Genomic DNA, 226,563 nt, shown 5'->3' on the forward strand with positions numbered 1-226,563 from the left:
ACGCCCAGCTTCTTGGCGGCATCTTCGATCTGCTTGATGGCCTCGTCGGTGGCTTGGTTCAAGCCGTCCAGACCGTCCTTGCGCTTCATCGAGGTGGAAACGAGCAGCACCGGCGTCTGCTTGGTCTGCACGATGTACGGATCAAGCGCGCTGTAGTCGATGTTCGGCACTGCCGCCAACACGTTCTGCAGGTTGTTCAGGCTGTACTGGATGAAGGCATCCGGCTGGCCGTGAATGTACATGTTGGAATAACGGGCGAGCAGGTTAAAACCGTAGGTCACGTCGTACGACCACGTGATCTTAGTCAGCTTGCCGGTGTTGCCCTGGCGCAGCAGATCGAGGGTGAAGTGCTTGTCGCTACCGCGCCAGGCGTTGTCCACATTCCACACGATCTCCGCGCTGTTGACGGTCGTGTCGATCTTGTCGAATTCCGGCTGGGAGCTGGCGATAGTCAGCTTGCCATCGCCGACTTTCTCATCCTGGCTGCTCCAGCTGATCTCGGAGCCTGGGCCATAGGCAACGCCGGAAAGGGTGTACTGAGTCCTGGGATCGTAAGCGCGCAGCACGCCGTAATCGGGGAAGGTACGAAAATTGTTTACTACGTCGTAGACCTGGCGCAGGTCTTTGCTGACCACCAACGATCGCTCAACGTGGCCGCTGCCGGGCATGATGACGCCCACCACGACGCCAACAACGGCGACGATGATCAGGGCAACGATGAATTCCAGAACACGCGTCATTCCAGGTTTCTCCGAGACGTATCTCTTGCAGTGGAAAGCGCGGGACGGTTCGGTACCGCCATGGATGACTTTCCCTCGAGGGAAACCGCATCAGGACGGGGGATCGGCCAGCGCCTAAGCTGCCGATGGTACTTGCTCACGCGCAGGAACGCTACGGGCCAAAGAAGCCCGCAGCCGCGCTGCTACGCAGCATTCCCTGGCACGGACGAAATATCCGCGAGCGTTAGACGATGCCCAGCTCCAACGCCTTGAGCACAGCCCGGGTGCGATCGCGCACGCCAAGCTTGGAAAGAATGTTGGAAACGTGATTTTTCACGGTCCCCTCCGCCACCTTGAGAGAATTGGCAATTTCCTTATTGCTGTAGCCACCGGAGAGCAGGCGCAGGATTTCGGTCTCGCGCTCGGTCAGCGGGTCGGGCTGCTCCAGGCTGGTGAATTGGTTATGGATGCGGCCGACGCCGGCCAACAGGCGCTGGGTCACCATCGGTGCCACCAGCGAGCCACCGTTCGCCACAGTACGTACGGCTTCCACCAACTGCTCCAGCGACACATCTTTGAGCAGGTAGCCACGCGCACCGGCTTTCAATCCCTGCAGCACCAGCTGGTCATCATCGAAAGTGGTGAGAATGATGGTTGGCGGCAGTTCGTTGCGTGCAGACAGCGTCTGCAGCACTTCCAGGCCGCTCATGTTGGGCATGCGCAGGTCAAGCAACACAACATCCGGCTTGATGCGGGGGATGTCTTGCACCGCCTGAACGCCATCGGCACATTCAGCGATAACGCGAATGTCCTCCGCCAGATCAAGCAGGGAACGCACTCCTTGGCGAACCAGATTCTGGTCGTCGACGAGACAAACGGAAATCATCGTGAATCCTCGCAGCTTTGACGGCCCATCACAGGCCACACGCATACAACGACAAACAAAGACGATTGAATCGGCAAACTGGCATTGTTGCAGGGCATCAGGTCAGGCTCAATGCAGGGGGTTCAAAACGTGACGGCGTATGCGCCAGCACGGAAGCTTCGCCCAACGGAAGACGGACATACAAGGCAAAACCCTGCCCTGTTTCGCTTTCCATGGACACATCGCCGCCAAACTCGGCCAATCGCTCGCGCATGCCTGACAAACCGTTGCCCGGGGAGATGGTGGTCGTACCGCGGCCATCGTCCAGCGCGTTCAGGCTCAGCAGGTTTTCATCGTCATAGGCAAACGTCAGCCACAAATTGCGCGCACCGGCATGCTTGGCCGTGTTGGTGATGATTTCCTGCACACAGCGCAGCAGCACCTGGGCCCGACGCGGATCTTCCACACTGAAGCGCGGTGGCGTGCTCAGATGCACAAGCAGGTTGGGCACGCCATCCATCAAGCTTTGCAAGGCCTGAGTAAGGTCGATCGCATCATCCTGGCGCAGCTCGCTGACCGCCTCACGTACATCAGCCAGCAGCAGGCGCGCGGTGTTCTGCGCCTTGCGCACATGCTCGGATGCCGCCTCGTTGCTGAGATGACTGGCGACTTCCAGATTCAAGCTGAGCGCCGTGAGGTGATGGCCAATCAGATCGTGCAGCTCCCGTGCAATACGCATGCGCTCGGCAATGCGGGTCGATTCGGCCAGCAATGCGCGGGTGGCCCGCAATTCGGAATTGAGGCGGCGCTGAGCTTCACGTTCTTCCGCCAGCTGGCTGGCCACCATGGAGGCCACAAAGCCGAGCATGGAAAACGCGGTGTAGATGCTTGCCTGCAGCACGCCCAGAGCGATGCTGTGCTTGAGCTCGTCAGAAGTGGAAAACATCGCAGACAGACACAAGGTCTGAAAGGCGATCCACGCCACGCCAACCCAGAACGGCACCAGCCACGGCAACACCACCGCCACGACCACCAGCAGGATCGCCGAAAGCCCGCTGTGGCTGAACCACCCGACCATCAGTGCAGCCACGGTCATCAGCAGCAGTCCGAACAGCCGCGCCGCCATGTTGGTGCGAGCGCCCAGGTTGTTGGTGATCAGCAGATAAAGAATGCCGAAGATCAGGTAAGACAGGGTCCACAACAGCAAGGCGAAATCGGGGCTGTTGAGCAAATCGAGCCGCTCGGTCGCCCAGTTGGTAAACAACGGCGTACCAATGCACAGGTAGGCGATCAGCCCGGTAATGCGCAAGGCTCGGATGTGATTGAAGTTGGTCATGACCATGGAACGCATCATAGGCCCCTGCCGAGGGGGTGTAATGCGCGGGAAGTCATGACAGGCGACAACGGGCAGTAGCCGAGGTGCTGAGTCCGCTCCGCCTTTTTGCTGCACTTCTATAAGGTGGAGCCGGGCCGGAAAGCTTGCCGTTCGGCCAGGTGCTTACGTTGCTCGCTTCCAACTTCCCGCTTTACAAAGCTTTTACATGCCGCAGCACGGGATGTACGGCCAGATGGCACATGCCATAATGCGCCCTGAGCTGGGCCGTCAGTCGGTCTTCACCAACCACTTCACTGCGGAGCAACGCATGGCCCTTGCCATCCGCGACGTGCGCGAGCACGACCTGGATGCCGTACTGGCGCTCAATAACACCGCCGGACGCTCCATACTCGTCTTGGACGCCGCGCAATTGCGCTACTTCTACGAGCACGCCGATTACTTCCGGGTCGCCGAAATCGACGGCCAGCTGGCTGGATTCCTGATCGCCTTGCGTAACGGCCAGGATTACAGCAGCACCAACTACCAGTGGTTCAGCGAACACTATCCGTCGTTCGTCTACATCGACCGCATCGTCATCGCCAACGCCTTCCGCCGCCACGGCCTGGGCCGCATCTTCTACTGCGATGTGAACAGCTTCGCCGAAGTGCGCGTGCCGCTGCTGACCTGCGAAGTGTTCCTGGAGCCGCCGGATGACGTGGTGGTGCTGTTCCATGGCACCTACGGCTTCCAGGAAGTCGGCCAGCAGCGCATGGGCAAACAGGGCCCTCAAGTGAGCCTGCTCGCCAAGGATCTGCCCAGCTACGCTTTCGTGCGCGACACTTACCTGGAGCACGGCGGCTTGCCCGACCTGCCCTGGTTGGCCGGCCGCACCGCTTTTCTAAACAATGACTCCACCTCGCGCCGCCTCGCCGGAGAGCGGCGCTCATGAATGCAAAGATGGATACAACTGACGCTTGCGATCTGCGTTTCGGTCAGGTCGGCATCGCCTGTGTACGTGTAAAGCGAGTTGATGCGGCCGCGCTGTGTGATGAACTGGAGCGTCGCGTCCGTTCCGCGCCGCAGCTGTTCTCGCGCGCCGCGGTCGTGCTCGACCTCAGCCACCTGCCAAGCCTGCCCGATGACGGTACGGTTGACGCATTACTGGAAGCCGTGCGCAGTGCTGGCATGCTGCCAGTGGGCCTAGCCTATGGCACAAGCGCCACCGAAGCGCTGGCCCAGCGCATGGGTCTGCCGCTGATCGCCAAGTTCCGCGCGGCTTACGAACCTGCAGACGGCGGCAGCGTTGCGCCGCCGGTGCCCAGCCCGACACAAGCGCCCTCCGCACCGGTACGCGAACCGGTTCTGGCCGCGCCCGCTCCCGGCGCCATCCTCGGCGCGCAGTATCACGAAGGCGCGGTGCGCTCGGGCCAACAAGTTTATGCACGCGATCGCGACGTGGTGGTCACCGGTGCGATCGCCAACGGTGCCGAGGTGATCGCCGACGGCAGCATCCATATCTATGGCAGCCTGAAGGGACGGGCCATGGCAGGCGCACAGGGGGACGTGAAGGCACGCATCTTCGTTTCGGATTTTCGTGCCGAATTGGTGGCTATCGCCGGCCATTACCGGGTCTTCGAGCAAATTCCGAAAGACCTGGAGGGCCAGTCTGTGCAATGCTGGCTCGATGGCGAAAAATTGCTGATTGCGCCGTTGAAATAACGGACGCCATTCCCGTAAAACGCCCCACCATTAAAAGAACACCAACGGAGATGAACCCTTGAGTGCTGAGATTATCGTTGTGACGTCCGGTAAGGGAGGCGTCGGCAAGACCACTACCAGCGCATCACTTGCCACCGGCCTGGCCATGCAGGGCAAAAAAGTGGCTGTGATCGACTTCGACGTCGGCTTGCGCAACCTTGATCTGATCATGGGCTGCGAGCGCCGCGTGGTGTACGACTTCGTCAATGTCGTGCACGGCGAGGCCAGCATCAAGCAGGCCCTGATCAAGGACAAGCGCTACGAAAATCTGTATGTGCTCGCTGCCAGCCAGACGCGCGACAAGGACGCACTGACCCAAGAAGGTGTCGAGAAGGTTCTGGACGATCTGGCCAAGGAAGAGTTCGACTACATCATCTGCGACTCGCCGGCCGGCATCGAAAAAGGCGCGCATCTGGCGATGTATTTCGCCGATCACGCCGTGGTGGTGGTCAATCCGGAAGTGTCCTCGGTGCGCGACTCCGACCGCATCCTGGGCCTGCTGGCCAGCAAGACGCGCCGCGCCGAACGCGGCGATGGCGCCATCACCCAGCATCTGCTGCTGACCCGCTACAACCCCGCACGCGTCGAGCAAGGCGAGATGCTCAGCGTGAAGGATGTCGAGGAAATCCTGGGCATCAGCGTCGTCGGCGTGATTCCGGAATCGGAAAACGTGCTCGCTGCATCCAACGCCGGCGTGCCGGTGATCGTGGATGAAAATTCTCACGCCGGGCAGGCCTATCGTGACACCGTGGCCCGCATCCTCGGCGAGACCCGCCCGATGCGCTTTCTTGACGCACCCAAAAAGGGCTTCTTCCAGCGTGTATTCGGAGGCTGATCGCGATGGGTATCCTCGATTTCCTGAAGCGTAAGCCGGAACCTACCGCCGTGGTCGCCAAGGAGCGCCTGCGCATCATCGTCGCGCAAGAACGTTCTACCCGCGGCGCGCCGGATTACCTGCCGCTGCTGCGTAACGAATTGCTCGAGGTCATCAAGAAATACGTCAACGTCGACCTGGAAGCGATCAACATCAATGTCGAGCGCGACAGCGGCCATGAAATATTGGAGCTGTCGGTAGCACTGCCCGATGGCAAGCCCGCAGGCAACCCTGCGACCTGATTGCTTTGCTCCCTCTCCCTTCGGGGAGAGGAGAAGGCTGGGGCGAGTGTCCGTGCTTGCCTCACATCTTCTTGCCGCAGTGAACATCTTTCTGCATCGCACTCAAAGGTCAGTCTTGTCGCAGGATTGACCCCTCACCCCAACCCTCTTCCCGGAGGGGAGAGGGAGCAAATGCCTACGTCCGTCCTTCGCCTCGCCGACATCGACAGCACTGCCATCGAATCCCTGCTCGCCCACTACGGTTTGAGCCTGGTCCGCGTGCCCGAGGGCGAAGCCATTCCCGGCAGCTACTGGGGCGAGGACGAAGCCGGCATCATCGGCAACACGGTGTACGCGCGTGGCGATACGCCGGTGCATTCCCTGTTACATGAAGCCGGCCATCTGATCGTGCTGCCGCCGGAGCGCCGTGTTGAAACGCACACCGACGCCACCGATTCCATCGCCGAGGAAGACGCCGTGTGCTACCTGCAGATCGTGCTGGGGGGCACCCTGCCTGCCGTCGGCAGCGATCGGGTGATGGCGGATATGGATGCCTGGGGTTACACCTTCCGACTCGGCTCGGCCAAGGCGTGGTTCGAACACGACGCGGAGAATGCCCGGGACTGGCTGGTGGAGCACGGGTTGCTGACAGCGGCCGGCGAACCGGTATAGTCGCCGTCGCCCAACCGCCATGAAACCCCTCCTGTGCTGAAGAACACGCGCTACTACGACCCGATCAACGACTTCCGCCGCAGGGTGGCACGCCGGCTTATGCGCACGGTGTTCGGCAGTCATGGGCAACCGACATCCGAACCGCTGCCGGACAAGGGGATATACCGGATCCTGGTCTGTCACGTGAGCCACAGCCTGGGCAATACGTTGTTGCTCACACCGCTGCTGTCGGAACTGGAGAGAATCTATCCGGCGGCCGAGATCGACATTCTTACGCGCAGTCCGATCGCCAACGATGTGTACGGCCACTTCTTCAGCGTGCAGCGCATCTTCCGGTTGCCGGCGCACGGTGTCGGCCATCCATTCCAGTTTTTCGGCACGCTGCGGCGTATGCGCAAAATCCGCTACGACCTGGCGATCGATGCCGATCCGCTATCGCAAACCGGTCGCTTGCTGACGCTGCTGTCCAATTCAAACTACACGCTTGGCTTCAGCAGTCCGAAGAAGCATGGCGAAATCACCCATGCCGTGCCGTTGCCTGACAACCTGGAAAGCAAGGGACGCCGCCCGGTGTATCTGCTGCGCAGCGCGATAGGCCGCGACACCCAAGCGGACTATCCCGTTCCGGACATCCGCCTTGCACAGAGCGAACGCACACAGGGCCGCGAGACGCTGATGCGCTCCCTGGCCGCCAGCGGCATCACGTCCATTGGCCGCGGCCTGATCGGCATCTTCGCCAATGCCACCGGCCCCAAGCTGTTGGGCGAAGCATGGTGGACGCGCTTTATCAGTGTGCTGGAAGCGCAATACCCGGAGCATCGGATCGTGGAAATCCTGCCTGCTTCCGGCGAATCGATGCTCAGCTCGCGCTATCCCGCGTATTACTCCAGCGATCTGCGCAAGATCGCCAGCGTATTGTCCGGCCTGGACGTCTATATCAGTGCTGATTGCGGCATCATGCATCTGGCCTGCGCATCGGATGTACCCACGATGGGCATCTTTACGGCCACCAATGCCAATGAGTGGGGGCCCTATGGCGCTGGCCGTCATGTCATCGCCGCGTACGGCAAGGAACCCGAAGAAGTGGCGCAAATGATTGCCGCCATGCCAGAGCTGACCGGCCGCACGGGCTGAGGCTCCGCCCCTCCCTCCCCAACCTACCAACCCGTTGTCGCATCGGCTAGCATGCCAAACATGAGGGAGATGGCATGCCTCCCGTTCTCCAAGGCCTGCGCTTATGCAGAATGTTCTTGTGGAACAAACCACCGAAAGGTTGATGATGCCTGCACCACCGGTTTCCGGCGGCGCAGGCGTGCCTGTGTTGCCGTGGAGCCGACCTATTGCGTCGAACCATTGCAGTCAGGAGACAACACTACGTGAGCATGACCGGATTTCTCGCCGTCGGATTGGGCGGCGCCTTGGGATGCTGGATGCGCTGGATACTGGGCATCCTCCTGAACCCCATCTTCCCCACCCTGCCCCTGGGCACCCTCGCGGCCAATCTGATCGGCGGTCTGGCCATGGGTTGCATGATGGGTATCTTCGAGCACTTTCAAACGCTGCCGCCGGAGATGCGGCTGTTCGTGATGACAGGCTTCCTGGGTGGCCTGACCACCTTCTCCACCTTCTCCGCCGAAGCGGACACGCTGCTGCTGCGTGGGCAATACCTTTGGTTCGGCACGCATGTGGCCGTACATCTTTTGGGCAGCCTGACGATGACCATTTTCGGCATCTTCCTCACGCGCGGCCTGTTGCGCCATTGAAACGGAGTCGATCGCCATGAGTTTTGAAACGTCGTTCGACAACGGCTCCACCCAAGGCGTTTTTCTGCGCTTCTACACGCACGTCCATGCGCGGCACGACGGCTTGCTGATTTCCGAATGGCTATTGGAACTGGCCAAGCGCCATAAGCTGGGTGGCGGCTCCGTATTTCGCGCCATAGCTGGATTCGGCCGGCATGGCGTGTTGCACCATGAGGCGTTCTTCGAGCTTGCCGACGACCTTCCGGAAAAAATTGAATTCCTGCTCAGCGAACCCAATGCTCAGACACTGCTGCGATTGGTACGCGAAGCAAATGTTGATCTCGTCTATGCATGGTCGCCGGTACATTTCGGCATCTTGGGCAAAGAAGGAAAAGGATGAGTCAGGATTCTTTGAGACAACGCGCCGCCGAACTGCTGGAAACGGCGGGCATACATATCGATGGGCCGTCCCCGACGGACATCCACGTTCAAGACGATCAACTTTATGCACGCGTCTTTGCACATGGATCGCTCGGGCTGGGTGAAGCCTACATGGATGGCTGGTGGGATGCCGGCGATCTTCCCGGCTTCTTCACCCGCGTCTTGTCCAGTCATGTGGATGAGCACCTGAAAACGCTCGATACGCTGATCGCGCATCTCAAGGCACGCTTCATCAACCTGCAACGCGGCCAGCATGCGTTCGAGATCGGCAAGGCGCACTACGATCGCGGTAATGATCTGTTCAAGGCCATGCTGGGCAAATATATGGTGTATTCCTGCGGCTACTGGGCCCAGGCCACTAATCTGGATGATGCGCAGGAAGCCAAGCTCGACCTGATCTGCCGCAAGCTGCAGCTGAAGCCCGGCATGCGCGTGCTCGACATCGGCTGCGGCTGGGGCGAAGCGCTAAAGTTTGCCGCCGAGCGTTACGGCGTGAGCGGTGTCGGCATTACCGTCTCCAACGAACAGACCGAACTGGCACGCGAACTATGCCAGGGGCTCCCCATCGAGATTCGCCTGCAGGACTACCGCGAACTGGACGAGCCCTTCGATGCGATCATGTCGATCGGCATGTTCGAGCACGTGGGTGTGAAGAATTACCGGGAGTATTTCGAGGTGGCGCGCCGCTGCCTGAAAGACGACGGACTATTCCTCTTGCACAGCATCGGCAGCAACCATGCGCCGAGCCGTCCCGATCCGTGGATCGAGAAATACATTTTCCCCAACTCCATGATTCCCGCCGCCAGCCAGGTTGCCACCGCATTGGAAGGTCTGTTCGTGGTGGAAGACTGGCACAACTTCGGCGCGGATTACGATCGCACACTGACCGCATGGCGTGACAATTTCGATGCCGCATGGCCAGCGCTTTCAGCTCGTTACGACGAGCGTTTCCGCCGCATGTGGCATTTCTACCTGGCAGTATCGGCTGCCGTCTTTCGCAGCCGGCGCGACCAGCTCTGGCAGCTCACCCTGAGTCCGCACGGTGTGCCCGGCGGCTATCGCGTACCCCGTTGATCGGATCCTAAAACATCATGCCCATGCGCCGTCGGTTTCTTTTGCTGCTGTCGTGCCTGTTCCTGCTATGCGGCAATGCTGTGGCGCATCCTGCGCTATGGCAAGCCAAAGTGGGAAACAGCACGGTGTATCTGTTTGGCACCGTGCATTTGTTGCCGAACGATACCAACTGGCGCTTCCCGGCACTCGATCAGGCACTGGCACAAAGCCAGTCGCTGTATATCGAACTGACCGATGACGATCAGGCGAGCATGGCAGCACTCGTGTTGCGCTATGGCATCGACTCGGCGCATCCGCTTTCCACGCAACTCAACGAAAGCGACAACGCCGCGCTCGCCAAAGCCGCGCAACTGGCTGGCCTGCCCGGAGGCGCCACCACGCTGCAACCCATGAAACCCTGGCTGGCGGCACTGACCTTGTCCGTGGCGCCCCTGCTGAAGGCTGGCCTCGATCCGGCCGAAGGTGTGGACAAGCAGCTCAAAGCGCAAATGATCCATGCCGGCAAACCCGTGCTTGGTCTGGAAACGGCGGAACAGCAGATCCAGTTTCTCGCTGACCTTTCCACGCCGATACAGATCGCCTTTCTGCGCGACACCTTGCGCGACATCGACAAAGACAAAGAAGAGCTATTGAAGTTGGTCGACGCCTGGAAACAGGGTGATGTTGCCGCCATCGCCAAGCTGGAAAACGACGAATTGAAAGACCAGGAACCTGCGCTTTACCAGGAGCTACTGGTGCAGCGGAACAGCACCTGGGCAGGCAAGATCCGGGACATGCTGAAGCAGCCGGGTACGGTGTTTATGGCGGTTGGCGCAGCACATCTGGCCGGACCTGACAGCGTGCAGGCACAACTGGCGAAGATGGGGATTGTTGTGCAGCAAGATTAGGCGCTGTTTCCGAAAAAGTAGCGCTCACTATCGGTGCAGATCTTGCCCCAACGTCATTCCGGCCTTCGCCGGAATGACGCTGAAGAAGTGGCAAACATCACGAATGGAGCGGACGCCAGCAGCCCGCCACAAACTCAATCAAACGTCGCCGTATAAGCCTTCGGCTTCCACGGCTGCCGCGGCATATGGATGGTGTACGAATCCATCTTGCCCAGATCCGTCGACTTCGCCGTCAATGCCGTGCCATTGAACGCCACGTCAATGCGATAGACATGTCCAGCCTGTACATTGTCAATCTTCAGCCACGGACGATTGATCAAATGCGAGTTGGACAGCGTGAGCTTGATCACCTGCGCACCAGGAAGGATGCGCACCCACGGGGTCTTGCCACCGTTCAACTTCTCCCAGGTGTTCCTCTCGTTGACACTGGTGATGCCGCAGATGAACCCCGGCTGCTCGGCGCATACCACCAAGGCGGTATCGGATTTGGGGTGATTCTTGTCCGAATAGCCCAGCAAAGGCCGGTGGCCCGCAAAGAACACGCAACCGGTGACCAGGACGCAGGCCACGGCAACTGCGGCAGTACGTAGAAAGTGCATGGTTCGGCCCGCGACAAGAATCGCCGCATTCTAGCCTAAGGCCGCTGCCATCTGGCACCATCTCTCCCGCCCGCGGCGCCCCTATGCGCCCAGATGATCAACCCCATGAACTTGCAAGCCAATTACGAACAGATCCCGCTCAAGGAATACGCTGAGCGGGCCTACCTCGATTACTCGATGTACGTGGTGCTGGACCGCGCCCTGCCCTTCGTAGGCGACGGTCTCAAGCCCGTACAGCGACGCATCATCTACGCCATGAGCGAGCTTGGCTTGGCCTCCAGCGCCAAACCGAAGAAATCCGCACGTACCGTGGGTGACGTGATCGGTAAATTCCACCCGCACGGTGACAGCGCTTGCTACGAAGCCATGGTGCTGATGGCGCAGCCGTTCTCGTACCGCTACCCGCTGATCGACGGCCAGGGCAACTTCGGTTCGCCGGATGATCCCAAGAGCTTCGCGGCGATGCGTTACACCGAGTCCAAGCTCAACCCGATTGCCGAAGTGCTGTTGGCCGAGCTGGGCCAGGGCACGGTGGACTGGGTCGCGAACTTCGACGGCACACTGGAAGAACCCAGCTGGCTACCGGCCCGTCTGCCGCATGTGCTGCTGAACGGTTCCATGGGTATTGCGGTGGGTATGGCCACGGATATCCCACCGCACAATCTGCGTGAAATCGCCAGCGCCTGCATCCGCTTGCTGGACGATCCGGACGCCACCATCGCGGATCTTTGCGAACACGTGCGCGGCCCGGACTACCCCACCGAAGCGGAAATCATCACGCCTCGCAATGAACTGATGGCGATGTACCAAAGCGGTGGCGGCTCGATCCGTGCCCGCGCCATCTACACGCGCGAAGACAGCAATATCGTCATCACCGCGCTGCCTCATCAGGTCAGCCCCTCGAAGATCCTCGAGCAGATCGCCGCACAAATGCGCGCGAAGAAACTGCCGATGATCGAAGACTTGCGCGACGAATCCGATCACGAAAACCCGATCCGCCTGGTGATCGTACCGCGCTCGAACCGCGTCGATGCGGACGAGATGATGCAGCACCTGTTCGCCACCACGGATCTGGAAAAGAGCTTCCGCGTCAACCTCAACATGATCGGCCTGGATGGCCGCCCGCAAGTGAAGGATCTCAAGCGCATCCTCACCGAGTGGCTGAGCTTCCGCATCGACACGGTCACGCGCCGCCTCAATCACCGTCTGGCTAAGGTCGAACGCCGCCTGCACTTGTTGGAAGGTTTGCGCATCGCCTACCTCAATCTGGATGAGGTGATCCGCATCGTCCGCACCGAGGACGAACCCAAGCCAGTGCTGATGGCGCGCTTCAAGCTCAGCGAAGAACAAACCGACTACATCCTCGAAACCAAGCTGCGTCAGCTGGCACGCCTCGAGGAAATGAAGATCAATGCCGAGCGCGACCAGTTGGAAGAAGAACGCGCCAAGATCAACGTACTGCTGAAGTCGCCGGCCAAGCTCAAGGGCTTGATCAAGGAAGAGTTGCGCGCCGACGCCACCAAGTTCGGCGACGATCGCCGCTCGCCGCTGGTGCAACGCGAAGCCGCTCAAGCATTGGACGAAAGTGCCTTGGTCGCCAGCGAACCGGTCACCGTGGTGCTGAGCCAGAAGGGTTGGATCCGCGCGGCCAAGGGCCACGACGTCGACGCCGAAGGCCTCTCTTACCGCGAAGGCGACAGCATGCTCGCGACGGTGAAGACGCGCACCACGCAACAAGTTGCGGTGATCGACTCCACTGGCCGCAGTTACTCCACGCCAGCGCATACCCTGCCCTCGGCACGCGGCAACGGTGAACCACTGACCGGACGTTTCACCCCACCGGCCGGCGCACGCTTTGACGCCATTGCCGCAGGCGACAACGACACCCGCCTGATACTGGCCACCGACTTCGGTTACGGCTTCGTCACCCGGTTCGAAGCGCTCACCGGACGCAACAAGGCCGGCAAGCAGATCATCACGCTCGGCGATGGCGCACGTGTGCTCGCTCCCCAGGTCAGTGCCGATCCTTCACGCGATCGCATCGTGGTCGTGACCACCGAAGGCCACCTGTTGATGTTCTCGGTGGCAGAACTGCCGGAACTCGACAAGGGCAAAGGCAACAAGCTGGTCGAAATTCCGAAATCGAAACTCAGCAGCGGCGACGAGCGTGTCGCCGGCGTCGCCGTGGTGACCGAGGGCAAGGGTGAAGTGACCTTGTTCGCGGGTCAACGCAAGCTGACCCTGAAATGGGCAGATCTGGTCGAATACGGCGGCAACCGCGCTACGCGTGGCGGTGTACTGCCGCGTGGCCTGCGTCGCGTGGAGCGGATCGAGACGACGGGTTGAAAGGAACTTCATTAGACCGCAAGTCGTCCAACAGGCGTGTGCACGGCAAGGCATTGCCGTGCGTTATGCGCGTGATGAAACCTGGAGCACCTATGAACAGACGAGCCATCACCGCCCTGGCGACCAGCTTGCTGATGACCGCTGCGTGGGCGCAAACGGCCAGTCAGCCGCTGAATCTCAAACTACCCGCCAACACGCCTTATCCGGGGACAAGCGCTAACACGGCTCAGCCGGCCCATTCATCCACCGCTGTGCCCAATCCGAGCGCGGTGACGATCAATGGCCAAACCCCCTCTGCCGCCACCCCGGGCGTCTACTACGGCGATACCAGCGGCACCCGCGGCAATCGGTCCTCCGCCAGCGCCCCGGCCTGCGATGACTCCACTTACAACCAGCCCCAGGTCCACGGCGACGTGGGCATGGGGGTGGTCACTGGCAGTCATATGCCTTCGGGCTCCTATCAGTCCGGCAATGTCAGCGTCGTCCAGAACACGGGAAGCTGCGACCATCCGACCGGTGCCGTGGGTATTTCCATCGGTGTGAGCCGCTTTGGCACATTCGGCAGTGGCGGGTTCGGACATTGAGCCTGAACGCCCTCCCCCTGCGGGAGGGTGTTAAAAAAGCACCGAAAGCACGTGGAAAGCCTCACTCTCCAGACTACTTGGCTGGTTCCGCCCTTCCGTCTGCAGTAGAGACCCCATTCGTGATTCAAAATGTCGAGTTTCGCTTCGAAGGCGGCCGTTGCGGCGTCCTGCTCATTCATGGACTGACCGGCACCCCCACCGAGATGCGCCTGGTCGGCAAGGGTCTCAACCGTGCCGGTTTCAGCGTCTACGGCATGCAACTGGCCGGTCACTGCGGCGATGTGGACGATCTACTCGCCACCGGCTGGAAAGACTGGTACGCCAGCGTCGAAGCTGCTGCGGAGCGCTTCCGTCATGAGGTGGATCACCTGTTCGTGGCGGGCCTGTCGATGGGCGCTGTGCTGGCTTTGAAGCTTGCCGCCGATCATCCCGATTGGGTCCGCGGTGTCGGTGTCTACGGCGCTACGTTCCGCTACGACGGCTGGGCGATTCCGTGGTACGGCCGGTTCTCCTTCCTGCTGCCGCTGATCGGCCGCTTGGGCATCGGCAAGCACCGCATGGTCCACGAAAACGAACCCTATGGCCTGCGCGACGAACGTCTGCGTGCGCAGATCAGCGGGCTGATGCTCGGCGGCGATAGCGCTGCCGCTGGCCTGCCCGGCAACCCGTGGCCGTCGCTGGCACAGATGTATGACATGGCCGCCGTGGTACGCCGCGAGCTGCCGAAGGTGACAGCGCCGTGCTTCGTCGCACACGCCACCGAGGACGACGTGGCCAGCCTGGAAAACGCCTATCTGGTGACGCGATCGGTGTCCGGTCCGGTGGAGATGCTGCTGCTGGAAGACAGCTATCACATGATCACCGTCGATCGCGAGCGCCGCACGCTGATCAACGGCTCGGCAGAGTTTTTCTCCAAGATCGCCGCGAGCTGCACGCCAAGCGCGCGCGCCGTCGCCTGAAGCATCCGGGGACGCGCTGACATGTCGCCGCTTGTTGCCACGTTGTGGCTGGTCAACGTGACGCTCGATACCGGCGGCCAACTTGCCTTCAAGGCGGCTGCCAGCGACCCACGTGCCGGTGATGGCATGGCGCGCTGGCGTTACATGGCAAGCCGTCCATGGATCTGGCTGGGCATCCTGGCCTACGCCACGCACCTGTTGTCCTGGATTGCGTTTCTGTCGCTGGTGGATCTGTCAGAAGGCGTACTGCTGGCGTCGATCAACATCGCGGTCATCATGATTGCCGGCCGCCTGCTGTTCCGCGAAAAGCTGACGCCACTGCGCGTGGGCGGCATCTTGCTGGTGAGTGCCGGCGTGGCCATCGTGGGAATGAGCGGATGAAGACCTGGCGCTTTTACCTGGCCGGCTTCGCCTTGCTGCTGGCCTTCGACACCATAGTGCAGCTGAGCTTCAAGCTGACCGGCGAACATGCGTTTCCGCCCGAAGCGAACCTCGCCTGGGTCGCGCGCGTGTTTGGCCATCCCTGGATCTACATCGCACTGATCGGCTACGTCGGTAACTTTTTCACCTGGATGAGCCTGCTCAAGCACGCGCCCATCGGCCCCGCATTCGCCGCGTCGCACTTGGACGTGGTGACGGTGATGCTGGCGTCGGCATGGCTGTTCCACGAGGCATTGACGCCGATGCGCCTGCTCGGTGCCGGCGTGATCATGCTGGGTATCGTTTGTCTGGCATTCGCCGAGAAAGGCGCACCCTCGCAAAACGAAGCGCCCAGTGCGGCAGAAGGCGCCTTGGGCGCCGCAACGGGCGAATAAGACATTCACGAACTGCCGGGTTTAGCTATCTCGCGCGAATCTTTGGCTGACATCCCTGCGATGTTGACGCAACGAACGTTGTCCAGATTCGCGAAAGGCCCAGCAGGCACGATCGCTTCAGGAAATGGCGCTTTACGGTAATTTTGCCAAGACGCCTTATGGACAACCGATGAACTCTTCGTCACGCTTGCGCCTGGGGTAAACCGGGGAATCGAGGCATGAGTACGCAGCAGGAAATCTTCGAGATCATCAGCAAGCAGGCGAAGATCGATATCACCACCATCAAGCCCGAGTCCACACTCAAGGATCTCGGCGTGGCTTCGCTGGATGCTATCGAAGTGATCTTCGATATCGAAGAACACTTCAATATCAATCTGCCCAATGAAGATACGGATTTTGAAAGCGGCACGGTTGGTCATCTGGTCGAAGCGGTAGATCGCCAACTCGCGCAGAAATCCCCTCATAGCTGACGTTCATGCAACGTATCGTGATCACCGGCATGGGTGCCATTTGCGCACTCGGCCACAATGCCGCCGATACTTGGCGGGCCATGACGGAGGGCCGCAGCGGCATCGGCCCCATCCGGCGTGTCGACACGAACCAGTTGCGCAACGCCGCCGCTATCGCGGCGGAAATTTCTGATTTCGAACCGCGCGCCTTCATCGACGAAGCACGCCTGCCGTTTCTTGATCCGCTCAGCCAATACGCATTGGCGGCGGCTAACGAAGCGATCAGCCAATCCGGTCTGAGCTTCCGCAACGAGCGCGCCTCGCGCACCGCCGTCGTTGTAGGCGTGGGCGTGGCCGGCGAGGAAACGCGCGAAGGGCTTTACCAGAAGCTCTATGGCGACCAGTGCGGCCGTTTCCATCCGCTGGGCATCGTGCGCATCATGAGCAATGCACCGCCGAGCCAGATCAGCATGGCGCATGGCATTACCGGACCGACCTTCACCGTCGCCAGCGCCTGCGCTTCGTCCAACCACGCCATTGCCCAGGCTGCGCTGATGATGCGCGCCGGCCTGGTCGATGCGGCCATCGTGGGTGGCGCAGAAGCATGCATCACGCTCGGCCTGCTGCGCGCCTGGGAAGCCATGCGCGTGCTCGCACCTGATACCTGCCGCCCCTTCAGCATCAACCGGCGCGGGCTGGTATTGGGTGAAGGGGCTGCCATGTTCGTGCTGGAAACGCTCGAAAGCGCGCAAGCGCGCGGCGCCACCATTCTCGCGGAGCTGGCTGGTGTCGGCATGAGTGCCGATGCAGGTGACATCGCCGCGCCATCCGACGTCGGTGCGGCGGCAGCCATGCAAGCAGCGCTGAAGGATGCGGGCATGCAGCCGACCGAGATCGACTACATCAATGCGCATGGCACCGGCACTGCAGCCAACGACTGCACTGAAACCCGCGCCATCCACAAGGTATTCGGCGAACACGCGCGCAAGCTGGCCATTTCATCGACCAAGCCGATGCATGGCCATGCGCTAGGCGCAGGCGGGGCGTTGGAACTGATTGCCACCCTCGGGGCCTTGCGCCACGGCATCGTTCCGCCGACATTGAATTATCTGGGCCCCGATCCAGCTTGCGATCTGGATTACGTCCCGAACCAAGCGCGCGCCATGCCGGTGCGTGCCGCGCTTAGCAATTCGTTTGCTTTTGGCGGGCTCAACGCCGTGGTGGCCGTGCGCCAGGCGCCGTAGCAACGTAGCCCAACCTGCAAACGCAAGTCGCCGCGGAGCTTCGCTGCGGCAACCGCGATGTTTCGCACGCTCACAGCCGCGTGAACGCCCATGATTGCATGCGGCCATCCTTGTACGGCATCACGCCATGGAACGGCCGCGGATCGCCATCGAACACCAGTGGCAGGAAGTGACGGTCGCCCTCCCACATCGGCAGCTCCATGATTCGGTCGATGTCGACCCATTCCAGGGTGCCTTCCGGATTCTCGGTCAGCGGTTCGCCACTGAAGCTATCGATGACGAAGATGAAACCCAGCCAATCTTCGCCTCGCTTGCCGAAGCCGGGCCAGTTGAGCGTGCCGCGCAGATGCATCGATCCGCATTCGATGCCGGCTTCTTCGAGAATCTCGCGCTGCATGCATGCGGCGATATCTTCGCCAGGCTCCATCTTGCCGCCGAGCCCGTTGTACTTGCCCAGATGCTGGTCGTCGGGCCGCGCATTGCGATGGATCATCAGGACTCTGCGACGGTCCGGCGAAAGGACATAGCCAAGCGTGGCAACAATCGGGGTGTAAGGCATAAGGGCCATCCCAACGGCAAAGCTGAAGTTTAAGTCTTGGGCACGTGCTTTTCCTCTTGCATCCATCACGGTCGGGCGGCGACCATCATGGAATGCTCCCGACCACGCCTGCCAAGCGGTTGCGCCACAGCTTGATGCTCCGACTGCTTGCCCTGCTCGGGCTGCTGTCGCTGTTGGCCGGTTGCGATAGCCAACTACAGCCGATGGAAAGCCGCGACGTCCGGTTCCAGGGCCAGGACTTCACCGTGGTCAGCCTGGATCTGCACCGCGAATCGCTGAGCCTGCATTGGAAAAACCCCGATACCGGCCAGCCCTTTGGCGATATCCAGACGCTGCGCGAGTGGGGCGCCGCCAACAACAAGCGGCTGATGTTCGCGGCCAACGCAGGCATCTATGACCAATCGTTCTCGCCGCTTGGCCTGTACGTGGAAAACGGCAGGACGCTGGTACCGCTGAATCTGTTTCGCGGTAACCCGGCAGCAGGCAATTTCTCGATTCCGCCCAATGGCGTGTTTGCCGTCTACCCGGATGGCCACGCGGAAGTGCGCACAAGCACGCAATTCAAAGCCGACAACAAGCCCGTTGACTGGGCTAGCCAGTCCGGCCCGATGCTGGTGATCGACGGACAGATCAACACCCGCTTCGTGGATGATTCCAACAGCACCAAATGGCGCAGCGGCGTTTGCGCACACTCGCCGTATAAGGTTTTGTTCGTGGTCAGCGAGTCGCCCGTCAATTTCCACACCTTTGCATCGCTGTTCCGCGACAAACTCGGTTGCCGCGACGCGCTCTACCTGGACGGCACGATCTCGCAGTTCTACATCGACGGCACCGGTTATGCCGGCGCACCCACCTTCATGGTCAGGCCCTACGCGGGCATCTTTGCGGTGTTTGCCAACCAATGAAAACTCGCTTCCGCTGGCTTCGCGCATGCCTGCTGTTGATCGTACTGATCGTGATCGGTTGCCTTGCAGCCGGATGGTGGCTGCTGGCCGGCAGCCGCGCGCAACTCGATGGCAAGCAGTCACTGGCTGGCCTTGGACACCCGGTCACCATCAGCCGCGACACGCTCGGTACCGCTACCATCACGGGACAATCGCGCGACGACGTCACCTTTGCACTCGGCTATGTGCATGCGCAGGAGCGCTTCTTTCCGATGGACCTGATGCGGCGCGCCGCCGCGGGTGAATTATCCGAGCTGGTTGGCCCGGCCGCGCTGAAAACGGACATCAATCATCGCCGCCAGCGCCTGCGCGCCGTCGCCGAGGCTGCTTATGCCGCGTTGCCGCCGGATCAGAAGCATATGCTCGACATGTACCGCGATGGCGTCAACGCGGGTCTGACCCATTTGCGTGAAAAACCATGGGAATACCTGCTGTTGCGCACGCAACCGCAACCGTGGCGCTCGGAAGACACCATGCTGGTGATCGGCGCGATGTATCTGGATCTCAACGGCGATGGCCGCAATGAGCGTGAATTGCAGATCGCGCAAATGCATGCCGTGCTGCCGGACGCCATGGTGAATTTCCTGCTTTCGCCTGATCCGAATTGGGAAGCGCCGCTGAAAGGCATCGTATCGCCCTCGCCGGCACCTCCCAGCACAGACATCTACGATCTTCACCACCTTGCCGCGCCAGCATCCAACGCGAAAGTCGCTTTCGCCCTGGCATCACCAGCGGATGTTGCCTATCCCGGCAGCAACAGCTTCGCCGTGGCGGGCAATCTCGCCCATCCCACGGGCGCCGCGATCCTGGCCAACGACATGCACCTGGGATTGCGCGTGCCTGATATCTGGTTCCGTGCGCGCCTTCGCTATACCGATCCCACCGCACCCAACGGACAACGCGATGCCGTCGGCGTGACCTTGCCGGGTACGCCAGCGCTAGTCGTCGGATCGAATGGCCAGATCGCGTGGGGTTTCACCAACAGTTACGGCGACTGGTCAGACTGGGTTCGCGTAGTACGCGATCCGCACGATCCCAACCACTACAAAGTGCCGGAAGGCTGGGCCACGATCGAGAAGCACGACGAGGTCATCAACATCAAGGGCACACCACCGTATCATCTGGAAGTCGATGACACGCGCTGGGGACCGATCCTCGACAAAGACACGGATGGCACATCGCTCGCCCTCTCGTGGATCGGCAATCAACCGCACGGCTACAACCTTGCGATGATGCAACTGGAGCATGCCACCAATGTTTCTGCTGCCTTGGATCTGGCAACAACTTTGGGCATGCCACCGCAGAATTTCCTGGTGGCCGACAGTGCCGGGCATATAGGTTGGACGATCGCCACCAACAGCATCCCGCTGCGCAGCGGATTCGATCCGCAATCGCCCGCTGACTGGTCGCAACCGAATACCGGCTGGACCGGTTGGGCGCCGCCGTCACAATACCCGCGCATTGAGAATCCGGCTGATGGTCGCTTGTGGACCGCCAACAATCGCACCGTCGGCGGCGATGAACTGACGTTGCTAGGCAACAGCGGCCACGATCTGGGGGCACGTGCGCAGCAAATTCGTGATGATCTGCATGCCCGCGCCGATTTTGGTCCCGGCAATATGCTCGATATCCAGCTCGACGATCACGCCGTGTTCCTGACTCGCTGGCAGCAGTTGCTGCAGCAAACGTTGACCAACGTGGACGATCCCGCGCTCAACAACCTGCGCCAGCTCACTGCTAGTTGGCGCAACGAAGCTGCGCCCGATAGCGTGGATTACCGACTCGTTCACACCTTCCGCGAGGAAGTGCACAAGCTGGTTCTGGCACCCTTTGCGGCGCAAATCCAGCAGCACTTTCCCGATTTCGAATGGCCAGGCCCCGGCAATCAGGAAGCAGCGGTGTGGGCGATGATCCAGCAACAACCGGCCAATCTGCTTGATCCCGCTTATCACGATTGGCGTGCGTTGTTACTGCAAGCTGCGCGCAACGTCGCCGACACGCTCGGCAAACAACCGGGCGGACTGGCTGCTCGCACCTGGGGCGAAGTGAATCACGCAGGCATCAATCATCCACTTGCGCGCGCGCTGCCCGCCTTCCTTGGCCGCTTTCTCAATATGCCGGACGACGAACTGCCCGGCGATCACAACATGCCACGCGTCGCCGCGCCCGCTTTCGGCGCATCAGAACGTTTCGACGTGGCGCCAGGCCATGAGGACCAAGGCATTCTGGAAATGCCCGGCGGACAAAGCGACAACCCTTTATCACCGTTCTACGGTGCCGGTCACGAAGACTGGGTCAAAGGCCGCCCAACACCGCTGATGCCGGGCAGCGATCGCCACACCCTGCTGCTGGAGCCGGCATCGAGCTGATGCCGGCTCTACGAGGGCTACGCCAATAACATGCGCTCGCAAATGGCTTGGTACAAATCCGGCAACTGTTCCAGCTCGGCGACATCCACGCACTCATCGACCTTGTGGATGGTAGCGTTCACGGGCCCCAGTTCGACCACTTCTGCGCCGAGCGGTGCAATGAATCGTCCATCCGAGGTGCCGCCGCCGGTGCTCTGATCCGGCTCCGTGCCACAAAGATCACGGCACACGGACACCACTACTTCACGCAGCCGGCCACCTGCAGGCGTCAGGAATGACTCGCCTGAGAGGTTCCATTCCAGTGTGTAGTCCAAACCATGTTTGGTAAGAATCGCTTCAGTGCGCTCGCGCAATCCTGCCGCGGTGCTTGCGGTGCTGTAACGGAAATTGATCAAGGCCTTGAGCGAACCGGGAATCACGTTGTTCGCGCCCGTGCCGGCATTGAGATTGGAAACCTGGAATGACGTCGGCGGGAAATCGGCATTGCCGTTATCCCAGCGCTCTGCCGCCAATGTCGCCAGAGCCGGTGCAAAAGCGTGAATCGGATTGAGTGCCTTTTCCGGATACGCCACGTGCCCTTGCACACCACGCACGGTCAGTGTGGCCGAGAGGGAACCGCGCCGTCCCACACGGATCAGATCCCCGAGCTTTTCCTTTGCCGACGGTTCACCCACCACGCACCAGTCGATGCGCTCGCCGGTCTCACGAAAATAATCAGCAACACGACGCACGCCATCCAGATTGGTAGGGCCTTCTTCATCGCTGGTCAGTAGCAGACCAACGCGACCGGGATGATCCGGATGCTTCGCAGCGAAACGCTCAAGCGCGACCACCATCGCCGCCACCGAACCCTTCATATCGGCTGCGCCACGGCCATAAAGTCTCCCGTCGCGAACCGTCGGCTCGAATGGCGGACTTTGCCATTGCTCCTCCGGCCCGCTCGGGACAACGTCCGTATGCCCGAGGAAAACCAGCAAAGGCCCCTGCCCCGGCGTGTTATGCGCGCCGTGCGTCGCCCAGAGATTGTCCACCTCGCCATAGCACAGGTGCTCGATGCGAAATCCAACGCGCGCGAGGCGTTCGCCGATCAATGGCAGGCAGCCAGCGTCCTCCGGTGTTACCGAGCGACGACGAATCAGGTTACCGGCGAGATCAAAGACTTCAGACATGAGTGTGCACAGGTGTCAGGAATCAAAGCTAGGATCAACCAACGAGTTCATCATCACGCTGACCAAGATAGACCAACGCGATCAGTAGCACGACTACGAAGCGGAACGCACTGGACAAACCGTTCCATTGCGTGGACATCCACATACCAAACCATTCGCCGCCGATGGCCATGAAGCCGCCAAGCCATAGCAGCACGCCCAGGCTCAGGCCAAGCACAGCGACCCGCTTAGCGCGATGGAACATCGCCTCAGGCGCTCGTCGCGCACGCCAAAGGCGCCAAGTACCGGCCAGGCACAGCACGGCAGCCAGCATCTCAGTGGCAATAATGAGCATGTACGCAACATGCTGCAGCAGCGGCGAATGGATGGCGCGGTAATGAATATGCGCATCTGGAAAAATCGTATCCATGGCCAGCACATGCTGCACGAATGCCCAGTTACTGCCGTAATCGGTGAGGTTGCCGAAAGCAACCAGTGTCACCCATAGCGCAATCGTTGCCACGATGATGATCTTCGATAAGCGCACAGGCATGACGATAGGATTCCTCAACGTCCAAACAGCTTCTTGAATCCGTTGTCCGTGAAACCCACGCTGACAGCGCCATCAGGTTGCACCACGACCGGCCGGCGAATCAGCGCAGGATACTCCTTCAGCAGCAACGCCCACTCCGGATCGCTGGCCGGGTTCTTGCGCTGCGGCAGCAGATTGCGCCATGTGGTGCCCGCTTTGTTGACCAGCTTTTCCCAGCCACCCAATTGCCCTGCCCAGCTTTTGAGCGTTGCAGCGGGCACGGGATTCGCGCGGTAATCGACAAACTCATGCACCACTTCGAAACGCTTGAGCCAGTTGCGGGCTTTCTTGCAGGTGTCGCAGTTAGGAAGGCCATACAGCGTGGCGACTGTCATCGATACGATTCCGTTTTCAGTTGTTGTCGCTGCAACATGCGCAAGATAAAAAAGAACGCAGCCGCTGCAGCCAAGTGCTTGATGGTGTGCCCGCTAATGATGCCGCCTGTCCACCGAAATATCTGCCAGTCGAGTTTTTCGCAAACGAAGGCAACGGCGTAGGAGATCAAGGCAGGAAACAACAGGCGTCGCTCTGTCCACGGCGTTGGCAACATCGCCAGCGCGAGCAGGATGAGCAAGATAGCTCCGCCTTGCGCAATGAGGTACGGCAAAAGATTGCCGCTGAATTTCCAGTAGACCACGCTGCCGATGCCCAGCAGCGTAAGAACGATCAAGGGCAAATCCGAGCGCCAACGCAGGCGTTCTGCGTACGTCGCAGCGAGCAGCGGCATGAATACCACCGTCATCGGCAAACGGTCCCAGACCAGCCGATCATCGGACGGCGCCCAATGGTAGTAACCGGAACCGAACGCCGTGAAGATCAAGCCAACGAACATCAGGCCATAAGCATGACGCGACGCCGATTCCATCGCTTCAATGGCGGGCTTTCGCATGGAAAACAAGCCAGCCAGTCCCGCCACGAGAAACATGACATTCGACGCGACATCGCCATAGTTGGGAATGCCAAGCCATCCGCGCTTATCCGCAAAGTCGTGATAACCCTGCGGCTGCGCGAAGGGCGGGCATACGCATGCGACGATCAACAGCACCACGGCCAACCCGAACAGTGCATAAGCTCGACCTCGCACGGGATTGGCGATGGCTGTCATACGTCCTCGCTTATTCGGCGCTGCGGAGCAGCTCGTTGATACCGGTCTTGCTGCGTGTCTTTTCGTCCACCTGTTTGACAATCACGGCGGCATAAAGGCTGTGACTGCCATCTTTCGCAGGCAGACTACCAGCAACGACCACACTGCCCGCAGGAATGCGCCCGTAGGTCGTCTCGCCCGTGGCGCGGTTATAGATGCGCGTGGATTGGCCGAGGAACACACCCATGCCGATCACGCTTCCACGCTCCACCACGACGCCTTCCACCACTTCGGAACGCGCGCCGATGAAGCAGTTGTCCTCGATGATGGTGGGATTGGCCTGCAGCGGCTCCAGCACGCCGCCGATACCTACGCCGCCGGAGAGATGCACACCAGCGCCAATCTGTGCGCAAGAGCCCACGGTTGCCCAGGTATCCACCATCGTGCCCGCACCCACATAGGCGCCGATGTTGACGTAGCTCGGCATCAGCACGGCGTCCTTCGCCACGTGCGCACCACGGCGCACCAGCGCACCCGGCACCACGCGCGCACCAAGATTCTCCAGTTCCACATCATTGCCGTGCGCAAAACGCAGCGGCACTTTGTCAAAAGCTAGCGCCGGACCACCATCCACTACGCGATTGCCGTTGATGCGGAAGTAGAGCAGTACGGCTTTCTTCAGCCATTGATTCACGACCCAGCCGCCTTTGCCATCTGGCGCGGCAACACGCTGCTCGCCGGATTCCAGCAGATCGATCACCTGACTCAGGGCCGGACGCAGATGGGTTTCGATTTCACTCTGGGTGAGGTCGTTGCGGCGCTCGAAGGCGTCGTTGATCAGGCTCTCGATGGACTGCATGGGGAAAGACTCGTGGTTCGGACCGAAAGGCAAAGATTACATCCATGCGCCTCGCGAGGATGTATAGGGCTGTCGAAAACGCTCAAATCAGTGCAAGTACGATAGGTACCACGAAACCGGCCAGCAGCAAGACGGTAATCAGCCCTGGTTTGCGCGTATAGCGGTAAGCCATATAGATGCCGAGCAGCGTCGAGATAAACAGGCCCAGCGCGACGAGCGCCGAGAAAATCTTCAACGGCAGCGGATTCTTGGCCTCTGCCCGTGGCATGTCCATGTTTGCAGGCATCGGCGGCGCGGGATTGGCAGCGGGCGCGGAGACCGCCACCTCGGGTGCATGATTGCCAGCATCCACGGGGCGTTTGCGCACGGCGGTGGTTTGTTTCTTGTGCAACTGGGCCATCGTCACCAGCCAGGCGGGCGGCTTGTAATCGCTGCCGCGGGTAGTTTCGTGCAGGCTGAATACCTGCAACCCTCCGGTGAGTGCAAAGAACAACAGTGCCGGGGCGATGAAAACGCCAAGATACAGATGGATCTGGCGGGCAATCTTGAGAATCTTGTGAGACACAGACATGGACACGCAGCCTTCTTGGCAAAATCAGCCAAACGGTTGAAAGAAAATGACGATGACAGGCCGCTGACGCAGCCCCGCGGGAAATCATCCCAGGCTGTCAGGATGCTCTGATCCGTTCTGCGTGGATGCCACCGGTTCTATCGGTTCGCACCATCGGCGAAGGCAGACTGGCTGTCTGTCGAGGCGATGGGCCAAAGGCTACGGATAGATAGAACCGGTGGCACCTGCGCAGAACGGATCAGAGCACCCTTACGCACAGCCCGTGCCGGTGACAGGGCTATGCGGACAAGCTCTGTGGTCCGATCCGCTCGGTCAAAGCCTGCCACAGACGACGTTGCTGTGTCTCGCTCAAAGGGGCGTTCTTGCGATCGGTGAGCTGGAAGAAATCCTCCACCCGCTCGCCGAAAGTGGCAATGCGTGCATCGTGCACACGCACCTCGCAGGCCATCATCACCTGCGTCACGGCAGCCAGCAGGCCGGGACGGTCACTGCAGACCAATGCCATCTGGGTACGGCCGTCCGATTGCTTGAAGTCGATGCGCGGTGTCATCTGAAAATGCTTCAGGTGCCGCGACATGCTGCGCCGGGACGGCATGATCGGTGCCGATTGCGCCAGTGCGCGCTGCAGGCGCTGATGCAGCTCCTCCGCGCGCTCCTGCGTGGCGGGCTTCTGGGTTTCCGCTTCCAGCAACAGGAAGGTATCCATCGCCTTGCCATCGGGTGAATTGAGCACGCGCGCCTCCATCACCGAAAAGTGCAGGCGATCGAGCATGGCGGTGACGTTCGCAAACAAACCGTCGCGATCCGGCGCATAAACAAACAGCTCGGTGCTCCCGCGTACCGACAGAGGATTCACCGCGATCAGCGGCAACTTGCCCTCTCCTTGCAAGATCGCTGTGGTCTGCCAGGCAATCTGCTCTGGGCGGTGGCGCAGGAAGCTCACCATCGGGAAGGTATCCCAGATCCGCACTACCGCTTCGGCAGGCTTGCCATCTGCCACCAGCAACGCCAGCGCCTGTTCGCGACAGCTTTGTGCGCGCACGGCAGCGCCGGCCGAAGGCTTGGCGTCGCGTCGCAAGGCGTAGCGTGTGGCGGTATAGAGATCTGCCAGCAAACGGTCTTTCCAAGCGTTCCACAAACGTGGACTGGTGCCGATGATGTCGGCGATGGTCAACAGGTAAAGCTGTCCAAGGCGCTCGCGGCCGCCGACAGCTTCAGCAAATCGATGCACGACATCCGGATCGGTAATGTCCTGGCGCTGTGCTGTGGTACTCATCAACAAGTGCCAGCGCACCAGCCAGGCGACGCGTTCGATATCTTCTTCTGCCAAGCCAACTTTGTTGCCGAATGCCCGCGCATCTTCCTCGCCCAGCACGGAGTGATCGCCACCACGCCCTTTGGCAATGTCATGAAACAGCGCTGCCAACAACAGCACTTCCGGCTTGGGCAGCGTCGTCCACACTTCGCAAGCGAGCGGAAATTCAGCCTGCGTAACAGGATCGGCAAAACGCGCAACATTGCGCAGTACGCGCAAGGTGTGTTCGTCCACGGTATAGACATGAAACAAGTCGTATTGCATGCGCCCGAACACTTTGCCAAACGCAGGAAGAATCGCCGCCAGCAAACCGTGGCGATTCATACGCCACAGCGCATCCACTGCCGGTGCGCCACGACGCAGCAAACGCAGGAAGGACGCGAGCACCTGCGGATCATCCGCCAGCCTGCCATCCAGGGCTGCGGTTGCCTGATGGATGCGGCGCATGGTGTCGGCGGTGAAGCCGATCACGCCCTTTTCGTCCAGGCGCGCGATGAAGATATCCACCAGCGCGGAGGGGCGGCGGGCGAAGAGATCCGGATCGCGCACCGCCATGCGCGCACCGTAGCGAATGAAATCCGCGCCAACCGGCTGAACGGCGCTCGGCGGTTCGAGCATTTCCTCGAAGCGTTCGGCTATCTGGATACCAAGGCGTTCCACCTGGCTCGCCGCACGGTAATAGCCCTGCATAAATTGTTCGACGCCGAGATTTTTCTCATGCTCGTCTTCGAAACCCAGCCTCGCTGCGATCGCGCGCTGATAATCGAATAGCAGCCGTTCTTCCGGCCTGCCCGCTTCCAGATGCAAGGCGAAACGGTAGCGACGCAGTGTGGCTTCCGCCTGCAGCAGGGTGTCGCATTCGGCCGGATCGAGCAGGCCTTCGGTCACCATGTCAGGAAAATCACTGGCGTGCGCCAGACGCTTGCCGAGCCAGCGCAGCGAATCGAGCGTGCGTAGTCCGCCAGGACCGTCCTTCAAATTGGGTTCGAGGTTGTAGGCGGTGTCGTCGTAGCGAGCATGTCGCGCGTCTCGTTCGGCCAGGCGCGCAAGCAAATAGTCGTGCGGGGGCCACATGTCGGGAGCATCGACAATCGCGCGCAGTCTTGCATCGAGTGCGGCATCGCCCGCAAGACGGCGCGCATCGAGCAAACTGGTGAAGACACTCGCTTCGGCTGCCGCCAGTGTCCGGCACTGCGCGGAATCGCGCACCGCGTGGCCGACTTTCAATCCGATATCCCACAAGGTGGCAAAACATTGCTCGAGCGCGCGCAAGCGCGCCGCATCTGGCTGCTCGACCAGTGCCAGCAGATCGATATCGGAATACGGAAACAGCAGGCCGCGTCCGAAACCGCCGATCGCAAACAGTGCCGCGTCCGCGACATCGCCAAGGCAGGCGGTCCAGACGTGCGCCACGATGCGCGTGGCCGAATCACTGCGCCGCCGGGCCAGTTCGCTGGCGTCGGCGCCATCACGAAACGCTACTGCAATGGCCCGATCCAGGTCCCCCAGCAATTGCCGCAGTGCACGCCGCGCTTCACTCGAAACACCCGAGCGAGGAACAGCGACCGGCAAACGGGGTAGCGGAGGAAGCGTGACAGTAGATGCAGTCATGAGCAGGACAACACGCGCGCAAGGGTCAACGATACAAGCCTACTCATATCGCCAGCCAAAGAGCGCAAGCCAATCCGAAATTTTGCAATCCGCCGAAATTCGCGGCATACGGGCGAGATAGATCCCACGCCCGCAACCTCTCATCAAGCATCCGGCCAGGGCGTGAGGATCTCGAAACCGTCGTCGGTCACCGCAATGGTGTGCTCCCACTGTGCGGAGAGCGAGTGATCTTTGGTCACGACGGTCCAGCCATCCGGCAACTGTTTGGTGTGCGGCTTGCCGGCATTGACCATCGGCTCGACCGTGAAAGTCATGCCCTTCTGCAGTACCACGCCCGTGCCAGGCTTGCCGTAATGCAGTACCTGCGGCTCATCGTGATAGACCTTGCCGATGCCGTGTCCGCAGTATTCGCGCACGATCGAAAAACCCGCCGCCTCCGCGTGCTTCTGGATGGCGTGTCCCACATCGCCCAGGGTTGCGCCCGGGCGCACCGACTGGATGCCGCGCATCATCGCCTCGTGGGTGGTGTCCACCAGGCGCTTGGCCAGCACGCCGGGCGTGCCCACGTAGTACATGCGGCTGGTATCGCCGTGCCAGCCATCTTTGATGACGGTCACGTCGAGATTGATGATGTCGCCATCCTTCAGGACCTTGCCCGGGCTGGGAATGCCGTGGCAGATCACATGGTTGACCGAGGTGCACAGAGTCTTGGGGAAGCCGTGGTAGCCCACATTGGCCGGGATCGCCTTCTGCACATTCACAATGTGCTCGTAGGCCAGCCGATCCAGGTCCTCGGTGGTCACACCGGGTTTGACGTGCTCCTTGAGCATGGCCAGCACTTCGGCCGCCAACTGGCCGGCGACACGCATGCCTTCAAGGTCTTCAGCGGATTTGAGGGTAATTGCCATAATCACAATCGTCATATGGCGGCAAAGTCGTCAAAAACCAGTAACTTGCCGCGAAGCGGTGGTCCCGGTTATACTTTCCGGGTTTTGCAGACCGCTCCTGGCCATTTTGATGGCCCGCACGGCGCAAAGCGAACCCGGATTGTAACCGCGCTGCGGTACAACCCCAACTAACGCCACACACATATCGGCACCGTCTTCGGGGTGCCGCGCTGACCCATTTAAGCCATGGGCGTCGCGGTCGAAGCCGGGGATATGTGGAGGTCCCAACCCCTGGGCCACTCAAAAAAGGCCCACTGCAGGAGTAATACCATGGCTCAAGTCACCATGCGTCAGATGCTGGAAGCTGGCGTGCATTTCGGTCACCAGACCCGCTACTGGAACCCGAAGATGGCCCCGTACATCTTTGGCGCGCGCGGCAAGATCCACATCATCAACCTCGAAAAGACGCTGCCGCTGTTCACCGACGCGATGAACTTCCTGTCGGCGATCGCCCAGAAGCGCGGCACCGTGCTGTTCGTCGGCACCAAGCGCTCCGCCCGTGAGGCCCTGGCTGAAGAAGCCGGCCGCGCCGGCATGCCCTTCGTCACCGCCCGTTGGCTCGGCGGCATGCTGACCAACTTCCGCACCGTCAAGCAGTCCGTTGGCCGCCTGAAGGAGCTGGAAGCCGCCGAAACCGACGGTAGCTTCGACAAGCTGGTCAAGCACGAAGTGCTGGCCCGTCGCCGCGAGCGCGCCAAGCTGGAAAACTCGCTGGGCGGCATCAAGAACATGAATCGTCTGCCCGACGCCCTGTTCGTGGTCGATATCGGCCATGAAAACATCGCCGTGCAGGAAGCCAAGAAGCTCGGCATCCCGGTGATCGCCGTGGTCGACACCAACTACAACCCGGAACTGGTGGATTACGCCATCCCGGGCAACGACGACGCCATCCGCGCGATCCAGCTGTACGCCCGCGCCGCCGCCGACTCGATCCTCGAAGGCAAGGCTGCCGCTCCGGCCGCTGCCCAGGGTGATGCCAACGAATTCGTCGAACTGGACGAAGAAGGCAACCCGGTCGCCAAGGAAGATGATCGCCGCGCCGCCGCCCCGCGCCGCAATGCGCCGGCCAAGAAGGGCGGCCCGCGTGGCGGTGATCGCGACGACCGTCGCGGTGGCCGTGGCGGCCGTGGCGGCCGCGCGCAGGACACCACAGGTGCCGGCGACGCCGACTAAGTCTGTCCGCTGTCGTGGCGGTATCGCCGCCACGACACATCCAAGATTCCCGAGGAACTTTCAATGGCTGATATTTCCGCCCAACTGGTCAAGGAACTCCGCGAGCGCTCCGGCGCTGGCATGATGGAGTGCAAGAAGGCGCTGGTCGAAAACAATGGCGACATCGAAGTCGCCATGGAATGGCTGCGTAAATCGGGCCTGGCCAAGGCCGACAAGAAGGCTGGCCGCGTAGCCGCCGAAGGCCGCATCTTCTCCGCCCAGGGCAACGGCGGCGCCGTGCTGGTCGAAGTGAACAGCGAAACCGATTTCGTGGCAAAGAACCCTGATTTCGTGACCTTCGGCAACAACGTCGCCGACGTGGCGCTGAAGTCCGGCGCACAGGACGTCGATGCACTGAAGGCTGCCGCCTACCCAGCCGGCGGTACGATCGAAGAGGCCACCAAGGGCCTGGTCGCCACCATCGGTGAGAACATCCAGGTTCGCCGCATGGCGCGCGCCTCTCATGATGGCGTGATCGCCAGCTACATCCACGGCGGCCGTATCGGCGTGCTGGTGGCCCTCAAGGGCGGCTCGGAAGACCTGGCCAAGGGCATCGCCATGCACGTGGCAGCCATGAACCCGGCCTATGTGCGCGCCGAAGACGTCCCGGCCGAATTCCTGGCCAAGGAAAAGGACATCGCGTTGAGCCAGATGTCCGAGAAGGAAAAGGCCAAGCCGGCCGAAATCCTGGAAAAGATCGTTGGCGGCAAGGTCAGCAAAATCATTTCCGAAGTCACCCTGCTGGGCCAGCCTTACGTGCTGGACACCAACGTCACCGTTGGCGACGCCCTGAAGAAGGAAGGCGCCGATGTAATTTCTGTGGCTCGCCTGGCTGTGGGCGAAGGCATCGAGAAGGTGCAAGAAGACTATCTGGCTGAAGTGCAGAAGGCGATGCAGGGCTGACGCCTCAGCACAACGAAAACAAAAAAGCCGCGAGAAATCGCGGTTTTTTTGTTTTATACCGAGCCCCTTCCCGGCACACGGAGCGCGCATGGGTCATTGGCGCGGCTGCAGCAAATCCCACTTGTTGCCATACAGATCCTCAAACACCGCCACGGTCGCATAAGCCTCCTCGCGCGGCGATTCCAGAAAACGTACGCCCCGCGAACGCATCGCTTCATAACGCGCATAGAAATCGTCAACGCGCAGAAAGAGGAACACTCGCCCCCCAGCCTGCTCGCCTACGCTGGCATCCTGCTCAGCATTGCTTGCCTGGGCGAGCAGCAGCCTCGTTTCCCGCGCCCCTGGTGGCGAAACCAGCACCCAGCGCTTGCCGCCGCCCAGTGGCGTATCTTCGATCAATTCAAAGTCGAGGCAGCCGGTATAGAACGCGATTGCCTCGTCATAGTCGCGCACCAGCAGTGCAATGGCGGCGATAGCGTGTTGCATGAAGCGGACTCCCATCGGTAACTACGGTGTGAAGCATAAATCTGTGACGCGCTGACGTCTGCGGTAGGGTCCGCTACAATGCGCGCGTTTTGCACATCACAATCCGGAGCCTTCATGAGCGACCAGCTAAAGTACCGACGCATCCTGCTCAAGCTCTCCGGCGAGGCATTGATGGGGGATGCCGACTACGGCATCGACCCCAAAGTGATCGGCCGCCTGGCCGACGAAATCATTGAAATCCAGCGTATCGGCATTCAGATCGGCGTAGTGATCGGCGGCGGCAACATCTTCCGCGGCGCGGGCTTGGCGGCAGCCGGCATGGACCGCGTCACCGGCGATCATATGGGCATGCTGGCCACGGTCATGAACGCACTGGCCATGCAGGACGCCGTCGAGAAGCGCGGTGGCTTCGCACGCGTGATGAGCGCCATCCAGATCCACGACGTGGCCGAGGACTTCATCCGCCGCCGGGCCATCCGGCACATCGAGAAGGGTCGTATCGCGCTGTTCGCGGCCGGTACCGGCAACCCCTTCTTCACCACCGATTCTGCCGCCGCGCTGCGTGCGGTCGAGCTCGGAGCGGACCTCTTGCTCAAAGCCACCAAGGTCGATGGCGTGTACAGCGCCGATCCAGCCAAGGTCCACGATGCCGAGCGTTTCGAGCAGCTCAGCTACGACCAGGTGATCGAACGCAAGCTCGCCGTGATGGACACTGCCGCCATCGCGCTGTGCCGCGACCACCGCATGCCCTTGCGCATCTACGACATGACCGTTCCCGGCAACCTGATGCGCATCATGCGTGGCGAACCGATCGGCACCTTGGTCGACGCCAGCTAAACCCAATAAAAAGGGCTGGCAGCGAGGGAGCACCCTGCCCTTCGCTACCTAACCCTGTCTTTTTTGCCCCCTGCTATAATGACCGGCTTGCACGCCAACGGGTGATTACCTCATGCTCAACGACATCAAGAACGATGCCCAGACCCGCATGGGCAAGAGCATCGATGCCCTCAAGCACGACTTGTCCCGCCTGCGCACCGGCCGCGCCAGCACCACGCTGGTCGACCATATCAAGGTGCCCTATTACGGCTCGGATACCGCGCTGAACCAGGTCGCATCGGTTTCGCTCGCTGACGGCCGCTCCATCGTCATCACGCCTTTCGAAAAGAACATGGTCGCTCCGATCGAAAAGGCCCTGCTGGCTTCGGACATCGGTATCACGCCGACCACGGCCGGCACGGTGATTCGCCTGAACATGCCGCCGCTTACCGAAGAGCGCCGCCGCGAACTGGCCAAGCACGTGTCACACGAAGGCGAAAACGCCAAGATCGCGATCCGCAATGTGCGCCGTGACGCCTTGCAGCACGTCAAAGATCTGCTGAAAGAAAAGCAGATCACCGAAGACGAAGAGCGCAAGGCCGACGAAGAGATCCAGAAGCTCACCGACCGCTTCGTCAAAGAAGTCGACACCGTGGCGAAAGCCAAAGAAGAAGAACTGATGGCGATGTAATTCATCGCCATCGTGAGGCGTGCCGCATGAACGCCGCTTCCAGCCTATGGAAACGCATTTTCGCGGCACCACGATTCCACGCTCTCGATCGGGGAGAGGGCAACGGGTGACAGGCCATAGCAAGCTACCGCGAAGTCCTGAAAGGCGACGGATAAATACCATGCCTGCATGCCGTTCAGGCATCTGTCCGGGACGGCTTTCCACCCTGAAGAGGCCATGCAGCGATCAAACATGGCCATTCTCTGACGAACACGTTTTCCGCACCGGCTCCAGCGAGGCAAGCAGCGCCGTTAACGCTACGCTCCATCCATGACCACGACCCCGCAAACCTACATACCTCGGCATATCGGCATCGTGATGGATGGCAATGGCCGCTGGGCGAAAGCGCGCCACCGTCCGCGCAGCTTCGGTCATAACGCCGGCCGCAAAGCGGTGCGCGAAGTGGTGGAAGGCTGCCTGCGCCAGGGTGTGGAGGCGCTGACGTTGTTTGCCTTCTCCAGCGAGAACTGGAAACGGCCGGAAGAAGAAGTGGGGGCGCTGCTGGATCTATTCGTGCGCGCGCTCGACAAAGAAGTCGATGAGCTGGACCAAAACGGTGTGCGCCTGCGCTTCATCGGAGATCTGGACGCTTTCGACAAACCTTTGCAGCAACGCATGCTTGCAGCCATGAAGCGTACGGCCGGCAACGTGAAGCTGCAGATGAACATCGCGGTCAACTATGGCGGCCGCTGGGATGTCGTGCAGGCAGCACGCAAGCTCGCCACCGCGGTGGCGCGCGGTGACATGCAGGTGGATGCTATCGACGAAGCCGAGTTCGACCGCTGGACCAGCCTGGGCGAACTGCCGCCGCTGGATCTTTTCATTCGCACCGGCGGTGATCGCCGCGTCAGCAATTTCCTGTTGTGGCAGCTGGCCTATGCGGAGCTGTATTTCACCGATACGCTGTGGCCCGATTTCAATCAGATCTCGTTGCAGCACGCCATCAATGACTTTGCCCGCCGTGAACGCCGCTTTGGCCGAACCGGTGATCAGGTCGCCCAGGCCTGATCACTAAGGAGTCGTCATGCTGCGACAGCGCGTCCTTACCGCCCTGCTCCTCGCCCCGCTAGTCATCCTGCTGATCCTGTTGCTGCCAACAGACATCTTCGCTTGGCTGCTGGCAGGCGCTTTTCTGGCGGCCACGTGGGAATGGACGCGCCTGTCCGGCATGAAAAGCCGCCGCAACCGGGGTGTGGTGTTGGGCGCGGCCGTCGTGCTGTTCGTCGTGCTGTGGCTGCTGCGGGCTTCGACATGGTTGTGGCCGGCGCTGATGGTTGCTGGCGTGGCGTGGTGGCTGACGGTCTGTGTGTGGCTGCGCCATTTCGCCTTCGCCGCAGCGCCGACGCCGGAAAACCGCAACCTGAAACTGTTCGCCGGACTGTTCGTTATTTTTCCTGCCTGGGTTGCCGCACTGAGCATTCATGGCAGCGAGCCGCACGGCCATATCTGGGTGTTCCTGGCGATGCTGCTGGTCTGGGCTGCCGATACCGGCGCCTTTTTCGCCGGGCGTTTCTTCGGCAAGCGCAAGCTGGCTCCGCAGATCAGCCCCGGCAAGACCTGGGCTGGCGTCTATGGCGCCTTCGTCACCAGCTCCGTGGCGATCGCTGCCGGCGGGTGGCTGCTGGGGGTGCGTGACGCACGGCTGATCGGACTGATCATCGTGACGGTCGTGACCGTGGCCAGCTCGATCGTCGGCGATCTGCTGGAAAGCCTGATGAAGCGCCACGCCAACGTGAAAGATTCCGGCGCGCTGTTTCCAGGTCATGGCGGGCTGCTCGATCGTCTCGACAGCGTCTTCGCCGCCCTGCCGGTCTTTGCCCTCGGCAAGCTGCTGCTGGGCTTCTGAGTAGCACTCCGTGATTCGCCAGGTTGCAGTCCTTGATGCAACCGGCGCGATCGGCCAGAGCGCGCTCGACTTCATCCGGCTTCATCCAGACCGCTACCGTGCCAGCGTGCTGAGCAGCCATAGGCATGTCAGCGCACTGGTACAACAGTGCACGTTGCACCAGCCAGGCCTCGCGATTATCGAGGACGCAGCGCTGGAAGCCGAACTGGCGCGCCGATTGGCAAGTGCGGGGGTGCGATGCGATATCGCCAGCGGGCCTCACGCGCTGATTCATGCCGCCGCCTCAGCACTATGCAATATCGCCGTGATCGCGATCTCCGGCTGGACCGGGATCGAAGCCGCCCTCGCGGCAGCGCGGACTGGCAAGCACGTGCTACTGGGTAACCTCGAAACTGCCGCCATGGCCGGCTTGTTGCTGCGTCAGGCAGCGGCCGAAAGCGGCGGCAGGCTGATCCCACTGGATCCGGTGTTGCAAGCCGCCTCGCGGTGCCTGAGCCAAACCCCGGCGCAGCATGAAGTGCGGCGCTTGACTCTCGCCGACGCGGGCGGCCCATTCAGGGGGCTGGGCCGCGCGGCCCTGATGACGGTTACGCCGGAGCAAACCTGTAAGTCCGCAGAGTTTGAATGGACGCGCCGTGACGCCGTGAACGCGGCAAGCCAGATGCGAAACGGCCAGCAAGTCATCGCGGCCCATGCCCTGTTCGACATAACACCCGACCAGATCGAAACCCGGCTTCACCCCTGGGGGCAGCCTCATACTGAAGTCGAGTTTGCCGATGGCTCCCTGCAAGCCCGGCGAGGGCATTCAGAGGGGCACGCCATCTTTTCCTGGGCATTGGCGTGGCCAGAGTCCGCCGATGCAGAGGATCGCCTCCAGCCGCCTGCCAAAGCCGCTGTACCGCCGCCCTTGGAGAAACCGGATCTCGCCACCTTCCGCTGCCTGTCGCTCGCCTACGAGGCGCTGCGGGCGGGTGGTGACGCGCCCGTCATCCTGAATGCCGCTAACGCGGTCGCCGTGGAGGCCTTTCTGGCGGGCACCCTGCCTTTTCTGTCGATTGCCGATCTGATCGAGCAGGTTTTGACGGAACTGCCGCCCCAGTCCGTGGTCGATATCCAAACCCTGCGCGAACATCACCGGACCGCCCGTGAGGCTGCCCGACAGGTACTTCGCAACGCTTGCTGATAAGCTTTGAGTTCCCTAGAGACGTACCTGACTTGATGAATCCCTTTTTCGGCTCGGTGTTCTGGTTGCTGGTCACGCTTGGCGTGCTAGTGACCTTTCACGAATTCGGACACTATTGGGTCGCCCGCCGTTGCGGCGTGAAGGTGCTGCGCTTCTCGGTCGGTTTCGGCCGCGCCATCTGGAAACGCATCGGCCGCGACGGCACCGAATATCAGATCGCAGCAATCCCGCTGGGCGGCTACGTCAAGATGCTCGATGCCCGCGAGGGCGATGTCGATCCCGCCCTGCGTGATCAAGAGTTCACAGCGCAGCCGATCTGGAAGCGCATTGCCATCGTTGCCGCCGGTCCCGGCTTCAACATCATCTTTACCATTGCTGCGTTCTGGCTGATGTTCGTGTTGGGGCGCGCCGATTACGCCCCCATTGTGTCAGCCGCGCCGCAAAGTCTCGCAGCCCAGGCAGGTATTCAGCCGGGCGATCGCCTGCTTACCGTCGGCGGTGAGCCGGTGATGACGTGGAGCGGTTCGGCCGATCTGATCGCCAACGCACTCTTGAGCCGCACACCGCTACCGATCACGGTTCGCGGTAGCGATGGTACGCAGCGCTCAATCGTCCTGCCGCTCAATCGCCTGCCAGCAGGCGAAGACATCGGCCAATACTTCGACAAGCTCGGCATCGAGCCGGCGCCGGCGCCCGCCATCGTAGCGACGGTGGCACCCGGTTACCCGGCAGCCACCGCGGGTATGCAGGCCGGTGATCACGTACTAAGCGTCGACGGGATTGCCGTAAAAAACTTCGACGACCTCAGCAAGCAGATCGTCGCCAATGCGGCGAAGTCGCCGACGCTGTCCCTGGACGTCTTGCGCAACGGCAAGCCGATGCACTTCGCGGTCACCGCACGCATGGATGCTTCCGGTAGCGGCGCCCCGCATTGGGTCATCGGCGTAGCGCAGCAGCCGCTTGAAACCGCGATCCAGCACTATGGCCCGCTCAAAGCACTGACCGAATCGCTCAGCCTCACCTGGCAGCGCACCACCGATACCTTCGGTATGGTCGGCAAGATGCTGTCGGGCGAAGCCTCGACCAAGAACATTTCCGGGATAGTCGGCATCGCCCAGGCAGCCAACATGTCGGCCCACGCCGGGCTGGACCGGTTCCTGGAATTCCTCGGTCTGGTGTCGCTCAGCCTGGCGATCATCAACCTGCTGCCCATACCAATCTTGGACGGCGGGCACCTACTGTATTACCTTATCGAGCTGATCAAAGGCAGCCCGGTCAGCGAACGGACCATGATCGCGGGCCAGTACGTGGGTCTCGCTCTGTTGGTCACGCTGACGGTGTTGACGTTCTACAACGACATCCATCGCATCATCCTGCCCTCGTGAGACGGATGCGCGCCGCTGACAACCTCCGGTTGAACGCTGGCCGCGGCCTCCTTATCGCGTGGCAACCCATCCGCACCGCGCGGCGTCCGGAGTCAACGCTCCGGGCATGCCAAGCGTAGTGCAGTTGAAAATACGAGGCCGGGATGATGCCGGCTTTGGAAAAAAATGTAGCGGGCCGGTCCTAATGGCCGGCCCGTCCGAATAACACAACGGAATCGACGATGAAGCGTATCGCCGCCCTGATCCTGCTTGCCTCCCTTTCTACGAGCGTGCTCGCTCTCGAACCTTTCGTCGTTTCCGATATCCGTATCGAAGGCCTCAGCCGCATCTCTGCCGGTACGGTGTTCAACTACCTGCAGATCAACAAAGGGGACCGCCTCACCAACGAGGAAGCCCAGCAGGCCATCCGCGCCCTCTACAACACCAAGTTCTTCAGCGATGTGGAGCTGGAGCGCGATGGCGACATCCTGGTGGTGAAGGTGGTCGAACGTCCGTCGATCACCAAGTTGACCATCCGCGGCAACAACGACATCAAGACTGACGACCTGAAGAAGGGTCTGAAGGATATCGGCCTCTCCGAAGGCGAAACCTTCGACCGCCTCGCGCTTGATCGCGTGCAGCAGGAACTGATCCGCCAGTACTACAACCGCGGCAAGTACAACGTGTCGGTCAGCCCACACGTGACCCAGTTGGATCGCAACCGCGTCGCCATCGACATTGAAATCCGCGAAGGCAAGGTCGCCAAGCTCAAAGAAGTGAACATCGTCGGCAACACGGCGTTCACCACCAAAGACATCGAAAGCGATTTCGAATCAGGCACCACCAACTGGCTGTCCTGGTATTCGAAGAACGACCAGTATTCGCAGGACAAGTTGTCCGGCGACCTGAAGAAGCTGCAGTCCTACTACATGGATCGCGGCTACGCTGACTTCGGCATCGACTCGACCCAGGTCACCATCGCGCCCGACAAGCGCGCGATGTACATCGCTGCCGACGTCACCCAAGGCGACATCTACCACATTTCCGATACGCATCTGCTCGGCCAGCTGATCCTGCCGGAAGACACGCTGCGCAAGCTGGTGTTCGTGAAGAATGGCGACTTGTTCAACCGCCGCGCGATCGAGGCCACCTCCGATTCGATCAAGGCCCTGTTGGCCAACATCGGTTATGCCTTCGCCAAGGTGAACTCGGTTCCCAAGCTCGACAAAGAAAAGCACACCGCTGACATCACCTGGTACATCCAGCCGGGTCCGCGCGTGTATGTTCGCCGCGTCATCTTCCAGGGCAACACCCGCACCGAAGACGACGTGCTGCGCCGTGAAATGCGCCAGCTCGAAGGCTCCTGGTATTCGCAGGCGGCCATCGACCGTTCCAAGATTCGCCTGCAGCAGCTGGGCTTCTTCAAGACCGTCACCATCGACAAGCAGACCGTGCCGGGCACGGATGACGAAGTCGACCTGACGGTGAAGGTGGAAGAGCAGTCCGCCGGCAGCCTGACCTTCGGTGTGGGTTATTCACAGTACTCGGGCATCATCCTGTCCAGCTCGGTATCGCAGAACAACTTCCTCGGCACGGGCGACCGCTTCACCATCGGCGCCGAGCGCAGCGACTACCTCACCCAGATCAATGCGGGCTACTCCACTCCGTATCTGACCGACAACGGCATCGGCCTCGGCTACAACGCATCGTTCTCGCGCGCCGACTACAGCGACCTGGGCAGCCAGTACGCCAGCTATTCGAACAGCACCAAGTCGTTCTCCACCACGCTGACCATCCCGGTTACCGACTTCGATCGCTTGAGCGGCAGCCTGGGTATCGGCAGCACCAAGATCAATACCTACGCAGGCTATACGCCGCAGATATTGATCGACTACATGAACGCGCTGGGCCACAACACCATCCATTCGTGGACCGGTTCGTTGAGCTGGGTGCATGACACGCGCAACTCGTACTGGGCGCCCACACACGGCGGCCAGCTGACGGCAACGGTCAGCGCGGCGCTGCCCGGCTCGACCGTGCAGTACTGGACCTTCAACGGCGAAGCCAATCACTACTGGCCGATCGGCGGCGGTTTCGTGCTGTATCTGGACGGCAAGGTCGGTTACGGCGACACCTACGGCGGCAAGACCTTCACCAGCACCACCGCGGATTACGATCCTTCTGCCAATGTTGGGTACAAGGCCGGTCAGGCGATCACCTTCCCGTTCTGGATGAACTTCTACGCCGGCGGTGTGACCGACCTGCGTGGCTTCCAAGACAACACGCTGGGTCCGCGAGCCTGCGCAGGCTCGACCTCGACTGGCGGTCCGATCCAGCCCGTCAACGGCTACTGCGCAAACAGCACCTACAGCTACGCGCAGCCGATCGGTGGTGCCTTCAAGGTGCTGGGTACGGCAGAAGTCTACCTGCCGCTGCCGTTCCTGAAGGACATCAACACCGCACGCGTGTCGTTGTTCATGGACGTCGGCCAGGCCTACTCGACCATCCAGAACTTCAGCGCCAAGCAGCTCGATGCATCGGCCGGTGTGTCGCTGCACTGGCAGGCACCGATCGGTCCGCTGATCATCAGCCTGGGCTTCCCGTTCCGTACGCAGGTAGGCGACAGCCAGTACGAAGAACGCATCCAGTTCACCTTCGGCAGCCAGTTCTAAACTGACCTGCGGGAACATGCCTATGGAAAGCGCGGCTATGCCGCGCTTTCTTTTAGACTCGCAAGTTGCTGCGCACGGCAGGGACTGAGCCCCTACAATGCTGCGCATGCCGTGGAGCCGGAGCCCTGCATGAGTAAGACTGAATACAGCGTGGCAGAACTCGCCGAACGCTTCGCCCTCGAATTCCGGGGCGATGGCGCACGCATGATCGATGGCGTCGGCACCCTGTCCGGCGCAGGCCCGACTCAGCTGAGCTTTCTTTCCAACAGCAAATACGCCGCACAATTGGGTGGTACTCGTGCAGGCGTCGTCGTCTTGCATAGCGATACTGTGGATAGCTGTCCCACGGCTGCATTGATCGCACGCGATCCTTATGTGGCTTATGCACACATTGCTGCATTATTCGAGCCCTTGCCTGCTGCAGTGCCTGGCATTCATCCGAGCGCAGTCGTCGCGCCCGGCGCGCGCGTAAGCGCCAGCGCCAGCATCGGCCCTTGCTGCGTGGTCGAAGGTGATGCGGTGATCGAAGACGGCGCCGTGCTCGGCCCACATTGCATCATCGGTTCCGAATGCGTCGTCGGCGCCCAATCGCGACTGGTGGCGCGTGTCACCCTGGTCTCCCGCGTCACCCTCGGCAAGCGCGTGCTGGTTCACCCCGGTGCAGTGATCGGCTCGGACGGTTTCGGCCTCGCCTTCGATCGCGACCATTGGGTGAAGCTGCCACAGCTGGGGGGTGTGCGGATCGGCGACGATTGCGAAATCGGCGCCAACACCACTATCGACCGTGGCGCACTGGACGATACGGTCCTGGAAGAAGACGTGCGGCTAGACAACCAGATCCAGATCGCCCATAACGTGTATATAGGCGCCCACACCGCCATGGCGGGGTGTGCAGCCGTGGCCGGCAGTGCGAAAATCGGCCGTTATTGCATGATCGGCGGCAATGCCGGTGTGCTGGGCCATCTGGAAGTGGCTGACCGGGTTACCATTACCGCCAAGAGCCTGGTAACTCACTCCATTCGGGAAGCCGGCGAGTATTCCTCCGGGGTGCCGCTGCAGGAAAACCGTCAATGGCGCCGCAACGCTGCGCGCTTCAAGCACCTCGACGAGTACGTGCGCCGATTGTCGGCGCTGGAAAAGGACAAGAACGATGACTGACAACACCGCTCCGATCTCGCTGCCGGTGAATGTGGAACAGATCCAACAGCTGCTGCCGCATCGATACCCCTTTCTGTTGGTCGATCGCGTGATCGAAATCGTGCCGGATCAAAGCGTGGTGACGTTGAAGAACGTAACCATCAACGAACCGTTCTTCAACGGCCACTTCCCCAATCATCCGGTGATGCCGGGTGTATTGCTCGTGGAGGCCATGGCGCAGTCCGCCGGTCTGCTCACGCAGCTCAGTGCGCGCGTGAAAGGTGGCTCGCCCAGCTCGCTGTTCTATTTGGCGAAGGTGGACAACGCACGCTTCAATGCGCCGGTGGTGCCGGGTGATCAGCTGCGCATGGAAGTGCGCCTCAAGCGCCTGCTGCGCAGCATGGGTCTATTCGAAGCACGCACGCTGGTCGATGGCAAGGAAGTGGCCAGCTGTGAACTGATGTGTGCGTCGAGGTCCGAGAAATGATTCATCCGACCGCGCAGATCGATCCGTCCGCCGTCATTGGCGCCAATGTCCGCATCGGCGCGTATACGGTCATCGGCGCCGACGTGCACATCGGCGATGGCACCATCATCGGACCGCATGTCGTCATCGAAGGCCCTACCCGCATCGGACGCGATAACCGCATCGCGCAGTTCGCTTCGCTGGGCGGCGATCCGCAGGACATGAAATTCAGCGGCGAGCGCACCGAGCTGGTGATCGGCGACCGCAACCTGATTCGCGAGTTCGTCACCATCAGTCGCGGCACGAGCGGCGGCGGCGGCGTTACGCGCATAGGCAACGACAACTGGCTGCTGGCCTATGTGCACGTTGCGCACGATTGCACCATCGGCAACCACACCATCTTTTCCAATTACTCGGCCTTGGCCGGTCATGTCGAAGTGGGTGACTGGACGGTCTTCTCTGGTTATTCCGGCGCGCATCAGTTCTGCAAGATCGGCGAACACGCATTCATCGCCATGGGCTGTTTGCTCGGCGCCGACGTTCCGCCATTCCTGATGATGGCCAACGACCAAAACGGACGTCCGCGTGGCCTCAACACCACTGGCCTGAAGCGCCGCGGCTTTGAGCCGGAGCGCATTACGGCTATCAAGCGTGCCTATCGCACTCTTTACACCTCCGGCTTGCCGCTGGCTGAGGCGCGCGAGCAATTGGCAACGCAGGCGCAGGAAAGCGAAGACGTGCGCGCGATGCTCGAATTCCTTGATCGCAGCGAGCGTGGTTTGGCTCGCTAACTATCTGGTCGGGCTATCCCGCACGGCCATGTGCTTCACGCGACGTGGGAGGTTTGGACATGCTGGCTCCTGATGTCGTCGAAAAACCGGCTGCCGAACAGCAGCCGTTGATTGCCGTGATCGCCGGCGAAGAATCCGGCGACCAGCTTGGCGGTAACCTGATCGCTGCGTTGCGGCGCCATTATCCCAATGCCCGCTTTGCCGGCATCGGTGGCAGCCGCATGCAGCAGCAAGGTTTCGAGTCGTGGTACGACATGCGCGAACTGTCGCTGTTCGGCTTTGCCGAAGTCGTGCGCCACCTGCCGCGGCTGCTCAAACTGCGCAAGGAACTGGTCACGCGGCTTATCGCCGAAAAGCCGCTGGTGGTGATTGGTATCGATGCGCCTGATTTCAATCTTGGCGTCGAGCATCGCGTCAAACAGGCCGGCTTGCGCACCGTGCATTATGTCAGCCCCTCGATCTGGGCTTGGCGCGAAAAACGCGCCGACAAGATCGGCGCCAGCGCCAACCGCGTGCTCTGCCTGTTTCCGATGGAACCGCCGATCTACGCACACCACGGCATCGATGCCCGCTTTGTCGGCCATCCGCTGGCGGATCGCTTTCCACTGGTTTCCGACCGTATTCCGGCACGCCGCGCCTTGCAGCTTCCGCTGGATGTGCCCGTGCTCGCCGTATTGCCAGGCAGCAGGCATTCCGAGCTGGAACGCCTGGCCGGGCCATTTCTCGACGCGGCGCGCCGCGTTGCAGCGGCACTCCCGGGTTTGCGCATTGTCATACCTGCGGCCAATTCGCGCGCACTCGCCACGCTCAAGACGCTGCTTGCGCGCGGCCCGCACGACGAAATGATGCCCATTTTGCTGGACGGCCGTGCGCACGATGCGATGCTTGCGGCTGATGTCGTCATGCTCGCTTCCGGCACCGCCACGCTGGAGGCGATGCTCGCCAAGCGCCCCATGGTCGTGGGTTATCGCGTATCACCCATCAGCTATCGCATTGCGCGCATGCTCAAGATGCTCAAAACAGATGTATACGCGCTGCCCAATATCCTTGCGCGCGCTTGCGGCTTGGGAAAAGACGCCGTGCTTGTTCCGGAACTCATGCAAGACGATTGCACAGGCGCCAAGCTGGCGGAGGCCACACTGACGCTATTCCGCGACAGTGAACGCCGAGGCGCCATCGTCGCCGCTTTCGAGCAATTGCATGAAGCACTGCGCGGCAATCTTCACGGCCACGCAGGCGATCATGCGGCAGCGGCGATTGTAGAGTTACTCGATACATCCAAATCCCTCTCCCCTTCGGGGAGAGGGTTGGGGTGAGGGGCCAACCTCGCCTTACCCATTAATTGGAGCCTGCTTTGTATGAAAGTTGAGGCAAGCCTTGCGCCCCTCACCTCAATCCTCTCCCCGGAGGGGAGAGGAGGCGGACGCGAAGAACACGTCATTCATATCGCCGGTGTCGACGAAGCAGGCCGCGGTCCTCTCGCCGGCCCCGTCGTGGTCGCAGCGGTAGTGCTCGATCCGTCCAGGCCGATCGAAGGCTTGAACGACTCGAAGAAACTCAGCGAAGCGCGCCGCGAAAAACTCTATCCGTTGATCGTGGAACGCGCGCTGGCACATTGCGTGGTGGTCATCGAACCGGAAGAAATCGATCGCCTGAATATTTTCCAGGCCACCATGACTGGCATGAGCCGGGCCGTTGCAGGACTGGTGCCTGCCGCCAGCGAAGCATGGATCGACGGCAACAAGATTCCCAAGGATCTCCCCTGCCCTGGTCGAGCCATTGTGGGCGGCGATGCACTGGAACCGGCGATCAGTGCAGCGTCGATTCTGGCCAAGGTCAGCCGCGACCGGCTGATGGTCGCCATGGAAGCGCTGCACCCCGGCTACGGTTTCGCTGTGCACAAGGGTTATCCCACGCCTGCACACTTGGCAGCGTTGCAACAGCTGGGTCCATGCAGTCAGCATCGCCGCAGCTTTGCACCCGTGAAACAGCTGCTCGATCAGGGCCAGCTTTTCTGATCATCACTGTCGCTTCACGCGTCACGTTTGTTTATCGGATGTGATGTTCCATCTATGCAACCTTACCTATTGCGTCTGCATCAGAGCAGGTATACGAATGGAATCGGAAAGCCGCTGCGGCAGACTGCATGCACTGCCGCCACGAGCACCCGCAGGGACGCTAACGTAGCCGTCCGGTGATGCCGCCGTGAAACGCCCATCGTGCTTCAGACACCGGACTTTGGAGGGTGTCATGATGCTTCCTTTCCGCCGCCGCCCCAACGCGCCCAAACAGTCACCCTACACACCGGCAGCCGAAGTGCGTCGGCCAGAACCGGGGGTCCCCGAACTGGGTCCGCGACACCTCGATTACGACTTGCATCCGCTCAATGTGGAGAGCCTTTCGCACTACATCGAGCCGGTCGCGGACGAGGAACGGTTCCGGGTGTATTGATCAAGGCTAGAAACGATGATCGGTAAACAGGGAATAGCGGGGTTGCGGTCAATGTGACGTCCCCGATTCCCTGTTCCTGGCGCTTGTCAATTCTTGCCCACACCGGACCACCCCGTTAGGCTGGGACATTGCTTCGCGTGCGAGCCATGTCCCTCCGTTTCGCTCATCTGCATCTGCACAGCGAGTATTCGCTGGTCGACTCGACCATCCGCATCAAGGCGCTGGTGGCTGCCTGCGTGCAAGCGGGCACGGGCGCTGTTGCGCTCACCGACGAATGCAACATGTTCGCCCTGGTGAAGTTCTACAAAGCATGTAGCGCCGCAGGTATCAAACCCATCGGTGGCTGCGATCTGTGGATCAGTTCGCTGGATGACCCGCGCCCATGGCGTCTGACCGTGCTCTGCCAGAACCGGGACGGTTATCTGAACCTGTCGCGCCTGGTTTCGCGCACCTGGCGCGAAGGCCAACAGGGCGGCCGCGCCCTGACCGATGCCGGTTGGCTCACACCTGATGCGACAGACGGACTGATCGCCTTGCTCGGACGCGAAAGCGAAATTGGCCGCATCGCTGTGAACCAAGGCACGGAAGCCGCGGCGTCGCGTTTGCGCGCGCTGATGCAACTCTTTCCCGATCGCCTGTACCTGGAACTTACCCGCTGCGGCCGCGAAGGCGAGGAATCGTGGAACAACGCCGCGCTGATGCTCGCGACCGAACTCGATCTGCCGGTCATCGCCAGCAACGACGTACGCTTTCTCAAGCAGGACGATTTCGAAGCGCACGAAGCGCGCGTATGCATCCACCAGGGCCGTGTGCTGGCCGATCCCAAGCGCCCACGCGACTACAGCGACCAGCAATACCTGAAAACGCCGGAAGACATGGCGACGCTGTTCGCCGACATTCCCGAAGCGTTGGAAAACACCGTCGAGCTTGCCAAGCGCTGCAACCTGGAACTCACGTTCGGCACTTACTACCTGCCGAACTTCCCGGTGCCGGAAGGCCACGATCTGGCCAGCTACATCCGCGAACTCGCGCGCGAAGGCTTGAAAGAACGCCTTGCCAGCGCCCCGCTCGCCCAGGGTCATACCCTGGCCGATTACGAAGCGCGCCTGGAACGTGAGCTGGACGTCATCATCGAGATGGGGTTCCCCGGCTACTTCCTGATCGTGGCGGACTTCATCAACTGGGGTAAGCAGAACGGTATTCCGGTCGGCCCAGGCCGCGGTTCGGGTGCCGGTTCGTTGGTGGCGTGGGTATTGAAGATCACCGATCTCGACCCGCTGCAGTTCAACCTGCTGTTCGAGCGCTTCCTGAACCCCGAACGCGTGTCGATGCCCGACTTCGACATCGACTTCTGCATGGACCGCCGCGATGAGGTGATCGACTACGTCGCGCGCAAATACGGCCGCGACCACGTCAGCCAGATCATCACCTACGGCTCGATGGCCGCGAAGGCAGTGCTGCGCGACTCCGGCCGCGTGCTGGGCATGGGTTACAACGCAGTCGACCGCATCGCCAAGCTGATCCCGCCGCGTCCGCTTGATCTGACCCTGTCCTGTGCGCTTGGCCGCTCGGAGAAAGCGCAGAAAGAACCCGAGCGCGTGGTGAAGGAGTTCTGCGATCTCTACGCACAGGACGAAGAAGCCAAAACGCTGATCGATCTCGCGCTGAAACTGGAAAGCCTTACCCGCAACGCCGGCAAGCACGCCGGTGGCGTGGTGATCGGCCCCAAGCCGCTGACCGAATTCGCGCCGCTGTACTGCGAACCGGGTGGCGGCGGTGTTGTTACCCAATACGACAAGGACGACGTCGAAGCCGTCGGCTTGGTGAAGTTCGACTTCCTCGGCCTGCGAACGCTCACCATCATCGACTGGGCCGTGAAGGCGATCAACGAGCGTCGCGCCAAATCCGGCGAAGAGCCGTTGGATATTGCTGCCTTGCCGCTGGACGACCCCGAACCATACGAGTTGCTGAAAAGAGCACAGACGGTGGCGGTGTTCCAGCTCGAATCCTCCGGCATGCAGCGCATGTTGAAGGATGCGAAGCCTGACCGCTTCGAGGACATCATCGCCCTGGTGGCACTGTACCGCCCCGGCCCGATGGACCTGATCCCCAGCTTCGTCGCGCGCAAGCACGGCCGCGAGGACGTGGAATACCCCGACCCCCGCGTCGAGCCTGTCCTGAAAGAGACCTACGGCATCATGGTCTACCAGGAGCAGGTGATGCAGATGGCGCAGATCGTGGGCGGTTACTCGCTCGGCGGCGCCGACCTGCTGCGCCGCGCGATGGGTAAGAAGAAAATCGAGGAGATGGCCAAGGAGCGCGCCAAGTTCCGCGAGGGCGCCGCCAAAGACGGGCTCACCGGCGACAAGGCTGACTCCATCTTCGACTTGATGGAAAAGTTCGCCGGCTACGGCTTCAACAAGTCGCACGCCGCCGCCTACGCGCTGGTCTCGTACCAGACCGCGTGGCTGAAAGCGCACTACCCCGCCGAATTCATGGCCGCGACGATCTCGTCGGACATGGACAACACCGACAAGGCGGTCACCTTCCTCGACGAATCGCGCGCGATCGGCCTGACTGTCCTGCCGCCGGACGTGAACGCCTCGGAGTTCATGTTCGTCGCGGTTGAGTCCAAGGTCATCCGCTATGGCCTTGGCGCGATCAAGGGCGTTGGCCAAGGTGCCTGCGAAGCCATTGCCGAGGAACGGCGTAAAGGCGGTGCGTATAAGGACCTGGCGGACTTCTGCCGCCGCGTCGATTCGACCAAGCTCAACCGGCGCGTGCTCGAAGCGTTGATCCTCTCCGGCGCGCTCGATGCGCTGGCGCCCAATCGCGCCAGCCTGATGCTGCAATTGCCGGATGCGATGAAGGCAGCCGAGCAGCACCTGCGCGATCGCCAATCGGGCCAGAACGACATGTTCGGCGCGTTCACATCCGGCAAGAGCGGGGACGCGGCCGCTCCCGTGGTACAGATGAACCTGCCCACGGTGCCCGAATGGCCACTGGAGCAGAAGCTGCAAGGTGAGCGCGAAACGCTCGGCCATTACTTCTCCGGCCACCCCACCGATCCGTGGCGCGAGGAATTGGCCCAGCTATCGACCTGCCCGCTGGGTGAGATCGCCGACCGCTATCAGCCACCGCGCCCACGCAAGAACGATGGCGATGACAACCGCTTCCGCCGCGGCCCCGACACGCCCTGGACCGTCGCCGGCATGGTCGTGGCGGTGCGCAAACGCGGTGACAGCGACGCCTTCGTGCGCCTGGAAGACGGCACTGGCATCATCGAAGTGAGCTTTTTCGGCGAGCTTTACCAGCAGGTCGCACCGCTGCTTACGCGCGACGAGCTGCTGGTGGTTGAAGGCGGCCTGCGCATCGACGAATTCTCCGGCGGCGGGTTCCAAGTGCGTGCCCGCAGTGCCTACACCTTGGCCGACGCCTGCCGCCGCTTCGCGCGCCTGCTGCGGGTGAAGGTCAACGGCATCGGCCCCGACTTCATTGCGCAGTTCCGCCAGGCGCTGGCCGGTCACCGGGGCGGTCGCGCCAGCGTGATCTTGAGCGGCTACCACAACGCCAAGGCACAGGCCGATTTCGAGCTGGGTGAGGATTGGCAGGTCAATGCGATTCCCGAGCTGCTGCGGGCGGTACGCAACATGCCCGGCGTAATCGGAGCGGGCGTCAGGCTCGTGAAAACCGGGAACGGGGATTAGGCGTGGCTCACGCCAAGCGCCGGTTTATCCTCCGCTTCTTGCCACCCGGCCACGCCGCAAAGCCATACGCCCCCGTTCCCGTGTTTTTTGCGACCCCGGTATACTGCCCCGCTTCTGTGCCATACCAAGACCGGAATGAATCCTAATTTCCTCGACTTCGAACAGCCGATTGCCGATCTGGAAGCCAAGATCGAGGAACTGCGCTACGCCAGCAGCGGCCAGTCGGTCAATATCGACGACGAAATCCGGAAGCTGCGCGAGAAGCTGAAGATCAAGACGGCCGACATCTTCCGCAACCTGGATTCCTGGCAGACCACCCAGCTGTCGCGTCACCCGGCCCGTCCCTACACGCTCGACTACATCAGCGTGATCTGCGAGGAATTCCACGAGCTGGCCGGCGACCGCGCCTTTGCCGACGACGGCGCCATCGTGGGCGGCTTAGGCCGCATCAATGGCCGGCAGGTGATGATCATTGGCCACCAGAAAGCCCGTGACACCAAGGGCAAGCTCAAGCGTAACTTCGGCATGCCTCGCCCAGAGGGCTACCGCAAGGCACTGCGCCTGATGAAGATGGCCGAGCGTTTCAAACTGCCGCTGTTCACCTTCATCGACACCATGGGCGCCTACCCCGGCATCGGTGCCGAAGAACGCGGCCAGAGTGAAGCCATCGCCCGCAACCTGCTGGAAATGGCTGAGCTGAAAACCCCGATCATCTGCACCGTGATCGGTGAAGGCGGTTCCGGCGGCGCGCTGGCAATCGGCGTCGGCGACCGCACGCTGATGCTGCAATATTCGACCTATTCGGTGATCACGCCAGAAGGCTGCGCCTCCATCCTGTGGAAGAGCGGCGAGAAAACCAAGGATGCTGCCGAGGCTTTGGGGATGACTGCGCCACGCCTGTTTGAGCTTGGCCTGATCGACAAGGTTGTGCGCGAGCCGCTGGGCGGCGCTCATCGCAATCCGCATTCCATGGCCATTCGCCTGAAGGCCGTCCTACTCAACGAGCTGGACAAACTGGAAGCCATCCCGACGCCCGAGCTGCTGGAACTGCGCTACCGCCGTCTGCGCGGCTACGGCGCCTATCAGGAATAACTGGCAGCATTTCGTTTTTTGCTGAAGAATCGCCGGACACTTCACTGACGCGATTCTTCCATGCAGGCTCGCTCCCTTTTGCGCCGCGCCGTTGTGGCTGCGGCAATGATTTGTGCAGCTCACGTTTCGGCGCAGACTGCGCCCGCGCAAACCGACAACGCCGAAACACGCACCGCCAAGGCGTTCGAAGCTGCTCACCAGCAAGGCCCGCTTGCCTTGCAGGCCTTCCTCGCCGGGATGCCCAAGGGCGGTGATCTGCACAACCACCTCAGCGGCGCGGTATATGCCGAATCGTGGATCGCCCAGGCCGCTATTGATGGGCTATGCGTGGATATCGCCACTTCAAGCTTGCTGGACAAACCCGACGCCGCCGCACCGAACTGCGGCAATGGCCGCCGCCCCGCCGCCGATGCGCTCAATGACCAGCACTTTTACGACACGCTGGTAGATGCCTTCTCCATGCGTAGCTTCGTGCCTTATGCCGGGCACTCCGGTCACGACCAGTTCTTCGACACCTTCGGCCGCTTCGAAGCCGTCAGCCCACAACAGCACATGGGCGACTGGCTCAACGAAGTCAGCGTACGCGCCGCCACGCAAAACGAGCAGTATCTGGAACTGATGGTAACGCCGCCCTTTGCGCACGCGGCACAACTCGCCCGCACAATCGGCTGGCAAGATCATTTCGACGTTATGCGCCAGCGACTGCTTGCACATGGATTGAAAGACGAAATGGCCACCGATGAGCAATTGCTCACCCAAGCCCTGGCCGAACGCAGACGCCAACAACATTGTGATACCGCCAAGGCGGACGACGGCTGCTCGGTGCAGATTCGCTTTCTGTATCAGGTTTTGCGCGGCGCAGCGCCGGAGCGAGTATTCGCGCAGACCCTGCTTGGCTTTGAGCTTGCCTCCGCCGATCCACGCTGGGTGGGTATCAACTTTGTCATGCCTGAAGACGGCTATCTGTCGATGCGCGATTACACCTTGCACATGCGCATGCTCGACTACCTGCATCATCTGTATCCCAAGGTGCACATCAGTCTGCACGCCGGCGAACTAGCTCCCGGCCTGGTGCCGCCAGACGGCTTGCGCTTCCATATCCGCCAAGCAGTGGAAATGGGTCATGCCGAACGCATCGGGCACGGCGTGGATGTGATGTATGAAGATCATCCCGAAGCACTGCTGGATGAAATGGCCGCGCATCATGTCATGGTGGAAATCAACCTCACCAGCAACGATGTGATTCTGGGCGTGCGTGGTGCCGACCATCCGTTACCGATGTACCTCAAACACGGTGTGCCCGTAGCACTGTCCACCGATGACGAAGGTGTTTCGCGCATCGATCTGACCCACGAATACGTACGCGCCGCCGAAGATTTCGGACTCGGCTATCTCACGCTGAAGCAGATGGCGCGCAACAGTCTCACCTACAGTTTCCTGCCCGGCGATAGCTTGTGGACATCGAATGCCTGCCAGAACCAGACGCCTGGCGGCGATCATCCCGGCGCGGCTTGCCACCACCTTCTCGACAGCAGCGCAAAAGCCGCCGCGCAATGGGAACTGGAGCGCCGTCTGCATGCCTTTGAGGACGCGCACTAGAGCCACTTCAATATCTCAGCGTAGTTCGCATAGCACCTGAGCAGCGGCCAGGTGGTCGTGCGTGACACAGCGCCAGACTGGCTATCTGGTCAAGCCGCGCACGGCCGCATGGCTGCTGATCAGGTGCTATGCGGGCTGCGGGGAGATATTGAATTGGCTCTAAACGCCTCGAATTAGCGATACCATCGGGCTAACGTCACCGGGAGCCGCATTCATGCCCAACGACCATGCCGTCAAACTCGCCGTGCTGATCGACGCAGATAACGCACAGCCGACGATTGCCGAGGGATTATTGGCCGAGGTTGCCAAGTACGGCACGGCGCACGTGAAGCGCGCCTATGGCGACTGGACCAGCAATCATCTGAAAGGCTGGAAAGACCAACTGCTGAAGCAATCCATCCAGCCAATCCAGCAGTTTGGTTATACCAGCGGCAAGAACGCCACGGACTCGGCCATGATCATCGACGCGATGGATCTGCTGTATTCAGGCCGCTTCGATGGCTTTTGTATCGTTTCCAGCGATAGCGATTTCACACGATTGGCGGCGCGCATCCGCGAATCGGGCTTGATCGTCTACGGCTTTGGCGAACGCAAGACGCCCGAACCGTTCGTCGCTGCCTGTGACAAGTTCATCTACACCGAAATCCTCGGCGCCAAACCCGACGAAGAACAGCCGCTCAAACCACGCACAACCGCACAGCTGAAACAGGACAGCGGCCTGATCAACCTGTTACGCAACGCGATCGATGCGGCTTCCGACGACGATGACGAAGGCTGGGCGGGATTGGGTGGTGTCGGCTCCATCATCACCAAGCAGCGACCCAACTTCGACTCGCGCAGCTACGGCTACGGCAAGCTCAGCGAACTGATCGATGCCATCAAACTGTTCGAACTGGATCGGCGCAGCCCCGGCGACGGCCGTCCGAAGGCCATCTACGTGCGCAACAAGAAAAAAACCGGTGGCGCGTGATTGACGAAACCGCCTTGCCTGCTGCCTTGCGGCGGGCTCTGCATGCACATCAACAAGGAACACTGTGCGTCGCCTACAGCGGCGGCCCTGACTCCACGGCACTGCTGCACGCATTGGCGCACCTGACCGAAGCGCGCACACGCGGCTTGCGCGCCATACATGTGGACCACGGCCTGCATGTCGACAGTGCACGCTGGGCTGCACATTGCCGCGCTTTCTGTGCAGCGCTGGGTTTGCCATGCGACGTACACGTTGCGAAAGTGGACCGCTCCGGCGGCATCGGTCTGGAAGCTGCTGCGCGTCATGCCCGCTATGCCATTTTTGCCGAACATTTGCATACTGGCGAGCGATTGATCTTCGGCCATCACCAGGACGACCAGGCCGAAACCGTGCTGCTGAAACTGCTGCGTGGCGCAGGACCGGAAGGCTTGGGCGGCATGCGCGAAGAACGCCCACTTGGCTGCGGCATGGCGTGGCGGCCGCTGCTCAATCTGCCACGGCAAGCGCTGCGTGATTACGTGACGGCGCACGATCTGCCCTGCATCCACGATCCATCTAACGATGATCGGCAACTGGCACGCAATCACCTGCGCCATGAGGTCATGCCGCTGCTGAAAGCCTATTGGCCACAGGCCACGATCTCCATCACACATAGCGCCATGCTGTGCCGTGCCGCTGCCGATACCCTGCAGCAGGATTGGCTTACTGAATATGAGAACTTACGCGATGACACCAGCAACAGCCTGGATGCGCGCGGCTGGCTTGCCTTGCCCGCGGCGCTGCGCGATCCGCTCCTCGCGCACTGGTTGCATGTCCAGGGCCTGACTGCGCCGACAACTGCGCAACGACAGCAGATCGAACGTCAGTGCACCGCCCAGGATGGCCAGTTGCCATGTATCCAATGGCCAGGCGCTGAAGTGCACGTGTGGAAGCATCGACTATGGGCGATGCTTCCACGCATAAAGGCCGAATGGTCAGGCTCACTGCGCTGGCAAGGCGAACCGCTGATGCTTCCCGGCGGCGGACAGCTGAGCCTGGAGCCTGCCACGCAACTCCCTGTGACGCTGACTGTGCGTACGCGCAGCGGCGGCGAGCGCATTAAGCCGGCTGGCGATCGCCATACACGCGAATTGCGTTCATTGTTTCAATCAGGCGCGATTCCACCGTGGCAACGCGATGTCTGCCCCCTGCTCTACGAGGGCAAGGAATTGATCGCCGTCGCTGATCGCTGGCTCAGCACACGTGCCGAGGCTATTTTCAACGAGGTAAATGCACAGCCGTGCTGGCGACCAGCTTGTTAGATTACAAGAGCATGATCAAATCCGGGGCAATCGAAACCATTTCACTTCAGTAGAGCGATGGTGAACGCCGTATGGTTGCCGATCGCTCAGTCCCCCTCTCGCAGAGAGCAGGCCGGCAGCAAGTGTCACCTGCAAATGATGCATAAATCGATGTTGTCCCATAGACAACACAACTAAGCACGAGCTAAACAAAACAAGGCTAATACCGCGGACTACCTGCATGCCTTACTTGAATGGATGCTGGAAATACAGAGATGAGCTGTACTACGAGGACCTGGTTCATATCGAGGCCCCCTTCTTTGCGGGCAAGCCGCCCAAGGAAAAGATATATCCACCTGGGCTAAGCGAGTACATCACCAGGCATCGCACCGAGCGTGACATGTACTTTCTCAAGGACAAGCCTTTCAAGCCAGTGGCTCGATGGGAGACCGACGAAAGTGACCCGAATAAACCCAAGATAGTCTATTGCGGCGGCTTTGACGTTTCTCTTCAATTCAATATGCAATGGCTAATTCGTACCGCTCGAAGGCGGTATGACCGCGGCGGTATCGGCGGATCGCCAGATATTGTCCGTTCTCCCAAACAAGATTCCCACAAATCTCGCGCCGACATGCCTGCGGCCCAAGCCATCGACAACACCGCCATATGGCCGGGCGCACCCTCCGCAGAAAGCTTGCCAGCCGCGCACGTGAGCGCAGGCATTAAAACAGGGCTCGGTGATACGGCGGATGTGATCGCCGCAAAATCGCCGACGATGCAGCAGCTACAGACGTTGACAGACAAAAAGTGGGTTGTCTTGTACAACAAGCCTGGACTCGCGAGCGCAACAGATAGCGAAAGCAGCCGAATTTTCATTGGCGATGCTTATCGGACACGACCGGAATGGGCGGCAAGTCAGCTTAGTCACGAGCTTGGACACGCTGAGCATCCTCCTGTCTACGACTTCAGCTCCAAGGAAGCTTATTTGCAATCGGAGCAGTTGAGTGAAGGTTACGCAACGCTGAGCAACATCAGGGCTCAACGCGAAATCCTGATGAACGATGGACCTAAAATCCCTCTTTCGGTAAATCCCGACAATATCGGCAAATACAATGATATCTACGATCAAGCAGCCAAATCGGGCGACTGGAAGTCAGCCGCATCGGCCATAGGGAATATTTTTGGCGAGGGAGAAAAATCGATCAATCCCAGCACAGGTGAGCTTGAGTCCTACAACAAAATTTATGGTGACTACTACGATGCCACTTACGGGAAAGGCCGCTAGGGCAGCAGCCAGCGTCCTTTCAATTACCCTTTTCGCTTCAGCCTACGTGGGGGCAGCACCGATGTCTGCCGAGACAACGATCAATAAAACGCTGTTCGAACTCATAGATGCGATACCAAAGCCGCTACCATCATCAGCTGCCAGAATCGAGGAGGTCCTCGGTGTACCGTTGCTGATTACCACCACGGACAACGCAGGTCCCAATTATGCGTCGCGGCCGTTTAGCACCGCTGATGGCTTCAGAATAGAAGCGCTGAATCTGCGCATGGTCCCCTATAGCTACGAACTGAAGCATCCAGGTGTTGGCTCGATTCTATCCCTCGATATTGACACTGAAAGTTGTGTGCTCCCGGAGCCTCTAAAGACAAGATATGCCGTAGCTCAGCTGAAAGGACCAATTTCCGATGATATCGGCCTGGTCTACTGGAGAGCAGTTGTGCCCTGGGGGAAGTTCAGTGTTGGTGTTCGCACCCTGCGCGGCGGCAAAAAATGCGTAGCGTCGGTTGTTATAAATAACAGCCGTGAGGAGCAATAGTCCGCCCCATATTCTGGTGGCTTCTACGACGCTACTATCGGGAATGCCACCAAGGTCATAGCCGCAAAATCTCGTCGACTTGCCCCCACGCCGACCAGGCATCAAGGCGCCAGCGGTGCTGATATAAGCGCTCCACCCCAAGCTGCGCGGGTGAGTCCATGGGATTACGCGGCGAACTTCCGTGCAAGCGGAAACGACAGCCAGCAAGATCATCCATGTTGCTAGGGATCCTGGCCAACCTTTTGCTCCAATCCCGAAGCTGTAGGCACTACCGCGCCATTCACCTTGCGATTGACAAAATACATCAGCACAAACGAGAGCAGCGTGGTGCACACCAGCACGTCGCCCAATATATCGAAGTGCAACAAGCGTCCATCGCTGGCTTCTTTGACGACCATGCCACCCAGCATCGCGGCAAGGCCGCCCGACATCTGCTGCAACGAAGAACTGATCGACATGTAAGCACCACGATCAGCCGGCCTGGGCAACGCAGACATCAGCGCCGACGACGAAATCATGCGCGAGAAGATGCCGATCTGCAGCAACGCGCTCACGACAATCAGCATCCACAAACCCACGTTGGACAGGCGCGTATAGATCACCACCATCACGATCGTCGCCGCGCAACCGAAGGCGAAGACGCGGAATTTGCCAAATGTATCGCTGGCCCGGCCGATCAGCGGGCCCATGATCGCGGACACCAAGCCCGTAATCAGATACACCACCGACAGCTGCTTCACCGAGATGCCGACGTTATGCACCAAAAACAGCGTGGAATATGGCATCAGCAAGAAGCCACCGATCGTCAGCATGGCCGTGGTGACAAAGCCGATCAGATAGGAACGCGTCTGAAGCGTATGCAACAAGTGGTGCAGTGGATGGCGATCCGGTTGCAAAGCCAGATGCGCATTGACGGGGCGCAGGCGGCTGAATATCGCTATACCAACCAGTGAACACACCACCACGATCATGAAAAATGGCGCGTTCCAGTTCCAGCGGCTGGAAAGTTCCAGTGCCATCGGCAAACCGAGCACGGTGCTGGCCGCGAAGGCCGATTGGATGAAGCCCATCACGCGCCCGCGCATCGACAGCGGAAACAGGTCGGTGACGATCGCCATCGACGCAGCACCGACCACGCCTGCAAACAACCCCGTCACCATGCGCGCGAGCAGCAGCGTGACGTAGGTGTGCGCCAACGCGCAGCACAACGTACCGGTCATGAAGCCCACGTAGAAAACCAGCAGCAGTTTCTTCCGGTCGAAACGGTCGGCATATCCCGCCGCGAGAATGCCCGACACGCCCGCGGCGAATGCATAAGCCGACACCACATCGCCAAATTGGCCCGGGGTGATATTGAGTGCCGGAATGACGATGGCGCCCAGCGGCGCCAGCAGCATGAAATCCAGCACGATGGTGAACTGCAGGAAGGCCAGCACGGCCACCACGAATTTCTGATAGCCGGAAAAACCCATGCCGCCCGGCTCAGCGGCATGCGATATCGAAGGGTTGGTCACAAAGACTCCAAGGGCAAACGGCGTCCAGCGGTTCGCTCGGTTTGAGGGATGGTCGCAAGATAATATTTCGATATATCGAAATCAAGCCTGTCAAAAGTCACGCTTTCCAGAAAGGGGCCGCTATAACATGACGTTGCATCACACCAAATCTCGACAGCGATTGATTCCGCCCGTGCGCTGCGCTAGCGTTGCGGCCCATGGCAAAGCCCTCCCCCGCCCCTGCAGAAACCGCACCCGCCGCCGATTTCGAGCGCTCACTGGATGAGCTCGAGCAGTTGGTGGCGCGCATGGAAGGCGGCGAGATGAGCCTGGATGAATCGTTGAGCGCCTTCGAGCGCGGCATCGGCCTCTATCGCCATTGCCAGCAGGCACTCGACCAAGCCGAATTGCGCGTGCGCCTGTTGCTTGACCCCGACGCGCCTGACACCGCCGAACCATTTGAACCCGACGTTTGAGCTTAGTCCAGCGCTGCGGACCCAGATAGCCCGCGCCGAAAACGCGCTCGCCGACGCATTGCCGCCGGATAACACCCCGCCTATCGAACTGCGCCGCGCCATGCGCTACGCCGCGCTAGGCGGCGGCAAGCGCCTGCGCCCGCTGCTGACCTACGCCGCTGGCCGCGCCCTGGGTTACGCCGGCCTGGAGCTCGATGCGCCAGCTTGCGCCGTGGAACTGATCCATGCTTATTCACTGGTGCACGATGACCTGCCCGCGATGGACGACGACGCCCTGCGCCGCGGCCGTCCAACCTGTCACATCGTATTCGGCGAAGCGATGGCAATCCTCGCAGGAGATGCCTTGCAGGCGCTGGCCTTCGAAATCCTCGCCCGCAGCCCCTCACCGCAAGGCAAACTGATGCTGAGCACGCTCGGTCACGCTTGTGGCGCAGAAGGCATGGCCGGTGGACAGGCGCTGGACCTGGCGGCGACAGGACACGCCTTGAGCCTCTCCGCACTCGAACACATGCATGCGTGCAAGACCGGGGCACTGATCCGCGCCGCCGTGCGGCTTGGCGCCCTCACCACGGGCGCCGATGCGCGCGCGTTGGAAGCGCTGGACCGCTACGCTTCGGCGGTCGGCCTCGCCTTCCAGATCCGCGATGACATTCTCGACGTGGAAGGCGAGTCCCGCATACTCGGCAAGACAGCGGGCAAAGATGCCGCTGCGGGCAAACCCACGTTTCCGTCAGTCATTGGCCTGGACGCCTCGCATGCACGCGTTGCCGAATTGACCGACGCAGCATTGGATGCCATCACGCCTTTGGGGAAGCAAGCCGCATGGCTGGATGAGTTGGCGCGTTATGTCGCGTACCGGTCGCGCTGATATTCACCACTGCACACCGCACTCTTTCGTTAGCACTCACGAAAAAGCCCGCATCACCGCGGGCTTTGTTTCGCACCGGCTTCAAACTGCAACCGATCAGTTCACCAATCGCAAAGCGAATGGGTAACGATAGTGCCCATCGGAACTGACCTTGACCGCAGCGATGATGCAGAAGATCAGATTCACGAACCACAACACACCCATCAGCAGGAATCCGATCAGGATCACCTGCAGGATCCAGCAAACAATCCAGGCAAGCACCATGGTGATCTGGAAATTAAGGGCTTCCTTGGCTTCGCCGGTGAGATAGGCCTTGTCAGGGCGATCCTTGTGCATCAGCCACACGATCAACGGCACGATCAGGTAAAGAACAAAACCCGAAAGATGCGTCAGCATGGCCAGATTGCGATCGTTACTGGACACAACAGGCTCGGACGGCGGTGTGACCTGGTCGGACGGCGTGCTCATAACGCTTCCTCCTTACATGACATGGCAATACCTTGCACGCCCACTTTCGACAGTGGGCAGCAAGTGTGTCAAGTGCCTGACGGCAGCGTACCGAAATCGGTTACTTGATCAGCCGCAACGTAAACGGATAGCGATAGCGCACGCCATCATTGGCCTTTACCGCAGCCATGATAGTGAGCACCAGCCAGCCCACGCCGATGACCACCCACATGGGAATGGCGATGATCAAACCGATGCCGAAGGTGATGGCCGACAGCACGGCCAGGGCCAGCGTCGCAATGGCCACGCTGATATTGAAATTCAAGGCTTCCTTCGCCTGATCCGCGACGAATGGCATGCTGTCTTTCTTGATCAGCCACACGACCAGCGGACCGATGAAGCACCCCCAACCCGCACCGTGCGAGGAAGTGATCAGGGCGCCCAGCAGGGCCGAAAGGTGAGCCGCCATGGCCCAGGTACGCTCCTGGGCGGGAATATCACTGGCGGTCGATGACTCGCTCGGTGGCGGTACAGCAGACTCGGGCGGAACGCTCATACGCATCTCCTTTCAAGTCGTGCAGAACACCGGTCTTTTGCCGGCTGGAACCATCCTAGCAGGGCTGGCCAACGCCGGTTGTGAATGCCGGCATCATTCGCCGGCAATCGTCATGTTGTTCAGCAGGATCGATCCGGTCAGCAGATGCGAGCGGCGATCCACGTCGCTGCCCACCGCCTGAATACCTGCAAGCATGTCCCGCAGGTTGGCGGCGATGGTGATTTCTTCGACCGGATAGGCGATCACGCCCTTCTCCACCCAGAAACCCGCCGCGCCACGCGAGTAATCGCCGGTGATGGTATTCACGCCCTGCCCCATCACTTCGGTCACCAACAGCCCGGTGTCGAGGCGCTTGAGCATGCCCTGGAAATCTTCCGGCGCACCGCCGTCGGCATGCCCCGGCTCGACCACCATGTTATGGATGCCGCCGGCATTGCCCGTCGATTCCAGACCAAGCTTGCGTGCGGAATAGCTGCCCAGGACATAACGGGCCAGCACGCCGTTTTCGACCAGGACGCTGTCACGGGTGGCGACGCCTTCGGCGTCAAAAGCACCAGAACCCTGCCCGCGCTGCAAATGTGGGCGCTCGACGATGGTTAACCACGTCGGCATGATCTGTTTGCCCGCGTGATCGAGCAGGAAGCTGGCTTGGCGATAAAGCGCGCCGCCGCTGACAGCACCAATCAGATGACCGATCAAACCACGCGCAATCTCGGGGGCAAATAGCACGGGGCTTTGCCGCGTCGACAGACGACGCGCGCCGACGCGGGCCAATGTGCGCTCTGCCGCCCTGTCGCCAAGCGCCTTTGCGCTCATGAAATCCTTGGCGCTACGCACGCTGTCGTACCAGTAGTCGCGCTGCATGCCGGCTTCGTCACCGGCGATGAGCGCCAGCGACAGTGAATGCCGCGTGCCACGTTCACTCCCCACGAAACCATGTGAATTGGCGTACACCGACACGCTCTCACCCGCCTGCACGCTGGCGCCATCGGAATTGGTGATGCCGGCATGCGCACGGCCAGCCGCTTCGATCTGTTGTCCAAGCGCAATCGCTTCGCTGGTGTCGATGGCCCATGGATGCCACAGATCGAGATCCGGAAACTGGGTGGCCATGCGTGCAGCATCAGCCAGCCCGGAAGCGGGATCTTCCTCGGTATAGCGGGCAATCGCACAGGCCTGCTCCAGCGTGGCCTGGATCGAATCGGCGTTCAGATCGGCCGTGCTGGCCGAGCCTTTCCGCTGGCCGAAGTAGACCGTCAGCCCGAAGCCGCGATCGCGGGTGTGTTCAACCGTTTCCACCTCGCCCAGGCGCACATTCACGTTGAGGCCGGTATCGATGCTGGCGGACACCTCCGCCTGGCTGGCGCCGGCGGCCCGCGCACGGCGGATCACGTCTTCGGCCAGTCCGGCCAATCGGTCGAGTTCGCGCCGGCTGGCGTCCTGGCTGATCGCAACGTCGCTCACGTAGGTTTCCTGCGGGGCTGGTGGGTACAATAGGCAGACATGGGGCCGTCCACACCTATTGCCAATACTTGCTTGAATTCCGAAGGTTGCCACAGGAGCGGCCCATGTCCATAGCCAACGGTATCTATCGTCACTATAAAGGCCAGAGCTATCGCGTGCTGGGCACCGCCCGTCACAGCGAAACGATGGAAGAACTGGTCGTGTATCAGGCCCTTTATGGCGATTTCGGACTGTGGGTGCGCCCCGCCGCCATGTTCGCCGAAACCGTGGAACTGGATGGCGAACCCATCCCCCGTTTCGCATTGGTCGAAGCCCGGCCCGGCGCCATCCACCCTGAGTAATCATCGTGAACCGTACTTACACCGACAACCCCGAACACGACTACGGCCCCACCCGTACCCAGCAGCGGCGCGATGCGCTGGCGACGCTGGCATTCGCCATCCAGCTGTCGGAATTGCCACCCAGCAAACTTGCCCGCGCCGAATTGCCTGAAGACGTACTGCGCGAAATCGACAATCTGCGCCGTATTACCTCGCACGTTGCACGCAAGCGCCAACTGGGTTTTCTCGCCAAAGTGATGCGCCGCTACGACGACGAAGCCTTCGAAACAGTCAAAGCGCTGCTCGGTGAAAACCGTGATCAGCAGCGCAAAGAAACCGCAGCCATGCACAGGCAGGAAGCACTGCGCGAAAAACTGCTCAATAGCGACGATGCATTGCAGGAGCTGATCGATCAGCATCCCAACGTCGATCGCCAGCATTTGCGCTCGCTGATTCGCCAAGCGCGCATCGAACGCGACGGCAACAAGCCGCCGCGGGCTTATCGGGAAATATTCCAGTTGCTCAAGCAACTCAGCGCCGATACGGATAGCGAGTAAATGCGTACGTTTGTTACCCCGGATCAAGTCCGGGGTAACTCAACCTACGTGCCAAGTTTGCTCAGGATGCGGTGCCGCCCACCGTCATGCTATCCACACGCAGCGTAGGTTGACCGACACCTACCGGCACGCTCTGACCATCCTTGCCGCACACGCCGATGCCTTCATCGAGCGCAAGATCGTTGCCAATCATCGACACGCGCGTGAGCACATCCGGGCCACTGCCAACCAACGTGGCGCCTTTCACCGGTGCTGTGATCTTGCCGTCTTCGATCAGATACGCCTCGCTGGCAGAGAACACGAACTTGCCGTTGGTGATATCGACCTGGCCGCCACCGAAATTCACCGCGTACAAGCCTTTCTTTACCGAGCGGATGATGTCCTGCGGATCATGCTGGCCAGCCAGCATGTAGGTGTTGGTCATACGTGGCATCGGCAGTTGCGCAAAGGATTCGCGCCGGCCGTTGCCGGTGGGCGCCATGCCCATCAGACGCGCGTTGAGCTTGTCCTGCATGTAGCCCTTGAGGATGCCGTCTTCGATCAGTGTGGTGCATTCGGTGGGCGTGCCTTCGTCATCCACGCTGAGCGAACCGCGACGACCGGGCAAGGTGCCGTCGTCGACCACCGTCACACCGGGCGCAGCGACGCGCTGCCCCATGCGGCCGGCGAACGCAGAGCTGCCCTTGCGATTGAAATCGCCTTCAAGCCCGTGACCAATCGCTTCGTGCAGCAGCACGCCAGGCCAGCCCGGGCCAAGCACCACCGTCATCGTACCGGCGGGCGCATCAACCGCATCGAGATTGACCAATGCCTGACGCACCGCCTCATCAGCGAATGCCATGGCGCGCCCGTTTTCCAGCAATTCGCGATAACCATAACGACCACCGCCGCCGGCATAACCTTGTTCGCGACGGCCATTCTGTTCGGCGATCACCTGTACGCTCAGGCGCACCAGCGGACGCACGTCAGCGGCGAGCGTGCCATCCGATCCCGCCACCAATATGGTGTCGAGCGTGGCGCTCAAGCTCACGATCACCTGCTTCACACGCGGATCGCGCGAACGCGCATACGCATCCACCTCACGCAGCACAGCGATCTTGTCCGGATTGGGCAGACTGTCCACCGGATCGATCGCCGGATACAGCGCCTTGGCGCCATGCACGGCCAGCGGCTTGCCCATGCCGTTGCCGCCCTGCGCAATCGCGCGTGCCGCCTTGGACGCCTCCAGCAACTGCGGGAGCACGATTTCATCGGAATAGGCAAATCCGGTTTTTTCACCGCTGATCGCCCGCACGCCGACGCCCTGTTCGATCGCGTGGCTGCCATCCTTCACGATGCCCTCTTCCAGCACCCAGGACTCGCTACGCGAATGCTGGAAATAGAGGTCCGCGGCATCGATGGAAGGCCCCATCAGTTGCGAGAACACCCGGTCAAGGTCGCCGGTGGCGAGGCCGCCGGGGGTAAGTAGGCGGTTCTCGGCCTGTGCGATGAGGGAATTCATGGGTTCTGACCCGTTTGCTCGGAGTGAGAGGAATAGTGGGGGCTGACAAGGCAGTTTAAACCCAAGTACCGCCCTATCGATGATGTCGCTAGGATACGGTCTGGCGCGGGTGGTTGCCCGTGGAAATCTCAAGGAAGGAAGGTCATGGCAGACACGCCAAAATCGGATTTGTTAGAAAAAATCATTGATCGCACCGTCAAAAGTCCGGTTCACGAAACCCGGGAACTACTGCATCGCGACGGCCAGCTAAAGCCAGGCCAAGGTACGGTCAGCGGCGTCATCGCATTAGCGCTTGGCTTCCTGTGCCTGCTCGCCGTACTGGCTTTTCACTTTCCGCAGTACCTCACTACACCGGATCTTCGGCATAAGTACTCCGTCGACGTCTTGCGACAACTCCTGCTGGCCGGCCTGTTGGTGGCTGGCGGCTTGTCCTTGAGCAACGTCATCCTGGGCCGTCGACGCGAAATCAGCATCGTGGCGTTTGCTCTCGTACTACTGGCTACCGCATTGGGTGGTTCGCGCGTGCCGGTCGGCAACTTTCCCGATCACACCCCTTATATCGGGCTGGACTGGTTCATCCTGGATCTTTTGGTATCCACGTTGATTTTTGTGGTGATCGAGAAATTGTTTCCGCTCTACAAAGGGCAAACCGTTTTCCGCAAAGAATGGCAAACGGACATGAAGCACTTCGCGATCAATCATTTCATCGTTGGGCTGGTGCTGCTGATCGTCAACTTTTTACTGCATCATCTGTTCGGCCATTTGCTCAACGGCACATTGCAACAACACGTACAAGCCATACCTTTCGTGCCGCAGCTCCTGCTCTGCATTCTCGTCGCGGATCTTGCGCAGTATTGGACGCACCGCGCCTATCACGAAGTACGTTATCTATGGCGCTTCCATGCTGTACATCACAGCGTAAAGACCATGGACTGGCTGGCAGGCTCGCGTCAGCACATGCTTGAGTTGATCGCCACGCGCGTGTGCGTATTAGCGCCGATTTACGTCCTCGGATTCAGCGAAGGCGTCATGAGTGCCTATATCATCGTGGTGGGCTTTCAGGCTGTCTTTAATCATGCGAACGTTCATTTGCCTTGGGGGCCGCTGAAGTACCTGATCGTGACACCTAACTTTCATCATTGGCACCACGCGTCCGATGACGAAGCGATCGATCGGAACTACGCCGCGCACTACGCCTTTCTCGATTACCTGTTCGGCACGGCCGTGAAATCGAAGAACAAATTCCCGGAAAAATACGGTGTCGTCGGCGATTACATGCCCGATGGATTCATCCGGCAGCAGCTCTTTCCCTTCCGTGGCAGCAGCAAACCCACCACCACGGACCCGTGATACGCCGGGATCAAGGCCCGCTGGTGCTGCTGGACGCCGGTGCCGCGACAGAAGCGGCAGAAGCGGGCTGCGATGCGGAAGCCGGTGAAGAACCACCCGAGGTAATTACCGGCTTATCCCAGGTTCCGCCGATGTGGTAGCGCTGGGTGGCGACGTGGCTTAACCCTCTGCCCAGCACACCTTGTACCGCCAGCCCGGCCGCCACACCGATCGGGCCACCGATCACCGCGCCAACTATCGGCAAGCTGCTGCCTACATGCGGCAGAACAACCACCTGCTGGTCGTAATCCTTGGCACGCAATCCGGTACGTCCGGTAATGGTGATATCCGCTGCCGGCCCTTTGATCTTCACGTTGTCGGTGGACGCATTGCCATCCTTCAACTTGAAGTCGCCAGTGATGGCGTCGAAGCCGAAGCCCTTGCCGAATACGTCGCCGAAATCCAGTGAAAGACGGCGCGGAAATTCCGCAACGGAGGCAAGACCGAAGAAGCGCCCGGTGACGCCTGGCGATGCCTTGGGGATGCGCCCGTTGGTGACATTCACCTTGAGATCACCGTCCATGTTGCCAAGCTCGAACGACCATGGGCCACCCGGCCAGGTGGCATTGAGGTCCGCCTGTGTCTTGCCGCCTTCGAACAGCCCTTCGTAACCGAAGGTGGTGAGCATGTCGCCAATGTTGTTCGCGCTGAAGTCGACACGCAGATGCGTGCTGCTCTTGCTCGCATTCCCATTCCAGTCGCCACTCGCATTGATCTGCACGCTTCTGGCTTGGGTCGACAGTTGATCGATATGCATGCCGGTCGGTGTCGGCCATGTCTCCAGGCGCGCTTCGCCAAGCTTGGTATCACCCAATCGCAGGTCGTGCACCCAGATATGTTGCGGTGGCATGGCCGTGGGGTCGATACCGGTATTGGCAGGATCGATGACCGGTGTTGGCGCAGCACCCGATTTCTTGGGAGGCGCGGTGGGCTCTTTGGGCCAGTACATGCGCTGCAGACGCGCCGTAATACCACGCTTGTTCAAATCCTTGGTTGGCACGCTGAAGTGCCCCGCCGCGGATTTGCTATCGACATCGAGCTCGAGCGTGTCGGCCTTTGGCGCCGCGGTGATATGCATCTGGTCGAAATCGCGTCCGAACATCTCGGCATGCGCCGTGCTCACATCGATGGTTTCCAGGCTCAGGCCATTATTGGCCGTGCTGCCGCCGATCGATTGTTTGACCCAACCGGTCACATCCAGTTCCGGCGCATCACCGCGAATGCGCATGCCTTGCGTTGGAAGGGTGTCCGGCATCTGATCACCGAACGCAAAGGTCGCTGCAAGCGGTGACTGGTTGCCTGCGGGCAAGCGCAAACGCCCGCGCATGATCGACCCCAGCGCGATCTGCAACGTGCTGCCCGCCGTCGGCAACGCCATCGTGATGTGCATAGGCATGGTGCTGTCGGCGCTTTTGTTCAGCGGCACCGGGAAATTCAGCGCCACACCCGACATCGGCGAATCGATGCTGAGCGTTTGCACATCGGTACCACCGTCGCTGGCGTGTGCGATCTGATAGCCGATCGTGAACTGACTGCGTCCGTTCGCGATATCGCCCAACCATTTCAGCTCCGGATATCCCTGCAGCAATTCCGGAACGGTGTAATTGCCTGTCACGGTAGCCGCGAGCACGGTGTTCGGGTCACCTGTCGCCTGCGCAATGGCGAGATCAAGCTGGGAAGGTTCACCACGGAATCCACCCGCCAGCGGCCCCGCGTGAAAACCGTGCCCATCGAATGTCGCCGGACCGTTGAGCTTGCTCAGCTGCAGGTTCCATTCCGATGCATTGAGATCGACATCCTTTAACTGCGCATTGCCGTCGAGCAGGAAGGTGTGTTGCATATCGTGCGTCGGCAGCGACAGATGGAAATCGAAACTGCCGGTGCCGCCGAGCTGCAACTTGGCCAGCACGTCGGCATGCTTATCTGCGATTGGGCTCTTGGCAACGAAATTGAGCAAATCCGCCGCATTGCCGCCACCGCTGACATTGAGATCAAGCGTGGTATGCGCCAGCTCGGGAATCACCGCGACCGCATTGCTTACTTTCACGCCCAGCGAATCACCACTGTTTGCCTGTACCAGCAGGCCGGCATCGATGAAGCTGGCGACGCCCTGGATATGTTCGGCAACCGGCCAGCTCTTGCCGTAGCTGAGTGAAAGATCATCGATCTCCGCACGCGCTTCGAAGCGGCCTTCGTTGTGATGGAACGGCCAGTTGGCGAGACTACCGCGAATCAGCACATCGGCCTTGTCGAGTTTGCCGGCAACAAATGCCTGGTCCAGCCACGCCACGGCGGGTGGCGGCATGGAATCGACCGGCCAGAACAGTTTCGCGGACGCGAGATCGGCGTGCGTCAGGACCGCATACAGATCCATGAATGGACGTCCGCCTTCGCTGGGCAACTGGATGTCGCCTTGCGCATTGCCGCCGTAGCCCTGGCCTTCGAAATCCAGGTTGGCAATGCCGATATGTGTACCATCCTGGTCGCTCCAGAAAGCGAAATCGCCAGCCAGGTTGCTCAGCACGAATGGCTCACGGAATGTATGCGCGAGGTTGATCGACGCTGCTTGCGCGGGCAATTCGAGCGAAACTGCTTCGGCATCGCCCCGCACTTCGCCATGCAGCGAATCAACGCCGGGCAACTTGCCGACTGAGTTGATGCCCAGATGATCAAACGTGCCTTCGAGCTGCTTCAGCCCAGACGCCGCACTCCAATGCACAACCGCGTGCTGCACGTGGCCATGCGGCTGACCTGCAGCTAGCCATTGCGCGACAGCCGGCGACAATCCCGGCTTCAGGCCCAGCCACGGCACAAGCGGAGCAAGTTGCAGATTGTTGGCGTTGACATCAAGCGTTGCTTGCGGCGTGCCGAATTGATCCAGTTTCGCCAGCAGCGCGCTGCCGTCGTTACCTGCCCAGCGCGCGGCATAACCCTTGTCATTGGCGGCCAGCTCAGCAATACCGCTCCACTCCGGCACGCTGACTTTCACGCCCGAGGGATTGGTGACGGCCAGACCATGCAAATCGAACTGAAACAGATCACGCACGATCTTGCCTTGCCGCCAATCCATCCACGCCGCAAGATTGCCGTTACCGCTGTCGACCACATAGCCGCCGAGATCGACACCGGCGAGCATGGCGTGCAGATCCGCATTATGCGTCGCGAACCAGAATTGGCCGCTGGCGCCGTCGTCGCGGAATCGTCCTGCCGCCTGCAATTCACCGGTTGCACCCAACCGATGCAAGCGAGCGCCTACGTGGATATGGTTGCCCTGATGGGTGATGCGCAATTGATCCGCAAGCAAGGTGTATTGCTGGTTGAGCCGCGCATCGTTGATATCCACGCGCAAATCGTCCAGCCATAACTCGACGGAAAGACGCCCAAACGAAACGTTTTGACGCGTGGATCCACCCACCACGCCAAAGCCATTGATGTGCCAGCTGCCGTCTGCATCATGGCTTAGGTCAAGTTCGAGCCCACGCGCCTCCAGATTCACCAGATGCCGGGACGGAAACAGCCAGCCACCGAAGTCCAGTTTGAGATCGACCTCTGGCACGTGCAGCGGAGCACCACCGCCTTCTTGCGCTACCGCGAAGTCGTGCATGATGAAACGCGGACCGGAAGGCTCCCAGCGCCCCTCCAGCGAGGCGAAGCTCACCTGGCGCTGGAACTTGTTGCTGATTTCCGCCGCCACCCATCGCGGGTGCCGGGCCAGCAACGGCAACAGCACCTGCGCCAGCGCGGCGGTAAGCGCAAGCGTAATCACCAGTACGCCGAGCACCCAGCCAACAGCACGCGCTATGCGGTGCACCCACGATTGCCACCGAATGCTCACCAAACGCCCGTTTCTTTAGAGGAGTACAACATCGAACTGCTCCTGCGAATAATGCTCCTCGGCTTGAAAGCGTATGCTTTTGGAGATGAATTCCTCCAATTCGGCGACCGCTGTCGATTCTTCCTCGAGGATCCGGCTGACCACCTTGGGGCTGGCCATGACGAGCAATTTTTGCGCATTGAACTGGCGTACGGCGCGGGTGATCTCACGGAAAATTTCGTAGGTAACCGTCTCTGCCGTCTTCACCGTGCCGCGCCCCATGCACGCGGGGCACGGTTCGCATAGCTGACGCTCCAGGCTTTCGGTGGTGCGCTTGCGGGTCATCTCGACCAGGCCGAGCTGCGACATCGGATAAACGGTGGTCTTGGCGTGATCGCGGCTCAGGCCCTTTTCGAGCATGCGAATGACTTGGCGCTTGTGCTCTTCGTCAGTCATGTCGATGAAGTCAATGATGATGATGCCGCCAAGATTGCGTAGACGAAGCTGCCGGGACGCGGCCTGCGCCGCCTCCAGATTGGTCCGGTAAACGGTTTCCTCGAGATTGCGTGTACCGAGGTAGCCGCCGGTATTGACATCGATGGTGGTCATCGCCTCAGTCTGGTCGACGATCAGGTAGCCACCGGACTTGAGTGGCACTTCCTTGCGCAGCGCACGCTGGATTTCGTCCTCGACGCCGTACAGGTCGAAGATCGGCCGTTCACCCGCGTAATGTTCTACGCGGTCGTCCAGACTCGGCATGAACTTATGCACGAACTTGGCCACCTTCTCGAAGGTTTCGCGCGAATCTACGCGCACCTTCTCGATATCGTCGTTCAATAGATCACGTAGTGCGCGCAAGGGCAGTGAAAGTTCCTCGTAGACGCGCTCGCCGACCTTGGCTTTGGCAATGTTTTCCTGCACCACGCGCCACACCTTGCCCAGGTACGTGACGTCGAACGCCAACGACTCGGCGGATTGTCCTTCCGCGTTGGTGCGCACGATGTAGCCCAACGGGGTCTCGCCAATCAGCGGGGTCAACACGTCCTTCAGGCGCTGACGCTCGGCCTCGTCTTCGATACGGGTGGAAATGCCGAGCGTGCGGGCATGCGGCAGCAGCACCAGATAACGTGAAGGGATCGACAAGTGGGTCGAAAGCCGGGCGCCCTTGGTACCGATCGGATCTTTGACGACCTGCACCACGATCTCCTGCCCCTCGTGCACCAGTTCGCTGATGGAGGGCACGTGGCCATTACCGTTGCCGTTGCCATTACCGCCTCCGGCCGAAGGCATCTCGGCGCCCTCCGGCAGCGGCGGCCGGACGATGTCCGAGGCGTGCAGGAAAGCCGCGCGCTCCAGGCCGATATCCACGAAGACCGCCTGCATGCCGGGCATGACCCGCTGCACCCGCCCCTTGTAGACATTGCCCACGTAGCCCCGTCGGGACGTTCGTTCGACATGCAGTTCCTGCAGCATGCCGTTCTCCACCACGCCGACCCGAGTCTCGCGCGGGGTCATATTAATCAGGATTTCTTCGCTCACCGACTTCCCCGAAGGTCTGGGGATACCCCGGCGATCAGCCGGTGCATCCCAATGCCGTTCTTTATAGCGGCTGCATGCAAGAGCTGTCGATGCACACCGCACAGCTCCTCCTGTACTCCCGCGTTCGGTAAAGTGCAGGAACCGACTCCCCGCCCCACGCGACACCGATGACCCGGCCTTCGATCCTGCCCGACATACTGCAGCCCGGCCTGCGCCTGGTGTTCTGTGGAACCGCCGCAGGCAAACGATCCGCAGCGGAAGGCGCCTACTACGCGCACCCGGGCAACATGTTCTGGCGAGCCCTGTTCCAAAGCGGCCTGACGCCGCGACTGCTGACGCCGCAGGAGTTTCCCCTGCTACCACAATTCGGGATCGGCCTTACCGATCTGGCCAAGCGCCATGTCGGGAATGACGATGAACTGCCAGCAGATGCCTTTGACGTTCCCGGCCTGCTCAGCAAGATCGAGCACTACGCACCGGGCGCCCTGGCGTTCACCAGCAAGAATGCGGCACGCGCAGCCTTGGGCACCGCAGTGGCCTACGGGCTGCAGCCTCACCGAATGGGGCGCACTGACGTGTTTGTGTTGCCCTCGCCCTCTGGGCAGGCACGCGGCCACTGGAATATCACGCCATGGCGGATGCTAGCCGAGCACATGTCGGTGACTTCCAGATAACCTTGCCTACCCCGGGATGGGTTACAGGTCTATTCGAAGCGCAGTGAACGAGGCCGTTGATGCTGCGATAACGCAGGAAAAACGCAATTCCATGCGAAAAAACGCATTGCCTCCGGCATATGGTTGCCGTCACGAAAATTGTCTAGGCTAGTATCTTCCCGGCAACCTCTATGTCAGCCTCTCGTGACGGCCCACCGTCTCCCAGGCTGATGGAAAACATCGGTTATGTGGATCGTCAAAATTGCGCTTGAGCGACCGCTCACCTTCATCGTTCTCGCGCTGCTGTTATTGATCCTGGGTCCGCTGGCGATTCTTCGCACGCCGACCGACATCTTCCCGAACATCGATATCCCGGTGGTCTCGGTGGTGTGGCAGTACACGGGGCTGCCTGCCCAAGACATGAACAATCGCATCGTGACTGGTTTCGAGCGCTCGCTCACCACCACGGTAAACGACGTCGAACATACCGAAACACAATCGCTCAACGGCGTCGGCCTGGTGAAGGTGTTCTTCCAGCCGAACGTGAAGGTTGATATGGCGGTGGCGCAAGTCACGGCCATTTCGCAAACAGTGTTGAAGTCGATGCCGCAAGGTGTCACGCCGCCATTGGTTCTGGTCTACAACGCCTCGACCGTGCCGGTACTGCAGTTTGCGTTGTCGTCGAAGGAACTGTCGGAGACCACGATCTTCGACGATGCCAACCAGATCGTGCGTACCTTCGTGACGTCTGTGCGTGGCGCAGCGACACCCTATCCCTACGGTGGCAAGCAGCGTCAGGTTCAGGTGGACATCAATCCGCAAGCCTTGCTGGCGCATGGCTTGTCGCCAAGCGACGTTGTCACCGCCATCGGCAATCAGAACCTGATTCTGCCTGCCGGCACGGAGAAAATCGGCGATACCGAATACAGCGTGGTGTTGAACGGCAGTCCGCAGCAGATCGATGAGCTCAACAACGCGCCGATCAAGACCGTCAACGGCATCACCACCTATATCCGCGACGTGGCGCATGTGCACGACGGTTCGCCGCCTCAAACCAACATCGTGCGCGTGAACGGCCAACGTGCCGTACTGATGTCGATCCTGAAAATTGGTGACGCTTCAACACTCGATATCGTAGACAGCCTCCAAGGCATGCTGCCGGCGATCCGTGCAGCCATTCCGCAAAACCTGGAGATCCATTCGCTGTCCGATCAGTCGCTGTTCGTGCGCGCGGCGATCTCGGGCGTGATCCGCGAGGGTGTGATCGCCGCCAGCCTCACAGGCATGATGATTCTGCTGTTCCTGGGATCGTGGCGTTCGACCTTGATCATCGCCATCTCGATTCCGTTGTCGATTCTTGCGTCGATCATTTCGCTGTCGGCGTTGGGCGAAACGATCAACATCATGACCCTCGGCGGTCTGGCGCTCGCCGTCGGTATCTTGGTCGACGATGCGACGGTGACCATCGAGAACATCAATTCGCATCTGGAAGAAGGCAAGGAGGTGTACGACGCGATCATGGAAGGTGCGCACCAGATCGCCGTGCCAGCCTTCGTATCGACCTTGTCGATCTGTATCGTGTTCGTACCGATCTTCTTCCTCGGCGGCGTTGCCAAATACCTGTTCGCGCCACTGGCCGAAGCAGTGGTGTTCGCGATGATGGCCTCCTACGTGCTGTCCCGAACGCTGGTGCCGACACTGTCGCTGTACTGGCTGAAGAAGCATGAACACGACGCGCAGCCGAGCGGCCCGTTTGGCCATTTCCAGCGTGGTTTCGAAAAGCGCTTCGAGCGCATGCGTAATGGTTATCGCGGTGCGCTGGAAACCACCGAGCGTCATCGTGGCTTGTTCGCCATTCTGTTCTTCGCCAGCTGCGCGCTGTCCATCGCGCTGCTGGTGCCGTGGCTTGGACGCGACTTCTTCCCTTATGTCGATGGCGGTCAGATCAAGCTGCATTTCCGCGCACCGACCGGTTTGCGTATCGAAGAAACTGCGCGACTGGCAGACGGCATCGAGGACGTGATCCACCAGACCATTCCCAAGCAGGAACTGTCCAGTATCGTCGACACGCTCGGCCTGCCGTACAGCGGTATCAATTTGTCTTACAGCAATACCGGTGTGATCGGCACTTCCGACGGCGATATCTTCGTGACGCTCAACGAAGATCATCATCCAACCATCGATTACGTACGCAGCCTCCGCGCTCAGCTACGGCAGAAATACCCCAGCGTGGTGTTTTCGTTCCTGCCCGCGGACATCGTCGGCCAGATCCTGAATTTCGGCGCACCCGCGCCGATCGACGTGCAGGTATCCAGCCATGATCCCAATGCATCGGCCAAGGTCGCCAAGGAGCTTTACGGCGATCTGTTGAACGTGCCGGGACTGGTGGATCTTCGCATCCAGCAGGCGCTCAACCTGCCGCAGATCAATGTGAATGTGGATCGCACCCGCGCCAGTCTGGTTGGGTTAACCACCAACGACGTCGCCAGCAACCTGCTTACCGCGCTGGCGGGTTCCACACAGGTCAATCCCACCTTCTGGGTCGATCCGCGCACCGGCATCAGCTACAGCATTGCCACACAAGCGCCGCAATACCGCATCGATACCTTGCAGGAACTGAAGAATCTGCCCATCACCAGCACCAGCAGCGTTGCCAGCAGCAGCTCGAGCGGTGGCGCGGCAAGCCAGATCCTGGAAAACCTGGCGAGCTTCTCGCGCAGCGATGGGCCAGCTGTGATGACGCATTACAGCACGCGTCCCACCATGGACTTGTTCGGCTCCGTCGATAAGACGGATCTGGGCAGTGTCGCGCGCGACGTGCAGAAGATCGTGGATGAACATTCCAAACATCTCCCGCGCGACGTGAATATCGACATCCGCGGTCAGGTTCAGACCATGCAAGCGTCCTACAAGGGATTGCTGGGTGGTTTGCTGTTCGCGATCCTGCTGGTGTATCTGCTGATCGTCGTGAACTTCCAGAGCTGGCTGGATCCGCTGATCATCATTGCGGCCCTGCCGGCAGCACTGGCCGGACTGGTGTGGATGCTGTTCCTCACCGGCACGCCGCTGTCGGTGCCGGCACTGATGGGCGCGATCATGTGTATGGGCGTGGCCACGGCCAACTCGATTCTGGTGATCAGCTTCGCACGTGAACGGCTGGCGCATCATGACGATCCGGTTCGCGCTGCGATCGAGGCCGGCTTCCAGCGTTTCCGTCCCGTGTTGATGACCGCACTCGCCATGATCATCGGTATGGTGCCCATGGCGCTTGGCCTCGGCGAAGGCGGCGAGCAGAACGCGCCGCTGGGCCGCGCCGTGATCGGTGGCCTGCTGCTGGCGACCGCTGCCACTCTGTTCTTCGTACCTACCTTCTTCAGCTTGATGCATCGCAGCCACAAGGCTGACCGTCATGCAGCGACCGCGTGAGAGCACGAACATGTCCAGTGCAAATGTTTCGCATCGTCCCGGCCAACCTTCACATGGCGCGCGGCTCGTCCTGATCGGTCTTGGGGTGGTGCTGATCGGGCTGGCCGCATTCGGTATCGTCAGGCGCTTGCATGCCCGCCACGATCTGACCGAGGAAACCGATCGCAACGCCGTAGCCACCGTGGCCACGATGATGCCCAAGCCAGCGCCCAAGGACCAGGCGCTCACCCTGCCCGGCACGGTTGCGTCCTGGCAGGACGCGCAGATCTATGCGCGCACGACCGGCTACGTCGCCAAGTGGTACGTCGATATCGGCGCCCGCGTAAAGAAAAGCCAGAAACTGGCCGATCTGGACACGCCTGATGTCGATAACCAACTGCTGCAGGGCAAGGCCCAAATGCGCACCGACATCGCCAACATGAACTTCGCCAAGATCACGGCGGACCGTTACGACAAGCTCGTCAAACAGGGCTTGGTCGCGGCGCAAACCGGCGACCAGTACGACGCGCAATACAAGGCCGATGTCGCGACCGTCGAAGCGGACGAGGCCAATGTTGCGCATCTTCAGAATCTGGAAGATTTCAAATACATCGTCGCGCCGTTCGATGGCGTGATCACGCAGCGCAATCTGGACATCGGTGCGTTGGTGGACGCAGGCTCCACCGGAGCCAACATGTTTGTGATTGCCGATACCAGCAAGCTGCGTGTATATGTGGATGTGCCGGAAACCTACGCAGCCAGCATAAAGGTCGGCATGCCTGCAGAAGTGGGCCTCAATACATATGGCGCCAAACCCATCACCGGCACGGTCGCTCGCACTGCCGATGCACTTGATCCGAACACGCGCACGTTGCGTACGGAAATCGATGTAGACAACAGTGCACAGGAAATGGTCCCGGGCGTTTATGCCAACGTCAAACTGGCCGTATCCACGACGACGAAAAACTACATCGTTCCGGCGAACACATTGCTGTTCCGCAGTGAGGGTCTACGCGTTGCGCTGGTCGACGATACGCAGCACATCCACCTGCAACCGGTGACGCTTGGCCGCGATTTCGGCAACACGGTGGAAGTCATTGAGGGACTGGCCGATCAGGATCGCATCGTGATCAACCCGCCCGATTCACTGTCTGAAGGGCAACAGGTGAGTATCGCCGAGCTGACTCAGGCGCAGAAGCAGCGCCTGCAGTAATCATCATCACCGACAAAAGCTGTCACACAGGGCAGTAACCAGGCTCAGTCAATCGGTGTGTGCCGGTGCGTAGCAACGTCGCGTTCCTGCACCGCTGAAGCGTGGTTCGACCAGGCTTGTCGGATGTAAGTGACGACAGCTGCCACATCCGCATCACTTAACTGCTGCGCGTAAGGCGGCATGGAATAAGGCCGTGGATTTCCGGCTGTCACCGGCGGAAATCCACCCAGCAGCACTACGCGTACAGCATTGATGCCGGTCGGCTCCACCACCGTCGCGTTATCGTCGAGCGGCGGATAGACGCCAGAGACCCCTGCGCCATCCTTGCCATGGCAATTCGCGCAGCGTTCCGCATACACCGCGCTGCCACGATCGACCAGTGCCTGGCTGTCGAAACTGGCCGGCACCGGTACGGGCGCTGCGCGTGCGGGTAGTGAGAGCAGGTAGTCGGCCATCGCCTGCAGGTCGTCGTCGTGCAGGTATTGCGTGCTGCCTGCCACCACGTCAGCCATCGGCCCCACCGCGGCACCCTTCGATGCTTGGCCGGTCTTAAGTACATCAACGATGTCCTGCCTGCTCCAGCCCTGTAATCCACCATGGGCCTGTGCGCTCAGATCCGGTGCATACCAATCCTGTTCGGGTATGCGTCCGCCCAACAAAGTGACCTTGGCATCCTGGCCACCCCACGCATCGCGCACGGCATGGCATTCGTTGCAATGGACAAGCCCCTGCACCAGATACGCACCACGGTTCCACGAGGCGGACCGCGAAGTGTCGGGACGATACTCCCCCATCTTGAAATACATCACGCGCCACGCGGTGAGCGCGCTGCGCTTGTTGTAAGGAAAACGTAGTTCCAGCGGCTTATTCGTCCGACGAACCACTGGCAGTGAGCGCAGATACGCGAACATGGCTATGGCGTCATCGCGCGTGACTTTGGTGAACGAGGTATATGAAAACGCCGGATAGAGCGGCTCACCGTTGCGACCGATGCCGTTGTGCAAGGCATGCCAGAAATCGTTGAACGTCCAGTTGCCGAGGCCGGTCTCCGCATCGGGCGTGATGTTCGGCGCCGGGATGTTGCCGAACGGTGTCGGCAGCATGCGACCACCTGCATAGAGCTCGCCGCCCTGCGCGGTGTGGCAGGACATGCAATCACCGGCGACAGTGAGATAGCGCCCTTTTGCGATGACGGCAGGATCTTTCAACATCGACGCAATAACCGGATCTTCCGCCGCTGTTGCGAGCTGCCTATGTGTCCGCGACCAGTGCACCGCGAACACGACTACAAGCAGCACGATGGGAATCCAGAGCAAGCGCAGGCGCTTCATGCTCCACCTCCCCGCCCTTCGAGCACACCGCAACGCAAAGGCGGCGTGATCGAACCTGCCGGCTGAGCATGCGTATCCGACGGGACTTCCTTGCTGGCCAGCCACGCTGCTATCGCCGTTATATCCGCCGGTTGCAGACGATTGGCAATGTCGCTCATGCAATCGGGTGCAGCGGATGCGCGCGTACCGGTTCGCCAGGAACCGAGCTGGGAACTTATGTAGTCATAAGGCAAGCCCACCAATCCAGGCACGGAGGGCTCGGTTCCGGTCAAGGTTTTGCCGTGGCATGCCTGGCATGGCGGCACCTTGAGCGTGGGATCACCCACCGTGGCCAATTGCTCGCCGCGCTGCAGCACGGACGACGGGAGATCGGGCACCGGTTTATGCTGATAAGGCACCTGCTGGGAAGCGAAGTACTCCGCGATCTCACGCATATAAGCGGGGCTGAGCTGGCGCACGGTGTATTCCATCGGCGCGTATTTGCGTAGCCCGCGCTGGAAATTCTGCAGTTGCAGCGCAAGGTAGCCTGCAGGTTTGCCGGCCAGGCGCGGAAAGAATCCGCTGCCAGGCGAGCCTTCGCCATGCACGCCATGGCACGTGGTGCAGGCTGCGATCCGCTGCTGCAGCGTATCGGGTATGGATGGCTGATCAGCCAGAGCCGCGCTGCCCCATAGAAGCAGTACAAGCGGCGCGATCCAACGCAACACGTGGCAAGGCCGGATGAGCATCGCAGACGTTTTCATGCACGAAGTATAGGCGGGCTGCACACGCCAACCGCGAGCCATCCCGTTATGCTGCGGCATCGTGTCACATAATTCCTGGGATGTTTTCGGAGGTCGTCATGCTTCGTCCGTCGCTGTTGTGCACCGCGTTGGCGCTCGCCTTTTCTCCGTTTGTCTCGCTGGCCGCACAGGACGATGGCGCAGTGACCTGGCTGACCGTCGGCCAGCTGCAGCAACGCATGGATGCCGGGAAGCTGAGCAGCAAGACCCTGGTGCAGGACGACATCACACGCATCCGGCGCATCGATCAGTCCGGCCCGACCTTGCGTTCGGTACTGCAACTCAATCCCGACGCATCAAAAATCGCCAGCGCTCTCGACGCAAAACGCACAGCGTCGCATGGTCCGCTTTACGGCATTCCGGTCCTTCTCAAAGACAATATCGATACCGGCGATCGCACTTTGACAACCGCCGGCTCGCTCGCCCTGATGGGTGCACCGGCGCCGCAAGACGCCGCCGTCGTGACACGGCTGCGCCTGGCTGGCGCGGTGATCCTGGGCAAGGCCAACCTGAGTGAATGGGCAGATATGCGCTCCGCGCATGCCAGCAGTGGCTGGACGGGTCGCGGCGGGCAGACCCGCAATCCGTACGCACTGGATCGCAATCCCTGTGGCTCCAGCTCCGGTTCTGCGGTAGCCGTGGCGGCTGGGTTGGTACCGGTGGCGGTAGGCACCGAGACGGACGGCTCGATCATTTGCCCGGCGTCCATGAACGGCATCGTTGGCATCAAACCAACGCTCGGCCTGGTCAGCCGCGCCGGCATTATCCCGATCAGCCATAACCAGGACACGGCCGGACCGATGGCGCGCACTGTCACTGACGCCGCTATCCTGCTCACCGCCATGGCAGGCAGCGACATGCACGATCCGGCAACGGTTGATGCCGACAAACATGCGACGGATTACACGCGTTATCTCGATCCCAATGGGCTGCGCGGCAAACGCATCGGCGTCGTGCGCCAGCTTGCCGGCAACGAGCCGAATGCCGATCGCGTACTCGATGAAGCGATTGCCGTAATGAAAGCGCAAGGCGCGGTCATCGTCGATCCCGTCACGCTGCCGCACTTAGCCGATCTTAGCGATCCCGAATTGACCGTCATGGCGTATGACTTCAAGCACGACATCAACGTCTATCTCGCCAACCGCCCTCGCATCGAAGTGAAAACGCTGGCGGATCTGATTGCGTTCAACAAGCGCGAAGCGGCGCGGGAAATGCCATGGTTCGGGCAGGATCTGTTCGAACAGGCCCAAACCAAAGGACCGCTTACCGACAAGGCGTATACCGATGCGCTGGCCAAGGCAAAGCAATTTTCCGGTCCTGAAGGGATTGATGCGGCGCTGCAAACCAATCATCTGGATGCTCTGCTTTCACCCTCCTGGGGGCCGGCATACATGACGGATCTGGTGCTCGGCGATCACATCGTCAGCGGCAATCCAACCGTTGGCGGTGCCTCACAACCGGCGGCTGTCGCGGGTTATCCGTCGATGACGGTGCCAGCAGGATGGGCGCATGGCTTGCCGGTAGGCATTGTTTTCTTTGGCACCAAGTGGAGCGAACCGACGTTGATCTCGATCGCCTACGGTTTTGAACAACATACGCATGCATGGCAACCGCCGAAGTTCTTGGCAACGGTGGATGGCAATTCGTATGCGCCGGTAGCGACGGGCAACTGAGCATTCAATCGGACACACGCGTAAGGACGTGCAGCGTGGCGTGATGAATGGTTTCACCTCACCGTCATTCCGGCCTTATCGCCAGAATGACGGTGAGGTATTTGCAAACGCCACAAAGAAGCATGCAACCCGTTAAAACGACATCAGCTCACATGCTCTGACTTGCGCACGATCAGCATCGCCAATTCCAGCGACTGCTCATAGTTCAAGCGCGGGTCCACCATCGACTTGTAGGCACGTTGCAAATCGGCTTCATTCAAGTCGCGGGCACCACCCATGCATTCGGTGACATCTTCACCGGTCAGTTCCAGATGCACACCACCCAGACGCGTACCGGCTGCATCGTGGATATCGAAAGCCTGCTCGAGTTCGCCGCGGATATTGTCGAAGCGACGCGTCTTGTAACCGATCGACGTGCTTTCGGTATTCCCATGCATCGGATCGGCCACCCAAAGCACGCGCCGGCCTTCACGCTTCACCGCTTCCAGCAACGGTGGTAGCGCCGTGCTGATTTGCGCGTTACCCATGCGGTGAATCAAGGTCAGGCGGCCCGGCTCATCTTCGGGATTCAACGTCTCGATCAGCGGCAGCAATTGCTCAGGTGTCACCGAAGGTCCCACCTTCACGGCAATCGGATTGCGGATACCGCGGAAATATTCGGCATGCGCTCCATCAAGCGCCGCTGTGCGCATACCGATCCACGGGAAATGCGTCGACAGATTGAACCAGCCGCGATGGCGCGGCACCTGGCGCGTCAATGCCTGCTCGTAATGCAGCAGCAAAGCCTCGTGAGAAGTAAAGAAATCCACGCGAGTGAAGCCAGCGATCGGTCCGGCCAACGTTTCCATGAAACGCAGCGAATCGCCGATCCCCTTCACCATGCGCCGATATTCAGCCGCCAGCGGGGCATGCTCCACCCAGGCCAAGTCCCAGTATTCGGGGTGATGCAGGTCGGCGAAGCCACCATCGATCAACGCACGCACGAAGTTCATCGTCAGCGCGGAATGCGCATGTGCGCGGATCAGACGCTGAGGGTCAGCGCGCCGCGCTTCGGGCGTGAATTCCGGGCCATTGATCACGTCGCCGCGGAAGCTGGGCAGCGTCACGCCGTCGCGAGTTTCGGTGTCGGCCGAACGCGGCTTGGCGTACTGCCCGGCAAAGCGACCCACCCGCAAGACTGGCTTCTTGAGCCCGTGCACCAGCACGAGGCTCATCTGTAGCAATACCTTGAGGCGGTTGGAAATGATCGGGCTGCTGCAGTCGGCAAAGCTTTCCGCGCAGTCGCCGCCCTGCAGCAGGAAACGCTTGCCCTCCTGGGCCTCCGCCAGCGCCTGCTTCAACGCGAGCACTTCCCAAGACGTGACAAGCGGAGGCAGCTGCGCCAATTCGGCGATCGCATGGGCCAGTTCGGCCTGATCTTCATACTTCGGCTGCTGCAACGCCACGCGCTGCTGCCAGGACATCGGCGTCCAGCTCTGAAGCGGCTCGGTACGGACGGCTTGATTCATAGACGCAACCTCGGCGCGGCACGCTGCAGGGTCGCGCGGATAGCCAATATCGACAACAGGATGTACCACAGCAGGGTCCAGAATGGCATCGGCAGACCCAGGATCGGCTGGACCTTGGCACACTCGCCCGACCCCGTGAACACCAGTTTCAGCACCTTGGCCAGCGGGAAGGCATCAAACATATAGTTCAGACCGGGACCGCAGGACGGAATCTGGTCCGCAGGCAGCGACTGGATCCACAGGTGGCGACCGGCGGTGGCGATGCCGAACAGCGCTCCCGCCAGCACCAGACCCGTGTAAAACCAGCGTCCGCCGGCCTTGGGGCCGTGAATCGCACCGAGCAGGAAAAACACTGCCATGACCATGAAGCCAACGCGCTGGAAGATACACAGCGGACAAGGCTCCATGCCCCAGTGGTATTCGGCGAACAGGGCAAACCCGAGCAAAGCGACACAAATCAAAAAACCAGCAAGAAAGCTGACGCGGTAGGACCAGCGGAGGGGATTCATGGCAAGACGGAGTCAGGGGACGGGACGCTGACATTACCCGCTCGCCGAAGCGCTGTCAGCAGCCGTTTGTCCGTTTCCCAAAAAGCACGAACCCCGCCAGGTCGCCCTGTCGGGGTTGCGCGTTTGGACGTCCAGAAAACGCCCGATGGATTACTCGGCGTCGACGGCTTCGGTACGCGGACGATCCACCAGTTCGACATATGCCATCGGAGCATTGTCGCCCGGGCGGAAGCCGCACTTGAGGATGCGCAGGTAACCGCCGGGACGCTCGCGGTAACGCGGGCCGAGTTCCACGAACAACTTGCCCACGGCCTGCTTGTCGCGCAGACGAGCAAACGCCAGACGACGGTTGGCAACGCCATCCACCTTGGCCAGGGTGATCAGCGGCTCGGCAATGCGGCGCAGTTCTTTGGCTTTCGGGAGGGTCGTGCGGATCAGCTCATGCTTGATCAGCGACGAAGCCATGTTCTTGAACATCGCTTCGCGATGGCTGCTTGTACGGTTGAGCTTACGCCCGGATTTCATATGACGCATGATGAGACTCTCTTGTCTGTTGTTATGAAAAGCCGATCATTTGATCTGGCTTCCCGCGGTCGCCCGCTATTCAAGGCTCTAAGAACGCCTTGTTATAAGAGTGCAGCCTCTATGTGCTGCATCTATCGATCGCTGGAAACGCACTGCATTTTCAGCAAGTTGTTCAAAGCTGAGGGCGATCTAAGTCGATCGCCCTCCTTTACATCAGCCCAGCTGCATGCCGTGCGACAAACCCGGCGGCGGCCAGTTTTCCAGCTTCATGCCCAGGGCGAGACCACGCACGCCGAGGACATCCTTGATTTCCGTGAGCGACTTCTTGCCAAGATTTGGGGTCTTGAGCAGCTCCACTTCGGTCTTCTGTACCAGATCGCCGATGTAGTAGATGCTCTCGGCCTTCAGGCAGTTCGCCGAACGCACGGTGAGTTCCAGATCGTCGATCGGACGGAGCAGCAACGGATCAAAACCGCCCTTCTCCGCCTTGTCCGTGGCGCTTTCGCGGCGCGAGAAGTCACCGAACACCGACAACTGGTCGTTGAGGATTTCGGCGGCCTTGCGGACCGCGTCTTCCGCACCGATGGTGCCGTTGGTTTCGATATCCAGCACCAGCTTATCGAGGTTGGTACGCTGCTCCACACGAGCCGCATCCACTTCGTAAGCCACACGCAACACCGGCGCAAACGAAGCGTCGAGCTGCAAACGACCGATCGGACGCGCCTCATCATCAGGATGCTGACGCGAGCTGGCCGGCTGATAACCGACACCACGACGCACCTTCAGGCGCATGTTGAGCGCGATATCCTTGGTCAAGTGGCAGATCACGTGCTCGGGGTTGATGATTTCCACCGAGTGGTCGACGACGATGTCGCCGGCCGTAACCACGCCCTTGCCCTTCTTGGCCAAGGTTAGGGTGACTTCGTCACCTGTGTGCTGACGAATGGCCACCTCCTTGAGGTTCAGCAGGACTTCGATCACGTCCTCCTGCAGGCCTTCAAGAGTGGTGTACTCGTGCAGCACGCCATCAATTTCAACCTCGACGATGGCACTGCCAGGGATCGAGGAGAGCAACACGCGGCGCAGCGCGTTACCCAGGGTGTGACCAAAACCACGCTCGAGCGGCTCCACCACGACCTTGGCGCGATTCGGTCCGAGCTGCTCGACGCTGAGGCCGCGAGGCCGCAGCACGCTAGTTGACGAAACTGCCATGCAGGGCTCCGGTTGATTACTTCGAATAAAGCTCGACGATCAACGCTTCGTTGATGTCGGTCGGCAGGTCTGCACGATCCGGCACCGACTTGAACGTGCCGGCGAACTTCTTGCTATCCACTTCCACCCACTGCGGGCGCAAATCCATGGTGTCGAACACAGTGCCGGCTTCCTGCACACGCAGCTGGCTGCGCGCGCGGTCAGTCACAGCAATCTCGTCGCCCGGGCGGACCTGGTAGGACGGGATATTGACCTTCTTGCCGTTGACCAAGATGCCCTTGTGCGAGACCAACTGGCGAGCCTGGGCGCGGGTGACCGCGAAACCCATGCGATAGACCACGTTGTCTAGGCGACTTTCGAGCAGGCGCAACAGGTTCTCACCCGTATTGCCCTTAAGGGTCGAAGCCTTGGTGTAGTAGTTGCTGAACTGACGCTCAAGCACACCGTAAATGCGCTTGACCTTCTGCTTTTCACGCAGCTGAACAGCATAGTCGGACATACGGGCGCGCTTGTTGGCGCCATGCTGACCGGGCTTGTTCTCCAGCTTGCACTTGGAATCGATAGCGCGCGCCGGGCTCTTCAGGCTCAGATCCGAACCTTCGCGACGCGCGAGTTTGCAGGTAGCTCCACGATAACGTGCCATGGTTATGCTCCTTAGACGCGACGCTTTTTGGGGGGACGGCAGCCGTTGTGCGGAATCGGCGTGACATCGATGATGTTCAGAACCTTGTAGCCGAGGGCGTTCAGCGAACGCACCGCGGATTCACGGCCCGGGCCTGGGCCCTTGATACGCACTTCCACCGTCTTTACACCGTAATCGCCAGCGGCGCGGCCTGCCTTCTCGGCAGCAACCTGCGCAGCGAACGGGGTCGACTTGCGCGAACCGCGGAAGCCCGCGCCGCCTGCAGTCGCCCAGGACAGCGCATTGCCCTGACGGTCGGTGATGGTAACGATGGTGTTGTTGAAGGATGCCTGCACGTGGGCCACCGCATCGGTGACAACGCGCTTGACTTTCTTCTTGGTCTTAACTGGCTTTGCCATGTTCGGAATCCAAATCTCTTAAGAAGCGATCACTTCTTGATCGCGCGGCGCGGACCCTTACGGGTGCGCGCGTTGGTACGCGTGCGCTGGCCGCGCACCGGCAAGCCACGGCGGTGGCGCAGCCCGCGGTAGCAACCCAGGTCCATCAAACGCTTGATGGCCATACCGACTTCGCGGCGCAGATCGCCTTCCACGACATATTTCGCGATTTCGTGGCGGATCTTCTCCACCTCGCCTTCGCTGAGCGACTTGATCTGCACGTTCGGGTTTACACCCGCCGCTTCGCAGACCTTCTTGGCCCGGCTGCGGCCGATGCCAAAAATGCTCTGCAGGCCAACCCAGACATGCTTCTGGACCGGCAAATTGACACCCGCAATGCGCGCCATGATGTACTTTCTCCGATGCTTTCTTGCGCGGTAAACGCGCAATTCTAACCTTAATCAAACTGTCAGGAAAGCCCTGCGGCACCTCGTGCCGCCCTCTTTCCACCCCGACCTCACCTGCAGCCTCAGCCGCGGCGCAGATTGGCCTTCTTAAGCAACCCTTCGTACTGGTGGCTGACCAGATGCGCCTGCACCTGAGCCGTAAAATCCATCACCACCACTACAACGATCAGCAGTGACGTACCGCCGAAGTAGAACGGGACATGCCAGGCGTTCTGCATGAACGTTGGCACCAGACAAACCAGCACGAGGTAGAGGGCACCCACACCGGTCAGACGGGTCATTACGGAATCGATGTACTCAGCCGTCGAGCGACCCGGGCGGATACCCGGAATCAGCGCGCCAGACCGCTTGAGGTTATCGGCCGTGTCCTGCGAGTTGAAAACGATCGCCGTATAGAAGAAGGCGAACGTGATCACCAGTACTGCGTAAATAATGTCGTACAGCGGTTCACCGGGCGTGAGCACCTGCACCACGTCCTGCAACCAGCGGGCCTGGTGGCTGGCGTTGCCCCAGGTCGCCGCCATCGCTGGGAACATGAGGATACTGTTCGCGAAAATCGGCGGAATCACACCTGACATGTTGATCTTGAGCGGCAGATGCGAGGTTTGGTTCATGTACGAACGCTGACCACCCGAGCGCCGTGCATAGTTCACGGTGATGCGACGTTGCGCACGCTCCATGAACACCACAAACGCCGTCACCGCCAGCACCAGAGCCACCACCATGACCAGCTTGATCGTGCTCAGCTCGCCGTTACCCGACATGGACAGCGTGTGCGCCACCGCGCCCGGCAGACCAGCAACGATACCCGCGAAAATCAGCAGCGAAATGCCGTTGCCGATACCGCGCTCGGTCATCTGCTCACCCAGCCACATCAGGAACATGGAGCCGGCGGTCAAACCCACCACCGAGGACAGCACAAAACCAAACCCGGGCATGTACACCACCGGCATGCCGCCACTGGACTGCTTCATCAGCGCCATGGCGATACCGAAGGCCTGGAAGGCCGACAGGCCGACCGTACCGATACGGGTGTACATCGTCAGCTGACGCTGACCAGACTGCCCTTCTTTGCGCAATGCCTGCAGGCTCGGGATCACGGAACCCATCATCTGCACCACGATCGATGCCGAGATGTAGGGCACCACGCCCAACGCAAACACTGAGAAACGCCCCAGCGAACCGCCCGAGAACATGTTGAACATGTCCAGCAGGCCGCCGCTCTGGCCAATCAAATTGGCCATCGCGTCCGGGTTCACACCCGGCACCGGGATGAACGAGCCGAGGCGGTACACGATCAACGCACCAATCACGAAGAAGATGCGTTGACGCAGCTCGGTCAACTTGCCGAGCGATCCGACCGATGTGCCCTTGGCTGCGGCCACGTGTGATTACTCCACGCTGCCGCCGGCTGCCTCGATGGCAGCCTTGGCGCCAGCTGTTGCCAGCACGCCGGACAACTTCACCGCACGGCCGATCTCGCCCTTGGCGACAACCTTGACCTTCTTGGCGCGGCTGTCGATCAGGCCAGCCTGATGCAGCACCACCACGTCGATCACATCCGCCTTCAAGTTAGCCAGCTGATACAGGAACACTTCCTGGCTCTCGGCCTTCTTCTTGGAACGGAAGCCGACCTTGGGCAGGCGGCGCTGCAGCGGCATCTGACCGCCTTCGAAACCAAATTTGTGGGTGCCGCCGGCACGGGCGTGCTGACCCTTGTGGCCGCGACCGGCAGTCTTGCCCAGGCCCGAGCCGATACCGCGACCAACGCGCAGGCGCGTCTTGCGCGAACCAGCAGCCGGCTTGATGTCATTAAGACGCATGATGCTTACTCCTCGACCCGCACCAGGTAGTAGACCGTGTTGATCAAGCCGCGCACCTGCGGGCTGTCCTTCAATTCACGGACGTCGTTGAGCTTGTTCAGGCCAAGCGCCTTGACGCTCAGACGATGACGGCTCTGTACACCGCGCAGGCCCTTAACCAGGCGGACGCGGACAGTCTTATCGTTGTTAGCCATTGCCCAGCACCTCTTCCACGGTCTTACCGCGCTTGGCAGCAATCTGCTTCGGCGAGGCAATGGCCTGCAAGCCCTTGATAGTGGCGCGAACCAGATTGATCGGGTTACGCGAACCAACAGCCTTGGCCAGCACGTTCTTGACACCGACCACTTCAAGCACGGCGCGCATAGCACCGCCAGCGATCACGCCGGTACCTTCAGAGGCCGGCTGCATGAACACGCGGGCAGCGCCGTGGTTGGCCTTGATGGCGTACCAGAGCGTACCGTTGTTCAGATCGATGTTCACCATATTGCGGCGGGCGCGATCCATGGCCTTGGAGATAGCGACCGGCACTTCGCGTGCCTTGCCATAACCAAAGCCAACCTTGCCCTCGCCGTCGCCGACCACGGTCAACGCGGTGAAGCTCATCTGGCGACCACCCTTGACGGTCTTGGCCACGCGGTTGACGGCAATCAGCTTCTCGAGCAGGCCGTCTGAATTTTCACGATCAGTCGAAGACATATCTTTTCCGTATGCCCGGACAATCCGGGACTTTTACTTGCGGCAAAGCCGCTTGGAGTTGTTGTGTCCCTTGAAGAAGTGCGGCCACGGATGACCGCTTTCCCGCGCCGGGATAGCGCATTTAACTTTTAGAACTTCAGACCAGCTTCGCGAGCAGCATCTGCCAACGCCTTGATGCGGCCGTGGTAGCGAAAACCGGAGCGATCGAACGCAACGGCCTCGATACCAGCTGCCTTGGCGCGCTCTGCAATGGCTTTGCCGACGGCGGCAGCAGCAGTCAGGTTTTTGGTGCCCTTCAGGCCCTCAGCAACCGACTTCTGCACGGTCGAGGCAGCAGCCACCACCTTCTCGCCAGAGGCGTCGAACACCTGGGCGTAAAGATGTTGACCAGTGCGATGCACCGACAGGCGAGCCACCGCGAGCTTGCGGATGTGAGCGCGTGTGGACTTGGCGCGACGCAGACGGGCTTCATTCTTGTTCATAGTCATATTCCTCGGAAACGGATCGGCTTTCAGGCGGCTCTTTTGAAGCATGCAATCATGAATGACTGCTTCTTCGCGAGGGATCGCTTATGCCTTCTTGGCTTCCTTCAGGGTGATCTTCTCGCCGGCATAGCGCACGCCCTTGCCCTTATAGGGTTCCGGCGGACGATAACCACGAATCTTAGCGGCAACCTCTCCCACCAGCTGCTTATCCGAACCCTTGATCAGGATTTCGGTCTGCGACGGGGTTTCAATGTTGATGCCTTCCGGCGCATTGAAGACCACAGGATGAGAGAAGCCGAGGCTCAGGTTCAGCGCTTTGCCGGCCATCGATGCGCGGTAACCCACGCCGACGAGCTCCAGCTTGCGCTCGTAACCTTCGGACACGCCCTTGATCATGTTGGCGATCAGTGCACGCGCCGTACCGCCGAACTTATCCTCGGCGCCCTCGGCAACCTGGACGTTGGCAACGCCATTGTCGACGACCACCGACACGCCCGGCAGGGTGTGCGTGGACAGGGTACCCTTCGGCCCCTTCACGGAGATGCTGTCTTCTGCAATCTTGAGCTCAACGCCCTTCGGCAGAGAAATCGGTTTCTTGGCAACACGGGACATCAGGAGCTCCTTATGCGACCAGGCCGATGACTTCACCGCCCAGACCCTTGGCACGGGCCTGCGCATCGGTCAGCAGACCGGTGGAAGTCGAGATGATCGAAATGCCCAGACCGCCAAGCACCTTCGGCAGGTCACCCTTGCCGCGATACACACGCAGGCCCGAGCGGCTGACGCGCTCAATACGCTCAATAGCCGGACGGCCTTCGAAATACTTGAGCTTGATCTCGAGCACCGGCTTGCCTTCCTGGGTGGAAGTCTTGGCGTCGAGGATGTAGCCCTCGTTCTTGAGAAGGTCGGCCAGCGCCACCTTCAACTTCGACGACGGCACGCTGACAGCCTGCTTGCCCGTAGCCTGGGCGTTGCGGATGCGCGTAAACAGATCGGCGATGGGATCAGTCATGCTCATGAAAACTTCCTTCAGAGTGCACCGATATCCGATAAAACCGGAAATCAATTCTAGATTGTGTGCCGACACGTTCGTCGGCCTGCGGTATGCAGACCGTCGATCATAACAGCCTTTTTCGGTTTTTGCGAATATCGATGCTTCAAAGTCGCATCAACGGAGGCATGTCACCATGCCTCCGGGTCTGGCCCCACCCGCCCCAAGGAGGGACGGAGGGCCTTTAAAGGCTTACCAGCTAGCCTTGCGGAGGCCAGGAACGTCGCCACGCATGGTGGCTTCGCGGAGCTTGTTGCGGCCCAGGCCGAACTTGCGGTACACGCCACGCGGACGGCCCGACAGTTCGCAACGGTTACGCTGACGGCTTGGGCTGGCATCACGCGGCAGCTTCTGCAGCTTGGTCTGCGCTTCCATCTTGTCCTCATAGGAGGACTTCGGGTTCAGCACGATCGCCTTCAGTTCGGCGCGCTTGGCGGCGTACTTCTTGACGAGCTTGGTCCGCTTGATATCGCGGTTAACCATGGAGGTCTTTGCCATAAATCTCTCGCGACTCTCTTAGTTGCGGAACGGGAAGCTGAAGGCTTCCAGCAGCGCCTTGGCTTCTTCGTCGGACTTGGCGGTCGTGGTTATGGAGATATCCATACCGCGCATCGCGTCGATCGCGTCGAAGTCGATTTCCGGGAAGATGATCTGTTCCTTGATACCGAAGTTGTAGTTACCACGGCCATCGAAGGCGCGACCCGATACGCCGCGGAAGTCGCGGACGCGGGGCAGCGAAATGTTGATCAGGCGATCCAGGAATTCCCACATCTGGGCGCGGCGCAAGGTGACCTTGCAGCCAATCGGCCAGCCGTCGCGGATCTTGAACGAGGCCACGGACACGCGCGCCTTGGTCGTGATCGGCTTCTGACCGGCAATCTTGGTCATATCCGCCACGGCATTTTCGAGCACTTTTTTGTTGCCCGCGGCTTCGCCCACGCCCATGTTCAGCGTGATCTTGGTGATGCGGGGAACCTGCATCACGTTCTGGTAACCAAAACGCTCGGTGAGCTTCTGGATGACCTGTTCTTTGTAAAAGTTTTCTAGGCGCGTCATGACTTGTGTTCCTTACGCGTCCACGACCTCGCCATTCGAACGGTACACGCGGACCTTGCGCCCATCTACGAGCGTCTTGGCACCTACGCGTTCACCCTTGTTCGTGGCGGGGTTGAACAGCTGCACATTGGAGATATGGATCGAAGCTTCACGCTCGACGATGCCGCCAGCCTGGTTGGCCTGCGGATTCGGCTTGGTGTGACGCTTGACCAGGTTAACGTTGGAGACGAACACGCGATCGCCTTCAACGCGCAGCACGTCGCCGCGCTGACCTTTGTTTTTACCGGTGATCACGATGACCTGATCACCCTTGCGGATACGGTTCATGGTTCTTCTCCGCCTCAGAGCACTTCGGGTGCGAGCGAGACGATCTTCATGAACTTCTCGCCGCGCAGCTCACGAGTCACGGGCCCGAAAATACGGGTACCGATCGGCTCGAGCTTATTGTTGAGGAGTACGGCCGCATTACCGTCGAAACGGATCAGCGAACCATCGGCGCGGCGCACACCCTTGGCGGTACGAACCACCACGGCATTGTAGACCTCGCCCTTCTTCACCTTGCCACGCGGAATGGCATCCTTCACGGTGACTTTGATCACGTCACCGATTCCGGCGTAACGACGCTTGGAACCGCCGAGTACCTTGATGCACATCAGTTCCTTGGCACCGCTGTTGTCGGCGGCGGAAAGCGTGCTTTGCATCTGGATCATGTCTGCACCCTCCCCTTAGACTTCGGCGCGCGTGACGATTTCGACCACGCGGTGATGTTTGGTCTTGGAAAGCGGACGGCATTCCGCGATGCGCACCACGTCGCCCTCGTTCGCGCCCAGATCGTTCTGCGCGTGGAGCTTGGTGGAGCGGCGCACGATCTTGCCCAGCAGCGGGTGCTGCACTTGGCGCTCGACCAGCACGGTAACCGTCTTTTCCATCTTGTTGCTAATGACGCGCCCCTCGAGGGTACGCACCTGTTTGTTGTTATCGCTCATCTCGGCCGTCCCTTACTTCTTTCCGCCGAGCACGAACTTCGTGCGGGCGATATCGCGCCGAACGCGGCGCAGCTGGTGCGGCTGGTTGAGCTGGCCGGTACCCTTTTGCATGCGCAGGTTGAACTGCTCCTTGCGCAGGTCCAGCAGGTGTTGCTTCAACTCTTCGGCCGACTTGGTTGTTAGGTCTTTGATGGCCATCACATCACCGCCCTGGATACAAACTGGGTCTGCACCGACAACTTGGCAGCGGCCAGGCGGAATGCCTCGCGCGCGGTAGCCTCGTCGACACCCTCGATTTCATAAAGCATGCGGCCCGGCTGGATCGGTGCGACCCAGTACTCCACGCCCCCCTTACCGGCGCCCATTCGGACTTCGATCGGCTTCTTGGTGATCGGCTTATCCGGGAACACGCGGATCCACAGCTTGCCGCCACGCTTCACGAAACGCGTGATGCAACGGCGGGCTGCTTCAATCTGACGCGCGGTGAGTGCACCGTGCGTGGTGGCCTTGAGGCCATACTCGCCAAAGCTGACGAGGTTGGCGCTGAAAGCCAGACCGTCATTGCGGCCCTTGAACTGCTTACGGTATTTGGTTCGCTTGGGTTGCAACATGGCAACTCTCCTTACTTCGTCCGCTCGCGACGGCCTTCACCGCCCTCGCGACGACCATCACGACGGCCCTCGCCACCCTCGCGCTCACGGCGCGGCTGAGCGGACTGCTCTTCCTTCGGCTCCTGTCCGACCTGCGACAGGTCGAAAATTTCGCCCTTGTAGATCCAGACCTTGATACCGATGATGCCGTAGGTTGTCTTCGCTTCGGCGGTACCGTAGTCGATGTCCGCACGCAGGGTATGCAGCGGCACGCGACCTTCACGGCTCCATTCGGAGCGGGCGATCTCGGCGCCGTTCAAACGACCGGACACGTTGATCTTGATACCCAGGGCGCCCAGGCGCATCGCATTGCCCACGGCGCGTTTCATCGCGCGACGGAACATGATGCGGCGTTCAAGCTGCTGAGCGATCGACTCGGCTACCAGCTGCGCATCGATTTCGGGCTTGCGCACTTCGTTGACGTTGATGTGCGCCGGAACGCCCATCATGTCGCTGACTTCCTTGCGCAGCTTCTCGATGTCCTCGCCCTTCTTGCCGATCACCACGCCCGGACGGGCGGTGTGAATCGTCACGCGGGCAGTCTTGGCCGGACGCTCGATCTGAATCTTCGAGATACCAGCAGCAGCCAGCTTCTTGCGCAGCATCTCGCGAACCTTCAGATCGGCAGCGAGGTACTGGGCGTATTCGCCCTTATTGGCGTACCACTTCGAGTTCCAGTCCTTGGCAATGCCGAGGCGGATACCGGTGGGATGAACTTTATGACCCATCGTCTACGTCCTCTCAGTTACCAACGACCACAGTGATGTGGCTGGTGCGCTTCAGGATGCGCGAACCGCGACCCTTGGCGCGGGCATACATACGCTTCATCGCCGGACCTTCATCAACGAAGATCTTCGAGACCTTCAGTTCATCGACGTCCGCGCCGAGGTTGTTCTCAGCGTTGGCAACGGCTGACAGCAGCACCTTGCGAACAAGGTGTGCGGCTTTCTTGTTGGTGAACTGGAGCACGTCGCTGGCACGGCCAACGGGCATGCCGCGGACCAGGTCAGCCACCAGGCGTGCCTTCTGCGCTGAAATGCGAGCGCTGCGCAGGATCGCTTTGGCTTCGGTGCTCATCACTTGCCCTTCTTATCGCCGCCATGGCCCTTGAAAGTACGGGTTACTGCGAACTCGCCGAGCTTATGCCCGACCATGTTCTCGTTAACCAATACCGGCACGTGCTGGCGACCGTTATGGATGGCGATGGTCAATCCCACCATTTCCGGCAGGATCATGGAGCGACGCGACCAGGTTTTGATCGGACGCTTGGAATTGGTGGAAACCGCAGCTTCCACCTTCTTCACGAGGTGAAGGTCGACGAACGGACCTTTCTTCAATGAACGCGGCATGACGGTTTCCTAATTACTTGCGACGACGCACGATGAACTGCTGCGTGCGCTTGTTGTTACGGGTCTTGTAGCCCTTGGTCGGCGTGCCCCATGGGCTAACCGGATGACGGCCACCGGAGGTCTTGCCTTCACCACCACCGTGCGGGTGGTCGACAGGGTTCATCACCACACCGCGAACGGTCGGGCGAATACCCTGCCAGCGCTTGACGCCGGCCTTGCCGAGCTTGCGCAGGCTGTGCTCGGAATTGCCTACTTCACCGATGGTGGCGCGGCAATCGACCGGCACGCGGCGCATTTCGCCGGAGCGCAGACGCAGGGTGGCATAGCCGGTTTCGCGAGCGATCAGCTGCACCGAGGCACCGGCCGAACGCGCAATCTGCGCACCCTTGCCTGGCTTCATTTCCACGCAATGCACCGTCGAACCGACCGGGATGTTACGCAGCGGCAAGCTGTTCCCAACCTTGATCGGGGCATCGTGACCCGAGACCAGGCGATCACCCACCGCCACGCCAGCCGGCGCGATGATGTAGCGGCGCTCGCCGTCGGCGTAGCACAGCAGCGCAATGTGCGCGGTGCGGTTCGGATCGTATTCCAGGCGCTCAACCTTGGCAGCGATGCCTTCTTTGTCGCGCTTGAAATCAATGATGCGGTAAGCCTGCTTGTGACCGCCGCCGCGATGACGCGTGGTGATGCGACCAAAATGGTTGCGACCACCCGTCTTCGACTGGCTTTCAGTCAACGGCGCGTACGGAGCGCCCTTGTGCAGCCCCTCGGTGCGGACGCTAACTGCGTCGCGGCGACCCGGCGAGGTTGGCTTGTGAGTAATTAGTGCCATCTGTCAAAACTCCTGGCTCAGGGCTTCGCCGACACGTCGATCGTCTGGCCTGCGGCGAGACGGACGTATGCTTTGCGCTTGCCCTGGCGGCTGCCCGCGCGAAAACGGAAGGACTTGGCCTTGCCCTTGGCGTTGACGAGGTTCACCTGCTCGACCTTGACGTCGAACATCTTCTCGACCGCATCGCGGACATCGGCCTTGGTTGCTTCGGGAGCAACCACGAAAACGTACTGGTTGCTCTCGGCAAGACGAGCAGCCTTTTCGGAGATGTGCGGCGCGCGCAGCGTATTGAGAATGCGTTCGTTGCTCATGCCAGCCACTCCTCAACCTTCTTCACCGCTTCAACGGTCATGACCACGTGGTCGGAACCGACGAGGCTGACCGGGTTCAGCGCAACCACATCCACCACATGGAGGTAGGGGATGTTGCGCGAAGCCAGGAACAGCGCTTCGTTGGCATCTTCCGACACCAGCAGCACGCGACCGGAAACCTGCAGCTCGGCCAGCTTGGCGATCATCGACTTGGTCTTCGGAGTCTCGATGCCGAAGCCTTCGACAACTTTCAGACGACCCTGGCGATTCAGCTCCGAAAGAATGGAGCGGATCGCCACGCGATAGGATTTGCGGTTGACCTTCTGCTCATAGCTACGGGGCTTGGCTGCGAACGTCACACCACCGCCCACGAAGATCGGGGCTCGGTAGTCACCGTGACGGGCGCCACCGCCCTTCTGCTTCTTGAACTTCTTGGTGGTGCCGGACAGTTCGCCGCGCGAGAGCTGTGCCTTGGTACCTGCGCGACCGCCAGCCTGATAGGCCACGACCACCTGGTGAACCAGAGCCTGCTTGAACTCGCCGCCGAACACTTCGTCCGACACGCTGAGCGGCTTGGCGCCAATTACATTGAGTTCCATGCCGTCTCTCCTCAACCCTTGGTGGTCGCGCGGATAACGACGTCGCCACCGGTAGCACCCGGCACCGCGCCCTTGACCGCGATCAGATGACGCTCGGCGTCGACCTTGACCACTTCCAGACCCTGCACGGTGCGATTGACTGCACCCATGTGGCCCGACATCTTCTTGCCCGGGAACACGCGACCCGGAGTCTGACGCTGACCGATAGAACCCGGCGCACGATGCGACAGCGAGTTACCGTGGGTGGCGTCGCCCATCTTGAAGTTGTGGCGCTTGATGGTGCCCTGGAAGCCCTTGCCCTTGCTGACGCCGGCCACGTCAACGATCTGACCGACCTGAAACACTTCGTCAGCCTTGATTTCAGCGCCGACGGCATACTTGCCGGCGTCAGCCGAATTCAGGCGGAATTCCCACAGACCACGACCCGGCTCAACCCTGGCCTTCGCATAGTGGCCCTTCTCAGCAGCATTCAGCAGACTGGCGCGCTTGACGCCAGCGGCAACCTGCACCGCGCTGTAGCCATCATTCTCTTCCGTCTTCACCTGGGTTACGCGGTTCGGCGTCGCTTCAATCAGCGTCACCGGAATCGAGCGTCCATCTTCGGTGAAGAGTCGGCTCATGCCGCATTTGCGGCCAACTAGTCCGATACTCATGTTCGTATCCTGTCTATCGCTCAACCGAGCTTGATCTGAACATCTACGCCAGCGGCGAGATCAAGCTTCATGAGCGCGTCCACGGTCTTGTCGTTGGGATCGACGATGTCCAGCACGCGCTTGTGGGTGCGGGTTTCGTACTGATCGCGAGCGTCTTTGTCGACGTGTGGCGACACCAGAATGGTGTAGCGCTCGATCTTGGTCGGGAGCGGAATCGGACCGAGAACCGTAGCGCCAGTGCGCTTGGCCGTCTCGACGATTTCGCTGGCCGAACGATCGATCAGACGATGATCGAACGCCTTAAGCCGAATGCGAATCTTTTGGTTCGCCATAACCGTGTCCTGTTATCTAAAGAACAAATCTGTGAATCGAGGTGGCTTCTCACCGCCTCGCACAACCCATAGCACTGCAAGCCTTACAACAGATCTCCTGGACCCATATCACGCTCCAGAAGACCCCAAAACGCCGGGCAGGCCGTATGCCGGCCTGCCCAGACATATAACGTGTGCGGAAATCCATACGGAAACAGAGGCTTAGCTCTAAAACCAGGAGATCCCCGCAACATCCTTGTTAGCGAACTCGAAGCACTTCCTGTGCCTCATTTCGCGGTAGGCCCCACAACATAGCAGATGTGGAGCGAGTTAACTCAGCAACTATAGCGGATCTTTCGCTATAGGACAAGCACTCGCAAGAAACCGCCTGCAAGACAGGCGGTTTCCGTACAGCAACTTACTTGGTGATCTTGGCGACGACACCGGCGCCGACCGTACGGCCACCTTCGCGGATCGCGAAACGCAGACCTTCCTGCATCGCGATCGGCGCAATCAGCGACACCGAGATCTTCACGTTGTCGCCCGGCATCACCATCTCCGTACCTTCCGGCAGCTTGATCGCACCGGTCACGTCCGTCGTACGGAAGTAGAACTGCGGGCGGTAGTTGCTGAAGAACGGCGTATGACGGCCACCCTCTTCCTTCGACAGCACGTAAATCTCGCCTTCGAAGTCAGTGTGCGGCGTGATCGAACCCGGCTTGGCCAGCACCTGGCCGCGCTCCACGTCTTCACGCTTCGTGCCGCGCAGCAGCAGACCCACGTTATCACCCGCCTGGCCCTGATCCAGCAGCTTGCGGAACATTTCAACGCCCGTCACCGTCGTCTTGACCGTCGGCTTCAGACCCACGATCTCGATTTCGTCGCCAACCTTGATGATGCCCGTCTCCACACGACCGGTCACCACCGTGCCACGGCCAGAGATCGAGAACACGTCTTCCACCGGCATCAGGAACGCCTTGTCCAGCACGCGCACCGGCTCCGGAATGTAGCTGTCCAGCGCGTCCACCAGCGCAATGATCGCCGGCACGCCGATTTCCGACTGGTCGCCTTCCAGCGCCAGCTTGGCCGAACCCTTGATGATCGGGGTGTCGTCGCCCGGGAATTCGTACTTGCTCAGCAGCTCACGCACTTCCATTTCCACCAGCTCGAGCAGCTCGGCGTCGTCCACCATGTCGGCCTTGTTCAGGAACACGACGATGTACGGCACGCCCACCTGGCGGCTGAGCAGGATATGTTCACGCGTCTGCGGCATCGGGCCGTCCGCGGCCGAGCACACCAGGATCGCGCCGTCCATCTGCGCCGCACCCGTGATCATGTTCTTCACGTAGTCAGCGTGGCCCGGGCAGTCCACGTGTGCGTAGTGGCGGTTCGGTGATTCGTATTCCACGTGCGCCGTCGAGATCGTGATACCGCGCGCCTTTTCTTCCGGCGCCGCGTCGATCGCGTCGTATGCCTTGAACTCACCGCCGAATCGCTCTGCGCCAACCTTCGTCAGCGCCGCCGTCAGCGTCGTCTTGCCGTGATCCACGTGACCAATCGTGCCCACGTTCACGTGCGGCTTGGTGCGTTCGAATTTACCCTTTGCCATGACTCAAACCTCTGAAAGAACTGTGTTGTTTGGAGAAGGAGGCCTTATCAGGCCTTCTTCATGACCTGTTCGGCGATATTGTTCGGCGCCGGTTCGTAATGATCGAATTCCATCGTAAAGGTGGCACGACCCTGCGTCTGAGAGCGGAGCGAGGTGGCGTAGCCAAACATCTCACCAAGCGGAATCATCGCATTGATGGTCTTGCCCGACGGCGTATCGTCAGAACCCTGCAGCACACCACGACGACGACTCACGTCGCCCATGACGTCACCGAGATAATCTTCGGGCGTCACGATTTCGACCTTCATGATGGGCTCCAGCAAGATCGGCAGCGACTGCTTCGCGCCTTCTTTGAAGAGCTCCCTGAACGCGCCATGGGCGGCGATCTTGAAGGCCATTTCCGACGAATCAACGTCGTGGTACGAACCAAATACGAGCTTCGCCTTCACACCCACCACTGGAAAGCCGGCGAGCTGACCGCTGGTGATGGATTCGCGAAGACCTTTTTCCACGGAGGGAATGTATTCCTTCGGAACCACACCACCCGTGATGTCATTGACGAAGAGGAAATCATCCTTCACGTCCGGGCTCTTGCGGTCTTCGTCAGTCATCTTCGAGAACTCGATGACCACGTGACCGTACTGACCCTTACCACCCGACTGTTTGGCGTGCTTGAAGTCGGCCTTATAAGCGCCCTGGATCGTTTCGCGATAAGCCACCTGCGGCTTGCCGACGTTGGCTTCCACGTTGAACTCGCGCTTCATGCGGTCAACAAGGATGTCCAGATGAAGCTCGCCCATGCCGGAAATGATCGTCTGCCCCGACTCCTCGTCGGTACGCACACGGAACGACGGATCTTCCGCAGCCAAGCGGCCGAGGGCGATACCCATCTTTTCCTGATCCGACTTGGTCTTAGGCTCGACCGCCATCGAAATCACAGGCTCAGGGAATGTCATGCGCTCCAGCGTGATGACGTGATCCTGCGAGCACAGCGTATCGCCAGTGGTGACGTCCTTCAGGCCGACCGCGGCAGCGATATCGCCCGCGCGGACTTCCTTGATTTCCTGGCGTTCGTTGGCGTGCATCTGCAGGATACGGCCGATGCGCTCTTTCTTCGACTTCACCGGGTTGTACACAGCATCGCCAGCATTCAGCGTGCCCGAATAGACACGGAAGAAGGTCAGCGAACCGACGAATGGATCGGTCATAATCTTGAACGCAAGCGACGAGAACGGAGCACTATCTTCAGCAGCGCGTGCCTCTTCCTGCTCTTTCTCGTTGACGCCTTTTACCGGCGGACGATCGGCTGGCGACGGCAGCAATTGGATCACCGCGTCGAGCATGGCCTGCACGCCCTTATTCTTGAACGCGGTACCGCAGAACACCGGGATCAGCGTATTCGCCAGCGTACCGGCGCGCAGACCCTTGATGATCTCTTCCTCGGAAAGGTCGCCCTCTTCCAGGTACTTGTTCATCAATTCTTCGGACGTTTCGGCTGCAGCCTCGATCATGAAGTTGCGCGCCTTGTCGGCAGCATCCTTCAGGTTGGCCGGAATGTCCTGGTATTCGAACTTCATGCCCTGGGATTCCATATCCCAGATGATCGCCTTCATCTTGATGAGGTCGATCACACCTTCGAAGTTGTCTTCGGCGCCGATCGGCACCTGCATCGGCACCGGATGAGCACCCAGGCGCGACTTCAACTGCTCAACGACCTTGTTGAAGTTGGCGCCGGTGCGATCCATCTTGTTGACGAATGCAAGGCGCGGCACGCTGTACTTGTTGGCCTGGCGCCACACCGTTTCAGATTGCGGCTGCACACCACCCACGGCGCAAAGCACGAACACCGCACCATCGAGCACACGCAGCGAACGCTCGACTTCGATAGTGAAGTCCACGTGACCGGGGGTGTCGATGATGTTGAAGCGATGCTCGGGCAAGGAACGATCCATGCCCTTCCAGAACGCCGTCGTTGCCGCCGACGTAATGGTGATACCGCGTTCCTGCTCCTGCTCCATCCAGTCCATCGTGGCCGCGCCATCGTGCACTTCGCCAATCTTGTGACTGACGCCTGTGTAGAACAGGATGCGCTCGGTGGTCGTGGTCTTACCGGCATCGATGTGGGCCATGATGCCGAAGTTGCGATAGCGCTCGATGGGAGTGGTGCGGGCCACGGTACTAACCTCGAATCCTTACGATACTACTTACCAGCGGTAGTGCGAGAAGGCCTTGTTGGCTTCTGCCATGCGGTGCGTTTCTTCGCGCTTCTTGATGGCGCCGCCACGGTTTTCCGAGGCTTCCAGCAATTCAGCAGCGAGCTTGCGCGGCATGGAGGTCTCGCCACGCTTGCGCGCAGCTTCGATCGCCCAGCGCATGGCCAGCGCCATACGACGACCCGGACGCACTTCGACCGGCACCTGATACGTAGCACCACCGACGCGGCGAGACTTCACCTCGACGGCCGGAGCGATGTTGCTCAGCGCCTTTTCGACGAGCTGCACCGGCTCGGCATGCTTCTCGCCGAGATGGGTCAGCGCACCGTAGACGATGCTTTCGGCAACGGACTTCTTGCCGCTCTTCATCACCATGTTGATGAAACGGGCGATGAGCTGGCTGCCGTGCTTGGGATCGGGCAGGACCAGACGGGCGGGATGTGAACCTTTACGCGACATGTTTCGTGTCCTTTAACTTAGCTCTTCGGGCGCTTGGCGCCGTACTTCGAACGAGCCTGGCGGCGCTTGGCAACGCCGGCGCAGTCGAGGCTGCCACGGACGGTGTGGTAACGCACACCCGGCAGATCCTTCACACGACCACCACGGATGAGCACCACCGAGTGCTCCTGGAGGTTGTGGCCTTCACCACCGATGTAGCTGATGACCTCGTAACCGTTGGTCAGGCGCACTTTGGCGACCTTACGCAGGGCCGAGTTCGGCTTCTTCGGGGTGGTGGTATACACGCGCGTGCAAACGCCGCGACGTTGCGGGCTGCTTTGCAGGGCCGGAGAAGCGCTCTTGTAGCTCTTCGGGCTGCGGGATTTGCGCACCAGCTGATTGACTGTCGTCATGCCTAGCTATTCCTGGGAAACATAAAGGCAGACCGAGTAAACCGGTCTGCCGAGAAGCGGGAATTTAACATGGGCGCCTTACCTCAGGCAAGAAAACGCCCGCCATCCTTGACTCGAACACGAGGCGCATTCCATGCGCCTCATTTCGTATGTCGGCGAGTAGAGCCGTTCGGGGCTTACTCAACACTTGCATCAGTGCCTACCGGCGCTTCCGCAAAGGAAGCCTGGGTGGAACCGGAAAGGGTTTCCAGCTCCGAGGCGGTCAGACCGCCGTGGCGATGACGCTGCGCGTGATACGCCAGACCCGTACCTGCCGGAATTAGACGGCCGACAATAACATTTTCCTTCAGGCCACGCAAGGTATCGCGCGTGCCACGAACCGCCGCCTCGGTAAGGACGCGGGTGGTTTCCTGGAACGAAGCCGCCGAGATGAACGACTCGGTCGCCAACGATGCCTTGGTGATACCCAACAGCACGGACTGGAACTCCGCCCGACGCTCGTCGCGGGCTTCCGCACGATCGTTCTCGGCATTGATCCGTACGCGCTCCACCTGCTCACCGCGCAGGTAGTGGCTCTCGCCCGGCTCGGTGATCTCAACTTTACGCAGCATCTGACGAATGATCGTTTCGATGTGCTTGTCGTTGATCTTCACACCCTGCAGACGGTAGACGTCCTGAATTTCCTTGACGAGGTAGGCAGCCAGCGGCTCGACACCCAGCAGGCGCAGGATGTCGTGCGGATTGGGCTCGCCGTCCACGATGGTTTCGCCCTTCTCCACGTGTTCGCCTTCGAACACGATGACCTGACGCCACTTCGGAATCAGCTCTTCGTGCTCATTGCCGTCCACGTCCTTGATGATCAGACGCTGTTTACCCTTGGTGTCCTTGCCGAAGCTGATGATGCCCGAACGCTCCGCGAGGATCGCCGGCTCCTTCGGCTTGCGGGCTTCGAACAAGTCGGCCACGCGCGGCAGACCACCGGTGATGTCGCGGGTCTTCGACGTTTCCTGCGGGATACGGGCAACCACGTCACCCACGCCCACTTCGGCACCGTTCTGGATCGACACGATCGCACCGGCCGGCAGGAAGTACTGCGCAGCGATGTCGGTGCCCGGCAGCTTGAGCTCACGGCCCTTGCTGTCTTCCAGGCGCACGATCGGACGCAGATCCTTGGCAGCCGTACCACGACGCTTCGGATCGGTGACCACCGCCGATTCCAGGCCGGTCAGTTCGTCGGTCTGGCTCTGCACGGTGACGCCATCGAGGAAGTCGATGAAGCGCACGGTACCGGCCACTTCCGACACGATCGGGTGGGTATGCGGATCCCAGTTGGCAACCGTCTGGCCAGCCTTGACCGGCGCGCCATCCTTGACTGCGATGGTGGCACCGTAAGGCACCTTGTAGCGCTCACGCTCGCGACCGTTGGCGTCAATCACCGACACTTCGCCCGAACGCGACACGGCCACCAGATGACCCTGGGTGTGCTGCACGGTCTTCAGATTGTTGAACTTCAACGTACCGGTGGTCTTCACCGAGACGTTGTCGACTGCAGCCGCACGCGACGCCGCACCACCGATGTGGAACGTACGCATCGTCAGCTGGGTACCCGGCTCACCGATCGACTGCGCAGCCACCACGCCCACGGCTTCACCCATGTTCACCAGGTGACCACGTGCGAGGTCGCGGCCGTAACACAGCGCACAAACGCCGTGGCTGGCCTTACAGGTAATAGAGGAACGCACCGAGATCGACTGCACGCCAGCCTTGTCGAGCTTCTCGACCAGCGCTTCGTCCAGCAAGGTGTTACGCGTAACGATCGGCTCGTCATCGCCACCCGGTGCATAGACATCTTCGGCCACCACACGGCCAAGCACGCGCTCGCGCAACGGCTCGACCACGTCACCGCCTTCGACGATCGGCTGCATGATCAAACCTTCCTCGGTACCGCAATCGGTCGAGGTGATGACCACGTCCTGCGCCACGTCGACGAGGCGACGGGTGAGGTAACCGGAGTTCGCCGTCTTCAACGCCGTATCCGCCAGACCCTTACGAGCACCGTGCGTGGAGTTGAAGTACTGCAGAACGTTCAAGCCTTCGCGGAAGTTCGCCTTAATCGGCGTCTCGATGATCGAGCCGTCCGGACGAGCCATCAAACCGCGCATACCAGCCAGCTGACGAATCTGCGCCACCGAACCACGGGCGCCGGAGTCGGCCATGATGTACAGCGAGTTCATCGACTTCTGGTTGACCGTCTTGCCTTCGATATCGGTCACCTTGTCGGTACCGATACCGTCGATCATCGCCTTGGCAACGAGCTCGTTGGTGCGCGACCAGATGTCGACCACCTTGTTGTAGCGCTCGCCAGCGGTCACGAGACCCGACTGATACTGCTCCTGGATTTCGACCACTTCCTTCTCGGCTTCTTCCAGGATCGGCTTCTTCTCGGCAGGAATGATCATGTCATCGATGCCGATGGAGATACCCGCACGCGTCGCAAAACGGAAGCCCGTGTACATCAGATGGTCGGCGAAGACCACGGTGTCTTTCAGGCCCAGACGACGGTAGCTCTGGTTGATCAGGCGCGAAATGGCCTTCTTCGACAACTCGGTGTTGGCGAGTTCGAAGGGCAGACCTTCCGGCATGATTTCCGCCAAAAGTGCACGACCCACGGTGGTGTCGACCAGCGAAATGCTGCTGGTGCGCTCGCCACTGTCATGGATATGCACCTGCTTCAAGCGCACCTTGATTTTAGCGTGCAGCTCAACAGCACGATTGTCGTACGCACGGCGCACTTCGGCGATGCTCGAGAACACCATGCCGGCGCCCTTGGCATTCACCAGTTCGCGCGTCATGTAGTACAGGCCCAACACCACGTCCTGCGTCGGCACGATGATCGGCTCACCGTTGGCGGGCGAGAGGATGTTGTTGGACGACATCATCAGCGCGCGCGCTTCGAGCTGTGCTTCGATCGACAGCGGCACGTGCACGGCCATCTGGTCACCGTCGAAGTCCGCGTTGAACGCGGTACACACGAGCGGATGCAGCTGGATGGCCTTGCCTTCGATCAGTTTCGGCTCGAACGCCTGGATGCCGAGACGATGCAGCGTCGGTGCGCGGTTGAGCAGCACAGGATGTTCGCGGATCACCTCTTCGAGGATGTCCCACACCTGGCCTTCTTCGCGCTCGACCAGCTTCTTCGCTGCCTTGATCGTGGTGGCTTCACCGCGGTTCTGCAGCTTGGCGAAGATGAAGGGCTTGAACAGCTCCAGCGCCATCTTCTTGGGCAGACCGCACTGATGCAGACGCAGCGTCGGGCCGACCACGATCACCGAACGACCGGAGTAGTCCACGCGCTTGCCGAGCAGGTTCTGACGGAAGCGACCCTGCTTGCCCTTGATCATGTCGGCGAGCGACTTCAGCGCGCGCTTGTTGGTGCCGGTGATGGCACGGCCACGACGGCCGTTGTCCATCAACGCATCGACCGACTCCTGCAGCATGCGCTTCTCGTTACGCACAATGATGTCGGGCGCATTGAGTTCGAGCAGACGCTTCAGACGGTTGTTACGGTTGATGACGCGGCGGTACAGATCATTCAGATCCGACGTCGCGAAGCGGCCACCATCCAGCGGCACCAGCGGACGCAGGTCCGGCGGCAGCACGGGCAGCACGGTCATGACCATCCACTCCGGACGGTTGCCGGATTCCAGGAAGGCCTCGATCAGCTTGACGCGCTTGGTGAGGCGCTTGAGCTTGGTTTCGGAATTGGTCGAAGCGATTTCTTCCTTGAGGCGGATCACTTCACCCGGAAGATCCAGCGACTTCAGCAGCTCGAACACGGCCTCGGCACCCATGCGGGCGTCGAATTCGTCACCGTGTTCTTCCACGGCTTCGAGGTACTGGTCTTCGCTGAGCAACTGGCCGCGCTCGAGCGCGGTCAAACCCGGATCGATCACCACGAAGGCTTCGAAGTACAGGATGCGCTCGATGTCGCGCAGCGTCATGTCCAGCATCAAGCCGATGCGCGACGGCAGCGACTTGAGGAACCAGATGTGCGCGACCGGGCTGGCCAGTTCGATGTGGCCCATGCGCTCACGACGCACCTTGGCGAGCGTGACTTCGGTGCCGCACTTTTCGCAGACCACGCCGCGGTGCTTCATGCGCTTGTACTTGCCGCACAGGCACTCGTAATCCTTGGTGGGACCAAAGATCGCCGCGCAGAACAAGCCGTCACGTTCCGGCTTGAAGGTACGGTAGTTGATCGTTTCCGGCTTCTTCACCTCGCCGTACGACCAGGAACGGATCAGCTCCGGCGACGCCAGCGCGATCTTGATCGAGTCAAATTCAGGCGTGGTGCGCTGCTGATTGAACAGATTGAGCAAATCTTTCATTGCATAAGCTCCTGTAACCCGCGGGTTACTTGATCTCTTCCAGGTCGATGTCGATGCAAAGCGAACGGATTTCCTTCACAAGTACGTTGAAGGATTCCGGCATGCCCGCCGCCATCTCGTGGTTGCCGTCGACGATGTTCTTGTACATCTGGTTGCGGCCCTGCACGTCGTCGGACTTCACCGTCAACATTTCCTGCAGGGTGTACGCCGCGCCATACGCTTCCAGCGCCCAAACTTCCATTTCGCCGAAACGCTGACCGCCGAACTGCGCCTTACCACCCAGCGGCTGCTGCGTGACGAGCGAGTACGGACCGGTCGAACGGGCGTGCATCTTGTCGTCGACCAAGTGGTTGAGTTTCAGGTAATGCATGTAGCCAACGGTGACCGGGCGATCGAACGCCTCGCCGGTGCGGCCGTCGTACAGCATGGTCTGACCGGATTCGGGCAGATCCGCCAACTTCAGCATTGCCTTGATCTCTTGCTCCTCGGCACCGTCGAACACCGGCGTGGCCATCGGCACGCCTTCCTGAAGGTTGGTCGCCAGCGTGAGGATTTCCTCATCGGTGAGCGACTTCAGGTCGACGTGCTGCACAGCACCGGCAACGTGGTGGTTGTAGATCTGGTCGAGGAACTCGCGGACCTGCGCCACCTTCGCCTGCGCTTCGAGCATCTTCTGGATCTTCTTGCCCAGACCCTTTGCGGCCCAGCCAAGATGCACTTCCAGAATCTGACCGATGTTCATACGCGAAGGCACGCCCAGCGGATTCAGGCAGATGTCGATCGACGTGCCGTCAGCCATGTACGGCATGTCTTCCACCGGCACCACGTTGGACACCACACCCTTGTTACCGTGACGGCCGGCCATCTTGTCGCCCGGCTGGATGCGGCGTTTAACGGCCAGGAACACCTTGACCATCTTGAGCACGCCCGGTGCGAGATCGTCGCCCTGGGTGATCTTGCCCTGCTTTTCCTTGAAGCGCTTATCGAACTCTTCGCGATGACGCTTGACCTGATCGGCCGCACGCTCGAGGAACTCAGTGACTTCCTCGTCCTTGACGTTGATCTTGAACCACTCGTCCTTCTTCAGGCCGTCGAGGTAGTCGTTGGTGATTTCCACACCACGCTTCAGACCGGCCGGACCGCTGTTGGCGACCTTGCCGAGCAACTGCGCACGCATACGGTTGTAGATCGCGCCTTCGAGGATGCGGAACTGGTCGTCGAAGTCCTTGCGGATTCGCTTGATTTCCATTTCCTCGATCTGACGTGCGCGCTTGTCTTTCTCGATACCGTCGCGCGTGAACACCTGCACGTCGATAACGGTGCCGTCCATACCCGGCGGCACGCGCAGCGAGCTGTCCTTCACGTCGGACGCTTTCTCGCCGAAGATCGCGCGGAGCAGCTTTTCTTCCGGCGTCAGCTGGCTTTCGCCCTTCGGCGTGACCTTGCCGACCATGATGTCGCCGGCCTTCACTTCTGCGCCGATGTACACGATGCCGGATTCGTCCAGACGTGCGAGCGCCTGCTCGCCCACGTTCGGAATGTCGGCGGTGATTTCTTCGGCGCCTAGCTTCGTATCACGCGCGATACACGACAGCTCCTCGATGTGGATCGAGGTGTAGCGGTCTTCCTGCACGACGCGCTCGGAGAGCAGGATCGAGTCTTCGAAGTTGTAGCCGTTCCACGGCATGAACGCGATCAGCATGTTCTGGCCGAGCGCGAGCTCGCCCAGATCGGTCGACGAACCGTCGGCCAGCGTATCGCCCTTCGCCACGATGTCACCCACGTTCACCAGCGGACGCTGGTTGAGGTTGGTGTTCTGGTTGGAACGCGTGTACTTGGTGAGCGTGTAGATATCGACGCCGGCATCGTTATCGCCGACTTCTTCTTCATTTACGCGCACCACGATACGGCCCGCATCGACCTGGTCGATCACACCGCCACGCTTGGCGCTAGTGATGACGCCCGAGTCACGCGCCACAGCGCGCTCGATGCCGGTACCCACCAGCGGCGTCTGCGAACGCAGGGTCGGAACAGCCTGACGCTGCATGTTCGCGCCCATCAACGCGCGGTTCGCGTCGTCGTGCTCAAGGAACGGCACCAGCGCCGCTGCGACCGACACGGTCTGCATGGGCGAGACGTCCATGTAGTTGATCTCGGACGACGGACGCAGTTCGGATTCACCGCGGAAACGGCAGGACACGAAGTCTTCGACGAAGCCACCGTCCTTGCTGAGCGGCGAGTTCGCCTGCGCGATGACGTGGTCACCCTCTTCGATCGCCGACAGGTATTCCACCTGATTGGTGACCTTGCCGCCCACGACCTTGCGGTACGGCGTCTCGAGGAAGCCGTACTGGTTGGTGCGCGCGTACACGGCGAGCGAATTGATCAGACCGATGTTCGGACCTTCCGGCGTTTCGATGGTGCAGACGCGACCGTAGTGAGTCGGATGCACGTCGCGCACTTCGAAGCCAGCGCGTTCGCGGGTCAGACCACCGGGTCCCAATGCCGAAACGCGGCGCTTATGCGTCACTTCCGACAGCGGGTTGTTCTGGTCCATGAACTGCGAGAGCTGTGAGGAACCGAAGAATTCCTTCACCGCTGCCGCAACAGGCTTGGCGTTGATCAGATCCTGCGGAGTCAGGCCATCGGCTTCGGCGAGCGACAAGCGCTCACGCACGGCGCGCTCCACACGCACCAAGCCGATTCGGAAGGTGTTTTCCGCCATTTCGCCGACCGAACGCACACGACGGTTGCCGAGGTGGTCGATATCGTCGACGGTGCCATGACCGTTCTTGATCTCGATCAGTACCTTCAGCACATCAAGGATGTCGGAGGTTTCGCCCTGCGCGGCAACCAATGCCTGCGCATCTTCACTCTTGAATTCACCGAAGTACTTGTGGTCGTACAGCACGCCCGGACCAAGGATTTCCTTGCGGCCGACACGGCGGTTGAACTTCATGCGACCCACAGCCGACAAGTCGTAGCGGTCGAACGTGAAGAACAGGTTGAAGAACAGGTTCTGCGCGGCTTCCTTGGTCGGCGGCTCGCCCGGACGCATCATGCGATAGATTTCCACCAGCGCTTCGAGCTGCGTCTTGGTGTTGTCGATGCGCAGCGTATGCGAGATGTACGCACCGCGGTCCAGATCGTTCACGTACAGGGTCGGCAGCGTTTCGATGCCAGCCTTGCGGAAGTTCTCCAGCTGTTCGGCGGAGATTTCGTCGTTAGCCGAGGCCAGCAGTTCGCCGGTCTTCGGATCGACGATGTCGGTGGCGAGAATGCGGCCAACCGCATAATCATCCGGCACTTCCAGTGCAGTGATGTTCTCGGCAGCGAGCTGGCGAACGTGGCGCGCAGTAATACGCTTGCCGGCTTCCACCAGCACCTTGTCGCCGATCATCAGATCGAAGCTCAACGTTTCACCGCGCAGACGCTCGGCGACCAGCTCCAGCGTGGTACCACCCTTCTTGCCCAGGTGGAACACGTTGTGCTCGAAGAAGATGCCGAGCATCTCTTCGTTGCTGTAGCCCAGCGCACGCAGCAAAACCGTCACCGGCAGCTTGCGGCGGCGGTCGATACGGGTAAACAGTGCGTCCTTCGGATCGAATTCGAAGTCGAGCCAGGAGCCACGGTAAGGAATCACACGGGCGGAGAACAGCAACTTGCCGGAGCTGTGCGTCTTGCCGCGGTCGTGGTCGAAGAACACGCCCGGCGAGCGATGCAGCTGCGACACGATCACGCGCTCGGTGCCGTTGATGATGAAGGTGCCGGTGTCGGTCATGAGCGGAATTTCGCCCATGTAGACTTCCTGTTCCTTCACGTACTTCACGGCCTTCTTCGAGGCCGGGCTGTCCTTGTCGTAGATCACCAGGCGCACGGTGACGCGCAGCGGCGCGCCGTACGTCATGCCGCGGTTGCGGCACTCGCGCTCGTCGAACGGCGGTTCGCCAAGACGATAGTCAACATATTCAAGGGCAGCATTGCCCGAATAGCTCACGATCGGGAACACCGACTTCAAGGCGGCGTGCAGACCTTTGTCTTCGCGCTGCTTGGGAGCTACGTACTCCTGCAGGAATTCACGGTAGGAATCGGTCTGGATAGTCAGCAGGTTGGGCACGCCCAGTACGGGCGGACGCTTGCCGAAATCCTTGCGGATGCGCTTCTTCTCGGTAAACGAGTAGGTCATGATCGGTGACGCCTCGGTTCGCTGTGGCGCCGGTGGTGCACACACCGGCTAAATTGGGAAAGCTTGGATCTGGGGGATCGTGAATAGCGGCTCTTGCTCATAAAACCCTATTCGCGATGCCCGACATCCAGAGCGTCCGTGCCTGATGTATCTAAAAAGGCTCCTGCCTTTTTTAGATTCGCCAAGTCGCAAAACTTGGCTCCAATAAACCAAGCGCAAAACGCCTGGTTCGCGGCGAGCCATCCTTGGTCCGCAGATAACTGCCAAGCAGCCATCTGAAGCGGGCAAAGCCCGGGGACTCACGTCCCCAGGCTTGCTTGACGCTAGATCAAACTGACGGCGCGCAAGAGCGCCAATTACTTCAGTTCGACCTTGGCGCCGGCGGCTTCGAGGTCCTTCTTGAACTTCTCGGCGTCTTCCTTCGAAGCCTGCTCCTTCACGACGCCACCGGCTTCGGTGAGGTCCTTGGCTTCCTTCAGGCCCAGGCCGGTGATCGCGCGGACGGCCTTGATCACGTCGACCTTCTTCTCGCCGGCGTTGATCAGGATCACGTCGAACTCGGTCTGCGCTTCGGCAACCGGGCCGGCAGCGGCCGGGCCAGCAGCGACGGCAACCGGAGCAGCGGCGGACACGCCAAACTTTTCTTCGATGGCCTTGACCAGCTCCATCACTTCCATGAGCGACTTGGCGGCAACGGCTTCAACGATCTGTTCGTTGGAAAGGGACATTTTTATTTACCTCTGGAAATGGATTCGATTTAGATGAGCGTCGAACTTAGGCTTCGGCCGGGGCTTCGGCGGCAACTTCGCCACCACCCTGCTTGTCGGCCACGGCCTTGACGGCGCGCGCGAACATCGCAGCGGGTTCGGCCAGCACACGAGCCAGCATGGCGAGAGCCTGTTCGCGGGTCGGCAACGAGGCCAGCACTTCAACGTGCGCAGCCGGCAGCAGTTTGCCTTCCACCGAGACGACTTTCGCCTTGAGCTTGTCGTTGCCCTTGGCGAATTCCTTGATCAGACGACCGGCAGCGCCGGGTTCTTCCGTCGAGAATGCGTACAGCAGCGGACCGGTCAGGGCGTCCTTGACGACCTCGAACTCGGTACCAACCACAGCGCGCGCGGCGAGCGTATTCTTGACAACTTTCAAGAACACACCGGACTCGCGGGCCTTCTTGCGCATCGCGGTCATTTGTTCGACCGTGGTGCCCGCATACTCGGCAGCGACCAAGGAGTGAGCCTTCGCGGCAACTTCGGCCAGTTCGGCGACTACTTCTTGCTTCTGAGAGAGATTCAGAGCCATTTTTCACTCCTCTTATGAACTCCGCTCACGGCTCCTGCCGCTTGCGGTCCTGAGCGATGCCGTCCTTGACATCGGGGACTCAACGTCCCGGGTGGTGGCCTTTCCAGAGCGATTCCAGAAGGGGCAGCACCATCTACGCAGGCCAGATCGAAACCGGATTAAGCGACCCCGTTGGCGTCGACGGCGATTCCTTTGCAAATCGAGCTCCCTGCCCGTCGTCGTCGCGCGCTGGTCGCGCCTGCGGTCTTTGACGGCGGCTCCGGCGATTGCCGGGGCTACCTTCAAAAACTGCCTGCACGGACATGCTGCCCGCGCAGGACTTGAACTTGTTACTTGGCCGAGGTCGCGCTCAGGGTCGAGGTATCGACCGGCACGCCCACGCCCATCGTGCTGGACAGCGCAACCTTCTGCAGGAACTGGCCCTTGGCCGTCGACGGCTTGGCCTTCAGCAGGTCGGCAATCAGCGCATTCAGGTTGTCAGCCAGCTGTGCGGCTTCGAAGTTGGCCTTGCCGATGGTGGCGTGGATGATGCCCGCCTTGTCGTTGCGGAACTTCACCTGGCCGGCCTTGGCGTTCTTGACGGCCGTGACGACGTCGGCGGTAACCGAGCCATCCTTCGGGTTCGGCATCAGGCCACGCGGGCCGAGCAGCTGACCGAGCTTACCGACCACGCGCATCGCGTCCGGCGTAGCGATCACGCGACCGAAGTCGAGGTCGCCGGCCTGCATGCGCTCGGCCAGATCGTCCATACCCACGGCGTCAGCACCGGCAGCCTTAGCAGCTTCGGCCTTTTCACCAGCCGGGCAGAACACGGCGACCTTGACGGTCTTGCCGGTGCCGTGCGGCAGCAGCGAGGAGCCGCGCACGCCCTGGTCGGACTTCTTCGCATCGATGCCCAGACGCACCGCCACGTCCACCGACTCGGCGAACTTGGCCTTGGCGTTGTCCTTGACGATCTTCAGGGCTTCGTCCAGGCCATAGGTCTTGCCCGGCTGTACTGCCGCCTGGGCAGCCTTCATACGCTTGGTAATCTTTGCCATGTCTTAGCCCTCCACCACGAAGCCCATGCTGCGCGCGCTACCGGCAATGGTGCGCACCGCAGCGTCCAGATCAGCGGCCGTGAGATCCGGCTCTTTCTGCTTCGCAACGTCTTCGAGCTGCTTGCGGCTGATCTTGCCGACCTTGTCGCTGTTCGGCTTGGACGAACCCTTGGCGATACCGGTGACCTTCTTGATCAGCACGGAGGCGGGCGGGGTCTTGGTGATAAAGGTGAAGCTACGGTCCGAATAGGCGGTGATGATCACCGGAATCGGCAGACCCGGCTCCATCTTCTGCGTGGCGGCATTGAACGCCTTGCAAAATTCCATGATATTCAGGCCGCGCTGGCCGAGGGCCGGGCCCACGGGCGGCGACGGGTTGGCCTGACCGGCCTTGACCTGCAGCTTGATGTAACCGACAACTTTCTTTGCCATTGGATTTTCCTCGCGAGTTCAAGCGCCTTGCGGCTCCTCGCAGTGCACATTCCCTGGTGGGAGGGGACTTCGCGATCCTGCGAATTCCAGAAATACGGACACGCCGAGTCAAAAGACCCCGGCGTGAACCGCGTAGTTTAGAGATGAAACGGGCTTTAAGCAAGCCCTGTGCCGAAAAGCGATCTCAGGCCTTTTCGACCTGGCCGAATTCGAGCTCAACCGGGGTGGAGCGGCCAAAAATCAGCACGGCTACCCGCAGGCGGCTCTTTTCGTAGTTAACTTCCTCGACCACGCCATTGAAGTCGTTGAACGGACCATCGGTGACGCGGACCATCTCGCCCGGCTCGAAAAGCACCTTGGGCTTAGGCTTCTCCACGCCCTCGCGGACGCGGCTGAGGATGGTTTCAGCCTCGCTGTCGCGGATCGGCAGCGGGCGGTCGGCGGTGCCGCCGATAAATCCCATCACCTTGGGAGTTTCCTTGACCAGATGCCAGGATTCGTCGTCGATACGCGGGGCCTTGCCCTCGGTATCCGTCTCGATCTGCACCAGAACATAGCCCGGGAAGAACTTCCGCTCGCTACGGCGCTTTTGGCCACTGCGCATTTCGACCACTTCTTCGGTAGGTACCAGCACCTCACCGAACTTCTCTTCCATACCAGCGCGATGAATGCGCTCAACCAGGGACTTCTTTACCTGGTTCTCAAAGCCGGAATAGGCATGAACGACGTACCAACGCTTGCTCATCGCACGCTCCTTACGAACCTAGCTTGAGCAGCCAGTCGAGCACGACCGACTTCAGGATAAGGTCAATCAGACCCAGCAGCAGAGACAGCACGATGACCACAACAATGATGATGCCGGTGGTCTTGATCGTCTCGTCGCGTGTGGGCCAAACGACCTTGCGCATTTCGAATTGCGATTCGGCCAGGAAGTAACGGGCGCGGCGGCCAGGAGCCGTAAAGGCCGCAATGGCCAGCGCCGCGACAACCGCGACCAGAATGGTGATCAGGCGCAGCGGGGACGCCGCACCGATGTTGCCGAGGTAGGTGTATCCCACGATGCCAGCCGCCAGCACCACAACGGCCAGCACCAGCTTGCCGATGTCGGCGCCGCTTGTGCCTTTGGTCTGTTCAGCCTTGGTATTCATGCGCATCGTGCGGATGCTTGATGCAATCTGCCTGCGGCCGATTGCGACACATCCGCCATCATTCCTCGGAAGATGGCACGCCAGGAGGGACTCGAACCCCCAACCTGCGGTTTTGGAGACCGCTGCTCTGCCAATTGAGCTACTGGCGTACGTTTTGGTAACTAAAAGTGAAGTCGCTCGCTTTGCCGGCTGTAAAGCTGCGCTTTGCGCTGCGAGGGCTAAGCGACTGCCCCACCCTCGCGCTTCACAGCCCGCATCACGGGCGACTTCTCATTTTACAGCTTACTTGGTGATCTTGGCGACGACACCGGCGCCGACCGTACGGCCACCTTCGCGGATCGCGAAACGCAGACCTTCCTGCATCGCGATCGGCGCAATCAGCGACACCGAGATCTTCACGTTGTCGCCCGGCATCACCATCTCCGTACCTTCCGGCAGCTTGATCGCACCGGTCACGTCCGTCGTACGGAAGTAGAACTGCGGGCGGTAGTTGCTGAAGAACGGCGTATGACGGCCACCCTCTTCCTTCGACAGCACGTAAATCTCGCCTTCGAAGTCAGTGTGCGGCGTGATCGAACCCGGCTTGGCCAGCACCTGGCCGCGCTCCACGTCTTCACGCTTCGTGCCGCGCAGCAGCAGACCCACGTTATCACCCGCCTGGCCCTGATCCAGCAGCTTGCGGAACATTTCAACGCCCGTCACCGTCGTCTTGACCGTCGGCTTCAGACCCACGATCTCGATTTCGTCGCCAACCTTGATGATGCCCGTCTCCACACGACCGGTCACCACCGTGCCACGGCCAGAGATCGAGAACACGTCTTCCACCGGCATCAGGAACGCCTTGTCCAGCACGCGCACCGGCTCCGGAATGTAGCTGTCCAGCGCGTCCACCAGCGCAATGATCGCCGGCACGCCGATTTCCGACTGGTCGCCTTCCAGCGCCAGCTTGGCCGAACCCTTGATGATCGGGGTGTCGTCGCCCGGGAATTCGTACTTGCTCAGCAGCTCACGCACTTCCATTTCCACCAGCTCGAGCAGCTCGGCGTCGTCCACCATGTCGGCCTTGTTCAGGAACACGACGATGTACGGCACGCCCACCTGGCGGCTGAGCAGGATATGTTCACGCGTCTGCGGCATCGGGCCGTCCGCGGCCGAGCACACCAGGATCGCGCCGTCCATCTGCGCCGCACCCGTGATCATGTTCTTCACGTAGTCAGCGTGGCCCGGGCAGTCCACGTGTGCGTAGTGGCGGTTCGGTGATTCGTATTCCACGTGCGCCGTCGAGATCGTGATACCGCGCGCCTTTTCTTCCGGCGCCGCGTCGATCGCGTCGTATGCCTTGAACTCACCGCCGAATCGCTCTGCGCCAACCTTCGTCAGCGCCGCCGTCAGCGTCGTCTTGCCGTGATCCACGTGACCAATCGTGCCCACGTTCACGTGCGGCTTGGTGCGTTCGAATTTACCCTTTGCCATGAGCGTCAAATCCCGATGGAATCAGTGAGTGAGAGAAAGCCTAAACCAAGGTTATCAGGCGATACCGCGGTAGCCGTTTGCGGTGGTGCTCATGACTGGAATCGAACCAGCGACCTCTTCCTTACCAAGGAAGTGCTCTACCGACTGAGCTACATGAGCACAAAAAAACACGGCGACGAGATCAATGGAGCGGGAGACGGGAATCGAACCCGCACCATCAGCTTGGAAGGCTGAGGTTCTACCATTGAACTACTCCCGCCCTGTGCGGAACTCGTCTAACGGACCGCAACAGCGTACTTCCATTCGCCTTTGCGACCTTACTTACCAGCCCAGCCGGGTTGCCCGCGACAGTGACTGGTGGAGGGAGGTGGATTCGAACCACCGAAGGCGTAAGCCAGCAGATTTACAGTCTGCCCCCGTTGGCCGCTTGGGTATCCCTCCAACAAAGAACGGCTATTGTGTGGATCGGAGCCGGATGTGTCAACACCTTGACGATACTGAACGGCCATTTTTTCGAGATTTTTCCAACCAAACCGACGGCTCGGTTCAGTCGTTTCCTGCACCACGCGTATCGACCAGTTGCTCCATGCTCTTGGAGAGCTCAAGCAGATGCAGCGCCTTCTCTTGAAGACGTCGCTCATTGTCGTCGCGCGGAGTCCATTGCGGCACCGGCGTAGGCTTTCCATCCGGCTTGTCCAGCGCGACAAACACCATCACACAGCTGGTCGCCAAACGCTCTTCGCCGGTACGAAGATCACGCGCCAATACGTCCACCGCCATCTGCATGCTGGAGCGGCCGGTATGGATCAGCTTGGCCCGCACCGCAACTAGATCGCCAATCAGGATCGGCTTGACGAACTGGATGCCGCTGACCGCAGCCGTCACACAATAGGCTCCGCTCCAGCCTACGGCGCAGGCATAGCCGGCCTGGTCGATCCACTTCATCACCATGCCGCCGTGCACTTTGCCGCCGAAGTTGACGTCAGTGGGCTGGGCGAGAAAACGGAAAGTCACTTCATGTTGCTGGCCTGACATGCGATCTCCAACGGACTGAGCCAACGACCGAAAGGTTGCATTATGCCCTCTTGCCGCGCGCAACCGGCAGAATCATTTTCATCGGCGTTACCCGCAGACCATGGTGCGCGACCTGCTCTGGTCCGGTAGCGCGAAAACCAAAACGCAGATAGACAGGAACAGCGCAGCGCGTGGCATTTAGCGTAAAACGACGCGTCCCGGCACGACGAATGGCGTCCCGCATCGTCCGCTCCCATAAACGGCGGGCAATGCCGCGTCCCTGGTAACGCGTACCGACGAAAAAATGGACCAGATGGCAATCGTCTCGCATGCCCGAAACACCCACTAGCACATCCCCCAGATAGGCCAGATGCAGCCGCTGCCCCTGCACAATTTTCTCGCGCAGGAATGTCGTTGCGACGCGTGAAATAAAGGCCTTTCCGGCCTTGCGCGATTGATCTGGCAACACCCACTGCCGCACCACTCGACGTATCAGGATCGCGACAGCAGGCGCGTCTTCAGGCCGCGCCAGACGGATACGCAACACCTGTCCAGACATAGGAAAGTCCACGTAATGAAGTGCTTCTAGCGTGGCAAGAATCAGCGCATGAAAAAAGCCCCGCTTGAGCGGGGCTTTCATGTTCGCTGATCAATGCCTTAGACGTTGAACAGGAAGTGCAGCACGTCGCCATCCTTCACGACGTAATCCTTGCCCTCCTTGCGCAAACGGCCTGCCGCAGCAGCACCAGCCTCGCCCTTGAACTGGATGAAGTCGTCGTAGCCCACCGTTTCCGCACGGATGAAGCCGCGCTCGAAATCGGTGTGGATCACGCCTGCCGCCTGCGGTGCGGTGAAGCCGCGCTTGATGGTCCAGGCGCGCACTTCCTTCACACCGGCGGTGAAGTAGGTTTGCAGATTGAGCAGCTTGTAGCCGGCGCGGATCACACGATTGAGGCCAGGCTCTTCCAGGCCCAAATCCTTGAGGAACTCGTCACGATCGGCGTCGTCGAGCTGCGAAAGTTCTTCCTCGATGGCGGCGCATATCGGCACGACTTCAGCGCCTTCAGCGGTTGCGCGGGCGCGCACGGCGTCGAGATGCGGATTGTTCTCGAAACCGTCTTCGCGCACGTTGGCGATGTACATCAAAGGCTTCAGCGTGAGCAGGAACAGGTCGCGCACCAACGCCTTTTCGTCGTCATCCAGACCCAGGCTGCGTGCGGTCTTGCCTTCGTTGAGGCCAGCGGCAAGCTTTTGCAGCACCGGCTTTTTGGCCACGGCTTCCTTGTCGTTGGCTTTGGCAGCACGTTCGGCGCGATTCAATGCCTTCTCGACGGAATCCAGGTCGGCCAGCGCCAGCTCGGTATCGATGGTTTCGATATCGGCGATCGGATCCACCTTGCCAGCGACGTGCACGATGTCGCTGTGCTCGAAGCAGCGCACGACATGGGCGATGGCATCCACTTCGCGAATGTGCGCCAGGAACTTGTTGCCGAGGCCCTCACCCTTCGAGGCACCGGCCACCAGCCCTGCGATGTCGACGAATTCCACCGCGGTGGGAATGATCTTCTGCGGATTGACGATATCCGACAGCGCCTGCAAGCGCGGATCCGGCACCGGCACCACGCCCACATTCGGCTCGATAGTGCAGAACGGGAAGTTGGCCGCAGCGATGCCGGCCTTAGTGAGTGCATTGAACAGGGTGGACTTGCCGACGTTAGGCAGGCCGACGATGCCGCATTTGATACCCATGAGGAAATCCGTGAAGTCGGCGGATACGCCGCCAGTCAATGGTGAATGTCAGACCCGGAACCGTGATCAGCGAAGAACAAGCCTCGCGATACCAGCTCATGCCGTCTTGGTGTGCAGCTGTTGCATGGCTTTGTCGAACTGTCCGTCGACAGCCAGCGGCAGCACATCGAGCGCGCGAGCCATGCCGCCGATTATCGCATCTTCATCCTTCGCGGAAGGACGGCCGAGCACCCAAGGTGTCACCTTATCTTTGTGACCAGGATGGCCTATGCCGATGCGCAAGCGGTGAAACTTGGCGTGACCAAGGTGCGCAATCATGTCGCGCAGGCCGTTCTGGCCGCCATGTCCGCCATCAAATTTCATGCGGACGGTACCCGCATCGAGATCGAGGTCGTCATGCGCGACCAAGCACTCATCCGGCTCGATCTTGTAATAGCGCAGCGCCGAGACAACAGCGATGCCGCTCTTGTTCATGAAGGTGGACGGCTTGAGCAGCCACACCGGCTGGCTGCCGATGCGCACCTTGCAGGTTTCGCCGTGCAGCTTGCCGTCGAAACCGAAACGCTCGCCCTGCCCCGACGCCAGAGCGTCAACAAACCAGAACCCGGCGTTGTGCCGGGTTCTGAGGTATTCGGCACCGGGATTGCCCAGTCCGACGATGAGTCTTAGACCTGCCATGTGTCGGGTAGCGATATGGGCGCAAGAGTGGCCCCTCACCCTAGCCCTCTCCCTGACAGGGAGAGGGGGCAGGAAGCCGCAAACGGCTTACTTCTTCGCAGCGTCGCCGGCGGCCGGCTTGGCGTCGCCTTCGGCACCTTCGGCAGCCGGGGCTGCGTCGACTTCTTCCTGCACGAACGCAGCAGTGACCACAGCCACGTCGTGATCGGCACCCAGGTGCAGCGACGGGATTTCAACGTTGGCCGGCAGCTTGATCTCCGCCAGGTGGACGATGTCGCCGGGCTTGAGGTCGATCAGGTCGAGCTCGATGAACTCCGGCAGATCCTTCGGCAGGCAGGACACTTCCACTTCGTTGAGGTTGTGCGAGATGACCACACCGGCGGTCTTGCCGGCCGGGGACTTCTCCTGATTCAGGAAGTGCAGCGGCACGTTCACACGGATCGCTTCGTTCTCGTTGATGCGCAGGAAGTCCATATGCAGCATCTGCTGCTTGAACGGGTGCTTCTGCCAATCGCGCACCAGCACCTTCTGCACCTTGCCGTCGACGTTCAGGTCGAGCACCGAGGAGAAGAACCACTCGTGCTTGGCGGCGAGCAGGATGGTGTTGTGCTCGATCTGGATGCTTTCAGCGGGCTGGCCCGCACCGTATACAACGGCCGGCACGAAAGCCGCGTGACGCAGGCGGCGGCTCGCACCTTTCCCCTCGTCCTTGCGGCTCTGAGCCAGAATCTCATGAGTCTTAGCCATGTCAGTATTGCCTTGATTTAGGAAACCGCCTCGCGGCGATTGAACTGACTCCCCCGCGACCAGAGGAGCCGAATGATCCGCTTGCGCGGACGGAAAAGCGGGTAAGTATACAGAAAACCGCACGCCATGGCTTCCTCTACCCTGCAGGGGAGAGGGCTGAACTGAGGGGTCAACCTCGCCAGGGGAGCCGTCCGAAGCGCGATCTCATTGAAGTTTGGGGTAAGCCTTGCCCCCCACCTCTACCCTCTCCTTGGAGGGAGAGGAAGAAAAGCGAGCTGGGCTTAGTCGATGTAGAGCGAGCTCACCGACTCGCCAAAGGCGATACGGCGGATCGTCTCGGCCAGCAACTCGGCCACCGAAAGCTGGCGGATCTTGGCGCAGGCCTTGGCGTCATCGCGCAGCGGCAAGGTATTGGTGACCACCAACTGGTCGAGCTGGGAGCCTTCAATATTGCGGATGGCCGCACCGGAGAGCACCGGATGCACACAGTAGGCCACCACTTTGCGAGCGCCGCGCTCCTTCAGGGCAGCGGCAGCGGCGCACAGGGTGCCGGCAGTGTCGACGATGTCATCGACCATCACGCAGGTTTTGCCTTCGACGTCGCCGATGATGTTCATCACCGTGGCCACGTTGGCCTTGGGACGGCGCTTGTCGATGATGGCCAGGTCGGCATCGTCCAGGCGCTTGGCGATGGCACGGGCACGCACCACGCCACCCACGTCCGGACTGACCACGATCAGGTCGTCCATGCTGTGGTTACGCCAGATGTCGGCCAGCAGGATCGGCGAGGCGTAGACGTTGTCCACCGGCACATCGAAGAAGCCCTGGATCTGATCGGCATGCAGATCCACCGTCAGCACGCGATCCACGCCAGCGGTGCCAATGAGGCGGGCGACGAGCTTGGCGGTGATCGGCACGCGCGCTGAGCGCGGACGGCGATCCTGACGGGCATAGCCGAAGTACGGCATGACGGCGGTAACGCGGGATGCCGAGGCGCGCTTGAGGGCATCGACCAGGGTCAGCAGTTCGAACAGGTTCTCGGCACTCGGCGCACCCGTGGGCTGCAGCACGAACACTTCCTGGTTACGAACATTCTCTTCGATTTCAATCTGAACTTCGCCGTCGCTGAACTTGCCGACGAGTGCCTTGCCTAGCGGCACGCCCAATCGATGAGCGACATCTTCAGCCAGGCCACGGTGAGCGTTGCCGGCAAACAGCATCGGGCTGGACGTATCCACGGTTGTTTCCTCAGAAACCAGGCCATTGTATGAATGGCTGGGGCGGTAGGATTCGAACCTACGCATGCGGGAATCAAAATCCCGTGCCTTAACCAGCTTGGCGACGCCCCAGTGTTACTACTCGTTTGTATTGTGCTTCCCGGCCGACTCAGTCCGTTGCAGCATGACGCACCAGCGCCCTGCGCAACGGCGATAACCCAACACCTTCGGCCACCCAGGCCGTGAACGTTGCCGGGCAGCGCCTGGCGACTGCCTCAGCCCGCTCGGGCGTTACCGTTTCGAGGAAAACACAACCACCGCTGCCGGAAAACCGAGCGTGGCCGTGGCTTCCGAGCCAGTCCCACGCCGCGGCAACCCGAGGGTAGCGCGTGCGAACGACTGGTTCGAACACGTTCTCCAACGTTTCGCCGGAAGCAAAGAAGGAAATTGTCGCCGGGGGCGCATATCGTGTCAATTCAGTTGCTTGAAATATTTCGTCGATCGGCACGTATTCGTGTGCATCGAGCAGTACGTACCAGCGTCGCGGCAACTTGACTGGCCTGAACCTGTCGCCGGATTCGGAGGCTTGCACGGTACGGCTGCGCACGAATACGGACACGTCCGAACCGAGTTCATCTCCCAGCTCCGCCAATTCATCCGCACTCAGGCCGAGGTGCCAGATATGGTTCAGGGCCACCAGCACGGTGGCCGCTATCGAATTTTCCCTACCGATACCGACGCCATCCGGAACGCGCAGGTCGATCTCGATATCCGCACCAGCTTGAATACCGGCATGGTCACGCAATCGTTTCGCTGCATGCAGTGCGCAGTCGAGTTGAGGGCGGCAGTCGATCACGTCGTCTTGGCGCGTACGAACACGTACCTCATCGCCTGAGTCGAGCAATTGGATGATGCGCTGAGGCTTATTCGGCAAGAACAGATCGATCTTTGCGGGTGCCGGCCAGACGGTCCATTCGTTTGCCGGCGGAGAGGCCAGCTTGCGCGACATGAATACGCGCAAGCTATCGGGAAACCCGTTTTCGCGATCGCGGTCGCGCGCATACGCAAAGTCGGGATCATGCTTGTCGACGACCTCGAACCCATGACTTACGTAGAACGGCGCGTTCCAGGGCACATCCTCCAAGGTGCCAAGATCGACACGGCGATAGCCAGCGGCCCTCGCCCATGCACAGGCATGCTCTAGCAATGCGGCTCCGATGCCACGACGGCCATAGGCCGGCAGCACATCGATCTCGGCGATACCCGCTACGTTGCTGCCTTCTTCGGTATCGAGCCAGATGAAACCTACTGGCTCATCGTTGCCTTCAGGCAATGCCACCCAAACGAGCCCTCGCCGGATTTCTTCTGCAAGTTGTTCAGGCGGAATGGATATGGCGGAGTAAAAAGGCCACGCCTTGTGCCCGCGAAACAGTTCGACAGCGGCGCGTTCAATGGCGCAGATAGCGTCGACTTGGCTGATGACAGCGCGTTCAATGCGAAAGGATGACAACTTACTGCATGCTCCACGAGTTGATCTTCAATCGCACCTTATAGGGCGGTTTGTCAGCAAATACCTTGACGGGCAACGGCGGTTGGCGCGTCGTATCCCATACGGGATAACTCACCGACCAGCCATCCTGTTGCAATAGCGATGGCAATTTGTTGTCGCCAAAGCTCAGTGCAGCACCAGCGCCTTGGGCACGCACGCCCAGCACCCAGGCGCGCAGCTCATCCAATGGGATGTCCCACCCCATGGCGCGACGCATCAGCGCCTCTGCACTTGCTCCTTGCAGCGGACCGCCATCCACGCCTTCCAGCAAGGCCCCATCGGGACCACCGGTGAGATGAACGCTCTTGCCGGTGATCGGATAAAGCACCGTGAAATCGTAGTGCTCACCGTTTTGAATCCAGGTGAGCGTACCACTGCCACCGTCCTTGCCGTTCGAAACCGAAATAAGTCCTTGCAGCGTCCAGTGATCGGCATTCGCCAGTTGCTGCTCACGCGCGGCTTGCTGCGCCAGCGAAACGGCATCGCCCTGGTTGCGCACCAATTGCTTTTGCGGCACGCACGCAGCCAGCAACAGCGGCGCAAGCGCCGCGAGAAAACGGAGAGATGATTTCATGGCTCAAGACGCTTCAAGGTTTGTTGCAGGGTGCTGTTGTGAGGATCCATGCGACGCACTTCGTCGAAAACCTGCTGCGCCTGCTCGTGATGGCCCTGCTTCCATAGCACTTCGCCCAGATGCACGCCGACATCAGCATCCTTGCCGTTCTGCCATGCGCCACGCAATACCTGAGCCGCTTGATCGAGGTGGCCCAGGCGGTATTGCAGCCAACCCCACGAATCGGCAATGGAGGGATCATCTGGTTTTGCGGCGCGCGCGGCGGCAATCAGTTTCTCGGCTTCCGGCAGGTCGCGCCCGGCATCGGCCAGCGTGAAACCAAGTGCATTGCTGGCGTCAATGTCGTCCGGCTTGATTTGCAGCAAACGGCGGAAATCAGCTACCGCCTGATCGATTTTGCCGATCTCTGCATAGGCCAGACCACGCCCGTACAGAAGATCCGGATCATCCGGCACGACTTGCAAGGCGTGGCTGAAAGCATCGGTTGCTTCGGTGTAACGTTTTTCGCGCAGATACAGGTCAGCATCCACCTCATACGCACGGCGCAGCTGTGCCGGCTGGTCGAGGTAATCGGTCTGCATCTCAGCCAGTTGCTGATGTGCCTCGGCGCTGCGTCCCAGATCTTGCAGCAGGATGGCCGTGCGCAGATCGGCATCGAAGGCGTGATCGTCGTCGTCCGGCACCTGGTCATACCATTTCAGCGCTTCTTCCTTGCGACCCAGCACTTCGGCAAGCTGCCCAAGCAGATAGGCACTCGCAGTACGCACATTGTCGGGTGCCTGCGAGAGCTGCTTGTAGACCTGCTCCAGTGATTTGTTGTCCTTGGCGCTGGCTGCAAGCGCGGCACGCATGGCGTAGGTCTGCGCGTTCTGCGGCCCCTTCTCCAGCATCTTGGCGGCCTGGGCGTAGTCGCCGCTTTGCCCCAGCACGGACGCGTACGTCAGACGCAACCCGATGTTGGTGGGATCTTTCACTTGGGCTTGCTTGAGCAGATTGAGCCCCCCGGTGCGATCACCGTTGTTGAGCTTCAGCTGCGCGGCCCAGGCATAGGTCTCGGCGGTGCCGAAGCGCTTCATCGCGCCATCGGCAAGCTGCTGCGCGTAGGCGTGGCGGCCAAGTTGCTCACCCAGTTCGCTCATCGCCAACCAGGCCTTGGGATCAGGCGGGAGGCGGTCCGGTGTGGCCAGGGATTGCAGCAGGCTGGATGCCAGCGCGGCATCACGGCTGCCGATCAGTACACGCCCGAACATGCGCCAGGCATCCTTGTCGCCACTGGCCAGCAGCAGGGAAAGCTGGCGCTTGGCCTCCTCCGTCTGGCCTTGCTCCACCGCCAGTTCGGCGCGGGCCTGGGCCAATTGCGCTGGACTGGCGCCAAGCGCCTGCCAGCGGCCAATGGCCTGGTTGGCGGCGTTCGGGTCATGGATGGCGATCGCCAGAGCAGTGGCCTTGCCGGCCACCTCGGGATCGTTCGAAATCCTCATGGCCTTGCCATAAGCCTGCGAGGCGGCCTTGAGATCGGCGCTGGACAACGCCAATTCACCAGCCATCAACTGGGCCAACAAATCGTGGTCCAGATCCGGCGTAGCCACCGTCATCCGCGCCAGCGGCTGCGGTGACGACGCCGGAGTCTCGCCGGCCCGATTGGGCAGCGAGGCGCAACCCGCGACACCCAGCGCCACCAATCCCACCGCCACATACTGCCGCACTTGCTTGAACTTGACCGTTCCGCTCAGCACACTATTCCTCCACACTACCTGTCGGTTCCGGTCATATCCGGCCATGCCTAGTCTACGCCGGCCAACGTCCGTCGCCTGCCATCGCATCACGTCATGAAGCTGATCGCTCTCGGACTCAACCACCTCACCGCGCCGGTCACCCTGCGCGAGCAAGTGGCGTTTGACGAAGATGCAACCAGCGCGGCGCTGCGCGAACTGGCGCAGGAACCCGGCGTCGACGAAGCCTTGATCCTTTCCACCTGCAACCGCACCGAGCTTTACGTCAGCGTAACGCCTGACGCGGAAAACGCGCCGCAGGATTGGCTCAATCGTCACCATCGTCTGACTCCGGGGAAGCTTGACGAGTTCCTTTATCGGCATGATGACGAAGCGGCCGTGAGGCATATGTTTCGGGTCGCCACCGGGCTCGACTCCATGGTGTTGGGCGAACCGCAGATCCTGGGCCAGGTAAAGGATGCCTACCAACAGGCCCGCGAAGCCCATGCACTGAAAACACCGATGGACCGCTTGCTGCAACACACCTTCGCAGTGGCCAAGCGCGTACGCACCGACACCCGGATCGGCGCACACACCGTCTCAGTGGCCTTTACCGCCGTGCGGCTGGCCGAACGGGTCTTCACCGATCTGCGCCAAGCCTGCGTGCTGCTCATCGGTGCCGGAGACACCATCGAGCTGGCGGTACGCCATCTGGCGGAAAAGCAGGTGCGTCGGTTGATCGTTGCCAACCGCACGCTGGAAAATGCGCAGGAGCTTGCGAGCCGCCACGGCGGCTATGCGATCAGCCTGCACGATCTTCCGCAGCATCTGGCGGAAGCCGACATCGTGATCGCCTCCACCGCCGCCCGCCAGCCGGTGCTGACCCGTGCCATGGTGGAAAAGGCTATCGCCGCACGCCGCCGCAAGCCGATGTTCATGGTGGACATCGCCGTGCCGCGCGATATCGAACCCGCCGTGGGCGAGCTCGACGATGTTTATCTGTACGGCATCGATGACCTGCGCCAAGTCATCGACGACAACCTCCGTTCGCGCGTAAACGCCGCACGTGAAGCGGATGCCATCATCGACCTGCAAGTCGAGCGCTACATGGCTTGGCGCCGCGCGCTGACCGTGAAGAATCCCGCGCTGGACCTGCGCCAGCACGCTGAAATCTATCGCGACCAGGTGCTGGAAAAGGCCCGCGCCATGATCGCCCGCGGTAAATCGGCGGACGAGGCATTGGCGTTCCTCGCCAACACCTTGACCAACAAGCTGCTGCATCATCCGAGCGCACGCCTGCGCGAAGCCGTACTCAGCGGCGATCACGAATTACTCCACGCCGCCGGGCGTTTGTACGGGTTGGACGAAGAAGAACAAGCCGGGCTCAGAAACGAGTTGCTGGACGACAAATAGCGAGAGCGGCTTGCTGCCGCGGGCGCTGCGCGCCATGACTATCGCCCTGTCCCCCGCTACGCTCTGCTCCCCATGACACCATCCATCCGCCGCAAACTCGAAGCCATCGCCGAACGCCACGAAGAAATCGGACTCCTGCTTGGGCAGGCCGAGGTGCTGGCCGACAACACACGCTTCCGTGAACTCTCGCGCGAATACGCGCAACTGGAACCCGTCGCTGGCGCCATGCGCGAGCAGGTCGGCATTGAGCGTGAACTGGCCGATGCACGCGCCATGCTGGACGATCCCGAACTGCGCGAGATGGCCGCCGACGACATCGCCCGTCTGGAAACGCGCACCGCCGAACTGGATGGCGAGCTGCAGCTGCTGCTAATCCCTAAGGATCCGCGCGATGAGGCCAACCTGTTCCTGGAAGTGCGCGCCGGTTCCGGTGGCGACGAAGCAGCGATCTTCGCCGGCGACCTGTTCCGCATGTACACCCGCTACGCCGAGCGCCATCGCTGGCAGGTCGAGGTGCTGAGCGAAAACTCCGGCGAGCATGGCGGTTACAAAGAAATCGTCGCGCGCATCGAAGGCCGCGGTGCTTTCTCACGCCTGAAATTTGAATCGGGCGTGCATTGCGTGAAACGCGTGCCGGCTACCGAATCGCAAGGCCGAGTGCACACCTCCACCGCCACGGTGGCCGTGCTGCCTGAGCTGGACGAAATCGATGAGATCGAGCTTTCTCCGGCCGACCTGAAAATCGATACCTTCCGCGCCTCCGGCGCCGGCGGCCAGCACGTCAACAAGACCGACTCGGCCATCCGCATCACCCACCTGCCCAGCGGCATCGTGGTGGAGTGCCAGGATGAGCGCAGCCAGCACAAGAACCGAGCGCGCGCCATGAGCCTGCTCAAAGCGCGCCTGCTTGACGAGGCGCAATCCAAGCAGAGCGCCGAACAGGCACAGGAACGCCGCCTGCAGGTAGGTACCGGCGACCGCAGCCAGCGCATCCGCACCTATCGCTACAAGGACAACCTGGTCACCGACCATCGCATCGGCCTGGACCTCTATCGCCTGCCGGAGATCATGCAGGGTGACCTGGACGAGCTGATCGGGACGCTGACCCGCGAGCACCAGGCCGATGAGCTGAAATCGCTCGCTGGCGGCTAATCAAGAGAAACACGTGGGAAGAAGTGAGGAGTGAGTAGAAGCCACCGGTTCGCGTTACGCTTAAGCTGCGTTCTCAAGGGGCACTTTTTCTTACCTTCCGAAGCTCTCCGGCAAAGCCGGCTGGCAGGGCGACGTTTACTCACCACTCTCTCTTCTTGACCCATTTCCAGGCGCCATGACCGACGCACTGCCCAACGACATCGCATCGATCCTGCGCAAGCTCGATGAACTGCTGCAGCAAGGCGCCGACAACGAGGCAGCCAACATGGCAGCACTGGCGCGTCGGCAATTTCCGGTCTCGCCAGACCTGCTTCACCTGCACGGCATCGCCCTGATCCGCCTGGGCCGCCAGCGAGAAGCGCAAGTGGCCATGAACCGCGCCGCCGAACTGGCGCCGGGCAATATTGAAGTGCAGTGCAACCTGGCCAGCCTGGCGATGGCCGAAGGCAAGATGGGCGGGGCGATCGAACGCATGCAACGCGCCCTCAACCAGACGCCAGGACACCCCGCATTGCTGCAGGTGCTAGGTACGGCCTACATGTCGACAGGCCAGCATGCGCAAGCGCGTGATGCCTTTGCCTTGGCTGTGAAGAACATGCCGCAGCATCCGGCGATCCGGCTCAATCTTGCTTCGGCGGAAATGGAGCTGGGGCGTCTGCCCGAAGCCGAACAGCAAGTACGCCATGTGCTTCAGCAAGTCCCTACTTCGGACGTCGCACATGCCATGTTGGGCCACATGCTGCACTTGCAGAGCCGCCCGCGCGACGCCGCCGCATCCCTGCTGCAAGCTGGCAAATTGGCACCGAACAACATGCAGCATGTGTTCCAGGCGGCGCTGATGCTGGACGAAGCCGGTGACCTCCACGGCGCCAACGATGCATTCAACGATGCACTGACGCGCGCACCGGATGCGATCCCGGTGATCGGCCAAGCCTTGTTCACCCGTCGCCGCCTGTGCCGCTGGCAAGGTCTCGACGCACTGAGCGAACGGGTGATACATGCCGTGTCGGAAGGTCAGCCCGGCGTGCACCCCTTCGCTTTCCTCGCCGAAGAGGCCGACGCCGCCCTGCAATTGCGCTGCGCCAAGACCTTCGCCTCAATCATCGAACAACAGACGGCAGGGCTACGGCAGCATCTCAATCTGCGCCATACCGTGCCCTTGCCGGACAGCCCGATCCGCATCGGCATGCTTTCCGATGGCTTCCATGAAACGGCAGTCGGCCAACATATCGTTGCGCTGATCGAGGCACTGGCCGACAGCGAGCTGGACATCCATCTGTTCGCCACCACTCCCGATGACGGCGGTGCGACCCGACACCGCTTGTCTGCCGTAACCACACTGCATGACGTCTCGCCGCTCAACCGCAAGCAACTGGCAACGCTGATCCATGGCACGCAGATCGAAATCCTGTTCGACCTCAACGGTTATCGCGGGCGTGGCAACACCGAACTGATGGCGCTGCGAACAGCACCGATCCAACTGAGTTGGATGGGTTACATGGGCAGTTCTGGCGCGCCATGGATGGATTATCTGCTGACCGATGCGATCACCGTTCCAGACACCATGCGCGAACACGTCAGCGAGAAAGTGATCCGGCTGCCTCGCTGCCCGCAGCCGAGCGATCCGCAGCGCACCGTCGCTCCGACGCCTTCGCGCCAGGCATGCGGCCTGCCGGAAAAAGGCGTGGTGTTTGCCTGTTTCAACGAAACGTACGCGATCAATCCCGCTGTATTCGCGCGCTGCATGCTGATCCTGCAGCAAGTCCCCGGCAGCGTGCTGTGGCTGCTCAATGGCCCCGCCGATACGGATGATCGCTTGCGTCAGGCGGCCAGTGCGCTCGATGTTTCACCCGAACGCCTGATCTTCATGCCGCGCTTGCCCTACAGCGAATACCTTTCATGCTACGCGCATGTCGACCTGTATCTCGACACACTGCCCACCAACGCACGCGCCACCGCGTCCGATGCACTGTGGGCAGGCTGTCCGGTACTGACGCGCAGCGGAGACACCATCGCCGGACGCACCGTCACCAGCCTGCTGCATCATGCCAGATTGCCTGAGCTGATTACCTCCGACGGCGTGTCCTTTATCGGCATGGCGACGGCGCTGGGCAACGATCCCGATGCGCTGGCCACGCTGCGCCGCCATCTTGCCGAACAGCGCGACACCAGCCCGCTGTTCGACATGCAAGGTTTTGCCGCGGATTTCCGCCGCGCCATGCTTGCCATCAGTGCGAGATACCGCATCGGCAGGCCACCTGCCGATCTCAACCTGTAGCATGGAGTCTGGTTGTCCCACTCGGGAGGTAGATCCATGAGCAAGCAGGACAAGCAGTACAACAAGACCATGGAAGCGCTGCAGATCGAGCTGGCCGGACTGCACCGCTGGCTCCAGCGCAGCGGCAAACGGCTGATGGTGCTGTTCGAGGGTCGCGATGCAGCCGGCAAAGGCGGCACGATCAAGCGCATTACCGAGAGCATGGATACGCGCGGCTATCGCGTCGCCGCACTGGGCAAGCCCGACGAAGTCGAAACAACACAATGGTATTTTCAGCGCTACGTCACGCACCTTCCCGCAGCCGGCGAGTTCGTCCTGTTTGATCGCAGCTGGTACAACCGCGCTGTCGTGGAGCCCGCCATGGGCTTCTGCACCAAGGAACAATACGAGGCGTTTCTCGCTGCAGTGCCAGTGTTCGAGAAACTGCTTACGGATGACGGCATCATCCTGCTCAAGTACTGGCTGGCCGTGGATCAGAAAGAACAGGAAGAACGCTTCGCCGCTCGCGCTCACGATCCACTCAAGCGCTGGAAGCTCTCCCCGGTCGACCTGGCTTCACGCACGAAATACGCCGAACTTGGCCGGTTGCGCGATACGATGATCGCGCGCACGCACACATCCAACGCACCCTGGTTCGTGGTGGACTTCAACAATCAGAAGCGCGGGCGCATCAACCTGATCCGACATCTGCTGGAACAAGTACCGCGCCACGACAAGCCCATACCGGCCGTGAAATTACCCAAGCTCAAGGGCAAGCCCAAAAGCGAAAACGTGATTGAAAAAGCTTTGTGGGTACCGGACACCTTTGACCGCTGATTCGCGCTTCAGCCGACGGAAAATCCGTGCGCCACGGGCGCATCCCACGCGCTGCGTGCAACGTCATCGACGCGTGCAGCGGGCGGTCCTTGCCACAGCCACTGCTCCAGTTCGTGCAGTGCTTCGTCGCGGCCATCGGCTACGACCTCAACCCGGCCGTCAGCCAGATTGCGGGCGTAGCCGTTCAAACCAAGCCTGAGCGCTTCATCACGCGTGCTCGCGCGAAAAAATACGCCTTGCACCCTGCCACTGATCAAAAAACGCGCACTGCTCACGGCGTCAGTGTCCGATGGCGGCGCTCAGCGAGGCGGAAGTGATGGGACCGGTGAAATGCTTCGCGACCTTGCCGTCCGGGCCGATCAGCCAGGTGGTCGGCAGGCCCACCGGCTCATCGAAATCCTTCAGCGGCTTATCCATCGTGACCTGGGCCACGGGAAAGGTCACCGGATGTTTTTGCAGGAAAGCGCGGATATCCGCCGGATCCGTATCGTCGTAGGCAATGCCGATGGCCGTGACATTGGGGTGCGTCGCAACGAAATGGGAAATGTCCGGCAGTTCCTTGATGCACGGCGCACACCACGTCGCCCAGAAATTGACGATCACCCAGCGGCCACGCTGCGAGGCCAGATCGTACGGCTTGCCATCCAGCGTCGTGACCTTCAGCGAGGGCTGCGTCGGCATGGCGGCAAACGCGGGAGCGGCCAATGCACAAGCGGCCAGCAACAGCGACGATGCAAACAACTTCATGTTTCGGATTCCTGGGCGTGGGGAACGGGCTGCCTTGAAGGCGCGATGGCCTCGACAGGATAAACCTTGTCCAGCCGCATGCCCAAGGTTGCATCCAGTGAGTGCGCCAGTTTGCTCAGCAGCGACAACAACTCGGGCGGCAACTCGATACCTGAAGCTTGTGCCTGCTCAACCGGATTCAATGGCAGGCGGTATCGGTTGTGACGATAGACGTGCAGTAAATCCGTGCTGTCCAGGCTGCGGGTCAACAGCCAACCGCCGGTATCGCTGCGCTGGATCAGCTTGGCCTGCGACAGATCTTCGAAATAGGTGAGGATGGCACTGCTGCGCAAACAAGGTTCGGCCGCACGAATCGTGGCCGGATCGACGCTGCGCCCGGCTCGATGCGCATCGATGAAATGACGCAACACGACCAGCAAGCCAAGAAATTCTGCGCCTTGTGGCAGCGCATCGCTCGGCTTCTGGTATTCGAACGCCGACACGGATGCGGCCACCGAGGCGCACAGGATCACGATCACCCACGACAGGTAGATCCACAACAGCAGCAACGGAATGATGGCCAGCGCGCCGTAGATCTGCTGATAGTTCTGCGCATGGCGTACGTAATGGGTAAAGCCCCAACGCGCGATCTCGAACAGTACGGCGCCAAGCAAGGCGCCGAGGGCCGTGTGCCTCTTGTTGACCCTTCGATTCGGCACCGTGGTGTACAGCAGCCATAGCGTGAAAAACGTCACCACGAACGGCAACGCTTTCAGCAATTGCTGACCGATCCCCAGCGACTCGCTGGCACTGCGCAACATCGGTACCGCAGCAACGTAGGACGTGATCGCAATACCGCCGACCACCAGCACCGGCCCCAAGGTCAGCGCAGCCCAATACAACAACAGCCGCGGCCCCCACGGCCGATGGTTATGCACCTGCCAGATGCGATTAAGGCGGTCCTCGATGCTGTTCATCATCGACACGGCACTGAACAGCATCACCAGGATACTGATGCCGGTGAGCTTGCGGGCGTTGGAGGCGAAGTCGATCAGTGCGCTCTGCACCGTTTCGCCAGCGGCAGGAACGAAGTTGCTGAAGACGAAATTGATCAGCGTATCGCGTGCGTCCTCGAACATCGGGAAAGCCGCAAACATGGTCAGCACGACCACCGTCAACGGCACCAGCGAAACCAGAGTGGTATAGGACAGTGCGCCAGCTGTCTCGAAACACTTGTCGTCGAGGAAGCGCTGCCAAAGAAAATGGCCGAAGTTGACGGTGCGGTCGCGATCGAAACGCAGGTTCATAGTGCCAACATCCTGGGGATGCTCTGATTCATTCTAAGCAGGCGTCACCGTACCTGTCTGTTCGCAGACCACAGGGGCGTCGGCGAAGGCAGACTGGCCGTCTGTCGAGCCGACGGACCGAAGGTATGCGGACAGACAGGTGCGGCCTCAGCGAATTGATTTGAATGACGAGGTGATGTCCAGAAGGCTTGCAGGCTGCGCCGCGCGGCTTGAAAAGGCACCCGGCCTTCCCTGTGCCGCTCAACACACCCTGCAAGCCTTCTGGACATCATGCCGCCTACTTAGAATGAATCAGAGCATCCCTTGCACCCTTACACTACCCCAACGACACTGAACGACCAAAGCGCAAATGAGTGACATTCTGGTTCTTTACTACAGCCGCAACGGCCATACCGCCCAACTAGCCCGCCTGATCGCCCGCGGGGTGGAGGAAGTTCCAGGCATGCGCGCACGGCTTCGCCAGGTTCCACCTGTCGCGCCCGTCACCGAAATCGCGCAGCCGCCGGAGCCCGAGGACGGTGCCCCGTATGTGAGTAAACAAGACCTTCACGAATGCGCCGGCCTCGCCCTGGGCAGCCCCACCCGCTTCGGCAACATGGCTGCACCCCTGAAGCATTTCCTGGACAGCACGGGGGCCGAATGGGCCAGCGGCGCTCTGGTCGGTAAGCCCTCCGTCGTGTTCACTGCCACCAGCACCATGCACGGCGGCCAGGAATCGACCTTGTTGACCATGGCCCTGCCGCTGCTTCATCACGGCATGCTGCTATTGGGCATTCCCTATACCGAGCCCGCACTGACCAGCACACTCAGTGGTGGCACGCCGTATGGTGCCAGCCACGTTGCCGGTGCCAAGGGCGACAACGCAATCAGCGAACACGAACGCGAACTGGCCCGCGCACTGGGCCGCCGACTTGCCGATACCGCCCGCAAGCTGGCGGCAGGGGCATGAGCGCTCCGCTTTCCACCGCTTCACGCGTGGGGCTGGCAGCCTGGATCGCGCTGATTGCATTGCAATGCGCGTGGTACGCGTGGCTGTTTCCACCGCAGCGCATACCCGTAGTACTCGTGTTGGCCATCACCGTGATACCGCTGCTGCTGCCGTTGTTTGCGATCCGCCAAGTGCGTCGCGCACTGCTCTTGGTCGGCATGCTCAGCCTGTTCTATTTCTGCCACGGTATCGCCGAAAGCTGGAGCTCGGCGCAGGAACGCGGACTGGCCTTGCTCGAAGTGTTGCTAACGCTCGTATTGATCGGCGCGCTTGGCGCCGGTGTGAAACGCAAACCGAAACCAAGCGCAAGTTAGCCAAACACCACCATGCTCTGACGACTTAGCGCGGCAGGCTCCCCGTTCGGCCCCCACAGCATCACTTGCTGGCTGGTGTAACCAGCTTGCGCGGCTTGCAGCTCAGCGTCGATACGCCAGCCCTGCAACGAAAGCCCCCGGCTATCGGCAAACAATTCCAGCATCCATGTCAGCGAGCTGGCTGGAGCCGGCCGATCCAGCATGGACAACGCAACCGGCGGAATGAAATCAGCAAATGCGATCACCTGCACTTCATCCGCCACGCCATCATCCTTGAGCCCGACTTCGACCACTTGCGTGGTCTTCTTGCTGCCGCTGAAAGGAATATCGCCCTGCAGCCAGCGCGCATCAAAGTGCTGGGTGAATGCGGGTAACAAGCCTGGCTTGTAGTGGAGAACGTGTGGCGTAGCCATCGCTTGTACCGCTGGCTGTACGGGCAACACTCGCAGCATGGATTCACGTGCGGCACCGAACACGCCAATCACCACGCATGCGGTCGCATCGCCGTCCAACAAGCGCGCTTCGACCTGGGTGACGCTCTTGCCCTGACGCAGAATCTTCGCTGCCATGCGTACCGTGCCTGCCGGAATCGGCGCGACGAAGGTGACCTGCAAGCTACGCAGCGGCACATTCTCCGGCACCAAGTCCCGCATCACCTGAACAGCCAAAGCGGCCTGCAGGCCACCAAAGGCACTGCGTCCTTGCAGCCAGTCTTCGCTGATCGACGCAATCCATGCATCGCCGTCGCGGCGAACACTGTTCAGCACTTCAGAAAATCGCATGTTCTTGCCTCCTGCCAACAGGCCGCCATGCTAATGGAAACACACGTCGCGGCGCAGCAAAGACACCGGCAGCATCATGCCTATACTGATCTCGACCATTCGACGAGGTAGCTGTCATGGGGTTCCTGCAAGACGCTCCGCAACTGTCGCATCCTTATCGTGGCGATCGCTTGTTGATCGCATGGCTTGACCGCGCCTTCCCTTCCAAGCGCCGGGCAGCCCTCGATACCGATCTCGACGCACTGGGCGATTACGCGCAGATGGCTTTCGAACGCAGTAGCCGCAGCACACGCCGCAAACCGGTGCTGACGCAATGGGACGCGTGGGGTCGCCGCGTCGATCGTGTCGAATTGACTACCGCCTGGCAGGAGGGTCCGCAACTCACCACCCGCCACGCCATTCTTGCCTCGGGTCATGACAACCACGAATTCGCGCGCCTGGAAGAATTCGCACGCGCTTACGTCTATCACGTGGCCAGTGAGTTCTACACCTGCCCACTGGCGATGACGGACGGTGCAGCGACAGCATTGAAGGCTTCCGGCAACAAGGCGCTTATCGATCGCGCACTTCCGCATTTCCTGAGCCGCGATGCGTACAGTTTCTGGCTCTCCGGGCAATGGATGACGGAGAATACGGGAGGCTCCGATGTCGGTCAGACGGAAACCATCGCCAGACAGGATCCGGAAGGCCAATGGCGGCTTTACGGCCGCAAATGGTTCAGTTCCGCGGTGGTTGGCGAAGCCGCGCTGGCACTCGCGCGTCCGGAAGGCGCCGACCAGGGTACTGCCGCGTTGGCGCTGTTCTACGTGGAAACCATGGACGGCCCGGATCGCAAACCGCAGCTGATCATCGACCGGTTGAAAGACAAACTGGGTACACATGAACTGCCCACGGCTGAAATCCATCTTGATGGACTGCCCGCCTGGCCGCTGGGCGAACTCGCGCACGGCGTTCGGCAGGTTGCGCCCATGCTCAATGTCACGCGCACCTGGAATGCCATCGGCGCCGTGGCGAGCATGGCTCGCGCGATCAGCCTGGCGCGCGATTACGCAGTCCGGCGCCGTGCATTCGGCCGGCTATTGATCGAACAACCCTTGCATGCGCAGACACTCGCCGACATGCAGGCCGAGTTTGAAGGTGCCTTTGCGCTGGCGTTTGAAGTGGCGTACTTGCTAGGCCGTGTTGAGCAGAACGCCGCCACGCTGCAGGAGACTGCCTCGCTGCGCCTGCTGACGCCGCTGGCCAAACTATGGACTGGCAAGATGGCCGTCAGTCTGTGTTCGGAAGCGCTGGAATGCTTTGGTGGCGCAGGCTACATCGAGGACACCGGCTTGCCGCAATTGCTGCGGGACGCCCAGGTGTATGCGATCTGGGAAGGCACTACAAATGTACTGTCACTGGACAGCCTGCGCGCGCTCGCCGGCAACAACAGTCTTGCAGCGCTGCGCAAGGTGATTGCCGGCTGGCTGAGCGAAGCGCACAACGCGCAAGCCTCTTTTGCCGTGCATGCGGCGCTGGACGCCGCCGCCACGCACTTGGATGCGCAGAAAATCGAACGCCATGCGTTGGAAGCCGGCGCGCGCGGTATTGCTACCACGCTCGCGCGCTGCGCGGCGGCGGCGCTACTGGCGCGTCAGGCCGCCTGGTCTTCTTCGCGGGGCGACGAACGTCCGGCGGCGGCATTGCGCCGGTTCCTCGGCCATGGCTTGTTGCGCTTGTCCGATATCAGCAGCGAAGACACGCGCCTGCTGCTGGAATGATGCCGGCATGGCCTGGGTAAGCCGCCTACGCGCCAGCGCGCCAACCATGATCCTCACGCCGTCTCCGGTTACAATGCCTCTTCACCTACACGGCAGTCCGATCATGCAGCATCTGACCATCGTCACCACCGGTGGCACCATCGACAAGATCTATTTCGACGACAAGTCGGACTACAAGATCGGTGCGCCGCAGATCAGCGAGATCCTCAGCCAGCTCGGTGTGGCGTTCCAGTTCGATGTGATTCCGATCCTGCGCAAGGACAGCCTGCATATCAACGCCGAGGATCGGTCATTGATCCGCTCCACCATCGAAGCTCAGCCGCATCGCCACGTGCTGGTGACGCATGGCACCGATACGATGGTGGAAACGGCAAGGGAACTGGCCCACATCAAGGGCAAAGTGATCGTGCTGACGGGCGCGCTCAATCCCGCCCGCTTCCAGGGCTCCGATGCCGTGTTCAATATCGGCTGCGCGGTGGCCGCAGTGCAGACGCTACCAGACGGCGTCTACATCACCATGAATGGTCGTGTATGGGATCCTTCCAAGGTGCGCAAGAACCGGGATGCAAACCGGTTTGAGGAAGTGAACTGATCTGAGCCATCTTCCTTGTGGGAAAGGGTTAAGTCCGAAGCTGCTCCGGCGTGCGATTTACCTCGAAGCACGCTCGAATGGAACATCTGTACCAGACCACCCCTCTCCGCGATCCTCTCCCTAAACGGGAGAGGAAGAAAAGCGTCAAAGCATGCCGGTTTCGAGCTTGGCCGCTTCCGACATCATCGAGTGATTCCACGGCGGATCGAACACAAGATCCACGTCAGCCTCGTCCACGGTGGGAATCAGTTCGAGCTTGGTGCGGGCGTCGTCGATCAGTACGTCGCCCATGCCGCAGCCCGGCGCGGTAAGCGTCATTTTCACGTAGATCTTGCGCTGGTCGGGGCCGACCGTTTCCACGCTCATGTCATAGACCAGCCCCAGCTCGACCACGTTGATCGGGATTTCCGGATCGAACACGGTACGCAGCTGCTGCCAGGCGAGCTGCTCAACGTCGGCATCACTGGCGTCAGCGCCCAATTCGAGCGGCGGCGGTGGTTCCTTGCCAAGGGCGTCAGCGTCGTTACCGGCAATGCGGAACAGGTTGCCCTCGACGTACACGGTAAAACTACCGCCCAGCGCCTGGGTGATGTAACCGACCTGGCCGGCCGGCAGCGTGACGCTTTCGCCCTGCGGCACCATGACTGCGCCGCAGTCTCGCGCCAGAGTGAAGGGTTCACTGCTAAGACTGAAACCGCTCATGCCATCTCAACTGATCGTTATGGAAAGCCGTCCAACGGCTTGCCGGCCCTCTATTATGCCGGCCACCTGTAGGCCCTGTCCCCCTCACATCAGGTTGAAAGGACTCAATCTCAAGGGATTGCGGCGGGGGAGCTCAGAAAAACGGCGGTATGTCGCGGAGTCAGCCTTTACCGCAAAGTTCGTCAGCGCTTACGCCAATCAAACACTTAGCCATATGCCTGCGGAAAGCGCATCCGTGTGCTGCCGGGTCTATCACGGTAAAATGGTCGCTTTACCCCACAGGATCCTCGTGACCGTGAGCCGCCAATCATGACCGTGCGCCAGATCGTCGGCGAATGTTTCGCGCTGCTGTGCGCGGTAATGCTGGGCCTGGCCGCTGGCGCCATCTGGTTGCTGCCTACGGTATTCCTGCACCGGCCCTTGCCCTGGCTGGCCATCCCCGCCGGTTGGTTGCTTGCGGTAGCCGTCCGGCAATGGGTGCAAGGTAGCGGCTGGCGTGCTGCCCTATTGGCGGGACTGGCGACCGCGGTCGCCAGCGTCTACATCCGAATACTCATCACCGCAGTAAATATCTCGGCGATGATGGGTTATGGCCTGATCGACACCATGCGTACCGCAGGTCTATCCATGCTGTTGGACTTCGCACATATCAGCATGAGCCCGCTGGACATCGCTTGGTCCATTGCGGGCATTGTCACTGCCATCATCAGCGGATGGCGTGCGCCGCGCCGCCGGGCGCGGACTGTCCGTTAGCCGTCCAACGTCTTCAGTTGGGAAACCAGCTGACCGGCCGCAGCTTGGCCATCGCCATACAGCATGCGCGCGTTGTCGGCATAGAACAGCGCGTTTTCGATGCCCGCAAAACCGGTGCCTTTACCGCGCTTCACCACGATTACTTGCTTGGCATCGGACACGTCGAGAATCGGCATACCGTAGATCGGTGACGACGGATCGGTCTTGGCCATCGGATTGACCACGTCGTTGGCGCCGATCACCAAGGCCACGTCAGTGGCCGGAAATTCGGGATTGATGTCTTCCATGTCGGCGATCAGGTCATACGGCACGCCTGCTTCCGCCAGCAGCACATTCATATGACCGGGCATGCGGCCGGCGACGGGGTGGATGGCGAACTTCACCTTCACCCCGCGCGCAATCAGCAACTGCGCAAACTCCCACACCTTGTGCTGCGCCTGCGCGACGGCCATGCCGTAACCGGGAACGATCACCACACGTTCGGCGTAAGCCATCATTACCGCGGCATCGGCCGCTTCGATCGGCTTCTGGCTGCCAGCAATGTCCTGCGCCGCCGCACCCGTTGCCGCACCGAAGTTTCCGAACAACACATTGCCCAGCGAACGGTTCATCGCCTTGGCCATCAACTGCGTGAGCAAGGTACCGGCCGCGCCAACGACCATGCCGGCAATGATCATCGCCTCGTTGTGCAGCACATAGCCCTCGAACGCCACGGCCAGACCGGTAAAAGCGTTGTAGAGAGAAATCACCACCGGCATGTCCGCGCCGCCAATCGGCAAGGTCATCAGCACGCCAAACAACAAGGCAAGCACAAAAAACGCGCCGATCAGCGCGAAGGTCAGGTGACCGGTGGCCAGCATCACGCCGATCACCACCGCAGCCGCCAACACCAGCATGTTCACCACGCGCTGACCCGGAAACACGAAGCGCCGGTCCAGCCAGCCCTGCAGCTTGGCGAAAGCGATCAGCGAGCCGGAAAAGCTCACCGATCCGATCAGTGCACCGAGTACACCCAATGCCAGTGCCACCGGACTGAGCGGAGCCAGCACTGCCGTGGCGGCATGCAATGGCGACCAGCTTTCGGGCATCAGCGGGTAGGTGTTCGGCGCCACGACGCCATTCAGGGCAGCGACATCGCCCACGTGGCCGATCAGCTCACTGGCACCGATAGCCGCCGCAGCGCCACCGCCCATGCCGTTATAGAGCGCCACCATCTGCGGCATGGCGGTCATCGCCACCCGGCGACCCGACCACCAGGCGGCGGCTACGCCGATCAGCACGGCGGCAATGATCAGACCCCGGTGCTCCATGTCAGGCAGCAACAAAGTGGCGACCACCGCCAGCAACATGCCGAAACCGGCCCAGATGATCCCTCCGCGCGCCGTGCGCGGCGAACTCATGCGTTTAAGTCCGAGAATGAATAACAGGGCTGCGAGGAAATAGCAGGCGTCGATCAGAGTCTGCAGCCAGGCCATCATTTGGCTTCCCCGTTGCCCTTCCCGGGCTTGCTGGATTTGAACATCTCCAGCATCCGTTCAGTGACCACATAGCCGCCCGCAGCGTTGCCGGCTCCCAGCAAAACGCCGACGAAACCGATGCCCATCTCGAACGGAGTTCGAGCGTGACCTAGCGCAATCATGGCTCCAACAAGCACAATGCCGTGTATGAAATTGGAGCCGGACATTAACGGCGTGTGCAGGATTACCGGCACACGCGCGATAATCTCGTAACCCGTGAACGCGGCCAGCATAAAGATGTAAAGCGCCAGGAACCCGTCGAGCATGTGTTTCCCCCGCCAATCAGTGGTCTGCACCCCATCATACGGTGGGAGCGTGATGCTGATCCATGCCGCGCAGGCGGCCAGGGCTTGTTGCCCCGCTTGTCATCAGGGCCCCTGGTCAACCCTGGCGGGGCTCGCGCGTTGATGTCGAGAGTCGAACAGATGGAGCCCCGGGATGCTCGCCCTGACGATTCGGAGAACAACGCTGTGAACAGTGTCTCGGCGGTGTTCGAGACGGAACTTCTTGTGCAGGAGAGTCGGGCGGTACCCACCAGCCTGGATGCCTTCCTCGCGAGTATGGAGCGGCGCGCCTTCCGCATGGCCGAATTGCATCTCGGCAACCGGGAAGACGCCATGGATGCCGTGCAAGACGCCATGCTTCGTCTGGTCAAGCATTACCGCAACAAACCCGCTGAGGAATGGACGCCGCTGTTCTGGGGCATCCTGCGCCGCCGCATCGTCGATCTGCAGCGTCGCCGCAAGGTCCGCTCCATCGTGGTCGGATGGCTCGGCGGAGGTCGCGACGATGACGGCGACGAATTACCGGTGTGGGAACCGGCTGATACCGGCCCGGACCCGCTGGAAAAACTGCACGGCGAAAAGTCCTATGCGGACATGGCCGCAGCGGTGAAGCAGCTTCCGCAGCGTCAGCGCGAAGCATTCATCCTGCGGGTACTGGAAGGCCTGGACGTGGCTGAAACGGCCCAGACCATGGGCTGCTCGGAAGGCAGCGTGAAAACACATCTTTCGCGGGCTATGCAACACCTGCGTGAGGAATTGGAGGCGTGGCGATGAACTCGTCCGATAAACAATTCGAACAGCGCGCTCGCGCGCTATACCAGGAGGCCGCCCAGCGCATCGATCCTGTCACGGCCGGACGCCTGCGCGCCGCGCGCCGTACGGCTCTGGAGGCTACTGCTGCACATGCCTCCTCGCATCATCGCGCACGCGTACTGCTGCCGGTCGGCGCATTGGCTGCCATGGCGCTCGCTGCGTTGATGATCTGGCAGCCGTCGCCGCGTCAGACCGAAAGCAACACCCCTGCTGCCATGGTCACTGCCACCGAGCCGGACCTCGAGCAGTTACCCCCCGGTGCGGAAAAGGCCGATCCTGGTCTGTACCAGAATCTCGATTTCTATAGCTGGCTCGCTGCTAATGAAAGCGGCAACCAGTCCAAACGTTGATCCATGTTGCTACGACGACTTTGCCTGCCCTCGCTGTTCACCCTGATGCTCGGTCTGATGGCCGCGGCACCGGCGTATGCGCAAGGCGTTTCCCATCCGTGGAACACGCTTAGCCCCGCGCAACAGAACATGCTCCAGCCGCTGCAAGCGCAGTGGGACACCCTGCCGCCCCAACGGCAGGAACGCATGCTCGGTCGCACCCAGGATTGGTTGAAACTGCCGCCCGATCAGCAGCAGCAGATCCGTGATCGCATCGCGCGCTGGCAGCAGATGACGCCGGAACAGCGCGAACAGGCGCGTGAGAATCAGCATCTCTACGATACCTTGCCGCCCTCGAAGCAGCAGGAACTGCACGAAGCCTTCAAGCGCTTCCAACAACTGCCGCCCGATCAGCGCGAAGCGTTGCGCCGCCAGTGGCAGGAACAAAGCCCTCAACAGAAACAGCAGTGGCTGCAGCATCTGGGCCCGCATTCGACTCTGCCGGGCAAGCACGCCTTCGGCATGCCGGGCCGCTGATCGCGCGTCTTTCCTGGCAGAAGAGACGCAAGCGCCAGTTCAGGCCTTCAACAAAATTTCGCCTTGGCGAACCACGCAGCTCTTCGCCACTAGCTCGTCGTCGAAATCGGGCTTCAACGCACCGTCGCGTATCAGCAATTCAGCAAAATTGTAGATATTGCGCGCATACATTTCCGAAGCGTGCAACGGCGCGCCTGCGGCGAGATTGAGCGGTCCCAGTATCACTACGCCATCGTGCACGACCCGTTCGCCAGGACGAGTCAATTCGCAGTTGCCGCCGCTTTCTGCAGCGAGGTCGACGATCAAGGCGCCGGGCTTCATGCCATCCACCATCGCTGCGGTGAGGATTTTCGGCGCCGGACGGCCGGGCACCGCCGCCGTGCTGACCACTACGTCGAAAACCTTCAGGTGCTCAGCCAGTGCTTGCTGCTGGGCGGCACGTTCTTCCGCCGTGAGCTCGCGCGCGTAGCCTCCGCTGCCTGCAGCACTGACGCCCAGTTGCAGAAACTTGGCACCCAACGATTCGACCTGCTCGCGCGTTTCGGGGCGCACATCGTAGCCCTCGATCTGGGCGCCAAGACGACGTGCCGTGGCAATGGCCTGAAGGCCCGCGACGCCTGCGCCGATCACGAGCACACGTGACGGACGAATCGTGCCTGCTGCAGTGGTGAGCATGGGAAAGAATTTCGGCGCGTTCTCTGCAGCGATCAGCATCGCGCGATAACCCGCAACGGCCGCCTGCGAACTCAACACATCCATCGCCTGCGCACGTGTCGTGCGTGGCAACAGCTCCAGCGAAAAGGCGGTCAGTTTGTACTCGGCCAGTACCCGGATACGGGTTGCCGCATCGTGCGGTCGGAGTTGCCCGACGATGACGCAGCCTTCACGCAAACGGGCCAGCGCAGTGTCGTCCGGCGGCAATACACACGCGAGCAAATCGGCTTCACGGCTTATCTGGTCCGCATCCGCGAACTCCACATCCGCATAACTTGCATCGGGAAATCCGGCGGCCGCACCTGCGCTGTGTTCGAGCAGCACACGCACGCCCTTGCCGCGAAGCTTCTTTGCCACTTCCGGCGTGATTGCCACACGCCGCTCGCCAGCGACGGTTTCACGCAATGCGGACACGGTGATCGACATCGGCCATCCCCTGCAAAGTAGTCGCATCATCCTAGCCGATGCCTGTGGCCAGGCGAACCTTCCTTTGCCACCTATGCCTCGGGTTAGACTGGCCGGCCCGGCACCCGCTGGCAGCGGGACCCGTACGGAGACACCGATGTCCGAGCACACCGTCAGCAACACCCTGCTGGATCTTGCCCGCAGCGCACGCCAGTCCGCCTATGCGCCCTACTCGCGCTTTCAGGTTGGCGCGGCCCTGCAAACCCACGACGGCAAGCTGTTCCTGGGCTGCAATGTTGAGAATGCCGCCTACGGCCTGTGCAACTGTGCTGAACGCACAGCTTTGTTCAGCGCCATCGCCGCCGGCTACAAACCCGGCGATTTCAGAGCCATCGCTGTCATTGCCGACACGCCGGAACCCGTCACGCCCTGCGGCTCCTGCCGTCAGGTACTGGCCGAACTGTGCGATCCCGCAACGCCAGTACTGCTGGCCAACACCGCCGGCAATACGCGCCAGACCACAGTAGAAGCACTGCTGCCGGATGGTTTTCGGCTGCTTCCATCGCGCTGAATACAAGGTTGTAGGATAGGCGTTTCCCCCGATATCCCCTACTCATGTCCGACGCGCTCACGCTGCTGCAACAACGTCATTCCGCGCCCTCGCGCCAATTGGGCACACCCGCTCCCGATGCGGCCACTTTGCGAGCGCTGCTCGAAGCGTCCATCCGCGTTCCCGATCACGGCAAGCTGGAACCGTTCCGGCTGATCGAATTGCGCGGTGACGACAAGCTGAGATTTGGCGAACGCCTGACCGAACGCGCCATTCGCCGCGATCCGCACCTGCCGGAATCCAAGCGCGAAAAGGAACGCATGCGTTATACCTTTGCACCGCTGGTGATTGTGGTCGTCGCGCGATTGAATGCGGAAGCCGGCATTCCGGAAATCGAGCAGAAGCTTTGCGCCGGCAATGTCGCCTATAACATCCTGCTCGGCGCCTACGCGCTCGGCTTCGGCGCGCAATGGCTCACTGGCTGGGCGGCTTACGATCCGGAAGTGGCGCAACTGCTTGGCCTGGCCAGCAACGAATGTGTGATTGGCTTCGTGCACCTTGGTACGCCGCAGGCAGAGATCCCCGATCGCGATCGCCCAGTGCTGAATACCCTGCTGAGCCAATGGAAGGCACCGGCGTGACGCGCTCCAGCCTGCCCACGGCACATCTGATCGATGGCAGCCTGTACGTGTTTCGCGCCTGGCATTCGATGCCGGACGAGTTCCATGACGCAGACGGTCATCCGGTGAACGCCGTGCACGGCTATACACGCTTTCTGTGCGAATTGCTGGAACGCGAACAGCCATCGCATCTTGCGGTAGCGTTCGACGCATCGCTGACCACTTCGTTCCGCAACGCGATCTATCCCCAGTACAAGGCGAATCGCGAACTGCCTCCGCCGGATCTGGAGCGGCAATTCGTGCAATGCCGTGCCGTCACCGAAGCGCTGGGCATTCGCGTACTGATCGATCACAGCTTCGAAGCGGATGATCTGATCGGCAGCATGCTGTGGGGACTGCGCGCCAACGGTTTTCGCAGCGTGATCGTTTCGGCGGACAAGGATTTTGGCCAGTTGCTCAGCGAACACGACGAGCAATGGGACTTTGCGCGCAACATGCGCTGGGGACCCGCCGGCGTATTCGAACGTCTTGGCGTGCACCCGGAGCAGGTCGCAGATTACCTTGCACTATGCGGCGATGCGGTGGACAACATTCCAGGTGTACCCGGCATTGGCGCGAAAACCGCGGCGGCGTTGCTTGGTCATTTCGGCAGTCTCGACGCCTTGCTCGAGCGTGTGGAAGAAGTGCCGTTCCTACGTTTGCGCGGTGCAGCCAGTTGCGCAGCAAAACTGCGCGAGCATGGCGAATCGGCAAAACTGTATCGTCGACTTACCCGTATCGCACTGGATGCACCGGTCGAGGGCCATGCCGAGGCCTTGCTGCGCCATCCTGCGCCAGGCGCGCTCGAGCCATTGTGCGAGCAACTTCGTTTTGGACCGCTGACACGCAATCGCTTGCGTGCACTCAACGGCGGTTGACGCACAACTCCCTTTCAACTTCCCTCATCACCCGCCATGAACCAGACGAATCGCAAACCCCAGGACGCCAGCGCCGAACCCGAAATCCTTTATCAAGGACGGTGGCTAAGTTTGCGTCGCCGCGGTCGCTGGGAATACGCCGAGCGGAACAATCCGGGCGGTGCGGTCATCATTCTGGCGGTAACGCCCGAGGACAAAATCCTGTTTGTGGAGCAATACCGGGTTGCCGTACAGAAGTTCACCATCGAGATGCCGGCTGGACTGGTAGGTGATCTTGCCGGCAGCGAGAGCGAAAGCGTTTTGCTCGCCGCGCAACGCGAGCTGGAAGAAGAAACCGGTTATCGCTGCAGCCACGTCAGCTTCGTGCACGAAGGGCCGACATCGTCCGGCATGAGCAGCGAGATCATCGCGTTCGTACGTGCGCATGATCTGGTCAAGGTCAGCGACGGCGGCGGTGATGAAAGCGAGAACATCGTCGTTCACGAAATCCCGCGCAAGGAAGCCGCTGCATGGCTGCTTGCACGCAGCGCCGAGGGTTATTCGATCGATCCCAAGTTGTTTGCGGGACTGTGGTTTATCGAACACGCCGGATTGTTCGGCTAAAGCGTTTTTCGCTTATGTATGTGCATACCCTTTGTGTCGTCATTCCCGCTTTCGCGGGAATGACGGCAAAGAACGAGTCGCGAATGTAAGAGCCAGAGTCAAAATCGCTCTAGCTTGGCTTCAGCGCACGCACCCGCCACGCCGTCAGAGCAATGCCCACTAGCGTAAGCGCAAACCACCAGCCTGCTCGCGCGTTGTCGTTGCCCAGCCACAGCACCGCATCGACCGCGCCAATTACCAATACGGCGATGGCAGGCGCAAGGATCGGGTCGATGCGCTGATAGTGCCAGCGCAGCAGCAACGCTGTTCCCAAGGTTGCCAGCAGGATCGAACCCAAGCGGCGCAACCACGAGTAATCCGGCGGCACCGGCAGATCCGAAAAGATATCCGCCAGCGGCACATCGCCCGATTGCACAGCAAAACCCACACCGTCCGCCGCATCGCTGGCTGGCACCAGCCGATTGCCGCTTACTTTCGCCACCACGGTGACATCCTGGATCGGCACGGCTTCCCAGCTGACGCGCAAATCGCCTGCTTGCGGGTTGGACGGCACGGCACTGGTCACCAGGCTGTTATTGAACAGGCTGAAGCTCGCCGCGAGATTGCTCGGCAGGTTGCGCAAATCCGGCGTAATCGGCTGGCTGCCGACCAAGGTGTGCACAAGCGCCGGGTCGAGCACGAAATCATTCAAGCGCACTGCGCCCGCATCGAATTGCGCACCCTCCAAGGGAAATTTGCCCGGATTGGTGTGGCCTTCAGAATGAGCGAAATGGCTGGAATCGATCGGATGATCTTCCCAGTCCAGTTCATAGGACGGCGGGCCGCCATAACTGACTTCGTGCCACTGGAACATCTGCACGTGGCGAATCAGCACCGGCTGGTTGGTCTGCTGGTTGAATTGCTGGTCCAGCGGCGCTTCCACGACCTGCAAGGGCCCGACCACACGCACCATGTAGCCCTGCTCGTCGGCATCGGGTCGACCGTTCGCGCCCAGGTCGAGCACATCGCCACCATGCCGCTGTATCTGCGTGCGGTAATCGATGTGCCCCTTTTCGGTGACTGCCGCCACACCAACGCCAATCAGCAAGACGATAGCGCCCAGTGCGGGCAACAGCATTTCACGGATTGAGAGAGGTGGCTTGCGCTCGCCGCTCATCGAACCTCCGGCCGTATGGATGGAACTTCAGACTGCGCCGCGTAACTCGGGCTGCTCGTCAGTCGTACCATAGCGCCCACGCTCGTCGCGTGTCACGCGGGCGATGGCGCAGGCATGGTCGTGTGTGAAGAACAGCCGCACATTGCGTGCGAGCTTATCTTCCAGAAAAACGCGCTTTTCGTCGATCAGGGTTTCGGGGAAGCGGTCATAGCCCATGGTGATGGGCAGATGCACCCAGGAACGGCCGGGGATCAGGTCGGCGCAAAAAACTACGCCGGCGACCTCCGCCAGCATCAATCCCGGGGTGTGGCCGTCCGAGAAATGGAAGCGCACAGACCGCCCCAGCGCCTGTGAATACTCACCCGCAACCAGCTCCAGCCGTCCGCTCTGCACCAGCAGGTGCTGCAGTTCGGGAATGAACGAGGCGCGGTCGCGGGGATGCGGCTTCAGCACGCGCTCCCAGTGACTGGCACCGACCAGAAACTTCGCATGCGGAAACAGCAATTGCGGCGTCTTGCCTTCTTCCCATGCGGCCAACACACCACCGGCATGATCAAAGTGCAGATGGGACAATACGACCACGTCGATGTCTTCGTGCGACACGCCAGCTTCGGCCAACGAATCGAGCAGGACGTGATGACTCTCCATCACTCCATAACGTTCACGCAGCGATGGCTCGAAGAAGGCGCCGATGCCGGTCTCGAACAACACGTTGCGGCCATCCAGATCCTTCACCAGCAGACAGCGGCAGGCGAGCGGAATGCGATTGAGTTCATCCGGTGCGATCCAGCGCGACCACATCGCCTTTGGCGCGTTGCCGAACATGGCGCCGCCATCGAGTTTCTGGGTGTTGCCGTTGATCGACCACAACTGCATGAGTACGTCCGCCTGAAGGTTCGGCGCTTGGCGCTTGGAGAGCCAATTATCGCACTCAACCCCGCCCTCAATGTGAGAGCGGAGTTAGCGTCTGATCAAATTCCCAGATGGGCGATTACTGTACCTTGCCCAGACCATCCGGCCTGCGCGGATCGCTCGCTGCATCCAGCTTGTTGCTGCGGCGATCCCAGATCACCACATTCATGAAGCCCCAGGGCTCGCGATCCTTGAGCGTGTAACCCATCTTCGTAAGCGCTGCGCTGGTATCGGCGTCGAAGGCGCCGGGTTCCACAGAGACCACGTCCGGCATGAACTGGTGATGGAAGCGCTTGTGCGCCACGACCTGATGGGCATCGCCACCATCAATGAAAGCAAGAATACCTTCCAGCACCTGCGTGATGATGGTCGAGCCACCGGGTGAACCGATCACCGCGGTGCGGTCCGGACCGATCACGATGCTGGGCGACATGGATGACAGCATGCGCTTGCCCGGTTCGGGGGCGTTGGCCTTGCTGCCGAGCAATCCATAGACGTTGGGCTTGTTCGGCACTAACGCGAAATCGTCCATCTCGTCATTGAGCAGCACGCCGGTGCCCTGCGCAACAAAGGTCGAGCCGAGTATGTAATTCACCGTCGAAGTGATACCGACCATATTGCCGTCTGCATCGATGATCGAGAAATGCGTGGTGTGCATGCCCGGATCCTGGCCGCTGGTCGGCGACAGCATCGACGAAGGTGTGGCCTTATCCGGCAGGATGGTCTGGCGCAAGCCATCGGCGTAATACGGCGACAGCAGTATATCCAGCGGCATCTTCACGAAGTCCGGATCGCCTAGGTAATCGTTGTGATCGCGGAAGGCTCGGCGCATCGCTTCGATCACCAGATGAATGCGATGCACTTGATCGAGCTGGCTCGTGTCGAAGCCGGAAAGAATGTTGAGGATTTCGGCAATCGCCACGCCGCCCGATGACGGCGGTGGTGCTGTGATGATCTTGTAGCCGCGGTAGTCGACGGTGATCGGCGTGCGCTCTTTCACGCGGTACGACGAAAGATCCTTCAGATCCCAATTGCCGCCCGCTGCGTGCACGGCGTCCACTAGCTTCTGCGCTGTTTCGCCGCTGTAAAAGCCTGAGTCACCGTATTGCGCCAGCAACTCCAGCGTGTGCGCCTGATCGGGATTGCGCCAGATTTCGCCTTCTGCGGGCGGCTTGCCGTTGGGCAGATAGACAGCCGCGGAAGCAGGCCAGCGCTGCAGATTCGTCTGCTCGTCCTTGATCGCGCCGAGCAGGCGGCTATCCGGTTTGAAGCCATCGCGCGCCGTGCGGATAGCCGGTGCGAGCGAAACCGTCAGCGGCAATTTACCGTAGTGCTTGGCCAGCCAGACCAAACCCGCCGGTTCACCGGGAATGCCGGCAGACAATGGCCCCTTCAACGCGGTATCGCGATTGGGCGAGCCATCCGGATTGAGGTAATCCTTGGGATTAATTGCAGCCGGCGCGGTTTCGCGCGCATCAATGAAAACGTTGCGACCAGTGGAAGCCACGTGCATGGTCGCCATGAAGCCACCACCGATGCCCGAACTTTCCGGCTCGACCACCGACAGCGTGGACGCGACGGCAATTGCGGCATCGAACGCATTGCCACCTTTGGCCAGCACCTCGAAGCCTGCTTCGGTCGCTAGCGCATTGGCGCTGGCGATGCCGGCGTGGCCGGGACGTTGCGCAAGTTGCGTTGTCTGGATGGAAGGTTTGGGACTGTCAGCGGCAAATGCTCCACTCGCCCCCAATGCAAAACCGATAAGCAACACGTGCCAACGCAACGCAAGCTTCATCCCTTGGCCTCCATCAGATGTTTGTATTTATCTTCGAGCTGCCCGTGCGTTTCGGTATGCGCGGGGTCGACGATGATGCATTCCACTGGGCACACGACCACGCACTGCGGCTCGTCGTGATGACCGATGCATTCAGTACAAAGGGCCGGATCGATGACGTAGTACTCCTCGCCAAGCGAAATCGCCTTGTTAGGGCAGACGGGTTCGCAGACGTCACAGTTGACGCAGGTATCGAGGATCTTCAGGGACATGCGGGTTTAGTCTACACGGGCCGGCGCTTATTGTGCGAAGCAACAAAGCGCGATATCGCCTCGGGGTGCGCCCTCCCCCTGCCCGGCAAGGGGAGATCGGGAATGGGTTGGACACACATGCCTCAAAGCACGCTTGGCCAACCTCAACCCTCCCCTGCTGTCAGGGGAGGGGGAAAGGCATTACATCTGCACGTAGCGGACCGTAGCGTCGGTCGGCTTCAGCACGTCATCGACGCGCTGCTCGTCAGCCTTGTCGCCGATCACCAGGATAATCACGCCCTTCATCGAACCGGGTTTGGCATCCTTGAAGGCTTGGGTGACGAGGTCGGCCGTCTTGCCCGAATCCGCACCACCGATCGCCACCAGGTTACCCGGCAGAATGCCGCGGGCCACGATGTCCTGCACGTTGCTGAGCTGGCGATCCTGAGCGTCCTTGGCGTCATCGCTGTCGCCAGCCGGCACGAGGTAGGCATACGGCTGCGGTGCGGTCATGCCCTGCATGTTGTCCTGCACGATCTGGCCCAGATAAGCGTTCCAGCCCTTGGAGTCGTTCGGATCGGTAGGCTTGGTGGGCTTCTGAGGCTGTGCCGCTGCCTGCTGCTGGTTGTCGCCGCCGTTGTTGTTGCACGCGGACAGTGCCAGGCAGCCGGTCAACGCGAGGGCGGTGGCGATGAGAGTGAGTTTACGCATAGTTATCCCCTTCGGTTTCGGGTTGCTTTTTGTGCCAGCGCTGCCGCATGGCCTGTTGGACCGCAGGATGCACGAAACCGGAGATGTCACCACCAAGGCGACCGATCTCACGCACCAGCGAGGACGAAATAAAGCTGTATTGCTCGGCCGGCGTCAAGAATAACGTTTCGACCTTGGGAATGAGATGACGATTCATGCTCGCCAGCTGGAATTCGTATTCGAAATCCGAGACGGCGCGCAGCCCGCGGATGATCACACCTGCACCAATGTCGTTCACGAACTGGGCCAGCAGGCAATCGAAGCCGCGCACTTCCACGTTCGGCAGGTCCGCCAGCGCGAGACGCGCCAGCGAAATGCGCTCCTGCAAGGTGAAACCAGGCCCCTTGCCCTTGTTGGGGCTCTCCGCCACGGCAACAACGATGCGTTCGAACAAGGGCGCAGCACGCGCGACGAGATCAGCATGGCCGTTGGTAATCGGGTCGAAGGTGCCCGGATAGACGGCGAGGCGGGTGTTTACCAGCGGCATGTTCACGAAAACAACTTCGCGGGGGAAAGTGGTATTAGCTTAACGGAACACTTCATATGCGGCGATAGAGCGCATAGCGGACCTCGCCGGCCTGCCCTTCGCGGTGCAGCAACCAGTTTGCAGGCAAGTCGGGCGCATGCCCGCGCGGCGATTCCACATAGATCTGCGCGGCGACCGCAAGCCAGCCGCCGTCTTCCAGCTTGCGCGCCAACGGCGCCCACAATTGCTGGGCAAACGGCGGGTCCAGAAAGACCAGGCCAAACGGCTGCGGCTCACGCTGCAGAAAACGCACAGCGTCCACGCCGGCCACGTCGCCAGCCTCAGCCTTCAAGCGGGTCAGATTGCCGCGCAAGGCATCGGCCACCGACGCATCCGGCTCCACGAACTGCACCGCGCCTGCGCCACGAGATATCGCTTCGATCCCCAGCGCACCGGTTCCCGCACACAGATCCAGAGCCCGCACCCCAGCCAGGGTGGGCGCCAGCCAGTTGAACAGGGTCTCACGGACACGCTCAGAGGTCGGGCGCAGTCCAGGAAGATCGGGCACATTCAGGCGCGAATTGCGCAAGTGGCCGCCAATAATACGAATACGCCCGGGCGCAGCCTTCATGCACAGGCGCCCTCAGCGGACAGTACGGGTCGGGGTGATAGCATTCGCCTATTGTCTTTGAATCCCACGCCCCATGCTCAAATTTTGGAAGAAGAAGCCGGCCGAGAACGGCACCGGGGATAACGAGGAAGCAGCTAGTCAAGCGCCGGCCGAGGCTACCGCGCCCGAAGCGCCGGTCGTCCAGCCGGATCCCGGCCCTGTCGCTGCTGACGCCGCCATCGAATCCCCCGTGAAGCGCAGCTGGCGCGAGCGCCTCTCCGGCAGCACGTTCGCCCGCGGCATTTCCTCGCTGTTCTCCCGTCATCCAAAGCTGGACGACGATCTGCTCGACGAGTTGGAAACTACCCTGATCACCGCCGACGTGGGCATTGAGACCAGCACCAGCCTGGTCGAAAACCTGCGCAAGCGTATGCACAAGCGCGAGTTCGCTGATGCCGGTGCCTTGCTGCAAGCACTGCGGCAAGAACTGATCGTCCTGCTGAAACCGGTGCAACGCCCGCTGGAAATCAACGGACGCCGGCCGTTCGTGGTGCTCACGGTTGGCATCAACGGCGTGGGCAAGACCACAACGATTGGCAAGCTCGCCAGGAAATGGCGCGACGAAGGCCGGCAGGTGTTGCTGGCAGCCGGCGATACATTCCGCGCCGCGGCGGTGGAGCAACTCAAAACCTGGGGCGATCGCAACCAGGTACCCGTGATCTCGCAAGGCCAGAATGCCGATGCGGCCAGCGTGATTTTCGATGCGCTGCAGGCTGCCCGCTCACGCAACGCCGATGTGCTGGTCGCCGATACCGCTGGCCGCTTGCACACCCAAGGCGGCCTGATGGATGAACTGGGCAAGATCGCGCGCGTGCTCAAGAAGCTCGATGCCGATGCACCGCATGAAGTGCTGATGGTGATCGACGGCACCACTGGCCAAAACGCGGTAAATCAGGTGCGGCAATTCCGGCAGATCGTCGGCGTTACCGGACTGGTGGTCACCAAGCTCGATGGCACGGCCAAGGGCGGCGTGGTGTTTGCGCTGGCGCGCGAATTTGGTCTGCCGATCCGCTTTGTCGGTCTGGGTGAAACCGCCACGGATCTGCGCGTGTTCGACGCGGAAGCCTACGTCGACGGCCTGCTTCCCAACGAGTTCGTACGCACCTGATGACCCTGCCGCGCCCGCTGCGATTGCTGCTAATCGTCGTCGCCAGCGTGTTTGGCGGCATCGCGCTCACTGTGTTGGCCGCACTCTACTTGTTGCTGCAGCCCGACCGTTTCACAGCGATGCTCAAGCAGCAGGCCAGTGATGCCGGGCTGGAACTCACACTGTCGAGTCCGGCCAGTCCCACGCTATTCCCACGACCGGCCCTGCAGTTGGAAGGCATCACGCTGGTCGCCCGCGATACCGGTTCGGGCGGTGCATTGAACATGCCCATCTTGCTTGCCGCGAACGGACGGCTTGTATTGCCGTGGCACACGTTGTTCGGTGGTCCGATGGTGATTTCACGCATGCAGATCAATTCGCCTCGCGTAGATCTGGATGCGCTGCAGGCGTGGCTGATGTCGCTGCCCCCGCAATCGACCGCGGTGCCGGAACAGATTCCGCTTATCGTCACAGGCGTACGTATTCGCAACGGCAGCGTGGTGGAAAACAACAGTCAGTGGCTGGATGGCGTTTCGCTCGATACGGGACGCCTTGCGCCAGGACAACCGTTCGGCATCAATCTGTCCGGCAAGGAAACCGACGGCACGCCACTGCAATTGCAAGTGTCGATGGTGCCCAGCATTGCCGGCGGCACCTTGATGCTGAACAACATGACCGTGCATGCCGCCGACAGCAGTGCAACGGAACTTAATCTCGTTGGCCACGCACGTTGGTCTGGCGGCAACCATATCGCTGCACAGTTGCAGGGCAAGTTCAGCCTGGCCGGTGATGGCATCTACGATGCTGCCGTGCTCCTTGCACCTGCCACACAAAACAAGCCGCCGCTGCTGCATATCAAGCTGCTAGGCAAAGACAATCACGTCGATCTCGAACTGTCGCCGCTCGCGCTGGCGCAATGGTGGAACCAGTTAGCCAACCCACAAGGCCCACAGCTTTCTGCTCCTCCCGGCAACGGGCAGATCGACATGGCGAAGCTCGACATCGGCGGCATCCACATCGATGGCCTGAGCGTACAAACCGGCAATGCCGTACCGGCCAGCGCCAGCAGTGCCGCCACCCCCGCTCAGCCTGACGCACCGCATCCGTGACGCCATTCGCCAACGCCCTGCTCGCCTGGTTCGACCGCCACGGCCGGCACGACCTTCCCTGGCAGCATCCGCGCGATGCCTATCGCGTTTGGCTGTCCGAGATCATGTTGCAGCAAACGCAGGTCGTCACGGTCATTCCCTATTTCCAACGCTTCGTCGCCAAACTTCCAAGCTTGCGCGACCTCGCTGCAGCCGACGAAGACACGGTACTGGCCTTGTGGTCCGGCCTTGGCTATTACCGGCGCGCGCGCTTTTTACACAAAGCGGCACAGTTGTGCGTTGATCAACACAAAGGCGAATTGCCACGCGATTTCGATGCGCTGACAGCGCTCCCCGGCATTGGCCGCTCCACCGCTGGCGCGATACTCGCCCAGGCCTACGGATTGCGCCATCCCATCCTCGACGGCAATGTGAAACGCGTGCTGACACGCCTCCACGGCATCGTCGGCCATCCCGGTGAGCGCGAGGTGGAAAAGCAGCTGTGGCTGCGCGCCGACGAACACACGCCTGCAGAACGCACGGCGGATTACACGCAAGCGATCATGGATCTCGGCGCCACGGTATGCGCACGCACGCGCCCGTTATGCGCTGCCTGCCCGGCGCAGGCCGATTGCGTTGCCTATCGCGACCATCTCACGACACAACTGCCGACACCGAAACCCGGCAAGGCCATCCCCACACGCAGTACCGTGATGCTGATCTTGCGCGATGCCGAAGGCCGCGTGCTATTGCAGCGGCGTGGTACGCAAGGTGTTTGGTCAGGCCTGTGGAGTCTGCCCGAAGCCGAAGACAGCGACAGCGCCTGGCGCGAAGCACAGCGCCACGCACAGATCGACGACGCCCAATCACTCACCGCCTTCATGCACGTCTTCAGTCACTATCGGCTGCAGATCCAGCCACTGCTCTTCGACCACGCAGCGCCCGCGCGCGTAATCGCCGATAATGCTGATCTTCGCTGGTATGCAGCCACTGACCTGCCAGCACTCGGTCTGCCCGCTCCCGTGCGCTCCCTGTTGACGGGATTGCCGGAACGCACTGAGTCATCATTGACGAACGAAGAGAATTAACGATGAGCCGCACGATTCATTGCGCCAAGCTGGATATCGACGCCGAAGGCCTGGACTTTGCCCCCTGGCCCGGCCCACTTGGTCAGCGTGTTTATGCCGAGATCTCCAAGCCCGCATGGCAACAATGGCTCGCCCACCAGACCATGCTGATCAACGAATACCGCCTCAACCCGCTGGACCCCAAATCTCGCCAATTCCTGGGCGCGGAAATGGAGAAATTCCTGTTCGGCGGCGAGGCCAAGAAGCCCGACGGCTACGTGGCCCCGGAAGCAGAGTCTTGACGACGGACGCCTCATCCGATTTAATGTGCGGCTCAACGTAACACCCTGGCCGGGTAGCTCAGTTGGTAGAGCAGGGGATTGAAAATCCCCGTGTCGGCGGTTCGATTCCGTCCCCGGCCACCATTAGATCCAATGATTTAGCCCACTCCACCCGAGTGGGCTTTTTCGTTGTGCCGCCGGTGTGTAGCCACGGTCACCTGCGCAGCAAAATCAGGCGCATTTATGCTGCACGCATGCCGTACCCCACCGACGCGATCGCGCGACCCTGTAACGGCGATGCGCATCTCAACCGCCCTCCGCCCCCTACCTTGAAGTGGGCAGATCGCGGATGAACAAGCGGCGGCCCCTCAAGTTTCAGAGCATGATGTCGTTAGGTCTCTGGGCTCAATCAAGTTAGCCCTAACTCGACCGATGAAACAGAAATTAAAGAAGCGGCCCCAAAAGAAGAAGGCACAGCCCGTATCCAGTCCGAAACTCTCTTCGCTTTTGGCTAAGGGAGGCTCTCGGTTAAAGGGACTATTGTTGGCTTTGGGGTTGATAGCCGTGGTGCCAACGGCGATCTATGAATGGGTGACGGGCGAGATCTCATTAGCCTATGACAAGGCTGATGGACGTGCTTACGCCTTCACGCTAACCAACACCAGCCCGGTTGATCAGGACATCACATCCTTCCGCATCAGCTTACCCAAGCAGAACCTCGCTTACATCACCACCGAACCGGTCTTGGCAACAACCCATCCGGACGGCACCACGACGATGCCAGGCGGCAATTCGATCTGGGTCCCGGCTGCAGAATTTACGCAGTTGGACCACCAAACCATCCCTGCCAAAAGCACCCGCTCGTTTGATATCCCACCCCTGTCGAGTCGCGCTTATGCAGAGCCGGACGCGATGATGGTGTATGTCCACTATGCGTGGACTCCAACGAATAAAACCTTAGCCCTCTTGGCAAGGTGGTCGATGGCGCTGCACCTGATTGTTCAAGAGAAAACCATTCGCTACGTGGTGCTGCGTAACGTTTGGAACATCTCGCCGACCGATGACCCGACGGAAGCTTTGCGCGAGATGTGCAGGGATGACGATCAAGCTGACAAAGGTCCTGCGTGCGCAAGCCTCCATAAGAAGGCACCGGCAGCACTTTGACCCCGTGCTCGCGAAGGTAAGTTCCCTATCAACTCGGGCTAATTGCAAGTGAAGATCACCTGTCACTCACTAGGGCGACCTACTCAAATCAGATCATTTACTGGGCATCCAGACATGAACAAGCTGCGAGGGAATCACGCATATCTCCGCTCGTGTTTTCATCCGTATGCTGACAGGACTTTTTCCAGCACAGGCGTAACTGACGACGTCTGCTTGGCGAAACGAATAAATATCTATTCAAGCTTTCCAGAAACACCGCTTGCTGCGCTTCACTTAGATCACTGAAGCCCAGCAGGAGCGAGTCGACTTCCATTTCATTAGACTCTTTCACTTCCTTCCACTCACTTGTTTGCGCTGAACGCTGAACCAAACGCCACGTGATGTAAGCGTAACTTTACAGGCCTAGAGTGCCATCAGACTCAGCCGAATAGTGAGGTGCAAAGACGTACCGATGCCCACACTTAGGCATCGTGCTTTGAGCAGACTAGCCATGAAATCGAATGAAGCGACCAGATCATCGCGCGCCCATGTGACGCGCTAGATGTCGGAGGAAAGCAAACTTCCTGCGATCTGACAGAAATTGTCCGCGTAAAGGCAAGCAATCTGGGCGGCGCACGTCAATGTAACCATCTGGCCTTATCGCCACTATCGGACCGTTCTTAACTTAAGACGAAACCAGCGAATCAACCTCGACCGGAGTCTGCGCCCTAAATCTCGTCATGTGCATGAGCTTTCATGACTCGGAGAGATCCGCTTCGAAACGATGGACCACATGATCAAGGGTTTCCAGCAACCGCGGCAGGTCACCTTCTACCGCGTAGGCATCTTCCTCGCGCAGCCTTGATTCCAACACCGAGCAAGCGTTGGCGGCATCGGATTCACCCAGCATCAGCAGTGCCCCCTTGAAGCCATGGATGATATCGATCAAGGCCTGGGTGTCGTGCTTCGCCATGGCGTCGCGCAAGGCGATCAAATCGCTTATCCCCTTGTCCACGAACACGCGTCGAACATGTGCCGGAAAGACCTTGCCTGCGGTTGGCGAAGGCGTCGCGTGCGGCGTTATCTCGATGCCGTTGGGGGCGTAACGGCTCAGTGCATCGTCCAGGCTGTCCAGCGTGAGCGGCTTGAGCAGCACATCCGAAATACCAACTTCCCGGCATCGCGCTATTTCGCTGGCCAGAGCCGTGGCAGTAATCGCGAGAATGGATAAATGTTTGTCACGCGCACGTAGCTGATGCGCCAGGTCATAACCGTTCATCTGTGGCATATTGATGTCGGTGAGCACTGCCAGATATTTACCGGGAATCCATTTGACGAGCGCCGCCTCGCCATTTTCGGCAGCGTCAACCTCAAAACCCAACTCCTGCAGCTGCTGCTGGATCAGCTCGCGGTTGACCGGATTATCTTCGACCAGAAGAATCCTGCCACGGCTGCCACGGGCCGACGGACGCTGGGGTTCAGCGTGCATCGGATGCGTGATCGTAGCTCTCGCCTTCGCCTGAAGAGCCGATAACAAGGCTTGGGTGTCGTAGCAGGAAACGAAAGTGATGTTATCGCGCAACTCCGGCACGAGCGGTCCATCTGCATAGGCGCGAACCACGTGCTGGTACCGCGCGATGAGTGCCCGCTCATCGTCTTCGTCCCACGTACCTGACGCACCGAAAGTCACCAGTACCTCGTCCACATGAGTGGCTTCCGTCAGCAGGTCACCAGGCTGTGCCGCGACGGTAACCGTTGCGCCCCACGCGGAAAGCAGTGATCCGATTTCAGTGCGCCATTCCGGTGCTGCGGAGAGAAGCGCAAGTCGACGACCACGCAGGGGTTCAAGCTTTTCAGCTGGCACATCCACCGGATCGACGGGAAGATCCAGCGTGAAGACGCTGCCCACGCTTTCTGTGCTTTCAGCGTAGATGTCACCTCCCAAGAGCTGGCTCAGTTGACGACATAACGCCAAGCCCAGGCCGCTGCCGCCATAGCGACGGGCAATGCTGGCATCGGCCTGGGAAAAAGCCTCAAACAATTGGGAAAGCTGCTGAGCGGTCATGCCGATGCCCGAATCGATCACCTGGAACCGCAGCCACAGCTGAGCTTGGGAAACAGCATTTCCCTTGGTAACACGCAGAATGATTCGTCCTGACTCGGTGAATTTCACCGCGTTGCTCAACAGGTTATTGAGCATCTGCCGAATACGGTGCACATCCGCCACATAACTCGCCGCCAATCCAGCCTCGACGGCGAAGTACAGTTTTACGCCCTTGCGTTGTGCCGCTGGCGCGTACAGCAGCGCCGCCTGCTCGATGAGCGGGCGCAACTGAAAAGTCACCGGATCGATATCCAGCTGACCGGCCTCGATCCGCGAAAAATCCAGCACGTCACTGATGATCGCGAGCAAGGCATCTGCAGACAGGCGAATGCGACCCAGCCGCTCACGCTGCGATGGCTCCAAAGGGGTCCGCCCCAGCAACTCCAGGTGACCAAGTACACCATTTAGCGGCGTGCGTATCTCGTGACTCATCGTCGCCACGAAATTGCTTTTCGCGCGACTCGCCGATTCCGCTGCGGCACGCGCCTGTTCGGAATCGCGCCGCGCACGGCGCAGGTTGTCCTCCAGTTCGGTCTGCGCAGTGATATCGCGCAATGCGCACACTTGCACAGCACGATTTCGGTAATGCGCTGCCGATATGGCCACCTGCAGGTGCCGAGCGCGACCTTCCGGTAATTCAAGCACCCACGGAAATTCGTGTGACTCAGCGTCACCAAGTGTTTTTACGCGCGCGATAAGCTGCCTAAACAGTGCTTCGGTTTCGGCAACGTCATCGGTACCAAGGACATGTCGCACCACGTCATTCTGCAGAATCGACTTGCCTGATTCCGGATCGAGCAGACATAGCCCTACGGGCGACGTCTCGATGATGGTGCGATTCAGCGCTTCGCTTTCGTAGACCCGGGAAGCACCTTCCAGGGCCGGCACAAACACCCGGCGATCTATGCGCCATAGCAAGGCCCACAGCACCGCCAGAATCAACAAGGTCATTGCCGCGACTTTGGTTGCATGAGAACTCTCAGCAGCCACCACGTCGCGCCAGCTGTACATATGCACCATGGTCCAGTCCACGCCACGCAGCGGACCGGCAATCATGTAGATGCCATGCTCCCGCATCAGCACAGGTGCCAGCAGAGTGTCTTTCCAAAGCGAGCGGCTTTGCAGCAGCGGGAACAGTTCTGCCTGATGAAGCAAGGGAGACATATCTGCCTCCAGCACAACGTCCCCATCATGCGTGAATATCGCAAAAGCCCCCGGCGTCTCGGCTATCAAACGCTGCTTGAGGATAGCTATCGGTTCCAGGATTACGCGGCGAATATATACGTTGCCCTCATCCATAAACGTGATAACGCCGATCAGCGAGGGCTCACCGTTAAAAGGGTTCAGGCCGTAGTAAGACACCACTCGTCCGTCGCCTGAGCCTATTGCACCTTTTTGAGGGGACGCCGTCTTTCGAATGCGCGACTCGCCACGCATCAGCGCAGCGAATGCTTTCTCGCGACTGGAAACTTTCAGGGCGCTGAGCAATTGCGCCTCATCACGAAAACCCGCCACCGCAAGCAAGCTTCCAGACGGGTTGTAAACATAGGCACTCAGTTTTCCGGTCGACTGCACAAATGCAACAGTCGCCGCGCTGTAGGCGGAGTATTCATGGATCAACCCCAGATAGGCGGCCAATTGGTCCGGCTGCATCGCATCCGCGCCGAGACCAAGCGTCAACCAGGGCACGGCAACTTTGTTAGGGGCGGTAATCAGCGCCTGCTGTCCCTGCGCCAGAAAATCACGTGCGATCGGAGTTCCTAGCTTAAGCAGTAAATCCCGCTGGGTGCCCCACACCGTATCGCTGACATTGATACCGTTTGCGTTGGCCCTGTCGCGCTGGGTGAGGAAATAATCGATAGCTTCCTGGCCATCCTGGAACACGCCGCGCTGTTGCGCGTGGTAATGATTGATACCCGAAAGAACACTGCTTACCGCGGCGAGCAGAATGAGCAATGTAAGCAGGCATCCCCCGCCGTAAAGCAGGTGACGTTGATGGCGGCGCAAGGCGGATAGTTCACGCCCTTCCGGGCTGACCTCAGTGCGCATACCGCTATTCGGTACTTGTCTGGATTGGGTCCGATCCATCGACTTCCCGGCTGCTTACCAGATTGGAAAATGAAATAGCACCTGGAGGTGTGCTGATCAATGTTATGAAGCATTGAGCAACGCATTCCTGGAATCTAGCCCAATTGCAGCAAGGCAGTCGAATGTCACGGCCCAGTGTCAAAACGACGTGGACAGGGTTGTCATCCAGTCCGGCAATACGCCGACCAGCGTGGCCTCCAGATGTCGGTCCACACCTGTCACGATAAAAATGCCGACCAGCACCATCAGCACACCAAATATCTGCCTGCCACGCGCCCCTGCGCTCATCAGCTTGCCCCGCCAGCGCGCAAGCAAGCCCTGCGCTGCAAACGCTACGGCCAGCAACACAGTGGCGATGCCGGCAGCGAACGCCATCATCACCAAAGCGACCTGTCCAAGGCTGCTGCCCTGGGCAGCAAGCACAATCGCTGCGCCTAGCGTCGGCCCCACGCATGGGCTCCATACCAGCCCAAGCAAGACGCCGATACCCGCTTGTCCGATAAGCCCAAAGCGTTCCAGCCGTTCCTGATGACCCGCGGCCCAGTTGGCAAGCGGGCTGGCGATATGCTCGAAAAGGTGTTGCAACCTGGGTACCAGCAGCACCAGGCCAACCAGTATCAGTAGCACGGCACTCCATCGGCGAATCGTCTCGCCATTGAGGCCGATCGATGCACCGACGGTCGCGGTGACAAAGCCCACCAGGGTAAACGACACCACCAACCCAGCCGCGAGTGCCAACGGCCCCCAGCGGTGTCGTTGCGCAGCACTCCCCAGCACAATCGGCACCAGCGGAATGACGCAGGGCGACAAGATGGTCAGCACACCCGCCAGATAAGCGACCAGTGGATTCAAATTGCCGCTCATGACGCACCGCCTGAGCACACGTCGCGATGTTTGCAGGGTATGACTTTCCGGAGCATTACTCGTTCCTTTTCTGCGCGCCCCGTGCGATGGCACGACAGCTTCTGCACTCCTATTCGCTGCGATAATCACGCTGGTTACCCGGTGTAACCATCCTGCTGGCATTGACGAATAGCTGAGAGAGATCACGCAAGGAGTTCACGATGTCCGCCCTTCGCAAGCTTTCCGCGTTGTGCCTGTTCGGCCTCGCATTCAGCGCACCCGTGATGGCACAGCCCATACAGCCCTTCACCACCGCAGCGCTCAAGGCAGCGCAGTCGGCTGGCAAGTCCATCCTGGTAGACGCCTATGCACCCTGGTGCCCAACTTGCCGCAAGCAGGCACCGACCATTGAGGCCATGGCCAAGAATCCGGCTTTTGAAAAGCTGTTGATCTTGAGGCTGGACTACGACAACCAGGATGCCGAAAAGAGGGCGCTAGGTATCGCCACGCAGAGCACCTTGATCGCGTTCGATGGCAGCAAGGAAACCGGCCGACTGGTTGGTGTCACGGATCCCGCACAGATCGAATCGTTGGCGAAGTCGGCGATGCCCTGAGCAAGCGGCTGCTTTATGCTGGCCCCGTCATTTTTTGACGAGGGCGAGCCATGCGTATTCATAGCCTCATTGCGGCAGCGTTCACCCTGGCATCGGCAGGTTGCGCCACATCATCGGCCGATCATGCACATGCCAGCGCCGCGCCCAACTGGATCAGTTATGCCTGCAGCGACGGGCAAGTGATCAAGGCGTCGTATCCCGACACCAACACCGCCCTGGTCATCATCGAAGGCAACACGCACACCTTGCATATCGCGATATCCGCCGATGGAGCCCGTTATATAGGCGATGGCTGGCAATGGTGGACGAAGGGCATGAGCGACGGCACGCTCGCGCCGCTGGCGGCCGGGGAGACCATCGCCAGCGCGACGGGCGTTAGATGTCATGCGGGCTAAATTCACATCGCGCTAACAAGCCGATCACATCCGTCATCTAGCCGACCGCGGCGCGCCATCGGAATGACGCACAGAAATAATCGCCGCGTCATCGACGTTTGGCATGCTTTCATCATCGGATGTGGAGTATCTCCCGATGATGTCGCAGTACGTTTTTCCCTCCAGCCGTGGTTTGTTCCGGATTGTCCGGCACGGTCACCGCTGGCGTTCGCTGATCGAGGCGCGTGAAGTGGCGCGTCACGATTCCGCCGAAGCAGCGCTGGATGCGCTGCGCATGGCTTGGCCCCAGGCTAAATTGCCGCCGTTTCTGAGCGAATGGCGCTATCTGGCCGAAGCGCCTGCCCTGCCGCACGCACGCTTGAATCGCGCCACCACCACTTTCAGATCAAACGGAGCCGATTCCAGCGCTACGCGGCTGCGCCATTCGCGCCGCACGCTGAGTCGCCCGAGCCGTGGCGTGACCGATCATGGATGATTGGTCGCGACCCTTGTTGTCGTCATTGTCTATACGACACTCTTTTTGAAGATCCAAAACGTGCGGCGCAATCGCTGCCCTGGTTCAGCGTCATTCCGGCCTTCGCCGGAATGACGCTGAGGTAAAATGCAGCATCCGAAAAACAGGTGAAAAGTACATCCAAGCTTCATCGTCGATGAAGCTCACTCGTTCGCATTGATCACATCCAGAAAATCACGCCCGTAGCGTTTCAGCTTCGCTTCACCCACACCGCTGATGCCAGCGAGATCGTCCTCGTTCTCCGGCATCGCTCGCAGCATCGCCAGCAAGGTGGCGTCGTGAAAGATCACATACGCCGGCACACCGTGCTGTTTGGCCAGACGCGCGCGCAAGGCTCGCAGCGCATCCCATAGCGGCTGTTCGTATGCTTCGATACCGAGACTGGCCCCGGTCACCAACTGGCTATCGCGACGACGCGAGGCCCTGCGCGCCGGCCGTGTTTCCTCGCGCATATGAATCTTGCGGTTGCCGACCAACACATCACGGCTCGCTGCGGTAAGACGTAAGGTGCCAAAACCTTCCGCATCGGTCGCCAACAATCCTGCAGCCAGCAGTTGGCGAAATACAGAGCGCCATTGCTTCTCGTCCATGTCGGCGCCGATACCGAAGGTGGTAAGACGATCATGACCCAGTTGGCTCATGCGCTCGCCATCGATGCCGCGCAGAATATCGATCACATGTCCCGAACCAAAGCGCTGACCACTGCGGTACACCGCCGAAAGCGCTTTCTGCGCAGGAACAGTCGCATCCCAGGTCTTCGGCGGCTCCAGGCAATTGTCGCAATGGCCGCAGGGGCCGTGAAAATCTTCGCCAAAGGCCGACAGCAGCAGTTCACGACGGCATTGCGTGGCTTCGGCATACGACAAGAGCGAATCCAGTTTCGCGCGCTCGACGCGTTTGCGATCGTCGCCTGATTCTGATTGCGCAATCATCTGGCTCATCGTCACCACGTCCGACAAGCCATAAATCATCCAGGCATCCGCGGGCAGGCCATCACGACCGCCGCGACCCGTTTCCTGGTAATACCCTTCCATGCTGCGCGGCAGATCAAGATGCGCTACGAAGCGCACATCGGGCTTGTCGATGCCCATGCCGAATGCGACCGTCGCCACCATCACAACGCCATCTTCGCGCAAGAAACGTTGCTGATTGGCCGCACGCGTCGCAGCATCGAGACCCGCGTGATAGGGCAGCGCTTCAATCCCAGCCTCTGACAGCCAAGCGGCTGTTTCATCCACCTTGCGCCGGCTCAGGCAATAGACAATGCCCGCATCGCCACGATGGCCGTCCAGAAAACTCAGCAACTGGCTGCGTGCGTTATGCCGCAGGGCAATCGCATAGCGAATGTTGGGACGATCGAAGCTGGATACGAAACGGCGCGCATCCTGCAAGGCCAGTCGCTCGACGATCTCCTCGCGCGTGCGCGGATCGGCGGTGGCGGTGAGCGCGATACGCGGCATCTGCGGAAAACGCTGATGCAAGATCGTCAGCTCGCGGTATTCCGGACGGAAATCGTGTCCCCATTGCGATACGCAATGCGCTTCGTCGATGGCGAACAAGGCCACTTCCGTGCGTTCGAGCAGATCCAGAAAGCGCGAGGTCAGCAAACGTTCCGGCGCTACGTAAAGCAGGTTCAGTTCGCCCGCCAGCAGTTGGCGCTCCACCTCACGCTGCGCTTGCGCATCAAGACTGGAGTTGAGGTAGGCCGCGGAAACGCCCGCCTCCCGCAAGGCATCCACCTGATCCTGCATCAGCGCAATCAGCGGTGACACCACGATACCGGTGCCCTGCCTCAACAAAGCTGGAATCTGGTAGCACAGTGATTTGCCGCCGCCAGTCGGCATCAGCACCAAGGCATCGCCGCCCTCGGCGACGTGCTCGACGATGGCTTGTTGTGGACCGCGGAAACTGGCGTAACCGAAGACGCTCTGGAGAATATCGAGGGGAGTGGCGGGCATCCCTGCAATGCTAACAAACCGCCTTCAATGCTTCACTTTCGCAAGGTGGCCTCTCATCCCGACCTTCTGCCCGAGAGAGAGAAGGAGATGGCAGTGGCTACTTGCCGGGTATGCCCCACAACGCGCGGTCCACATCTGCGTCCAGCCCAAAACGTGACAGCGGCACGCGCCCATTCTTCACTTCCACGCCCTCGGCGCGCAGCAGCCGGCATTGCTCGCGGAAGCCGCGGCTGCCCGGCGGCATGGCGATATGGCCGCTGGAGCGCAACACGCGAAACCACGGCAGTGTCATGCCGTCCGGGACCTCACCCAGCAACCGGCCAACCAGGCGGGCGCGCCCAGGCAGACCGGCGCGCGCCGCGATCGCGCCATAACTGGCTACCCGGCCGGGAGGAATGGCGGCGATGGCTTGGAAAACCTTCAAATATTCCGCTTTCATGACAGCGTGCACCCACGGCTCCATCGTGGCAGAGTACCAGCCATCCATCGTTCCGCGTCCCTTGTCCGGTTGGGAGTGGTCGTATGCATCATTTCGAAGCCGTGCGTTCGCTGATCGGCGGTCTGCATACGTTGCGGCAGAACGATCCCTACCTGATCAGCTTCGACCTGAGCCTGCCGCATGGGCGTCATCAGGGCATCTATCTGGCGGAGCTGGAGGATGAGATCGGGCGCCGCTACCTGCGTATCTCCACACCCATCGGCCCGCTTTCGGGCATCGACCCCAAGCGCTGCCTGCGCTTCAACTGGGAACAGCGCAACGGTTTCCTCGCCGTGGCCGACCTGGACGGCTCGCCGTTCCTGCATTTGTGCGAGAACCGCCCTTACGAGCTGCTCAACCAGTTGGAGCTGCGGCGATTGATCGGTGAACTGGGTAGCCTCGGCGACCAGCTTGAGCAGGCCATCGTCAGCGGTGGTGATAGCTTTTAACCGAACTGCTGCGCCAGATAGACGAATCCGTATGCGATCAGGGCGGTTACCGGCAAGGTAAGAATCCACGCCCATACCATGCGTTCCACCACCGACCAGCGAATCGCGTTGAAACGCTTGGCCGCACCCACGCCCATGATTGACGAAGACACTACATGCGTGGTCGATACCGGCAGACCAAACATCGACGCACAAAGAATCACTAGTGCGGAACTGCCTTCCGCCGCGAAACCATTGATCGGATGCAGCCTCACCATTTTGTGACCGAGCGTCTTGATGATGCGCCAGCCACCACCGGCGGTACCGGCTGCCATGGTCAGCGCACACACCACCGCCACCCAGTGCGGCACCACAAAGCCACCTGCCGTGGATTCATGGATGCGCAGGAATGACAGCCATGACGGGACGCTGTCGAAATCCCCAGCCGCCGTCGCGCTCGCCAGTGCCAGGGCAATGATGCCCATGCTCTTCTGCGCATCGTTCATGCCGTGCGCCAAGCCCATCGCACTGGCCGACAAGATCTGTGCCTTGCCGAAGAAGCTGTTCACGAATGGCGTACGTCCCAGATAACGCAGAAAGCCCTTTCGACTGGCAAGCCACGAGAGCAGCGCATACAGACCGCCCATCAGCGCGAAGCCGAGCACGAAACCCATGATCGGCGACACCACCATCGGCACGACCACTTTCGGCAACACGCCCTTCCCTTCCCACCAATGCACTCCCCCTTGCGCCCAGACGACCGCCGCAAGGCGCCCGCCGGATTCGGCCATCGCCGCACCGACCAAGGCCCCCACCAGCGCGTGACTGGAACTGGAAGGCAGACCAAGCCACCAGGTGATCAGATTCCATACGATCGCGGCCAGCAAGGCGCAAATCAGCAGCTGTGACCCCGCCTCCACCACGCCGGTGTTGACGATGCCGGCAGCAATCGTCGCGGCCACCGCCGTGCCCCACAGCGCGCCAACCATGTTGGTGATCGCCGCCAGCAGTACCGCCTGGCTCGGCGTCAGCACCTTGGTCGCAACCACGGTGGCGATGGAGTTCGCCGTATCGTGAAAGCCATTGATGTAGGTGAAGATGAGCGCGATCAGCACGACCGCAATGACCAGGCCTAGGCTCATGCGTTCAATCCCGTCGGAATGCGCCATGCATGAAGGAGAGCGTGCAAGGCCGGTTCCTCAGGAGTTCTTCAACACGATGGAATAAACGATGTTGCCGACATCGCGGCATTTGTCGATGGCCTTCTCAAGCAGCTCGAAAAGATCCTTCGCCAGCATGGCGCGCATCGCATCGTCACTTTCCAGATACAGCGTGCGATACGGCGCCAGCAGCATGCGGTCACCTTCCGACTCCAGCGTCTGCAGGCGATCCTGAAGCTTCTTGACCGGGTCGATGCGCAGACCGTTGCGCAGCTCACCGATCATCTCGGCCACCACCTCGGTCGCACGCGCCAGCACCAGGGTGCGCTGACCAAAATCCACGCCAGCCAGGCGGCCGACGACGATCTCGTAGCGCTCGGCGAACTTCTCGATGCTCTTGGGGATTTTGTAGAGCGAGGTGTTGAGCGCCTCGATGTCCTCGCGGTCCAGGGCCGTGACGAAGGTATTCACCAGCTCTTCGCTGATCTGGCCGGCTAGCGCCTTCTCCCGTGCCCGGGCGGCGGCAAAGGCCGCCATGATCGGGGCTCGGTCAGGCTGGGTCACCAGTTCATGCAGCGCCTTGGCACTTTCGCGGGCGGCATCGGCGCTCTGTTCAAGCAGTCCGTAGAACTTGTCGCCTTTACCGAAAATCGTCTGGAGTGAAAACATGCGAATAGGGCCCTGGGGCGCTTGGAGGGGTCAATTATTTCGCGCATGTTACAGGAGGCCCCTGTCGCACCGCACCACCAGGGGAGGGGCTGATCCTTTCTCCACACTTGGCATGGATCTGAGCATCCCCCACACCCCGGACCACCCGGCGTGCCTTACACTTTAGGCCATGCCCGCATCCCATCCTCCGTCGCGATGCTGACCACACTCGCGTTCGTCCTCGTCCTCGCCCTGTGCAACGGTTTCTTCGCGCTATCGGAAATGGCGCTGGTCGCCTCTCGCAAGAGCCGCCTCAAGCAGATGGCTCGCACGAGCCGGCGCGCCAAGATTGCCCTGCGCCACGCCGAGGCGCCCGAACACTTCCTGTCGACCGTCCAGGTGGGCATTACCCTGGTGATGCTGATTACCGGCGCAGTAGCGGGCGACGCCATCGGCTCCCATATCGCTAACTTGCTGCATGACGGCAGCATCGCCTGGCTGGCGCCTTACACGCGGATCATCGGCACCGTGCTGGGCTTCATGGTGATTTCCTTTATCCAGATCGTGGTCGGTGAGCTGGTGCCCAAGCGGTTGGCGCTGTCCGCTCCGGAAAAGGTGTCCAGCATCGTCGGCATGCCCATGCTGGTGCTCTCGCGCGCTACGGCGCCGTTCGTGTGGCTGCTCAACCGCTCCAGCAGCCTGCTGTTGAAACTGCTGCGCGTGCAGGACCGCGGCGATACCGCTGCCACGGAAGAAGAGATCCGCCTGCTGGTCGCCGAAAGCACCGAACAAGGTGTGCTTGATGCCGACGAGCAGGCGATGGTGAACCGCGTGTTGCGCCTGGGGGACCGCACGGTAGACAGCGTGATGACACCACGCATGCGTATCGCATGGCTGGACATGAATGCCTCGCTCGCGGAGAACATCGAGGTGCTGCGGGAAACGCCGTATTCGCGCTATCCGGTCTATCGCGGCGATGAGAGCGATATCGTCGGTGTGGTCGAAGTAAAAAGCCTGCTCGGCGGCATTGCCAGCGGCAAGCCGGACCTATTCCGCACCTTGGCCAAGCCGCTCTATGTGCCTGCCACCGCCCGCGCGCTGGACTTGCTCGAAGAATTCCGTGATGCCGAAACACCGCTGGCGCTGGTGGTGGATGAATACGGCGATATCGACGGCATCGTCACCTTGAACGATCTGCTCGCTGCCGTCGTCGGCGCCAGCCAGCTTGGCCATGGCAACGAGGAAAGCCTGCCGATCGTGCAGCGCGAAGACGGCAGCTGGCTGGTCGATGGCTCGATTTCCACCGACGATCTGCGCGAACTGCTGCACCTGGATCATCTGCCCGGCGAAGACGAGCACGATTTCCGCACCGCCGCAGGCATGGTGATGGCAGCTCTTGGACATATTCCGCAGACCGGTGAAGTGTTCGCGTGGCGCGGCATCCGTTTCGAAGTGGTGGATCTGGACGGCGCGCGCATCGACAAGCTGTTGGTAACGCCCGCGCCGCGGATTGAATTAGCTGATGACGAGCAATAACGACCGCTTATTTCTCACCTTTCGCTAATCGCGCCATGCGCTGCGCATCGGCGAAAATCCCATGCAACATGCGCAACTCACGCTCATCCATCTGCGCACGCTGAAACAGCTTGCGCAAACGCAGCATGATGGTGGTTGGCGCGCGTCCCTTATGAAAATCGATGTCGTCCAGCATCTGCGCCAGATGCTCGAAGAATCGCTCCATCTGCGCGGCATCCGCGGGTGGCTCGTCGTGTAAAGGCGGTGGTGTCGGAATGTTTTCGCCCAGCAAGGCGACACGCAGTTCGTAAGCCATCACCTGCACAGCCTGTGACAGGTTGAGCGAACTGAAATCTTCCACACTGGGAATGCGAACCATGGCGTGACAACGCGCCAGCTCCTCGTTTTCCAGCCCGGTGCGCTCGTTTCCGAACACCAACGCGACCTGCTCGCCACGCTGCGCCGCCGCCATCGCCTGCATAGCGGCCTCATGGGGCGTCAGCTCGGGCAGGTTTACCCCGCGGCGTCGCGCAGAGAGACCGAACGCCAGATTGCTACCGGCCAACCCTTCGATCAGCCCCTGATGAACCCCCGCGCCATCAAGCACGTCGTCCGCGCCCGCCGCCAGGGCGGACGCTTCCCGGTCCGGAAAGCGATGCGGTGAAACCAGCTCCATGCGGGTGAATCCCATCGTACGCATGGCCCTCGCCGCGCTGCCGATGTTCCCCGGATGCGAGGTACGAACGAGAACGAAACGGAAGTGGCTGGAGAGATCGGAAGCGGTGGTCATGCAGGGATAGGGCGTGATTGAGGCTGGCAAGGATAGTGGAGTGGGATGGGCAACGGGGGCGCAAAGTCCAGCACCGTCCCCGCTCCTTCCCCCGACCTGCTAGAATCCCCGGCCGCTAACCCGTTCTTTTGCCAAGCCAAAGCCATGACCAGACCCGCCGTCAACGTCGCGGTACGCGCCGCGCGCTCCGCTGGTAACGTGATCCTTCGTTACATGAACCGCATCGACGGCCTCAACGTCGTTGAAAAGCAACGCATGGACTTTGCGTCCGAAGTGGACCGGCTGGCCGAGGCTGAAATCGTCAAGGAACTGCGCCGCGCCTACCCTACCCACGCCATCCTCGCCGAGGAAAGCGGCGCGATAGGCAAAGGGCCGCTGGTCTGGGTGATCGATCCCTTGGACGGCACCCACAACTACCTGCGCGGCATCCCGCATTTCAGCGTTTCCATTGCCATGCTTGACAAGGGCGAACCGGTCTACGCCGTGGTGTTCGATCCCCTGCGTGACGAGCTGTTCACCGCCAGCAAGGGCGATGGCGCGTACCTCAACGACCGCCGCATCCGCGTCGGCAAGCGCGAAAACCTCACCGGCGCGATGATCGGCACAGGCTTTTCCTACCGCCAGCGTGCTCACCTGGATGCGCAGCTCGCCATGACCCGCGCCCTGCTCACCCAGGCCGAAGATATCCGCCGCTCCGGTTCCGCCGCACTCGATCTGGCCTACACCGCCGCAGGCCGCTACGACGGCTTTTTCGAAACAGGCCTCAAGCCCTGGGACATGGCCGCCGGCCTATTGCTGGTACGCGAAGCCGGTGGTCAATACTGCGACTTCGCCGGTCGCGACGGCATCCCCGAAAGCGGTAACGTCATCGCCGGCAATCTGCATATCGTGAAGGCGATGACGGAAGCGATCGGCGCCAATGCAACGCCTTCGCTGCTGAGAGCTTGATCACACCCTGCTTCGAATAGACGATAGGCGCCGATGTTCTAGGCGCTTAGTCTGTCTGTTGTTGAGCAACAGCAATATCAAATCGCTAAACAACCCAGGCTCAGGCCCAAGGTGTTCTGACTGGGAATAGTTGGGGACGTTAGCGATAATCTCTCGTATCGTCGATCTTGGTGATTTTCCAGGTGCCGTCGATCAGGCGCATGAACACCAAGACACTGGTTTTGTCTTTTGATCCGAACGTAATTGGCACCACCGCGACATCGCCCAACGTGATGGTAGGGTGCATTTCGATATGAGTCAGCCAGTCGCGACTGTCGTAGTCTTGGACCTTCAGGAAATAGTCGACTCCTCCCGGAGGGCCAGAGCGCGCGTAATCATCCCGTAGCCTGTCGACCGTCTCTGTCGTCACGAACTGCTCAATGACCGGCAATTTGAGCGGATAGGAAGTGTCGGTATCGTGTTCGATGAACCAGGTATAGAACGCAACAGCGCGTTCCCCGGGCGCAATCGGCGCACCCGCTGCAAATGTGGCTTGCAACGGTGCAAGTAACGACAGCGCGACCAGGATAACGGAGAGTAGACGCTTCATATCGAGCCTCAGTCGTGTCGATAAATCTTATAAGAGGGTTGAGAGTTTCGGTATGAAGGACCGGGATAAAGTCCATGCAATTGCTTGAAGTCCGATATCCAGTGTTGGCCGTCGTAAATTGCGACGTGACCGTCTGTATGGCCTGGAGCTGGCTGGATCACGACGACATCGCCTTTTTGTGGTGAACCGTTAATTTCATAGAACCCGGCAGCTTGCAAAGCCAAGCCCATATCTGTGGCCGAAGGCGTGCGTCCGAGTGAAACCCCACCCCACTCAATCGCCCGGCGCACATACGTCGCGCATTTCCCTAGGCTCTTCGATTCAACATGGCTATCCGCAAAGCTGGCCGCTGACGAACCGCTGCATGCGATCGTCTTTTTTCTCAATCATCAATGAGTGTGGAAGCGTATAGAGCTTGCGCTCTTTTCATGCTGCGCAAAAAGGCTTATCAAAGCCATCAGCTGATTCTTTTTTCACAGTCAGAATCAACTCACACCCATCCCACTGACGGCCAGCACAGCTGTCTTCATCACTTCAGGGCATATGCCATCAGTGAAGCGCAGAAAGCCGGATTCAAAGTCATTGGCGGCATCGATGTATCGATCACTAGCACTAAGGCCGAAATAAGCGGCGTAAAACCAGATGCAACGATCAACGTCGCCTGTCCGCGGCGCGATGTACTCAATGCGTATACGAAACCATCAAAAGCCCACACCAATATTACGATGTGCCGGCCTTGCCAACATTGAACGTCATGCCATACGCATCGCGCACGTAGCAGCGCGGAACGGAAACATCTTCTTCCACCAACGTGCAGCCAGCTGCAACCAGTTTCTGCACGGCCTGCTCTACATCGGGTACCAGATACTCGAACACCGGGCCATGCGCTTCGCCTTTTTCAACGTAAAGGCGGAATGCACCGACATCGAAGCCGACTATGTTTTCGGCTCGATACACTTCCGGGAAACCCAGCGTCGATCCATAAAACGACACCGCCTCTGCCCAGTTGTGGGTGCGAATGATGATGTCGCGCGAAGCACGAAATGGCGTCGTCATGACCGTTACCTCATCAAAGAAAGCATCACGTCGAAAATGATGTCGAGGCTTGCTTGGCCGCAACATCGAAATGCTGCACTTCGAGCTCGAACTCCAGAAGAAAATCTGCGTCCTCCGGATAGTATTTCGCTTTCAGAAGATCGTCCCCGGCAAAAGCACGAATCGCCTGCTCCGATACCCAGTGCGTCACCGTCAGAAAAAGCGTGACATCGCCCTCATCCCGGCGCAATACCGCCGCATCGATATTGCCCGGCACCGAGCGGTAATCGGGAATGGCACGCTGTTCCAGAAAGACGGTGTACTCATCAGCCCGTTCTCGGGATGTTCGACCGTGCCAGATGCGACAGATCATGACAGCCACCCTCATTCCGGTGAATGACAGACAGCCTCGATATTATGCCCATCAGGATCCAGCACGAACGCGCCGTAATAGTGCTCGTGATAGTGCGGTCTAGGTCCGGGTGCGCCATTGTCACGACCACCGGCTGCAAGCGCAGCTTGGTAGAAAGCATCCACCTGGGCACGTGAGGCGGCGCGGAATGCGATATGAACCGCCGGGTTATTCGGCACTCCCTTGCTGATCCAGAAATCCGCTTTCGGCGGCTCGCCAAATCCAGCGACATCCGTATGCCCAGTGACGGAAGCAGGAAACTCCATCAGCAGCACGTAACCCAGCGGGGAAAGCGCTTTGGTGTAGAAGGCTTTGCTCTTTTCAAAATCGCTGGTGGAAATACTGATATGGTCGAGCATATTTCCCTCCAAGTCTCTCATTCATCGCTGAAACTCCGTCGGCCGCTCAAGTTGATAAATGGCGTCGTGAAGATCATCGATCTTTTGGGATATCGCTGCCTGCGCGTCATACAAGCCGCGATTGTAGAAATAAGCGCCCATTTCCTTCGCAAAGAAATCGAGCAGAAACTCTGCATCAAAACTGCCAATCTGTTGATGCAGCTCTTCGGAGAAATAGAGTTTGATCTTTTTGACGATCACCTCTTTTTCAGCTGATGAAAATGTGATGTTCATCGTATCCATCACTCAGTCCTGATAGAAAAAGGGAGATGTCGGTCTGAAAGTTTCTAACTCGTCTCGCGCAAAAACGATCGTAAAAAGGGAACGGTGACACGCCGCTGTGCAGCCAGCGAAGCTTGGTCCAGCCGATCGAGCAGATCAAGCAGCGCCTCGAGATCCCGTACGTAGCGCGCAAACAGCCAATCCAGCACCGTGTCATCCAGTTCGATACCACGCAATGCGGCCTGACTCTTCAGCACTTCGCGGCGCTCGGCATCCTCCAGCGGCTTGAGGGCGAACTGAGTGCAAGCGCCAAGCCGCGAACGCAGGTCGGGCAGCGTAAGCGGCAACTGGGTTGGCACCGTTTCGGCTGCGAAGATCAATGCCGTGCCTTCGGCACGGGCGCGGTTGTAAAGATCGAACAGCGCGTGCTCCGCCTCGCGATCACCCGCGATGGCATCGAGATTATCCAGCGCGATGAACTCGCTACCCATCACACCGCGAATGGCCACGGCATGATCGTGCAAGGATTTCATCGGCAGATATTGCACCGTTCGTTCCGCACCATGCGCCGCCTGACACGCGGCGAGTAAAAGGTGGCTTTTACCGCTGCCGGAAGGGCCGCTCAGGTAAAGCCACGCGGCGCCCGGCTGCAAAGCCAGCGCCTGTACGGCAGACAAAGCCACCGCGTTGGCGGCCGGATAGAAATGTTCAAAGCGTTGGCGGCGCGGCCAACGCAGGCTCAACGGCAACTGCGCGGTCATGTCTTATGCGGTTCGTCGCCTTGGGCAACGTGGGTTTCAGTATGCAAATCACCATCGCTGTCTTTGCTGACGACAACGTCGGCAATCACAGTGTCAGGTTGTCCTTGCTCGGTATACAGATCACTCATCTTGTAGCGTTCGGCGAGGTAGCGCAGCAACACCAGGATCACCGATGCGGCAGGTAACGCCAGCAGCACGCCGAGGAAGCCGAACAGATAGCCGCCAGCGAGTACGGCAAAGATGACCGCCACGGGATGCAAGCCGATTTTCTCACCCACCAGCCGCGGCACCAGCACGTAGCCTTCCAGCAATTGGCCAATCACGAACACGCCGATCACCATGATCAGGTGCGGCCAGTCGCCGTGCTGCACCAGCGATGCAATGATTGCGGCGGCAAAGCCGGTGATGAAGCCAAGGTAAGGCACGAAACTGAGCAGTCCCGCCACCATGCCGATCAGCGGGCCGACGGAAATGCCGACCAAGGTCAGCGCCACGCCGTAATAGATCGCCAGCGCCAGCATCACCAACAACTGCCCTCGCACGAAGGCACCAAGCACTGCGTCCGATTCGCGCGCCAGATGCGCCACGGTGGGCTGGACAGAACGCGGCAGCATGCGATCGATCCACGCCACCAGGCGGTCCCAATCGCGCAGCAGGTAAAACCACACGACCGGAATCAGCACCAGGTTGGTGAGCCACATCACCACACCGACGCCGGAGCGCGAGATTCTGCCAATCACACTGCCAATCGAACCGAGATGCTCTTTCAGCTCGGCCATCAGACGGTCGGTATCGAAGGCGTTGGGATCCAGATGCAGCTTGGCTTGCAGCCATGGCAGCGCGGTGTCCCTGCCCCATTCGACATAGCGTGGGAAGTTGTCCACCAGGTTTTCGATCTGGCGCACGATCAATGGCACCAGCAACAGCAAGGCCGCGGCGATCGCAAGAATCAGCACCACGAATACGATGCTTACCGCGAGAGTGCGCCCCACGCCCAACCTTTCCAGGCGATTGGCCAGCGGATCGCCCAGGTAGGCCAGCATGGCCGCGACGGCGAAAGGCATCAGCACCGGCGCCAGCAGCCACACCAGCAGGCCGATGACAACGATGATCGCCAGCATCTGCCAGCGGCGGGATGTCTCTTGGCTTATGGACACGAAGGGCTCATCGGTAGCGGATGGGCAGAGCAGCCCTAGTGTGGCGGATATGGTCGGTTGTTCAAAGTCTTGCGATATGAAGAAAGTACGTCATACCCCATGGCCGACGCGCCACGCGCGCCGGGACCAGCGGATCACGTAGTCCAGTCCGCTGGCCACACACAGCACAGCGACTGCCCACGCAAACGGCCACGATACGGGCACAGGCCAACGAATCAGGGCCAGCAGCACGGCCAGCAGATACACGATCTGCATCAAGGTGCAGGCTTTCGAGAGTAGGCTGGGATGCGGATCGATGCGTCCGATCAACAAGCGCCACGACAAGGCCCCCAACGCGATAACCAGATCGCGCCCGCAAACGATCGCCGCCAGCCATATCGGCACCTCGCCCAGCCAGGCCAGAATCACGAAACAGCAAATCAGCAGCAATTTGTCAGCGATCGCATCGAGCATGCCGCCGAGGCGACTTTGCCAGCCGTAATGACGGGCCAGAAAGCCGTCCAACCCATCCGAAACGCCCGCCACCGCAACCAGTGCGAGGGCAACAGACCAGTTTCTATGCAACAACAGCCAGCCGATCGGCAACACCAGGGCCACGCGCAACATCGAGATGGCGTTGGGTAAATGCCGCCAGGGCGAGTGCGACGCGGTGGGCATCGCGGCGATCATCGGAACTCAGTGGAGCCAGCGCAGGCTGACATCAGCGCCATCATGCGAACTGCCCTGCATCAGACGTCCGCCGGCGGTGAGATTGGCTGCCAGTCCGTCGAGCGGCATGCCTGCTTTCACCGAAAGCAATACGCCATCGTCCTGGCCACCCAGCGTGCTGACCTTCTGCACCGAAGGATCGGCGCGCAAGGTCGCCAGCAGATTGGCGTAATCCATCGCCGAATGAAGACCGCCGACCCATAGCTTGCCTTCGACGGTGGTCGCGCCGATCACATTGAGCGCCTGGCTCAGGCGATCGGTAGCGCTCTTGCCAGCATCGGCAAAAAGGCTGTCTTCACTACTGCTGCCCTGGGCGTTCCAGTGCTGCGATTGGCCGCCGCTGATCAACGACCAGTCGGCGCCATTGGCATGCAACTCGCCGACCAGCACCAAGCCGGTCTGATAGAGCCGAGAGATGGCGGACAAGGCGGCGGGGTCGGCCGCCTCCAGCTTGCCCAAATCGGGCAACTGCGACGGATCGGCATAGCTGACCTGATAACCGCTTTTGCTCACCGCATCAGCAAGCGCTTTTAGGTCGTCCTTGCTCAGCAGATTGCCATCCGTCCCTTTGACTATGAGCAACAGTGGCGGCTTCACGCCGGCCGTGGTCGCGCCCATCTGGGTGATCAGGCGCTGCACGGCACCTTGGTCGAAGGTGACCAACAAGGTGAGGCTGGGTGGATTGCCCTGGCCGCGCTGGTACTGGAACTGCTTCACGATACCGCCGGCATTTTGCATGGCATCGGCATAGCCGGCCTTGCTGCTCAGGTCCTGACCGCCGGACACCCGCGCCAGCACCTGCCCCAGCGCGGTGGCGAAAGCCTGACTGCGCTGGGCGTCGCTGACATCGGTGACGGGCACCACCACTGAATAGGGCGACGCGGTCTGGCTAAGCGCCATCCGAGGCATGCCCGCGACAAGACCAAGCAGCAAGGTGACGATCAGCAGACGTGAAAAGCGCATGGACGGACCGGCTTCGGGGCGGGGATTTGACGGAAAGTCTGCCCAATCCGACGCTTAACGTCTATCATTAGAAGCTTTCGGAAAACCGAGTCCGCCATGTCAGACGCCCTCACCTACCGCGCCGCCGGCGTGGATATCGATGCCGGCAATGCCGTGGTCGAACGCATCAAGCCGCTGGTCAAGCGCACCTTTCGCCCTGAAGTCATGGGTGGTCTGGGCGGTTTCGGCGGTCTGTTCAATCTCGGTACGCGCTACAAGGAGCCGGTGCTGGTTTCCGGCACCGACGGCGTCGGCACCAAGCTCAAGCTTGCCCAACAGCTGGGCCGTCACGACACCATCGGCATCGACCTGGTGGGCATGTGCGTGAACGATGTGCTGGTGCAAGGGGCCGAGCCACTGTTCTTCCTCGACTACTTCGCCACCGGCAAGCTGGACGTGGACACCACCGTCGCAGTGGTCGGCGGCATCGCCAAGGGCTGTGAGCTGGCCGGCTGCGCGCTGATCGGCGGCGAAACGGCGGAAATGCCCGACATGTACCCGCCGGGCGAATACGATCTGGCTGGTTTCACGGTCGGCGCAGTGGAAAAGGCCGAATTGCTGAGCGGCAACGACATCGTTGCCGGCGATGTGATCCTCGGCGTGGCGTCGTCCGGCCCGCATTCCAACGGCTATTCGCTGGTTCGCAAGATCGTCGAACGCGCCGGCAGCCCGCTCGACCTGGATATCGGCGGCGTCACGTTGGCCGATGCGCTGATGGCGCCGACCACCATCTACGTCAAGCCAATGCTGGAACTGCTCAAGTCAGTGCCCGTGCACGGCATGGCGCACATCACCGGCGGCGGCTTGAAGGAAAACATCATCCGTGTCGTGCCTGATGGGTTGGGCCTGAAGATCGACGCCGCGGCCGTCGTGCTGCCACCAGTGTTCGACTGGCTGATGCGTGAAGGCAAAGTGGCTCGCGAGGAAATGTGGCGCACCTTCAACTGCGGCGTGGGCTTTACCGTGTTGCTGCCGCGTGATGCCGTTGCCGCCGCGTCCGCCCTGCTTGCAAAGCATGGATTGGCCAGCTCGGTGATCGGCGAAGTTGTGCCGGCACAAGGCGACGACCGCGTACACATTGCCTGAGCAATGCTCTTGAGCCATGTAGGGAGGGGTGAGCGCAACGCGTCCCTCCTTGCAGCCTGATACGTTCTCAAACACATGCCATCACCGCTTCGTATCGCCGTCCTCGCCTCCGGACGCGGCAGCAACTTTGCCGCGCTGCTGGCGGCGCGCGACCGCGGCGAGCTGGCCGTGGACTTCGTGCTGGTTGCCAGCGACAAGTCTGACGCCGGTGCATTGCAGCTCGCGCAGATGGCTGGCGTCCCGACCTGTGTGCTTGAGCCGCAAGGCTATGCCGAAAGGCGCGACTACGACCTCGCCCTGTTCGAGCGCATCGCGGCAAGCAAACCCGATCTTCTGGTGCTCGCCGGCTTCATGCGCATCATCGACGGCGACGCACTGAAGCCGTGGGTGGGCCGCATGATCAATATTCATCCCTCGCTGCTACCCAAGTACCGTGGACTGCATACTCATCGTCGCGCCATCAAGGCGGGCGACACGGAACATGGCGCCAGCGTGCATTTCGTCACTGCGGAGTTGGATGGCGGCCCGGTGATCGCGCAGACCATCCTGTCCATCGAAGCCGGCGATGACGAACATTCGCTGGCTTCTCGCCTGCTTCCTCTTGAACACCAGCTGCTGCCCGCTACCGTCGCCGTGATTGCCGAAGACCGGTTGGCGTTGGGAGAACATGGCATCACCTTCGACGGCGAATCGCTCCGCAAACCTTTGCGGATGCAGGATGGAAAACTCGTTCGCTAGGATTTCAACGAGGCGTTCAGGATCGATGCGTAAACTGCCGATCCATGCGCACACTCAAACTCCCCTCTGCTCTCCTCGCCGGCCTTTCGCTGGCTTTGTCCTCGACTGCCGTGCTCGCCACGCCGCCAACGCCGTTTACGGCGACCTATCAGGTGTCGCAGGCTGGCGAATCCATGGGCCAGGCGACTATCACGCTCAAATCCCTGGGCAACGGCGTGTACGAATACAGCAACCAGACGCAAGGCACCTCGGGACTGGCTGCTGCGCTAGGCGCCAACTCCAGCGACGTCTCGCGTTTTCGCTGGAACAACGACGCGCCTGAAACCGTGACTTATAAATCCAAGGTCAACGCGTTCAAGGTCAAGCAACGCGCGATGCAGGTGAACTGGACCACCAAGCAAGTCAGCGTGGATGACGGCAAAGGCCCTTCCACCTATGCCGCGCAACCCGGCTTGATTGACCGCAATGTTCTCTCGCTCGCCATTGGCCTGGCACTGAGTAAAGGCAGCCAGAGCATGACCTTTCCGGTTGGCGTAAAGCAGCAAGTGGAGCAACAACAATTCAAGGTACAAGGTACCGAGGCCGTGCAGGTGCCAGCCGGCAGTTTCCACGCTGAACGCGTTGCACGTACCGATTCGGACAAGCACTTTGAAGCGTGGTATGTGCCCAAGCAATTCGCGGTGCCGGTGAAGCTGGCGCAGAGCGATGGCGGCGACCTGACTTTTCAGTTGATCCATTACAGCTCGCCATAATCAAAAAGGCCGCTGCAGCGGCCTTTTTTTGCTCCCCCTTTTTACAAACCCCAATCTCTCCTCACCGTCATCCCGGCGAAGGCCGGGATCCAGTTTGAATACGCTGTGCGAAGCACACAAAACCTTTTATGTCGTGTGCTTCGCACGACATGTTTTGATTGGATCCCGGCCTTCGCCGGGATGAGGGTGAGGTAACATCCAACTTTCTGGAATGCCTGCAGGCTTTCTCGCAAATAAAAAAGCACTGCGCGATTGCGCAGTGCTTTTTCTCATTTCGGGCAACGCTCGTCAGGTCGGCAGTCGACGAATCTTCGCGCCAAGCGTACCGAGCTTTTCTTCAATGTTCTCGTAGCCGCGATCGATGTGATACACGCGATCGACCGTCGTATCGCCTTCAGCCACCAGACCCGCTAACACCAGGCATGCCGAAGCACGCAGGTCGGTCGCCATGATCGGCGCACCGCTCATCTTGCTCACGCCCTGGATGATGGCGGTGTTGCCTTCCAGGCGAATGTCCGCTCCAAGACGCTGCAATTCATGCGCATGCATGAAGCGGTTTTCAAACACCGTCTCGGTGATGATGCCAACGCCTTCGGCCACGCAATTGAGCGCGGTGAATTGCGCCTGCATGTCGGTGGGGAATGCGGGATACGGCGCGGTGGTGATGTTCACGGCCTTTGGGCGACGGCCCTGCATATCCAACTCGATCCAATCCGGACCGGTGGAGATGTGCGCACCGGCCTCTTCCAGCTTGGCCAGCACCGAATCCAGCGTATTAGCGCGAGCGTTGCGGGCGCGCACCTTGCCGCCGGTCATCGCCGCGCCGACCAGGAAGGTGCCCGTTTCGATGCGATCAGGCAGCACTTCGTACGTAGCGCCATGCAGACGTTCCACACCATGGATCACCATGGTGGACGTGCCCGCGCCTTCGATCTGTGCGCCCATCGCGTTGAGGCAGTTGGCCAGGTCGACCACTTCCGGTTCCTGCGCGGCGTTGTCGATGATGCTGGTGCCGGAAGCAAGGACCGCAGCCATCATCACGTTCTCGGTACCGGTTACGGTGACCATGTCCATGATGATGCGCGCGCCCTTCAGACGCTTGGCCCGCGCCCTGATGTAGCCGTTTTCCACTTCGATATCCGCGCCGAGCGCCTGCAGGCCGCGGATGTGCTGGTCTACTGGACGCGAACCGATCTGGCAGCCGCCGGGCAGCGAGACTTCGGCTTGGCCGAAGCGCGCCACCAATGGACCCAGCACCAGGATCGATGCACGCATGGTTTTCACCAGCTCGTACGGCGCGAAATAGCGATCGGTGGAGCGTGGGTCGACCTGGATCTTCATGCGATCGTCCAGCACCAGTTGCACGCCCATTTGGCCGAGCAGCTCCATGGTGGTGGTGACGTCGTGCAGGTGCGGGACGTTGCTGATAGTGACCGGCTCGTCGGCCAGCAGGCAGGACGCGAGAATCGGCAGCACGGCGTTCTTGGCGCCGGAGATACCAACCTCGCCACGTAGCGGCTCACCGCCGCTGATCAGGATTTTGGCCATCGGGAATCCTTAGAGCCTGTTTAGGGTCTCGGCGTAGCCCGCGTTGTCACGGTGCGTCCGCCAAGTGGTAGTGCGCGGCGCAGCGCTTGCCTGGCTGGCAAGCCAAGCTGCGCGCTGCCGCATGGTGGACGCACCGTGGCAACCCGAAGGGCCAGGTTTGTTTGCCCGTCGGGCTGCGTCCTCACTCAGTTGTGTATCGACATACACGCCTTCGTTCCTCCTTGCCCGTCAGGCAAACAAATCCCGGCGCGGGCCACGCCAAGACCTTAAACAGGCTCGTAAATACAAAACCCGGAAGGCTGCTGCAGCGGGCGTCAACGGCGCGCAGCGGCTTCTTCCGGGGTAAGGGTCTTGAGTGCGAGCGCATGAATCGCGCCCCCCATCAGATCTCCCAGCGTGGCGTAGACCAGCCGGTGCCGTGCCAGAGGCAGCTTGCCCGCGAACTGCGTGGCAACCACCTCAGCCTCGAAATGCACGCCGTCGTCCCCTTGCACGTTGGCTTGTGCGCCGGGCAGACCCGTTTCAATCATTGCCTGGATGCGGGCTGCGTCCATGAGTCTCTCAAATCACTGGGATCCTGAACGCCGGTCGCCGGATGTCAAAGGGCGAAGCTATGGCGTCAGGCATCAAGATAGAATGCGAATATGCCATGTTAATGGAAATCTTCTGTCGCAGAAACGACACAGATGCTCCAGTTGCCACCGAGGACGCATGAACGCCCCCATCGCCAAGCCCAAGTCCACCCGGGTGGATGCCGCCTCCATCATGCAAAGCGCGCGCACGGTCATTGCTACCGAAGCCGCCGCCATCCGCGCCCTGGAGCCGCGCATCGACCAGAACTTCGTGGACGCCTGCCGCCTGATCCTGGGCTGCAAGGGCCGTCTGGTGGTCACCGGGATGGGCAAGTCCGGCCATGTGGGGCGCAAGATCGCCGCCACCCTCGCCTCCACCGGCACCCCGGCCTTCTTCGTCCATCCGGGTGAGGCCAGCCACGGCGACTTGGGGATGATCCTGCCCCAAGACGTGGTGCTGGCCCTGTCCAACTCAGGCGAGACCGACGAGATCCTGTTCATCCTGCCGGTGATCAAGCGCCAGGGCATTCCATTGATCTCCATTACCGGCAACCCGGATTCCTCGCTGGCTGGCCAGTCAGACGTGCACCTGGACGCAGGCATTTCCGCGGAGGCCTGTCCGCTGGGCCTGGCCCCGACGGCCAGCACCACCGCGGCCCTGGTGATGGGCGACGCGCTGGCCATCGCGCTTTTGGAGGCACGCGGGTTTACCTCTGAGGACTTCGCGCGTTCTCACCCAGCCGGAAGCCTGGGACGCCGCCTGCTGCTGCACATCAGTGATGTGATGCACACCGGCCCGGGCGTCCCCATGATCTCCCCCGACGCCAGCCTGACCAAAGCTTTGATGGAAATGACTCGCAAACACCTGGGCATGACTGCCGTGGTCGACGACGACCAGCGCTTGCTGGGCGTGTTCACCGACGGTGACTTGCGCCGCGCACTGGACGACGACGGTGTCGATCTGCGCAACGCCAAGGTCAGCGACCTGATGACACGTGGTCCCAAGGTCATCAGCGCCGACAAGCTGGCCATCGAAGCGGCGCAGCTGATGGAGAAATATCAGATCCACGCCTTGCTGGTGGTCGATCACGCGCAGCGCGTGGTTGGCGCACTGAACATTCACGATCTGCTGCGCGCACGCGTGGTCTGACGGATATCACAACAACATGGGCTATCTCGCCAATCTTCCTGCCGACCTGCTTGCCCGCGCCGCCAAGATCCGCCTGGCGGCGTTCGATGTGGACGGCACACTCACCGATGGCCGCCTGTGGTACAGCGAAAGCGGCCACGAGACCAAGGTTTTCCACGTGCACGACGGCCTTGGCCTCAAGCGCCTGCAAGCGAACGGCATCCATGTCGCCATCATCAGCGCGCGCATCAGCCATCCGTTGGCACTGCGTGCGGAAGAACTGGATATCGCGCACGTCTATCAGGGCCAGAACGATAAGCGCGAATGCCTGCGGCAGATTCTCGAAGCCTTGAATCTTCGGCCCGAAGAGGTCGCATTTGTGGGTGATGACCTGCCCGACCTGCCGGCCATGGCCAACTGCGGGCTCGCCGTGGCCGTTGCCAACGCGCATCCGTGGGTCGTCGAGCGGGCGCATTGGCAAACCCAGCTCGGCGGCGGCATGGGCGCGGTACGCGAAGTGTGCGACCTGATCCTGCACGCACAAGGTAAGACCGCGGCAGAACAGGAGCACTGGCGGTGAATCTTCGCCAATACCTGCGGGACAACCGTACTGCGGCCACTATCGTGCTGCTGGCCATTGCCGCGCCCGCCAGTTGGATGCTGCGCAGTTGGGTGGTGGGTGCACCCGAAGCCAACGACTTCATAGGCCCACCAATTTCCGACTACGTGCTCTATACCTCCAAGGTGTGGAGCTACGACGTCACAGGCCTGCTCAACTTCACCATGACCTCGCCGCGCATGGATCGTCGTGCCGGCGACGAGTCGATGTATATCAATGCCCCAGTGTTCGACATCAAATCGAAAAAGCCAGGGGTGCCGGACTGGAGCGGCAACGCACCATTCGGCTGGGTCAACAAGAGCGGTACGCTGATGCGGCTGGACGGCCCGATGTACATGCATCGGCCTGCCTTCGTACAAAGCCTCACGGGAACATTGAGTCCCATGGCAACATTATGCACCTCCAATGTCACCGGCTGGCCGAAAGAGAACCGCATGCAAACCGCGGACCCGGCCACCATGACGCAGGGAGCCACCGTAATGAACGGCGTCGGCATGCGCGCCAGCCTCAACGATAACCATATGGAGTTGCTCAATGACGTGCACGGCGTGCTGTATTCAAGCCAGAACAATGCTACGGCTAAGTCTGTTGACTGTCGGTCTATTGTTGATGCAGCAAGCGCTCGCAAGGACGGATGACCGCAATCAGCCGATTCACGTGGTACACGCCGACAGCATGGATGGCTACAACGAGCCCAACTCCGTCAGCACCTTCAAGGGCAACGTCCTGATCACCCAGGGCACCATGAAGTTGACCGGTCAGCTGGCGAAGATTTATACGGCCAAAGAAGACACCTCTGTCGACCACATCATTGTGACGTCGGACCCAAAGAAGCAGCCGCACATCGAGCAGATCGATGACAACGGCAACCTCATGACGGGCGATGCGGACCAGCTGTATTACGACAACGTCAACGGCATCGCGATCCTCACCGGACACGCGCACGTGTGGCAGGCGACCAAGGGCGAGTCGTTTGGTACCAAGCTCACCTACAACACGCAGACCGGTTACATGGTGGGTGAAAGCGGCAACGAAGGCCCCGTACGCATGACCTTCCTGCCCAAGCAGAAACCGGTGCCGCCAGCGAAGAACGGCAAGCCGGGCGCGCCAGCGGCCAACCCGCCGGCCAAGCCGGCCGCCAGCACACCGGCATCGGGCGCGGCCAAGCCGGCCTCCGCCTCCAGCTCATCCACCGCGCCGGCGCCTGCCAGCAGCGCGCCGACCAAGGAATAAACGTTCTCTATGCTTTCCGCAGAAGGTCTGCAAAAAAGTTTCCGCGCACGCAAAGTGGTGCGCGATTTCGCATTCTCGATCCGCCAGGGTGAAGTGGTCGGTCTGCTCGGCCCTAACGGCGCCGGCAAGACTACCTGTTTCTATATGATCGTCGGCCTGATCGAAGCCGACGGCGGCGCGATCAAGCTCGACAAGCAGGACATCACCGGCCTGCCCATGCACGCACGCGCCAAGCTCGGCATCGGCTATCTGCCGCAAGAAGCTTCGGTGTTCCGCCGCCTGAGCGTGTCGGACAACATCATGGCTGTGCTGGAATTGCGCGAACCTGATCAACGCAAACGCGACGCGCAATTGGAAAGCTTGCTCGACGAATTGAAGATCGCGCACATCGCCGGACAGAAAGGCATCAGTCTTTCCGGCGGCGAACGCCGCCGCGTGGAAATCGCCCGCGCACTCGCTGCGGAACCGCGTTACATGCTGTTGGACGAACCGTTCGCCGGCGTGGACCCGATCTCGGTGGGTGAAATCCAGCGCATCGTGCGACATCTCAAAGAACGCGGCATCGGCGTGCTGATCACCGATCACAACGTGCGCGAAACATTGGGTATCTGCGACCGCGCCTACATCATGAATGAGGGTGAAGTTCTCTCACGCGGCACGCCAGCCCACATCCTGGCCGACGAGAAAGTACGCGAGGTCTATCTGGGCCGGGAATTCCGTCTGTAATAGCTCAACTTTACTCACGCTACAAGAGCTAATTTGCGCAGTTTCACATCCGCATGCATGGCCGGTCATTCCGGCCGTGACAAGTATGGTCGGCGTTCCGCCGAAGGGTTAGGATGAAGGCTCGTTCACCCTTTTGGCAGGCATGAAACCAGGGCTCCAATTCCGTCTTAATCAGCAACTGGCTCTCACGCCACAATTGCAACAAGCCATCCGGCTATTGCAGTTGTCGCAACTGGAGCTGGCCGCTGAGTTGCGCCAACTTGCCGAGAGCAATCCGTTGCTCGAATTCGCCGAAGATGCCGATGGCGAACAAAGCGATACCGAAGAAGACGGCGAATTCGAAAATGAATTCGATAGCCCCGTATCTGCCAATAGCGATGGCGCATCCGGCAGCGTCAACGACACCAACGACGAAGCACCGGAGTGGACCGAACCGGATATCAGCACGGACGAGCCGATTGACTTCTCGTCCAGCAACGGTAGCGGCAACGGCAGCAGCCAGAACAATCGCGACGAGGAAGGCCTCGATCCGCAGAACGCCGCGCCAGAGTCCCTGCAGGAACACCTGCTGTGGCAGCTAAATCTCACACCCATGGAACCGCGTGCGAAAGCCATTGCCACGGTGTTGATCGATGCTTTGAATACGGACGGCTATCTGGCTGAAGGCCTGGATGCCGTACTCGCCGCACTGCCACCACACCTCAAAGCCACGCTTGAGGAAGTGGAAAGCGTGCGCCGGCAGCTGCAGCATTTCGATCCCGCCGGTGTAGCCAGCATCGACCTGCCTGATTGCCTGCGGGCCCAGCTTGAGCAGTTCGATCCCGACACGCCGCACCGCGACCTCGCCCTGCGCATCGTCATGAACGAGCTGGAACTGTTGGCGCGCAACGATGTGGCCAAGCTCGCCCGTCGCCTGCACGCCACCGAGGAAGAGACCACCGCCGCGGCACTGTTGATCCGCAGCCTGGATCCGCGCCCCGGCGCCGCGATGGACACCACCCCGGTGGAATACGTCGCGCCCGACGTCTATGCCCGCAAGGACGGCCCCCGCTGGAGGGTGCTTCTCAATCCCGACAGCCAGCCGAAACTAAGTCTTAACCACCATTACTGCAGTCTTATTGCGCAAGCACGCAGTGATGATGCAACCTGGATGCGCGGACAGCTGCAGGAAGCACGGTGGCTCATCAAGAGTTTGGAGTCCCGTGCCGAAACACTCTTAAAGGTGGCAGATGCCATCGTGCGCCGGCAAAGCGCGTTCCTGGACTATGGTCCGGAAGCGATGCAACCGCTGGTGCTACGTGAAGTGGCGGAGGAAGTGGGTATGCATGAGTCAACAATTTCACGCGTCACAACCCGCAAGTACATCCATACGCCGCGCGGCACTTACGAACTGAAGTATTTCTTCTCCAGCGGCGTTTCCACCGAAGATGGCGGCAGTGCATCGGCCACCGCCATCCAGGCCATGCTGCGCAAACTCGTTGACGGTGAAGATCCGCGCAAGCCCCTGTCAGATCAGGCACTCGCCGAAGAGTTGCACAACAAAGGCATTCAAGTGGCGCGACGTACTGTCGCGAAATATCGGGAAATCCTGCGTATTCCCAGTTCCAGCGAACGACAGCGCAATAGCTGAACCCAGCTGGCCCCGTTATTCATGACGGGGAACTTGCCACTCGACGGAACGTTCCCATATACAAGATCAAGGTTTCGCTTCACGGTGCTTTCGATCGTTTCACGGCGATCTGAGCACCATCCAACGCCGCCCCCGGGCGGCAGCTCTTGAAGGAGGCGCACCATGCAATTCCAACTCAGTGGTCAAAAGATCGAAGTCACCCCGGCCCTGCGCAGTCATGCAGAAGCCAAGCTTGATCGATTGACCCGCCTCGATGACCGCATAGTCAGCCTGAACATCGTGCTTTCGGTGAATAAGCTGCAGCAATGTGCCGAAGGAACGCTCAACCTTGCTGGCAAGACTTTGCATACCAAGGCAACAGAGAACGACATGTACGTCTCCATTGACAAAATGTTCGATACGCTCGTGACCCAACTGCGCCGCTACCGTGAAAAGCTGTGCGACAAGCACCAGAACGAGGTCTACGAGGTCCGCCAGGCCACCATGTAACGCGATTCTCGCGCCCGCCTCCCCGCACGGGAGGCGGGCCGGAACAAGGCCATGCCACCCGGTCGCCCGTCCCCTACTCCCCGATTCCCTCTTCTCCGATTACAACCCGCCCGCCCCAAACTGGCACAATGTTCCTGCCGCCGCCCCCGACCAGGCAGCCCAACGGCAAAAAGGAACGTTTTTGGATCGGCTTACCGCACGTCAACTCTACGATGACATCCACGAGCGCATGGGGCTCCGGTGGGTCGCGGGCATGCGCGGCGAAACGCGCGTGCTCGAATACGGCTCCACGCCAGCCCGCCGCCCTTCGCTAGTGGGCTATCTCAACGTCATCTACCCGAACAAGATCCAGATTATCGGTACGGAGGAGTTGAGCTTCCTCGACAGCCTGGATTCACGCCAGCGCTGGGAAGTGGTGCACAAAGCAGCAGCCACTCAGCCGGTGGCGTTCATCGTCACCAAAGATCAAGCCATTCCTGCCGACCTTCGCGAAGTGGCGGAGGAAACCAACACGCCATTGTGGATCAGTTCCAAGCGCGGCCACGAGCTGCTGACCTGGATGCAATACCACCTGGCCCGGACCATGGCCCCGCGCATCACCCTGCATGGCGTGCTGCTGGAAGTATTCTCGATCGGCGTGCTGATCACCGGCGAAGCGGGTTCCGGCAAGAGCGAGCTGGCGTTGGAACTGATCAGCCGCGGTCACCGCCTTGTTGCCGATGATGCGCCCGAATTCACCCTGATCGCCCCCGACGTCATCGACGGCGCCTGCCCCGAACTGCTGCAGGATCTGTTGGAAGTGCGCGGTCTGGGCGTGCTCAACGTGCGCGAGATGTTCGGCCACACCTCGGTGAAGACCTCCAAGTACCTGCGTCTGGTGGTTCACCTCAAGCCATTGCGCGACGGTGAATCCACTGATGCCATGACGCGCCTGACTGGCGACGTCGGGCATCGCCAGATTTTCGATGTGCAGATGCCGATGATCACCCTGCCCGTCGCGCCCGGCCGCAACTTGGCCGTGCTTGTTGAAGCTGCCGTGCGCAGCCATATGCTCAAGAGCAAGGGCATCGACCCCGCCATGAGCTTCATGGACCGCCAGGCCCATCAAATGCGCCGCCTGCCCCCGTGGTAATGCCATGAGTTTGCAAGACAGCCCGACTCCCGTCGACGATCCGAACGCCATCCATCTGGTGGTGCTCACTGGTTTGTCCGGCGGTGGCAAGACCGTCGCCCTGCGCGCGCTGGAAGACCTGGAGTTCTACTGCGTCGATAACTTGCCCAGCGCCTTGCTGCCGCAAATAGTGGACGCTGCCACACACGGCGACAGTCATCGGCGCCGTATTGCGGTTGGCGTGGATGTGCGCAACCGCGATGAAGATTTCCAGCACATGCCCGCGGTGCTTTCTGCATTGGCAGCAACCGTGCATGTGCACTTGATCTTTCTCGATTGCAGCGACGCGGTGCTGATCAAGCGCTATTCGGAAACGCGCCGCCGGCACCCACTGGCCACGCGAGGGTTGTCGCTGGCCGATGCCATCGCTGAAGAGCGCCGCTTGTTGCGCCCGTTGATGGCGATTGCCGAACGCGTGATCGATTCCAGCGACTTGAATGTGCATCAGCTGCGCCGGTTGATCGCCACTGGCTACGCGCAAACCACGGCCGGCCTGACGCTGATGTTCCAATCGTTTGCGTTCCGTCGCGGCTTGCCGCTGGATTCGGATTTCGTGTTCGACGCACGCTGCCTGCCGAACCCGCACTGGGAGCCGACCTTGCGCCCGTTGTCCGGCAAGGATGGCCCCGTGCGCGACTTCCTCGACCAACAGCCGATGGTCAGCGAGTACTTCGCCGATACCGCCCGCTGGTTGGACGCATGGCTACCACGCTTCGAAGCCGACGACCGCAGCTATGTCACCATTTCCATCGGATGCACGGGTGGCCGGCACCGTTCGGTTTATCTGGTCGAAAAACTTGCCGCGCACTACCGCACCGCCCGTGAAGGCGTACTGACTTTCCATCGTGAACTTGAGTGATCCCTATGTTGTCACTGCATAACCCAAGCGAAGCCGCCGTGTCATGAGCGTCGGCGTGCTTCTGATGACCCACGAGTCGGTCGGCCAGGCGTTGGTGAAAGCGGCACGTCACGTGCTGCCGAAGCTGCCGCTGCGGGTCGCCACCGTGGAAGTGCCGGCACGCTCTGATCCGGATGTGATGCGCACGCTGACTGCCAAGCATGCGCGTGAACTGGATCACGGCGATGGTGTGCTGGTGTTGGCGGATCTGTACGGCGCCACGCCATGCAACATCGGCCTGTCGTTGAGTACGGTTGGCGTAAGACTGCGCTGCGTATCAGGTTTGAACTTGCCCATGCTGTTGCGCGTGCTTAATTACGCCGACAAGCCGCTGGATGAACTTGCGGAAATCGCGGCCAGCGGCGGTCGCGGAGGAATATTCATAGACCATGCTTGAAAAAGAAATTGTCGTCTCCAACAAATTGGGCTTGCATGCCCGCGCATCGGCCAAGCTGGTGCAGCTCGTGCAAAGTTTCAAATCCACCGTCTGGTTGATCAGCAAAGGCCGCGAAGTGAATGCACAAAGCATCATGGGCGTGATGATGTTGGCCGCAGGCATTGGCACACCGCTCACCATCCGCACCGAGGGTCCGGATGAGTCGGTTGCGCTGAACGCAGTGGTGGATTTGTTCAATCGCAAATTCGACGAAGGGGCGTAGGAATGAGGCAGGGAACGGGAAACAGGGAAAAGGAAACACAGGCAGCGCGCGGAGTTATGCCGTGCTGGCAGCCTGTTGCCCCCCGTTTCTCGCTCCTTGACGCTGGTGCCGTCCATGGCGGCTTACAGCGCTCTCCGTTGCCCGTCTCCCGCAGCCCTCGAAACGAGGGCCACGCATGAGGCAAATCCTGTCCGGCACGATGGCATCGCGCGGCATGACCCTCGGTCGCGCCAGGCTGGTTCAGCCCAGCCGCTATCTGGTCGACACGCGCCCATTGACCGAGGAGGAAATTTCCTCCGAGTTGGAACACCTTCATACCGCACTGGAAACAGCGCGGCAGGAGTTGCGTGAGCTGCGCGGCAAGCTGCATGGCGCGCTGGCACGCGAAGTCAGTGAGTTCATCGATGCGCATAGCCTGCTGCTGGACGATGCCGAACTGCTGCGCGGCCTGGATGAAATGATCACCATCGGTCGTTACCGCGCCGGTGCCGCATTAAAGAAACAGCGCGATCGCCTCGCCACGGTCTTCGGCGCGATGGACGATCCTTATCTACGCAGCCGCATGGAAGATGTCGACCAGGTGATCGGCCGCGTGATTTCCGCCCTGCAGCGCCAGACCAGCGTTGAGGAACGCAAGCTCGCCGCGCGCGTCGGCGAAATACTAGTGGCAGACACGCTGGCACCCGCCGACATGGCACACCTGGCCGGCAACGGCCTGCTCGGCGTCATCACCAGTTCCGGCAGCCCGTATTCGCACAGCGCGATTCTTGCGCGCAGCCTCAACCTGCCCATGCTGGTGGGTACACGCGACGCACTGGCGACCATCCACGACGATGACCTGATCCTGCTCGACACCGAGCACGGCGAAGCCGTGGTGCATCCCACTGCGCAGGACCTGGCCCGCTACCGCGCCTGGCAGCGCGAAGCCGCGGCCGAGGGTCGCCGGCTGGCCAGCCTCGCCAATGCACCCACGCAAACGCGCGACGGCATCAGCGTGCGCTTGCTGGCCAACGCCGAATCCAGCTCCGATGTCGCCCTCGCCCGTGCACGCGGCGCCGACGGCATCGGTCTGTATCGCACCGAGTTCCTGTTCCTGCGCCATAAGGGATTGCCCTCGGAAGACGAGCAATTCATCGCCTACCGTGATGTGGTGCTCGGCATGGGCGGCATGCCCGTCACCATCCGCACCCTGGATCTGGGCGCCGATAAGGCCGACGCCGCAGGACTGGCCATTCGCGGCGAAGAAAACCCCGCATTGGGTGTTCGCGGGGTGCGCCTCTCGCTGCGGCATCCTGCTGTATTCACCACGCAGATCCGCGCGATCCTGCGCGCCGCCTGCTACGGCCCAGTACGCGTACTGGTGCCGATGGTCACTCAGCCAGACGAACTCATCGCTGTACGTACGTTATTCAAGCTGGCGCGCACGGATCTAAAGCGCGAGAACGTCGATCTGCCGGAAAAACTGGCGCTAGGCGCCATGATCGAAGTGCCTGCAGCAGCGATCAACGTACGTGCATTGCTCGAACATGCCGACTTCCTCGCCATCGGCACCAATGACCTGGCGCAGTATGTCCTTGCTGCCGACCGTGGCAACGACGCGCTGGAAAACATCTACAACCCGTTGCAACCGGCGTTGCTGCGTCTGCTATCGCACGTCATCGGCGCTGGCCGCCGCGCTGGCAAGCCCGTGAGCCTCTGCGGCGAGATCGGTGGTGACGTTAACTTCACTGCGCTGCTCCTCGCGCTGGGACTGAAAGAATTCAGCATGCACCCCAGCCAGATTCTTCATGTGCGTGATCGTCTCGCCACACTCAACCACACCACATTACGTCAGCATGCCCCGCTATTGATTCGCTCTCGCACACACGAGGAAGCCGAATTGCTGCTGGCAAACATCGTAAACAGCTGTCACCCGTAAGCGAACGCCTCCTCTTCTGGAGCATCCTGACGGCTGCACAAATGTGTCCCGATCCATGCCATCCATTCGGCAGGGACGTATAGGCACTCAAATCCAGAGAACCCTTACATACGCTCAAAGTAGCTTTTGCTAAAGGTGCTGATTCCAGCAACCCCAGCAGAACTGCACGCATGGCCTATGTGGAAGGGAAGTACGCCAACATCATCATCCAGCGCGATCCGAGGCCGCGCGATACCGTCCTCTGCGATCGTCACGGCTGGTACTACGACCTGCTCGAATCAGTCCCCGGCCGCTCGGATGATTTCGGACAAAGCGGCAATGTGCTCAACGCATTCAAAATTCAATGCGGCTGCTACGTCATGGCGGAATCCGATTTCACCATCTGCGGGAAAAACTGGAAGCCTGATCCGCCGCCCAGCACTATCGGCGGCTGGAACGTAGCGCCCGCAAAACCCACACGACCCAAACAGGAGCAAGCAAAGGAAGTCGAGTACGTTCCACCCGATGTCTGCGTCATCATTCGCATCGGCCTGTTCTTCGATGGCACTGGCAACAATGCGAGCAATACCGCCATGGCCGAGATGTGCCGCGCGTCGACGGGCGACGAACTTGGGCAGAGCGATGCCGACCAAGCGGCGATTGCCGCGCACTGCAAGCCATACATGCTGGAGTCCAGTTCCAGTTACGACAATGGGATCAGTAATGTGGCGCGGCTGTTTAAGCTGTACCGAGACGACAGCCTACAGCCGTACAAGATCAAAAGCCCCTACGCGAACATCAAACGCTATTACTACGTTCGTATCTATGTCGACGGCATCGGCACCACAGCCGGCAAGCCCGATTCACTGCTACCAGGCTATTCGTTCGGTACCGGCGATACGGGCATGATTGCGCGAGTACAACAGGCTCTTTCGCAAACTGTACTGACAAACTTGAATATTTTTGCGGGAAGCACTCCGGGTGTCTTTATCGAAGCGCTTGAATTCGACGTCTTCGGCTTCAGCCGTGGCGCGGCAGCCGCACGCCACTGTGTCAACGAAATCAACCGCAAGGATAGCGGCCCTCTGAATAAAGTGGTGCTTTACACCAAAGCGCAATTCAAGGATGGATTTCATCTGCGCGACAATGTCGCAGTCAACTTCGTCGGGCTTTTCGACACGGTGGTGGCTCGCGGCAGCCTGGCGGATGGATTCAATGTGCGCTCCGGCAAAACCGGTCCGCTGCATGTCGGCTTGCCCACCCGCTGCGCACGCCAAGTCGTGCAGATTCACGCGCGCGATGAACATCGCGCCAATTTCATGTTAACCACCGTGCAGCCACAGCATCGCGACATCGCTTTGCCCGGCGTCCATTCAGATATCGGCGGCGGCTATAACAAAACGGAGGAAGGCCCTCTGATGATGATCAAGCCCATCCATTCGGTTGAAGCGCTACAACACCGCGACGGTGATACCTACGCGCCCGATCCCGCGCAAAGCACCGCATGGCAAAAGGCCAAAACGCAGCGCCAGATGTGGAAAGAAAAACTGGGTGATATCGACGATAGCTGTCTCGCTGTGGACGGTTGGCGAGTACTTCAGCAAAAACATACAGACCGCACGAGTGTCGTAAACATCACACAACCGGTGATGTATGCCACGGTGAAACTGGAGCGGCCGATCGATCCGAGTTATCAGCTGATTCCGTTGCGACTGATGCACAAGGTAGCGAAGGATGCAGGTGTGCCTTTCCAACCTATCCCGGAGGAATACGCGTATGCGCTACCCGATGAATTAGAACCTATCGCGACAAAGCTGCTTGCCGGTCAGCCTCTGGACCCGGAGGAGGAAGCCCTCCTCGCCCGCAAGTATCTCCATCAGTCAGCGCACTGGAATTTCGGTGCAACCTCTAAGTATTTGGAGCAGGAAATCATCACACCACAACTGCTGTACCCCAACCGCCCGGACCCCAGCGGCAAACGCGTCGTACTCGACAACGTATGAGGCACCTCATGAAATATCTGTACTTCGCATTGATGTGCCTTCTCACAGGTTGCGTCTCTGTAGCAACACCGTTCAAGGCAAAATTGCCTCAGGGAGAAGACTGGTATCTAGGCTTTTTTGCCCCGCCCTACATGGAGGTATGGATGGAAAGAGTGGATGTGGAAGACGTGCGTGGCCTTTACTACAGCAACATCTTGGCCGGCACGACCGCAACAAGCGGGCAAGAAGCTCCCGGAGGCTGGCCTCAGCCGATGCAAGTACCGATGGGAAAGGGACGCTCGATCACCGGATCGGCGCTGCCCAAACTTGTCTTTGTGCGCTGGCAATCCCTGGTCGAGCCGCAGACATATCGCATCGTGCTAGACATACCCGAGTCGGTACGCGAGCAGATGACGAAAAATATGCCGTATCAGAAACATCCACAGGACCTGGCTTATCAGGATGTTTTGACCATTGAGCTAGCCCCTGGCGGATGGATCAAGGCATGGGTCCAAAGTTCTGAAAGCACGCCCTTGGAGATCTTGTGTCAGAAGGCTGAAGTGGAGCCCAAGGGGCCAGATCAAGGACTCAGCGATGGCCGTTACGCCTATGCGTTGAACAAGCTCCACCCAGAAACACAGGAATACCTAAAAACTCATCCCATCCCTTTCAACTCTTGGACATGCCCCGAGCAGGCATCGGTATCCCAATGAAAGGGTCGGGTAACTATGCAGTGCTCATGAAATACCTATGCTGCCTATGGCTGCTCTTTCTCACCGGCTGTACCACAGCAGGAGGAAGCTACAAGGCGCCCTTACCGGAAGATGAAGACTGGTATGTAGGCTTCTTCACTCCACCCTACATGGAGGTGTGGGTAGAAAGGGTGGATGTGGAAGATGCACATGGTCTTTACTACCGCGATGTAACAGGCGGGACCACGGCAACCAGTTCACAAGAAGATCCGGAAGGTTGGCCCGAGCCGATGCAAGTTCCCATGGGCGCAGGCCGATCGATTACTGGCGCTGCTTTGCCTAAGCGCATCTTTGTCCGCTGGCAATCCTTAGTCGAGCCGCAGACGTATCGCATCACATTGGACATATCCGAGTCGGTACGCGAGCAGATGACGAAAAATATGCCGTATCAGAAACATCCACAGGACCTGGCTTATCAGGATGTTTTGACCATTGAGCTAGCCCCTGGCGGATGGATCAAGGCATGGGTCCAAAGTTCTGAAAGCACGCCCTTGGAGATCTTGTGTCAGAAGGCCGAAGTGGAGCCTAAGGGTCCGTACGGCGGCCTATCCGGAGGCAAATATCGCCCACTTTCCGAACGTGCGGCACCTTACATGGAAACGCACCCCATCATCCCTTACGACTCTTGGAAATGCCCCGAGCACGGATCGACACCGCCATGAAAATGCCATGTATCCGTGCACTGGACATGAAATACCTATGCTGCCTATGGCTGCTCTTTCTCACCGGCTGTACCACAGCGGGAGGAAGCTACAAGGCGCCCTTACCGGAAGATGAAGACTGGTATGTAGGCTTCTTCACTCCACCCTACATGGAGGTGTGGGTAGAAAGAGTGGATGTGGAAGATGCACATGGTCTTTACTACCGCGATGTAACAGGCGGGACCACGGCAACTAGTTCACAAGAAGATCCGGAAGGTTGGCCCGAGTCGATGCAAGTTCCCATGGGCGCAGGCCGATCGATTACTGGCGCTGCTTTGCCTAAGCGCATCTTTGTCCGCTGGCAATCCTTAGTCGAGCCGCAGACGTATCGCATCACATTGGACATATCCGAATCGGTACGAGAACAGATGGTGAAAAATATGCCGTATCCGAAACACCCACAGGACTTGGCCTATCAGGACATCTTGACCATCGAGCTGGCGCCTGGCGGCTGGGTCAAGGCCTGGATCAAAAGTACCGTCAGCACACCCGTGGAAATTTTGTGTCAGAAGGCCGAAGTGGAGCCTAAGGGGCCGTACGGCGGTCTATCCGGAGGCAAATATCGCCCACTATCCGAACGCGCAGCACCTTATGTGGAAACGCATCCCATCATCTCCTACGACTCCTGGAAATGCCCCGAACACGGATCGGCATCGCAATGAAAATGCCATGTATCCGTGCACTGGACATGAAATACCTATGCTGCCTGTGGCTGCTCTTTCTCACGAGTTGCTCCTCGGCAGGAGGGCCGCTCAAGAGAGAATTGCCCTATGACGCTTGGTATCTGGGCTTTGAGGCCCCGTCCTATATGGAAGTGTGGCTGGAGAGGGTGGACGTGGAAGATGTTCACGGCCTTTACTTTGCCAATATTTGGAGGGGGACCGTCGCAATGGGCTATGAAGGCGATCCCGCTGGCTGGTCCGAAGGATTGGGAGTCGTCATGGGAAAAGGACGCTATATCACCGGTGCGGCCTTACCCAAACGTATTTTCGTTCGCTGGCAATCGCTAGCGGAACCGCAAACCTATCGTGTCACTCTGGAGATACCCGAATCGGCACGTCAACAGATGCTGAAAAAAGCGCCTTACGTGAGCTATCCGGATCAGCTGAAATATCAAGATGTGCTCGCCATCGAATTGTCGCCTGGCGGATGGGCCAAGGCGTGGGTCATGAATGAGGCCAGCATGCCCGTGGAGATTTTGTGTCAGAAGGCCGAAGTGGAGCCTAAGGGGCCAGATCAAGGGCTTAGCGATGGCCGTTACGCTTATGCATTGAACAAGCTCCACCCAGAAACACAGGAATACCTAAAAACTCATCCCATCCCTTTCAACTCTTGGAAATGCCCCGAGCAGACATCGGTATTGCAATGAAAGGGTCGGGTAACCATGCAGTGCTCATGAAATACCTATGCTGCCTGTGGCTGCTCTTTCTCACCAACTGCACCACAGCGGGAGGAAGCTACAAGGCGCCCTTACCGGAAGATGAAGACTGGTATGTAGGCTTCTTCGCCCCGCCCTACATGGAGGTATGGGTAGAAAGGGTGGATGTGGAAGATGCACATGGTCTCTACTATCGCGATGTAACAGGTGGGACCACGGGAACCAGTTCGCAGGAAGATCCGGAGGGTTGGCCCGAGCCGATGCAGGTTCCCATGGGCGCAGGCCGGTCGATTACCGGTTCTGCTTTGCCTAAACGCATCTTTGTGCGCTGGCAATCCTTGGTCGAGCCGCAGACGTATCGCATCACATTGAACATATCCGAGTCGGTGCGCGAGCAGATGGTGAAGAAAATGCCGTATCCGAAACATCCAAAGGGGTTTGCCTACCAGGATCTTTTGGCCATCGAGCTAGCGCCCGGCGGCTGGGTCAAAGCGTGGATCCGAAGTTCCGTCAGCACACCCGTGGAAATTTTGTGTCAGAAGGCTGAAGTAGAACCCAAAGGACCCGATGAAGGGCTCAACCATGGCCGATACGCCTATTCGTTAGACAAGCTCAATCCGGAAACACAGGAATATCTTAAAACTAACACCATCCCCTACGACTCCTGGAAATGCCCCGAACACCCATCATCACCACGATGAGAGGACGGGCAATTCGTATCATCCTCACCAGACGCATAGGCGGCGCACAGCTGCTTATACCGATGCCAGGAACGCCTCCAGCACCGCGCCACGATATTTTTCCCGATGCAGCAAGATCGAGAGCTTGCGACGCAAATCCAGAAAGGGTGTCTTAAGTGCAGCCAGTCGGCCGGTAGCCAGCGCGTCAACAACTGCGACTTCCGGCAAGCAGGCAATGCCAAGGCCAGCGGTCACAGCCTGCTTGATGGCTTCGATCTGATCCAGCTCCATCACGGTTTCACCGGGAGGTAGCAGGGCAAGCGCTCGCTCGCTGGTAGCACGGGTGGCCGAGCCAGGTTCGCGCAGCACCCAACGCGCTCCGGCAAAATGTTCGGGCTTAAGACCGCGTATTTTTGCTAGCGGATGATCCGGTGGCGCACAAACCACCAGGGCGTCGTCACGCCACGGGCGAGCTTCAAGTAGTGGATGTGTGACAGGTCCCTCCACACATCCGATATCAAGGCTGTGATCGAGCACGGCAGCGGCGATATCGCCTGTATTGGCCACGCGAAGACGGATCGCTACCTGCGGGTGTGCACGTACGAAATCGCCAAGCAGCTCACCGACGCGGTAATTGCCAACGGTGTTACTTGCGCCGATGCGCAGATCGCCTGCCAGCGACACGGTCTTGCCGGTGGCCCGGCGTCCGAACTCGGCATGACGCTCCAGCAGCTCCTGAGCCAGCGGAAGTAGCTCGCGCCCTCGCGCATTGAGGCGCAGGCGGCCCCGCTCCCGGTCGAAGACGGGCGCGTCGAGCTGTCGCTCCATCTCGGCCAAGGCCATGCTGGCGGCTGGCTGGGTGAGGTGAAGGAGATCCGCTGCGGCCCGGACGCTGCCGTGCTGAGCAATTTGTACGAAAACCTCGAGCTGGCGCAGGCTGACGTTAAGCATCAGCTTATTTTATATAGTTGATTAGATATTTCAAATTTTCCTAATAGGTGCCGGCGCGGACAATAGGCCCAACCCCAAGGGCTCCCCGCCATGAATGCCACCTCGATCCCCATGAATACACCCAGCCTACGCTTGCGCGCCTCCGGCCTTCTGCTCGCTGTCGGCATTTCACTGGCCGCTTGGTTGCTCGGTCATGCGGTGCCGCTGATCGGCGGCCCCGTGTTCGGCATTGTGCTGGGCATCGCGGTACGCAACCTGCTGGCGCCGCCGGAAAGCTTCAATCCCGGCATCCAGTTCGCCAGCAAGCAAATACTGCAATGGTCGATCATCGCGCTGGGCTTTGGGCTGAGCCTGACTCAGGTGGCCAAGACCGGATTGCAATCGCTGTCAGTCACGCTGGTCACGATGAGTGTCGCGTTTGTCACGGCGCTGGTGCTCGGCCGCCTGATGAAGGTGCATAACAAGCTGCAGTTGCTGATCGGCGTGGGTACGGCGATCTGCGGTGGCTCGGCGATCGCCGCGGTGACGCCGATCATCAAGCCGGACGATCACGACACCGCGTTCGCCATTTCGACCATCTTCCTGTTCAACGTCGTTGCCGTGCTGCTGTTTCCGCTGCTGGGCCATCTGCTGCACTTGTCCGATCTTGGTTTCGGCATGTGGGCGGGCACGGCCATCAATGACACCTCGTCGGTGGTGGCCGCTGGTTATAGCTACAGCAAGGCCGCCGGCGATTTCGCCACTATCGTGAAGTTGACCCGCGCTACGCTGATCATTCCGATCTGCCTGATCCTGGCGATCGCCGTGGCGGTGCGCGAGAAGCGTGCGGCCAAGCATGCAGGCGTTGCCAGCGATTTCAGCCTGCGCCGCATCTTCCCCTGGTTCATCCTGTGGTTCCTGGTAGCGTCCGCCGTGCGCACAGCCGGTTTCGTTCCGGTAGCGATCCAGCCGGCACTGCATGTAGCCGCGGAATTCATGATCATCGTGGCGCTGACTGCAATCGGCTTGTCGGCCAACCTGCGCAAGATGGCCTCAACCGGTGCGCGACCGATCTTGTTGGGCCTGGGTGTGTGGGCAGCGGTATCGATCAGCAGCTTGCTGGTGCAGATGGTGATCGGACAGATGTAGCTGGCGCAGGGAACCGAGAATGGTGAGAGCAAAGCACGCTTCGCTCTTACGGTTACCGACTTTTTCCCTGCTCCGCCAAGGTCAATGCAACCTTGTCACGCAAATACACTGGCAGTGCCAATTCAGGAGCGTGTGCCTTGCCTGCCTTGAATTCGCTCACCGCCAAGACGGCGATGTGGCGCGCTTGCGGATAGCAGGCGCCATCTACGAAACGAGGCGCACCACCCAATGATTTGCCGAGCGCGTCGGCATACGTTGCCCAGCCACTGCCAACCACGTTCCACGATGCCGCATGCGGCAACACCAGCGAATCAGCGGTGCATACGCGTTCTTCATCCAGCGCAAGCAAATCACCATTGCCGTCACGACGATAGCTGGCCGCATAGATCTCGCCCATGCGCGCATCGATCACCGCCAGAATCGCAGCGTCATCTTCCGGCGCTTCGAGTGCCAGCGCCGCCAGTGAAGAAATGGTCACTACCGGCAAATCCAGCGCCATCGCCATGCCTTGCGCCAGCGATACCGCCAGACGCACACCGGTAAACGCACCAGGACCACGACCGACAGCAATCGCATCCAACGCGTGCTTGCCGATACCGGCTTCTGCCAATAACTCGTCTGCCATCGGCAACACGCGCTCGGCGTGTCGACGCGGCGCCAGTTCGCTGCGGGCAATCACCGTCTCGCCATGGACCAGGGCGACGGAGCAGGATTCAGTGGCGGTTTCGATGGCTAGCAGGTTCATGCGGTCATTCTCGCATTACCAGCCCGGAGATGCTCTGAACCCGACTGCGAAAGCCTCAATACCGCTTGGCCTTGGGGTTGTAGTAGCTGGTGTCGGCCGCGTCGAGCAGTTGGCGCATCGCGGGGCCAACGTGCTTGAACCCATACGCGGCCAACACCTCTTTCTTGCCCGGAATATCGTATTGCCCGGTCACGCCTTCCATCGGCGTGCCATCCGTGGGCACATGCGCCGGCCGCGGCAATTGCTCGGGCCAGTGCTGCGCATGCAGCGTCAACGCAGGGCACCAATGGCGATTATCAGGATGCACGGGCTCGCGCTCGGTCATGTGAATGATCGCGCGCGCACCGAATTCCTTCACGAAGGCTTGATAGAAATCGTATTCCAGCGTGTTTTCGATCGTGGGCTGGATCGCATCCAACATGGCAAAGAAGCGTGGATCATTGCGCGCAATAAAAAACTGCGTGGACAAGGTTTGCTTGCGCTTTACGCCAAAATCGTTGCCCATCGCATTGAGCACTTTCGCAACGCCCAGCTTTGCCTTTGCAAAGGGATGGCGCTGACGGCGCCACTGCACACGCTGATCCGTGCTCCAGGTGGAAGCCGCCAGAAAAGCACGAGGGTTGCGATCGAGCCGGTCGATATAACGCTGGATGATGTCCTGGTTGAAGACCCAGGTATCGGCTTCGACATGCACCAGATACTGCGGGTTGTAAACCTCCATCGCCGCGCGGCACGACTGCTGCAGCAGGTTCAGCGCACCGTAAATAATGGTGCGCGGTTGGCAACGGACCAACACATCTTCCCTATGCGGCTGATAGGTCGGGTCCGAGCAGGCGTGCACGATCAGCCAGGGCTCGGGATAGTTGAGCTTGATGACCTCCTGATTGATCCGCGCGCAATCCGGTCGTTCGTGATTGGTCATGCATATGACCACCTTGGGGCGGGGCGTGATGGCAGCCGACCTGGGCAGGCCAGCCGTTGCAATGTCGACTTCGTCGCGCTCTTCCATCCCCCGCCTTCCCACCCGATCAATATGCAAATCAGCGAGAAAATATAGCGGATATTGAAGGGCAAAGCTGAATCGCCACGCCAGCCAGCAGGAACCGGCCAAAGCCTCAGCCCCCGCGGCTTTTTGGCAGCCCCGGTCCCTGCCCTTACAATGGGTGTTTTCCTGCCCCGACCACCGCGCGCCTGATCCGGCGCGCCAACCCGAGCCCCCGAATGGAAAAGAGTTTCGAGCCCCGCCCGATCGAATCGAAATGGTATGCCCGCTGGGAAGCGAGCGGCCAATTCAAAGTCGACGCGTCCCACCCGTCGGGGCACGGCGAGCCTTACTGCATCCTGCTGCCGCCACCGAACGTCACAGGCACCCTGCACATGGGCCACGCCTTCCAGCAGACCGTGATGGACATGCTGATCCGCTATCAGCGCATGCGCGGCATGAACACGCTCTGGCAGGTCGGCACGGACCACGCCGGCATTGCCACGCAGAAAATCGTGGAGAACCAGCTCGCCGCCGAAAGCAAGACCCGCCACGACCTCGGCCGTGAACCCTTTGTCGAACGCGTGTGGCAGTGGAAGGAAGAATCCGGTTCCACCATCACCAACCAGATGCGCCGTCTCGGTGTAGCTGCCGACTGGTCACGCGAGCGCTTCACCATGGACGAAGGCTTGTCCGAGGCCGTGCGCAAGGTGTTCGTGGAGTGGTGTCGCGCCGGCCTGATCTATCGCGGCAATCGCCTGGTGAACTGGGATCCGGTGCTGGGCACCGCCGTATCGGATCTGGAAGTAAACAATGTCGAGCGCGATGGCCATATGTGGTCGATCCGCTATCCCGTTACGGATAGCGATGAAAGCATCGTCGTCGCCACCACCCGCCCGGAAACCATGCTGGGTGACGTGGCTGTCGCCGTACATCCGGACGATGAGCGTTACCAGCACCTGATCGGCAAGACACTCACGCTGCCGCTGAGCGGCCGCCAGATTCCGGTGATTGCCGATGATTACGTCGACAAGGAATTCGGCACCGGCTGCGTGAAGATCACACCTGCGCACGACTTCAACGACTATGCCATTGGCCAGCGCCACAAGCTGGCGCCGATCGAGATCTTCACACTTGACGCGAAGGTCAACGGCAATGCGCCGGCAAAGTATCAAGGCATGGATCGTTACGAAGCCCGCAAGGTGGTGCTCGCCGATCTAGAAGCTGCCGGCCTCTTGGTCGAAACCAAGCCGCATAAGCTGCAGGTGCCCGTAAGCGATCGTTCGGATGCCGTGATCGAACCGATGCTGACCGATCAATGGTTCGTCGACCTGACCAGTGAAAAGGGCCGCAAGGCGATTACCGAACCGGCGCTTGACGCCGTGCGTTCCGGCGAGATCAAGTTCGTGCCGGAAAACTGGAGCACCACATACACGCAGTGGCTGGAAAACATCCAGGACTGGTGCATCAGCCGGCAGCTCTGGTGGGGGCATCGCATTCCGGCGTGGTACGACGAAGCCGGCAACTTCTTCGTGGGTGAAGACGAAGCCGACGCGCGTGCACACGCAACGGTTGCACCAGTCGGCGCGCTGAAGCAGGACGATGATGTGCTCGACACGTGGTTCAGCTCCGCGCTGTGGCCATTCTCCACGCTTGGCTGGCCGGCCAACGGCCCGGTGAAGAATGAGCGCGGCGAAGTGGTCGCCAACTGGGAGAACGACAAGATCTTCCTGCCCAGCGCCGTACTCGTCACCGGCTTTGACATCATCTTCTTCTGGGTCGCGCGCATGGTGATGGCGACCAAGTATTTCACCGGCCAGGTGCCATTCCGCGAGGTGTATATCAACGCCATCGTGCGCGACGCGGAAGGCCAGAAGATGTCCAAGTCCAAGGGCAACACGCTGGATCCGCTAGATCTGATCGATGGCATCGAACTGGAACCATTGGTGGAAAAATCCACCAAGTCGCTGCTGATTCCGCAGGTGCGCGAGAAAGTCGAAAAACGCGTCCGCAAGGATTACCCCAATGGCATTCCCGCCATCGGCACCGATGCACTGCGCTTCACTTTCGCCGCGTTGGCCAGCTACAGCCGCACCATCAACTTCGACATCAAGCGCGCCGAAGGTTACAAGGCGTTCTGCAACAAGCTGTGGAATGCCGCCCGTTTCGTGCTGATGAATCTGCCGGAAGGCGAATTGCCCGCACCATCAGGCGCACCGGCAACGGAAGCCGAGCGCTGGATTCTCACCCGCCTCAAGCAAACGCTGGGTGAAGTCGAGCAGCACTTCGTGACCTATCGCTTCGACCTGCTGGCGCAAGCGCTGTACGAATTCGTGTGGAACGAATACTGCGACTGGTTCCTGGAACTGTCCAAGCCTGCACTCAACGGCGACGATGCCATCGCTGCGGCCTCGACCCGTCACACCTTGCTGGTCGTGCTGGAAACGGTGTTGCGCGCGCTGCATCCGATTATCCCGTTCATCACCGAGGAAATCTGGCAATCGGTCGCACCGAAGCTGAGCATCAAGGCCGACGGTATCCTGCAACGCCCGTGGCCGAAGGCTAGCGACATTCCCGCCGACGAAGCTGCCACCGCCGAAATCGAATGGTTTAAGAACGTGCTCAGCGGTATCCGCCGCATCCGCGCCGAGATGAACATCGCACCCGGCAAGACCATCCCGTTGTTGTTGGCCGATGGCGACGCCAGCGATCGCGCACGCGCCGCCAAATTCGCCGCACAAATCAGCTTCCTCGCTCGCGTGGACGCACCGCAGTGGATTGTTTCCGGTGCTGATGAACCGGCCGCCGCAGCCGCCGTGGTCGGTTCACTGCGCGTACTGATTCCGCTGGCCGGCCTGATCGATCTCGGTGCCGAGAAAGCACGCCTTGCCAAGGAAATCGGCAAGATCGAAAGCGAAATCAAGAAGTGCGAGAACAAGCTCAGCAACGCCAACTTCGTCGCCAATGCGCCAGCGGAAGTCGTGGTGCAGGAGCGTCAACGCATTGCCGATTGGGGCACGCAGCTCACCGCGTTGCGGGAACAGCTACAGAAACTGGGTTGATCTAAAGCTCAATGCTCGTAGCTCGGGGTGCGCACTAGCGCACCCCGACGTGGCCATGTGTCACATCGCGCCGTGCCGCCATGCAATGACGGCGCGATGCTGGGGCTCACATGGCCCCCTTCCGCATCAGTTCAAGATCTCACGCCAATTGACGCGGTTGATCTGATTCGTAGGGGGCGTCGTGCTGACCCCCTGAAACGTGGTGGTTCCCGACGAATTGCTGGTCGCGACGGTCACAGCCTTAGTGCCGCTGCTAGTGGTTCCCTCCAGCAGCTGTACACCGGTTGGCGCTGCCGGCAAGGTGAGATACGGTGCAGCCGTGCCGTTGCTTAGCAAAACCGACTCGCCATCGAAAGTGGTCGCATACACCGCGCCTTGCAGCGCACAGGGATTGCTGGACGGTATCACCGTGACCCAGGCGACGATATCAAGTCCGCTGGTCGCCGCCGGATTGACCACGATGCGTTCAGTACCCCCGTTGCTGCCAGCCGAATTAGTCAAGTCGTAATACCAGCCCAATGCCGTGTCGCTCAGGGTGACGCCAGTGGAAAGATCCGTGTTGGCGACCAGGTCTTTACGCACCAGCGGCAGGCCGGTAGTCGATGGCGTGCTGCCGCTGCCGTCGCGCAGCGCATACATGGTTTGCTGCTGTGTGTTGGTGAGATCAGTGATATTGAGGAACTGGCCGGTGCCGACGAACACCCAGCGCAGCGTGCTCAGATTGTTCGAACTCAGGCTTTCCTCGATGCGCGGCGCCGTAGTGATCGGCTGAGGATTGCCGGATGGATCGGTCAATGTGGCAAACAGGGTCGGCGCCGGATAGCTGCCAGTGCCAGCGCTTTCGGTGAGGTCGAAACGCCAGACATTGCCGAGTAGATCACCCGCGTAGACTTGATCGATGGTGCCGTCAGTAACGTTCTGCGTATACGCGGCGGCCTGGGCAAGCCCGGCTGGGTTGGCAATCGTGCCTGCGCCGGTATCGATCTTTTCCAACAGCGCGCCGGTCTGGGCATTGAGCACATACAGAATGCCGTGGCCCTGCAGCGCATCCGAGCCGGATGTGTTGCCGTAACCGGAGGTCATGATGACCACCCAGCCATATTTGCGGGTTTTCACGATCAGGGGCGCGCCAAAGCTGTAGCCCATGTCGGGGTCGGTGAATTCCCAGAGCACTTTGCCGGCTTGCGTGCTTTCCACCGCGGCGCTGCTGGTGGTGTCGACGACTTGCGGCACGCTGGTGACGTCCAGCGCGTAGATGCCTTTGCCGCCCTTGCCGAGCCCACCCACCAGAATCGTATGCCAGTTGGCGGTGCCAGCGCTGGTGCTCGGCGTGGTCTGGCCGTTGCCGGTCAGAGTGAAGTCGACATCGGCCACCTGCGGCGTGGCATCAACATAAAAATGGTGTGTGAAAATGTTCGCGGATACGCCACCAAGATTGGCCAGCGCAGGCAAGCCATCGATCAGTGGCGTGCTATTGGGACCGTTGTAAAGCAGACTCGGTACATAGGCGAACAATTCGCTGCCGCCGCCGGTCACCGGATTGGCGGTGGTGGGCGTTTGGAAGTCCGCTTCGAACGCATGCAGCATGCCGTCGTTGCCGCCGACATACACCACCGGCTCGCGGTTGGCGACGCCGGCCGAAAAAGCCGTGTAGCCTGGATTTGCCGTTTCCGAATAGGAGGGCGACAGAGCACCTTGCACCAGCACGGTGGAGGAATCCACGATATCGCCAAGAACATGGGTGCGCACGCGGAACAACGTACCCTCATTGCTCTTGTCACCACGCAGATAATTGACCAGGGCCGCACCATTGCCGCTAGTGTTCACCGCTGATTGTTCTGAGGCAGAAAGGCTGCTGTAGCGGAAAGGCACACCCGTGCTTCCATTCCACGTGACAATACGCCGTCCGGTATTCCAACCGACGATGGTGGAACCGGAAGCCGACGTGCTCTGGGTCAACGTGTCCAGCTGAAGCTGCGCGTGCCATGGCGTGCTATTACTGACCGCCGTAACAGTGCCGCCCACTGCTGTCGTCGAAATCATGCCCATCACGTCGCCGGTCCAGGCCACTGGCGTATACAGCGTGCTGTAAGCGGGAAAGCCCGATACCGATGAATAGTAGGGCGCCGTGTTGGTCGCGAGCGTGCTGAGGCTACGCGTCGAGCTGACAGTGAGACCGGAGCCGGTCTGCGCGGCACTAGACGTCAAATTGTTGAAGATCTGCTGCAGACCCGATTGGATCAGGTTTGCCTGGTTACCCGGCAGGTAATTGTCGGGACGAAGATTCTGAGCCGCGGCAGTGGTGGTGTTGGTATGCCAGGTGAGAATATTCGCGGGAATACCGTTGTTGTTGATGTCGTCGAAACCGCCGTACTTCGCCGCCAGCCAGTACTCATTGGGACCCGCGCCACTACCCAGCGCAGAGGGGTTGTAGGTGGGCCTGCTGGATGAGCCATCATAGGTACCCGGCTCCAACACGTCGACGATATAGGTGGTGATTTTCTGGTTGCCGCTGATGTCAGCACGGATATCGTTGATGTGCGCGTAATAGGCAAGCCCGGCCAGATTGTAGGTTGCCGTTCCGGTGTCGCTGACCTCGAGTGTGCTGCCTAGCGCAGTGGTATTCAGATATTGCGCCATGGTCTTCGACGCGGCGGTGGTGCCCTGCGCCTCGATCAGCGGCAGATTGCCGAGGGTGGTGACGTAGGTGGAAGCATTCAGCGCGGTGGCCACGTTGCCACTCGCGATCAATGGCGTGAGTGGAGTGCTGACGGAACCGTTCGTACTCGCCGGCGCCGTCGTCGGCACGCGTGTGTCGTACCAGGTGTGCGAATCGCCGATGACGACGATAGCATTGTTCTGACAACTGTACTGTATCGGATCGTTGACGGTCGGATGGTTGGACGACTTGGCTGGCATGCCCGTGAACACCGGAAAGCTCGGATCAGTACTGTTGCTCTGAGTCAGACCTGAGGTGTACGACGCATCGAGTGGCACCTGCATGTAGTAGGCCAGCGTGGCCCAGTACAGGTCGCTGACGGTGTCAAAGTGCTCGTAATTGCCTTGATAGCCGAATTGGTTCAAGTAATTGATCGCACCACTGTTGGTGAAGGCCACACCGCCAGGTGCCGAGCCGTAAATGGAATCGGCGGCATCGGGATTGGTAGAGAACACACCGGTCTGTGAAGACCATTCTGCATACGCGTTGTTCAAGCGCGTGCCATAGCCGTTATAGGTGGTGGGGCCATTGTCACGCAGCAGCGCGCGGACAGCGCCATTGGCGCCTAAGTTACCAAACGAGAACGTGTATGCCGCGACCCCTACACGGACCCTTGTAAAGTTCTGCTGGATCAGGCCCTCAGGTTTGTAATTGCCACCATAAGCTTGGCAATTGCTCTCCAACATGCTCGAAACGCAAACCTGCACTTCTGCGTTGTACGTGGTCGCCACATTGGGAACGCTGTTGGTCCAACCGCTATTGCTGAAAGCGCTATTGTTGGAAATAACGAAGGTGGTGCCTTGCCCGGCCGATTCCAGATACACGTTAGGCTGCGACGAGTAATTGCTATCGCCGATAACCGTGGATGGCGAAACGTTTACCGAACTGCCGATCTGCTTGTTCGGAAAGTTGCTGGTGGTACTTTGTGCAGCATTGAGATTGGAACGTTCCAACACGGTGATCGGCGCGGGCACGGCGGTCGATGGGCCGTCGAGCAAGCGATTGCCGCCGGTGAGCGCCTGGCGGAATTCATCCAGCGACGTCATCAAGGCCCAGTTGAGCATATTGCCGCTCCAGTACCCGTTGCAGACGGGACCGGAGGTATTGGCAGGCACGAAATAGCCTGCGCCGGTATTGTTGTTGTAGCTGTAGCACTTCGCCGGATCGAAATAGCCCAGGTACGTGCTGCTCGACGAGTAGCCGGTTGCATTGGTATAGGCACCGACCGTGCCGGTGGGGTATTCCACCGACAAAGCCAGCATCAGATTCGCCGGCACGTTGGAGGTGCTGTACACCGGCGTATCGGAGAGTGATGTCTGCGCGGCATGGGCCTGGCCGATGACTAACGATACGATCGCACAAGCAAGCCATGCGCGATCGAGATGCAACCTGTGAAGTGCGCGAAGTAACCTAGACATGGATGCTTCCGTAATGACGTTAGATAAAGCGCTTAGAGCTTGCCAGTGGATCAGCGCAGAATGGTTTGCACATAGGCGGTGGTTCCTTTCAGACCGTCCACGCGCACCGTCAATCGGAATGCTGCATAGGCGCCGTTGTTGAACGGCGTCAGGCTGTCCGACGACTGATTGGATGAGGTGCCGCCCAATATCGAAGCACCCGGCACGATGCAGGCCGTGACGCTGGCCGCGCCCGATGTCGGGCAGAGCCGTTCGACCACATAGGTCACGCTGTTGTCATTGCTATTGAGCGGCATCACGCTGCCAATGCTGCCGGTAACATTGTTCACCAACACATTGGGCACGTCGCCTGCGGAACGGGCTGTGGCCGGCTGCGGCTCTGCGTAATAGCCGAGCGTAGCCTGATCGTTATCGCTGTTGGGCTGGAGAAAGGTGATTTTCTGCTGCGCGTCCACATAAGCACGCTCGGCCTCCTGCAGCACACCCTGGCGGAAGGTGAGGCTGCCGGCAATGGTGTTGCTGGTATCCACCGCTCGCATCAACGCGATCGCCGCCAGCAGCGATGTCACCAGCACGATCAGCGCAATCAGCGTGGAAATCATGCCTGCTTGTCGATGTCGGCTGCCGTGGCGGCCGCACCTCGTCTTCGGAATATTCATACCGTGTCGCTTCAATAATGCATGGTGACCAATGCGTTGCGGATCGGAATGGTGGTGTCGTAGACCTGATAGCGATACTGCGTCAGCGTGGTCACGGTGTATTGCTCTGACGATGGAAGATCAGAGAACAGGGTCAGCGACGTTTTTCCCACGTAATCGGAGGAACGCTCCGGCAAACGGCTTTGTGCAACCACGGCGACGCGAATCGCTTGAATCTGGGACATGGCGGTCTGCGCTGCAGACGTGTTCGCGGTAAGCGCGGCGATCCCCCAGGTCGTTCCGGTAGGCTGCACCCATTGATCAATCTGGTTGGGATTGCTGTCGGCAAGATTGTGGATGCCGTACAAAGCCTTGATCTGCACAATGCCATCGGCGATCGGCGTAACCGTGGCAGCGTTGCTGTTGACCGGCCGCTGCAGCAAGTCATACGACACCAAGGTGTTGGTAGTGGGGTCCACGCCGAACAGAGTGAAGGCGGGCGACGGTCCCAGATCGAATACTTTGGTGGCAGTCACCAGGCCATCGGGAGGACTGTTGGCCGCATCCAGCGCAATGGTAGTGCTGCTGACCTGTACCCTCGGCGATGCCGTGGGCAGATGCACCAGCGCACAGGTTCCGTCGGACAACGTTCCCACCAGGTAATCACCCGTCAGGATGCCTAGCGCATTACCGACCACCACGCTGCCCACCGAAGGCGTGCTGCTGACGGTGACTTGGAAAATCTGCATGGCAGAGTTACCGCCCACCACGCCGATGACATCCGGGTTGCTGCCACCGGCAGCCACCAGCACGGATACCAGCCGCGTGGTCAGCGGCCAACTGGAGCTGCTGAATGGAGCAGGTAGCGCATTGGCCGGCAGCGTCTGCGTGATACTGCCGGCGATATGGGTATAGGCGCTAACCGGGCAGCCCCATAGGCTGTAGTTGTAGCCCTGCACGATACCCGAGCCGGCGGTGCGCAATTGCCGCTCCAGCGCATACAGCGCATAGCTGCCGTTTTGCTGCGCATCGTTGCCGCTGGTCGTCGTACGCTTCTTGCCTTCGTAAATCGCGAATGCCGACATGATCGCCAGGATGCAGATCATGCTCACCAGTATGCCGACCATCAATTCGATCAGCGAGAATCCGCGCTGAGTTCCTCGGCGCATGGGCTCAATACCCGATATCGGTAATGGATACATAGCTGTGTGCACTGTTATCGCCGGGAGCCCGCCAGTTGACCGTGACCGTGACCTGGTATTGGTTGTTGCTGGAATTGGTAATGGGCTGTTGAACGACCTGGATGCTGGGAGGATTGGCCGGAATGCCGGGCAGGCAGCCCGTGGCATGTGACGTGGATGTGCAATCGATGCTGCTGAGCCAAGTCATATACTTCGTGCCGCCATTGCCATGGCTGCCCACGTAATCGGACGAGAGCTGATCGGGGTCGTAGGCCCACATCTGCGCAATGACCTGATCGGCGAACATGGCTGCGTTGAGGCGGTAACTGGCAGCGTTTGTCATCTGTATGGCAGAAGCCTGCAATTCCACCAAACCGACGATACCGATCGAAAAGATAACGATGGCGACCAGGGCATCGATTAAGACAAAACCGCGACGCGAGACGGCAAATCCATTCCGGTTCGATCGGACGTTGGCGTTTTTCACTAGGGGCACCCCTGTGGACTGGTCGCGCTAAACGTGAAATACGGATCGCACATGTTCACCATCCCACCGGCGGAAATGGTGGTGACAAGACGCCTGCCTGCCGCTTGCACTTGCAGCGAAGCCTGCGCGGCCGTGACATCGACGCGCAGCATCGACGTCGTGCCATAAGCACTCGGTCGACCGAGCGAATTGAAGGTGATACCGGTCGGAACACCGCCGCTGACGATCGTGCCGTATGCGCCGGTTGCAACGCTGTTCACCGCTGTCGATGCACCGACTTGCACATTGCTTCCACTGCCGGGCGAATTGAATGTCTGCACGATGCTCAAGGCATTGCTGCAATCCGTTTCGGCTGCTGCGCTAGCCGCACTGGCGGGCAGCACACAGACCTGCCAGCTACTGGCGGAATTCAACTGAAACCGCACATTGGTGTCTTGCTGTGAGGCCTGATTGCGGGCAAGCCGCAAGCCGTTCTGAATGGACTCGGTGATACTGCGGATACGCGTATTGACCACCCATTGCTGGAAACTGGGAATGCCCAGCATGATCAGAATGGCGATGACCGTGACCACGACCATCAGCTCGATCAGACTCACACCACGCTGTTCCCGCCACTTCATTGGCAGACGCCTTGGCTGGTGACCCAGCACGTGGTGGCCGACCCGGTATACCAGCCGTTGGCACTCACCGTGCCGCGGTCATTGCTCTGATCAATAGTGAAGGTGAAGTTGGCGGTGGGCGTGGCCGGAATGCCGGTTGCCGTGATGAGATAACCCCCCGACGTTAACGCGCAGCTGTAGCTGAAGTAGGCCGACGTAGCGGGCATGGTGGCACCGCACTCGGTGGAATTACCGGTGCTCGCGTATTGCCGATAGTCCTGGAAATACTGCTCCATGCTGACCCGCGCGGCGCTCAGGTTGTTCTGCGCGTCGGTAAGTTTGCTGCGAGTGACATAGCTGGAGTAAATCGGCATGGCGATGGCGGCAAGAATCGCGATGATCGCCACCACCACCATCAGTTCAATCAGCGTAAAGCCCGCCGACGGCCTGCGGCGCAAGCACGTTTTGTTCATGCGTGTCCCCTAAATACGATCTGGAGCGTGCATCAAGCTGCGCAAGATCACGGCAAAATGCGATCTCCACCAAAACCCTTCACTCAGAGCCCCCTGACCACCGCTCAGATCGCAACACGAGCCACGCAGCGTTGAACAAGCGCTTAGCTCATCCGATCGATCGGTCTTACATCAAGGGGATGCTGTGAATGATGGTGTTTCGGCGAGATCGCATCTATCGCCTCAAGAGGCCACATATCTATCAGTTTGAGCCATAGGTGCATTGCTGCGATCTACGGCACGCTGAGGTTCTTCAGACTTGACCCGAAGGAACGCCTACATCGCGGCAGGCACACATGGCCATGTTGCGGTTATCACCCGACGCAATCCATGCCACCTATCGGAGACCGAGCGTGAGACCAGCCTAGGTCAAATTCATTGAGTAGGTTGAAGCCATGTACAACCTACGCAGGCGGAAACTCCAGCACCATCACGATCGCATCTTCGCGACCACCGTGCGCGGGGTAATAACGCGGACGCCGCCCGATCTCGTGGAAACCCATCGATACATAAAGCTGCTGCGCATTCGGATTGGAGGGACGCACCTCAAGGAACACGCGTTCGGCGCCATTCCAGCGTGCGATATCCACCAGGCGCTTCATCAGATGACGTCCGAAGCCCTGCCCACGCTGCTCCGGCGCAATGCATACGTTGAGGATATGCGCTTCCCCTGCGCCCACCGAAAGAATGCCGTAGCCGATGACATGTCCATCCAGGCACAGCACCCATGACGGATGTCCGGCTTTCAGGCAATCGCCAAAGATGCCCATGCTCCAGGGAAAATCGTAGGACGTGTTTTCCAGCTCGCTGACGCGCGGCAGGTCTTCGCGGCGCATGGCGCGCATCTCAAGCGCGGGGCGCGCGACGGCGACCATCAGGTAGGCGCCACCGTTGCGAGTGCACGGCGCATGCTGCGGAGTGCCTGCCATAGTCTGCGTTTGGCAGTGGCCTGCCCCAGTACATCGGCCGGCGTATCCGCCAGCACGATATGTGCATCGCGCATGACATCTGCCGGCAACCCCCGGCCCAGGGTATGTGCTTGCGCCTGCCCAAATACCAGGTAGGCCTTGGCGTGTGGCACTTTCATGGTGTCACTGTCGGCCGCCTCGACGCGAGCCGCCCGTGCCAGATGCGGGCCGAAGGCGCAGAGTGCACGCCCAAGCAGATCCAGCTCACGTACAGAGCAGCCCGGCGGCAGCACGACCACCACATCGGCGTTGGCCGGAATGTCGGCAATCGGCGCCATCACCGCCTGCTCCTGCGTTACCGCTGCCGCCCGAAGGTGCCAGGGCACTACCCCCAACGCACGCAATACGCGGTTCCGATGCGCCGGGCTGGCAACCAATGCGCTCATACGGCCCCTCGGCGGGAGCGCTTACGGCGCGTGGCCAATCCCCACAGTGTCACCACCGGCCCGGACAGCAGGTAAAGCGTGAAGACCACCAGCAAGACACGCGGCGGATCGACAAAGAACGGCACCAGGATCAGTACGCCGACCAAAATCCACAAGAACGGCACCTTGTCGCCCATCGGCAGCGATTTGAAGCTGTAGTAGCGGAACCGGCTGACCATCAACAGGCCGACAATCACCGCCAAAAAGGGGGTAAACATATCCAGCTCATCACCGGAAATGCCGAAGTTGTCCATGCTCCACACGAACGACATGCAGACCGCCGCCGCTGCCGGGCTGGCCAGCCCCTGGAAGTAGCGCTTGTCGATCACCGCCACCTGGGTATTGAAGCGGGCCAGGCGTAAGGCGGCGCACACGGCGTAGATAAAGGCCGCGGCCCAGCCGATCTTGCCCCCCAGCGGCCCGTACTCCTTCAGGCTCGACAGCGACCAGTTGTACATCACCAGCGATGGTGCCAGGCCGAAGCTCACCAGGTCGGACAGCGAGTCGTACTGCACCCCGAACTCGCTCTGAGTGTTGGTCAGGCGCGCCACGCGGCCGTCCATGCCATCCAGCAGCGCCGCCACGAAAACGGCAATGGCCGCATCGGTAAAGCGCCCGCCGATGCTGACGACGATGGCGTAGAACCCGGCAAACATCGCGCCGGTGGTAAAGAGGTTCGGCAGAAGATAAATACCGGGATGCCGCGGCGCCCGGACTGGCGTGCTATCGCTCATGAATCCATCCGTGACGGGATACGTCAATTGTAGCAGGGGGACCGGGAAACGCCCCGCCTGCTTGCGGAACGTGCAAGAAAGCACGTTATCGATGGTTGGCCCCATCAGGTGCTTGAGTCCAGGCTGCGCCGGTTGTTAACTAGCGCATCATCTCACGCCCACCGTTCCGGAGCCTGCCCATGCGTCGCCCGTCCATTGCCCTCGCGCTCTTGTTGGTCGCGCCGCTGGTCTCCGCCCAGGTCTACAAGTGGACCGACGCGCAAGGCACCACCCATTACTCGGAAACGCCGCCGCCGGTGGGCACCAAGTACAATCAGGTCTCGGTGAGCAGCGATGCGTCCACGCCGGCATCGTCCAGCAGCTCCGCCGCCGCCCCGTCCTCAACCCAGGACAGCGACAGCCAGTCCACCCCGCCGCTCCCTGACACTCCTGAAAACCGCAACAAGCTCTGTTCCTCGCTGAAGACCAACATCGGCACGCTGCAAGGCGGCGGCCCAGTGGTCATGCAGGGGGCGAACGGTCAGCAACAGTTGCTCAACGCCGACCAGCGCAAGCAGCAGCTCGACGCCAGTCAATCTCAGTACCAGCAGTACTGCAGCAGCTGACAAGCGGAAGATTGGCACCATTCCCTCCGGGGCGCAGGGAGCGTCCGTGGATAGCCGCGGAAAACGCGCGAGGGCGGCTATAATCGCGGTTTTAACGCCGGATTCGCCGCACATGCGCCTCAGCCAATTCCACTTGGCCACCGTCAAGGAAGTCCCCGCCGATGCCGAAATCGCCAGCCACCGGCTGATGATTCGCGCAGGCATGATCCGCAAACTTGCCTCCGGTCTTTACACCTGGTCGCCGTTGGGCCTGCGTGTGCTGCGCAAGGTGGAGCGCATCGTGCGCGAGGAAATGAACCGCGCCGGCGCCATCGAGATGCTGATGCCGTCCGTGCAGCCGCGCGAGCTGTGGGAAGAAACCGGCCGCTGGGAAAAATTCGGCGGCCAGTTGCTGAAGATCAAGGATCGCAAGGAGCAAGAATTCTGCTACGGCCCCACGCATGAAGAAGTCGTCACCGACTTCGCACGCAATGAGCTCAGGAGCTACAAGCAGCTGCCGGTGAATTTCTACCAGATCCAGACCAAGTTCCGCGACGAAATCCGTCCGCGCTTTGGCGTGATGCGCGCGCGCGAATTCCTGATGAAGGACGCCTATTCGTTTCATCTCACCCAGGAATCGCTAGCCGAAACCTACGAGGTGATGTACCAGGCTTACTCGCGCATCTTCACCCGCCTGGGCCTGAAGTTCCGCGCTGTGCAAGCGGATACCGGCGCGATCGGCGGCAACGCCAGCCATGAATTCCAGGTGCTGGCCGATTCAGGCGAAGACGCCATCGCCTTCTCCGACGGTTCCGAATACGCCGCCAATATCGAAAAAGCCGAAGCCCTTGCACCTACCGCCACGCGCCCCGCCCCGTCCGCCAGCCTGCAGCGCGTCGACACGCCGCGTGTGCGGACCGTGGAAGACGTGACCAAGCACTTCGGCATCAGCGCAGACCGCGTGCTCAAGACGGTGCTGGTACGCGGCAAGGAAGGCCTGGTGGCGCTGTGCTTGCGCGGCGACCACGACATCAACGAAGTGAAGGCCTCCAAATTGGCTGAGCTTCCGGACGAATCCGTGCTGGCCAGCGAGGAGGAAATCCTCGCCGCCGTGGGCTCACGTCCCGGCTATATCGGCCCGGTCGGCCTGCCTGATTCGATCCCGGTCATCGTCGATCGCAGCGCCGCGGTGCTCGCCGACTTTGTCTGCGGCGGCAATGCTAACGACACCCACTACACCGGCGCCAATTGGGAACGCGATGCGCGCGTCACCCGCGTCGAGGACATCCGCAAGGTGGTCGAGGGCGATGCCTCGCCAGACGGCAACGGTACGCTGCATCTCGCGCGTGGCATCGAAGTCGGCCACGTATTCCAGCTTGGCAACAAATACGCCGAAGCACTCAACGCCACCGTGGTGGACGACCAGGGTAAGCCGCAAGTGATGTTGATGGGCTGCTATGGCATCGGTGTAAGCCGTATCGTCGCTGCTGCCATCGAGCAGCGCCACGACGAGGCCGGCATCATGTGGCCCGAAGCGATGGCGCCCTGGCGCGTCGCTGTGTGCGTGATCAATCCCAAGAACGCACCGGACGTGAATGCTGCCGCCGAATCGCTCTATAACGAACTGAACGCCCGCGGCATTGAAACACTATGGGATGATCGCGGCCTGCGCCCCGGCGCCATGTTTGCCGATATGGAACTGATCGGCATTCCCCATCGTGTCGTGGTGAGCGAGCGGGGGCTGGCTGCCGGCACGTTGGAATATCGCGCCCGTGATGCGGCTGACAGCAGCGCCATTACGCGCGATGAGCTATTTGAAATACTCGGCTGAATTTGTTTCATTCGTAACAAAAAAGGCCGCTGCATGCGGCCTTTTTAATGCACGCTATATATTGGTATGGCAATGCGGAACGTGATGGACTCGCCATTAACAGGACTGCCATAGATCCATAGGACTATACTCATAAATCAGTGGGTTAGACCACTTGTCTCGCTTTGCAATTCCGCGATCTATGCGGGAAAATCAAAAATCCACCCGGGCATTTTTCTCATAATCCAATAGCCCAGGGTGCTTCAACACTTTCTCTATTTAATTTACCGGGAGCGTCTTATGGCCGTTGATTTAAAGAATCTCAATCACACTCAGCTTACCGATCTCATCAGCAAGGCTCAGGCCCGCCAGAGCGAATTGCACAAGGAAAAAGTCGGCAAACTGCGTGAAAAAGTACTGGCCCTGATCAAGGCCGAAGGCTATGCCTTCGAAGATATTTTCGGTGGTGGCGTGCGGGGTGCCGGCGTCAAGCGTCGCGGCACCGGTACGGTGGCTCCCAAGTATCGCAATCCCGCTGATCCGGAACAAACCTGGTCCGGCCGCGGCAAGCGTCCGCGCTGGTTCAACGATGCACTGAAAGCTGGCAAGAAAGAAAAGGATCTCGCTATCTGATCCGTTTCAGCAACGGCTGCAAGACGATCAAAAACGCCGGCGAATCGCCGGCGTTTTTTGTTCACCTATTCTCGTTAAAGCGATCTTCGCGGTGCAATCAGCAATTCGCCGAACATCAAGCCCGCAACCAGCGAAATCAGAATGGTCACCAGCAGCAGCCCCGTATCGAAGCCCAGCGTTGCATTACGTTCCAGCAGATAAGAAACGCTGCGGAATCCCACGCTACCGGGCACCAGTAGCAGGATGCCTGGCTCGCGTATCACCGCACCAGGACGCCCCCAATAGCGCGCATAGCCGTTTGCCATGGCGCTCAGCAGGAATCCGCCCAGGAACACACCAAACGGCGCGCCGGACAAATGCGGCGAAATCTCACCGCCAAGACGTGTGGCGAAATAGCCGGCGATCACGGCGATGATCACAGCCGGCCAATCGCGCCAGGCCGCGCGGAACAACAAGGCGAAGGCCACCGCTGCCACGAGCAGAGCCGGGTAATCCACCCACTCCGGCAGCGCAGGCAAAGTGAAGTCGCGTGCTTCGACACCAAACAAAGCGCAGACCTGGGTGGCCGCCACGGTACCGAAGGTGAGCTTGAGCAGCGTCGACATCGCCCCGCCCATGCGCGCCATGCCGGAGACCAGATGCTGGCTTGAAATTTCGCGCACCGCCGTCGTCAGTGACATGCCCGGCACCAACACGATCAGGCCGGCCAGGATCACCGACTTGATCGCCAGTGGCACCACGAAAGCACTGAACACGATGGTCACCAGGGTGGCCACCATCGCGCAGATCGCATCGCTCGCCACGGCCAAACGCGGACGCGTGGCAGAGAGAATGGTGATCGTGCCGATGATGAGCCCGTTCAGCGCAGCGACCAGCAAATCTACCCAGGAACTGTGCAGGAACAACGCGGCGATAGCCGCCGCAGAGAGGCCATAGCTGGCGATGACAGCAACCTGCTGCCTCCGCGTATCCGGCAATTCCAGCGCTCGCAGCAGACGGAAGCCTTCGCGCAGATCCAGCTCGCCAGCGATCACCCGATCGGCGATTTCGTCGGCACGGCATAGCTTGTCGAGATTCACATCGCCAGGTAGCAGCCGTATCACTTGCGTGGCCTGCGCCAGACCTTCATCGCCGTGCGCCAGATCGGCAAAGGAAATGATGATGGCTGTCGGGCTCGACCATACCTCCGCGCTCAAGCCGATACGCTGCGCGGATCCGGAAATGGCCATCTCCAGACGCGGAGATGCCGCACCGTACTTGTGCAGGCGGGTAGCCAGCTCTACCAGGAAGGCAATGCGTGTGTTGACCGCCGTCGTGGCGAACTGGACGCTCATGTGTTCGATTGGCGGCTGGTCATGGTGGGCAGTAAGGGCGTCGCATCGCGGTGTCGGACATGGCGACTTTTATACACGGGAACGGGGGAGCCGGGACATGAAGAATGTCGCTGGCTTCATGCTCCCGCGTCCGCAGCGCCTTAAACCTGCTTCACCTTCAAGCGTGTCCCTTCCACCGCGATCACTTCCACGGTGCTACCGGCTGGCAGGTCAGGTCCGCTCACCAGCCATTGCCCGTCGCCCACTTTCGCCGTGCCACGGCCGTTGACGATGGCTTCGATCAATACATAGCGTTTGCCGATCAATTGCTCACCACGGCGGTTGAGCCGCTCATTGCCCGGCTCATCGTGTTGCAGCCTCGGACGCACGGCGTACCAGTAGACCGCACACGATACGAACGCCAACAAGGCGAAGGCTATGGCTTGAGCCAGCAACGACAGCCCCGGCATCAACAACACCAGCAAGCCGGTCACCGCAGCGCCGATGCCGATCCACAACATGAAATAGCCAGGCATGATCACCTCAATGGCGATCAATACCAGCGCTACGATCCACCACAAGTAATGCACGGCAATGCTTGCAAACATGAAGAACTCCGAATGGCTCAGAGGCAAAACGCACTGGCAGGTTGACGGGTTCTATCGCGCACCGTTGATGACACGACTCCTATCGTCCCCGTCGCCCCGGCGAAGGCCGCGGCCCGGCGTCTTTACGCTGCAATCCTAACGTCACTGGGTCCCGGCCTTCGCCGGGACGACGGGTTTAAACATTACGCCAGACCCTGCCTCCGTCGAGGCGGATCTGACTGCATTCAGCCTATCGACGGCGGTCCACGGCGCGCAGCGAGCTTTTCCTGCTGCTGCCCCAACGATTCCTTCGCCAGTTCTGCGATGCCGGCCAGCGAACCGAGAATCCCGGTCGCTTCCATCGGCAGCATCAGCATCTTCTGATTGGGCGAGTTAGCCATTTCTTTCAGCGCCTCCACATACTTGTTGGCGATGAAGTAGTTGAGTGCATTGACGTTACCGTTGGCAATCGCCTCGGAGACCATCGACGTCGCTTTGGCTTCGGCCTCGGCGGAACGCTCGCGCGCCTCGGCAGCACGGAATGCCGCCTCCTTCTCACCCTCAGCCGCCAGAATGACCGACTGTTTCTCGCCTTCGGCCTTCAGGATCGCAGCCTGACGGAAACCTTCGGCTTCGAGAATATTCGCTCGCTTCTCGCGCTCGGCCTTCATCTGCCGCGCCATCGAATCGATCAGGTCGCGCGGCGGCGCAATGTCCTTGATCTCGATGCGATTGACCTTCACGCCCCACGGATGCGTGGCCTCATCGACCACCTTCAGCAGTTTGGCGTTGATCGCGTCGCGTTGACTCAGGGATTCATCCAGGTCCATCGAGCCCAGCACGGTGCGGATATTGGTCATCACCAGCGCCAATGCCGCCTGCTCCAGATTGGCGACTTCGTACGCGGCCTTGGCCGCATCCAGCACCTGGTAGAACACCACGCCATCGACACGTACGACGGCGTTGTCCTTGGTGATCACGTCTTGGCTGGGCACATCCAGCACCTGCTCCATCATGTTCATCTTGCGGCCGATGCTGTAGATGAAGGGAATGAGGAAATGCAGACCCGGCGTCAGAGTACGGGTGTATTTGCCGAAACGCTCAACCGTCCATTCGTAACCTTGCGGCACGATGCGCACCAGCTTGGCCAGCACGATCACCACGACGACGATAACAATCAAGCCAAAAATCTGTCCCATACCCGTAACCTCGCTTCCGTTTGATCGGGCGAGTATAGGCTAGTCCTGGTACCAGGCTATGACGGAAGGGTCGCCGGCTGCGGCAGTATCAGCGTGACGCGAAGACCACCGTCCTCGCGGTTGGCCAGCGCAATGCGCCCGCCATGCGCCTCGCTGATCTCGCGAGCCAGCGCCAACCCAAGGCCAGTGCCGGAGCGCTTGGTGGAATAGAACGGCAACAGGGCCTGCGCCAGTACGGTCTCGCTCATGCCCGGGCCGCGGTCCGCCACTTCGATGCGCAGCTCGTGCCCGACTTGGTTAAGCGCCAAGGTCACGCCTTCAGGCGGACCACCCGCTTCGTGTGCGTTTTTCACCAGATTGATGACCACCTGCTCGATCTGCGCCAGATCGAACCAACCCGCTTGCGCAGGTATCTCACTCTGCAGATGGAACTGGCAATGCAATGCAAGGCCATCAATAAACGGTTTCCACTCCACCGCAGCAAGACGCGGCGCTGGCAGTTTGGCAAACCGCGCATAGCCGTCGATAAAGCCATGCAGATGCTTGGCGCGCTCGCCGATGGTGGCAAAGACACCGGGCAAGCGCTGTATATCGCCGCGGCGTGCGAGTTCTGCACCGGAGTGCGCCAACGAGGAAATCGGCGCGAGCGAGTTATTCAATTCATGGCTCACCACACGAATCACGCGCTTCCACGCCGCGACTTCCTGACGCGAAAGCTCACGCGTCATGCGCCGGAACAGTTGCAGGCGATGGGGTCGCCCCTGCAGGCGGAAAGCGCGTTGCGAAAGGTGGAAGGTTTCTTCGCTGCCATCCATTTCTACGCTGAAAAGCGCGTCTTCAGTGCCCTCGGTCGCCTTGCGCAAAGCGTCGGGCGCATCGGCAATCAGGCTGGCAAAATGAAGGCCGGTGAGGCTGCGGCCTTCGTTGAACAAATGTCTGGCGGCGATATTGGCGTAGGCCACGCGCCCGTTCGCATCCGTCAACACCAGCGCGACCGGCGTGTTCTGCACCACCGTGTCGAGCAGCAATTCGCGTTGCGCGAGGTTCTGGCGTTGTTCGCGCAACGTCTGACCAAGCTCGTTGTGGACGCGGACCAGATCACCCAGCTCATCGCGGCGATGAAGCGCGATCGAAATGCTGAAATCACCATCACGATAACTGGCTACCGCACCTTCAAGCGCACGCAGCAGGCGCTTGACCGGCGCCATGACGATATGCGCGAACCACCAGGACAGCGGTATCAGGATAACCGCGCAGATCACCACGGCATCGGTGCGATTGGGCGATGGAACACTCTGCGTAAGATTGCTCTGCGCCAGATTGTTATGCAGCCAGATCAGCAACTGCGGCAACGGCCAGTGGGTGACGCCGACGTAAATCAGCGCACCGCTGAGTGAGGCCACGGCCAACAAGACCGCCAGACGCCCTTCCAGCGACCTCAAACGCATGAAGGCGCCCCATTGTGGCCATCGCGGTGCAGCATCATCGATCTCCCCATGGAATATGCCGCGTTTTACACGCAACAGACTGGATGTACTACTGCCGGAAGTTCACGCAGCACATGGCCTCCCTCTCCCCTTGGGGAGAGGAAGCCGTTCAACAACATGCCGCCTCGCGACTCATACCTGCGCAATCAAGCCATACCGCTCCATGCGCCGATACAACGCCTGCCGTGACAATCCCAGGGATTGCGCTGCGCGGCTCACCACGCCATCGGCCTTCTGCAGCGCCGATTCCACCACTTCGCGGCTAGGCTCATCCAGATTGCGCACAGCCGCCATGCCGGCTTGTTGTGGCAGGTTGAGCTGTTCAGGCGTGATCGGACCGTTGCCGGCCAGCAAGGCCGCGCGTTCGATCGCATTCTTCAGTTCACGCACGTTGCCCGGCCAGGGATAGGACAGCAGCGCGTCACGCGCCACATCATTGAGCTCTGCACGCCCTGCAAGGAAATGCTCGGCCAGCGGCAGGATGTCATCGATGCGCTCGGACAGCGGAGGCAGATTCACTTCGATCACGTTGAGGCGGTAATACAAATCCTCGCGGAACGTGCCGGCGCGGATCATGGCCTTCAGGTCGGCATTGGTGGCGCTCAGCACACGCACCTTCACCTTGCGTGTACGCCCCGAGCCCAGGCGCTCGAACTGCCCCGTTTCCAGCACGCGCAGCAGTTTCATCTGGCCGGGCAGCGGCAAATTGCCGATCTCATCCAGGAACAGCGTGCCACCGTCAGCCAACTCAAAACGCCCTTCACGCGCCTTATTGGCACCGGTATAGGCACCTGCTTCGGCGCCGAACAGCTCCGCTTCGATCAGCTCGCCCGGCAAGGCGCCACAATTGACCGCCACGAACGCACCACTCTTCACCGAGGAATTGGCATGCACGATCGCGGCGATGCGCTCCTTGCCCGCGCCATTGGGCCCGGTAATCAGCACCGGCACATCCGAACGCGCGACCTGGCAAGCCAGGTCCAGCGTACGTGCCATCGGCTCGGAAGCGAATACCAGCCCATCCAGATCGTACTTGCGCTGCAGCGCGTCGCGGCGCTTGCGGCGCTCCTGCCGTGTACGGTTCACCTCGCGCGTGGACTCGGACAGCTCGAGCAGGTTTTCCACCGTAGCCAGCAGCTTGGCATCGTCCCAAGGCTTGGCCAGATAGTCGGCAGCGCCGGCCTTGACCAGCTCTACGGCGGTTTCCAGATGGGTCCAGGCGGTCAGCAGGATCACCGGTAAGTCCGCGTGGCGCTCGCGGATGGCGCGGAACAGGTCCACGCCCTCCTCGCCCGAGGTGGTATCGGCGGTGAAATTCATGTCCTGGATCACCACATCCACCGGATCGCGCCCCAGTGTCTCCAGGCCTTCGTCCGGCGTAAGCGCGACCAGGGGCCGGATATCGTGCAGCGAAAGCAGCAGCGACAGGGCTTCGCCCACGGCCGGGTTGTCGTCAATGATCAGTACGGTACGCATTCGTTTTCTGCACATGTCGGCATAGATGCCGCTCCCGCCCAAAAGGTTGCCATGCCGATCGGCCTACGTATATGAAAAGTTGTTCCCACCAGACCGACCGCGTCGCCAACACCGGTGGCACCGCCGCTGCGCGCAAGGCCGGCCCCAGCACGGCAATCTGCCCAAGCCCCCACAACACATGTACTTAGCAGCTGGTAATACCACGGCATCAGCCGCATCTGATAGTGCTTCATCAGGAACAGGTTGACCCCGAAAGCCAGTCCCATACCAACTGCCACGCCCGCCGTAGTCAGCAGAAAATTCCCGGTGCGGTGTAGCGCTGCCCTTTTATTCTTGCCGCTGGATAAAGCTGATGACGTTTGGCGACAGCTTCACGCAATATACGATCGCGGTGCAGCGCCAGATCTAGGTACTAGCCAAACATCCGCACACTCTGCTTCCCGACGACATGTCGCCTATATCGATCGTGTCGCCACTACCGGTGGCACCGCTGCTGCACGCAACGCGGGCCACAACACTGACAACTGACCCAGCAGCCAAAGCGCCACCGCCCCGCCACCGAGGTAATACCAAGGCATGCGGGCCAACTCGAAATACCGCATCAGATAGATGTTGATCGCAATGGCAAAGACAATGCCGAGCACTACACCTGCCGTGCTGAGCAGAAAATTCTCCGTCTGGAAGTAATGCAGGATATTGGCGCAGGAAGCACCGACGGCGCGACGGATGCCGATCTGGCGCCGGCGTTGTCCCACCCAAAAACTGGTCAGGCCCACAATGCCCAGCGCAGTGACCGCTAACATGACCACGCAAACCATGGCCAACATCCAGGCCATGGTCCGACTGCTGGCGAAATAATCCGTACGTATATCGACGTAGGTTTTGGGTTCCAGCACGGCACCGGGTTCCAGCTTGCCGAGCATTTGCATAGCATCCCGTAAAACGCGATCACGATCTTCCGGCGCACTGCGCAGAATGTAATGACTCAGATCGGCACTGGGCTTCAGCGGAAAGAACGCGCTGGAATATTTTCCCGACACTCCGCTGAAACCGGGATCCTGGGCCAACACATTCGCAACCACGCCGATAACGGTCCAGGGTGTGCCATCGCTGTAAATCTGCTGCCCCAACGCACTCTGCCCGGGCCACAGGCGCTTTGCGTCGCTTTCATTGATAAGTACAACGTGGCTGTCAGGCTGATGGGTCGGCAACAAACCGCCTCGTGCATATTCCTCATCGCTGAAGAAGCGCCCTTGCAGCAGCTTCATACCCAACACCTTTTCTGCTCCACGGGTGATGAGATATTGCGAGGTATTGACCTGGCTTTCGTCGTTGGGCTTCGTGGTAAAGCCATTAAACGATGCATCCGGACCCAGCGGCAGCGCATTGATCGCCGCCACCGCCTTGACACCGGCGATCGCGCGCAGGGCTGCCAGATCACGCACCACGCTATCTTCACCGTGCTGCGCGTCCAGACCGCCGATATGGATGACGGAAATATCCTGTTCGTCAATCGCATTCAGCGAACGGCTGTCCGTCACACATTGAGCGATCACGAAAACGGCATTGCAGAGCACCGCGCATGCCAAGGCAATCTCCAACACGATCAATAGCGCTGGAATGCGATGTTTGTGCAGGCTGGCGAGAATGGGTCGAATTTCCATACCGCCTCCTCAGGCCGATTTCAGTTGCGGCGCGGGTGTCACGGCACACGCGCGCCACGCCGGCAAGATGCCAGCAACCAGGCTTGCGGCCAGCGCCATGGCGAACGTGGACGCAAACATCGATACATCCAGATGCGCGAGGCTGGCGTATTCCGCCGGCTGCCGGCGAATGCACCACAGACCGAATTCGGCGAACAGCAGACCCAACATGCCGCCTGCCAAACCCACCAGGCCTGCCTCCACCATGAACTGCGCAAAGATGGCCGGACGCGACGCACCCAAGGCACGCCGCACGCCAATTTCGTTCGAACGGCGCAGGCATTTGGCGAGCAGAAGACCCACTGTATTGACGATGCAGATCAGCAAAAAGCTGAAGGCGAGGCCGTTCTGCATACGCACGTTGTCAGGCACCACCCGTTGATCGTCGAGCCACTGCATCAGTCCGGACAAACCCACGCGGGATTGCTGAAAGCGCCCGAGCGCCACCTGCTCCTTGGCATAGTCGGTGAGGAATGAACGGTAGGAAGACACTGCCGCAGCATCAGGCAATTGCGCCCACACACCCAGCCAGATCGATGTTGATGTCTCCAATTTCGTCCGGTCACTGGCTTCATAGGAGAAGCTGTTGACCGGATCCATGCCTGCCGCGCGCGCTGACTGCAATGGCACGAACACCGTATCGCCATCGCCATAATCACGACCACCCAGATAAAGCGAATAGAAGTGCGGCTGCGGCGCCCAAGGCTTGAGTACACCGATGATGCGGTAGTCCTGATCGTTGATGCGCAGTGTGCGCCCGACGCTGTCGGCCCCCGCGAATAGTTGATTGTTCAGAGATTCGGCAATCACCACAACTTTTGCACGACCTTCCTCATCCGCTGCGCTCCAACCCCCACCATATTGGAATGGCGCCTCGAACATGCTGAAGAACTCCGCAGTCGTCATCACACCGTTGCTAAAGAAGGGACGTTGCTGCGTGGTGGTCGGTGTCAGCTTCATCGTGCTCATCGAAATCGCGACCTGACGCTGAGCCCGATGCGCGCGTACGAGATTCATGGCGTCAATGTACGTCATCAACCATGGCAGCTTATCGCTGTGGGAGAACGGGTGGTCCTTGGGATACGGGTCAACCTGCACGTAATACAGTTGCCCGCTCTTTCCAGGTAGCGGATCCCCGGACAGTAGCGTGAGCAGCGTCAACGTCGTCATTGCGGCGCCAATGCCCAGTGCTAGCGCCAGCACCATCAGCACCGTCAACACCTTGTTACGCTTGAGGCTGCGCAGCGCAAGGTCCAGGTAGTAACCAAACATCATCAAGCGTTCCTTGGAGCAAACTGTTTCATACCGAACGGGTCGCCACTACCGGCGGTACCGCAGCGGCGCGCAGCGCCGGACCCAGCACGGCAACCTGCCCTATTCCCCAAAGGATCAATGCGCCTACCGGAAAATACATCGCTGGCATGCGCGGCAACTCGTAGTGCACGATCAAAAACAGATTGATGCCGTAGGCGAGCACCATGCCCAACGCGATCCCCATGGTGGTGAGCAGGAAATTTTCGGTTTGGAAGTAGTGCAGGATGTTGCCGCGTGTCGCGCCCAACGCGCGGCGCACACCGATGCTGCGATTGCGCTGCGCCACCCAGAAACTGGCCAGTCCGACAATGCCCAGCGCAGTCACCACCAGCAGTGCGATGCAGACGCCTAGCAGGATCCCGACCATGGCACGATCATTCCGAAAAAAATCACGGCGATGCTGTTCCATCGTGCCCTTGTCCAGCACGATGCGATTGGGATCGAGTGTCTTGAGCTTTTCCACTGCCGACTTCAGCACCTGGTCGCGATCTTGTGGCGCGCAGCGGATCATGTAGCCGACGCCCTGGTCCAGAGTCAGGCGCACCGGCCACACGGTGGAATACCCGGCGCCAGCGTTCATTTGATTGCTGCCCGGCCGGATCAGATTGGCCATCACACCCACCACGGTAAATGGCATGCCTGCACCAACATAGAACTGCTTGCCCAGCGGATCTTTTCCGGGCCACATGCGCTCGGCCATGGCACGCGTGATCAGCGTGGAATTCGGCAGCTTGTCGTACTGCTTGTTCGCCAGCATGACGAACACATCAGACAGATCCACGTATTCCTCCGGCCGTAGATCGCGCCCTTCCACCAGCTGCACGCCGAACGTTTTCACCACGCCTTCACCGAAGTATTGCGACGCACTGAGCGTAGCCAGGTGCTGCTCAGGATTGATCCGGATATCCATATTGTTCGAACCATTGTCGAACGGCATCTCGCCGGGCAACGCCACCGCGGTCACACCCGGAATCTGGCGCAAGGCAGCCATGTCTTCTGCTGCGCGCGCTTTTCCATCCGGACGGCCACCGATATTGGCCAACTGAATGTAGACCAGCTCGTTCTCGGCGATCCCACTGGGGAGATTGATGCGCTCCAGACGCTGGCCGATCAAAAAGATCGTGTTGCAAACGATGGCGCAGGTGAACGCGATTTGCAGCACCAGCAGGCAGCAAGTCAACTTGTGCCGCCGCAAGGCAAAAAGAATCGGCCGGATATCCATGTTATTGCGCCTTCAATTGCAGGGCGGGAGCCACATGGCAAGCACGCCAAGCCGGCAACAACCCTGCCAGCATGGTTGCCACAATCGCAATGACGAAAGTCGCCAGCAACATCACTGAATCCATGTGCGCGAGCTTGGCGTAGTCCGACGGCTGCTGGCGCACCAGCCACAGGCCCAGAAACGCCAGCAGCAATCCCAGCACGCCGCCGACAAATCCGACCACGCCCGATTCCAGCAGCAATTGGCCGAACAGCGCGCGTCGCGATGC

233 protein-coding genes, 6 tRNA genes and 1 riboswitch (2 of these 240 running past the window's edge) are annotated in these 226,563 nt (G+C 60.4%); of the genes, 105 read left to right on the top strand and 134 right to left on the bottom strand.

The features are described 5' to 3' along the window. The 3 genes from ISN74_RS13945 to ISN74_RS13955 form a co-directional block, all read right to left on the bottom strand. Positions 1-740, bottom strand: partial view of an SRPBCC family protein gene (locus tag ISN74_RS13945; RefSeq protein WP_188799809.1) — the 5' portion only. Its footprint begins 640 nt before the window's first position; only the first 740 of its 1,380 coding nucleotides appear in the window; it begins with the start codon at positions 738-740; the stop codon falls past the left edge of the window. 223 nt (positions 741-963) lie between these two features. Continuing rightward, positions 964-1,605, bottom strand: a complete 642-nt coding sequence (locus ISN74_RS13950) for a response regulator (protein WP_188799810.1) — start codon at positions 1,603-1,605, stop codon at positions 964-966. A gap of 97 nt (positions 1,606-1,702) precedes the next feature. Beyond that, complete coding sequence (locus ISN74_RS13955; RefSeq protein ID WP_188799811.1) at positions 1,703-2,938, bottom strand: sensor histidine kinase; 1,236 nt, start codon at positions 2,936-2,938, stop codon at positions 1,703-1,705. A 289-nt stretch (positions 2,939-3,227) separates the two neighbouring features. Between ISN74_RS13955 and ISN74_RS13960 the strand changes: the two genes are divergently transcribed. The 10 genes from ISN74_RS13960 to ISN74_RS14005 all read left to right on the top strand — a co-directional run bounded on the left by ISN74_RS13960 (position 3,228) and on the right by ISN74_RS14005 (position 10,568). Then, positions 3,228-3,848 carry a GNAT family N-acetyltransferase gene (locus tag ISN74_RS13960; RefSeq protein WP_188800648.1) on the top strand — a complete coding sequence of 207 codons (621 nt, stop codon included), beginning with the start codon at positions 3,228-3,230 and terminating at the stop codon, positions 3,846-3,848. Continuing rightward, the gene (gene minC, locus ISN74_RS13965) at positions 3,845-4,618 is read left to right on the top strand and encodes a septum site-determining protein MinC (RefSeq protein WP_188799812.1); all 774 of its coding nucleotides are present in this window, start codon (positions 3,845-3,847) and stop codon (positions 4,616-4,618) included. The genes ISN74_RS13960 and minC overlap by 4 nt, the downstream gene beginning before the upstream one ends. 58 nt (positions 4,619-4,676) lie before the next feature. Further along, positions 4,677-5,492, top strand: coding sequence for a septum site-determining protein MinD (minD, locus tag ISN74_RS13970; RefSeq protein ID WP_188799813.1), 816 nt, complete (start codon positions 4,677-4,679; stop codon positions 5,490-5,492). Positions 5,493-5,497: 5 nt separating this feature from the next. Continuing rightward, the gene (gene minE, locus ISN74_RS13975; RefSeq protein ID WP_188799814.1) at positions 5,498-5,773 is read left to right on the top strand and encodes a cell division topological specificity factor MinE; all 276 of its coding nucleotides are present in this window, start codon (positions 5,498-5,500) and stop codon (positions 5,771-5,773) included. A gap of 171 nt (positions 5,774-5,944) precedes the next feature. Next, positions 5,945-6,424 carry a hypothetical protein gene (locus ISN74_RS13980; protein ID WP_188799815.1) on the top strand — a complete coding sequence of 160 codons (480 nt, stop codon included), beginning with the start codon at positions 5,945-5,947 and terminating at the stop codon, positions 6,422-6,424. A gap of 33 nt (positions 6,425-6,457) precedes the next feature. Next, the gene (locus tag ISN74_RS13985) at positions 6,458-7,558 is read left to right on the top strand and encodes a glycosyltransferase family 9 protein (protein WP_188799816.1); all 1,101 of its coding nucleotides are present in this window, start codon (positions 6,458-6,460) and stop codon (positions 7,556-7,558) included. Between the two features lie 56 nt (positions 7,559-7,614). Beyond that, positions 7,615-7,717, top strand: a riboswitch (Fluoride riboswitch). Positions 7,718-7,800: 83 nt separating this feature from the next. Further along, positions 7,801-8,187, top strand: coding sequence for a fluoride efflux transporter CrcB (gene crcB / locus ISN74_RS13990; RefSeq protein ID WP_188799817.1), 387 nt, complete (start codon positions 7,801-7,803; stop codon positions 8,185-8,187). A gap of 16 nt (positions 8,188-8,203) precedes the next feature. Next, the gene (locus ISN74_RS13995) at positions 8,204-8,566 is read left to right on the top strand and encodes a DUF190 domain-containing protein (protein ID WP_188799818.1); all 363 of its coding nucleotides are present in this window, start codon (positions 8,204-8,206) and stop codon (positions 8,564-8,566) included. Further along, a complete protein-coding gene (gene cfa, locus ISN74_RS14000) occupies positions 8,563-9,681 on the top strand; it encodes a cyclopropane fatty acyl phospholipid synthase (protein ID WP_188799819.1) in 1,119 nt (372 codons plus the stop codon). The genes ISN74_RS13995 and cfa overlap by 4 nt, the downstream gene beginning before the upstream one ends. 17 nt (positions 9,682-9,698) lie before the next feature. After that, positions 9,699-10,568 (top strand): TraB/GumN family protein, encoded by an 870-nt coding sequence (locus ISN74_RS14005; protein WP_308420765.1) that lies wholly within the window; start codon positions 9,699-9,701, stop codon positions 10,566-10,568. Positions 10,569-10,702: 134 nt separating this feature from the next. Here the strand turns inward: ISN74_RS14005 and ISN74_RS14010 are convergent, their stop codons facing one another. Beyond that, a complete protein-coding gene (locus ISN74_RS14010) occupies positions 10,703-11,167 on the bottom strand; it encodes a hypothetical protein (protein ID WP_188799820.1) in 465 nt (154 codons plus the stop codon). A 105-nt stretch (positions 11,168-11,272) separates the two neighbouring features. Here ISN74_RS14010 and parC point away from each other — a divergent pair, with 105 nt between their 5' ends. The 7 genes from parC to ISN74_RS14045 all read left to right on the top strand — a co-directional run bounded on the left by parC (position 11,273) and on the right by ISN74_RS14045 (position 17,564). Further along, the gene (parC, locus tag ISN74_RS14015; protein WP_188799821.1) at positions 11,273-13,513 is read left to right on the top strand and encodes a DNA topoisomerase IV subunit A; all 2,241 of its coding nucleotides are present in this window, start codon (positions 11,273-11,275) and stop codon (positions 13,511-13,513) included. Between the two features lie 92 nt (positions 13,514-13,605). Further along, positions 13,606-14,097: a superantigen-like protein SSL4 gene (locus ISN74_RS14020; RefSeq protein WP_188799822.1), complete on the top strand. Its 492-nt coding sequence runs from the start codon at positions 13,606-13,608 to the stop codon at positions 14,095-14,097. Positions 14,098-14,216: 119 nt separating this feature from the next. Next, a complete protein-coding gene (locus tag ISN74_RS14025) occupies positions 14,217-15,056 on the top strand; it encodes an alpha/beta hydrolase (protein ID WP_188799823.1) in 840 nt (279 codons plus the stop codon). Between the two features lie 21 nt (positions 15,057-15,077). After that, entirely contained in the window at positions 15,078-15,437 is a 360-nt protein-coding gene (locus ISN74_RS14030) for an EamA family transporter (protein ID WP_188799824.1), read from the top strand. Then, entirely contained in the window at positions 15,434-15,871 is a 438-nt protein-coding gene (locus tag ISN74_RS14035) for a DMT family transporter (RefSeq protein WP_188799825.1), read from the top strand. The genes ISN74_RS14030 and ISN74_RS14035 overlap by 4 nt, the downstream gene beginning before the upstream one ends. A gap of 218 nt (positions 15,872-16,089) precedes the next feature. Continuing rightward, positions 16,090-16,341 (top strand): acyl carrier protein, encoded by a 252-nt coding sequence (locus ISN74_RS14040; protein WP_188799826.1) that lies wholly within the window; start codon positions 16,090-16,092, stop codon positions 16,339-16,341. A 5-nt stretch (positions 16,342-16,346) separates the two neighbouring features. Continuing rightward, on the top strand, positions 16,347-17,564 hold the full coding sequence (locus tag ISN74_RS14045) for a beta-ketoacyl-[acyl-carrier-protein] synthase family protein (RefSeq protein ID WP_188799827.1): 1,218 nt from the start codon (positions 16,347-16,349) through the stop codon (positions 17,562-17,564). Positions 17,565-17,634: 70 nt separating this feature from the next. Here the strand turns inward: ISN74_RS14045 and ISN74_RS14050 are convergent, their stop codons facing one another. Then, a complete protein-coding gene (locus ISN74_RS14050; protein ID WP_188799828.1) occupies positions 17,635-18,123 on the bottom strand; it encodes an NUDIX hydrolase in 489 nt (162 codons plus the stop codon). A gap of 92 nt (positions 18,124-18,215) precedes the next feature. On the opposite strand from ISN74_RS14050, the gene ISN74_RS14055 reads away from it, so the two are divergent. Together ISN74_RS14055 and ISN74_RS14060 are read left to right on the top strand one after the other, a co-directional pair. Beyond that, on the top strand, positions 18,216-19,028 hold the full coding sequence (locus ISN74_RS14055; RefSeq protein ID WP_188799829.1) for a phosphodiester glycosidase family protein: 813 nt from the start codon (positions 18,216-18,218) through the stop codon (positions 19,026-19,028). After that, a complete protein-coding gene (locus ISN74_RS14060) occupies positions 19,025-21,436 on the top strand; it encodes a penicillin acylase family protein (protein ID WP_188799830.1) in 2,412 nt (803 codons plus the stop codon). Before ISN74_RS14055 ends, ISN74_RS14060 begins: the two co-directional genes overlap by 4 nt. 17 nt (positions 21,437-21,453) lie before the next feature. Here the strand turns inward: ISN74_RS14060 and dapE are convergent, their stop codons facing one another. From dapE to map, 8 genes are all read right to left on the bottom strand, one after another. Then, the gene (gene dapE, locus ISN74_RS14065) at positions 21,454-22,605 is read right to left on the bottom strand and encodes a succinyl-diaminopimelate desuccinylase (RefSeq protein WP_188799831.1); all 1,152 of its coding nucleotides are present in this window, start codon (positions 22,603-22,605) and stop codon (positions 21,454-21,456) included. 34 nt (positions 22,606-22,639) lie between these two features. Continuing rightward, positions 22,640-23,137, bottom strand: coding sequence for a DUF2165 family protein (locus tag ISN74_RS14070; RefSeq protein WP_188799832.1), 498 nt, complete (start codon positions 23,135-23,137; stop codon positions 22,640-22,642). A gap of 14 nt (positions 23,138-23,151) precedes the next feature. Further along, positions 23,152-23,511 (bottom strand): Spx/MgsR family RNA polymerase-binding regulatory protein, encoded by a 360-nt coding sequence (locus ISN74_RS14075; protein WP_188799833.1) that lies wholly within the window; start codon positions 23,509-23,511, stop codon positions 23,152-23,154. Further along, positions 23,508-24,281, bottom strand: a complete 774-nt coding sequence (locus ISN74_RS14080) for an alkaline phytoceramidase (protein WP_188799834.1) — start codon at positions 24,279-24,281, stop codon at positions 23,508-23,510. Before ISN74_RS14080 ends, ISN74_RS14075 begins: the two co-directional genes overlap by 4 nt. A gap of 10 nt (positions 24,282-24,291) precedes the next feature. Beyond that, positions 24,292-25,119 (bottom strand): 2,3,4,5-tetrahydropyridine-2,6-dicarboxylate N-succinyltransferase, encoded by an 828-nt coding sequence (gene dapD, locus ISN74_RS14085; RefSeq protein WP_188799835.1) that lies wholly within the window; start codon positions 25,117-25,119, stop codon positions 24,292-24,294. An 82-nt stretch (positions 25,120-25,201) separates the two neighbouring features. Next, positions 25,202-25,690 (bottom strand): PepSY domain-containing protein, encoded by a 489-nt coding sequence (locus ISN74_RS14090; RefSeq protein WP_188799836.1) that lies wholly within the window; start codon positions 25,688-25,690, stop codon positions 25,202-25,204. Between the two features lie 277 nt (positions 25,691-25,967). After that, positions 25,968-28,616, bottom strand: coding sequence for a [protein-PII] uridylyltransferase (glnD, locus tag ISN74_RS14095; protein WP_188799837.1), 2,649 nt, complete (start codon positions 28,614-28,616; stop codon positions 25,968-25,970). 143 nt (positions 28,617-28,759) lie between these two features. Beyond that, positions 28,760-29,524 carry a type I methionyl aminopeptidase gene (map, locus tag ISN74_RS14100; protein WP_188799838.1) on the bottom strand — a complete coding sequence of 255 codons (765 nt, stop codon included), beginning with the start codon at positions 29,522-29,524 and terminating at the stop codon, positions 28,760-28,762. A gap of 309 nt (positions 29,525-29,833) precedes the next feature. Between map and rpsB the strand changes: the two genes are divergently transcribed. Then, positions 29,834-30,736 carry a 30S ribosomal protein S2 gene (gene rpsB, locus ISN74_RS14105; protein WP_188799839.1) on the top strand — a complete coding sequence of 301 codons (903 nt, stop codon included), beginning with the start codon at positions 29,834-29,836 and terminating at the stop codon, positions 30,734-30,736. 63 nt (positions 30,737-30,799) lie between these two features. After that, complete coding sequence (gene tsf, locus ISN74_RS14110) at positions 30,800-31,678, top strand: translation elongation factor Ts (RefSeq protein ID WP_188799840.1); 879 nt, start codon at positions 30,800-30,802, stop codon at positions 31,676-31,678. A gap of 93 nt (positions 31,679-31,771) precedes the next feature. Here tsf and ISN74_RS14115 read toward each other — a convergent pair whose 3' ends face one another. Next, positions 31,772-32,164: a VOC family protein gene (locus ISN74_RS14115; RefSeq protein WP_188799841.1), complete on the bottom strand. Its 393-nt coding sequence runs from the start codon at positions 32,162-32,164 to the stop codon at positions 31,772-31,774. 114 nt (positions 32,165-32,278) lie between these two features. Between ISN74_RS14115 and pyrH the strand changes: the two genes are divergently transcribed. The 20 genes from pyrH to ISN74_RS14215 all read left to right on the top strand — a co-directional run bounded on the left by pyrH (position 32,279) and on the right by ISN74_RS14215 (position 56,088). Next, complete coding sequence (gene pyrH / locus ISN74_RS14120; RefSeq protein WP_188799842.1) at positions 32,279-33,001, top strand: UMP kinase; 723 nt, start codon at positions 32,279-32,281, stop codon at positions 32,999-33,001. A 112-nt stretch (positions 33,002-33,113) separates the two neighbouring features. Next, positions 33,114-33,671 carry a ribosome recycling factor gene (frr, locus tag ISN74_RS14125; RefSeq protein ID WP_188799843.1) on the top strand — a complete coding sequence of 186 codons (558 nt, stop codon included), beginning with the start codon at positions 33,114-33,116 and terminating at the stop codon, positions 33,669-33,671. Between the two features lie 309 nt (positions 33,672-33,980). Beyond that, positions 33,981-34,718, top strand: coding sequence for a polyprenyl diphosphate synthase (gene uppS, locus ISN74_RS14130; RefSeq protein WP_188799844.1), 738 nt, complete (start codon positions 33,981-33,983; stop codon positions 34,716-34,718). Between the two features lie 16 nt (positions 34,719-34,734). After that, on the top strand, positions 34,735-35,556 hold the full coding sequence (locus ISN74_RS14135; protein WP_188799845.1) for a phosphatidate cytidylyltransferase: 822 nt from the start codon (positions 34,735-34,737) through the stop codon (positions 35,554-35,556). A 10-nt stretch (positions 35,557-35,566) separates the two neighbouring features. Continuing rightward, entirely contained in the window at positions 35,567-36,739 is a 1,173-nt protein-coding gene (locus ISN74_RS14140) for a 1-deoxy-D-xylulose-5-phosphate reductoisomerase (protein ID WP_308420766.1), read from the top strand. Between the two features lie 35 nt (positions 36,740-36,774). Beyond that, a complete protein-coding gene (gene rseP, locus ISN74_RS14145) occupies positions 36,775-38,124 on the top strand; it encodes an RIP metalloprotease RseP (protein ID WP_188799846.1) in 1,350 nt (449 codons plus the stop codon). Between the two features lie 221 nt (positions 38,125-38,345). After that, complete coding sequence (gene bamA / locus ISN74_RS14150; protein WP_188799847.1) at positions 38,346-40,775, top strand: outer membrane protein assembly factor BamA; 2,430 nt, start codon at positions 38,346-38,348, stop codon at positions 40,773-40,775. Between the two features lie 129 nt (positions 40,776-40,904). After that, entirely contained in the window at positions 40,905-41,933 is a 1,029-nt protein-coding gene (gene lpxD, locus ISN74_RS14155; RefSeq protein ID WP_188799848.1) for a UDP-3-O-(3-hydroxymyristoyl)glucosamine N-acyltransferase, read from the top strand. Continuing rightward, positions 41,926-42,399, top strand: a complete 474-nt coding sequence (fabZ, locus tag ISN74_RS14160; protein WP_188799849.1) for a 3-hydroxyacyl-ACP dehydratase FabZ — start codon at positions 41,926-41,928, stop codon at positions 42,397-42,399. Before lpxD ends, fabZ begins: the two co-directional genes overlap by 8 nt. Further along, positions 42,396-43,169, top strand: coding sequence for an acyl-ACP--UDP-N-acetylglucosamine O-acyltransferase (gene lpxA, locus ISN74_RS14165; protein WP_188799850.1), 774 nt, complete (start codon positions 42,396-42,398; stop codon positions 43,167-43,169). The genes fabZ and lpxA overlap by 4 nt, the downstream gene beginning before the upstream one ends. Positions 43,170-43,228: 59 nt before the next feature. Then, a complete protein-coding gene (lpxB, locus tag ISN74_RS14170; RefSeq protein ID WP_188799851.1) occupies positions 43,229-44,485 on the top strand; it encodes a lipid-A-disaccharide synthase in 1,257 nt (418 codons plus the stop codon). 42 nt (positions 44,486-44,527) lie between these two features. After that, the gene (rnhB, locus tag ISN74_RS14175; protein WP_188799852.1) at positions 44,528-45,187 is read left to right on the top strand and encodes a ribonuclease HII; all 660 of its coding nucleotides are present in this window, start codon (positions 44,528-44,530) and stop codon (positions 45,185-45,187) included. A gap of 232 nt (positions 45,188-45,419) precedes the next feature. Then, on the top strand, positions 45,420-45,620 hold the full coding sequence (locus ISN74_RS14180; protein ID WP_188799853.1) for a hypothetical protein: 201 nt from the start codon (positions 45,420-45,422) through the stop codon (positions 45,618-45,620). A 146-nt stretch (positions 45,621-45,766) separates the two neighbouring features. Next, entirely contained in the window at positions 45,767-49,327 is a 3,561-nt protein-coding gene (gene dnaE / locus ISN74_RS14185; RefSeq protein WP_188799854.1) for a DNA polymerase III subunit alpha, read from the top strand. 135 nt (positions 49,328-49,462) lie between these two features. Next, the gene (locus tag ISN74_RS14190; RefSeq protein WP_188799855.1) at positions 49,463-50,419 is read left to right on the top strand and encodes an acetyl-CoA carboxylase carboxyltransferase subunit alpha; all 957 of its coding nucleotides are present in this window, start codon (positions 49,463-49,465) and stop codon (positions 50,417-50,419) included. A gap of 60 nt (positions 50,420-50,479) precedes the next feature. After that, a complete protein-coding gene (locus ISN74_RS14195; RefSeq protein WP_188799856.1) occupies positions 50,480-52,018 on the top strand; it encodes an adenosine deaminase family protein in 1,539 nt (512 codons plus the stop codon). A gap of 214 nt (positions 52,019-52,232) precedes the next feature. Then, the gene (locus ISN74_RS14200; protein WP_188799857.1) at positions 52,233-52,988 is read left to right on the top strand and encodes an NYN domain-containing protein; all 756 of its coding nucleotides are present in this window, start codon (positions 52,233-52,235) and stop codon (positions 52,986-52,988) included. After that, complete coding sequence (gene tilS / locus ISN74_RS14205; RefSeq protein ID WP_229679292.1) at positions 52,985-54,289, top strand: tRNA lysidine(34) synthetase TilS; 1,305 nt, start codon at positions 52,985-52,987, stop codon at positions 54,287-54,289. Before ISN74_RS14200 ends, tilS begins: the two co-directional genes overlap by 4 nt. 220 nt (positions 54,290-54,509) lie before the next feature. Continuing rightward, the gene (locus tag ISN74_RS14210) at positions 54,510-55,553 is read left to right on the top strand and encodes a hypothetical protein (RefSeq protein WP_188799858.1); all 1,044 of its coding nucleotides are present in this window, start codon (positions 54,510-54,512) and stop codon (positions 55,551-55,553) included. 61 nt (positions 55,554-55,614) lie between these two features. Next, on the top strand, positions 55,615-56,088 hold the full coding sequence (locus tag ISN74_RS14215; RefSeq protein ID WP_188799859.1) for a hypothetical protein: 474 nt from the start codon (positions 55,615-55,617) through the stop codon (positions 56,086-56,088). A gap of 221 nt (positions 56,089-56,309) precedes the next feature. On the opposite strand, the gene ISN74_RS14220 is transcribed toward ISN74_RS14215, so the two are convergent. Then, on the bottom strand, positions 56,310-57,602 hold the full coding sequence (locus ISN74_RS14220) for an MFS transporter (RefSeq protein WP_203546620.1): 1,293 nt from the start codon (positions 57,600-57,602) through the stop codon (positions 56,310-56,312). 197 nt (positions 57,603-57,799) lie between these two features. Here ISN74_RS14220 and ISN74_RS14225 point away from each other — a divergent pair, with 197 nt between their 5' ends. Both ISN74_RS14225 and ISN74_RS14230 read left to right on the top strand, forming a co-directional pair. Continuing rightward, positions 57,800-58,057, top strand: a complete 258-nt coding sequence (locus tag ISN74_RS14225; RefSeq protein WP_188799860.1) for an exodeoxyribonuclease VII small subunit — start codon at positions 57,800-57,802, stop codon at positions 58,055-58,057. Continuing rightward, positions 58,041-58,925: a polyprenyl synthetase family protein gene (locus ISN74_RS14230; protein ID WP_188799861.1), complete on the top strand. Its 885-nt coding sequence runs from the start codon at positions 58,041-58,043 to the stop codon at positions 58,923-58,925. Before ISN74_RS14225 ends, ISN74_RS14230 begins: the two co-directional genes overlap by 17 nt. A 96-nt stretch (positions 58,926-59,021) precedes the next feature. Here the strand turns inward: ISN74_RS14230 and ISN74_RS14235 are convergent, their stop codons facing one another. The 3 genes from ISN74_RS14235 to pmbA all read right to left on the bottom strand — a co-directional run bounded on the left by ISN74_RS14235 (position 59,022) and on the right by pmbA (position 61,392). Beyond that, positions 59,022-59,393 (bottom strand): DUF4870 domain-containing protein, encoded by a 372-nt coding sequence (locus tag ISN74_RS14235; protein ID WP_188799862.1) that lies wholly within the window; start codon positions 59,391-59,393, stop codon positions 59,022-59,024. A 100-nt stretch (positions 59,394-59,493) separates the two neighbouring features. Continuing rightward, the gene (locus ISN74_RS14240; RefSeq protein ID WP_268235706.1) at positions 59,494-59,928 is read right to left on the bottom strand and encodes a DUF4870 domain-containing protein; all 435 of its coding nucleotides are present in this window, start codon (positions 59,926-59,928) and stop codon (positions 59,494-59,496) included. A gap of 93 nt (positions 59,929-60,021) precedes the next feature. Next, entirely contained in the window at positions 60,022-61,392 is a 1,371-nt protein-coding gene (gene pmbA, locus ISN74_RS14245; RefSeq protein WP_188799863.1) for a metalloprotease PmbA, read from the bottom strand. Positions 61,393-61,496: 104 nt separating this feature from the next. Between pmbA and ISN74_RS14250 the strand changes: the two genes are divergently transcribed. Continuing rightward, positions 61,497-61,733, top strand: a complete 237-nt coding sequence (locus ISN74_RS14250; RefSeq protein ID WP_188799864.1) for a DUF1653 domain-containing protein — start codon at positions 61,497-61,499, stop codon at positions 61,731-61,733. Between the two features lie 5 nt (positions 61,734-61,738). Beyond that, the gene (gene yjgA, locus ISN74_RS14255) at positions 61,739-62,269 is read left to right on the top strand and encodes a ribosome biogenesis factor YjgA (protein ID WP_188799865.1); all 531 of its coding nucleotides are present in this window, start codon (positions 61,739-61,741) and stop codon (positions 62,267-62,269) included. A gap of 61 nt (positions 62,270-62,330) precedes the next feature. Here the strand turns inward: yjgA and tldD are convergent, their stop codons facing one another. Further along, positions 62,331-63,770 (bottom strand): metalloprotease TldD, encoded by a 1,440-nt coding sequence (tldD, locus tag ISN74_RS14260; protein WP_188799866.1) that lies wholly within the window; start codon positions 63,768-63,770, stop codon positions 62,331-62,333. 144 nt (positions 63,771-63,914) lie between these two features. On the opposite strand from tldD, the gene ISN74_RS14265 reads away from it, so the two are divergent. Continuing rightward, positions 63,915-65,120: a sterol desaturase family protein gene (locus ISN74_RS14265; RefSeq protein WP_188799867.1), complete on the top strand. Its 1,206-nt coding sequence runs from the start codon at positions 63,915-63,917 to the stop codon at positions 65,118-65,120. 10 nt (positions 65,121-65,130) lie between these two features. Here ISN74_RS14265 and ISN74_RS14270 read toward each other — a convergent pair whose 3' ends face one another. Together ISN74_RS14270 and rng are read right to left on the bottom strand one after the other, a co-directional pair. Next, on the bottom strand, positions 65,131-68,970 hold the full coding sequence (locus ISN74_RS14270) for a YhdP family protein (RefSeq protein ID WP_239004483.1): 3,840 nt from the start codon (positions 68,968-68,970) through the stop codon (positions 65,131-65,133). A gap of 39 nt (positions 68,971-69,009) precedes the next feature. After that, complete coding sequence (rng, locus tag ISN74_RS14275) at positions 69,010-70,512, bottom strand: ribonuclease G (RefSeq protein WP_188799869.1); 1,503 nt, start codon at positions 70,510-70,512, stop codon at positions 69,010-69,012. Positions 70,513-70,679: 167 nt separating this feature from the next. Between rng and ISN74_RS14280 the strand changes: the two genes are divergently transcribed. The 3 genes from ISN74_RS14280 (at position 70,680) to ISN74_RS14290 (ending at position 75,783) form a co-directional block, all read left to right on the top strand. Then, positions 70,680-71,186: a mismatch-specific DNA-glycosylase gene (locus tag ISN74_RS14280; protein ID WP_188799870.1), complete on the top strand. Its 507-nt coding sequence runs from the start codon at positions 70,680-70,682 to the stop codon at positions 71,184-71,186. 225 nt (positions 71,187-71,411) lie between these two features. Next, entirely contained in the window at positions 71,412-74,591 is a 3,180-nt protein-coding gene (locus ISN74_RS14285) for an efflux RND transporter permease subunit (protein ID WP_188799871.1), read from the top strand. 10 nt (positions 74,592-74,601) lie between these two features. Continuing rightward, positions 74,602-75,783 carry an efflux RND transporter periplasmic adaptor subunit gene (locus ISN74_RS14290; RefSeq protein WP_188799872.1) on the top strand — a complete coding sequence of 394 codons (1,182 nt, stop codon included), beginning with the start codon at positions 74,602-74,604 and terminating at the stop codon, positions 75,781-75,783. Between the two features lie 44 nt (positions 75,784-75,827). Here the strand turns inward: ISN74_RS14290 and ISN74_RS14295 are convergent, their stop codons facing one another. Together ISN74_RS14295 and ISN74_RS14300 are read right to left on the bottom strand one after the other, a co-directional pair. Beyond that, a complete protein-coding gene (locus tag ISN74_RS14295; protein ID WP_188799873.1) occupies positions 75,828-77,114 on the bottom strand; it encodes a cytochrome c in 1,287 nt (428 codons plus the stop codon). Then, positions 77,111-77,842, bottom strand: a complete 732-nt coding sequence (locus tag ISN74_RS14300; protein ID WP_425488850.1) for a c-type cytochrome — start codon at positions 77,840-77,842, stop codon at positions 77,111-77,113. The genes ISN74_RS14295 and ISN74_RS14300 overlap by 4 nt, the downstream gene beginning before the upstream one ends. Positions 77,843-77,955: 113 nt before the next feature. On the opposite strand from ISN74_RS14300, the gene ISN74_RS14305 reads away from it, so the two are divergent. Beyond that, entirely contained in the window at positions 77,956-79,569 is a 1,614-nt protein-coding gene (locus ISN74_RS14305) for an amidase (protein WP_188799874.1), read from the top strand. 143 nt (positions 79,570-79,712) lie between these two features. Here ISN74_RS14305 and ISN74_RS14310 read toward each other — a convergent pair whose 3' ends face one another. From ISN74_RS14310 to ISN74_RS14585, 56 genes are all read right to left on the bottom strand, one after another. Further along, the gene (locus ISN74_RS14310) at positions 79,713-81,077 is read right to left on the bottom strand and encodes a class II 3-deoxy-7-phosphoheptulonate synthase (RefSeq protein ID WP_188799875.1); all 1,365 of its coding nucleotides are present in this window, start codon (positions 81,075-81,077) and stop codon (positions 79,713-79,715) included. Next, the gene (locus ISN74_RS14315) at positions 81,074-81,586 is read right to left on the bottom strand and encodes a disulfide bond formation protein B (protein ID WP_188799876.1); all 513 of its coding nucleotides are present in this window, start codon (positions 81,584-81,586) and stop codon (positions 81,074-81,076) included. The genes ISN74_RS14310 and ISN74_RS14315 overlap by 4 nt, the downstream gene beginning before the upstream one ends. A 150-nt stretch (positions 81,587-81,736) precedes the next feature. Beyond that, positions 81,737-82,120, bottom strand: a complete 384-nt coding sequence (rplQ, locus tag ISN74_RS14320; protein ID WP_128899640.1) for a 50S ribosomal protein L17 — start codon at positions 82,118-82,120, stop codon at positions 81,737-81,739. 204 nt (positions 82,121-82,324) lie between these two features. Then, a complete protein-coding gene (locus tag ISN74_RS14325) occupies positions 82,325-83,323 on the bottom strand; it encodes a DNA-directed RNA polymerase subunit alpha (RefSeq protein ID WP_188799877.1) in 999 nt (332 codons plus the stop codon). A gap of 16 nt (positions 83,324-83,339) precedes the next feature. Next, complete coding sequence (rpsD, locus tag ISN74_RS14330; RefSeq protein WP_188799878.1) at positions 83,340-83,966, bottom strand: 30S ribosomal protein S4; 627 nt, start codon at positions 83,964-83,966, stop codon at positions 83,340-83,342. 11 nt (positions 83,967-83,977) lie between these two features. Further along, the gene (rpsK, locus tag ISN74_RS14335; RefSeq protein ID WP_115477094.1) at positions 83,978-84,364 is read right to left on the bottom strand and encodes a 30S ribosomal protein S11; all 387 of its coding nucleotides are present in this window, start codon (positions 84,362-84,364) and stop codon (positions 83,978-83,980) included. A 29-nt stretch (positions 84,365-84,393) separates the two neighbouring features. After that, entirely contained in the window at positions 84,394-84,750 is a 357-nt protein-coding gene (gene rpsM / locus ISN74_RS14340) for a 30S ribosomal protein S13 (protein WP_188799879.1), read from the bottom strand. Between the two features lie 122 nt (positions 84,751-84,872). Then, a complete protein-coding gene (gene secY / locus ISN74_RS14345; RefSeq protein WP_188799880.1) occupies positions 84,873-86,195 on the bottom strand; it encodes a preprotein translocase subunit SecY in 1,323 nt (440 codons plus the stop codon). Positions 86,196-86,201: 6 nt separating this feature from the next. Next, complete coding sequence (gene rplO, locus ISN74_RS14350; RefSeq protein WP_188799881.1) at positions 86,202-86,633, bottom strand: 50S ribosomal protein L15; 432 nt, start codon at positions 86,631-86,633, stop codon at positions 86,202-86,204. A gap of 5 nt (positions 86,634-86,638) precedes the next feature. Beyond that, positions 86,639-86,827 (bottom strand): 50S ribosomal protein L30, encoded by a 189-nt coding sequence (rpmD, locus tag ISN74_RS14355; RefSeq protein ID WP_188799882.1) that lies wholly within the window; start codon positions 86,825-86,827, stop codon positions 86,639-86,641. Further along, entirely contained in the window at positions 86,820-87,329 is a 510-nt protein-coding gene (gene rpsE, locus ISN74_RS14360) for a 30S ribosomal protein S5 (RefSeq protein ID WP_188799883.1), read from the bottom strand. Before rpsE ends, rpmD begins: the two co-directional genes overlap by 8 nt. Before the next feature lie 128 nt (positions 87,330-87,457). Further along, a complete protein-coding gene (gene rplR, locus ISN74_RS14365) occupies positions 87,458-87,817 on the bottom strand; it encodes a 50S ribosomal protein L18 (protein ID WP_188799884.1) in 360 nt (119 codons plus the stop codon). An 81-nt stretch (positions 87,818-87,898) separates the two neighbouring features. After that, positions 87,899-88,426: a 50S ribosomal protein L6 gene (gene rplF, locus ISN74_RS14370; protein ID WP_188799885.1), complete on the bottom strand. Its 528-nt coding sequence runs from the start codon at positions 88,424-88,426 to the stop codon at positions 87,899-87,901. Between the two features lie 10 nt (positions 88,427-88,436). Continuing rightward, a complete protein-coding gene (gene rpsH / locus ISN74_RS14375) occupies positions 88,437-88,832 on the bottom strand; it encodes a 30S ribosomal protein S8 (protein ID WP_188799886.1) in 396 nt (131 codons plus the stop codon). A gap of 225 nt (positions 88,833-89,057) precedes the next feature. After that, complete coding sequence (gene rpsN, locus ISN74_RS14380; protein ID WP_115477103.1) at positions 89,058-89,363, bottom strand: 30S ribosomal protein S14; 306 nt, start codon at positions 89,361-89,363, stop codon at positions 89,058-89,060. Positions 89,364-89,381: 18 nt separating this feature from the next. Then, positions 89,382-89,921, bottom strand: a complete 540-nt coding sequence (gene rplE / locus ISN74_RS14385; protein WP_126673165.1) for a 50S ribosomal protein L5 — start codon at positions 89,919-89,921, stop codon at positions 89,382-89,384. A gap of 12 nt (positions 89,922-89,933) precedes the next feature. Then, positions 89,934-90,248: a 50S ribosomal protein L24 gene (gene rplX / locus ISN74_RS14390; RefSeq protein ID WP_188799887.1), complete on the bottom strand. Its 315-nt coding sequence runs from the start codon at positions 90,246-90,248 to the stop codon at positions 89,934-89,936. 14 nt (positions 90,249-90,262) lie between these two features. After that, entirely contained in the window at positions 90,263-90,631 is a 369-nt protein-coding gene (rplN, locus tag ISN74_RS14395) for a 50S ribosomal protein L14 (protein ID WP_126673167.1), read from the bottom strand. Between the two features lie 15 nt (positions 90,632-90,646). Further along, on the bottom strand, positions 90,647-90,907 hold the full coding sequence (gene rpsQ, locus ISN74_RS14400) for a 30S ribosomal protein S17 (protein ID WP_128899627.1): 261 nt from the start codon (positions 90,905-90,907) through the stop codon (positions 90,647-90,649). 12 nt (positions 90,908-90,919) lie between these two features. Then, positions 90,920-91,105, bottom strand: coding sequence for a 50S ribosomal protein L29 (gene rpmC, locus ISN74_RS14405; RefSeq protein ID WP_128899626.1), 186 nt, complete (start codon positions 91,103-91,105; stop codon positions 90,920-90,922). Next, positions 91,105-91,518, bottom strand: coding sequence for a 50S ribosomal protein L16 (gene rplP, locus ISN74_RS14410; protein WP_115477109.1), 414 nt, complete (start codon positions 91,516-91,518; stop codon positions 91,105-91,107). The genes rpmC and rplP overlap by 1 nt, the downstream gene beginning before the upstream one ends. Positions 91,519-91,529: 11 nt before the next feature. Beyond that, a complete protein-coding gene (rpsC, locus tag ISN74_RS14415) occupies positions 91,530-92,285 on the bottom strand; it encodes a 30S ribosomal protein S3 (RefSeq protein ID WP_188799888.1) in 756 nt (251 codons plus the stop codon). Positions 92,286-92,298: 13 nt separating this feature from the next. After that, the gene (rplV, locus tag ISN74_RS14420) at positions 92,299-92,634 is read right to left on the bottom strand and encodes a 50S ribosomal protein L22 (protein ID WP_188799889.1); all 336 of its coding nucleotides are present in this window, start codon (positions 92,632-92,634) and stop codon (positions 92,299-92,301) included. Further along, on the bottom strand, positions 92,634-92,906 hold the full coding sequence (gene rpsS, locus ISN74_RS14425) for a 30S ribosomal protein S19 (RefSeq protein ID WP_115477112.1): 273 nt from the start codon (positions 92,904-92,906) through the stop codon (positions 92,634-92,636). The genes rplV and rpsS overlap by 1 nt, the downstream gene beginning before the upstream one ends. Positions 92,907-92,919: 13 nt before the next feature. After that, positions 92,920-93,741: a 50S ribosomal protein L2 gene (rplB, locus tag ISN74_RS14430; RefSeq protein ID WP_188799890.1), complete on the bottom strand. Its 822-nt coding sequence runs from the start codon at positions 93,739-93,741 to the stop codon at positions 92,920-92,922. A gap of 17 nt (positions 93,742-93,758) precedes the next feature. Then, positions 93,759-94,052, bottom strand: coding sequence for a 50S ribosomal protein L23 (gene rplW, locus ISN74_RS14435; RefSeq protein ID WP_188799891.1), 294 nt, complete (start codon positions 94,050-94,052; stop codon positions 93,759-93,761). Next, positions 94,049-94,651: a 50S ribosomal protein L4 gene (gene rplD / locus ISN74_RS14440; protein WP_188799892.1), complete on the bottom strand. Its 603-nt coding sequence runs from the start codon at positions 94,649-94,651 to the stop codon at positions 94,049-94,051. The genes rplW and rplD overlap by 4 nt, the downstream gene beginning before the upstream one ends. A gap of 11 nt (positions 94,652-94,662) precedes the next feature. Then, positions 94,663-95,304, bottom strand: a complete 642-nt coding sequence (rplC, locus tag ISN74_RS14445) for a 50S ribosomal protein L3 (protein ID WP_188799893.1) — start codon at positions 95,302-95,304, stop codon at positions 94,663-94,665. 20 nt (positions 95,305-95,324) lie between these two features. Next, positions 95,325-95,636, bottom strand: a complete 312-nt coding sequence (gene rpsJ, locus ISN74_RS14450; protein ID WP_014402136.1) for a 30S ribosomal protein S10 — start codon at positions 95,634-95,636, stop codon at positions 95,325-95,327. A 397-nt stretch (positions 95,637-96,033) separates the two neighbouring features. Further along, on the bottom strand, positions 96,034-97,224 hold the full coding sequence (gene tuf / locus ISN74_RS14455) for an elongation factor Tu (RefSeq protein WP_188799894.1): 1,191 nt from the start codon (positions 97,222-97,224) through the stop codon (positions 96,034-96,036). Between the two features lie 47 nt (positions 97,225-97,271). Further along, on the bottom strand, positions 97,272-99,398 hold the full coding sequence (gene fusA / locus ISN74_RS14460; protein ID WP_188799895.1) for an elongation factor G: 2,127 nt from the start codon (positions 99,396-99,398) through the stop codon (positions 97,272-97,274). A 30-nt stretch (positions 99,399-99,428) separates the two neighbouring features. Next, positions 99,429-99,896, bottom strand: a complete 468-nt coding sequence (gene rpsG, locus ISN74_RS14465) for a 30S ribosomal protein S7 (RefSeq protein WP_188799896.1) — start codon at positions 99,894-99,896, stop codon at positions 99,429-99,431. Between the two features lie 17 nt (positions 99,897-99,913). Next, a complete protein-coding gene (gene rpsL / locus ISN74_RS14470; RefSeq protein WP_049621827.1) occupies positions 99,914-100,288 on the bottom strand; it encodes a 30S ribosomal protein S12 in 375 nt (124 codons plus the stop codon). A gap of 176 nt (positions 100,289-100,464) precedes the next feature. Continuing rightward, positions 100,465-104,676, bottom strand: a complete 4,212-nt coding sequence (rpoC, locus tag ISN74_RS14475) for a DNA-directed RNA polymerase subunit beta' (RefSeq protein ID WP_188799898.1) — start codon at positions 104,674-104,676, stop codon at positions 100,465-100,467. A gap of 25 nt (positions 104,677-104,701) precedes the next feature. Next, positions 104,702-108,865, bottom strand: coding sequence for a DNA-directed RNA polymerase subunit beta (gene rpoB / locus ISN74_RS14480; RefSeq protein WP_188800657.1), 4,164 nt, complete (start codon positions 108,863-108,865; stop codon positions 104,702-104,704). Between the two features lie 353 nt (positions 108,866-109,218). Beyond that, positions 109,219-109,590 carry a 50S ribosomal protein L7/L12 gene (rplL, locus tag ISN74_RS14485; RefSeq protein ID WP_188799899.1) on the bottom strand — a complete coding sequence of 124 codons (372 nt, stop codon included), beginning with the start codon at positions 109,588-109,590 and terminating at the stop codon, positions 109,219-109,221. Positions 109,591-109,636: 46 nt separating this feature from the next. Continuing rightward, positions 109,637-110,161, bottom strand: coding sequence for a 50S ribosomal protein L10 (gene rplJ, locus ISN74_RS14490; RefSeq protein WP_188799900.1), 525 nt, complete (start codon positions 110,159-110,161; stop codon positions 109,637-109,639). A gap of 329 nt (positions 110,162-110,490) precedes the next feature. After that, a complete protein-coding gene (gene rplA / locus ISN74_RS14495; protein WP_188799901.1) occupies positions 110,491-111,201 on the bottom strand; it encodes a 50S ribosomal protein L1 in 711 nt (236 codons plus the stop codon). Between the two features lie 3 nt (positions 111,202-111,204). Continuing rightward, the gene (gene rplK / locus ISN74_RS14500; protein WP_188799902.1) at positions 111,205-111,633 is read right to left on the bottom strand and encodes a 50S ribosomal protein L11; all 429 of its coding nucleotides are present in this window, start codon (positions 111,631-111,633) and stop codon (positions 111,205-111,207) included. A gap of 184 nt (positions 111,634-111,817) precedes the next feature. Then, positions 111,818-112,378 carry a transcription termination/antitermination protein NusG gene (gene nusG / locus ISN74_RS14505; protein WP_188799903.1) on the bottom strand — a complete coding sequence of 187 codons (561 nt, stop codon included), beginning with the start codon at positions 112,376-112,378 and terminating at the stop codon, positions 111,818-111,820. A gap of 10 nt (positions 112,379-112,388) precedes the next feature. After that, a complete protein-coding gene (secE, locus tag ISN74_RS14510; protein ID WP_188799904.1) occupies positions 112,389-112,781 on the bottom strand; it encodes a preprotein translocase subunit SecE in 393 nt (130 codons plus the stop codon). A gap of 73 nt (positions 112,782-112,854) precedes the next feature. Then, positions 112,855-112,930: transfer RNA gene (locus ISN74_RS14515), tRNA-Trp, on the bottom strand. 133 nt (positions 112,931-113,063) lie between these two features. Continuing rightward, positions 113,064-114,254, bottom strand: coding sequence for an elongation factor Tu (gene tuf / locus ISN74_RS14520; RefSeq protein ID WP_188799894.1), 1,191 nt, complete (start codon positions 114,252-114,254; stop codon positions 113,064-113,066). A gap of 83 nt (positions 114,255-114,337) precedes the next feature. Next, a tRNA-Thr gene (locus ISN74_RS14525) sits at positions 114,338-114,413 on the bottom strand. Positions 114,414-114,439: 26 nt separating this feature from the next. Next, a tRNA-Gly gene (locus ISN74_RS14530) sits at positions 114,440-114,513 on the bottom strand. Between the two features lie 96 nt (positions 114,514-114,609). Next, positions 114,610-114,695, bottom strand: a tRNA-Tyr gene (locus tag ISN74_RS14535). A gap of 105 nt (positions 114,696-114,800) precedes the next feature. Continuing rightward, positions 114,801-115,289, bottom strand: a complete 489-nt coding sequence (locus ISN74_RS14540) for an acyl-CoA thioesterase (RefSeq protein ID WP_188799905.1) — start codon at positions 115,287-115,289, stop codon at positions 114,801-114,803. A 40-nt stretch (positions 115,290-115,329) separates the two neighbouring features. Next, the gene (locus ISN74_RS14545; RefSeq protein ID WP_229679294.1) at positions 115,330-115,908 is read right to left on the bottom strand and encodes a GNAT family N-acetyltransferase; all 579 of its coding nucleotides are present in this window, start codon (positions 115,906-115,908) and stop codon (positions 115,330-115,332) included. Between the two features lie 17 nt (positions 115,909-115,925). Further along, positions 115,926-117,017 carry a redox-regulated ATPase YchF gene (gene ychF / locus ISN74_RS14550; protein WP_188799906.1) on the bottom strand — a complete coding sequence of 364 codons (1,092 nt, stop codon included), beginning with the start codon at positions 117,015-117,017 and terminating at the stop codon, positions 115,926-115,928. Positions 117,018-117,113: 96 nt separating this feature from the next. Continuing rightward, entirely contained in the window at positions 117,114-117,695 is a 582-nt protein-coding gene (gene pth, locus ISN74_RS14555) for an aminoacyl-tRNA hydrolase (protein ID WP_188799907.1), read from the bottom strand. An 87-nt stretch (positions 117,696-117,782) separates the two neighbouring features. After that, entirely contained in the window at positions 117,783-118,442 is a 660-nt protein-coding gene (locus ISN74_RS14560) for a 50S ribosomal protein L25/general stress protein Ctc (protein WP_188799908.1), read from the bottom strand. Positions 118,443-118,723: 281 nt separating this feature from the next. Beyond that, a complete protein-coding gene (locus ISN74_RS14565) occupies positions 118,724-119,662 on the bottom strand; it encodes a ribose-phosphate diphosphokinase (RefSeq protein ID WP_188800659.1) in 939 nt (312 codons plus the stop codon). A gap of 52 nt (positions 119,663-119,714) precedes the next feature. After that, positions 119,715-119,791 (bottom strand) — tRNA-Gln (locus tag ISN74_RS14570). A gap of 37 nt (positions 119,792-119,828) precedes the next feature. Next, positions 119,829-121,169 (bottom strand): 4-(cytidine 5'-diphospho)-2-C-methyl-D-erythritol kinase, encoded by a 1,341-nt coding sequence (gene ispE / locus ISN74_RS14575; protein ID WP_188799909.1) that lies wholly within the window; start codon positions 121,167-121,169, stop codon positions 119,829-119,831. Between the two features lies 1 nt (position 121,170). After that, positions 121,171-121,782: a lipoprotein insertase outer membrane protein LolB gene (lolB, locus tag ISN74_RS14580; protein WP_188799910.1), complete on the bottom strand. Its 612-nt coding sequence runs from the start codon at positions 121,780-121,782 to the stop codon at positions 121,171-121,173. Continuing rightward, positions 121,779-123,518 (bottom strand): tetratricopeptide repeat protein, encoded by a 1,740-nt coding sequence (locus ISN74_RS14585; protein ID WP_229679296.1) that lies wholly within the window; start codon positions 123,516-123,518, stop codon positions 121,779-121,781. The genes lolB and ISN74_RS14585 overlap by 4 nt, the downstream gene beginning before the upstream one ends. Positions 123,519-123,611: 93 nt before the next feature. On the opposite strand from ISN74_RS14585, the gene hemA reads away from it, so the two are divergent. From hemA to ppk2, 4 genes are all read left to right on the top strand, one after another. After that, positions 123,612-124,907, top strand: a complete 1,296-nt coding sequence (hemA, locus tag ISN74_RS14590) for a glutamyl-tRNA reductase (protein WP_188799912.1) — start codon at positions 123,612-123,614, stop codon at positions 124,905-124,907. A 72-nt stretch (positions 124,908-124,979) separates the two neighbouring features. After that, positions 124,980-126,059: a peptide chain release factor 1 gene (gene prfA / locus ISN74_RS14595; protein WP_188799913.1), complete on the top strand. Its 1,080-nt coding sequence runs from the start codon at positions 124,980-124,982 to the stop codon at positions 126,057-126,059. 175 nt (positions 126,060-126,234) lie between these two features. After that, on the top strand, positions 126,235-128,337 hold the full coding sequence (locus ISN74_RS14600; RefSeq protein ID WP_188799914.1) for an O-linked N-acetylglucosamine transferase, SPINDLY family protein: 2,103 nt from the start codon (positions 126,235-126,237) through the stop codon (positions 128,335-128,337). A gap of 36 nt (positions 128,338-128,373) precedes the next feature. After that, complete coding sequence (gene ppk2 / locus ISN74_RS14605; protein WP_188799915.1) at positions 128,374-129,153, top strand: polyphosphate kinase 2; 780 nt, start codon at positions 128,374-128,376, stop codon at positions 129,151-129,153. A gap of 8 nt (positions 129,154-129,161) precedes the next feature. On the opposite strand, the gene ISN74_RS14610 is transcribed toward ppk2, so the two are convergent. The 3 genes from ISN74_RS14610 to ISN74_RS14620 are packed head-to-tail and all read right to left on the bottom strand — an operon-like array spanning position 129,162 to position 131,186. Beyond that, positions 129,162-129,428: an acylphosphatase gene (locus tag ISN74_RS14610; RefSeq protein WP_188799916.1), complete on the bottom strand. Its 267-nt coding sequence runs from the start codon at positions 129,426-129,428 to the stop codon at positions 129,162-129,164. 4 nt (positions 129,429-129,432) lie between these two features. Beyond that, on the bottom strand, positions 129,433-129,900 hold the full coding sequence (locus ISN74_RS14615) for a TlpA family protein disulfide reductase (protein WP_188799917.1): 468 nt from the start codon (positions 129,898-129,900) through the stop codon (positions 129,433-129,435). Then, complete coding sequence (locus tag ISN74_RS14620; protein WP_188799918.1) at positions 129,897-131,186, bottom strand: YihY family inner membrane protein; 1,290 nt, start codon at positions 131,184-131,186, stop codon at positions 129,897-129,899. The genes ISN74_RS14615 and ISN74_RS14620 overlap by 4 nt, the downstream gene beginning before the upstream one ends. Positions 131,187-131,535: 349 nt before the next feature. Between ISN74_RS14620 and wrbA the strand changes: the two genes are divergently transcribed. Together wrbA and ISN74_RS14630 are read left to right on the top strand one after the other, a co-directional pair. Then, positions 131,536-132,135 carry an NAD(P)H:quinone oxidoreductase gene (gene wrbA, locus ISN74_RS14625; RefSeq protein WP_188799919.1) on the top strand — a complete coding sequence of 200 codons (600 nt, stop codon included), beginning with the start codon at positions 131,536-131,538 and terminating at the stop codon, positions 132,133-132,135. Continuing rightward, entirely contained in the window at positions 132,132-132,488 is a 357-nt protein-coding gene (locus ISN74_RS14630) for a DUF2069 domain-containing protein (protein ID WP_188799920.1), read from the top strand. Before wrbA ends, ISN74_RS14630 begins: the two co-directional genes overlap by 4 nt. Here the strand turns inward: ISN74_RS14630 and ISN74_RS14635 are convergent. After that, the gene (locus ISN74_RS14635) at positions 132,485-133,270 is read right to left on the bottom strand and encodes an acyl-CoA thioesterase (RefSeq protein WP_188799921.1); all 786 of its coding nucleotides are present in this window, start codon (positions 133,268-133,270) and stop codon (positions 132,485-132,487) included. The genes ISN74_RS14630 and ISN74_RS14635 overlap by 4 nt on opposite strands. A 116-nt stretch (positions 133,271-133,386) precedes the next feature. Between ISN74_RS14635 and ISN74_RS14640 the strand changes: the two genes are divergently transcribed. Continuing rightward, the gene (locus tag ISN74_RS14640) at positions 133,387-135,030 is read left to right on the top strand and encodes an acyl-CoA dehydrogenase family protein (RefSeq protein ID WP_188799922.1); all 1,644 of its coding nucleotides are present in this window, start codon (positions 133,387-133,389) and stop codon (positions 135,028-135,030) included. Between the two features lie 103 nt (positions 135,031-135,133). Further along, on the top strand, positions 135,134-135,622 hold the full coding sequence (locus tag ISN74_RS14645) for an asparaginase domain-containing protein (RefSeq protein ID WP_188799923.1): 489 nt from the start codon (positions 135,134-135,136) through the stop codon (positions 135,620-135,622). A gap of 144 nt (positions 135,623-135,766) precedes the next feature. Here the strand turns inward: ISN74_RS14645 and sufT are convergent, their stop codons facing one another. Then, positions 135,767-136,324, bottom strand: a complete 558-nt coding sequence (gene sufT / locus ISN74_RS14650) for a putative Fe-S cluster assembly protein SufT (RefSeq protein WP_188799924.1) — start codon at positions 136,322-136,324, stop codon at positions 135,767-135,769. 309 nt (positions 136,325-136,633) lie between these two features. On the opposite strand from sufT, the gene ISN74_RS14655 reads away from it, so the two are divergent. Continuing rightward, positions 136,634-137,077 (top strand): hypothetical protein, encoded by a 444-nt coding sequence (locus ISN74_RS14655; RefSeq protein WP_229679298.1) that lies wholly within the window; start codon positions 136,634-136,636, stop codon positions 137,075-137,077. Here the strand turns inward: ISN74_RS14655 and ISN74_RS14660 are convergent. Together ISN74_RS14660 and ISN74_RS14665 are read right to left on the bottom strand one after the other, a co-directional pair. Further along, positions 137,074-138,552 (bottom strand): NAD(P)(+) transhydrogenase (Re/Si-specific) subunit beta, encoded by a 1,479-nt coding sequence (locus ISN74_RS14660; protein WP_188800661.1) that lies wholly within the window; start codon positions 138,550-138,552, stop codon positions 137,074-137,076. The two genes, ISN74_RS14655 and ISN74_RS14660, sit on opposite strands and share 4 nt — an antisense overlap. After that, positions 138,552-138,860, bottom strand: a complete 309-nt coding sequence (locus ISN74_RS14665) for an NAD(P) transhydrogenase subunit alpha part 2 (RefSeq protein ID WP_188799925.1) — start codon at positions 138,858-138,860, stop codon at positions 138,552-138,554. The genes ISN74_RS14660 and ISN74_RS14665 overlap by 1 nt, the downstream gene beginning before the upstream one ends. 159 nt (positions 138,861-139,019) lie before the next feature. Between ISN74_RS14665 and ISN74_RS14670 the strand changes: the two genes are divergently transcribed. From ISN74_RS14670 to ISN74_RS14680, 3 genes are read left to right on the top strand one after another with little or no spacing between them, the layout of a single operon-like run. Beyond that, complete coding sequence (locus ISN74_RS14670; protein ID WP_188800662.1) at positions 139,020-139,652, top strand: RNA polymerase sigma factor; 633 nt, start codon at positions 139,020-139,022, stop codon at positions 139,650-139,652. Further along, on the top strand, positions 139,649-140,041 hold the full coding sequence (locus tag ISN74_RS14675; RefSeq protein ID WP_188799926.1) for a hypothetical protein: 393 nt from the start codon (positions 139,649-139,651) through the stop codon (positions 140,039-140,041). The genes ISN74_RS14670 and ISN74_RS14675 overlap by 4 nt, the downstream gene beginning before the upstream one ends. Before the next feature lie 3 nt (positions 140,042-140,044). Continuing rightward, entirely contained in the window at positions 140,045-140,557 is a 513-nt protein-coding gene (locus tag ISN74_RS14680; protein ID WP_188799927.1) for a DUF3106 domain-containing protein, read from the top strand. 39 nt (positions 140,558-140,596) lie between these two features. Here ISN74_RS14680 and ISN74_RS14685 read toward each other — a convergent pair whose 3' ends face one another. Continuing rightward, positions 140,597-141,697 (bottom strand): NAD(P) transhydrogenase subunit alpha, encoded by a 1,101-nt coding sequence (locus tag ISN74_RS14685; protein ID WP_188799928.1) that lies wholly within the window; start codon positions 141,695-141,697, stop codon positions 140,597-140,599. Between the two features lie 136 nt (positions 141,698-141,833). On the opposite strand from ISN74_RS14685, the gene cdd reads away from it, so the two are divergent. The 4 genes from cdd to ISN74_RS14705 are packed head-to-tail and all read left to right on the top strand — an operon-like array spanning position 141,834 to position 144,366. Beyond that, entirely contained in the window at positions 141,834-142,247 is a 414-nt protein-coding gene (gene cdd / locus ISN74_RS14690) for a cytidine deaminase (protein ID WP_188799929.1), read from the top strand. Between the two features lie 44 nt (positions 142,248-142,291). Next, positions 142,292-142,867, top strand: a complete 576-nt coding sequence (locus ISN74_RS14695; protein WP_188799930.1) for a nitroreductase family protein — start codon at positions 142,292-142,294, stop codon at positions 142,865-142,867. Then, a complete protein-coding gene (locus ISN74_RS14700) occupies positions 142,849-143,763 on the top strand; it encodes a 5'-3' exonuclease (protein ID WP_188799931.1) in 915 nt (304 codons plus the stop codon). The genes ISN74_RS14695 and ISN74_RS14700 overlap by 19 nt, the downstream gene beginning before the upstream one ends. Positions 143,764-143,799: 36 nt before the next feature. Then, on the top strand, positions 143,800-144,366 hold the full coding sequence (locus tag ISN74_RS14705) for an NUDIX hydrolase (protein ID WP_188799932.1): 567 nt from the start codon (positions 143,800-143,802) through the stop codon (positions 144,364-144,366). A 109-nt stretch (positions 144,367-144,475) separates the two neighbouring features. Here the strand turns inward: ISN74_RS14705 and ISN74_RS14710 are convergent, their stop codons facing one another. The 7 genes from ISN74_RS14710 to rsmD all read right to left on the bottom strand — a co-directional run bounded on the left by ISN74_RS14710 (position 144,476) and on the right by rsmD (position 150,306). Next, a complete protein-coding gene (locus tag ISN74_RS14710) occupies positions 144,476-145,522 on the bottom strand; it encodes a TMEM43 family protein (protein ID WP_188799933.1) in 1,047 nt (348 codons plus the stop codon). A 27-nt stretch (positions 145,523-145,549) separates the two neighbouring features. Further along, positions 145,550-146,398 carry an MBL fold metallo-hydrolase gene (locus ISN74_RS14715; protein ID WP_188799934.1) on the bottom strand — a complete coding sequence of 283 codons (849 nt, stop codon included), beginning with the start codon at positions 146,396-146,398 and terminating at the stop codon, positions 145,550-145,552. A gap of 115 nt (positions 146,399-146,513) precedes the next feature. Next, positions 146,514-148,229, bottom strand: coding sequence for a gamma-glutamyltransferase (gene ggt / locus ISN74_RS14720; RefSeq protein WP_188799935.1), 1,716 nt, complete (start codon positions 148,227-148,229; stop codon positions 146,514-146,516). After that, positions 148,226-148,480 (bottom strand): YfhL family 4Fe-4S dicluster ferredoxin, encoded by a 255-nt coding sequence (locus tag ISN74_RS14725; RefSeq protein ID WP_188799936.1) that lies wholly within the window; start codon positions 148,478-148,480, stop codon positions 148,226-148,228. The genes ggt and ISN74_RS14725 overlap by 4 nt, the downstream gene beginning before the upstream one ends. A gap of 180 nt (positions 148,481-148,660) precedes the next feature. Then, positions 148,661-149,170 (bottom strand): hypothetical protein, encoded by a 510-nt coding sequence (locus tag ISN74_RS14730; protein WP_188799937.1) that lies wholly within the window; start codon positions 149,168-149,170, stop codon positions 148,661-148,663. Next, positions 149,163-149,696 carry a pantetheine-phosphate adenylyltransferase gene (gene coaD, locus ISN74_RS14735; protein ID WP_188800664.1) on the bottom strand — a complete coding sequence of 178 codons (534 nt, stop codon included), beginning with the start codon at positions 149,694-149,696 and terminating at the stop codon, positions 149,163-149,165. Before coaD ends, ISN74_RS14730 begins: the two co-directional genes overlap by 8 nt. A gap of 52 nt (positions 149,697-149,748) precedes the next feature. Continuing rightward, a complete protein-coding gene (gene rsmD / locus ISN74_RS14740) occupies positions 149,749-150,306 on the bottom strand; it encodes a 16S rRNA (guanine(966)-N(2))-methyltransferase RsmD (RefSeq protein WP_188799938.1) in 558 nt (185 codons plus the stop codon). A 73-nt stretch (positions 150,307-150,379) separates the two neighbouring features. On the opposite strand from rsmD, the gene ftsY reads away from it, so the two are divergent. From ftsY to ISN74_RS14770, 6 genes are all read left to right on the top strand, one after another. After that, on the top strand, positions 150,380-151,453 hold the full coding sequence (gene ftsY, locus ISN74_RS14745) for a signal recognition particle-docking protein FtsY (protein ID WP_188799939.1): 1,074 nt from the start codon (positions 150,380-150,382) through the stop codon (positions 151,451-151,453). After that, complete coding sequence (locus tag ISN74_RS14750) at positions 151,453-152,541, top strand: AsmA family protein (RefSeq protein ID WP_229679299.1); 1,089 nt, start codon at positions 151,453-151,455, stop codon at positions 152,539-152,541. Before ftsY ends, ISN74_RS14750 begins: the two co-directional genes overlap by 1 nt. Beyond that, on the top strand, positions 152,538-153,608 hold the full coding sequence (gene mutY / locus ISN74_RS14755; protein WP_188799940.1) for an A/G-specific adenine glycosylase: 1,071 nt from the start codon (positions 152,538-152,540) through the stop codon (positions 153,606-153,608). Before ISN74_RS14750 ends, mutY begins: the two co-directional genes overlap by 4 nt. 2 nt (positions 153,609-153,610) lie before the next feature. Next, a complete protein-coding gene (locus ISN74_RS14760) occupies positions 153,611-153,889 on the top strand; it encodes an oxidative damage protection protein (protein WP_188799941.1) in 279 nt (92 codons plus the stop codon). Between the two features lie 47 nt (positions 153,890-153,936). Further along, a tRNA-Phe gene (locus ISN74_RS14765) sits at positions 153,937-154,012 on the top strand. A 288-nt stretch (positions 154,013-154,300) separates the two neighbouring features. Next, the gene (locus tag ISN74_RS14770) at positions 154,301-155,032 is read left to right on the top strand and encodes a hypothetical protein (protein WP_188799942.1); all 732 of its coding nucleotides are present in this window, start codon (positions 154,301-154,303) and stop codon (positions 155,030-155,032) included. 733 nt (positions 155,033-155,765) lie between these two features. Here the strand turns inward: ISN74_RS14770 and ISN74_RS14775 are convergent. Beyond that, entirely contained in the window at positions 155,766-159,164 is a 3,399-nt protein-coding gene (locus tag ISN74_RS14775; protein ID WP_188799943.1) for a hybrid sensor histidine kinase/response regulator, read from the bottom strand. 177 nt (positions 159,165-159,341) lie between these two features. Then, positions 159,342-160,067 (bottom strand): cytochrome c biogenesis CcdA family protein, encoded by a 726-nt coding sequence (locus tag ISN74_RS14780; protein WP_188799944.1) that lies wholly within the window; start codon positions 160,065-160,067, stop codon positions 159,342-159,344. Between the two features lie 200 nt (positions 160,068-160,267). On the opposite strand from ISN74_RS14780, the gene ISN74_RS14785 reads away from it, so the two are divergent. The 3 genes from ISN74_RS14785 to ISN74_RS14795 all read left to right on the top strand — a co-directional run bounded on the left by ISN74_RS14785 (position 160,268) and on the right by ISN74_RS14795 (position 161,530). Continuing rightward, entirely contained in the window at positions 160,268-160,660 is a 393-nt protein-coding gene (locus ISN74_RS14785) for a thioredoxin family protein (RefSeq protein WP_188799945.1), read from the top strand. A gap of 50 nt (positions 160,661-160,710) precedes the next feature. Next, complete coding sequence (locus tag ISN74_RS14790) at positions 160,711-161,055, top strand: MliC family protein (protein ID WP_188799946.1); 345 nt, start codon at positions 160,711-160,713, stop codon at positions 161,053-161,055. Between the two features lie 136 nt (positions 161,056-161,191). Next, a complete protein-coding gene (locus ISN74_RS14795) occupies positions 161,192-161,530 on the top strand; it encodes a hypothetical protein (protein ID WP_188799947.1) in 339 nt (112 codons plus the stop codon). Positions 161,531-161,712: 182 nt separating this feature from the next. Here ISN74_RS14795 and recQ read toward each other — a convergent pair whose 3' ends face one another. Further along, complete coding sequence (recQ, locus tag ISN74_RS14800; protein WP_188799948.1) at positions 161,713-163,527, bottom strand: DNA helicase RecQ; 1,815 nt, start codon at positions 163,525-163,527, stop codon at positions 161,713-161,715. 97 nt (positions 163,528-163,624) lie between these two features. Next, complete coding sequence (locus tag ISN74_RS14805) at positions 163,625-163,966, bottom strand: MGMT family protein (RefSeq protein WP_188800667.1); 342 nt, start codon at positions 163,964-163,966, stop codon at positions 163,625-163,627. A gap of 83 nt (positions 163,967-164,049) precedes the next feature. On the opposite strand from ISN74_RS14805, the gene ISN74_RS14810 reads away from it, so the two are divergent. Next, positions 164,050-164,454: a hypothetical protein gene (locus ISN74_RS14810; RefSeq protein WP_188799949.1), complete on the top strand. Its 405-nt coding sequence runs from the start codon at positions 164,050-164,052 to the stop codon at positions 164,452-164,454. On the opposite strand, the gene ISN74_RS14815 is transcribed toward ISN74_RS14810, so the two are convergent. Next, positions 164,451-165,575 (bottom strand): inorganic phosphate transporter, encoded by a 1,125-nt coding sequence (locus tag ISN74_RS14815; RefSeq protein WP_188799950.1) that lies wholly within the window; start codon positions 165,573-165,575, stop codon positions 164,451-164,453. The two genes, ISN74_RS14810 and ISN74_RS14815, sit on opposite strands and share 4 nt — an antisense overlap. 57 nt (positions 165,576-165,632) lie before the next feature. After that, positions 165,633-166,262 carry a DUF47 domain-containing protein gene (locus tag ISN74_RS14820; RefSeq protein ID WP_188799951.1) on the bottom strand — a complete coding sequence of 210 codons (630 nt, stop codon included), beginning with the start codon at positions 166,260-166,262 and terminating at the stop codon, positions 165,633-165,635. A 195-nt stretch (positions 166,263-166,457) separates the two neighbouring features. Between ISN74_RS14820 and ISN74_RS14825 the strand changes: the two genes are divergently transcribed. Then, positions 166,458-167,777 (top strand): hemolysin family protein, encoded by a 1,320-nt coding sequence (locus tag ISN74_RS14825; RefSeq protein WP_188800669.1) that lies wholly within the window; start codon positions 166,458-166,460, stop codon positions 167,775-167,777. A gap of 7 nt (positions 167,778-167,784) precedes the next feature. Here ISN74_RS14825 and ISN74_RS14830 read toward each other — a convergent pair whose 3' ends face one another. Then, positions 167,785-168,546, bottom strand: a complete 762-nt coding sequence (locus ISN74_RS14830) for an RNA methyltransferase (protein ID WP_188799952.1) — start codon at positions 168,544-168,546, stop codon at positions 167,785-167,787. A 144-nt stretch (positions 168,547-168,690) separates the two neighbouring features. Here ISN74_RS14830 and ISN74_RS14835 point away from each other — a divergent pair, with 144 nt between their 5' ends. Then, on the top strand, positions 168,691-169,494 hold the full coding sequence (locus ISN74_RS14835; RefSeq protein WP_188799953.1) for an inositol monophosphatase family protein: 804 nt from the start codon (positions 168,691-168,693) through the stop codon (positions 169,492-169,494). A gap of 139 nt (positions 169,495-169,633) precedes the next feature. Here ISN74_RS14835 and ISN74_RS14840 read toward each other — a convergent pair whose 3' ends face one another. Together ISN74_RS14840 and ISN74_RS21345 are read right to left on the bottom strand one after the other, a co-directional pair. Beyond that, positions 169,634-170,083, bottom strand: a complete 450-nt coding sequence (locus ISN74_RS14840; protein ID WP_188799954.1) for a YqhG/Tai3 family protein — start codon at positions 170,081-170,083, stop codon at positions 169,634-169,636. Positions 170,084-170,091: 8 nt separating this feature from the next. Next, complete coding sequence (locus tag ISN74_RS21345) at positions 170,092-170,469, bottom strand: CHAP domain-containing protein (RefSeq protein ID WP_203546621.1); 378 nt, start codon at positions 170,467-170,469, stop codon at positions 170,092-170,094. 42 nt (positions 170,470-170,511) lie between these two features. Between ISN74_RS21345 and ISN74_RS14850 the strand changes: the two genes are divergently transcribed. Beyond that, a complete protein-coding gene (locus ISN74_RS14850) occupies positions 170,512-170,832 on the top strand; it encodes a hypothetical protein (RefSeq protein ID WP_188799955.1) in 321 nt (106 codons plus the stop codon). Here the strand turns inward: ISN74_RS14850 and ISN74_RS14855 are convergent. The 8 genes from ISN74_RS14855 to ISN74_RS14890 form a co-directional block, all read right to left on the bottom strand. Next, the gene (locus tag ISN74_RS14855) at positions 170,804-171,139 is read right to left on the bottom strand and encodes a VOC family protein (RefSeq protein WP_188799956.1); all 336 of its coding nucleotides are present in this window, start codon (positions 171,137-171,139) and stop codon (positions 170,804-170,806) included. The two genes, ISN74_RS14850 and ISN74_RS14855, sit on opposite strands and share 29 nt — an antisense overlap. A gap of 25 nt (positions 171,140-171,164) precedes the next feature. After that, positions 171,165-171,491, bottom strand: a complete 327-nt coding sequence (locus tag ISN74_RS14860; RefSeq protein ID WP_188800673.1) for an antibiotic biosynthesis monooxygenase — start codon at positions 171,489-171,491, stop codon at positions 171,165-171,167. Positions 171,492-171,502: 11 nt separating this feature from the next. Further along, on the bottom strand, positions 171,503-171,889 hold the full coding sequence (locus ISN74_RS14865) for a VOC family protein (RefSeq protein ID WP_188799957.1): 387 nt from the start codon (positions 171,887-171,889) through the stop codon (positions 171,503-171,505). A 21-nt stretch (positions 171,890-171,910) separates the two neighbouring features. Then, positions 171,911-172,171, bottom strand: coding sequence for a DUF2164 domain-containing protein (locus ISN74_RS14870; RefSeq protein ID WP_229679300.1), 261 nt, complete (start codon positions 172,169-172,171; stop codon positions 171,911-171,913). 44 nt (positions 172,172-172,215) lie between these two features. Next, on the bottom strand, positions 172,216-172,911 hold the full coding sequence (gene hda / locus ISN74_RS14875) for a DnaA regulatory inactivator Hda (RefSeq protein ID WP_188799958.1): 696 nt from the start codon (positions 172,909-172,911) through the stop codon (positions 172,216-172,218). Continuing rightward, positions 172,908-174,068, bottom strand: a complete 1,161-nt coding sequence (locus ISN74_RS14880; protein ID WP_229679301.1) for an AI-2E family transporter — start codon at positions 174,066-174,068, stop codon at positions 172,908-172,910. The genes hda and ISN74_RS14880 overlap by 4 nt, the downstream gene beginning before the upstream one ends. 90 nt (positions 174,069-174,158) lie before the next feature. After that, positions 174,159-174,737, bottom strand: coding sequence for a CDP-alcohol phosphatidyltransferase family protein (locus tag ISN74_RS14885; protein WP_203546623.1), 579 nt, complete (start codon positions 174,735-174,737; stop codon positions 174,159-174,161). A 6-nt stretch (positions 174,738-174,743) separates the two neighbouring features. Next, positions 174,744-175,739, bottom strand: a complete 996-nt coding sequence (locus ISN74_RS14890) for a DUF2066 domain-containing protein (RefSeq protein WP_188799959.1) — start codon at positions 175,737-175,739, stop codon at positions 174,744-174,746. Between the two features lie 96 nt (positions 175,740-175,835). Between ISN74_RS14890 and purM the strand changes: the two genes are divergently transcribed. The 3 genes from purM to ISN74_RS14905 all read left to right on the top strand — a co-directional run bounded on the left by purM (position 175,836) and on the right by ISN74_RS14905 (position 178,354). Next, complete coding sequence (gene purM / locus ISN74_RS14895; RefSeq protein WP_188799960.1) at positions 175,836-176,864, top strand: phosphoribosylformylglycinamidine cyclo-ligase; 1,029 nt, start codon at positions 175,836-175,838, stop codon at positions 176,862-176,864. Between the two features lie 75 nt (positions 176,865-176,939). Continuing rightward, a complete protein-coding gene (purN, locus tag ISN74_RS14900; protein WP_188799961.1) occupies positions 176,940-177,602 on the top strand; it encodes a phosphoribosylglycinamide formyltransferase in 663 nt (220 codons plus the stop codon). Between the two features lie 44 nt (positions 177,603-177,646). Further along, entirely contained in the window at positions 177,647-178,354 is a 708-nt protein-coding gene (locus ISN74_RS14905) for a DUF3108 domain-containing protein (RefSeq protein WP_188799962.1), read from the top strand. A 288-nt stretch (positions 178,355-178,642) separates the two neighbouring features. Here the strand turns inward: ISN74_RS14905 and murA are convergent, their stop codons facing one another. Continuing rightward, positions 178,643-179,902 carry a UDP-N-acetylglucosamine 1-carboxyvinyltransferase gene (murA, locus tag ISN74_RS14910; protein WP_188799963.1) on the bottom strand — a complete coding sequence of 420 codons (1,260 nt, stop codon included), beginning with the start codon at positions 179,900-179,902 and terminating at the stop codon, positions 178,643-178,645. 314 nt (positions 179,903-180,216) lie between these two features. Next, positions 180,217-180,456: a BolA family protein gene (locus tag ISN74_RS14915; protein ID WP_188799964.1), complete on the bottom strand. Its 240-nt coding sequence runs from the start codon at positions 180,454-180,456 to the stop codon at positions 180,217-180,219. Positions 180,457-180,613: 157 nt separating this feature from the next. On the opposite strand from ISN74_RS14915, the gene ISN74_RS14920 reads away from it, so the two are divergent. The 18 genes from ISN74_RS14920 (at position 180,614) to ISN74_RS15005 (ending at position 196,439) form a co-directional block, all read left to right on the top strand. Further along, positions 180,614-181,624: a KpsF/GutQ family sugar-phosphate isomerase gene (locus tag ISN74_RS14920; RefSeq protein ID WP_188799965.1), complete on the top strand. Its 1,011-nt coding sequence runs from the start codon at positions 180,614-180,616 to the stop codon at positions 181,622-181,624. 16 nt (positions 181,625-181,640) lie between these two features. After that, positions 181,641-182,183 carry a KdsC family phosphatase gene (locus tag ISN74_RS14925; protein ID WP_188799966.1) on the top strand — a complete coding sequence of 181 codons (543 nt, stop codon included), beginning with the start codon at positions 181,641-181,643 and terminating at the stop codon, positions 182,181-182,183. Next, on the top strand, positions 182,180-182,860 hold the full coding sequence (gene lptC, locus ISN74_RS14930; protein WP_229679303.1) for an LPS export ABC transporter periplasmic protein LptC: 681 nt from the start codon (positions 182,180-182,182) through the stop codon (positions 182,858-182,860). The genes ISN74_RS14925 and lptC overlap by 4 nt, the downstream gene beginning before the upstream one ends. Next, positions 182,832-183,455, top strand: a complete 624-nt coding sequence (gene lptA, locus ISN74_RS14935; protein WP_229679305.1) for a lipopolysaccharide transport periplasmic protein LptA — start codon at positions 182,832-182,834, stop codon at positions 183,453-183,455. Before lptC ends, lptA begins: the two co-directional genes overlap by 29 nt. Positions 183,456-183,464: 9 nt before the next feature. After that, positions 183,465-184,181, top strand: a complete 717-nt coding sequence (lptB, locus tag ISN74_RS14940; RefSeq protein WP_188799968.1) for an LPS export ABC transporter ATP-binding protein — start codon at positions 183,465-183,467, stop codon at positions 184,179-184,181. A 142-nt stretch (positions 184,182-184,323) separates the two neighbouring features. After that, complete coding sequence (locus ISN74_RS14945; protein ID WP_188799969.1) at positions 184,324-185,811, top strand: RNA polymerase factor sigma-54; 1,488 nt, start codon at positions 184,324-184,326, stop codon at positions 185,809-185,811. Between the two features lie 162 nt (positions 185,812-185,973). Then, a complete protein-coding gene (hpf, locus tag ISN74_RS14950) occupies positions 185,974-186,300 on the top strand; it encodes a ribosome hibernation-promoting factor, HPF/YfiA family (RefSeq protein ID WP_188799970.1) in 327 nt (108 codons plus the stop codon). Positions 186,301-186,481: 181 nt separating this feature from the next. Further along, positions 186,482-187,432 carry an HPr(Ser) kinase/phosphatase gene (gene hprK, locus ISN74_RS14955; RefSeq protein ID WP_188799971.1) on the top strand — a complete coding sequence of 317 codons (951 nt, stop codon included), beginning with the start codon at positions 186,482-186,484 and terminating at the stop codon, positions 187,430-187,432. Between the two features lie 4 nt (positions 187,433-187,436). Next, entirely contained in the window at positions 187,437-188,330 is an 894-nt protein-coding gene (gene rapZ / locus ISN74_RS14960; RefSeq protein ID WP_188799972.1) for an RNase adapter RapZ, read from the top strand. 43 nt (positions 188,331-188,373) lie between these two features. Beyond that, positions 188,374-188,766 (top strand): PTS sugar transporter subunit IIA, encoded by a 393-nt coding sequence (locus tag ISN74_RS14965; protein ID WP_188799973.1) that lies wholly within the window; start codon positions 188,374-188,376, stop codon positions 188,764-188,766. After that, positions 188,759-189,028: an HPr family phosphocarrier protein gene (locus ISN74_RS14970; protein ID WP_188799974.1), complete on the top strand. Its 270-nt coding sequence runs from the start codon at positions 188,759-188,761 to the stop codon at positions 189,026-189,028. The genes ISN74_RS14965 and ISN74_RS14970 overlap by 8 nt, the downstream gene beginning before the upstream one ends. Before the next feature lie 175 nt (positions 189,029-189,203). Further along, complete coding sequence (gene ptsP / locus ISN74_RS14975) at positions 189,204-190,946, top strand: phosphoenolpyruvate--protein phosphotransferase (protein WP_188799975.1); 1,743 nt, start codon at positions 189,204-189,206, stop codon at positions 190,944-190,946. A 170-nt stretch (positions 190,947-191,116) separates the two neighbouring features. Further along, positions 191,117-192,928, top strand: a complete 1,812-nt coding sequence (locus ISN74_RS14980; protein WP_188799976.1) for a phospholipase effector Tle1 domain-containing protein — start codon at positions 191,117-191,119, stop codon at positions 192,926-192,928. An 8-nt stretch (positions 192,929-192,936) separates the two neighbouring features. Beyond that, positions 192,937-193,620, top strand: coding sequence for a DUF2931 family protein (locus ISN74_RS14985; RefSeq protein WP_188799977.1), 684 nt, complete (start codon positions 192,937-192,939; stop codon positions 193,618-193,620). Beyond that, a complete protein-coding gene (locus ISN74_RS14990) occupies positions 193,617-194,321 on the top strand; it encodes a DUF2931 family protein (protein ID WP_203546624.1) in 705 nt (234 codons plus the stop codon). The genes ISN74_RS14985 and ISN74_RS14990 overlap by 4 nt, the downstream gene beginning before the upstream one ends. Beyond that, on the top strand, positions 194,318-195,022 hold the full coding sequence (locus tag ISN74_RS14995; RefSeq protein WP_203546625.1) for a DUF2931 family protein: 705 nt from the start codon (positions 194,318-194,320) through the stop codon (positions 195,020-195,022). Before ISN74_RS14990 ends, ISN74_RS14995 begins: the two co-directional genes overlap by 4 nt. A gap of 26 nt (positions 195,023-195,048) precedes the next feature. Further along, positions 195,049-195,729 (top strand): DUF2931 family protein, encoded by a 681-nt coding sequence (locus tag ISN74_RS15000; RefSeq protein ID WP_188799978.1) that lies wholly within the window; start codon positions 195,049-195,051, stop codon positions 195,727-195,729. A gap of 26 nt (positions 195,730-195,755) precedes the next feature. Beyond that, positions 195,756-196,439: a DUF2931 family protein gene (locus ISN74_RS15005; protein WP_188799979.1), complete on the top strand. Its 684-nt coding sequence runs from the start codon at positions 195,756-195,758 to the stop codon at positions 196,437-196,439. A gap of 54 nt (positions 196,440-196,493) precedes the next feature. Here ISN74_RS15005 and ISN74_RS15010 read toward each other — a convergent pair whose 3' ends face one another. After that, a complete protein-coding gene (locus ISN74_RS15010; protein WP_188799980.1) occupies positions 196,494-197,369 on the bottom strand; it encodes a LysR substrate-binding domain-containing protein in 876 nt (291 codons plus the stop codon). A 90-nt stretch (positions 197,370-197,459) separates the two neighbouring features. Between ISN74_RS15010 and ISN74_RS15015 the strand changes: the two genes are divergently transcribed. Beyond that, the gene (locus tag ISN74_RS15015; protein ID WP_188799981.1) at positions 197,460-198,497 is read left to right on the top strand and encodes a YeiH family protein; all 1,038 of its coding nucleotides are present in this window, start codon (positions 197,460-197,462) and stop codon (positions 198,495-198,497) included. A 52-nt stretch (positions 198,498-198,549) separates the two neighbouring features. Here the strand turns inward: ISN74_RS15015 and tsaB are convergent, their stop codons facing one another. Then, positions 198,550-199,242, bottom strand: coding sequence for a tRNA (adenosine(37)-N6)-threonylcarbamoyltransferase complex dimerization subunit type 1 TsaB (tsaB, locus tag ISN74_RS15020; protein WP_188799982.1), 693 nt, complete (start codon positions 199,240-199,242; stop codon positions 198,550-198,552). A 55-nt stretch (positions 199,243-199,297) separates the two neighbouring features. Next, a complete protein-coding gene (locus ISN74_RS15025) occupies positions 199,298-200,164 on the bottom strand; it encodes a hypothetical protein (protein WP_188799983.1) in 867 nt (288 codons plus the stop codon). Between the two features lie 299 nt (positions 200,165-200,463). Between ISN74_RS15025 and ISN74_RS15030 the strand changes: the two genes are divergently transcribed. Further along, a complete protein-coding gene (locus ISN74_RS15030) occupies positions 200,464-203,286 on the top strand; it encodes a valine--tRNA ligase (protein WP_188799984.1) in 2,823 nt (940 codons plus the stop codon). A 126-nt stretch (positions 203,287-203,412) separates the two neighbouring features. On the opposite strand, the gene ISN74_RS15035 is transcribed toward ISN74_RS15030, so the two are convergent. From ISN74_RS15035 to pssA, 9 genes are all read right to left on the bottom strand, one after another. Further along, complete coding sequence (locus ISN74_RS15035) at positions 203,413-207,423, bottom strand: pilus assembly protein (protein ID WP_188799985.1); 4,011 nt, start codon at positions 207,421-207,423, stop codon at positions 203,413-203,415. A 50-nt stretch (positions 207,424-207,473) separates the two neighbouring features. Beyond that, positions 207,474-208,025 carry a pilus assembly PilX family protein gene (locus ISN74_RS15040; RefSeq protein WP_188799986.1) on the bottom strand — a complete coding sequence of 184 codons (552 nt, stop codon included), beginning with the start codon at positions 208,023-208,025 and terminating at the stop codon, positions 207,474-207,476. A gap of 68 nt (positions 208,026-208,093) precedes the next feature. Beyond that, on the bottom strand, positions 208,094-209,230 hold the full coding sequence (locus tag ISN74_RS15045) for a PilW family protein (protein ID WP_188799987.1): 1,137 nt from the start codon (positions 209,228-209,230) through the stop codon (positions 208,094-208,096). A gap of 4 nt (positions 209,231-209,234) precedes the next feature. After that, on the bottom strand, positions 209,235-209,729 hold the full coding sequence (locus ISN74_RS15050; protein ID WP_188799988.1) for a PilV family protein: 495 nt from the start codon (positions 209,727-209,729) through the stop codon (positions 209,235-209,237). Continuing rightward, entirely contained in the window at positions 209,729-210,349 is a 621-nt protein-coding gene (locus ISN74_RS15055; RefSeq protein WP_188799989.1) for a pilus assembly FimT family protein, read from the bottom strand. Before ISN74_RS15055 ends, ISN74_RS15050 begins: the two co-directional genes overlap by 1 nt. Further along, the gene (locus ISN74_RS15060) at positions 210,346-210,801 is read right to left on the bottom strand and encodes a type IV pilin protein (protein ID WP_188799990.1); all 456 of its coding nucleotides are present in this window, start codon (positions 210,799-210,801) and stop codon (positions 210,346-210,348) included. The genes ISN74_RS15055 and ISN74_RS15060 overlap by 4 nt, the downstream gene beginning before the upstream one ends. 443 nt (positions 210,802-211,244) lie before the next feature. Next, positions 211,245-211,715, bottom strand: a complete 471-nt coding sequence (gene rimI, locus ISN74_RS15065) for a ribosomal protein S18-alanine N-acetyltransferase (protein WP_188799991.1) — start codon at positions 211,713-211,715, stop codon at positions 211,245-211,247. Further along, entirely contained in the window at positions 211,715-212,194 is a 480-nt protein-coding gene (locus ISN74_RS15070; protein ID WP_188799992.1) for a DNA polymerase III subunit psi, read from the bottom strand. Before ISN74_RS15070 ends, rimI begins: the two co-directional genes overlap by 1 nt. Further along, on the bottom strand, positions 212,191-212,967 hold the full coding sequence (gene pssA, locus ISN74_RS15075; protein ID WP_188799993.1) for a CDP-diacylglycerol--serine O-phosphatidyltransferase: 777 nt from the start codon (positions 212,965-212,967) through the stop codon (positions 212,191-212,193). The genes ISN74_RS15070 and pssA overlap by 4 nt, the downstream gene beginning before the upstream one ends. 179 nt (positions 212,968-213,146) lie before the next feature. On the opposite strand from pssA, the gene ISN74_RS15080 reads away from it, so the two are divergent. From ISN74_RS15080 to ISN74_RS15090, 3 genes are all read left to right on the top strand, one after another. Then, the gene (locus tag ISN74_RS15080; protein ID WP_188799994.1) at positions 213,147-213,572 is read left to right on the top strand and encodes a DUF4124 domain-containing protein; all 426 of its coding nucleotides are present in this window, start codon (positions 213,147-213,149) and stop codon (positions 213,570-213,572) included. A gap of 112 nt (positions 213,573-213,684) precedes the next feature. Then, a complete protein-coding gene (locus tag ISN74_RS15085; RefSeq protein ID WP_188799995.1) occupies positions 213,685-215,382 on the top strand; it encodes a proline--tRNA ligase in 1,698 nt (565 codons plus the stop codon). Between the two features lie 279 nt (positions 215,383-215,661). After that, positions 215,662-215,994, top strand: a complete 333-nt coding sequence (locus tag ISN74_RS15090; protein WP_188799996.1) for an H-NS histone family protein — start codon at positions 215,662-215,664, stop codon at positions 215,992-215,994. A 74-nt stretch (positions 215,995-216,068) separates the two neighbouring features. Here the strand turns inward: ISN74_RS15090 and ISN74_RS15095 are convergent, their stop codons facing one another. The 9 genes from ISN74_RS15095 to ISN74_RS15135 form a co-directional block, all read right to left on the bottom strand. Beyond that, positions 216,069-217,328 carry a threonine/serine exporter family protein gene (locus ISN74_RS15095; protein ID WP_188799997.1) on the bottom strand — a complete coding sequence of 420 codons (1,260 nt, stop codon included), beginning with the start codon at positions 217,326-217,328 and terminating at the stop codon, positions 216,069-216,071. A 140-nt stretch (positions 217,329-217,468) separates the two neighbouring features. Further along, positions 217,469-217,915 carry an NfeD family protein gene (locus ISN74_RS15100; protein WP_188799998.1) on the bottom strand — a complete coding sequence of 149 codons (447 nt, stop codon included), beginning with the start codon at positions 217,913-217,915 and terminating at the stop codon, positions 217,469-217,471. Positions 217,916-218,139: 224 nt separating this feature from the next. Further along, on the bottom strand, positions 218,140-219,093 hold the full coding sequence (locus tag ISN74_RS15105) for an SPFH domain-containing protein (RefSeq protein ID WP_188799999.1): 954 nt from the start codon (positions 219,091-219,093) through the stop codon (positions 218,140-218,142). Positions 219,094-219,149: 56 nt separating this feature from the next. After that, positions 219,150-220,541: a sensor histidine kinase gene (locus ISN74_RS15110; RefSeq protein WP_188800000.1), complete on the bottom strand. Its 1,392-nt coding sequence runs from the start codon at positions 220,539-220,541 to the stop codon at positions 219,150-219,152. A gap of 171 nt (positions 220,542-220,712) precedes the next feature. Beyond that, a complete protein-coding gene (locus ISN74_RS15115; RefSeq protein ID WP_188800001.1) occupies positions 220,713-222,056 on the bottom strand; it encodes a sigma-54-dependent transcriptional regulator in 1,344 nt (447 codons plus the stop codon). A 455-nt stretch (positions 222,057-222,511) separates the two neighbouring features. Then, complete coding sequence (locus ISN74_RS15120; RefSeq protein WP_188800002.1) at positions 222,512-223,720, bottom strand: ABC transporter permease; 1,209 nt, start codon at positions 223,718-223,720, stop codon at positions 222,512-222,514. Positions 223,721-223,729: 9 nt separating this feature from the next. Then, complete coding sequence (locus ISN74_RS15125) at positions 223,730-225,034, bottom strand: ABC transporter permease (RefSeq protein ID WP_308420772.1); 1,305 nt, start codon at positions 225,032-225,034, stop codon at positions 223,730-223,732. A 25-nt stretch (positions 225,035-225,059) separates the two neighbouring features. Next, on the bottom strand, positions 225,060-226,295 hold the full coding sequence (locus tag ISN74_RS15130; RefSeq protein ID WP_188800004.1) for an ABC transporter permease: 1,236 nt from the start codon (positions 226,293-226,295) through the stop codon (positions 225,060-225,062). 1 nt (position 226,296) lies between these two features. Next, a protein-coding gene (locus ISN74_RS15135) for an ABC transporter permease (RefSeq protein WP_188800005.1) crosses the window boundary here: on the bottom strand, positions 226,297-226,563 show its 3' end. It continues 1,038 nt past the right edge of the window; 267 of the gene's 1,305 nt are visible here — the last part of the coding sequence; its start codon lies beyond the right edge, outside the window — the gene reads right to left on this strand; it ends in the stop codon at positions 226,297-226,299.

Source organism: Dyella caseinilytica, assembly GCF_016865235.1.
In the GTDB taxonomy this organism is placed as follows: Bacteria; Pseudomonadota; Gammaproteobacteria; order Xanthomonadales; family Rhodanobacteraceae; genus Dyella_B; species Dyella_B caseinilytica.

What these genes read in the sequence shown, in the direction of transcription:
- ISN74_RS15115 (WP_188800001.1), bottom strand. Translation starts at nt 222,056, where the DNA reads ATGCGTACCGTACTGATCATTGACGACAACCCGGCCGTGGGCGAAGCC.
- ISN74_RS14675 (WP_188799926.1), top strand. Translation starts at nt 139,649, where the DNA reads ATGAACTCGTCCGATAAACAATTCGAACAGCGCGCTCGCGCGCTATAC.
- ISN74_RS15105 (WP_188799999.1), bottom strand. Translation starts at nt 219,093, where the DNA reads ATGGGACAGATTTTTGGCTTGATTGTTATCGTCGTCGTGGTGATCGTG.
- ISN74_RS14865 (WP_188799957.1), bottom strand. Translation starts at nt 171,889, where the DNA reads ATGCTCGACCATATCAGTATTTCCACCAGCGATTTTGAAAAGAGCAAA.
- fabZ (WP_188799849.1), top strand. Translation starts at nt 41,926, where the DNA reads ATGACTGACAACACCGCTCCGATCTCGCTGCCGGTGAATGTGGAACAG.
- ISN74_RS14920 (WP_188799965.1), top strand. Translation starts at nt 180,614, where the DNA reads ATGAACGCCCCCATCGCCAAGCCCAAGTCCACCCGGGTGGATGCCGCC.
- ISN74_RS14190 (WP_188799855.1), top strand. Translation starts at nt 49,463, where the DNA reads ATGAATCCTAATTTCCTCGACTTCGAACAGCCGATTGCCGATCTGGAA.
- ISN74_RS14705 (WP_188799932.1), top strand. Translation starts at nt 143,800, where the DNA reads ATGAACCAGACGAATCGCAAACCCCAGGACGCCAGCGCCGAACCCGAA.
- minE (WP_188799814.1), top strand. Translation starts at nt 5,498, where the DNA reads ATGGGTATCCTCGATTTCCTGAAGCGTAAGCCGGAACCTACCGCCGTG.
- prfA (WP_188799913.1), top strand. Translation starts at nt 124,980, where the DNA reads ATGACACCATCCATCCGCCGCAAACTCGAAGCCATCGCCGAACGCCAC.
- ISN74_RS14645 (WP_188799923.1), top strand. Translation starts at nt 135,134, where the DNA reads ATGCAGCATCTGACCATCGTCACCACCGGTGGCACCATCGACAAGATC.
- ISN74_RS15100 (WP_188799998.1), bottom strand. Translation starts at nt 217,915, where the DNA reads ATGTTTGCAAGCATTGCCGTGCATTACTTGTGGTGGATCGTAGCGCTG.
- ISN74_RS15120 (WP_188800002.1), bottom strand. Translation starts at nt 223,720, where the DNA reads ATGGAAATTCGACCCATTCTCGCCAGCCTGCACAAACATCGCATTCCA.
- ISN74_RS15015 (WP_188799981.1), top strand. Translation starts at nt 197,460, where the DNA reads ATGAATGCCACCTCGATCCCCATGAATACACCCAGCCTACGCTTGCGC.
- rpmC (WP_128899626.1), bottom strand. Translation starts at nt 91,105, where the DNA reads ATGGCCATCAAAGACCTAACAACCAAGTCGGCCGAAGAGTTGAAGCAA.
- ISN74_RS14730 (WP_188799937.1), bottom strand. Translation starts at nt 149,170, where the DNA reads ATGCGTAAACTCACTCTCATCGCCACCGCCCTCGCGTTGACCGGCTGC.
- ISN74_RS14210 (WP_188799858.1), top strand. Translation starts at nt 54,510, where the DNA reads ATGCCTTACTTGAATGGATGCTGGAAATACAGAGATGAGCTGTACTAC.
- rpsD (WP_188799878.1), bottom strand. Translation starts at nt 83,966, where the DNA reads ATGGCACGTTATCGTGGAGCTACCTGCAAACTCGCGCGTCGCGAAGGT.
- pyrH (WP_188799842.1), top strand. Translation starts at nt 32,279, where the DNA reads ATGAGCGACCAGCTAAAGTACCGACGCATCCTGCTCAAGCTCTCCGGC.
- rplQ (WP_128899640.1), bottom strand. Translation starts at nt 82,120, where the DNA reads ATGCGTCATATGAAATCCGGGCGTAAGCTCAACCGTACAAGCAGCCAT.
- ISN74_RS14040 (WP_188799826.1), top strand. Translation starts at nt 16,090, where the DNA reads ATGAGTACGCAGCAGGAAATCTTCGAGATCATCAGCAAGCAGGCGAAG.
- pth (WP_188799907.1), bottom strand. Translation starts at nt 117,695, where the DNA reads ATGGCAGGTCTAAGACTCATCGTCGGACTGGGCAATCCCGGTGCCGAA.
- dnaE (WP_188799854.1), top strand. Translation starts at nt 45,767, where the DNA reads ATGTCCCTCCGTTTCGCTCATCTGCATCTGCACAGCGAGTATTCGCTG.
- murA (WP_188799963.1), bottom strand. Translation starts at nt 179,902, where the DNA reads ATGGCCAAAATCCTGATCAGCGGCGGTGAGCCGCTACGTGGCGAGGTT.
- ISN74_RS14915 (WP_188799964.1), bottom strand. Translation starts at nt 180,456, where the DNA reads ATGGACGCAGCCCGCATCCAGGCAATGATTGAAACGGGTCTGCCCGGC.
- rplN (WP_126673167.1), bottom strand. Translation starts at nt 90,631, where the DNA reads ATGATCCAGATGCAAAGCACGCTTTCCGCCGCCGACAACAGCGGTGCC.
- ISN74_RS14775 (WP_188799943.1), bottom strand. Translation starts at nt 159,164, where the DNA reads ATGCGCACTGAGGTCAGCCCGGAAGGGCGTGAACTATCCGCCTTGCGC.
- ychF (WP_188799906.1), bottom strand. Translation starts at nt 117,017, where the DNA reads ATGGGTATCAAATGCGGCATCGTCGGCCTGCCTAACGTCGGCAAGTCC.
- ISN74_RS15030 (WP_188799984.1), top strand. Translation starts at nt 200,464, where the DNA reads ATGGAAAAGAGTTTCGAGCCCCGCCCGATCGAATCGAAATGGTATGCC.
- ISN74_RS15055 (WP_188799989.1), bottom strand. Translation starts at nt 210,349, where the DNA reads ATGAAGTGGCGGGAACAGCGTGGTGTGAGTCTGATCGAGCTGATGGTC.
- ISN74_RS14760 (WP_188799941.1), top strand. Translation starts at nt 153,611, where the DNA reads ATGAGCCGCACGATTCATTGCGCCAAGCTGGATATCGACGCCGAAGGC.
- ISN74_RS14560 (WP_188799908.1), bottom strand. Translation starts at nt 118,442, where the DNA reads ATGGCTAAGACTCATGAGATTCTGGCTCAGAGCCGCAAGGACGAGGGG.
- coaD (WP_188800664.1), bottom strand. Translation starts at nt 149,696, where the DNA reads ATGCCGCTGGTAAACACCCGCCTCGCCGTCTATCCGGGCACCTTCGAC.
- tuf (WP_188799894.1), bottom strand. Translation starts at nt 97,224, where the DNA reads ATGGCAAAGGGTAAATTCGAACGCACCAAGCCGCACGTGAACGTGGGC.
- lptA (WP_229679305.1), top strand. Translation starts at nt 182,832, where the DNA reads ATGCAGCAAGCGCTCGCAAGGACGGATGACCGCAATCAGCCGATTCAC.
- map (WP_188799838.1), bottom strand. Translation starts at nt 29,524, where the DNA reads ATGGCAATTACCCTCAAATCCGCTGAAGACCTTGAAGGCATGCGTGTC.
- hda (WP_188799958.1), bottom strand. Translation starts at nt 172,911, where the DNA reads ATGACCGCGCAGTTGCCGTTGAGCCTGCGTTGGCCGCGCCGCCAACGC.
- recQ (WP_188799948.1), bottom strand. Translation starts at nt 163,527, where the DNA reads ATGCCCGCCACTCCCCTCGATATTCTCCAGAGCGTCTTCGGTTACGCC.
- ISN74_RS15060 (WP_188799990.1), bottom strand. Translation starts at nt 210,801, where the DNA reads ATGAACAAAACGTGCTTGCGCCGCAGGCCGTCGGCGGGCTTTACGCTG.
- ISN74_RS14855 (WP_188799956.1), bottom strand. Translation starts at nt 171,139, where the DNA reads ATGACGACGCCATTTCGTGCTTCGCGCGACATCATCATTCGCACCCAC.
- rpmD (WP_188799882.1), bottom strand. Translation starts at nt 86,827, where the DNA reads ATGGCTAACAACGATAAGACTGTCCGCGTCCGCCTGGTTAAGGGCCTG.
- ISN74_RS14115 (WP_188799841.1), bottom strand. Translation starts at nt 32,164, where the DNA reads ATGCAACACGCTATCGCCGCCATTGCACTGCTGGTGCGCGACTATGAC.
- ISN74_RS14020 (WP_188799822.1), top strand. Translation starts at nt 13,606, where the DNA reads ATGAACAGACGAGCCATCACCGCCCTGGCGACCAGCTTGCTGATGACC.
- ISN74_RS14600 (WP_188799914.1), top strand. Translation starts at nt 126,235, where the DNA reads ATGACCGACGCACTGCCCAACGACATCGCATCGATCCTGCGCAAGCTC.
- ISN74_RS14640 (WP_188799922.1), top strand. Translation starts at nt 133,387, where the DNA reads ATGGGGTTCCTGCAAGACGCTCCGCAACTGTCGCATCCTTATCGTGGC.
- ISN74_RS14965 (WP_188799973.1), top strand. Translation starts at nt 188,374, where the DNA reads ATGAGCGTCGGCGTGCTTCTGATGACCCACGAGTCGGTCGGCCAGGCG.
- sufT (WP_188799924.1), bottom strand. Translation starts at nt 136,324, where the DNA reads ATGAGCGGTTTCAGTCTTAGCAGTGAACCCTTCACTCTGGCGCGAGAC.
- rplF (WP_188799885.1), bottom strand. Translation starts at nt 88,426, where the DNA reads ATGTCCCGTGTTGCCAAGAAACCGATTTCTCTGCCGAAGGGCGTTGAG.
- ISN74_RS14045 (WP_188799827.1), top strand. Translation starts at nt 16,347, where the DNA reads ATGCAACGTATCGTGATCACCGGCATGGGTGCCATTTGCGCACTCGGC.
- rpsN (WP_115477103.1), bottom strand. Translation starts at nt 89,363, where the DNA reads ATGGCAAAGACCTCCATGGTTAACCGCGATATCAAGCGGACCAAGCTC.
- rplD (WP_188799892.1), bottom strand. Translation starts at nt 94,651, where the DNA reads ATGGAACTCAATGTAATTGGCGCCAAGCCGCTCAGCGTGTCGGACGAA.
- ISN74_RS14945 (WP_188799969.1), top strand. Translation starts at nt 184,324, where the DNA reads ATGAAACCAGGGCTCCAATTCCGTCTTAATCAGCAACTGGCTCTCACG.
- rpsK (WP_115477094.1), bottom strand. Translation starts at nt 84,364, where the DNA reads ATGGCAAAGCCAGTTAAGACCAAGAAGAAAGTCAAGCGCGTTGTCACC.
- ISN74_RS14685 (WP_188799928.1), bottom strand. Translation starts at nt 141,697, where the DNA reads ATGTCGATCACCGTGTCCGCATTGCGTGAAACCGTCGCTGGCGAGCGG.
- ISN74_RS14850 (WP_188799955.1), top strand. Translation starts at nt 170,512, where the DNA reads ATGCTGCGCAAAAAGGCTTATCAAAGCCATCAGCTGATTCTTTTTTCA.
- ISN74_RS14870 (WP_229679300.1), bottom strand. Translation starts at nt 172,171, where the DNA reads ATGGATACGATGAACATCACATTTTCATCAGCTGAAAAAGAGGTGATC.
- rpoC (WP_188799898.1), bottom strand. Translation starts at nt 104,676, where the DNA reads ATGAAAGATTTGCTCAATCTGTTCAATCAGCAGCGCACCACGCCTGAA.
- rplA (WP_188799901.1), bottom strand. Translation starts at nt 111,201, where the DNA reads ATGGCAAAGATTACCAAGCGTATGAAGGCTGCCCAGGCGGCAGTACAG.
- ISN74_RS15005 (WP_188799979.1), top strand. Translation starts at nt 195,756, where the DNA reads ATGAAATACCTATGCTGCCTGTGGCTGCTCTTTCTCACCAACTGCACC.
- purN (WP_188799961.1), top strand. Translation starts at nt 176,940, where the DNA reads ATGCCATCACCGCTTCGTATCGCCGTCCTCGCCTCCGGACGCGGCAGC.
- ISN74_RS14615 (WP_188799917.1), bottom strand. Translation starts at nt 129,900, where the DNA reads ATGAAGTTGTTTGCATCGTCGCTGTTGCTGGCCGCTTGTGCATTGGCC.
- ISN74_RS14280 (WP_188799870.1), top strand. Translation starts at nt 70,680, where the DNA reads ATGACCCGGCCTTCGATCCTGCCCGACATACTGCAGCCCGGCCTGCGC.
- ISN74_RS14325 (WP_188799877.1), bottom strand. Translation starts at nt 83,323, where the DNA reads ATGGCAGTTTCGTCAACTAGCGTGCTGCGGCCTCGCGGCCTCAGCGTC.
- ptsP (WP_188799975.1), top strand. Translation starts at nt 189,204, where the DNA reads ATGAGGCAAATCCTGTCCGGCACGATGGCATCGCGCGGCATGACCCTC.
- rapZ (WP_188799972.1), top strand. Translation starts at nt 187,437, where the DNA reads ATGAGTTTGCAAGACAGCCCGACTCCCGTCGACGATCCGAACGCCATC.
- rplB (WP_188799890.1), bottom strand. Translation starts at nt 93,741, where the DNA reads ATGGCACTAATTACTCACAAGCCAACCTCGCCGGGTCGCCGCGACGCA.
- ISN74_RS14075 (WP_188799833.1), bottom strand. Translation starts at nt 23,511, where the DNA reads ATGACAGTCGCCACGCTGTATGGCCTTCCTAACTGCGACACCTGCAAG.
- ISN74_RS14885 (WP_203546623.1), bottom strand. Translation starts at nt 174,737, where the DNA reads ATGATCGCCGCGATGCCCACCGCGTCGCACTCGCCCTGGCGGCATTTA.
- ISN74_RS14780 (WP_188799944.1), bottom strand. Translation starts at nt 160,067, where the DNA reads ATGAGCGGCAATTTGAATCCACTGGTCGCTTATCTGGCGGGTGTGCTG.
- ISN74_RS14970 (WP_188799974.1), top strand. Translation starts at nt 188,759, where the DNA reads ATGCTTGAAAAAGAAATTGTCGTCTCCAACAAATTGGGCTTGCATGCC.
- ISN74_RS14795 (WP_188799947.1), top strand. Translation starts at nt 161,192, where the DNA reads ATGATGTCGCAGTACGTTTTTCCCTCCAGCCGTGGTTTGTTCCGGATT.
- ISN74_RS14070 (WP_188799832.1), bottom strand. Translation starts at nt 23,137, where the DNA reads ATGCCTGTGCGCTTATCGAAGATCATCATCGTGGCAACGATTGCGCTA.
- ISN74_RS14195 (WP_188799856.1), top strand. Translation starts at nt 50,480, where the DNA reads ATGCAGGCTCGCTCCCTTTTGCGCCGCGCCGTTGTGGCTGCGGCAATG.
- ISN74_RS14805 (WP_188800667.1), bottom strand. Translation starts at nt 163,966, where the DNA reads ATGAAAGCGGAATATTTGAAGGTTTTCCAAGCCATCGCCGCCATTCCT.
- rnhB (WP_188799852.1), top strand. Translation starts at nt 44,528, where the DNA reads ATGAAAGTTGAGGCAAGCCTTGCGCCCCTCACCTCAATCCTCTCCCCG.
- ISN74_RS14565 (WP_188800659.1), bottom strand. Translation starts at nt 119,662, where the DNA reads ATGCTGTTTGCCGGCAACGCTCACCGTGGCCTGGCTGAAGATGTCGCT.
- rplW (WP_188799891.1), bottom strand. Translation starts at nt 94,052, where the DNA reads ATGAGCAACGAACGCATTCTCAATACGCTGCGCGCGCCGCACATCTCC.
- hemA (WP_188799912.1), top strand. Translation starts at nt 123,612, where the DNA reads ATGAAGCTGATCGCTCTCGGACTCAACCACCTCACCGCGCCGGTCACC.
- ISN74_RS14840 (WP_188799954.1), bottom strand. Translation starts at nt 170,083, where the DNA reads ATGAAGCGTCTACTCTCCGTTATCCTGGTCGCGCTGTCGTTACTTGCA.
- ISN74_RS14905 (WP_188799962.1), top strand. Translation starts at nt 177,647, where the DNA reads ATGCGCACACTCAAACTCCCCTCTGCTCTCCTCGCCGGCCTTTCGCTG.
- ISN74_RS15025 (WP_188799983.1), bottom strand. Translation starts at nt 200,164, where the DNA reads ATGACCAATCACGAACGACCGGATTGCGCGCGGATCAATCAGGAGGTC.
- ISN74_RS14030 (WP_188799824.1), top strand. Translation starts at nt 15,078, where the DNA reads ATGTCGCCGCTTGTTGCCACGTTGTGGCTGGTCAACGTGACGCTCGAT.
- ISN74_RS15010 (WP_188799980.1), bottom strand. Translation starts at nt 197,369, where the DNA reads ATGCTTAACGTCAGCCTGCGCCAGCTCGAGGTTTTCGTACAAATTGCT.
- ISN74_RS14790 (WP_188799946.1), top strand. Translation starts at nt 160,711, where the DNA reads ATGCGTATTCATAGCCTCATTGCGGCAGCGTTCACCCTGGCATCGGCA.
- ISN74_RS14980 (WP_188799976.1), top strand. Translation starts at nt 191,117, where the DNA reads ATGGCCTATGTGGAAGGGAAGTACGCCAACATCATCATCCAGCGCGAT.
- ISN74_RS14620 (WP_188799918.1), bottom strand. Translation starts at nt 131,186, where the DNA reads ATGAACCTGCGTTTCGATCGCGACCGCACCGTCAACTTCGGCCATTTT.
- ISN74_RS15040 (WP_188799986.1), bottom strand. Translation starts at nt 208,025, where the DNA reads ATGATTTCCACGCTGATTGCGCTGATCGTGCTGGTGACATCGCTGCTG.
- tuf (WP_188799894.1), bottom strand. Translation starts at nt 114,254, where the DNA reads ATGGCAAAGGGTAAATTCGAACGCACCAAGCCGCACGTGAACGTGGGC.
- rpsL (WP_049621827.1), bottom strand. Translation starts at nt 100,288, where the DNA reads ATGACGACAGTCAATCAGCTGGTGCGCAAATCCCGCAGCCCGAAGAGC.
- ISN74_RS14050 (WP_188799828.1), bottom strand. Translation starts at nt 18,123, where the DNA reads ATGCCTTACACCCCGATTGTTGCCACGCTTGGCTATGTCCTTTCGCCG.
- tsaB (WP_188799982.1), bottom strand. Translation starts at nt 199,242, where the DNA reads ATGAACCTGCTAGCCATCGAAACCGCCACTGAATCCTGCTCCGTCGCC.
- ISN74_RS14820 (WP_188799951.1), bottom strand. Translation starts at nt 166,262, where the DNA reads ATGTTTTCACTCCAGACGATTTTCGGTAAAGGCGACAAGTTCTACGGA.
- ISN74_RS14060 (WP_188799830.1), top strand. Translation starts at nt 19,025, where the DNA reads ATGAAAACTCGCTTCCGCTGGCTTCGCGCATGCCTGCTGTTGATCGTA.
- ISN74_RS14215 (WP_188799859.1), top strand. Translation starts at nt 55,615, where the DNA reads ATGTCTGCCGAGACAACGATCAATAAAACGCTGTTCGAACTCATAGAT.
- bamA (WP_188799847.1), top strand. Translation starts at nt 38,346, where the DNA reads ATGAAGCGTATCGCCGCCCTGATCCTGCTTGCCTCCCTTTCTACGAGC.
- ISN74_RS14290 (WP_188799872.1), top strand. Translation starts at nt 74,602, where the DNA reads ATGTCCAGTGCAAATGTTTCGCATCGTCCCGGCCAACCTTCACATGGC.
- pssA (WP_188799993.1), bottom strand. Translation starts at nt 212,967, where the DNA reads ATGAGCGATAGCACGCCAGTCCGGGCGCCGCGGCATCCCGGTATTTAT.
- ISN74_RS14635 (WP_188799921.1), bottom strand. Translation starts at nt 133,270, where the DNA reads ATGCGATTTTCTGAAGTGCTGAACAGTGTTCGCCGCGACGGCGATGCA.
- ISN74_RS14715 (WP_188799934.1), bottom strand. Translation starts at nt 146,398, where the DNA reads ATGCAGTTGTGGTCGATCAACGGCAACACCCAGAAACTCGATGGCGGC.
- ISN74_RS14890 (WP_188799959.1), bottom strand. Translation starts at nt 175,739, where the DNA reads ATGCGCTTTTCACGTCTGCTGATCGTCACCTTGCTGCTTGGTCTTGTC.
- ISN74_RS13950 (WP_188799810.1), bottom strand. Translation starts at nt 1,605, where the DNA reads ATGATTTCCGTTTGTCTCGTCGACGACCAGAATCTGGTTCGCCAAGGA.
- lptB (WP_188799968.1), top strand. Translation starts at nt 183,465, where the DNA reads ATGCTTTCCGCAGAAGGTCTGCAAAAAAGTTTCCGCGCACGCAAAGTG.
- ggt (WP_188799935.1), bottom strand. Translation starts at nt 148,229, where the DNA reads ATGAAGCTTGCGTTGCGTTGGCACGTGTTGCTTATCGGTTTTGCATTG.
- ISN74_RS14180 (WP_188799853.1), top strand. Translation starts at nt 45,420, where the DNA reads ATGATGCTTCCTTTCCGCCGCCGCCCCAACGCGCCCAAACAGTCACCC.
- ISN74_RS14785 (WP_188799945.1), top strand. Translation starts at nt 160,268, where the DNA reads ATGTCCGCCCTTCGCAAGCTTTCCGCGTTGTGCCTGTTCGGCCTCGCA.
- lpxA (WP_188799850.1), top strand. Translation starts at nt 42,396, where the DNA reads ATGATTCATCCGACCGCGCAGATCGATCCGTCCGCCGTCATTGGCGCC.
- ISN74_RS14225 (WP_188799860.1), top strand. Translation starts at nt 57,800, where the DNA reads ATGGCAAAGCCCTCCCCCGCCCCTGCAGAAACCGCACCCGCCGCCGAT.
- ISN74_RS14860 (WP_188800673.1), bottom strand. Translation starts at nt 171,491, where the DNA reads ATGATCTGTCGCATCTGGCACGGTCGAACATCCCGAGAACGGGCTGAT.
- ISN74_RS14250 (WP_188799864.1), top strand. Translation starts at nt 61,497, where the DNA reads ATGTCCATAGCCAACGGTATCTATCGTCACTATAAAGGCCAGAGCTAT.
- parC (WP_188799821.1), top strand. Translation starts at nt 11,273, where the DNA reads ATGAACTTGCAAGCCAATTACGAACAGATCCCGCTCAAGGAATACGCT.
- ISN74_RS15080 (WP_188799994.1), top strand. Translation starts at nt 213,147, where the DNA reads ATGCGTCGCCCGTCCATTGCCCTCGCGCTCTTGTTGGTCGCGCCGCTG.
- ISN74_RS14995 (WP_203546625.1), top strand. Translation starts at nt 194,318, where the DNA reads ATGAAAATGCCATGTATCCGTGCACTGGACATGAAATACCTATGCTGC.
- ISN74_RS14200 (WP_188799857.1), top strand. Translation starts at nt 52,233, where the DNA reads ATGCCCAACGACCATGCCGTCAAACTCGCCGTGCTGATCGACGCAGAT.
- rseP (WP_188799846.1), top strand. Translation starts at nt 36,775, where the DNA reads ATGAATCCCTTTTTCGGCTCGGTGTTCTGGTTGCTGGTCACGCTTGGC.
- cdd (WP_188799929.1), top strand. Translation starts at nt 141,834, where the DNA reads ATGTCCGAGCACACCGTCAGCAACACCCTGCTGGATCTTGCCCGCAGC.
- rimI (WP_188799991.1), bottom strand. Translation starts at nt 211,715, where the DNA reads ATGGTCGCCGTCGCGCGCCCCGCGCTTGAGATGCGCGCCATGCGCCGC.
- ISN74_RS14750 (WP_229679299.1), top strand. Translation starts at nt 151,453, where the DNA reads ATGACCCTGCCGCGCCCGCTGCGATTGCTGCTAATCGTCGTCGCCAGC.
- ISN74_RS14810 (WP_188799949.1), top strand. Translation starts at nt 164,050, where the DNA reads ATGCATCATTTCGAAGCCGTGCGTTCGCTGATCGGCGGTCTGCATACG.
- ISN74_RS14770 (WP_188799942.1), top strand. Translation starts at nt 154,301, where the DNA reads ATGAAACAGAAATTAAAGAAGCGGCCCCAAAAGAAGAAGGCACAGCCC.
- ISN74_RS14725 (WP_188799936.1), bottom strand. Translation starts at nt 148,480, where the DNA reads ATGTCCCTGAAGATCCTCGATACCTGCGTCAACTGTGACGTCTGCGAA.
- ISN74_RS15000 (WP_188799978.1), top strand. Translation starts at nt 195,049, where the DNA reads ATGAAATACCTATGCTGCCTGTGGCTGCTCTTTCTCACGAGTTGCTCC.
- ISN74_RS14700 (WP_188799931.1), top strand. Translation starts at nt 142,849, where the DNA reads ATGGAAGGCACCGGCGTGACGCGCTCCAGCCTGCCCACGGCACATCTG.
- purM (WP_188799960.1), top strand. Translation starts at nt 175,836, where the DNA reads ATGTCAGACGCCCTCACCTACCGCGCCGCCGGCGTGGATATCGATGCC.
- ISN74_RS13980 (WP_188799815.1), top strand. Translation starts at nt 5,945, where the DNA reads ATGCCTACGTCCGTCCTTCGCCTCGCCGACATCGACAGCACTGCCATC.
- secE (WP_188799904.1), bottom strand. Translation starts at nt 112,781, where the DNA reads ATGAATACCAAGGCTGAACAGACCAAAGGCACAAGCGGCGCCGACATC.
- ISN74_RS14300 (WP_425488850.1), bottom strand. Translation starts at nt 77,842, where the DNA reads ATGCTCATCCGGCCTTGCCACGTGTTGCGTTGGATCGCGCCGCTTGTA.
- ISN74_RS14540 (WP_188799905.1), bottom strand. Translation starts at nt 115,289, where the DNA reads ATGTCAGGCCAGCAACATGAAGTGACTTTCCGTTTTCTCGCCCAGCCC.
- ISN74_RS14005 (WP_308420765.1), top strand. Translation starts at nt 9,699, where the DNA reads ATGCCCATGCGCCGTCGGTTTCTTTTGCTGCTGTCGTGCCTGTTCCTG.
- rplO (WP_188799881.1), bottom strand. Translation starts at nt 86,633, where the DNA reads ATGCGTCTTAATGACATCAAGCCGGCTGCTGGTTCGCGCAAGACGCGC.
- ppk2 (WP_188799915.1), top strand. Translation starts at nt 128,374, where the DNA reads ATGAGCAAGCAGGACAAGCAGTACAACAAGACCATGGAAGCGCTGCAG.
- rsmD (WP_188799938.1), bottom strand. Translation starts at nt 150,306, where the DNA reads ATGAAGGCTGCGCCCGGGCGTATTCGTATTATTGGCGGCCACTTGCGC.
- cfa (WP_188799819.1), top strand. Translation starts at nt 8,563, where the DNA reads ATGAGTCAGGATTCTTTGAGACAACGCGCCGCCGAACTGCTGGAAACG.
- rplX (WP_188799887.1), bottom strand. Translation starts at nt 90,248, where the DNA reads ATGAACCGTATCCGCAAGGGTGATCAGGTCATCGTGATCACCGGTAAA.
- ISN74_RS13995 (WP_188799818.1), top strand. Translation starts at nt 8,204, where the DNA reads ATGAGTTTTGAAACGTCGTTCGACAACGGCTCCACCCAAGGCGTTTTT.
- rpsB (WP_188799839.1), top strand. Translation starts at nt 29,834, where the DNA reads ATGGCTCAAGTCACCATGCGTCAGATGCTGGAAGCTGGCGTGCATTTC.
- rpsG (WP_188799896.1), bottom strand. Translation starts at nt 99,896, where the DNA reads ATGTCGCGTAAAGGTTCACATCCCGCCCGTCTGGTCCTGCCCGATCCC.
- ISN74_RS14315 (WP_188799876.1), bottom strand. Translation starts at nt 81,586, where the DNA reads ATGAATCCCCTCCGCTGGTCCTACCGCGTCAGCTTTCTTGCTGGTTTT.
- rpsH (WP_188799886.1), bottom strand. Translation starts at nt 88,832, where the DNA reads ATGAGCATGACTGATCCCATCGCCGATCTGTTTACGCGCATCCGCAAC.
- dapE (WP_188799831.1), bottom strand. Translation starts at nt 22,605, where the DNA reads ATGTCTGAAGTCTTTGATCTCGCCGGTAACCTGATTCGTCGTCGCTCG.
- ISN74_RS14310 (WP_188799875.1), bottom strand. Translation starts at nt 81,077, where the DNA reads ATGAATCAAGCCGTCCGTACCGAGCCGCTTCAGAGCTGGACGCCGATG.
- rpsJ (WP_014402136.1), bottom strand. Translation starts at nt 95,636, where the DNA reads ATGGCGAACCAAAAGATTCGCATTCGGCTTAAGGCGTTCGATCATCGT.
- ISN74_RS14265 (WP_188799867.1), top strand. Translation starts at nt 63,915, where the DNA reads ATGGCAGACACGCCAAAATCGGATTTGTTAGAAAAAATCATTGATCGC.
- ISN74_RS14680 (WP_188799927.1), top strand. Translation starts at nt 140,045, where the DNA reads ATGTTGCTACGACGACTTTGCCTGCCCTCGCTGTTCACCCTGATGCTC.
- rplP (WP_115477109.1), bottom strand. Translation starts at nt 91,518, where the DNA reads ATGTTGCAACCCAAGCGAACCAAATACCGTAAGCAGTTCAAGGGCCGC.
- nusG (WP_188799903.1), bottom strand. Translation starts at nt 112,378, where the DNA reads ATGAGCAAGCGTTGGTACGTCGTTCATGCCTATTCCGGCTTTGAGAAC.
- rplL (WP_188799899.1), bottom strand. Translation starts at nt 109,590, where the DNA reads ATGTCCCTTTCCAACGAACAGATCGTTGAAGCCGTTGCCGCCAAGTCG.
- ISN74_RS15130 (WP_188800004.1), bottom strand. Translation starts at nt 226,295, where the DNA reads ATGGATATCCGGCCGATTCTTTTTGCCTTGCGGCGGCACAAGTTGACT.
- ISN74_RS14830 (WP_188799952.1), bottom strand. Translation starts at nt 168,546, where the DNA reads ATGACCACCGCTTCCGATCTCTCCAGCCACTTCCGTTTCGTTCTCGTT.
- tldD (WP_188799866.1), bottom strand. Translation starts at nt 63,770, where the DNA reads ATGAATTCCCTCATCGCACAGGCCGAGAACCGCCTACTTACCCCCGGC.
- rpsE (WP_188799883.1), bottom strand. Translation starts at nt 87,329, where the DNA reads ATGTCTTCGACTGATCGTGAAAATTCAGACGGCCTGCTCGAGAAGCTG.
- rplE (WP_126673165.1), bottom strand. Translation starts at nt 89,921, where the DNA reads ATGACGCGCCTAGAAAACTTTTACAAAGAACAGGTCATCCAGAAGCTC.
- ISN74_RS14305 (WP_188799874.1), top strand. Translation starts at nt 77,956, where the DNA reads ATGCTTCGTCCGTCGCTGTTGTGCACCGCGTTGGCGCTCGCCTTTTCT.
- tsf (WP_188799840.1), top strand. Translation starts at nt 30,800, where the DNA reads ATGGCTGATATTTCCGCCCAACTGGTCAAGGAACTCCGCGAGCGCTCC.
- frr (WP_188799843.1), top strand. Translation starts at nt 33,114, where the DNA reads ATGCTCAACGACATCAAGAACGATGCCCAGACCCGCATGGGCAAGAGC.
- uppS (WP_188799844.1), top strand. Translation starts at nt 33,981, where the DNA reads ATGACCACGACCCCGCAAACCTACATACCTCGGCATATCGGCATCGTG.
- ISN74_RS15070 (WP_188799992.1), bottom strand. Translation starts at nt 212,194, where the DNA reads ATGAGCGCATTGGTTGCCAGCCCGGCGCATCGGAACCGCGTATTGCGT.
- lpxD (WP_188799848.1), top strand. Translation starts at nt 40,905, where the DNA reads ATGAGTAAGACTGAATACAGCGTGGCAGAACTCGCCGAACGCTTCGCC.
- rpsS (WP_115477112.1), bottom strand. Translation starts at nt 92,906, where the DNA reads ATGCCGCGTTCATTGAAGAAAGGTCCGTTCGTCGACCTTCACCTCGTG.
- rpsM (WP_188799879.1), bottom strand. Translation starts at nt 84,750, where the DNA reads ATGGCGCGCATTGCGGGTGTCAATTTGCCGGTCCAGAAGCATGTCTGG.
- ISN74_RS15045 (WP_188799987.1), bottom strand. Translation starts at nt 209,230, where the DNA reads ATGCGCCGAGGAACTCAGCGCGGATTCTCGCTGATCGAATTGATGGTC.
- rplC (WP_188799893.1), bottom strand. Translation starts at nt 95,304, where the DNA reads ATGAGTATCGGACTAGTTGGCCGCAAATGCGGCATGAGCCGACTCTTC.
- rplR (WP_188799884.1), bottom strand. Translation starts at nt 87,817, where the DNA reads ATGACTATGAACAAGAATGAAGCCCGTCTGCGTCGCGCCAAGTCCACA.
- ISN74_RS15110 (WP_188800000.1), bottom strand. Translation starts at nt 220,541, where the DNA reads ATGCGTTTGAGGTCGCTGGAAGGGCGTCTGGCGGTCTTGTTGGCCGTG.
- rplJ (WP_188799900.1), bottom strand. Translation starts at nt 110,161, where the DNA reads ATGGCTCTGAATCTCTCTCAGAAGCAAGAAGTAGTCGCCGAACTGGCC.
- ISN74_RS14090 (WP_188799836.1), bottom strand. Translation starts at nt 25,690, where the DNA reads ATGTCTGTGTCTCACAAGATTCTCAAGATTGCCCGCCAGATCCATCTG.
- ISN74_RS13960 (WP_188800648.1), top strand. Translation starts at nt 3,228, where the DNA reads ATGGCCCTTGCCATCCGCGACGTGCGCGAGCACGACCTGGATGCCGTA.
- ISN74_RS14710 (WP_188799933.1), bottom strand. Translation starts at nt 145,522, where the DNA reads ATGAGCGGCGAGCGCAAGCCACCTCTCTCAATCCGTGAAATGCTGTTG.
- ISN74_RS14670 (WP_188800662.1), top strand. Translation starts at nt 139,020, where the DNA reads ATGGAGCCCCGGGATGCTCGCCCTGACGATTCGGAGAACAACGCTGTG.
- ISN74_RS14035 (WP_188799825.1), top strand. Translation starts at nt 15,434, where the DNA reads ATGAAGACCTGGCGCTTTTACCTGGCCGGCTTCGCCTTGCTGCTGGCC.
- rplV (WP_188799889.1), bottom strand. Translation starts at nt 92,634, where the DNA reads ATGAGCACCGAAGCCAAAGCGATCCTGCGCAGCGCTCGCATTTCAGCG.
- ISN74_RS14135 (WP_188799845.1), top strand. Translation starts at nt 34,735, where the DNA reads ATGCTGCGACAGCGCGTCCTTACCGCCCTGCTCCTCGCCCCGCTAGTC.
- ISN74_RS14925 (WP_188799966.1), top strand. Translation starts at nt 181,641, where the DNA reads ATGGGCTATCTCGCCAATCTTCCTGCCGACCTGCTTGCCCGCGCCGCC.
- ISN74_RS14665 (WP_188799925.1), bottom strand. Translation starts at nt 138,860, where the DNA reads ATGCTCGACGGGTTCCTGGCGCTTTACATCTTTATGCTGGCCGCGTTC.
- ISN74_RS14835 (WP_188799953.1), top strand. Translation starts at nt 168,691, where the DNA reads ATGACCAGACCCGCCGTCAACGTCGCGGTACGCGCCGCGCGCTCCGCT.
- ISN74_RS14285 (WP_188799871.1), top strand. Translation starts at nt 71,412, where the DNA reads ATGTGGATCGTCAAAATTGCGCTTGAGCGACCGCTCACCTTCATCGTT.
- lpxB (WP_188799851.1), top strand. Translation starts at nt 43,229, where the DNA reads ATGCTGGCTCCTGATGTCGTCGAAAAACCGGCTGCCGAACAGCAGCCG.
- ISN74_RS14630 (WP_188799920.1), top strand. Translation starts at nt 132,132, where the DNA reads ATGAGCGCTCCGCTTTCCACCGCTTCACGCGTGGGGCTGGCAGCCTGG.
- ISN74_RS14990 (WP_203546624.1), top strand. Translation starts at nt 193,617, where the DNA reads ATGAAAGGGTCGGGTAACTATGCAGTGCTCATGAAATACCTATGCTGC.
- ISN74_RS15125 (WP_308420772.1), bottom strand. Translation starts at nt 225,034, where the DNA reads ATGATGTTTGGTTACTACCTGGACCTTGCGCTGCGCAGCCTCAAGCGT.
- glnD (WP_188799837.1), bottom strand. Translation starts at nt 28,616, where the DNA reads ATGACTGCATCTACTGTCACGCTTCCTCCGCTACCCCGTTTGCCGGTC.
- ISN74_RS14655 (WP_229679298.1), top strand. Translation starts at nt 136,634, where the DNA reads ATGACCGTGCGCCAGATCGTCGGCGAATGTTTCGCGCTGCTGTGCGCG.
- rpsQ (WP_128899627.1), bottom strand. Translation starts at nt 90,907, where the DNA reads ATGAGCGATAACAACAAACAGGTGCGTACCCTCGAGGGGCGCGTCATT.
- ISN74_RS15090 (WP_188799996.1), top strand. Translation starts at nt 215,662, where the DNA reads ATGGCCGTTGATTTAAAGAATCTCAATCACACTCAGCTTACCGATCTC.
- dapD (WP_188799835.1), bottom strand. Translation starts at nt 25,119, where the DNA reads ATGCAGTCCATCGAGAGCCTGATCAACGACGCCTTCGAGCGCCGCAAC.
- ISN74_RS13955 (WP_188799811.1), bottom strand. Translation starts at nt 2,938, where the DNA reads ATGATGCGTTCCATGGTCATGACCAACTTCAATCACATCCGAGCCTTG.
- ISN74_RS15095 (WP_188799997.1), bottom strand. Translation starts at nt 217,328, where the DNA reads ATGAGCGTCCAGTTCGCCACGACGGCGGTCAACACACGCATTGCCTTC.
- ISN74_RS14235 (WP_188799862.1), bottom strand. Translation starts at nt 59,393, where the DNA reads ATGAGCACGCCGTCCGACCAGGTCACACCGCCGTCCGAGCCTGTTGTG.
- ISN74_RS14695 (WP_188799930.1), top strand. Translation starts at nt 142,292, where the DNA reads ATGTCCGACGCGCTCACGCTGCTGCAACAACGTCATTCCGCGCCCTCG.
- ISN74_RS15085 (WP_188799995.1), top strand. Translation starts at nt 213,685, where the DNA reads ATGCGCCTCAGCCAATTCCACTTGGCCACCGTCAAGGAAGTCCCCGCC.
- ISN74_RS14660 (WP_188800661.1), bottom strand. Translation starts at nt 138,552, where the DNA reads ATGGCCTGGCTGCAGACTCTGATCGACGCCTGCTATTTCCTCGCAGCC.
- ISN74_RS14815 (WP_188799950.1), bottom strand. Translation starts at nt 165,575, where the DNA reads ATGAGCCTAGGCCTGGTCATTGCGGTCGTGCTGATCGCGCTCATCTTC.
- lolB (WP_188799910.1), bottom strand. Translation starts at nt 121,782, where the DNA reads ATGAAATCATCTCTCCGTTTTCTCGCGGCGCTTGCGCCGCTGTTGCTG.
- ISN74_RS14010 (WP_188799820.1), bottom strand. Translation starts at nt 11,167, where the DNA reads ATGCACTTTCTACGTACTGCCGCAGTTGCCGTGGCCTGCGTCCTGGTC.
- ISN74_RS15035 (WP_188799985.1), bottom strand. Translation starts at nt 207,423, where the DNA reads ATGTCTAGGTTACTTCGCGCACTTCACAGGTTGCATCTCGATCGCGCA.
- wrbA (WP_188799919.1), top strand. Translation starts at nt 131,536, where the DNA reads ATGAGTGACATTCTGGTTCTTTACTACAGCCGCAACGGCCATACCGCC.
- rpsC (WP_188799888.1), bottom strand. Translation starts at nt 92,285, where the DNA reads ATGGGTCATAAAGTTCATCCCACCGGTATCCGCCTCGGCATTGCCAAG.
- ISN74_RS14295 (WP_188799873.1), bottom strand. Translation starts at nt 77,114, where the DNA reads ATGAAGCGCCTGCGCTTGCTCTGGATTCCCATCGTGCTGCTTGTAGTC.
- hpf (WP_188799970.1), top strand. Translation starts at nt 185,974, where the DNA reads ATGCAATTCCAACTCAGTGGTCAAAAGATCGAAGTCACCCCGGCCCTG.
- ftsY (WP_188799939.1), top strand. Translation starts at nt 150,380, where the DNA reads ATGCTCAAATTTTGGAAGAAGAAGCCGGCCGAGAACGGCACCGGGGAT.
- minC (WP_188799812.1), top strand. Translation starts at nt 3,845, where the DNA reads ATGAATGCAAAGATGGATACAACTGACGCTTGCGATCTGCGTTTCGGT.
- ISN74_RS14240 (WP_268235706.1), bottom strand. Translation starts at nt 59,928, where the DNA reads ATGAGCGTTCCGCCCGAGTCTGCTGTACCGCCACCGAGCGAGTCATCG.
- ISN74_RS14985 (WP_188799977.1), top strand. Translation starts at nt 192,937, where the DNA reads ATGAAATATCTGTACTTCGCATTGATGTGCCTTCTCACAGGTTGCGTC.
- ISN74_RS14825 (WP_188800669.1), top strand. Translation starts at nt 166,458, where the DNA reads ATGCTGACCACACTCGCGTTCGTCCTCGTCCTCGCCCTGTGCAACGGT.
- ISN74_RS14080 (WP_188799834.1), bottom strand. Translation starts at nt 24,281, where the DNA reads ATGACAGCCATCGCCAATCCCGTGCGAGGTCGAGCTTATGCACTGTTC.
- ISN74_RS14545 (WP_229679294.1), bottom strand. Translation starts at nt 115,908, where the DNA reads ATGAAAGCCCCGCTCAAGCGGGGCTTTTTTCATGCGCTGATTCTTGCC.
- ISN74_RS14055 (WP_188799829.1), top strand. Translation starts at nt 18,216, where the DNA reads ATGCTCCCGACCACGCCTGCCAAGCGGTTGCGCCACAGCTTGATGCTC.
- rplK (WP_188799902.1), bottom strand. Translation starts at nt 111,633, where the DNA reads ATGGCAAAGAAAGTTGTCGGTTACATCAAGCTGCAGGTCAAGGCCGGT.